The following is a 224,635-nucleotide window of genomic DNA, read 5'->3' as shown; positions in this document are numbered from 1 at the left end:
GTTGACGCTGGACTGGGCAAAGGCGCGCAGAGTGTCGGCATTGGTTTCGCGCAGGTGCATGCCGGCCCCGGTGGCGTTCATCGCCATGAACATCGCCGCCATTTCCTGAAGCTCGCCGGTGACATCGCCCGAGGCATCCTTCAGCACGCCCTCGACCCCGGTTTCGCCGAACATGTTGGCCATCTCCAGCACCTTGGAGTTGACGTTCATGATGTGGAACGAGGCATGGGTGATCACGATCGGCCGCGTGGTCGACACGCTGTCCAGCTGATGCCGGGTCATGCGCTGGTTGTCGTAGTAGATCGGATCATAGCCCCAGGCGATCAGCGGGGTGTCGGGGTCGTCCATCTCGGCATCGGCCTGGGCAAGGCGCTCCAGCACCTGGTCGATGGTCTTCAGCCCGCCCTCCAGTTCACCGGTCGGAGCGTGGCGCTGGAAGAAGCCCAGGAAAAGGTCGCGCCAGACGCCGCCTTCCATGGCGTGGCCGTGGGCTTCGACAAAGCCGGGCATCAGCACGCTGTCGGCATAGCGGTCGTCGACGGTCAGATCCGGCCAGAACCCCATCCAGTCGGTCAGATCCGTGGCGGTGCCGACGGCCAGGACCTTGCCCTCTTTCACGGCCACATGGGTGGCCTTGGGCGTGTTGTGGTTCATCGTGCGGATGGTCTTGGCACGGAAGACGGTGACGGGGGTGGTCATGCGGCGAATCCAGATGTCGTTTCGGGTCGCCGTCAGCCTAGGATCGGGGGTGCGCGGGCCGATAGGTCCACAGGTGCGCCGTGACTTGGTCCAGCCCTACCGGACCTCTTTCGCGGCCTCGCCCAACAGTCTAAGTCCTTCTGATACCTTGCTTTCCTCGATGTAAGAAATGCCCAACCGCAGGAAACGCCCTGCCTGATTTTCAGGCACGAAGGGGTCGCCGTCCTCGGCCAGGACACCGCGCCTGCGGGCGGCCACATGCAGTTTGCGGGCGTCCAGCCCGGGCGGGCATTCCAGCCAGACGGACGACCCGCCGCTGTTCCGGGACCGGCGGAAATCAGGCAGGTGGCGGTTACATCCCGCGACGACCTGGTCAAAGCGGTTGGCCAGGGCCGCGCGCAGCTGTTTCAGCAGCGCCAGGTAGTGCCCCTCGGCCAGGAAGATCGCCGCCGTGCGCTGGTTGTTCAGCGGCGCCGACCGGTGGATCAGACGCCGCAGCCAGCGGGCTTCCTCGATTAGGGCGGCGTCAGCCACCATGAACCCGATGCGCACCCCGGGGGCGAGAACCTTGGACAGGGTGCCCAGGTAGACGACCCGCCCGTCGGTATCCATCGACTTCAGCGTGGTCTGATCGCCGGAAAAGGCCGTTTCGCCTTCGTAGTCGTCCTCGATCAGGATCGTGCCGTCGCGGGCGGCCCGGTCCAGGATCGCGCGCCGCCGTGACACGGGCATCGAGATCATCGTCGGGCAATGGTGCACCGGCGTCAGGATCGCCACGTCCAGCGGGCCCGCATGATCGAACCGTGCGCCGTCGTCATCCACGGGCATGTCGACGATCTGCGCGCCCTCGGCGGCAAAGATGTTGCGGCTGTCGGGATAGCCCGGCGTTTCCACACCGACGCGGGTGTCGGCACGGGCCAGAAGGCGGGCCATCAGGAAGAACCCTTCTTGAGAGCCGAGGGTGATCAGGATCTCTTCGTCGCGGGCATAGATGCCCCGTTGCGGCAGGATCTGGGTGCGGATCTGTTCGATCAGCTGCGGGTCGTCTTCCACGGCGCGGTCTGCGGTCCACCAGTCGATGGCGGCGCGGCCCAGGGCGTCGCGGGAACAGGCCCGCCAGGTGTTGATCGGGAAAAGGCGCGGATCCACCTGGCCATAGACGAAGGGGTAGGGGAAATCCTGCCAGTTCGAGGGCTTGTGGATATGGCGCAGGGTCGAGGGGCGCTGCTTGAGGCAGGCGGCCCAGTCGACCGAGGACACCGGGGCCGGTGTGACCTCGGGTTCGGGGGCGACATCGGCCATGACGAAATGGCCCCGGCGCGGCACGCTTTCCAGATAGCCGCGCGCCACCAGTTCGTCATAGACGGCGGTGACGGTATTGCGCGCGATGCCCAGCTGTTCGGCCAGCTGGCGCGACGGCAAAAGCCGCTGTCCCGGCGTCATCTGGCCGGAATGGATGGCGTCGATGACGGACCGGCGCAGCTGGCCCTGGATCGTGTCACCGGTCTGTTTGTTGAGGTCGATCAGCATTTTTTCACCTGGTCGGGGTCCTTAGCCGTATTGCCGCGCAGCGCCGCGCCCGGGTCAATCGGGGCGCTGCGGAAAACCCAGCGGCGCGCGGGGCGAATGCGGGGTTGCGCCCAAGTTTTGGGCTTGCCCGATCGGCGCTGGCCCAATGTGTTCCCCGGTGCTGGACCTGTCCCCGGCGGGATGTCCCGGGCTTTGTCGGATCGAAGCTAACGGAGATTTGCCATGCTCGACAATGATATCAGCAAGGTGGTCCAGGCGGACCGCGCCCATGTCTGGCACCACCTGTTCCAGCACAGGGCGCTGGACAGCAAGGACCCCCGCGTCATCGTCGAGGGCAATGGCCTGAAGGTCTGGGACCAGAACGGCCGCGAATTCCTGGATGCCGTGTCCGGCGGGGTCTGGACGGTGAACGTGGGCTATGGCCGGGAAAACATCGCCGATGCGGTGCGCGATCAGCTGGTCAGGATGAACTATTTTGCAGGTGCGGCCGGGTCGATCCCCGGCGCGATCTTTGCCGAGAAGCTGATCGAGAAGATGCCGGGCATGTCCCGCGTCTACTATACCAACAGCGGGTCCGAGGCGAACGAGAAGGCCTTCAAGATGGTCCGCCAGATCGCCCACAAGCGTTATGGCGGCAAGAAGCACAAGATCCTGTTCCGCGAACGCGACTACCACGGCACCACCATCGGCACGCTGTCCGCCGGCGGCCAACCCGAGCGCGTGGCGCAATACGGCCCCCTTGCGCCCGGCTTTGTCGAGGTGCCGCATTGCCTGGAATACCGCGCCCAGTGGGATGATGCCGATTACGGCCGCCGCGCGGCGGATGCCATCGAAGAGGTCATCCTGCGCGAAGGCCCCGAAACCGTTGGTGCGCTGTGCCTTGAGCCGATCACCGCAGGTGGCGGCGTCATCACGCCCCCCGAAGGGTACTGGCCCCGCGTGCAGGAGATCTGCCGCAAGTACGACGTGCTGCTGCATATCGACGAAGTCGTCTGCGGTGTCGGTCGCACCGGCACCTGGTTCGGCTATCAGCACTACGGGATCGAGCCGGATTTCGTCACCATGGCCAAGGGCGTGGCCTCGGGCTATGCGGCGATTGCCTGCTGTGTCACGACCGAAGCGGTCTTCGATCTGTTCCGCAGCGATGCCGAGGATCCGATGGACCATTTCCGCGACATCTCGACTTTCGGGGGCTGCACGGCGGGGCCGGCGGCGGCCATCGTCAACATGGAGATCATCGAACAGGAGAACCTGCTGGAGAATTGCACGCAGATGGGCGCGCGGATGATGGCGCATCTCGAGGCGATGAAGATCCGGCACCCGATCGTCGGGGACGTGCGCGGCAAGGGGCTGTTCCTTGGGGCGGAACTGGTGTCGGACCGCGCCACCAAGGCACCGCTGGACGAAAAGCTGGTGGCGCGGGTCGTGGCGGAATGCGACGCGCGGGGCGTGATCCTTGGGATGACAAACCGGTCGCTGCCGGGGCTGAACAACACGATCTGCCTGTCGCCCGCGTTGACTGTCACCGCGGAAGAGATCGACCAGATCGCAGAGGTTCTGGATCAGGCATTGGCCGTGGTCGGGGGGCTGGCTGCCGAAACGGCTGCCTGACTTACGGTGTAAATATCAGGTGGTGCGGGCGACCGCGCCGCCACCAATCCGGCCCAGTTCCTCGGCCAGGTCGCCGCACAGCTCTTGCATCCGTTGCGGATCCTTCTGGCGCTGCGCCTGGATCTTCAACCCGAAGATATAGGTCTGGATGCGCCGGGCCAGCCGGTCCGGGTCACAGCTGTCGCGCAGTTCGCCCAGCTGCGCCGACCTCTTCAGCGCCGCCGCGATCAGCGCCTCGACCCGGTCAAGGTGGTCGGTGATGAAGTCGCGCAGCTCACCATCCTGCGGCAGTTCCAACAGGGATTTCACCAACATGCAGGCGGTCGAGGGGCGGTCACAGGGCGTCAGGTCCGCCAGGCTCAGCAGGTGCGATTGCAGCGCCTTCAGGGGCGCGGGGCTTTGCATCACCAGCCGGGTCAGGTCGGCCTCCATCCGGGCGGAATAGCGGTCCAGCGTTTCGCGGAACAGCTGTTCCTTGCTGTGGAAGGCGGCATAGATCGACCCGGGCCGCATCGAGAGCGTCTGTTCAAGATCCTTCATCGACGTGGCGTGATAGCCCTTGGTCCAGAACAGCCGCATCGCGGCGTCCAGCGCATCGTTCCGATCATATGTTGCAGCACGGGCCATGGGCCGACGATACCTCGTTGCGGCGGGGCAGAACAGGGTCATCACGATTAGTTGTTGAGTGATCGCTCAAGTTGGTTGTTGAGCGATCGTTCAAGAATGTGCAGATTGGGGGTCACAACTTCAAAGCCTGCCTGAAGGAGCATGCCATGACCAAGTTCGAACGCCTTGACGAAACCACCGCATCCGAGGCCGCGCTGCCGCTGATCGCCAAATCCAAGGCCGCTTTCGGCCGTCTGCCGGGGTTGCACGCGGTGATGGCCGGGGCCCCGGCGCTGCTAGAAGGGTACCAGGTGCTGCACGGGCTTTTCGCCAACGGCACCTCGTTCGACGCGGATGAAAAGACCGTGGTCTGGCAGGCCATCAACGTCGCGCATGAGTGCCACTATTGCGTGCCGGCCCACACCGGGATCGCCAAGGCGATGAAGGTGGACGACGCGATTTCCGACGCGCTGCGCGACGAAACCCCGCTGCCGACGCCCAAGCTCGAGGCGCTGCGGACCTTCACCCTGGTCATGCTGGAAAGCCGTGGCCGTCCAAGCGAGGCCGAGATGCAGGCCTTCTTCGATGCGGGTTATGGCGAACAGCAGGTGCTCGAGGTGATCCTGGGGCTCGCCCAGAAGGTCATGAGCAATTACACCAACCATATCGCCGACACCCCGGTGGATCCGGTGATGCAGAAATTCGCCTGGACGCCCAAGTCCGCGCGCTGACCCGGGCCGCCCCTTACCCGATGCGGGCCGTGGGTCCGGCGGATGCGCCGGACCCGGTGGTGCGGGCGACCATGGGCGGGCTAGATTGGTAGGGCCTCAAGAAACGGGTACGCCCCGCACCAGGATCGGAACCACAAATGACCCCATCCCCCGGACGCACGGCCAGCCTTGTCCTGCTGCTGATCGCAGAATTCGGGGCGATGGCGCTTTGGTTCACCTCGTCCGCCGTCCTGCCCGAGCTGACCCGGCTGGGCGGGCTAAGCGCCTGGCAGCAGGGGGTTCTGTCCATGGGGGTGCAGATCGGATTCGTGCTGGGGGCGGTGGCGCTGGCAGTGCATGGCACGGCCGACCGTTATGATCCCCGGCGGGTCTTTGCACTTTCTGCCTTGGTGGCGGCGCTGGCCAACCTGACGCTGATCTGGACCGTGCCGGGCGGGGCGGCGCAGATCCTGGGGCGGATCGTCACCGGGGCCTGCCTGGCCGGGGTCTACCCGGTCGGCATGAAAATCGCCGTCGGCTGGACGCTGCGGCGGCGCGGGCTGGTCGTCGGGCTTCTGATCGCAGCGCTGGCATTCGGGTCGGCGGCCCCGCATGGGCTGGCGCTGATCGGCGGGGCGGATTGGCGCGTGACCGTGGTGCTGGCCAGCCTGATGGCGCTGGCGGGCAGCGGTCTGATCCTTCTGACGGGGCTTGGGCCGCATCACGCCCGCGCGCCCCGGTTCCGGCCCGCCGCCCTGCTGCTGATCTGGCAGCTGAAGCCGGTGCGCTATGCCACGCTTGGCTACCTTGGCCACATGTGGGAGCTCTATGCCTTCTGGGCCTGGATCGGCACGGCGCTTACCCTGTCGCTGGCCCAGTCCGGCCATCCCGACCCCGAGGGGCTGGCGCGGCTGGTGACCTTCCTGACGATCTCTGCCGGGGCGGCGCTGTGCATTCCGGCGGGCGCGCTTGCCGACCGCATCGGCAAGGCGCGGGTGGCGGGCGGGGCACTGGCGCTGAGCGGGACGATGGCGCTGGCCTCGGCCCTGGCCTTTGGCGGGCCGCCCGGGGTGATGGTGACGCTTGTCCTGCTGTGGGGGATGTTCGTGGTGCCGGATTCGGCCCAGTTCTCGGCCCTGGTGGCCGATGGCGCGCCGCCCGAATGGGCGGGCAGCCTGATCACCCTGCAGACGGCGCTAGGCTTTCTTCTGACAACCTTCACGATCCAGGTGACGCCGGTTCTGGCACAGGCCTTCGGCTGGCCCTGGACGCTGGCCCTGTTCGGGATCGGGCCACTGTTCGGCGTGGCCGCGATGCGTCGGCTGATCCTCCTGGCCCGGGATTAGGGCCAGGAGAGAAGGGGCCGGATCAGGCGCGCGCGGCGCGGCGACGGCGCAGTGTCTTGACCACGGGCCAGAGGATCACCAGCAGCGTCGCGATCGCCAGCCCGGCCGAGATCGGGCGGGTCAGCAGGTCGGTCGCGTCGCCACGGCTAATCAGCAGGGCGCGGCGCACGCTTTGTTCGGCCATCGGACCCAGGATCATGCCCAGGATGATCGGAGCCAGGGGCACGTTGACCTTTTCCAGCAGGTAGCCCGCGATACCGGCCCCCAGCATGACCCACAGGTCCACCGGGCGGCCATTGATGACGTAGACGCCCACGCACATCAGGATCAGGATCGAGGGCACCAGAAGCACGCCGGGCAGGCGCTGGAACTGGGCAAAGACACGGGTGGCCACGGCCCCACCCAGGGCGAAGATCAGCACCGAGGTCAGCAGCATCTCGACCATGAAACCGCCGACCAGGACGGGGTTCTGGTGGAACAGCTGCGGCCCGGGCTGCAGCCCGTGGATTGTCAGCGCCGACAGCACCAGCGCCGCGACCACGTTGCCGGGGATGCCAAGCGACAGCGCCGGGATCATCGAGGCCGCGTTGTCGGCGTTGTTGCCGCATTCCGCCGCCGCGACGCCCTGCGGGTTACCCTTGCCGAAGCTCTCGGGATCGGAGGAGGCGTTCTTGGCCGCGTTGTAGCTGAGGAAGGCGGCGATGTTGCCACCGGCACCCGGCAGGATGCCGACACCGATGCCGATCCCCGAGGCGCGCAGCCAGGTCGGGATCAGGCCGCGCAGCTCACCGGGTTTGAAGGGCGCATCGGCCAGCTTCAGCTGCGCTGCTGACAGCCCGCGCAGATCGGCCTTTTCCGCCAGTTGCAGCACCGGGGGCAGGGCATAGAGCCCGACCAGCACCACGATCAGGTCCAGCCCGCCCAGCATCCAGGTCTGGCCAAAGGTGAACCGGGCCTGGCCGGACAGGTTGTCGATCCCCATGGTGCCGATCAGCAGGCCCAGCACGGCGGCCATGATGCCCTTGACCGGGTCCGATCCGACCATCACCCCGACCGAGGCCATGCCGAAGATGGCGATCCAGAAGTATTCCGCCGGGCCGAAGAACAGCGTCAGCCGGGCCAGCAGCGGGCCCATGGTCATCAGGGCCACGGCGCTTGCGATGCCGCCCACGGCCGAGGACCAGCAGGCGATCTTCAGCGCCTTGGACGCCTCGCCCTTGTCGGCCATGGGAAAGCCGTCGAAGGTCGTCGCGATCGAGGCCGGGGTGCCGGGGATGCGCAGCAGGATCGCCGGGATCGCGCCGCCGTACATCGACCCGTTGTAGATGCCCGCGACCATGGCCAGGGCCACAAGCGGATCCATCGAATAGGTCAGCGGCAGCAGCAAGGCGATGGCCATCACGGGGTTCAGCCCGGGCAGGGCACCGATGAAGACGCCCAGCAGGGTCGATCCGGTCATCGCGCTCAGCGGGCCAAGCGTCAGGACATGTCCGAGGGCGGTGGTGAAGAATTCCATGTCAGGCTCCTGCGCCGAGGATGGACAGGATCGCCTCTCGGGGGAGCGGCTTTTCAAGCAGCACCGAGAAGACGAGGTAGATCAGCGCCATGAAGACCAGCGCCACGATCAGCGCATAGCCCAGCCGACGGAAGCCTAGGGCCAGGGGCAGCGCCAGCATCAGCAGCACCGAGGCGGTGTAGAAGCCAAGCGGCACCACAAGCGCCACGTAGGCCGTTGCGATCAGGGCGGTGGTGAAGAAATGGCCGGGCGCGTCGATCAGCCTTCGGGCCTCGGTCCGGCCGGAACGCGCGGCCTTGATCGAAACGGTCCCGCCGAACAGCGCAAGGATCACGCCAAGCACCATTGGATAGGTGCCGCTGGCCCCGGAATAGCCCCGTGCCATCCAGGCCGCGGCGATGCCGATGCCGACAAAGATCAGCCCAAGGGCGATGTCCTGACGTTTTTCCATGTGACTGCCTTTCGTCTGGGCCCACCTTGCAGGCCTTGATCAAGGGCCCCGCACCGGGGCCCGATCTGGGGCAGGGGCCGGCGATCCGGCCTTTGCCCATGTGCGTGACGGTGTCCGGCCCGAAAGCCGGACACCTGGTGCCGGGGATCAGAGCCCGAGGCGTTTGGACACTTCTGCCAGGGCGTCGTATTCGGACTGCAGCCGGTCCCCAAGTGCGTCGCCCTTGACCACGTTCGGCACTTCGCCCTTGGTGGCCAGGAATTCGACATAGCTGGGGTCGTTCACGGCCTCGTCGATGACGGCGGCCAGTTTCTCGACGATGGCGGGATCCAGGTCTTTCGGACCCAGGATGGCACGCCACAGCAGGGTTTCCTTGTCACCCAGGCCCAGGCTTTCCAGGCCCGAGGCATCGGGCAGCGCGGGCACGTCGGCGGCCGAGGTCACCAGCAGGCACTTTGCCTCGCCGGTTTCGACATAGGGCAGCACGGTCGAGATCGAGCCGCCGTAGATGTCGACGTGGTTGCCCAGGAAGTTCTGCAGCGTCTCGCCGGCGCCGCCGAAGGGGATGGCGATGGCGTCGATTTCCTTGGCCTGGAAGATCCGCTCGGCGGCCAGCTGCATGGTGCCGCCGATGCCGTCGTTGCCATAGGTGTACTTGCCGGGGTTCGCGGCCAGTTCAGCCAGGAACTCTTCGCCGGTCGCGGCGGGGAAATCGGCCTTCACGCACAGCGTGTAGGCGGTTTCCGATGTCGAGGCGATCGGGGTGAAGCTGTCCAGCGAATAGGCGACGTTCTGGACCTGCGGCACCGTGGTGATCGGGCTGTTCCAGGTGGCGAACAGCGAATAGCCGTCGGGCTTGGCCTGCATGAACTGCGATGCGCCAACGGACCCGCCGCCGCCGCCGACGTTCAGGATCGCGATCGAGGTGCCCAGCTTCTCTTCCAGCAGGATCGCCAGCTTGCGGGCCGAGGTGTCGGTGCCGCCGCCAGCCCCGGCGGGGATGGTCAGTTCGATGGCGCGCTCGGGGTATTCCGCCAGCGCCGGTGCGGCCAGTGCAACAAGTGCGCTCATGCCGAGAATGGTTGCCTTCAGTTTCATGGGCTCTCTCCCTTCAGGTAAGTCGAATTTGGTCGGATGATCAGTTGATTTCGCTGCGGTAGCGGAAGCCGGCGGCGCTGCCGCTGGCGATACGCCATTCCACTGCGGTGCCTTCGATGTCGAAGGCGGTGCGCCGGATGACCGCAAGCGGGTCGCCGGGATTGATGTGCAGCTGCGCCGCGACGGGGGGCGAGGCCCGGTCAAACGACACCTCGTCGGTGGCGCGTTTCACCAGGGTGCCGAATTTCTCGAAATAGACCGGGTACAGCAGTGGGCCAAAGGCGGTGTCGGGCAGGGTTTCGAACCCCGGAAAGCGGTTGCGCGGGATGTAAATTTCCTCGAACAGGACGGGCTGTTCGGTCAGGCAGCGCAGGCGGCTGATCTGGATGACGTCCGCGGTGCCAAGCGCGGCTTCGGCCTCGGCCGGGGCGGTGGTGGGGGTGCGGCGCAGCATGCGGCTTTGCGGGATCGACACCGGCGCGCCGTCGCTGTCGCGCATCGGGAAGAACCGGAACAGGCTGGCGTTGAAGGAGGGGGCGCGCACGAAGGTGCCTGACCCCTGGCGGCGTTCCAGCAGGCCTTCGCCAACCAGGCCGTCCACGGCCTTGCGCACCGTCCCGACGGACACGTCGAATTCGCGCGCCAGTCGCGCCTCAGAGGGAATCGGGGTTTCGGGGGTCCAGTCGCCGCGCGCAATGCGGGCCGTCAGCGTGTCGCGCAGCCTGGCATAGGCGGGCAGCCGCGTGTCGATCGTCGCGAATTCGGTGTTCATCGTCGTCCTCCCTTAAGCTGGCGTAAACCAGATTGACCCATTCAGTCAACTGGTCATATATATGAATTAAGCAGGGAGGCCCCATGATCCACTTCGACACTCACGCGCATGTCTATGAAAAGCTGACCGCCGTTCCTGGCGCCCGCTATGTGCCCAAGTGCCCGGCTCCGTTGGAGAAATGGCTGGCGCACCAGGGGCAGTGCGGGCTGCGCGGCGGGGTGATCGTGCAGGTGAGCTTCCTGGGGACGGATAATTCCGAACTCTGCTCTGCGCTGGCGAAACTGGATCGCGCGCGCTTTGCCGGAGTGGCGGTGGTGCCGCTGGATGTCTCGGACCGGGCGCTGGACGATCTGGTGGCGGCCGGCGTGCGTGGCCTGCGCTGGAACCTGGTGCGGGGCGCGGTCATCCCCGATGTCACCGCGCCCGAGACGCAGGCGTTTCTGGCCCGCCTGCGCGATCGCGACCTGCATCTTGAACTGCATCTTGAAGGGCCACGCCTGGCCCCGGTTCTGCCGGTGCTGGTGGATCAGGGTGTCAAGATCGTCGTGGATCATTTCGGTCTGCCCTCGGATCCCGATGCCACGGCCGACCCGATGATGCAGGCGGTCGCGGGTCTGGCCGACCGCAGCGGGCTGTTCTTCAAGTTCGCAGCGCATTACCGGACGCCTTTCGACCTTGCCCCCCATGCCGTCCGGCTGCTGACCCTTCTGCCCGAGGGGCAGGTGGTCTGGGGCAGCGACTGGCCGCATACGCAGCACGAGGCGCACACCGGCTATGGCGATGTCTGGGCAAAATCCTCTGCCTGGTCAGGGTTTTGCGACCGCCAGGCGGTGCAGAGTCTGTACGGAATCGGCTAGGCAGCCGGGCAGGGGCGAACATCTTGCCCGGGGCTTCTTGACCTGGGCCGGGTGTTGTGAAATATCCCACGGCACTGCGGCGCGGGTATGGTGTAATGGTAGCGCCCTAGCCTTCCAAGCTAGTCGTGCGGGTTCGATTCCCGCTACCCGCTCCAAGTTCCGCAGTTTCCCTGATATTCGATCTTTCCGCGCCCGGGCAGGGTGGTTGGTGCTGTCCTGTGCCGCGACCATGGTCGCAGGCCCGCGACACCCCGCCGCCTTTGGTTCGGGTTGACCCGCATCCCCCTTTGCCGTCATGAAGCGCAGGCCCGCGTCGCGCGGCAGACCCAAGCCAAAGGAGCCGCCATGGCGCGTCAGCCAAGTCTTGCCCCCGGTGCCGATGAGCGCGAAAAGAGCCGCCGTGTCGGGGTCCTGGCCGAGCTGTGGCCCTATCTGCGCCCCTATCGGCCCATGCTTGTTGCCGCCTTCCTGGCGCTGGTCCTGACGGCCGGTGTGTCGCTGATCCTGCCGCTGGCGGTGCGCCGCGTCGTGGACAATTTCGGCGGCGATGCCAGCGGGCTACTGGACCAGTACTTCGGGGCCGCCATCGGTTTTGCCGGGCTTCTCGCCCTGGGGACGGGGCTGCGCTATGCGCTGGTGACCCGCCTGGGCGAGCGTGTCGTGGCCGACATCCGCATGGCCGTCTTTGGCCGCGTCATCCAGATGTCGCCCGCCTTCTTCGAACGCACCATGACCGGAGAGGTGCTGAGCCGGATCACCACCGACACCACGCTGATCCAGTCGGTCATCGGGTCGTCAATCTCGGTTGCATTGCGCAACGTGCTGATCTTCCTGGGCGGGCTGGTGCTGATGCTGTTCACCTCGGCCAAGCTGACGGGGCTGGTGCTGCTGATCGTGCCGGTGGTCATCGTGCCGATCCTGACCCTGGGCCGCAAGCTGCGGGTGCTGAGCCGCGAGAACCAGGATTGGATCGCCGCCTCCTCCGGCAATGCCTCCGAGGCGCTGTTGTCGGTGCAGACCGTGCAGGCCTTCACCCATGAAGGCCGGTCGCGGGCGGCCTTTGACCGGGTGACCGAACAAAGTTTCGACGCCGCCAAGCGCCGCATCACCGCGCGGGCCGTGATGACCGTGATCGTGATCTTCCTGATCTTTTCGGGCATTGTCGGGGTGCTGTGGATCGGCGCGCATGACGTGCGCCGTGGCGACATGAGCACCGGGGCGCTGGTGCAATTCGTGATCTACGCCGTCATGGTCGCCGGATCCGTCGCCGCCCTGTCCGAGATCTGGGGCGAATTGCAGCGCGCCGCCGGGGCCACCGAACGCCTTGTCGAACTGCTGCAGGTCGAAGACGCGGTGAAGGATCCCGCCACACCCGCCGCCCTGCCGGGCACCGTGCGCGGAGAGATCCTGTTCGACGATGTGACCTTCCACTATCCCTCGCGCCCCGGCGTGGCCGCGCTGGATCAGGTGACCTTGTCGGTGAAGCCCGGGGAAACCGTGGCGCTGGTCGGGCCTTCGGGGGCGGGGAAATCCACCATCATCCAGATGCTGCTGCGGTTCTACGATCCCGAACAGGGCCGCGTGCTGCTGGACGGGCAGGACCTGCGCGAACTGGCGCGGGGGGATTTCCGCCGCTCGGTCGCGCTTGTGCCGCAGGATCCGGTGATCTTCGCCGCTTCGGCGCGGGACAACATCCGCTTTGGCTGGCCCGATGCCACGGATGCGGCGGTCGAGGCCGCCGCCCGGGCCGCCGCCGCGCATGACTTCATCACCGCGCTGCCCGAAGGCTATGACAGCCCGCTTGGCGAACGCGGCGTGATGCTGTCGGGCGGCCAGAAACAGCGCATCGCCATCGCCCGCGCCATCCTGCGCGACGCGCCGGTGCTGCTGCTGGACGAAGCGACCAGCGCGCTGGATGCCGAAAGCGAACGGCTGGTGCAGCAGGCGGTGGAAACCGTCGCCAAAGGCCGCACCACCATCGTGATCGCGCACCGCCTGGCCACGGTGAAACAGGCCGACCGGATCGTCGTCATGGACGAAGGGCGCATCGTCGCCCAGGGCCGTCACGAGGACCTGGTGGCGCAGGAAGGTCTTTACGCACGGCTGGCGAGATTGCAGTTTACCTGAAGCGGACCCGGGACGGGGGCAGGCGGCCCCTGAACAGGCGGTCCGGTATTTCCCATGACGGAGAATGATATGGGTCTGTTCAATTTCCTCAAGAAGGCCGGCAAGAAACTGACGGGTGGCGGCGACGACGCACCCACGGCCGAAGCATTGCAGAAAGAGGTTGCCGATCTGGGGCTGGATACCACCGGGCTCGAGATCAAGGTCGAAGGCGATACCGTGAAGGTCGAAGGCTCGGCCGCCAGCGACGAGATCAAGGAAAAGGTCATCCTGGCCGTGGGCAATGTCGATGGCGTCGCCGCGGTAGAGGCCGAAGCCGACACCGCCGTCTTCCATACGGTCGAGAAGGGCGACACGCTTTGGGCGATCTCGGAAAAGACCCTTGGGGCGGGCAACCGCTATAACGAGATCTTCGAGGCGAACCGCCCGATGCTGTCGCATCCCGACAAGATCTACCCCGGCCAGGTGCTGCGCATCCCGCAATAAACCGGGCGGAACCGGTGCCGAATGGCTGCCGGTGACATGGAATTCCTTGGTGATTTTCAGGGAAAAGGCGGCCTTGCGCCGCCTTTTTTCGTCCCGAAGCCGTTGAACGTACCGTCAATCTTGCGTTGCGGCGCAATAACGCACAGGGTCGGGAAAACGGCGGGCCGCCAGACGCCCGCTCCAAAGGCTACGGGAGGAGACGCCTATGGTAATGACATCGCTTGCCGATAATCTCGCCATGCAGAACGCAATGGCATACGAGGACCGCGATCTGCCGGCCACCGTCTATGACATGCTCAAGCGGACGGTGGACAAGTTCCCCTCGCATAACGCGATTTCGTTCCAGCTGCTTTCTGGGCCGCAGGACAAGGCCGAGACGCTGACCTGGTCCGAATTCCACGACAAGATCTGCCAGGCGGCCAACATGTTCCGCAAGCTGGGCGTGGGCGAAGACGATGTGGTGGCGCTGGTCCTGCCCAACTGCAACGAAACCGCCGTTGCAACCGTGGCGGGCATGGTCGCGGGCATCGTGAACCCGATCAACCCGCTGCTCGATGCGGAACAGATCTCGGCGATCCTGCGCGAAACCAAGGCCAAGGTCGTGGTGACGCTGAAGGCCTTCCCGCAGTCCGACGTGGCCCAGAAGACCGCCGAGGCAGTGAAATTCGCGCCGAACGTCAAGGAAGTTCTGGAAATCGACCTGAACCGCTATCTGACGCCGCCGAAGTCCTGGATCGTGCCGCTGGTGCGCCCGAAGAACCCGGTGTCGCATCATGCGGACGTCAAGAACTTCAACGCCGAATGCGCCAAGCAGCCGACCTCTCTTGCCTTCGAGGACCGGCATGTGGACCGCGTCGCGGCCTATTTCCACACCGGCGGCACCACGGGCATGCCCAAGGTCGCGCAGCACAAGAATTCGGGCATCGTCTACAACGGCTGGATCGGTCACGAACTGCTTTACACCGAAGAAGACAACGTGATCTGCCCGCTGCCGCTGTTCCATGTCTTTGCCTGCCACGTGATCCTGATGTCGATGATCAAGTCCGGCGCGCATGTGGTCTTCCCGACGCCCTCGGGCTATCGCGGCGACGGCGTTTTCGACAACTTCTGGAAGCTGTGCGAACGCTGGAAGATCACCTTCATCATCACCGTGCCCACGGCGATTTCGGCCATGATGCAGCGCCCGGTGGATGCGGATATCTCGACCGTGAAGACTTCGTTCTCGGGCTCGGCCCCGCTTCCGCAAGAGCTGTTCAACCGGTTCGAAAAGGCCACCGGCGTCACCATCGTCGAAGGCTATGGCCTGACCGAGGCGACCTGCCTTGTGTCCTGCAACCCGGTCGAGGGTGAAAAGAAGATCGGCTCGGTCGGGATTCCCTTCCCTTACACGGACATCAAGATCCTCGACCATTCGAACGGCGAGACCCGCGAATGCGGCGTCGACGAGGTGGGCGAGATCTGCGTTTCGAACCCCGGGGTCAACGAGGGCTCGACCTACACCGAAGAGGTCAAGAACCGCGATCTCTACCATTCGCGCCCCGACACCAACCGCCTGTACCTGCGCACGGGTGACCTGGGCCGGATCGACAAGGACGGCTATCTGTTCATCACCGGGCGCGCCAAGGATCTGATCATCCGCGGCGGTCACAACATCGACCCGGCCGAGATCGAAGAGGCGCTGCTGGGCCATGATGCGGTGGCCTTTGCCGGTGCGATCGGCCAGCCCGACGCTCATGCGGGCGAGGTGCCCTGCGTCTATGTCGAACTGGTCGGCGGGGCGACAGTGACCGAGGCCGAGCTGATGGACTATGCCAAGAGCCACGTGCACGAACGCGCCGCGCATCCCAAGCACCTTGAGATCATGGACGAACTGCCCAAGACCGCGGTCGGCAAGATCTTCAAGCCGGACCTGCGCAAGATGGCGATCACCCGCATCTACAACGAAGCGCTGTCGGATGCCGGTGTCGCCGCCCAGGTGGTTGCCGTGGTTGACGACAAGAAAACCGGACTGACCGCCAAGGTGAAGAAATCCGGTGACGTGGACGAAGCGGCGATCAGCGCGCTTCTGGGCAAGTTCACCCGCCCCTGGGCCTGGGCCGAGTAAGCACTCGGTTCCGTCAGGGACTGGGCCACGTCCGACGATAAGACTTCCAGCAGGGGGCCATGCTGACAGCGTGGCCCCCATGCTTTTGCGAGGTCTGCCTTTTGCGGACGATATTATAGGGCTGGCTTTTCCTGTCGGTAGCCGGGGCTGGTGACAGGACTGGGGATCTACGTGCGGCAACGATCGCGGCTCCGGCCCAGCCAGCCCCGACTGACGCCGAAGTGACGCAACGCCATTCGGTCGGCCCCTTGATCGGCGCACTGAACGGGTGTCCTATCTTCTTACCCGCCGGTCAGGGCGGGCACAGGAGGGGAGGCCTGTTCATGCAACCATCACACCCACAGCTGACGGAATCCCAGGCCGAGGCGCTTGCCGCGCCCCTGTCGGAATTCACCGCCTCGCGCGCGTCGCTTTTCGCCACCAATGCCGAGCTGCCGTTTTTCGAACGGCTGCGCAACGAGGACCCGATCCACTGGTGCGAAACCGGCAATTACGAACCGCATTGGTCGATCACCCGCTACGCCGACATCGCGGCGGTGGATCTGGATCACAAACGGTTCTCCTCGGCCGAGGCGATCACGCTGCGCACCCCGGAAGCCATTGAATTCAATCGCTATCAGTCCAACGACGGGGCAGGGTTCATCACCATGGACCAACCCGACCACGGCCCGCAGCGCAAGGCCGTCGGCCCGGTCGTGCAGCCGCCGAACCTGGCGAAACTGTCGGTACTTCTGCGCGAACGTGCGGAAAAGCTGCTGGACAGCCTGCCGATCGGGGAAACCTTCGACTGGGTCGATCTGGTCAGCAAGGAATACACGGCCATGACTCTGGCCACGCTGTTCAACTATCCCTTCGAGGATCGCCGCCAGCTGACCCATTGGTCCGACATGATCACCGGCTCGCCCGGCAATGGCCCGGTGAAAAGCTGGGAGCACAAGAAAGAGGAAATGGACAATTGCTTTGCCGCATTCGACGCGCTGTGGCGGGATCGGGCAAAGCGCAGCGACGGCTTCGACCTGGTGTCGCTTCTGGCGCAGGGGGAAGAGACCGCCTCGATGCCGCGGCACATCTTCTATGGCAACGTGATCCTGCTGATCGTCGGTGGCAATGACACGACGCGGAACACCCTGTCCGGGTCGGTCTATGCGCTGAACCAGAACCCCGATCAATACGACCTGCTGCGCAGCGATCCTGCGCTGGTGCCCGGCATGGTGTCGGAAACCATCCGCTGGCAGACCCCGCTGGCCCATATGGCCCGCACCGCCAGGGAAGACGTCGAGATGCACGGCAAGCTGATCCGCAAGGGCGACCGCGTCGCCATGTGGTATCTGTCGGGCAATCGCGACGAAAGGCATTTCGAAAACCCTAATGCCTATGACATCACGCGCAAGAACGTGCGTTCTCATTTGTCCTTCGGCTTTGGAATCCATCGGTGTTTCGGCAACCGCGTCGCGGAAATGCAGCTTCAGATCCTGTGGGAGGAGATCCTGAAACGCTTCCCCGTGATAGAGGTTCTGGAAGAACCGAAACGAACGTTCTCGGTCTTTGTGCGGGGCTATGAAAGTCTGATGGTGCGCATTCCGCGCCGGCACTAGGGCGCGGCCGGCAAGGCTTCCCCCACTGGCAGGCGTGGCCCGGGCTGCGTCTGCTGATTTTTTGGGCGGCCGATGATATACTGTGCAATGTCCGTCGGGTCTCGCTTGTCTTCCCCGTGTCAGGGGGTGTCAGCTTGGCCTCGGTTCGTATGGGGGTGCGGGCCTGTCCCGGCCCCCGATACGCAAAACGCGAAGGAGAGAACATGTTCAACAGGTTGGTAGGGGCGGCCTTTGCCGCATCCGTGTCGGTGATCGGATTTGCGGGGGCCGCAGCGGCCACCGACATGCCGTTTGCGCTGGATTGGAAATTCGAAGGGCCGTCGGCACCCTATTTTGCCGCCATTGACGAAGGCTTTTTCGAAGCCGAAGGTCTGAGCGTCGAGATTTCCGAGGGCAAGGGGTCGCTGGACGCCATTCCCAAGGTCGCAACCGGCGCCTATCCCGTGGGCTTTGCCGATATCAACAGCCTGATGCGGTTCCTGGATCAGAACCCCGACGCGCCGGTCACCGCCGTCATGATGGTCTATGACAAGCCGCCCTTCGCCATCGTCGGCCGCAAGTCCCTGGGCATCGAGACGCCGAAGGACCTGGAAGGCAAGGTGCTGGGCGCGCCGCCGCCGGATGGGGCCTGGGCGCAGTTCCCGATCTTTGCCGCCGAAAACGACCTGGACGTCGATTCGATCACGGTCGAGCCCGTGGGCTTCCCGACCCGCGAACCGATGCTGGCCGAAGGCAAGGTCGCGTCCGTGACCGGCTTCTCGTTCTCGTCGACGCTGAACCTGAAACGTCTGGGCGTGCCGGCGGATGACATCAGCGTCATCCTGATGGCCGACAATGGCGTGGATCTCTATGGTAACGCGATCATCGTGAACACCGACTTTGCCGCCGAAAACGGCGAAGCTGTCACCGGGTTCCTGCGCGCCGTCGCCAAGGGCTGGGCCAGCGCCGTCGCCGACCCGGCCAAGGCCGTCGACGCGCTGATCAAGCGCAACCCGGCCGCGGATGCGGGTCTTGAGACCGAGCGCCTGCAGATGGCCATCGATGCCAACGTGCTGACCGACTACGTCGCCACCAACGGCATGGGCGGCATTGACGCCGACCGGATGACCAGCGCCATCGAACAGACCAAATCGGTCTACGAGTTCCAGGGCGAACCGGATGCCGCCAAGTACTTTGACGCCAGCTTCCTGCCGGATGACGGCAGCCTGATGCTGAAATAAGGGCAGGGGGCCGGTGTCCTGTACACCGGCCCCGCCTGACGTCTTCCCAAGATGACAAACCTTATCGAGATCAAGGGCGTGACCCACGCCTATCGGACCCCGAACGGCCCCCTGCCGGTTCTGGAGGATCTGACCCTTTCGGTGCCCGAGGGCGAATTCGCGGCCGTGGTCGGCCCGTCGGGGTGCGGGAAATCCACGCTGACGCGGCTGGTGGCGGGGCTGATGAAGCCCGACACCGGCGAAGTCTGGCTGCATGGCGAACGGGTGCGATCCCCGCGCAAGACGGTCGGCATGGCGTTTCAGAACCCGGTGATGCTGGAATGGCGCACGATCCTAGAAAACGTGATCCTGCCGCTGGAGATCGTCGCACCGAGCATGCCGCGCGCGCAGCGCCGCGCCCGCGCGATGGAGCTGCTGGAGCTGGTCGGCCTGGCGGGATTCGAGAACAAGCGCCCGTCGGAATTTTCGGGTGGCATGCGTCAGCGCGCGTCGCTGTGCCGGGCCATCGTGCACAGGCCCGATGTGCTGATCATGGATGAACCCTTTGGCGCGCTGGATGCCTTCACCCGCGAAGACCTTTGGCAGACCATGCATGCCTTGCGCGCGCAGGAGCCGTTCACGGCCGTTCTTATCACCCATGACCTGCGCGAAAGCGTCTATCTGGGCGACCAGGTCATCGTGCTGTCGGGGCGGCCCGCGACCACGCAATACGTGATGGATGTGAAGTACCCGGGCACGGGGCCGCGGCAGCTGGATGGGCTTTATACGCCCGAATGTGCCACGATGCTGGCCACGCTGCGCGAACAGATCCAGATCGCCCAGGGCCGCGTCGCCCCGAAGGAGGCCTGATGGACAAGCTACAGAAAATCCTGGTGCCCGTCGGGGCCATCGTTGTCTTTACCCTGCTGTGGGAGCTGCTGGTCTGGGCCAATGGCTGGCCGGATTACGTGATGGCCTCGCCCTCGGACCTGCCGCAGGCCTATGAGTGGTTCTGGAACCTGTTCCTGATCGGATCCTGGCAGACGCTTTGGAGGACGGTTGCGGGGCTGATGCTGGCGGTGATCTTCGGCACGGGTCTGGGCATGATCATGGGCTTTTCGCGGATCGCGCGGGATGCGCTGTATCCGCTGCTGGTCGGGTTCAATGCGATTCCCAAGGCGACACTGGTGCCGGTGCTGGCGCTGCTTTTCATCGGAGAGCATAATTTCAACACGGTGCTGATGGCTTTCCTGATTTCGTTCTTTCCGATCGCCGTTTCCGTCGGAATCGGCCTGTCGACGCTTGAGCCCGAGTATCGCGACATCCTGCGGTCGCTTGGCGCGTCGAAAGTGACGATCTTCCTGAAGATCGCCCTGCCCAAGACGCTGCCCGAGTTTTTCGGAGCGCTGAAGGTCTCGGTCACGCTGGCCTTTATCGGCACCAACCTGGTCGAGATCATTTCGCCGCATGGGCGGGGTCTGGGGGCGTTGTTTCTGTCGGGTCAGACGAATTCCAACTATCCGCTGATGTTCGCGGTGCTGATCGCCTTGGCGGTCCTGGGAATCGTTTTGTATTACGCCGTGGTGGCGCTGGAGAAGATCTTTGCCGGCTGGGCGGAGCGACCGCAGGGCTAGGGGACGGCCCCGAGGGGCCGTTGCCTTCGGCGAGAGTATTTTAGGCAAGATGATCGAGGGGGCGTGTCCGTGACGGGCGCGCCCTTTTTTTGTCGAAGGGGGGGCGTGCGGCATACGCAAATGCGGCGGCGGGTGTCTTGCGCTTTTGATCGGACCGGGGGGGGATGGTGCCGCAGGGGAGGATTGAACTCCCGACCTCACCCTTACCAAGGGTGCGCTCTACCACTGAGCTACTGCGGCGTCGGTGTCAGCGATGTCTCGCTGGCCGTGGCGGGTGATTAGACGAACCGGGCGGGGGGTGCAAGCGCAATCTGGACGGTTTTTGCACAGTGATTTACAGAAGGGGCATGAGTGATAAAGAGACCCCCAAATCCGGCACCGGAAAATCGGCGCAATCGCGCGAGGACCGGCTGAAGGCGGCACTGAAGGCGAACCTGTCGCGGCGCAAGGCCCAGGCGAAGGCGCGCAAGGTGCAGGCGGATCAGGACACAGGCGAGTAACGGGCGAGATCCCGGCAGAAAGGCGAGCGGCATGGACCAGATTATCGTAACGGGCAACGGCCCGCTGAACGGGGCGATTCCCATTGCCGGGGCGAAGAACGCCTGTCTGACGCTGATGCCCGCGACGCTTCTGTCGGAAGAGCCGCTGACCCTGACCAATGCGCCGCGCCTTTCCGACATCCGCACGATGACCGCGCTGCTGCAGTCGCTTGGCGCGGAAGTGACCGCAATGAACGACGGCAAGGTGCTGGCACTATCGTCGCACGGGTTGGACAACCACACGGCGGATTATGACATCGTGCGGAAAATGCGCGCCTCGATCCTGGTGCTGGGGCCGATGCTGGCGCGGGATGGCCATGCGGTCGTGTCGTTGCCCGGGGGCTGTGCAATCGGCGCGCGGCCGGTGGACCTTCACCTGAAGGCGCTGGAGGCCATGGGGGCCGAGCTGGACCTGCGGGAGGGCTACGTGCACGCCAAGGCCCCCGGCGGGCTGAAGGGCGGCGTGGTCGATTTCCCGATCGTGTCGGTCGGGGCGACCGAGAACGCGCTGATGGCGGCGACCCTGGCCAAGGGCACCACCGTCCTGAATAACGCCGCGCGAGAGCCCGAGATCGTCGACCTGGCGCAATGCCTGCGTCGCATGGGCGCGCAGATCGAGGGCGAGGGCACGAGCGAGATCACCATCCAGGGGGTCGACCGGCTGAACGGCGCGACGCACCCGGTGGTGACCGACCGGATCGAGCTGGGCACCTACATGCTGGCCCCGGCGATCTGCGGCGGAGAGGTGACCTGCCTGGGCGGGCGCATGGATCTGGTGGCGGCCTTCGCGGAAAAGCTGGACGAGGCTGGCGTCGACGTGACCGAAACGCCCGAGGGTCTGACGGTGAAGCGCCGCGGCGACCGGGTGCGCGCCGTCGACGTGACGACCGAACCTTTCCCCGGCTTCCCGACCGATCTGCAGGCGCAGATGATGGCGCTTCTGTGCACGGCCGACGGGGTTTCGGTGCTGGAAGAGAAGATTTTCGAGAATCGCTTCATGCATGCGCCGGAACTGCTGCGCATGGGCGCGAAGATCGAAGTGCATGGCGGCACCGCCAAGGTCACGGGGGTTGAGCGTCTGAAGGGCGCGCCGGTGATGGCGACGGATCTGCGGGCCTCGGTTTCGCTGATCCTGGCGGGGCTTGCCGCCGAGGGCGAGACGGTGGTGAGCCGGGTCTATCACCTGGACCGCGGTTATGAGCGGGTCGAGGAAAAGCTGATGGCCTGCGGGGCCAAGATCGAACGGGTTCGGGAAACATGAGCGACGCGCGATTCGAAGACGGGCGCGAGTCGCCGCTGAACCTGGGGGCCCAGGACGCAGAGGACGTCCAGGTGCTGTCGGCGCTGGTGCAGGACGCGGTCTTTACCGCGACCGACATGCAGTGGGAGCCAGCGCGCCGCCGGTTTTCCCTGCTGCTGAACCGGTTTCGTTGGGAAGACGAGGGGGCAAGCCGCCATGCGCCGGAGCGGGTGCGGTCCGTCCTGGTCATCGAGAACGTGCTGGGGCTGGCGAGCCAGGGGATCGACCGCAAGGACGCCGACCTGATCCTGTCGCTTCTGTCGGTCAGCTATGAGCCCGAGGGCGAGGGACCCGAGGGGCACGTGCTGCTGACGCTGGCGGGCGACGGGGCGATCCGGGCCCGCGTCGAGGCCCCGGAGCTGCGGTTGCGCGACGTGACGCGGCCCTATCTTGCGCCCTCGGGGCGCAGGCCCGACCACGGCTGAACGCGGCTGCAACTTCCGACATTTCGGTTCCTTTTGTCCGGTCCTGACGGGGCGGGCAGGGGGATTCGTTTTGTTGGAATCGGGATTCAAATATAGGGTATGCTGAATGCCTGCTGCGCATGCAGCGTGGATTTGCTGCGTCGCGGCGGGGTTGCGAGGCGTTCCGCTGTGCGGAAGGAGGAGCTTTGCGTTACGGCAATTTTCATCTCTGATGGCGTACAACTTATTGATATGTTGTTAGTAAATTCGATTTCCGTGCAATACCGCTCTGCGCAAGGGTATTCCGCGCCTCTCTGATCCAACCCATGCGGTCAGCATCCAAATTCACGCGAAAAATCGCAAATTTGAATAATGGGTATTCACAGGTCGAAATTTGCCGCGCAATATTCTTTCACCCGCCACCAGAGCGGTCAGAGGAGATTTCAGGGAGGAAAGATCATGCGAACTGCCCGTCTGACAAGAACGTTGGCCGCCACGACGGCCCTGGCCCTGGTGGCCGGAACCGCCGCCTTTGCCGAAAGCCATTCCATGGCCACGAAGGGAGGAGAGCTGACCGTTGCGCTGGAAACCGATGTGCGGGGCTTTGATACGGTCGATGGCGGCGTGCTGGGCCAGACCGGTGAAATCGTCATGCGCACCGTGCAGGAACCGCTGCTGGACTTCGATCCAGAAACCAACCAGGCCACGCCGCTTCTGGCGACCGAATGGTCCCACAACGACGAGCAGACCATCTGGACCTTCAAGCTGCGCGAAGGGGTGAAGTACCACGACGGCAGCGATTTCGACGCGGGCGACGTTGCAGCGCATTACAACCGCATCCTGGATCCGGCGAACAAGTCGCGGTCGCGGACCTTCATCTCGACCATCCAGAACGTGGTGGCAGTGGATCCGCTGACGGTGGAATTCCACCTGGCGCACCCATGGCAGGCGCTTCTGCCCTATCTGTCCACGACCTCGATGTCCGGGCCGATCCCGGCGAAAGAGGCGGTCGAAGCCGGCACCCAGAACCGCAGCCCCGTGGGGACGGGGCCGTTCAGGTTCGTCGAATGGGCCTCGGGGGATCGGATCATCGTCGAGAGGAACCCGGATTACTGGAACGCGGATGAGATCAACCTGGATCGCATCACCTTTCGCATCCTGCCCGACACCCAGACGCGCTTTGCATCGCTGCGGTCGGGCGAGGTGGACGTGATGTGGACCGACCGCGGCCCGTCGATCATCGAGGCGCAGAAGGACAAAAGCCTGGTGACCCTGGTCAGCGAAGGCGCGGGGGCGGCGATCAACCTGCTGAACGGCAAGAAGGAACCGCTGTCGAACGACAATCTGCGCAAGGCCCTGGCCCATGCCTGGAACCAGGATGCGCTGACCAAGATTTCCTGGCAGAACACCCGGCCGTCGGTGAAACACCCGCTTGGGCCGGTGAAGGACTGCGGCGACGCGAATTATCGCGGGTTCGACATCGCCAAGGCCAAGGAATACGTGCAGGCCTACAAGGACGAGACGGGCGCCACCGAGGTTCCCACAATCGTCATGATCCACACCACGACCCCGCGGGGCCGTGAGCTGGGGGAAATCTATCAGCAGACCGCAAAGGCCGCCGGCATCCCGATCGAACTTCAGCCGGTGGATCAGTCGACCCTTGTGAAACGGGTCTTCACCAATGACTTCGACATCTCGGGCTGGCGCTTTGCCGACGGGGCCGACATGGGGCCGCAGCTTTATGCCTATGCGATGCCCGGTTCGTCCTACAACCTGACCGGCTTTGACGATCCCAAGCTGGCCGAGGTCAGCCAGGCCATGCGCACCGCCACCAGCATGGAAGAGCGCCTGGATCTGCAATGCCAGATGGTGTCGATGATGAACGACGACGGCAGCCTGCTGTATCGCGGGGGCGGGCGCTATCACGCCTTCACCACGCAGCGGGTCAAGGGCGTGCCCAACCCCTATCGCGGCGTGGTCGATGTGACCCGCGCCTGGATCGACGAACAATCGTGATCGCGTGAGGACGTGATCGGCCCCGGCGGGAGGTTCCTGCCGGGGCCCAATCCGGAACAGGCCCCGCCAAGGGGCCGAAAGGGGGGCATATGCGGTATCTTCTGTACAGGCTCAGGCGGTTGGCGATCGTGCTGGGGGTGGTGACCTTCATCACCTTCCTGCTGGTCAATGTTCTGCCCGGCGACGTGGCCTATGAAATGGCCGGAATGGATTCGACCGAAGAAGAGGTCCAGGAAATCCGGGAAGAGCTGGGCCTGAACCGGCCCGTCCTGATCCGTTATGTGGAGTGGGTCGGCGGGGTCTTCACCGGGGACTGGGGCACATCCTACATCAACAAGGAAAACGTCTGGGACGCGGTGACCGACCGGTTTCCCGTGTCGTTCGAGCTGATGCTGCTGGCGCAGATCCTGGCGCTGTCGATGGCGATCCCGGCCGGCATGGCCTCGGCCTTCCGGCCCAATGGCCGGGCGGACCGGATCATCGGGGCACTGGCCTTTGCCAGCGTGTCCATGCCGTCCTTCATGACCGCGATCCTGCTGATCTTCGTCTTTGCCCTGGGCCTGGGCTGGCTGCCGGCAACGGGGTACGAACCGCTGTCCACGGGGCTTTGGGCGAACCTCAAGCCGATGATCCTGCCGGCGCTGTCCCTGGCGCTGGTGGAATGGACCATCCTGATGCGCACCCTGCGGGTCGAGATGATCAGCGTGCTGCAGGAGAATTACATCGCGCTGGCGCGGGCCAAGGGGATGTCGAACCTGCGCATCCTCTGGGTGCATGCGCTGCGGCCTTCGTCGTTTTCGATGATCACCCTGCTGGGCCTTCAGGTCGCGCGGCTTCTGGGCGGCACGATCATCATCGAACAGATCTTCGGCATCCCCGGCATCGGGCGGCTGCTGATCCATGCGGTCTACACCCGCGATTTCATCGTCATCCAGGGTTGCGTCACCTTCTTCGCGCTGGCTTTTGTGACGGCGAATTTCCTGGTCGACGTGGCCTATGCCTGGCTTGACCCCCGTGTCCGGACCGGAGGATCCCATGGCTGACGTGACCTCGTCCCGGCAGGGGACACAGACGGAAGACAAGCCGCAGATCGACATGAACATGGTCGCCATCGCGATGCACAGGCGGTCGCGGCGGCTGGGCCTGTATTTCTGGATCCCGATGATCTGGCTGGTGATCGTCGCCGTGGCCTGCATTTTTGCACCGTTCTGGGGGCTGCCCCCGGCGGATGAAATCGACTGGGTCTACATCCAGTCCCCGCCGGTCGAAGGCCACCCGCTTGGCACCGACAACCTGGGCCGGGATCTTCTGTCGCGCATCGTCTGGGGCGGGCGCGTGTCGCTGACCGTGGGCTTCGCCGCCCCCTTCATCGGCGTCGGGCTGGGCCTGATCCTGGGGCTGATCGCGGGCTATTACCGCGGCTGGGCGGACGAGGTGATCGGCATCCTGATCGACGCCTGGCTGGCGATCCCGGGGCTTGTGGTGCTGCTGCTGTTCTCGGTGGTCTTTGGCGGATCGCTTTTCATGGTCTGCGTCTCGCTTGGGCTATTGTTCATTCCGACCGCGGCACGGATCACCCGGGCGGCGACGCTGAACTACGCGGGGCGGGAATTCGTGCTGGCGGCCAAGGCCATGGGCGCGTCTGACTTCCGCATCATGCGGAAAGAGATCTTTCCCAATATCATCTGGCCGCTGATAGCCTTCATCCTGATCGACATCCCGATCGCCATCGTGATCGAAGGCGCGCTGTCCTTCCTGGGCTTGTCGGTCAAGGCTCCGACACCCAGCTGGGGCGGGATCATCGCCGAAGGCCGAGAGGTCCTGTCTACCTATCCGCATATCGCCATGTACCCGACGCTGGTGATGTTCGTGACGGTTCTCAGCTTCAACCTGGTCGGGGATGCGATCCGCCGGCGTCTTGCGGATGTCCGCGAAGGCGCGATCTGAGGAAAGGGATGCACATGGGTGAAATCATTCTTGATGTCCGGGATCAGCGCACCTCATTTGCCACCGCGCGGGGCATGCTGGCGGCGGTGGACGGCGTGTCGTTCACGCTTCAGCGGGGCCGGACCCTGGGCGTGGTCGGGGAATCCGGGTCGGGGAAATCGGTGCTCTCCCGGTCGATCATGCGGCTTCTACCGGGCAATGCGGTGGTGCCGGGCGGGTCCCGGGTGATCCTGAATGGCCGCGACCTGACCCGGTTAAGCGAGGCCGAGCTGCGCCGCCTGCGCGGGCCGGAGATGGCCATCGTCTTCCAGGATCCCATGACCTCGCTCAACCCGGTGCTCAGCATCGGCCGCCAGATCATGGAGGTGCTGATGTTCCACCTCGGCATGAAGAAACGCGCCGCCCGCGCCCGCGCGATCGAACTGCTGACCGCCGTGGGCCTGCCGCAGCCGGACGTGCGGGTGGACCAATATCCCCATCAGCTATCGGGGGGAATGCGGCAGCGGGTGGCGATCGCCATCGCCATCGCCTGCGAGCCGGACCTTCTGATCGCGGATGAACCGACGACCGCGCTGGACGTGACGGTGCAGGCCGAGATCCTTGATCTGCTGCAGCGCATGGTGCGCGAACGGAACATGGCGATGATCCTGATCACCCATGACATGGGGGTGGTCGCGGGGCGCTGCGATGACGTGGCGGTGATGTACGCCGGGCGGATCGTCGAACAGGCCCCGGTGCGCGATCTCTTCCGCAACACGCGGATGCCCTATACCGCGGCGCTGCTGGCCTCGATCCCCAAAGTGACGGATCCGCCGCACCGCAAGCTGGACGCCATCGACGGCCGCCCGCCCGATCTGATCAACCCGCCGCCTGGCTGCCCCTTTGCGCCGCGCTGCAAGCTGGCCGATGCGGACTGCGACCAAGGCAAGCCGATGCTCGAAGGCCCCGCAGGGCACCTTTTCGCCTGCATCCGCCCCCTGGGACAGGAGACCGCCGCATGAATGCCCCGACCCGCGATCCCGCCTTCCTGGCGATCGAGAACCTGACCGTCGAATACCCGCTTCAGGGCGGGCGCAAGGTCCATGCGGTCACCGATTTCTCGGCCCATGTGATGCGCGGCGAAACCCTTGGCCTGGTTGGCGAATCCGGCTGCGGCAAATCCTCGGCGGCGCGTGCCGTGATGCAGCTGCCACGCCCGACGCGCGGGGCCGTGCGCCTGGATGGACAGGAACTGACCGGCCTGCGCGGCCGCGCCCTGCAACAGGCGCGGCGGCGGTTCCAGATGATCTTCCAGGATCCGGTTGCCTCTCTGAACCCGCGCATGACCATCCGCGACATCGTCGCCGCGCCGCTGGAGATCGCCGGCATCGGCACGGCAGAGGAGCGCTGCGCCCGCGTCGCCGCCATGTTGGAAAAGGTCGGGCTGAACGCCGACCAGGCGATGGAGCGTCGGCCACATGAATTCTCGGGCGGCCAGTGTCAGCGGATCTCGATCGCCCGCGCCCTGATCCTCGAACCCGACCTTCTGGTCTGTGACGAGGCCGTCTCGGCGCTCGATGTGTCGGTCCAGGCGCAGGTGCTGAACCTGCTCGAGGACCTCAAGCGTGACCTCGGGCTGACCATGCTCTTCATCAGCCACGACCTGGCGGTGGTGAAACACGTAAGCGACCGTGTCGCGGTGATGTACCTCGGCCGGCTCTGCGAAATCGCAGATGCGGAAACCCTCTACCGGGGCTCCGTACACCCCTATACGCGCACGCTGCTCTCGGCCGTGCCCGAACCGGACCCCGAGGCGCCTCCGCATGCGCTGTCTCTCATTCCGGGCGAACTGCCGTCGCCGGTGAACCCGCCCTCGGGCTGCCCCTTCCGCACCCGATGTCCCCGCGCCAGTGACCTCTGCGCGTCACAGATGCCCCAGCTGCAGGACATCTCTCCGGGCCACCTCTCGGCCTGCCACCACCCCCTGACCTGACGGGCCGCCCTGGCCCATGGGCGGCAGGCCCCTCACAGGGGGCAGATCCCCATCATCTTGCCGGAAATACTCGGGCCGCAGGCCGCGCGGGCCTGCCCGCGCCCCCTTGCAATCGGTGCCAAAAGGCGAAACCAAGGGATCAGACAAGCAAAGCCGAGAAAAAGATGACCCAAGCGCCCAAGATCGACCTGACCAAACTGCTGGATGTGGAACCGGTAGAGGACAACTTCTTCCGGGGCAGCGAAACGCCGGGCGGGCACGGGCGCATGTTCGGCGGACAGGTTCTGGGCCAGGCGCTGGTTGCGGCCACCCGCACGGTCGAGGGCAAGGTGAACCACTCGCTGCACGGCTATTTCATGCGGCCCGGCGATGCGACGAAACCGGTGCTCTACCGGGTCGAACGGGACATGGACGGCAATTCCTTTGCCACCCGCCGGGTCATCGCGATCCAGAACGGCCAGCCCATCCTGAACCTCGCGGCCTCGTTCCAGGTCCGCGAAGAGGGGATGCACCACGCGCAGGAGATGCCCGCCGATATCCCCCCGCCCGAGGATCTGAAGACCGAAGCCGAGCTGGCCGAGGAACACGCCGAACACCTGCCCGAGAACTACCTGCAATTCGCCAAATGGGACCGGCCGGTGGAAATCCGGCCCTGCCATCCGGTGCCGCCCTTCGACATGACGGCGCGCACAGGCAAATCCTTCCGCTGGATCAAGGCCCGCGACGCCATGGGCGACGACCAGGGCCTGCACCGGGCCGCGCTGGTTTATGCCTCGGACATGGGGCTGATCGGGGCCGCGCTAGGCGTGCACGGGGTGGGGTTCTTTACCTCGGGCATGCGGGTCGCCTCGCTCGATCACGCCATGTGGCTGCACGAGGATTTCCGCGTCGACGACTGGCTGCTTTTCGAGATGGAAAGCCCCTGGACCGGCGGCGGGCGGGGTCTGGCGCGGGGCCGCTTCTACACCCGTGACGGCCGCATGGTCGCCTCCTGCGCGCAGGAAGGCATGACACGGCGCAAGATCTGACGCCGCGCTCATCGCGCCCTGACAGGCGCGCCTCGCCTCCGCCGCCCTGGACATGGCGAGGCGCGCACGTAAGGGCGCGATGAGCAGGCCGGCCTCAGGCGCGCGAAACCGCGCGATCAATACCGTCCAGCACCTGCTCGTAGACCTCGGGCGGGAAGTTGTGTCCCATGCCGGGGATCTCGATCATCTCGGCCGTGGGGCAATTCTCGGCCGTATCGCGCCCGCCGCTGACGGGAACCAGCGGATCCTCGACACCATGAATGACCGACACGGGCATGGTCAGCTTCTGCAGCTCGGCCCGGCGGTCGCGCGTCGCCAGGATCGCCGCGTATTGCCGGGCAAAGCCCGTCGGGTGGATCGAGCGGTCCAGGTCGGCCTCGGCATCGGCGCGCAGCTGGGCCTCGGGGATCGGATAGGCGGGCGAGCCGATGACCTTGTCGGTCTCGATCCGCGACTGGATGGCGCCTTCACGATCGGTCAGAGCATCTGGGCGCGGGCGGGTCAGGGCGGCCATGGCCTCATCCGTGGCACGCGGCAGATCCGGGTTGCCGGTGGTCGACATGACAGAGGTCATCGACAGCACCTTTTCGGGATGTTCGATCGCCATCAGCTGCACGATCATTCCGCCCATGGAGAAGCCGCAGACATGGGCCTTTTCAAGTCCCAGGTGATCCAGAAGCGCGATACCGTCCGCCGCCATGTCCGACAGCGTATAGGCCACCTTCGGTGTCTTCCCGGCGGCCTTGTCGGCCAGGATCTGCTTGTAATCGGGCAGGCCCGCATCGGTGAATTTCTGGCTCAGCCCGATGTCGCGGTTGTCCATCTTGATGACGCGGTAGCCCCGGTCGACCAGTTGCGCGACAAAGTCATCCTTCCAGCGCGTGCTTTGCGTCCCTACACCGGAAATCAGAAGAATGGGTTTGCCGTCCTCGGGCCCGATCACGTCGTGCCAGATCTCGACCCCGTTCACCTTTGCTATGCTCATGCCTGCCGCGCCTCCCGTCGCGTGGCCCCTTCGGGGCCGGAGTATCCACTACAATGCCGCGCAGATTAGGTCGTGGGTCGGGGCGGGGGAAGGGCAAAAACCACCCTGCGAAATTATATTTCACGAGGTCCCGGGCTGCGGGGGCGGCACCGAAGAAAAGGCCTTTCACGGACGGGTATGCCAACTTGCGTCGGGTCCGGGCGGCATCGTCGCACCGGGATCCCGCCATCATAGCGGTCGAACCGCCTGGACCATGCAGGCTGCGCCTGCCTCAGCCGTCGATCATGCCGAAGGCCAGCACGCTGTTGTACAGTCGGACAGCCGTGGCGCGGTCGGTGCGCCTGTCGGCCCAGTGGCGGAAATCATAGGCGGCGTTCAGCCCGGCGATCAGGCAATGCGACGCGATCAGCGGGTCGATCGCCCGGATCGAGCCTTCGCTGATCCCGTCGATCATCATCCCGGCAAAGCGCTGCGTGATCCGGTCGGACCGTTGCAGGATCGGTCCGCGCAGATCGCCGGGCAGGGCCATCAGAGCCGTGATCCGCAACAGGGGGAAGGCGGCGGCAAACTGCACATCCGTCAGCGCGGCGGTGACCGAGGACAGGCGGTCGAACCAGCTGCCCCGCATGTCCATCGCGGCCCGCTGAGTCAGGCTGATCCGCGTGTATGAGCGGTCGAAGCAGTCGGTGACCAGATCGTCCTTGCCGGCCAGGTGGTGATAGAACGACCCCTTCGACAGGTTCAGATGCGCCGCGATCCGGGTGACCGAAGCCCCGCGATAGCCGCGTTCGTTCATGGTGATCGTGGCGGCACGCAGGTAGGTTTCGTGGTTGATCTCGCCCTCGTCGCTGTCGCTGCCGGGCACGGTCAGCGGGGCGGGGCTCCAGCTGGCTCCCTCGGGCGCATAGCCGTTGCGGTACAGTTCCATCATGCGGGCGTGCACGCGCGGATGGTCCGAGGTCGAGTATTTGCCGATCCAGACCCGGCACCAGTGCAGCGTCTCAAGCAGGATATGGGTTCGGGCCCAATTCAGAGCCCGGCCCTCGGGGGTGTCGCCGCCGTCGAACAGCGCGACAAGCTGGCGGAAGACCTGCATGTAGTGATCGAACAGCTGGGTCTTCAGTGGGTCTTCCAGCGACCGCATGTCCGACAGCCGCGCCAGCGGCCGGCGCGTGCCTTTCTGTTCCTCGCCGTATTGTTCCAGCACCAGCCAGAGCAGCCGCGAGATCCGGGCGTCCACGTCAGTTTCCTGCGCGGCGATCGCGGTCATCGCGCCGATATGGCTGATGGTGCGTTCCAGCGTTGCGGCGGCCAGCAATTCCTTGCGCTTGAAGTAGTAGGTGATCGAGGTGGTGTTCATCTCGACCAGGTCCGCGACCGAAACGAAGGTCAGCCCGCGCAGCCCGCGGTCGTTGATGATCTGCGCGGCGGCATCCAGGATACGGTCCCGTTTGGCGCGAAACCGGTCAGAGGTCTCGTTCGCTCCGGCCGGGGGGGCGGGCGTCTGTTCGGCGGGGTCGTCTGCGGGCGTCGTCGGCTGATCCATGAAAATCGCATAGCAAGCCCTGCGGATGCTGTCACGCGCGGCAATGTGTCTGCCGCGAAGGGGCGTCACCTGCGGGAACCGGGCCGTCGATCTGCCCCAAAGTCAGGCAGGGGATGGGCCGAGGTGGTACTGTGCGGGCGGCCGATGTGCGGGCGGTGGGGGGGGGCGGACGGGCTAAGAGAATGGCCGTACCCGTTCCCGGGGGGCGACTGTGATTGGCGGGCACCGGGGTCGGGATGGGGCAGCCTGCGCAGTAGCGAACCCGAGAGGGGCCGAGAACGGCGTGACAGGGTAACCCGGACAAAGGAAAAGCGGTGGCCTTGGGGCCACCGCCGATTTGGTGCTGAAAAGAGTTTCCTATGCTTATGGGGAGTCAGTTTAACCTATTCGTAACGAAATTTCGCCATAATTTTGACCTAAAGGTCCAAAAAGTGATCTGGTCTACCCGCCAACGCCCTGTTTTGCGGGCGAAAGGGGCAGGTGTTCGATGATCTCGAACAATTTGTCCGGGCGCTCTCCGACCAGGCTGAGCGTGCCGATGGTCACTGGCCCCTGCAACAGCGGGTCCAGCGCGATTCGCAGCCGGTCGCGCACTGCGGGCATCACGTCCTCGGACAGTTTGCCCGACAGGGTCATGTGGAACCGGAACTCCTCGAACACGTAGGGATAGCCCCAGTCCAGCAGCAGCGCGTCCTGTCGCGGGCTGAGCCGTGCGGCGCGGCGGCGGGTCAGTTCGTCCTGCGTCGCCGGGGCGCGGAAGTGGTCCAGATCGCGGACCATGGTGGCGGCCAGGGTGTTCAGCGCCTCGGTCTCTCCGGTCACGGTCAGGGCCAGGAAGCGGCCCAGCTGCGACAGCGACAGCCCATCCAGGGTAACGCGCCCCTGGGAGGCGACCAATGCGCGGGCGTCGCGCAGCAGCTCGTCCCCGGTGCGGCCGGGGGCCAGGCGGAAGGGCGGCTTGATCGTTGCGTGAAAGCCGTATTTGCGCGGCGTCTGGGTGATCTTGTCGATCGCCAAGGGCAGTCCGGGCAGATCGGGGTGCGCGCGCGGCGTGCCGGTTTCGATGTCCCAGCCCAGCCAGGCTGCGGCGAAGTCGGACAGCGGGCCGGGCGCGGGGGTGTAGTAGATCGCGTAGCGGGAATAAGTCATGGCCTGTCTGTGGCGGTAACAGATGTCAGTTTCATGACGGTTAACCGGGCTGCGGCCCTCAGGCAACGCGGCCGAAGCCTTCTATCAGTTGGCGCAGACCCAGGGCGGCCCCGGCAAAGATCGCGGCAAAGGTGACGGGGGCCGAGAAGGCCAGGACCGAAAAGGCCGAAAGCCCCTGGCCAACGGTGCACCCAAGCGCCAGCACCGCGCCCACGCCCATGATCGCCGCACCGATGATCTGGCGGCGCAATTCGCGCGGGTCCTCGCAGGCCTCCCATCTGAAGTGGCCCTTCAGCAGCGATCCGGCAAAGGCCCCCAGGGCGACGCCCGTCACCGATCCCACGGCAAAGGACGGCGCGCGGGCCGATCCCATCATGACGTAAAGAAGCGTTTCGCCCACGGGGGCCGAGAAGCTGTGCGATACGGTCTGCAGGTTCTCGAACCCGGTGGTCGAGATCCAGTAGCTGCCGGCCCAGCCGGTCAGGATCGCCAGCGCCACGACGCCCGACCAGAACAGTGCCCGCAGGTCCGTGGCGAAGGTGCGCGAGGACAGTGCGCCCAGCACGATCAGCGCGCCGATCACCATGCCGATCAGCGGCACCGACAGGCCCGTGATCTCTCCCAGCCAATGGGCGATGCCGGGGGGAAGGTCGGTCGTGGGGACCTCCTGTTGCAGGAAGGTGGCGTTGCGCATCCAGGCCAGCGGCCCGGCCAGGGTGAACCAGGCCGAGACGCCCAGAACCAGCACGATGACAAAGGCGCGCATGTCGCCGCCGCCCAGCCGTGCGATGCAGCCGTAGCCGCAGTTGCCCGCCAATGCCATGCCATAGCCGAACATCAGCCCACCCAGGACCGAGGCGACTGGCATCCAGCGGATCGACAGGTAATAGGAGGCCCGGGTTTCGAACAGCCCCGCCTGCATCAGGGCAAAGGCCCCAAGGACCGACAGGCCGATCGCAAGGATCCACATGCGCATGCGCCGCGCGGATCCGCCGTAAAGCAGGTCTTCGATTGCGCCAAGGGTGCAGAACCGTCCCAGTCGCGCCGCCAGGCCAAGCATCAGCCCGCCCACAAGCCCGACCAGGGCCATGGTCCAATCATCGCCCAGGAAATCCAGCATCGCGTCCTCCCGAGAGAGGCCCTGCGGTTACTCCTCCGTGCCGCAGAACATCTCGTATACGAGTTCCAGAGTACGCCTTGGGCGGTCATCCGCAAGGCTGTAGTAGATCGCCTTGCCCTCGCGACGGGGAACGACCAGACCTTCCAGGCGCAGGCGGGACAGCTGCTGTGACACGGCCGCCTGGCGGGCGGACAACAGTTCTTCCAGCTCGGTCACGGATTTTTCGCCGGTGACCAGATGGCACAGGATCATCAGCCGACCTTCGTGGGAAAGCGCCTTGAGGAAGTTCGCCGCATCGGTCGCGTTCTGCGAAATGCGGTCCATTTCGGTCTCGGTGATATCAGGGCTGAGCTTTGGAAGGGCCATGGGTCTGCGGTCTCTATCACTGGGGGCCGGGCGCGGGACGGGCCGGGATTCTGCGCTGCCTGGGATGTGTGGAATACAACATCTTGAGTTGCCTTTATTCTTTAGTCTTCGCTTGGCCTTGGGGCAAGTGCGGTGGTTTCGGCGGGGCTGTCATGCCCTGCGGGTGTGGCTTCGGGGCCGGTTGAGGGGCCGGTTGAGGGGACCAGGCCGGGGTCGAAGCCGGCCTTTTCGGCGGCCAGACGTTCCAGCAGAGGCCAGAAGAAGTCCTCTCCCGGGTAGCCCTCGATCCGGCCGATTTCGGCCCCGGCGTCATCCAGCAGGATGAAGGTCGGGGTGAAGCGCGCCGGGTAGGCATAGGTCGTGCCCGCGGGCGGGCCGTCGTGCAGGTCGGCACGGCGCAGGGGGGCAAAAGCCCCGATGGCCGTCTTGGGGTAGATCGGCGCGATGTCCCGGTCCCAGGCGGCGCAATAGGCGCAGCCGGGTTGTTCGACCATCACCAGTTCCGCAGCCCAGGCGGGCAGGGCCATCAGCCCCGCCATCAGCCCGGCCTTTACCCCGGTCACAGCACCAGCCCGCGCCGCCGCACGGCGGGCGGCACGCAGCGGAACCTTGGCCACATAGGTGGCCAAATACAGGGGCAGGGTTGCGCGGATCATCTGGGCCTTGCAATTGACGTCATATCTTGACAACACATAATATGAATATGTGAATTAATCAAGTCACAGGGTGCCAAGCGGGAGGAGAGCCATGCTTGAAACGACCTATTTCGGGGCCCTGGCCGCCGGACTTCTCAGCTTTTTCACCCCCTGCATCCTGCCCATGGTGCCCTTCTACCTGTGCTACATGGCGGGGCTGTCCATGGCCGAACTGCGCGGCGGCGACCAGATCGCGCCGGGGGTGCAGCGGCGGCTGGTGGCCTCGTCCGTGTTCTTCGCGTTTGGGGTGACGACGATCTTCGTTCTTCTGGGGCTGGGGGCCACGGCGCTTGGTCAGGCCTTTGCACAGTGGCGCGGGCCGCTGTCCTATGTCGCGGCGGCCGTGCTGGCGCTGTTCGGGCTGCACTTCCTGGGGGTCGTGCGGATCCCGATCCTCTACCGAGAGGCCCGGATCGAGGCCAAGGCCGAGCCGACAAATGCGCTTGGGGCCTATGTCATGGGGCTGGCCTTCGGGTTCGGCTGGACGCCCTGCGTCGGGCCGGCGCTTGCGGCGATCCTGATGGTGGCCAGCGGCATGGGCGACCTGTGGCGCGGCGGTCTTCTGCTGCTGGTCTACGGGATTGGCATGACCGCGCCCTTCGTCATCGCGGCGCTGTTCGCGCGGCCCTTCCTGGGCTGGATGCAGCGCAACCGCCGCTACCTGGGCCACGTGGAAAAGGTGATGGGCGCGATGCTGATCCTCTTTGCCGTGCTGATCGCCACCAATTCCGTCAACCGCATCGCCGATGCGCTGATCAAACTGTTCCCCGGCTTTGCCAACCTTGGATGAGGACACGACCATGAGACGTTTTCTGACTGCTGCCGTGATGGGGGCCACCCTTGCCCTGACCGGGGGAGGTGCCCTTGCGGCCGAGCTGGGGGATGACGGGCTGCACAAGGCCCCTTGGATGCACGAGACCTTCAAGGACCTGCGCGAGGACCTGGAGGAGGCCGGCACCCAGGGCAAGCGCCTGCTGGTCATCGTCGAACAGCGCGGCTGCATCTATTGCACCAAGATGCACGAAGAGGTCTTTCCTCAGCCCGAGATCGCCGACCTGCTGAACGAGAAGTTCTTTGTCGTGCAGATGAACATGTTCGGCGATGTCGCCGTCACCGACCTGGACGGAGAGGAGCTGTCCGAGAAGGAGGCCGTGGCCAAATGGGGGATGCTGTTCACCCCGACGATGATGTTCCTGCCCGAAGATGCGCCCGAAGGCCTGCCCGCCAATCGCGCCGCCGTGGCGGTGATGCCGGGGGCTTTTGGCAAATACACCACCTTCAACCTGCTGAACTGGGTGCTGGAGCACGGCTATGACGGCGATGAGCCGTTTCAGAAGTACCACGCCCGGATGCTGCAGGATCAATTACCCCAATAGGTTGCGCGGACCACTTTGCAGGTGCGGCGAGAAAGTTGCGCAATGCGGCGTCGCAGCGAAGTTATTCAAAAATGCAAGAAGATGAATTTATGATTGCGTAACGCCGGACGGTCTACTAACGTATGCAGGCCAATCGCCCTGATCCGCACCGGACGGCGACACGCATAGGGAGGAGACATGAGGCATTTTACACGCACCCTGGCGGTGCTGGCGCTGACCGCCAGCCCCATCCTGACCAGCCCCGTCCTGACCGGCCCTGCCTGGGCCGAAGAGGTCGCGCCGGCCGATGTCGTCTTTGACGAATACGGCGCAGTGGCCAAGTCGCTGACCGGCGTGCCGGGCGATCCGGCAAAAGGGGCCGAGGTCATGGCCAGCAAGAAAATCGGCAATTGTGTCGCCTGCCACGCGGTTGCGCAACTGTCCGACACGCCGTTCCACGGCGAGGTCGGGCCGGAACTCAGCTGGACCGGCGAAGCCCGCAGCGAGGCCGAGCTGCGCGGCATCCTCGTGAACTCGAAGAAGACCTTCGAAGGCACGGTGATGCCCGCCTACTACAAGACCACCGGGTTCATCCGCCCGGGCGAGGGTTTCACCAAGAAGCCCGCGCAGGAACCCCTGCCGCCGCTGCTGAGCGCGCAGCAGATCGAAGACACCATCGCATTCCTGATGACGCTGAAAGACCAGTGACCCGGGACCTGTTGAGGAGAAAGACATGAGCATCACACGACGCGATACCCTGGCACTTGGCCTTGGTGCGGCGGCGCTGACCATCCTGCCGTTCCGCCTGAGCGCGGCGACTGAGGACGCCATCGCCGCCTTCACCGGCGGGGCCGACGTGGCCGACGGCGGGGTCGATCTGACCGCGCCCGAAATCGCCGAGAACGGCAACACCGTGCCGATCGCCGTCTCTGCCGAAGGCGCGGCCGCGATCCTGGTGCTGGCGGCCGGCAACCCGACCCCCGGTGTGGCGGAATTCAAGTTCGGCCCGCTGGCCGGATCGCACAGCGCCTCGACCCGGATCCGTCTGGCCGGAACGCAGGATGTGGTCGCCATCGCCAAGATGGCCGACGGCAGCTTTGCGCGGGCGTCCAAGACCGTGAAGGTCACCATCGGCGGCTGCGGCGGCTGACCCGGAACAAGAGGAGAGAACCAAATGGCTGAAGGTGTCAAACCCCGCGTCAAAGCGCCGAAATCCGCCTCTGCGGGCGAGGTGGTGACGATCAAGACCCTGATCTCGCACCCGATGGAATCGGGCCAGCGCAAGGACAGCAGCGGCAACAAGATCCCGCGCTCGATCATCAATCGCTTCACCTGTGACTTCAATGGGCAGAACGTGATCGACGTGACCATGGAAGCCGCGATTTCCACCAACCCGTACTTCGAATTCGAAGCCACCGTGCCCGAGGCCGGTGAGTTCAAGTTCACCTGGTACGACGATGACGGGTCCGTCTACGAAGATACCAAGGCGGTCAGCATCGCCTGAGCGGCGCGGCACCGAAGGTATCTTGGGGTCGGCCGCGCAGGTCCGACCCAAGCCAGGCCGAGACCCGGTGGCGCACACCGGGTCCGGGATCAGCTAGGGAGGAGACAACATGCGAGCATTCGCAACATCACGGGCTACGACGTCACGCTTGGCCATGACCATTGCCGGCGCACTGGCCATCGCCGCCACCCCGCTTTTCGCGGATGAAGAGGCCGATCTGGTCCTGAACGGGGAAACCGAAATGGTCGTACGGACCGCGGCGCCGGATCATCTGTCCGACACGCTGGACGAGATCTATTCCGGCTGGGTCTTCCGCAATGACGACACCCAGGTCATGCAGGCGGACGATTTCGACAATCCGGGCATGATCTTCGTCGATCAGGCGATGGAAGCCTGGGCCGCCGCGGACGGGTCCGAAGGGAAAAGCTGTGCTTCGTGCCACGATGGCCCGGAAAGCATGGCTGGCGTGCGTGCAAGCTATCCCAAGTGGAACGCCGACGCGGGCGAGGTCCGGACGCTCTGGATGCAGATCAACGACTGCCGCGAAAACCAGATGGGGGCCGAGCCCTGGAAGATCACCGGCGGGGACATGGCCGCGATGGAGGCCCTGATTTCGGTCCAGTCGCGCGGCATGCCGGTGAACGTAGCCATCGACGGCCCCGCCGCCGAGACCTGGGAAAAGGGCAAGGAGATCTACTATACCCGCTATGGTCAGCTTGAGCTGAGCTGCGCCAATTGCCATGAGGAAAACTATGGCAATTACATCCGCGCCGATCACCTGAGCCAGGGTCAGATCAACGGTTTCCCGACCTATCGTCTGAAGAATGCCAAGCTGAACAGCGTCCAGGCCCGTTTCGAAGGCTGCATCCGCGACACGCGGGCAGAACCCTTCAAGCCGGGCAGCGATGAATTCATCGCGCTGGAACTTTACGTCGCCTCCCGTGGCAACGGTCTGTCGGTCGAAGGTCCTTCGGTCCGCAACTAAGCCAGATCCCCGTGCGGTCCGTCACCGCACGGGGTTTCCCGTTTCAAATAAATGCACACATGCGAATGTGTCGTGATAGAAGAAAGCATCAGCCCATGATCTCCCGTCGCGATTTTCTCCAGGTTTCCATGGCAAGTGCCGCGCTGGTCGGGGCCTCGGGCTTTGGCAATTGGGCGCGGCTTGCCGCGCAGCAGGCGCTGACCCAGGATCAGCTGCTGGAGTTTGATACCTTTGGCAATGTCTCGCTGATCCATGTCACCGATATCCACGCCCAGCTGAAGCCGATCTATTTCCGCGAACCCTCGATCAACCTCGGGGTGGGGGGCAATAAGGGCGAAGTACCGCATATCACCGGGGCCGAATTCCGAGCGCGGTACGGGATCAAAGATGGATCGCCGTCGCATTACGCGCTGTCCTCGGGGGATTTTGCGTCGCTGGCCAAGGGGTACGGCCGCGTCGGCGGGCTGGACCGGGTGGCCACGGTGATCAACGCGATCCGTGCGGATCGGCCCGACGCGCTGCTGCTGGATGGTGGGGACACCTGGCACGGGTCCTACACCTGCCATCACACCGAAGGCCAGGACATGGTCAACGTGATGAACGCGCTGAAGCCCGATGCGATGACCTTCCACTGGGAATTCACCCTTGGGTCCGCGCGCGTGAACGAACTGGTGGAAAGCCTGCCCTATGCGGCGCTTGGTCAGAACATCTTTGACGCCGAATGGGATGAACCTGCGGAACTGTTCAAACCCTACGAATGGTTCGAACGCGGCGGGGCCAAGATTGCCGTGATCGGTCAGGCCTTCCCGTATATGCCGATCGCCAACCCCGGCTGGATGTTCCCCGAATACTCCTTCGGGATCCGCGACGAACACATGCAGGCAATGGTGGACGAGGTCCGCGCCCAAGGGGCCGATCTGGTCGTCTGCCTGTCGCACAACGGCTTTGACGTCGACAAGGCCATGGCCGGCAAGGTGACGGGCATCGACGTGATCCTGTCGGGCCACACCCATGACGCGCTGCCCGAGCCGGTTCAGGTCGGCCAGACCTTCATCATTGCCTCGGGGTCGAACGGCAAATTCGTGTCGCGCGTCGATCTGGACGTGCGCGACGGCCGGATGATGGGGCTGCGGCACAAGCTGATCCCGATCTTCTCGGATGTCATCACGCCCGATGCGCAGATCGCCAAGCTGATCGATGACCAGCGCGCGCCCTACGAGGCTGCCCTGCGCGAGGTCATCGGCCAGACCGAAAGCACGCTGTATCGCCGGGGCAATTTCAACGGCACCTGGGACGACCTGATCTGTGACGCGCTTCTGTCGGAACGTGACGCGCAGATCGCCATGTCTCCGGGCGTCCGTTGGGGCCCATCCCTGGTGCCGGGCGACGACATCACACGAGAAGACCTTTGGAACGTCACCTCGATGTCCTATCCAAATGCCTATCGCACGGAAATGACAGGGGAATTCATCAAGATCATTCTCGAAGACGTGGCCGACAACATCTTCAACCCCGATCCCTATTACCAGCAGGGCGGCGACATGGTGCGGATCGGCGGCATGGCTTACGCGATCGACATCTCGAAACCGCAGGGCAGCCGGATTTCCGACATGACCCTGATGTCCAGCGGTGAGGCGATCGACCCCTCCAAGACTTACACTGTAGCCGGCTGGGCCAGCGTCAACGAAGGCACCGAAGGCCCGCCGATCTGGGACGTGGTCGAAAACCACATCCGCAAGATGGGCACCGTCACGGTCGATGAGACCAACACCGTCAAGGTGACCGGCCTTTGATCGCCGCGCGGCGGGGATCCCGGTGCCGGGCTTGGAGCAGACTTGGAACAGACAAGGCAAGATGATGATCAGGAGGACAGGCAGATGAGCCATGACTTCGTCAAGAAATCCCTGACACGCCGCGGCGTGCTGAAGGGGGCCGCAAGCGGGGCCGGGGCCGCCGTGCTGGGGGCAGGGGCCGCCCGCGCCCAAGGCCCCGATCCGCTGATCACCGAAAAGCAGGACTGGGCCACGGGCCTGGGCGATGGCGTTGACGCCACCCCCTATGGTCTGCCGATCAAGTATGAAGACGACGTGGTGCGCCGCAATGTGCCCTGGCTGACGGCGGATCCCATCAGCTCGATCAACTTCACGCCGATCCATGCGCTGGACGGCACGATCACCCCGCAGGGCTGTGCGTTTGAACGCCACCATTCGGGCGCGATCGAGCTGAAGAAGGAAGATTACCGGCTGATGATCAATGGCTTGGTCGATACGCCGCTGGTCTTCTCCTACGCTGATCTGGAACGCTTCCCGCGCGAAAACCGGGTGTATTTCTGCGAATGCGCGGCGAATACCGGCATGGAATGGGCGGGCGCACAGCTGAACGGCGCGCAGTTCACCCATGGCATGATCCACAACATGGAATACACCGGCATCCCCCTGCGGACCCTGCTGGAAGAGGCCGGGCTGGCGGCCGCCGGAGACCTGAAGGACAAATGGGTCTATGTCGAAGGGGCGGATGCGTCCTCGAACGGCCGCTCGATCCCGATGGACAAGGCGCTGGATGACGTGCTGGTCGCCTTCAAGGCCAATGGCGAGGCGCTGCGCAAGGAACATGGCTATCCCGTGCGCCTAGTTGTGCCCGGCTGGGAAGGCAACATGTGGGTCAAATGGCTGCGCCGGATCGAGGTGACCGAGGCCGCGGTGGAAAGCCGCGAGGAGACCTCGAAATACACCGACACGCTGGCCGATGGCACTTCGCGCAAGTGGACCTGGGTCATGGATGCAAAATCCGTCGTGACCTCTCCCAGCCCGCAGTCGCCGATCCGGCACGGCAAGGGGCCGCTGGTGATCACCGGCCTGGCCTGGTCCGGGCGCGGCGCGATCACCCGCGTCGATGTCTCGAAGGATGGCGGCAAGACCTGGGAAACCGCGCGGCTGGCGCAGGAAGGCCAGAACAAGGCGCTGACCCGCTTCTATCTGGATACCACCTGGGACGGCGAGGACATGCTGCTGCAATCCCGCGCCATGGACGAAACCGGCTATGTCCAGCCGACCAAGCACCAGCTGCGCGAGGTGCGCGGCGAAAACTCGGTCTACCACAACAACTGCATCCAGACCTGGCATGTGAAACCCAATGGGGAGGCGGAAAATGTCGAAGTCTCTTAAGCTTTACCTGGGCGCGGCGGCAGGCACCGTCGTGGTGTTGGGCACCGCCTATGCCGCGGCCAATGCCTCGGTCGATTATCCTGAGGTCGCGGTGACGCACCAGAAATCCGCGCCCGTGGCGGCGGCCGATGCACCGGCCCCCCAGGATGAAGCCGACGCCCCGGTCCGCCTGGCCGAGGCACATCAGGCCCGCACAACCGCGAGCGATGCTTCGCACATCACCGTGCCCACCACCATGCCCGAAGTCTCGACCGAAGCCGGGCGCTTTGGCCTGGGCCGTGCGGCCCTGCCGGAAGAAGTCGCCGCCTGGAACCATGACATCATGCCCGACGGGTCCAACCTGCCCGTGGGATCGGGCGACGTCTGGACCGGGGACGAGGTCTTTGCCGAACATTGCGCATCCTGCCACGGCGATTTTGCCGAAGGTCGCGACAACTGGCCCAAACTTGCGGGCGGGCAGGGCACCCTGGCCGACAAGGACCCGCTGAAGACCGTGGGGTCCTACTGGCCCTACCTCTCGACGACTTTCGACTACATCCGGCGATCGATGCCCTTCGGCAATGCCCAGTCGCTGTCCGACGACGATGTCTATGCGATCACGGCCTATATCCTCTATTCCAACGATCTGGTGGATGACGATTTCGTGCTCTCGAACGAGACCTTCATGGATGTCGAGATGCCCAATGCCGAAGGCTTCATCGTCGACGACCGCGAAACGACCGAGGCGCATTTCTGGGCCGAGCCCTGCATGGAAAACTGCAAGGGCAGCGTCGAGATCACCATGCGCGCCAGCGTGCTGGACGTGACCCCGGACGAAGGCGAAGACACCGCCACCAGCGAGGAGACCGGCCCCCCGGTCGAGGAGCAGGCCGCCGCGCCGCAGGCCGAACCCGTGCAACAGGCCGCAGCCGAGGAAGCTGCGCCCGAAGCTCAGGCAGGGGCCTCGATCGACATGGCGCTGGCCGCCGAGGGCGAGGGCGTCTTCAAGAAGTGCAAGTCCTGCCACCAGGTCGGCGACGGGGCCAAGAACCGCACCGGCCCGATGCTGAACGGCGTGGTCGGCGCGACCATCGGCCAGGTCGAAGGCTTCAAGTATTCCAATGACATGGCCGCCCTGGGCGAGGCGGGGCGCAGCTGGACTGCAGAAGATCTGAACGCCTTTCTAGAAAAGCCCAAGGACTTCCTGAAGAAGACCAAGATGTCCTTCGCCGGGCTGCGCAAGGAAGAGGATCGGCTGGCGGTGATCGAGTATCTCAAGACCTTCCAGTGACCTCTGGGTGATCCCGAAAGGATCGGCTGAGGGAAGGGGGATGCCCGGTCGTTCGCGTCCCTGATCGGGCAACCATCCCACCCTAGAGGCCGATCTTGCCACCGGTCGCGCACAGCCGTCGGGCTTGCGCGGCCGGTTCCTTTCTGGCGGGCAGGGACGCGACCGTCCGGGGCTGGCCCAGAGTCGTATCCTTGGTGATAACCCTGCCGGGCGCAGCAAGGCCCGGGCACAACCACAGCGCGCAAGGGGGGCTGGCGCACGCGCCTGCCTGTCGCAAAGTCACCCAGGCCTTCGGTTTACCGTGAGGTTACAAGTTGCCCCCCTTGCCCTTGCAGCCGGTCACGGGCGTCACTAAGACTCTGTTAGATCCTGATCGATAAGGATCGAAAGGTAGCAGGAGGCGGGCCGGATGAGCGACGTTTACGAACATTACATGAATACACTGGTGCCCATGGTGGTCGAACAGACCAGCCGCGGGGAACGCGCCTATGATATCTTCTCGCGCCTGCTGAAGGAGCGGATCATCTTCGTTTCCGGCCCGGTGCATGACGGCATGTCCTCGCTGATCGTGGCGCAGCTGCTGCACCTCGAGGCCGAGAACCCCAGCAAGAACATCTCGATGTACATCAACAGCCCCGGCGGCGTGGTGACCTCGGGCCTGTCGATCTATGATACCATGCAGTACATCAAGCCGAAGGTCGGCACGCTGGTCATCGGCCAGGCGGCGTCCATGGGCTCGCTGCTGCTGGCGGGTGGTGAGGCGGGCATGCGCTATGCCCTGCCCAATGCCGAGGTGATGGTGCACCAGCCCTCGGGCGGGTATCGCGGCCAGGCGACGGACATCATGATCCACGCCAAGCACACCGAGCGTCTGAAAGAACGTCTGAACCGGATCTACGTGAAGCACACCGGCCAGGACTACGAGACGGTTGTCGACGCGCTTGAGCGGGATAACTTCATGACCGCCGAGGAAGCCAAGGACTGGGGCCTGATCGACGAGATCTTTGCAAGCCGCCCCAAGGCTGACGGCGAAGAGGCGTAAGTCACCGGATCATCACGATCCCGATGTGACGTATTTTTGACATTGTGGATGGTCTGGGGGTGACTTAGGCTATCTGCCAAAGCTTATTTCCGCCCCTTAAGGGGGCGGGATAACCGGGCAAGGCCCCGCATCGGGGCGAAAGGTGTGAAATGGCGAACAATTCTGGCAGCGACAGCAAGAACACGCTCTATTGCAGCTTCTGCGGCAAAAGCCAGCATGAGGTGCGTAAGCTGATCGCCGGCCCGACCGTGTTCATCTGCGACGAATGTGTCGAACTCTGCATGGACATCATTCGGGAAGAAACGAAATCCTCGGGCCTCAAGGCCTCCGAAGGTGTGCCGACCCCGCAGGAAATCTGCGACGTGCTGGACGATTACGTGATCGGCCAGAAGGTGGCCAAGCGTGTGCTCTCGGTCGCGGTGCACAACCATTACAAACGTCTGAACCACTCGGCCAAGTCGGGCGGCGACATCGAACTGGCCAAGTCGAACATCCTGCTGATCGGCCCGACGGGCTGCGGCAAGACGCTGCTGGCGCAGACGCTGGCGCGGATCCTGGATGTGCCCTTCACCATGGCCGACGCCACCACCCTGACCGAAGCCGGTTACGTGGGCGAGGATGTGGAAAACATCATCCTCAAGCTGCTTCAGGCGTCCGAATATAACGTCGAAAAGGCGCAGCGCGGCATCGTCTACATCGACGAGGTCGACAAGATCACCCGCAAGTCGGAAAACCCCTCGATCACCCGCGACGTGTCGGGCGAGGGCGTGCAGCAGGCGCTGCTGAAGCTGATGGAAGGCACCGTGGCCTCGGTTCCGCCGCAGGGCGGCCGGAAGCACCCGCAGCAGGAATTCCTGCAGGTGGACACCACGAACATCCTGTTCATCTGTGGCGGTGCCTTTGCGGGCCTTGACCGGATCATCGCACAGCGCGGCAAGGGCTCGGCCATGGGCTTTGGCGCGGAAGTGCGGGACAATGACGAACGCGGCGTGGGTGAGATCTTCCAGGATCTCGAACCCGAAGATCTGCTGAAATTCGGTCTGATCCCGGAATTCGTCGGCCGTCTGCCGGTTCTGGCAACGCTGGAAGACCTGGACGAACCCGCGCTGGTCACCATCCTGACCGAACCGAAGAACGCCCTGGTCAAGCAGTACCAGCGCCTGTTCGAACTGGAAGACGCCAAACTGACCTTCACCGAAGACGCGCTGTCGTCGATCGCCAAGCGGGCCATCGAACGCAAGACCGGTGCCCGGGGCCTGCGCTCGATCCTGGAAGACATCCTGCTGGACACGATGTTCGACCTTCCGGGCATGGACAACGTCGAAGAGGTCGTGGTGAACGAAGAGGCCGTGACCTCGGACGCCAAGCCGCTGATGATCTACGGCGACGCCAAGAAAGAAGGCGCGACGGCGGGCTGATCGGCCGCAGTTGGATTTTTGTCAGGGCGGGGATTTTTCCCGCCCTTTCTTATGGAGAAGACCATGACCATCACACGCATCCATTCGGGCGGGGAATTCGAAGCCAAGCTGGGCTATTGCCGGGCTGTCGTCGCAGGCGGTTTCGTCCACGTGGCCGGCACCGTCGGCCAGGGCGACGAGGTGACCGCACAGTGCCGGTCCGCGCTGGAGGTGATCCGCGACGCGCTTGAGAAGGCCGGAAGCGGCATGGATAAGGTCGTGCGGGTGACCTATTACCTGCCCGACCGGACCGAGTTCGAACCCTGCTGGCCGATCCTGGCGGAAACCTTCGGGGACAACCCGCCGGCCGCCACGATGATCGAAACCGGGCTGATCGACCCGAAATACCGGATCGAGATCGAGGTCACCGCGCTGGCGTGACCGGCCCCGGGCGCGAACGGGGCCACCTGGCCTGATCTGCCTATCGACCAGACCCAGACACCCGGCACGCCCGTCGTGCCGGGTGTTGTCATGTTCGGGGGCAGGGGGACGGAAAACCACCGCCGCAGGGCCTTCGTGAACACTTCGGCAACCACTGGCAGGGCAGGATGCCGCGGGGGACCGGGCGCGGGCTGCTCGGGGCTGGACGTTCAACCCCGAATAGGCCATATCAGGAACAAGCTAACCGGAGGCTTGGCATGGGCATTCTCAACACCTTTCTTGGCGCGGTGACCTGGTGGAACGGCGCGACGCTGAACACCAAGCTTTACACCCGCCGAAAGGGCACCAAGGTGGGCGAGGACGAGTATGGGAACACCTATTACTCGGCCAACGACGGCAAGAAACGTTGGGTCATCTACAATGGTGAGGTCGAGGCAAGCCGCATCGGTCCCGATTGGCACGGCTGGTTGCACCACACCTTTGACGAGCTTCCGACCGACCGCCCGCTGGTTCACAAGCCCTGGGAAAAGCCGCATCTGCCGAACCTGACCGGCACACCCGAGGCCTATGCGCCCGCAGGATCGCTGCGCCGCCCGGACCCGGTTGCCCGCCAGGATTACGAGGCCTGGAGCCCCGAGTAAGGGGCCAGGTCTCAGGGGCGCGCAGTTTCATGTCCGAAAACACCACCGAAGTCATCGTCGGCGGGGCCGTTTTGGCCTTGGCCATCGGGTTCGGCGTCTATGCGGCGCAGATCGCCGGGGTCGGCACGGGCGGCGCGGGCTATCCGCTTAGCGCCTCGTTCCGGTCGGCGGATGGCGTGTCGCTTGGCACGGATGTGCGGCTGGCCGGGGTGAAGATTGGCACGGTCACCGGCATCGATCTGGATGAAACCACCTATCGCGCGGTGACGACCTTTACCGTGCGCGACGGGATCGAGGTGCCGGACGATTCCTCGGTCGTGATCTCTTCCGAAGGGCTGCTGGGCGGCAACTATGTCGAGATCCTGCCCGGCGGGTCGCCCTTCAGCTATGCCGCAGGGGACGAGGTTCTGGACACCCAGGGCGCGGTCAGCCTTGTGTCGCTTCTGATGAAATTCGTCGCCGGGGGCGATCAATGAACCGTTTGAAGTCTTTCACGGGCAAGGGCGTGGCGTCGCTGGCGCTGGCGTCGATCTTGGCCGGTGCGTGTCTTCTGGGGCCGCTGGCGGCTCCTGTCGCGGCGCAAGAGCTTCTGGCCCCGCTGGACTTGGGGCCGCTGGACCTGGGCCAGCAGGGGCTGGACCCGCAGGCCCTGGATCAGTCGTCGACGACCCCGCTGAACCCCGAACCCGCCCCGCAGGACGAGGTATCCATCGGGACGGGCGCGACGCTGCGCGGGCTGGACAAGATCAACGGCGACACGCTGGATGTGACGGTGCCCTCCGGCTCGGCCGTGATGGTCGGCAAGCTGTCGGTGACCATGTGGGAATGCCGCTATCCCGAGGGCAACGAGGCCGGAGATGCCTTTGCCTTCATGACGATTACCGAACCCGCGAAATCCGCCGACCCGATCTTTTCGGGCTGGATGATCGCCTCGTCCCCGGGTCTGAACCCGCTGGACCATTTCCGCTATGACATCTGGGTATTGAGCTGCACGACCTCGTGACCTGAGACGGGCAGGGGCTGTGCAGTGAAACTGGCCGGCTGGGTCAGGGCTTCGGCCAGCTGGGCGCGATAGGCGGCCCGGCTGATTTCCTGCGCGCCCAGGGTGGCCAGATGCGGCGTCAGGAACTGGGTGTCGAACAGCTGAAACCCGCTGCGGTTCAGATGCGCCACCAGCCAGGCCAGGGCGATCTTGGACGCATCCCTTCGGCGCGAGAACATGCTTTCCCCGAAGAAGGCCCCGCCAAGCGCCACGCCGTAGACGCCGCCGATCAGGCGGTTTTCGGGGGACCAGACCTCGAACGAATGGGCAAAGCCGCTGTCGTGCAGCTGCATGTACAGATCCGCGATCCGGGCGGAGATCCAGGTTTCCTCGCGCGCGGCACAGCCGTCCAGCGTGCCGGCAAAATCGCGGTTGATCGCGATCCGGTAGTCATCGCGCCGCAGCGCCCGGGCAAGCGAGCGCGAGATGTGGAACCCGTCCAGCGGAAAGACCCCGCGGCGGCGCGGCTCGACCCAGAAGATCTCGGGGTCGTCGCGGTGTTCGGACATCGGAAAGATGCCCGAGGTATAGGCGTGCAACAAGAGGTCCGGCGTCAGCTCACCGTGGTCGCTGTCTTTCATTCTCTGCCCGTGGTTGGACCGCGCTTGGGATCAGTGACCTGACCCGTGGCCTGTAGTCTGCCAGAGCCGGGGCAGAATTGCGAGGGGGGAGCTTGTCGGCCCTCTCAGGCCTCCGCGCCGCGTTACCCGGACGCGGGGGCGTAAACGAAGAACGCCCCGGCGCGGGGGCCAGGGCGTTCGAACCTAACAAGGGGCGGGACCGTTCAGCCCAGCTTGCCCAGTTCCAGCCAGTGTTCCAGCCAGTGGATGTTGTAGTCGCCGCTGTGGATCGCCGGTTCCTGCAGCAGGGCCGAGAACAGCGGCACTGTGTTTTCCACGCCGTCGATGATCAGTTCCCCCAGGGCGCGGTTGAGACGGGCCAGCGCCTCGTCCCGGTCGCGGCCGTGCACGATCAGCTTGCCGATCAGGCTGTCGTAATAGGGCGGGATGACATAGCCGTCATAGAGCGCCGAATCCATCCGCACGCCCAGGCCGCCGGGGGCATGGAAGGCGGTGATCTTGCCGGGACGCGGGGCGAACTCGGGCAGTTTCTCGGCGTTCAGGCGGACCTCGATCGAGTGGCCGTTGATCGTCAGATCGTCCTGTTCGAAGGACATCGGCAGGCCCGAGGCCACGCGGATCTGTTCGCGCACCAGGTCGACCCCGAAGATCGCTTCGGTGACGGGATGTTCCACCTGCAGGCGGGTGTTCATCTCGATGAAGTAGAATTCGCCCTTCTCGTAGAGGAATTCGATCGTGCCGGCGCCGGCATAGTTGATCTTGGCCACGGCGTCGGCGCAGATCTTGCCGATGCGCGCGCGTTCCTCCGCCGTGATGCAGGGGCCGGGGGCCTCTTCAAAGACCTTCTGGTGGCGGCGCTGCAGCGAACAGTCCCGTTCGCCCAGGTGCACCGCACGCCCCTTGCCGTCACCGAAGACCTGGATCTCGATGTGGCGGGGGGTGGTCAGGTATTTCTCGATGTAGACTTCGTCATTGCCAAAGGCGGCCTTGGCCTCGGCGCGGGCGGTCTGGAAGGCGTTGGCCATGTCCTTTTCGGACTTGGCGACCTTCATGCCGCGCCCGCCGCCACCGGCGGTGGCCTTGATGATGACGGGATAGCCGAATTCCTCACCGATCTTCTTGGCGGCTGCCAGGTCCGGCACGCCCCCGTCCGATCCGGGCACGCAGGGCACGCCAAGCGCCTTCATCGTGTCCTTCGCGGTGATCTTGTCGCCCATGACGCGGATATGTTCCGCCGTGGGGCCGATGAAGGTGATGCCGTGGTCCTCGACGATCTGCACGAAGGCGGCGTTTTCCGACAGGAAGCCATAGCCCGGGTGGATCGCCTGGGCACCGGTCACTTCGGCGGCGGCAATGATCGAGGGAATGTGCAGATAGCTGTCGGAGCCCGGAGGCGGGCCGACGCAGACGGATTCATCCGCCATGCGCACATGCATCGCATCGGTGTCGGCAGTGGAATGCACGGCGACGGTCTGCACGCCCATCTCGCGGGCGGCGCGGATCACGCGGAGGGCGATTTCGCCCCGGTTGGCAATGAGGATTTTGTCGAACATCCGGCGCGGGCCTTATTCGATGATCATCAGCGGCGCGCCATATTCGACGGCGGCCTTGTCTTCGACGAGGATCCGTTTGACCGTGCCGGACTTGGGCGCGGGGATCTGGTTCATGGTCTTCATCGCCTCGACGATCAGCAGGGTCTGCCCTTCAGAGACCTGGTCACCCACCTTCACGAAGGCCGGGGCCGTCGGTTCGGGCTGCAGATAGACGGTGCCCACCATGGGAGAGGTCACGGCACCGGGGTGCTGGGCGGGGTCTTCTTCGGCGGCGGCGGGGGCGGCCGGTGCGGCTGCGGCGGCAGGGGCCGCGGCGGCAGGCGCGGGCGCGGCGGCCGGAACGCTGTAGGAGGTCGGGGCTGCGGCCACTTCGACCTTCTTGGAGACGCGGACATTCAGGCTGTCGTCTTCGCCATAGTCGCGCTTGACCTGGATTTCGGTCAGATCGTTTTCACGCAGCAGTTCCGCCAAAGCCTTGATGAAGGCGACGTCGGATTCGGTGTTTTTATTGGTCATACAGCTACTCGCCTGCGGTTGTGAGCCATGAGCGCGCGGCCCGGATGACGGGTTTTCCGCGCGGAAACTGAAGCGCTTATAGGGGAAGTCGGCGGGGGTGAAAAGCGTCCCTTGGCAAATCCCCGTTTGCGCGAACACCGGGCATATGGGCGCAGGGGGGCGCAGGATGCTGGCGACAAAGGGGAATATGGGCATCTACGCATGAAAAAGGGGCCGCCCCGAAGGGCAGCCCCCGATCCGCATCAGGCCGGGAGGAGGGGCCTGAGCGAGGTCACTTGGGTCTTAGGATTGGGCCTTAGGATTGGCCCAGCTCGATCACCTGATCCGCTTCAAGCGAAATCGCGGTGTCGGCGTTGAATTCGGCCATGGCTTCCAGCTGGTCGCGGGTATAGCCCATGGCGGTCACGGTCTCGCCGTTCAGTGCCAGTTCGGTCAGCGGCAGGGCGACGTCATGTTCGCCAAGGCCCAGGAAGCCACCGACGCCGACAACGGCCATGGTTTCACCGTTCATCTGCACCACGTCGTCGATCTCACCGATGGTGTCGCCGGTGGCGCTGGCCACGTCGGCCCCGATCAGGGCACCGACCTTGGTGCCGGCTTCTGCGCCAGCAGGCATGTCGGTCGCGTCGGTTTCAGCCATCTCGGTGTCCGTGGCGACATCCGCGTCTGCGGTGCCGGTCAGTCCGGTTTCGGCGTTCAGGCCGGTGTCATCGGCCGAAGCGCTGACATCCGAGTCGAGACCGATGGAGGCCGAGGCACCGTTAGCACCGATCGAACCGGCTGCGTCACCGGATACACCTGCGCCTGCACCGATGGATTGGGCGGCGACGGGGGCGGCAAGGGCCAGCACGGCGGCGCTGGTCATGAAAAAGTTCTTAACGTTGGACATGTCTGTCTCCTTTCGTTTTCAGGTAGACAACGGGTCGGGGCGGTGTGCTGTTCCATATACTTTCGAGACTGTGGCGCATTTGCGCTGCTTGTCGCTGAACCCTCTGACTTTGCTGGTTTTATCGGGTTGGGGATTCCTGCCGATGCTGTCGGGCACACAGGAAAACAGGCGCGCCCCGGGGGGACGCGCCTGTCAGAATGGTCGGATTGCGACCGATTTCATGCCGGTATCGGGGTGTCCCGACCCGGTTTCGCCGGGTCTTAGCGGTTCATCCGGTTCTCGATCAGGTCGTCGACCACCGAAGGATCCGCCAGGGTCGAGGTGTCGCCCAGCGCGCCATAGTCATTCTCGGCGATCTTGCGCAGGATGCGGCGCATGATCTTGCCGGACCGCGTCTTGGGCAGGCCGGGGGCCCATTGGATCAGGTCAGGGCTGGCAATCGGGCCGATTTCAGTGCGGACCCAGGTGCGCAGTTCCTTCTTCAGATCGTCCGAAGGCTCCTGACCGTTCATCAGGGTGACATAGCAATAGATGCCCTGGCCCTTCACGTCATGCGGATAGCCGACCACGGCGGCTTCGGCGACCTTGGCATGGGCGACAAGGGCGGATTCGACCTCGGCCGTGCCCATACGGTGGCCCGAGACGTTGATGACGTCATCGACCCGGCCGGTAATCCAGTAATAGCCATCTTCGTCGCGGCGGCAGCCGTCACCGGCAAAGTAATAGCCCTTGTAGTCGCTGAAGTAGGTCTTCTCGAACCGTTCGTGATCGCCCCAGACGGTGCGCATCTGGCCGGGCCAGCTGTCCTTGATGGCCAGAACGCCTTCGGTCTTCACCTCGGCGATTTCCTCGCCGCTGGTCGGTTCCAGCACGACGGGCTGCACGCCGAAGAAGGGCGTGGTGGCCGAACCGGGCTTGGTCGGTGTCGCGCCGGGCAGGGGGGTGATCATGTGGCCGCCGGTCTCGGTCTGCCACCAGGTGTCGACGATCGGCAGTTTGCCCTTGCCGATCTTGTCGTTGTACCAGTTCCAGGCTTCGGGGTTGATCGGTTCGCCCACGGTGCCCAGCACTTTCAGGTCGCTCAGGTCGATGCCTTCGACAAAGCTGTCGCCCTGGCCCATCAGCGCGCGGATCGCGGTCGGCGCGGTGTAGAACTGGTTCACCTTGTGCTTTTCGCAGACCTGCCAGAAGCGCGAGGCATCGGGGTAGGTCGGCACGCCTTCGAACATCAGCGTGGTCGCGCCGTTCGCCAGCGGGCCATAGATGATATAGGTGTGGCCGGTGACCCAGCCCACGTCCGCCGAACACCAGAAGATGTCGCCGTCGTGGTAGTCAAAGGTCAGCTGCTGCGTCATCGAGGCATAGAGCAGATAGCCGCCCGAACAATGCACCACACCCTTGGGCTTCCCGGTGGAGCCCGAGGTATAAAGGATGAACAGCGGATCTTCGGCGTTCATCGGTTCGGCCGGGCAATCTGCAGAGGCGGCGGCCATCTCGGCCTTGACGTCGATGTCGCGGCCCTCGGTCCAGGTGGTCTGATCGCCGGTGTGCTTCACCACCAGGCATTTCACGCTGTCCTTGCAATGCAGCAGGGCGGCGTCCGCGTTGGATTTCAGCGCGGTGCGGCGGCCGCCACGGGGGGCGGTGTCGGCGGTGATGACGACCTTGGCTTCGGAATCGTTGACCCGGTTGGCCAGCGCATCCGGCGAGAAGCCGGCGAAGACGACCGAATGGATCGCACCGATGCGGGCACAGGCCAGCATGGCATAGGCGGCTTCGGGGATCATCGGCAGGTAGATGACGACGCGGTCGCCCTTTGACACGCCCTGAGCCTTGAAGACATTGGCCATGCGGCAGACGTTGTCATGCAGCTGGGCATAGGTGATGTGCTGCGCCGGGTCCTTGGGATCATCGGGTTCAAAGATGATCGCGGTCTGGTCGCCACGGGTCGCCAGATGCCGGTCGATGCAGTTGGCGGCGACGTTCAGTTCGCCATCCTCGAACCACTTGATCGAGACCTGGCCCAGGGTGAAATCGGTGTTCTTCACCTTGGTGAAAGGCTTGGTCCAGTCCAGCCGCTTGCGGGCCTCGTCGCCCCAGAAGGTGTCGGGGTCAGAGACCGAGGCCTTGTACATCTCGGCGTATTTGGCGGCGTCCACATGGGCGTTCGACACCATGTCGGCAGAGGGCGGATAGGTCTGATCGGTCATGATCACTCCTTCGGTACTGGAACTTCCGATCTGGCCTTTCGGGCAGGTGGCCCATGGGCTGTCGGGTCGTCATGTCGGGGCGATTGCGGGTCGGGCCTTTGGGCGCAATGCCCGGGCCTGTCCTGCCTGGCGCTGCCCGGCCCCTCCTCGGGACGGCACCAGGGGTATTGCGGGTCCAGCTATCGGAAATTGCTGGGATAATGGCAAGGGCGACGAAGGTATCGGTCGCCCTTGCGGGGTCGTGAATGGATCAGATGGCCAGATATTCGGCGCGCAGCTCGGCGTTGCCAAGCACTTCCTTGGCCGAGCCGTCGAACACCACCGATCCGGTGTCCAGGATCACGGCGCGGTCGGCCAGTTCCAGCGCCCGGACAGCGTTCTGTTCGACCAGGATCGTGGTGATCCCCTGTTCCTTGATGATGCGCAGCGTCTTCTCGATCTCGTCGACGATGACGGGGGCCAGGCCTTCATAGGGTTCGTCCAACAGCAGCACCTTGATGTCGCGGGCCAGCGCGCGGGCGATGGCCAGCATCTGCTGTTCGCCGCCCGACAGGGTCACGCCCTCTTGCTTGCGGCGTTCGCCGAGGCGGGGGAAAAGCTCGTACAGGCGGCTGATCGACCAGCCGATCGGCGGGGCGATCTGGGCCAGCTGGATGTTTTCCTCGACCGTGAGGCCGGGGATGATGCAGCGATCCTCGGGCACAAGGCCGATCCCGGCCTGCGCCGCCTGGTGAGAGCTCATCAGGTGGAGCGGCTTGTGATCCAGCCAGATCTCACCATGGGTGACCTGCGGATTGTCCATCCGCGCGATCGACCGCAGGGTCGAGGTCTTGCCGGCCCCGTTGCGGCCCAGCAGCGCCAGGATCTCGCCTTCGTGCACGTTGAAGCTGATGTTCTGCACGATGTAGCTTTCGCCGTAGTAGGCCTCCATGTTCCAGACAGAGAGGAAGGCGGGGGCGGTTTCGGCGTAGTTCTTGCCCTTGTTGAAGTCGGGTTTGACGTTCATCTGTTTTTTCCTTTCTCGCTCACCTTGTCCGAAAACCGGTATCCGCTTTTCGGGGCGAGCGACGCTTTCCGCCTGTTACGCTGCAACCTGGGTTTCGCCCAGGTAGGCTTCGCGCACCTTGGGGTGGCCCTTGATGTTTTCCGGCGTGTCCTCGACCAGGGGGGTGCCCTGGGCCAGCACGGTGATCCGTTCCGCCAGAGAGAAGACGACATGCATGTCGTGTTCGATGATCGCGATGGTGATGTCGCGGTCTTCCTTGATCTTCTTCAGCAGGTCGATCGTGTTGTTGGTGTCGGCGCGGGCCATGCCCGCGGTCGGTTCATCCAGCAACAGAAGCCGCGGTTCCTGGGCCAGGCACATGGCGATTTCCATCCGGCGCTTGTCGCCGCGCGACATGGACGCGGTGTGCATCTCGCGCTTGTCGGCCAGGTTCATGCTTTCCAGCATGTGTTCGGCCTTTTCGACGACATCCTTTTCGGACCACATCGACCCGATGGCCTGCATCTTGAACGCGCCGTCACGCTTGGCGAAACAGGCGATCATCATGTTTTCCATCACGCTCAGGTCGCCGAAGATCTCGGGTGTCTGGAACACGCGGGAAATGCCCATCTGGTTGATCTCGAACGGTTTGCGGCCCAGGACCGACTGGCCGTCGAACATGACCGACCCGGTGTCGGGGATCAGCTTGCCGACCAGCACGTTCAGCAGGGTGGATTTGCCCGCGCCGTTCGGCCCGATGATCGCATGGACGGTATTTTCCGCCACGCTGAGGTTGACGTCGCCCAGGGCCTGGAGACCGCCGAAGCGCTTGTTGACGTTCTTGACTTCAAGAATACCCATTGTGGTGTCTCCTTATTCCGCAGGCTCGGTCGAGGCCGATTTACCGGCATCCGAGGCTTTCTTGCCGCGCAGGGCGCGTCCGATACGCTGGCCACCTTCGATCAGCCCGCCGGGCAGGAAGATCACGACCAGCATGAAGATCAGGCCCAGGGTCAGGTGCCAGCCCTTGCCCACGAAGGGATAGATCAGGGTGATGACGAAGTCTTCCAGGCCATCGGGCAGGAAACCGAACCACTGGTGCAGCACGCTTTCGTTGATCTTCGAGAAGATGTTCTCGAAGTACTTGATCAGGCCTGCGCCCAGGACCGGACCGATCAGGGTGCCGGCACCGCCGAGGATGGTCATCAGAACGACCTCACCGCTGGCGGTCCACTGCATCCGTTCCGCACCTGCCAGCGGGTCGACGGCGGACAGAAGGCCACCGGCCAGACCGGCATACATGCCCGAGATCACGAAGGCCGCCAGGGTGTAGGGACGCGAGTTCAGACCGGTATAGTTCATCCGCTGCTGGTTCGATTTCACCGCACGCAGCATCAGGCCAAAGGGCGACCGGAAGATGCGGATGGCCAGGTAGAAGCAGACGAGCATGATCACGGCGCACATGTAGTAGCCGGCGTTGAACTGGAATTCCCAGGCACCGAGCTGCATCTTGTGGGTGGCCCGCATGGACAGACCGAACAGGTGCGGCAGATCGGGCAGGCGGTCCGAATGGAACCACTGCGGATCGTCGGCATAGACCTGAAGGCCGGTTTCACCGTTGGTCAGGTTGAACTTGGGGTTCGACAGAACCGAATAGGCCAGCGCAAAGGACATCTGGGCAAAGGCCAGCGTCAGGATCGAGAAGTAGATCCCCGAGCGGCGCAGGGTGATCACCCCGATCAACAGGGCGAACAGGCCCGAGACGACGATCGACAGCAGGATGCCCGGCACGACGTTGTACCCCAGAAGCTTGAACATCCACACGCAGGCGTAGGACCCCACGCCCAGGAAGGCGGCGTGACCGAAGGACAGGTATCCGGTCAGGCCGAAGAGGATGTTGAAGCCGATGGCGAAGATGCCGAAGATCACGAACTTCTGCATCAGGTCCGGGTAGCCCGCGTTGAACTGGGCCAGCCCGCTTTCCGTCGGGAAGGGGTTGAGGATGAAGGGCGCAGCCATCGTCAGCACGAAGACGATCAGCAGAAGGCGCAGGTCGGTGTTTTTAAGGCCAAACATGGGATTAGTCCTCCATCACGCCTTTTTTGCCCATCAGACCGCGCGGACGGGTCAGAAGGACGATGATTGCAACGAGGTAGATGATGATCTGGTTGATGCCGGGGATGGTGGTCGTCGCCCAGGTGGTCGAGGCGAAGGCCTCCAGGATACCCAGCAGGAAGCCTGCCAGGACCGCACCGGGAAGCGATCCCATGCCGCCGACAACCACGACCACGAAGGACAGCACCAGGAAGTCCATGCCCATGTGATAGTTGGGCGCGTTGATCGGACCGTACATCACACCGGCCAGGCCCGCGATGGCGGCGGCGATGCCGAACATGATGGTGAAGCGGCGGTCGATGTCGATGCCCAGAAGCTGCACGGTTTCGCGGTCAGCCATGCCGGCGCGGACAACCATGCCGAAGGTGGTGAACTGCAGGAAGGCAAAGGCACCGAAAATCAGCAGCCCCGAGAAGGCGATATAGACCAGACGCCAGACCGGGTACGAGATGTTCAGCCCGAAGCTGCCGCCAATCGTCGCCACGCCCGACAGCGCATCGGGGGCGGGGGTCTGGATCGGGTTTGCGCCGAAGTAGAATTTCACGATTTCCTGCAGGACGATGGCCAGGCCGAAGGTCACCAGGATCTGATCAGCGTGGGGACGCTTGTAGAAATGCTTGATCAGGCCGCGTTCCATGACATAGCCGACGGCCAGCATGATCGGGATCGCAAACAGGATCGCCAGGGGCACGGACCAGTCGATGATGGCGGCACCCACCTCGGGGCCGAACCATTCCTGGACATAAGGGGTTTTGACCTTCAGCGGATTGCCAAGAAAGTCCTTCTGGGTCGGATCCACCGTCTCGAAGCTGAGGTTCAGCAGCTTGGACAGGGTGACCGAGCAGAAGGCCCCGATCATGAAAAGTGCGCCGTGGGCGAAGTTGACCACGCCGAGCGTGCCGAAGATCAGCGTCAGGCCAAGGGCGATCAGCGCATAGGCGCTGCCCTTGTCCAGGCCGTTCAGGATTTGAAGGATGATTGCGTCCATTGTCCCCACCATCGAGTGTTTTTTGGATGCACGTCCCCGGCCCGCAAAACGGGGGATCGGTAACGTTTCGGCCCCGCAGAGGGCCGTCTAAGGGAAGATCGAAGGGTAGGGTGGACCGAAGCCCACCCTACGATCGGTTTATGCGCCCGGGTTGCACTGACCGAGGTTGCCGCCGGCAAACATCGGGTGATCGGGTGCGTATTCGACCTGCGCGCGGGGCGTGACTTCGACAACTTCGAGAAGGTCGAACTCAGAGGTCGGGTTTTCCTTGCCGCGCACGACCAGAACGTCCTTGAAGCACTGGTGGTCTTCGGCGCGGTACAGGGTCGGGCCGTTGCCCAGGCCGTCGAATTCGAAGCCTTCCAGGGCTTCGACCACGGCGCAGGGGTTGAACGAACCGGCGCGGGCCACGGCGTCTGCGTACAGCAGGGTCTGCACATAGCAGGTGTGCGCAGCCTGGGACGGCGGGAAGCCGTACTTGGTGCCGAAGGACTGCACGAAGGCCTTGGTGCCCTCATCCTGCAGCGACCAGTGCCAGTTGGTCGACCCAAGGATGCCCTTGATGTTTTCGCCCGCACCCCGTGCCATCAGGCGCGAGAACAGCGGAACGACGATCTCGAACTGCTTGCCGTCGATGATCTTCTCGCGCAGGCCGAACTGGACCGCGTTGGTCAGAGAGTTGACCATGTTCCCGCCGTAGTGGTTCAGAACCAGAACGTCGGCACCCGAGTTCAGGACCGGCGCGATGTAGGACGAGAAGTCGGTCTGAGCCAGCGGCGTCAGAACGTTGTTCACGGTCTGCCAGCCAAGGGCCTCAGTCGCGGCCGCGATCGATTCCTGCTGGGTCCAGCCCCAGGTGTAGTCCGCGGTCAGGTGATAGGCCTTGCGGTCGTTGCCGTACTGGGCTGCCAGCACCGGTGCCAGGGCTGCGCCCGACATGTAGCCGTTAAAGAAGTGACGGAAGCCGTTCGCCTTCTTGTCCTTGCCGGTGGTGTCGTTCGAATGGGTCAGGCCGGCCATGAAGATCACGCCTGCCTCCTGGCAGAGGCCCTGGACGGCGATCGCCACGCCCGAGGACGAACCGCCGGTGATCATCACCGCGCCGTCCTTTTCGATCATGGACTTGGCCGAAGCACGTGCGGCGTCAGACTTGGTCTGCGTGTCGCCGGTCACATATTCGACCTTCTTGCCCAAGATGCCGTTTCCTTCCAGCACCTTGGAGCTGAAGGTCTGCAGCATGCCGCCGTCGCCTTCACCGTTCAGGTGTTCGACGGCCAGCTGGTAGGCGCGCAGTTCGTCTGCACCTTCGTCTGCGTAGGGGCCGGACTGGGGCACGTTGAAGCCCAGGGTCACCGTGCCGCCCTGGGGCGCGTTGGTGAAGCCTGCGTGGCTTGCGGCGGACAGGTAGGTTGGCAGGGCCAGGCCTACACCGGCGGCAGCGCCGGTTTTCAGGACGCCACGACGTGACAGGGTCGGTTTGGTCATCAGTTTCCTCCCGATTATATGGATGCAGGTCCGCCTCCTCTGCGGGCCCGCGCGCACTTTGTGCAAAGAAACTATACAAAGCGTTAGTAAAACCGATCAACAAGTCACTTTAATCGTTAAGTTTTTTTGTAAACAAATGCACTACGCCATGGTATACATTGTAAAGAAATTATTTCGCACCGCAGAAAGCCCTTGATACGTCACGGGAAATGCAACCGGAGGACGCATGGCGAAAACGGGACTGACAGGCAGCCGGATCCGCGATCGGCGGGTAATGATGGGCCTGCGTCAGGCCGATCTGGCGCGACAGGCGGGGATCTCGGCCTCGTACCTGAACCTAATCGAACACAACCGGCGCAGAATCGGCGGAAAGCTGCTTTTGGACATCGCGGCGGTCCTGGGGGCCGAACCCGCGCATCTGACCGAAGGGGCCGAGGCCGCGCTTGTGGCCACCCTGCGCGATGCTGCTTCGGCCAGCCCCGGAGCGGGGGCCGAGGCCGAGACGGCCGATGAATTCGCGGGCCGCTTCCCCGGCTGGGCGCGGCTTCTGGCGGATCAGCAGGTCCGCATCGGGCGGCTGGAGCAGGCGGTCGAGGCGCTGACCGACCGTCTGGCCCATGACCCGCTGCTGGCGGCCTCCCTGCACGAGGTCCTGTCGACCGTCACGGCGATCCATTCCGCCTCGTCGATCCTGGTTGAGACCAAGCAGATCGAACCGGAATGGCGCGACCGTTTCCACCGCAACATCCACGAAGACAGCGCCCGCCTGGCCGAAGGGGCACAGCGGCTAGTCAATGAATTGGACGCGGGCCAGCGCAAGGAGGTGTCGTTGAATTCGCCCCAGGACGAATTGGACGCCTTCCTGGACAAGGCGGGCCATTCCTTTGCGGAACTGGAAGGGGCTGCGGTGGCCGAAGACGACATCGAAGCCGCCCTTGCGGGGCAAAGCTTTGACACCAGCGCCGCGCAGGCCCTGGCGCGGGACCGCCTGACCCGGCTGGCCCGGGACGCCGCGACCCTTCCGCAAGACAGGCTCGTCACCGCGCTGGAGGCCGCAAGGAAAGCGCAGCGCGAGGCCGAGGCCCCCGATCCAACGGCGCTTGCCGCGGATCTGGGGGTCAGCCCGGCGCTGGTGATGCGGCGGCTGATCGCGCTGCCGCAGGACGTGGCCGAGCGCCTTTTGCCCGCCGCGCCGGGGCTGGTGATCGCCGATGCCTCGGGCACGTTGCTGTATCGGAAAGAGGCGCAGGGCTTCAGCCTGCCGCGCTACGGGGCGGCCTGTCCGCTGTGGCCGCTGTTCGCCGCGCTGTCGCGTCCGGTCTTCCCGATCCGGCAGGCGATCCAGCTGGCGGGGCGCAACGAAGGGGCGTTCCTGACTTATGCGGTGGCCGAACCCGATCATCCGGTGCGCCCAGGGGCCGATCCGGGTCTGCGCGCCCATATGCTGATCTGGCCGCAGGACCGCCTGGAGACGGGCAGCCAGCGCGTCGGTCTGACCTGCCGGATCTGCCCGCGCGTGAACTGCCTGTCCCGGCGCGAGCCCTCGATCATGGCACGCGAGGGGTGATCCGGGCGCGAACCAAGGGGGCGAAAGTGGCGGTTTTGGCCGAAATTCGCGCCGATCCCGCGCCCTGCGGGGCGATGCCGCTTTGACAGGACGCTTTGACTTGAGGCAGAGGATGGGGCAGGCTTTGGCCTCGGTCCGGCAAGAGGAGGCGGGATCGACCGTTTCGTTGGAGGGGGGACGGGATGGAGAGAACGGTTCTCGTTATCGAGGATGAACCGAACATTATCGAAGCGATCAGCTTTATCCTGTCTCGCGATGGCTGGCGGGTGGTGACGCATTCCAATGGGGTGGATGCGGTGGATGCGGTGGCCTCGCGCCGGCCGGATCTGGTGATTCTCGACGTGATGCTGCCGGGGCGGTCGGGGTTCGACATCCTGCGCGACCTGCGGGCCGAGGAAGGCACGGCCGCGTTGCCGGTGCTGATGCTGACCGCGCGCGGCCAGACCCAGGACCGTGAGCTGGCGCAAAGCCTCGGGGCCAGCCGCTTCATGGCGAAACCTTTTTCGAACGCCGAAGTTCTGGAAGCCGCGAACGCCCTTGTCGCGTCATGAGCGCGCCATTTGCCATGCATGATGTGAAGGGCCGCGGACGATGAGCGACCGTCGCATCCCCCTGTTCCTGGGCCGGGTCAGCTATCGCCAGCGGCGGCTGGCGGATGCGGCGCGGCTGTTGCCGATCTTCGGGGCGGTGCTGATGGGGGTGCCGCTGCTCTGGCCGCAGGGCGGGGCAGAGGGCACGCCAAGCACCTCGGTCGCGATGATCTATGTCTTTGGCTGCTGGGCGGTGCTGTCGCTGGCGGCGGCGGCCCTGGCGGCGGTGCTGACGCCCGACGCCGACAAGGATCTGAGCGATGCGCTGAGCGCTGAGGCCGGCGACACCTTGGCCGATCGCGGTGCAGAGGCCGCGCGCCGGCCGATGCCGGGGCCTGTGACGGATACGCCCAATGATACGTCCGCCGATACGTCCGCTGATCCGGGGGCATCCAAGACGGCCAATCCCACGCCCCGGACGCCGGAGGGCCTCTGATGCCCTCACTCAACCTTCTGATCGGCGTCTGCCTGGCCTATGTGGCGCTGTTGTTCCTGGTGGCCTTCGGGGCCGAACGCGCGGCCTTTCGCGGGCGCGGGGCCTGGCTGCGCTCGCCCTGGGTCTACACGCTGTCGCTGTCGATCTATTGCACCGCCTGGACCTTTTACGGCGCGGTCGGATACGCGGCGCGGTCGGGGATGGAATACCTGACGATCTACATCGGCCCGACGCTTGTCATGATCGGCTGGTTCTGGGCGGTGCGCAAACTGGTGCGGATCGGGCGGTCGCAGAACATCACCTCGATCGCGGACCTGATTTCATCCCGATACGGTAAGTCGAACCTTTTAGGTGTTCTGGTAACTCTGCTCGCCGTGATTGGCACCACGCCTTACATTGCCTTGCAGCTTCAGTCCGTAACCCTTTCTGTTGCAAGCTTTTCTTTGGCCGACGCGACGGTGCGTCCGCTGTCCGACCAGAATTCGACGGCCTTCTGGGTGGCGGCGGGCCTGGCCTTTTTCACCGTGCTTTTCGGCACCCGGAACCTGGACGCAAACGAACGCCACCACGGGGTCGTCATGGCCATCGCGGTCGAGGCAGTGGTCAAGCTGGTGGCGCTGATGGCCGTGGGGGTCTTCGTAGTCTGGGGCATCGGCGGCGGCGTTTCGGAAACGCTGGCGCGGATCGATGCCTCGCGCCTGGGGGATTGGCAGATCCAGCCCGACCGCTGGCTGGCCCTGACGGGTCTTTCGGCGGCGGCCTTCCTGTGCCTGCCGCGGATGTTCCAGGTTCTGGTCGTCGAGAACGAGGAAGAGGGCCATTTGCGCACCGCATCCTGGGCCTTTCCCGCCTATCTGCTGTTGATGAGCCTTTTCGTCGTGCCCATTGCCGTCACCGGGCTGGACCTGCTGCCCGAAGGCTCGAACCCCGATCTATTCGTGCTGTCCCTGCCGCTGGCCGAAGGGCAGAACGGGCTGGCGCTGTTGTCGTTCATCGGCGGCTTTTCCTCGGCCACCTCGATGGTGATCGTCGCCTCGATCGCGCTGTCGACCATGGTGTCGAACCATATCGTCATGCCGATCTGGCTGTCGCGCCAGGTCGGGGGCGCGATGGTGTCGGGCGACGTGCGCTATGTGGTCATCACCGCGCGGCGGCTGTCGATCATCGGGGTGCTGGCGCTTGGCTATCTGTATTACCGCGTCTCGGGGGGCAGTTCCGCGCTGGCGGCGATCGGGCTGATCTCGTTTTCCGGCGTGGCGCAGTTCCTGCCGGCTCTGATCGGCGGGCTGTTCTGGCGCGGGGCCAACCGCATCGGCGCGCTGGCGGGGCTGGTCGTGGGCGGAGGGCTTTGGCTGTGGTGCCTGTTCCTGCCCAGTTTCGGGCCGGACATGATCCTGCCGGGCGCGGTGATGGTCGACGGCCCCTTCGGCATCGGCTGGCTGCGGCCCTATGCCTTGTTCGGCATCCAGGGGCTGGATCCGCTGGTGCACGGGGTGCTGTGGTCGCTTCTGCTGAACACCGGCGTCTTTGTCGTGACCTGCCTGCTGACCTTCCCGTCCCCGATGGAGAGGCTGCAGGGCGCGCAGTTCGTCAATGTCTTCGACCATTCCGGTGCCACCCGCGGCTGGTCCGGGGCCATGGCGCAAAGCGAGGATCTGATGATCATGGCGCAGCGCATCCTGGGGGCCCGCGACGCGCAGGAATTGTTCCGCATCGCCGCCGAGGATCAGGGGCTTCAGGGCTATCTGCCTGAACCGACACCGGATTTCCTGCGCCGCCTGGAACGTGCCCTGTCGGGCTCCGTCGGCGCGGCGACGGCGCATGCGATGATCGGGCAGATCACCGGCGGGGCCAATGTCTCGGTCGAGGATCTTCTGGCCGTGGCGGATGAGACCGCGCAGATCATGGAACATTCCAGCCAGCTCGAGGCGCAATCGGCCGAGCTGGAGCGCACCGCCCGCCAGCTGCGCGCGGCCAACGAAAAGCTGACCGCGCTTTCGGTGCAGAAGGATGCCTTCCTGTCCCAGATCAGCCACGAATTGCGCACGCCCATGACCTCGATCCGGGCGTTTTCGGAAATCATGCGCGACACCGACACGCTGGAGCCGCAGGAAAAGGTCAAATACGCCGGGATCATCCATGGCGAAGCGGTGCGCCTGACGCGGCTTCTGGATGACCTGCTGGATCTTTCGGTGCTTGAAAACGGGCAGGTGCGGATGAATGTCTCTTCCGGGCCGCTGCGGGCCGTGCTGGATCACGCGATATCCGCCACCGGGGCGGATCGCGGTGCCATGCGGCTGACCCTGCGCGGCGCGCTGGATGCGGATCTGCGCACGGATCGCGACCGCCTGGCGCAGGTCTTCATCAACCTGATCGCCAACGCGCAGAAATACTGCGATGCCAAGGAGCAGGAGCTGCGCATCTCGGCCCGCGACATGGACGGCATCCTGATCGTCGATTTCATCGACAACGGCAGCGGCGTCGCCGCCGAGGAGCAGGATCTGATCTTTGAAAAGTTCAGCCGCGTCGGCCATCAGCAGGCCGGGGGCGCGGGGCTTGGGCTGGCCATCTGTCGCGAGATCATGGTGCGTCTGGGCGGGTCGATCACCTATCTGCCGGGGCAGGGCGGGGCGGCCTTCCGGGTGACGCTTCCCGCCAGCGATGCCATGGCCGCCCAATAGGCAATGCCCGGGGTTTAGGCCCCCAGCTGGGCCGCGCCGTTTTTCCCGCCCCTGGTCAACGCGTTGGTAACCAACCAACCCTATGGTCGGGCCCAGGTGCGGGTAACCCAGTTTCGGAGCAGATGGAGAGCAGCAGTCCAAACGCAGTTCTGCGGCGCAAGGCAAGCGCCGCGAAAGAGGTCTGGCAGGCGCGCGCCATGTCACCCTCCAAGGCGTTGCGGCTGTCGCTGGCCCGCACGGCCGAAGACCTGTGGGATCTGGCCCTGGCCGCCAGCGGCATTGCGCAAAGCGAAGACCCGCTGGAAACGGTGATCGCGGCGCTGCCCGATGATGGGCTGATCACCCTTCTGGATGGCCCCGAAGGCGCGATCGGTGCCGCGTTTTTCCAGTTCCCCGTGGTGTCCGGCCTGGTCGAGGTTCAGACCATCGGCAAGGTCAGCAAGCTGTCGCCGGATCCCCGCCGGGTGACGCGCACCGATGCCGCCATGGTCGCGCCGCTGATCGACGGCACGCTGGAACGGTTCGACGCACTGATGGCGGAAACCGGCGGGGCCCCCTGGGCGCAGGGGTTCCGCTTTGGCTCGATGATGGAGTCCGCGCGTCTTCTGTCGCTGGCGTTGCGCGCCACGGATTTCCACGTCTTCCGCATCACGCTTGACCTTGCCGCGCAGCGCGAGGGCGAGGCGATGTTGATCTTCCCGGTGGTCGAGGATCCTTTGGCCGGCCACGCGGGGCAGGGCACCCCCGCCGGACATGCGCTTGAAGCCTCGGTTCTGCAGGCCCCGGCCGAGCTTCGGGCGGTTCTTCATCGTCTGACCCTGCCGCTGTCGGCGGTCAGCGCGCTGAAACCCGGGGACACGGTACCCATCCCCCGCGACGCCCTGGATCAGACGGTGCTTGAGGTCGGGGAAACATCGGTCAAGGTGCGCATGCGGCTGGGGCAGATGAACGGCATGCGGGCGGTACGCCTGGCCATGCCCGGCCTGGCCGGTGCGGCGGCGGCTGGCTTGCCCGCGCCGGGCGCTGCTCCGGGGGACATGTCCTGGCCTGATCCATCCAGTAATGCCGCGGATCCAATGACCCCGCCCGAGGATGCGCCGATGTCCGAACCGCTTGCCCCGCTGCCGTCGCTGGACGAAGATCCGGATTTCGCGCCGCCCCAGGTCGATCCCGATGATCTTCTGGGCGATCTGCCCGATCTGGGCGGCCTTCCGGGGCTTGGCGGCGACGACGCGGATGATCCCATGTCTGGCGAACTTCCCGACCTTGGGGACCTCGGCTCCATGCCCATGGCCACCCTGCCGGATCTGGACTGACGCCCCCTCGGCCCGCGAGGAGCGGAAGGAGCCTTCGGCTCCGACCGACGAGCGATCCGCCTTGACGCGTTCGGGGGAACAGCGAAGCACTCAACAAGGCCAGCCACCAAAACACCCACGTGACCCAAACGAAAAAGGGCAGCCCCAAGGGCCGCCCTGTCAAATTACCGCAGAAATAGACCTCAGCCCTGTTCCAGGCGCGGGCGCAGGCCCGAAAGGTCGTAGCCTGCCTTGGCGGCCGTGGTCAGGATCTCATCCGCGCTCATCCCCTCGCTGGCGCGGCCCAGGGACCAGGCGACGGTGCTGCGGGTGCCCGAGGCGCAATAGGCCAGGACCGGCCCCTCGGCTTCCGTCATCGCGGCGGTCTGCGCGTCGATATTGTCCGGCGTCATCGTCTGATGCGTCAGCGGGATGTTGACAAAATCCAGGCCGGCGGCTGCGGCGGCGGCGGACATCGCCTCGGCCTGCCATTCGGCGGGGTTCTCAGAATCCGGCCGGTTGCAGATGACCCGGGTGAAGCCCGCCGCCTTGATGGCGGGCATGTCCTCGGGGGTGATCTGCGGCGAGACCGAATAGCGGGGGGTGACCTGACGGAGTTCCATGGCTCAGGATTATTCCGCCGGGACGGCTCTGTCCAGCCGTGCTTTCACCATGGGCGCAAAGCCCATTCCCGCCAGCATCGCCGCCAGGAAGACAAGCCCCGGCACACCGCCGAAGGACAGCGAGGCGACCGAGGGTCCGGGGCACAGCCCGGCCAGGCCCCAGCCCATGCCGAACAGCACCGATCCGACGATCAGGCGGCGGTCCAGTTCCGGCATCGGGGCGGGCGGGAAGCTGCCGCCCGAAACCGGGCGTTTTGCCACGCGGGTCAGCTGCCAGGCGATGGCCATGGGGATGATCGCGCCGCCCATGACAAAGGCCAGTGTCGGGTCCCATTGGCCGAAGACGTCCAGCCAGCCCTGCACCTTGTTGGTGTCGGTCATGCCCGAGATGTAAAGCCCGCTGCCAAAGAGCGCGCCGGACAGAAGTGCGATGAGAAGGCGCATCAGATCACCCCCAGAAGGTGGCGGAAGAAGACCATCGTCAGGCCCCCCGCGAGGATATAGAAAACCGTGGCGATGATGCCGCGGAAGGACAGGCGGGAAATCCCGCAGACCCCGTGGCCAGAGGTGCAGCCATTGGCGATCCGCGTGCCGACACCGACCAGCAGCCCGGCGGCGATCAGCACCGCGATATTGTCGGTGGCATTGGTTTCAGGCGTGCCGACAAAGCCCATCAGGGCCATCGGCGCGGCAAAGACCCCGGCGAGAAAGATCAGCCGATCCCATTTGTCCGAGTGGCCCGACCCGTCGACGAGCCCGCCGATGATGCCGCTGGCCCCCATGATCCTGCCGTTGCCCAGCAGAAAGACGGCCCCTGCGAGGCCGATCAGAAGGCCTCCGATCAGGCCCATAATCCATTCCGGTTGCATGTTGCGTTTCCTTGCGTGTCCGAGAGTGTTCCTGGATGTCCGAAGACGTGTTGTGGTCCCGTGGTGGCCCGGATCCCCGTCTGGCCCTGTTCGCAAAAGGCCTGTGCATGTGGGATCCGGCCCGCGCCCCGGCAAGGGCGTCGGGCCTAGGTTTGGGGTATGCCTTGGGCCATGGCTTGGCCCGCTACCTCGGCCCGGTCACAGCTTGTTGACCGGCACCTTGAGGAAGACATCGCCCTTTTCGTCCGCCGGCGGCATCTGCCCGCCGCGCATGTTCACCTGAAGCGAGGGGATGATCAGCTTGGGCATGGCCAGCGTCGCGTCCCGTTCATCGCGCATCTTCACGAAATCCTCGGCCGACTTGCCTTCACCGACGTGGATGTTCAGCGCCTTCTGTTCGGCCACAGTGGTTTCCCAGGCGTATTCGTCGCGACCGGGGGCCTTGTAGTCATGTCCGACGAAGATCCGGGTCTCGTCCGGCAGGGCAAGGATCTTCTGGATCGAGTTGAACAGGGTTTCCGAAGATCCGCCCGGGAAATCGCAGCGCGCCGTGCCGAAATCGGGCATGAACAGCGTATCGCCCACAAAAGCGGCATCGCCGATCACATAGGTCAGGCAGGCCGGCGTATGGCCGGGCGTGTGCAGCACGTCGCCGCGCATCTGGCCGATGTGAAAGCTGTCGCCCTCGTTGAACAGGGCGTCGAACTGGGACCCGTCGCGCTGAAACTCGGTGCCTTCGTTGAAGACCTTGCCAAAGGTGTCCTGGACGATCTTGATGTTGTCGCCGATGCCGATCTTGCCGCCGGTGCGTTCCTGGATATAGGGCGCGGCGGACAGGTGGTCGGCATGCACATGGCTTTCCAGAAGCCACTGAACATCATATCCTTTTTCCTGAACGAAGGCGATGATCGCATCGGCAGACCGGGTGTCGGTGCGGCCCGATGCATAGTCGAAGTCCAGCACGGAATCGACGATCGCGCAGGCCGACCCGGCGGGGTCGCGCACGACATAGGAAATCGTGTTGGTGGCTTCGTCGAAGAAGGCAGTAACCTCGGGGGTCATGGCGGTATCCTTTCTGTGTTGGTGACACATATATCAATTCCTGAATGTATTGCAAGCCCCCTCGTGAAGGACCTTTGCCAGCGACACGTGCTGGCACCGGGCGGGCGACTTTTGGCCGGAGGTTAGGGGAAATGCCCGGGGGTATCATTCCTTTATTGGTCGGAAACCCGATCTCGCCTATGCTGAGCCCAAGCCGGCCCAGAGGGAGGAACGGGGCGGTGAATTTCCAGTATTCGACCGGGGCTGCCGTGGGGTGTGGCGTCGGTCCAGGGGCGGGCATGATGCCCGGACCCCCTTGTTGCCTATCGGGAGGAGACCGAAGCATGACGTCAGACGAACTCGACCGCGCCACGCATGACCTGATCGAGGATATCGCCGGAAAGGCACCGGGCACCCGCCACAGGGATCTGACCCGGCTGCACGAGGTCATGGGCCAATACAGCCGCGCGGGCCGCGCCACGCCCAGATCGCTGCGCAACCTGCTTGAAGTTCTGACAACAGAAGAGGTCGAAGCCCGCTTCGACAACATGCCCGTCTGAATACCTGTCTGATCGGGTGTCTTAAGGCCAAAGGACAAAGGAGCACCCGTATCTGAAAGGGGGCTTCTGGCCCCTGATCGAAAAGATCGGGACGGGTGTGCAGGAAAATACCGCCGGGGTGCGCGCAATGCGGGCCCCGGTTTCTTTATGTCCGGATGTCCTGTGCTTACGGATAGGATATTCCACAAACAGCATATTTTTACGTTCCTTCCGATAGTTGACGTGGTATACAGCTTGAAACCCGGCGGTTCAGATCGGGTAAATGCTGAAGATTGAGGTCGTCCCCCGTGACGTATGAGTTGGTTTCGACCAGCATGATGACGCTTGCCGTGCTGCGGATGTCTTCTCCGCCGCTCAACGCCGTTGCGTCCGGTCTGCGCCGGCAAATGGCGGCGGATCTTGCGCGGATCGACGAGGATTCGACCGTCGATGCGGTGTTGCTGATGGGCGCGCCCGGGGTTTTTGCGACCTCTCTTCCCGTGGCTGAACTTGAAGCCCCAGTATCCGAGATCTCGGTGCCCGGTGCGCCCAGCCTTGCGGCGCTGTGTTCGCAGATCGAAAGCCTGTCAAAGCCGGTGATTGCTTGCCTGGACGGCCATGTGGCGGGCGCGGGGATGGACTTGGCGCTGGCAGCCCATGCGCGGGTGGCGCTGCCCAATGCGCGGCTGGGGTTCCCGGATCTGCACGTCGGCTTGTGCCCCTCGGGCGGGGCGACGCAGCGTCTGCCGCGACTGATCGGGGCGGACCGGGCGCTTGGGTTCCTGCTGGGGGCGACGCCCTATCCCGCGCATGCGCCGATCTGCGCCGGTCTGATCGACCGGCTGGCCCGCGACCGCAGCCTTCAGGCCGAAGGCATCGCCATGGCCGAGGCGCTGCATGACGGCGGGCTCTGGGTGCGGACGCGCGACCGGCTGGACGGCTTCGACGCCCCGCGTGACTATGCCGCCGCCATCGCCACCTGGCGCAAGCGCAGCGGCGAAGGGCGCCCCGATCTGCAACGCATCATCGACCTGGTCGAGGCCGCGCCGCTTCTGGAATTCCAGGCCGGGCTGGCCAAGGAAGAGGCCGCGCACGAAGATCTGCGCGACACCGCGCGGTCGCGCGGCTTGCGCCGGGCCCGGCATTCCGAACAGCGCTGCACCGCGCTGACCGAAGGCCTGTCGGGCGGATGCTCTGGCGCGGACCCGCGTGGCCTGTCCATCGCGATCACGCCGGCCACCGTTGCGGGCGGACGGATCGCGGGGGCGGCGGCGCTGGCGGTCATATCTTCGCGCCTCTTCGACACGAACGAGGCGCGGGCGCTGCAAATCCTGGGCGATACGCGGTTTCATCTGACCCGCCACGCCGAGGCACGTGGCACGTCGGGCGATCCCGCGGGCCGTGTCACCGCCCTGCGCGATCCGCGCTGGCTGGCCGAGGCGCAGGTGGTCTTTGTTACCTTCGCCGCCGAAGGCACCGCTGATCCGGCCGAGGCCTGGGCGCAGCGGCTGGCGGACCTGGCCCCGCATCTGGGCCCCGAGACCGTCGTTCTGTGCGTCGATGCCGGGCGCGACTGTGCCGCGCTGGCCCCGTCCCGGATCGCCGCCCGCGTGATCGGGGTGACCTTGCCGGACATGGATTTCACCGCCCGCCTGGCGGAACTGGCCGTGGGGCCGCAGACCGATCCCCAGGCCATAGCCACCGCCAGCGCGCTGTTGCAGCGGATGGGGCGGGTCGTGGTGCCGGGGCCGCAGGGGGCGTCGCTGACGATGCGGCTGTTCGACAATCTCATGGCGACGACCGACCGGCTGGTGCAGGCCGGGGTCGCGCCGGTGGCCTTTGCCCAGGCCGCGCAGGTGCGGGGTCATGCGCGTGGCCCGTTGGAGTTGCTGGCGCAGGTGGCGCAGGTCGATCCTCGGGGCTACCTGGCGCGGGCCTCTGCGGCGGGGCGCGGGGGCAGCTTTACCTCGGTCCTGCTGCGCGACGGCATCGCGGTGCCGCGCGGGGGGCGGTCGTCGCCCCTTGCGGATCAGCTGGCGGCGCGGCTGGCGGGCGGGCGCAGCTGGTCACCGCTGCCCGAGGTGCTGGCAAGCGCCTTCACCCTGGCCATCGTGAACGAGGGCTGCCGCCTGATCGCCGATGGCCGCGCGGAAAAGGCCGAACAGATCGACGTGGTGATGCTGCAGGGCTGGGGCTATGCGCGCCACACCGGCGGGCCGATGTCCAAGGCCGACCAGATGGGGGCCGTGCGCCTGGTCCAGCTGTCCGAGCACCTGGTGCGGATGGATCCCGCCCTTTGGACGCCGCATCCGATCCTGGCGGACATGGCGAGGGTGCCGGGCGCAAGGTTCATTGATCCCGCAGGGCAGGGCAGGCCGCAGCATCAGCTGGCGGAAAGCGACGTGGCCTGATTGCGGACTTGCTGACAGCGATAAGCCCGAAGCCAATATGCCGGAAGGCCGCGCAGCAGCGCGGCCGGGCAGGCGTCAGCCGAAGAAGATGCCCAGGATAACCAGCATCAGCCCGATGACCGACAGGAACAGCGCGCCCATGTTCAGCGGCACGACCTTGGCCACCTCGGCGCGCAGGGTGTCTTCGTCCAGGCCCGCGCGTTTCGCGCGCAGCACCCGCAGGATGCAATAGCCCAGTCCCAGAAGGCCCAGAACCGAAATCGCCGCACCGACCCAAATCAGGATTTCCATGATGACCCCCTCAGGCTTCCTTGCATCACTTGCTTGCGTTACCGGGCACCGCCTAAGCCATCGCCGGCCGCTTGCCAAGCCCCGGCCGGGGCGCTAGTCAGAGGGCCTTGTGGCAGCCAATCCAGAGCAGGAGTCAGGGTAGATGATGGACAATCCCGATGTGGTCGACAGCACGGCCGAGGCCAACTACCGCGTGACCGCGGGCGAATTGCGCCAGTTCATCGAACGGGTCGAGCGGCTGGAAGTCGAAAAGAAGGACCTGGCCGAGCAGATCAAGGAAGTCATGGCCGAAGCCAAGGGGCGCGGGTATGACACCAAGGTCATGCGCAAGGTGATTTCCCTGCGCAAGCGCGACAAGGACGACATCGCCGAAGAAGAGGCGGTGCTTGAGATGTACAAAGAAGCGCTTGGCATGGACTGAGGCTTTCTGCGGGGCCACGCGCCCGGCAGAGTTTGGAACGCCTTCGAAGGGGACTTCGGGGGCGTTTTTCTTTGTGGGTTTGGTCGGGCGGTGAGCGGAGCGGTTCCTAGGCCGGTCGGCCCTTGTCAGACTTGGCGGACAAGGGGGCAGGGAGCGAGCGCAGGCGGTGGCCTGTCCGGGCACAGATGTGCGGGCATCGGGGCCGTCAGGGCGTCGGATTGGCCCTGCGTGGCCAGTGGTTCGACCGGTCACCCAAAGGGCAGTCAGATCAAATTGGTGCCTAGGGGCGCGGGGACGAAGGCGACTGGCGTGCGGTCTAGGATGGTCGCGACGGGGACGCCGACGTGCCCGAAGGCCCCCATACCCTCAGGCCCGCAGCACCCGCACGCCCTCGATCCCCTCGATGGCGTCCAGGTCTTCCTCGTAGGCGTCGGTGAGGTATTCAAAGACCTCTTCGGGCCAGGCGGGCAGGGGGATGTCGTCCTCCAGCGCGTCGTCGATGGCGTATTTGGTCAGGAAGACCATCATCGCCTTGCGCTTCTGGGCCTCGGTCATGGTCGGATTGGCGGCGAAATAGGCGCGGAAGCGCTGCATGCCTTCGCGCGACATGATCTCGCTTAGCAGATCGAAGGCCCCCTTGATCTTGTGCCCCTCGGGCAGGCCGGCCATGGCGCGGATGATCTCTCCGTAGATCAGCGGGCTGTCTTCGTTGCACCACAGCGTCAGGGGCATGTCGGGGGCGATGGCGCGGATGCGGGTCACCAGATCGGACCAGCGCAGGGTGCCGGGATCGGTGCCGTTCAGCACCCGATCCAGCGACATGCCGGTCGAGGCGGCGTGCACGGCGGGAATGAAGCTGCCGGGATCGCGGATCGCCAGGAACAGGTGGATTTCGGCCTGGGGAAACAGCTGACGCAGATCGGCCAGCCGCTGTTCGGCCAGCGGATAAAACTGGCCGTCGCCGATGGACATATGCGGGACGCCGAAGAAATTCTCGTTCGACAGGATCATCTGTTCAGCGTGGTCGTCTTCTAGGATCGCGTCGATCAGGATATCGCCGGCATCCTCGGCCGGAGGGCCTTGGTCCAGGGCATGGATCGCTTCGCGCAGAAGGGCGTGGTAATTCCCCGGCGGCGGGACGGAAACGCCACGGTCCAGGAAATCCTTGCGGTTGCGGGCCAGGGTCTTGGCCAGCTTGCCCTCGTCCGTGCAATGCGCCCCGAGGTGCAGCATGATCTTCATCCGAACCTGTCCTTCGCCTGTTCCCTGCCGTGCCGGTTCCGGGGGCCGGTCCTGGCTGCCCCGAGGACGTAGAACGCCCCGATACGCGCTGATCCGGCGGGGACCCAGTCCCTGATCCGACCCCGGACCCAGCCCCGAACCTGGCGCGTATTGTCCCGAGTATATGGCTTCGGCTGGACAGTAAAACATGTTTCAGGCAACAGGTTGGCCATGACATCACCGACGGATACCCCGCGGCCCCAAGCCGCCGCGCATGATCGCCCGCGCCGGGTGCTGCCTTCGCTCTGGTCGGCGGGGGCGCTTGGCATTGCGGCCATCGTGCTGGCCCCGATCCTGGCCGTGGTCTGGATCGCCTTCGGGCCGATGCTTCTGGGCGAGGCACAGGGGGATGCGGTGGCGCGGCTCTGGGCCTCGACCATGCCGCGGTATCTGCGGACCTCGATCGTGCTGATGCTGGGGGTCGGATTGCTGACGGCCATGGTGGGCACGGGCGCGGCCTGGCTGGTGGCGCGCTACCGCTTTCCGGGGGCGCGGGTGATCGAATGGGCGCTGCTGATGCCCCTGGCGGTGCCGGCCTATGTGGGGGCCTATGCGCTGGTGGATCTGTTGGAATACGCGGGCCCGGTGCAGGGCTTCCTGCGGGACATGATGGGCTGGAAGACGGCGCGCGACTATTGGTTTCCCGAAATCCGGTCGCTTGGGTCCGCGATCCTCGTGCTGTCGGCGGCGCTTTATCCTTACGTCTACCTGCTGACCCGCGCGGCGCTGCGCGAACAATCGGGCGGCGGGGAAGAGGTCGCCATGTCCTTGGGCGTTGGCCCCTTCGGGCGCTTCCGCCGCGTTGCCCTGCCGCTGGCGCGGCCCGCCATCGCCGCAGGGGTGGCCATCGTCATGATGGAGACGGTGAACGATTTCGGCACGGTGGATTATTTCGCCGTGCAGACCCTGACGACTGGCATCTTCACCACCTGGCTCGAGGCGAACTCGGCCTCGGGTGCGGCGCAGATCGCGTTGGTCATCCTGGCGCTGGTCGGGATGCTGCTGCTGATCGAGAAAGCCTCTCGCCGCCGGTCCCGGTTTTACCTTTTGTCCTCTCGCCACCGTCCGGTGGAAAAGCTGCGGCTGACGGGGCTGGCAGGCTGGATCGCAACGGCGCTGTGCCTGGTGCCGATTCTGATGGGCTTCGTGCTGCCGGCAGGGGTGATCCTGGGCCATGCTCTGGATAACGCGCAGGTCTGGGCCGATCCGGGCCTGGCGCTGGCGCTGTGGCACACCGTTGCCGTGGGCGGGATCGCGGCGCTGGTCACCGTGGCGGCGGCGGTCTTCCTGGTCTATGGCGTGCGCCTGTCGGGCTGGTCGCTGCCGCGCCGGTTGATGCCGGTGACGACCATCGGCTATGCGGCGCCGGGCGCGGTGCTGGGCGTCGGCATCCTGATCCCCTTGGCTCGGCTGGACCACTGGCTGGCCGACGCGGTCGAGGCGCTGACCCCCTTCGACATCGGCCTGGTGCTGACCGGATCGGCCTTTGCGCTGGTGCTGGCCTATACGGTGCGCTTCTTTGCCATCGCCCAGGGCGCGGCGGACGGGGCCTTTGGCCGGGTCTCTCCGTCCTTGCCGATGGCGGCGCGGTCCCTGGGGCGGTCGCCCCGTCAGGTCCTGCGCGACGTCTACGCGCCGCTGGTGCGCGGGTCGCTTCTGTCGGCACTGCTGCTGGTCTTTGTCGACTGCGTGAAAGAGCTTCCGGCGACGCTTCTGCTGCGGCCCTTCAACTATGACACGCTGGCGACTCGGGTGCATGAACAGGCCTCGCTTGAGCAGCTTGAACTGGCCTCTCCCGGTGCGGTGCTGATCATGGGCGTGGGCCTTGTAGCGGTGCTGCTTCTGGCGCGGGCGAACCGCTAGGCTTTGGCTGGCTCTGTGTCGCGTACTGGTCTGTCGAATGTGGCGTATAAAACCGCTTGATCGGCCAGAACCAAGCCATTAGACACGCGCCACGATGCCCCTATAGCTCAGCTGGTAGAGCAACTGATTTGTAATCAGTGGGTCCGCGGTTCGAGTCCGTGTGGGGGCACCATTTCACCTTCAGAAACACCTTTACTGCTTGATTTTCAGGTGCTTTCCTGTCTCCTGCGACACACATCGCGACACACTTTGGGGACACAAGCATGGCTCTCAGGACCAAGATCAAGCACATCGACAAACGCGCCAACGGCGTTCTGAGGTTCCGCCGAAGGTTCCCCAAGGATGTAGCTGAGGCTCTCGGGGAGGGTTGGCCCGTTGAACCAACTCCCTGATCTTCGAAGTAGGTTTGCAGCCAGAGTAATGCTGAACCGAAGTAGTCTATTCCCATTTGATCGTTAGGTCTGACTAGGCGGGCCGTCCCGCGCTCAGACCAATTAATCCCCGCACTAAAGATAATCGAGAAAAGCCTACTACTGCCGTCGATTAACCCACACCATAGGATTATGACGCGGCTGCGCTAAGGTTAGCCCAATCAGCTTCCACCCTAGCTGTAATGGCAAGCGTCCTGGCAATTGGCTCTCAACCAAGACCCTATGAATTCCTCCGTGTCGTCGGAACTGACGGACCAGATCTTCATTCGGTGCGCCAGGGCGGAGGGGGCGATCAATTCTTGAGAAAACCGAACCTCCTTGCAGACCAAATGTCACTTGCTCCTAACATCACTTGAGGTTGGGCAAGGGTGCACTTCAAGTGAATATCTTCTCGGTGGCGAAGCCATCGGAATTGGGTCTTCCAGCGATAGCGCCATGCGAAGGTGAACGACTTGAGACCCTCTAAGGTGCAATCAGATCATCTGCGTCATCCAGTCCTTTTCCTTCGCGGGAATAGTTGAAGGTGAGACGGCTTTGCCGCCATCACGAAGTTCTTTCCAATAAGTTCAGCCAGTTAATTCCCTTCCTGAATACCCTTTCCGGTTGCCCGTGATGGTTGCCCTTTGGGGTGTCTCTTTCACAAATTACAGGTTTACGGCAGTGCAACCTGGGGCCGTGATTTGTTGTTGTTTTTCATGGCTTTATGTTCGCAGTCATTTTCGATTGAGACAGTTGTGCTGTCCGCCCGTTTCTTCTGCATCCCGCAAAACCGACCCTCCTGGCCCTATCAATTGCCTCTTCGCGAGGCCCCAACACAGAAACCAATCACATGCTCTATCCCAATCGCTCAACTCATACGGTAATCATTGACCGCGCATGCGGCACCGGCAAGACCACCGAAATGTTGGCTTCTTTACAGCCAGACAGGAAGTATCTGCTGGTCACGCCGTCGCTCACGGAGATCGACCGCTTCATTAAGGATGCGCCAGATTACGTCGAAATCGCGGCTCCGAAAGAGGGCCAAGGGCCGAAGCTCATACAACTCGAGAAGCTACTCGAACAAGGCCATTCAGTGGCCATCACGCACAAGCTATTCTTCATGACGCTTCGTCTGGCTCACCTTATGACTGACTATGAGATCATTGTGGACGAGGCACCTAACCCTGTCACCTGCATTACCACCATCGACGCTGATGCCTTCAATGAGGCTGTCGTTGGTGGTGGTTATGCTACCATCTGTCCCGAGACGCGTCAGGTTCACCCAACGATGAAATGGATCAAATGGCAGCGTGAAATGTTCGACAATGATGGCGAGCCGATTTACTCAAGCAAACTCCATCCTGATATCTACAAGCCTGCCATTCAAGGTCAGCTGCACGTAGGTGAAAGCGGTATCTTCGCTGTAGCCACACCAAACCAAGTGTTGCTCGCTGGTCGCTCCCTAACCGTTATGACCTTTCTCAGTGAGGGCACGTACATCCGGGCTTACCTTGACATGCTCGCTCAGTCCCACCCAAAGGCAGCCTTCACCGTGATCGAAGAGACGCCTATTGATTGGCGTATGCAGGCGAGAGAGCTGGTTGCCGTCGAAGAGCTAGCTCTGCCGAAGCACGTCAGCTTATCGTTTTCAAGGCAGACACGTCGCTCGACGGATACCACCTGCAAGTCTATCGGAAGCGCACTAAAAAACCTCCTGTATCGGCGGTGGAAGGGTGTCGAGCGGACCAACATCATCCTCACATGTGCTCGTGACAAGTGGTTCGAAGACCGCAAAGGCCGCTATGCAGGGCAGTGGGCCAAGTATTCCCGAATGTTTGGCAGGGACTATGGCAAAGACGGTGTGCAGTGGCTCCCAAACAAAACGCGCGGAACCAACGACTACAAATATGCCAGCCATGCTATCTACCTGTATTCGATGTCACCCAACCCCATGGTGCAGAACTTCCTTGGGGTCTCAGGTCAGGGCTTCGCCGACAGGTATGCTTTGGCCGAGATGGTGCAGTGGATATGGAGAACCCGTGTCCGAGATGGTCTGCCCGTTGTCGTTGCTATCCCAGATAAACGAATGCGTACGATCTTTGAGGGGTGGCTGAACAACACAGACGAAATCATCGATTTAGTCGAGGCAGCCTGATTGCGCAGTGCGGGTAGAAACTGAGGGAAGCCCTTGCGCGCAAAGTAAACGAAACCTCAGGCCCCCGCTCGTTGAGCCACAGGCACAGAGGCGAATAACAGTATGCCTAAGATGGCATCTGATGCTCGCAATCAGCTCCGCATCGTGAAACGCAAAGGAGCAAATTCACGACACACAAAACGTGACCTTCACGACACACATTTTGACGTCCTGCACGAAGTGATATAGGTTAACTAGTTGTTTATTCTGATGTTTTTCACAGTGGGGTTTCCGTTCGGGGGCGTGTGGGGGCACCATCACCTTCTCTTCCTGATAGCCTTTTTCAAATGACGGCCTGTGCTTTGGCCTTCGGTTCGACAACGTCGGATCGGTTCCCGCGGTTGCCGCGGATCGGAGCGCTTGGTCGCGCGTACCCGGATCCTGGACAGGCTGCCGGAAGATGCCCCGATCAAGCGTTCCCGGTCGCTACAGGGGCAGTAACCGGCGGGCGAGTGGCGGAATGTGTCGAATGGCGAATGCGGCCAGCTTGCGAACGACAAAGAAAACGGCAAGTGCCCCAAGCAGAACAAGGATGAAGGCAATCCAATTGACCTCGAAATTCGAGGGCGAGCGCAACATTCTGAAGAATGAGAAGGTCGCACCCGTCAACGTGCCCAGAATAGCTCCGGATACGCCGGCAATCAGGATTGCTCCAAGTGCTCCGATGCCGACTGCTGTGCCCATCGCCGCAACACCAATGCCGCCGATGGTCCAGCCAAGTATCCCGCCACCGAACAATCCCCCGACAAAGCCCACGACCGGGGCCAGAATTCTGCCAAATATACCCTTTTCGGTGATGAAAAGGTTGGAAAGTGCCGTGAAAACAAAAAGTGCGACCAGAAAGGCAATCGATCCTGGAAGGTGGCGGGCGGCGAATGCCATCAGTTTCTCGATCATCGTCTTCATGACAGGATTGACTTTCCTTAATAAAATTTCTGCCAATAACATTGGCGACGGTTCGAAGGCTGCACAATCATTGTGAAATCCGAAACCTGCTCCTGTTTTAAAAAAGACACGAAAATGCACCGCATGTGATGACCGGAAGGGCCCTGGATGGTGCTTGTTGTTTTCTGGAACTGTTGCGCCGGCAATGCCTTGGGGTGACAGGGGGTGGTCATATGCTGAATTCCAGTAGCCGGCCTTTGCGTCCGCACCAATTCCGCAGGCTGGACAATGGTTCCGCAGTGGTGAAATCTGCGGGTAAGGGCCGCGCAGGGAGGCGGGGCCATGTGAGGCAAGGCCAGGGAGGACGCCGGAATGATCGACTGCAAGGGAATGGTGCTGAGGGACGCGGGGCTGCCGGCCCCCTATGCCGACAGCCAGCCGCTGAAGCTGGAGACCGTGACCCTGCTGGATCCCAAACCCTCGGACCTGGTGGTCAAGGTCATCGGCGCGGGGCTGTGCCATTCGGACCTGTCCTTCATGGATGGCAACCGGATCGGGACGCTGCCGATGCTGATGGGCCACGAGGGCGCGGGCGAGGTGGTCGAGGTCGGGGCAGGCGTCGATGACGTCAAGGTCGGCGACAAGGTGGTGTTCCAGTTCGCGCCCTCCTGCGGGCGGTGCGAGATGTGCCAGTCCGGGCGGCCTCAGATCTGCCTGGCGGCGGTCAAGGCACGGGGCGAGGGCGGGCTGCTGTCTGGCGGATCGCGCATCCGCGACGCCAATGGCGAGAAGATCGCGCATTTCACCGGCATCTCGTGCTTTGCGGAATATGCGGTGGTGAACCGTGGCTCGGTCGTGGTGATCGACGATCCGATCCCGCTGGTGGATGCGGCGGTCTTTGGCTGCGCGGTGATGACCGGTACCGGCGCGGTGCTGAACACGGCGCGGATCCAGGCCGGGGAAAGCGTGGCGGTCTTCGGGCTGGGCGGTGTCGGGTTGTGCGGCGTCATGGGGGCCAAGGCCAGCGGGGCCGAGATCATCATCGGTGTCGACCTGGAAGAGGCCAAGCGTGAGAAGGCGATCGAACTGGGCGCGACCCATACCTTTGACGCCCGCGACCCGGAACTGGCCAGCAAGGTCGCTGATCTGACCCGGGGTGGCGTCGACGTGGCGGTGGAACTGGCCGGTGCCATCAAGGCGATGGAGGGGGCCTATTCCGTGCTGCGCCGGGGCGGGCGGCTGGTCACCGCCGGGCTGACGCCCTCGGGTGCGAAATTTGGCTTTGATCACGGCGATCTGGTGGCCAACGAAAAGGCGGTGATCGGGTCCTACATGGGATCCTCGGTGCCGGTGCGCGACATCCCGCGGTTCCTGCGGATGTATCACGCAGGTGCCCTGCCGGTGGACAAGCTGATCGACGGCTACCTGGGCTTCGAAGAGGTCAACGCGGGCTTTGACCGGCTGGCCCAGGGCAAGGCGCTGCGGCAGCTGCTGGCCCCGCATGGGGTGAACCGGGCATGAGCGCAAAACTGTTCGAGCCGCTGACGATCCGCGGTGTCACCCTTCCCAACCGGGTCGTGATCCCGCCCATGTGCATGTATTGCGCCGAAGATGGCCATGCCACAGCTTTTCACCGTACCCATTACGGCAAGTTCGCCTTTGGCGGGGCCGGGCTGGTCTTTGTCGAGGCGACGGGCGTCACCCGGGCCGGGCGGATCACCAACGGCTGCCTTGGGATCTATGACGAAGACCATATCGACAGCCTGGCCCCGATCGCGCAGCAGATCGGCGAGATGGGGGCGAAGTCCTGTCTTCAGCTGGCCCATGCGGGGCGCAAGGCCTCGACCCAGAGGGCCTGGCAGGGCAATGGTCCGCTGACCCAGGAAAACATCGATGCGGGCGACGAACGCTGGACGGTCATCGCGCCTTCGGCCGTGCCGTTTTCCGAGGGATGGGAAATGCCCCGGGCGATGACCCGCGCCGACATGGACGAGGTGATCGAGGCCTTCGTGATCGGGGCGGAACGCGCGCTGGCCGCCGGGTTCGACATGGTCGAGATCCACATGGCGCACGGGTATCTGCTGCAAAGCTTCCTGACGCCCTTGGCGAACCAGCGTACGGACGAATACGGCGGATCGCTGGAAAACCGCATCCGTTTTCCGCTTGAGGTCGCGCTGGCGGTGCGGGCGGCGCTGCCCGAGGACGTGCCGCTGTTTGCGCGCATCTCGGCCACCGACTGGATCGAAGGCGGATGGGAACCGGAAGACAGCGTCGTTCTGGCGCGGCTTCTGAAGCGGGCCGGGGTGGATGTGGTCGATTGCTCCTCGGGGGGGAACATGTTGCACGGGGCGACCAATGCCAGCCTGCAGCGCGGGCCGGCCTACCAGGCGCATTTCGCCAAGATGCTGCGCGAAGAGGTCGAGGTGATGACCCAGGCGGTCGGGTTGATCCGCACGCCCGAACTGGCCGAGCAGCTGTTGCAGGACGGAACGGCCGATCTGATTGCCATCGGGCGGCAGGCGCTGTTCGATCCCTTCTGGGCGCATCACGCGGCGGAACGGCTGGGGGTCACCAACTGGGACGCCTGGCCGCCGCAATACGGCTGGTGGCTGTCCAAGTGGAAACGCGGGCTGGCTTCGATGGACGAGGCCCCGCTGGACTGATCTGAATGGATCGCGGAACGGATGTTCCGAAAGGCGCGACTGACCCGCCAAGGGGTTAGTCGCGCTTTACAATTCCGTTCACGAAGAGGTCGACGAAATGGGCGGCGACCGCATTGGCGGGCAGGGCCTCTTCTTCGCTGTGCCAGCGCAGAATCCAGTTCACGGCCCCCAGGAAAAAGCTGGCGGTGACCCGGGGGTCGACGTCACGGACCGATCCTTCCGTTATCGCATCCTGCACCAGGTCGCGGATGTAGGTTTCCAGCTGGGTGCGGCGGGCGAACATCTCTTTCTGCTGGCATTCGGGCAGCGACTTGATGTTGGCCGTGGTGGTATAGGCCCCGCGTTCTTCCATCAGCGTGTCGATGAAACGCCGGTACATCAGGCACAGCTTGTCATAGGCGCTGCCGTCCAGTGCCTGGGCTTCCTGCTGGGCGGTCTGGCCACAGTCGTAGGTCAGCACAAGGCATTCATAAAGCAGCTGTTCCTTGTTCTTGAAGTAGTAATACAGCGCGGTCTTGGTCACGCCGATCTCGTCCGCGATCTCGTCGAGAGAGGTGGCGTGATAGCCCTTTTCGTTGAAGATCCGGGCGGCCACGCGCACGGCGGCGCGGCGCTTCAATTCCCTGATCTCCTCGCGTGACGCCACCGCGCCGTTCCAGTTGGCCATATGTACCACCTTGCAAATTCCGCTGTGCGGGAATGGCACGGCGGGGATCATAATTCAACTGTTCCGTCGCATAGCCGTCCGACGGGACACATTTGTGTCAGCATAGCGCATCTTATTGACGCTGGAGTAAAAAACTGTTCTGCTGAGTTTGTTGCGCTGGAAAACCGCTTGTTTCAAGGGATTTTCCGAAACGCGAGGGGGAGGGATCGGACTGGCTTCAGGCGGTCGCTGCCCTGATTCTTTGGTCAAGGGAGGAACACATGACCACGAAATCCATCAATCGTCGCGCCATGCTGCGCGGTGCCGGCCTGGCTGCTGTTGCGGCTCCTGCTCTGGTTGGCAAAGGTATCGCCGCGGGCAAGGTGACCTGGCGGGTGCAGTCGCACTGGCCCAAGGCCTCCAGCTCGTTCTCGGGCAGCCTCCAGGTGCTGGCCGACCAACTGGCCGAGCGCACCGAAGGCGCGTTCAAGCTGGAAACCTTCGGCGCCGGCGAATTCGCCAAGGGCCCCGACATCTATCCGCTGGTCCGCAAGGGCGTTGTGCCCATGGGCTCGATCGCGGCCTCCTACATCCAGGACCATGCCACCACGGCGAACTTCGTCTACGGCATCCCCGGCACCTTCCGCGAAAGCTGGGAAATGCAGCACGCGGTGAAGAACCTTGGCCTTGAAGACCTGATCAACGAAGAGCTGGCCGAAGACGGCATGATGCTGATGTCGGAAAAGGTCCTGCCGGTCGAGATGGTCGTTTCGAAGAAGATCGAAAGCGCCGAAGACTTCAAAGGTCTGAAGATCCGTTCGTCGGGCGCGATGCTGGAGTATCTGAACGCCGCCGGTGCGGCCCCGCAGTACATCCCCGGTTCGGAACTTTACCAGTCGCTCAGCTCGGGCGTGGTTGACGGCGCGCACTGGGGTGCGGCCGTGGGCGCCAAGTCGATGTCCCTGTGGGAGGTCTGCAAGTACCACTACAAGCCGGCGCTTGGCTTCACCACCGACAGCTGGATCGTCAACCTCGATCAGCTGAACGACCTGGACGACGACCTCAAGTCGGCCCTGCTGGACCTGATGGAAATCCGGTTCTACCAGCGTTCGACCGAATACCAGGCTGCCGAAGTGCAGGCCATCGCGGCCGGCATCGAGGAAAACAGCATCGAAGTCACCCAGCTGCCCCAGGACGTGCTGGACATCCTTGCCGAAGCCTCGACCCGCATCATGGGCACCGAGGCCGAGAAGGGCGAGAAGGCCGCCAAGGCCCGTGACATCTACATGGGCCTCATGGGCGACCTCGGTTACGTCTGATCGGGTCCGGTTCCTAAGCGGCGGGGCCGGGTGGTCCCGCCCGCCATGAACTGCCACAAGGACGGCACGGGTGTGATCCCCGTGCCGTCCGTTTCGATATCCCAGGGCCGCTGTGATGGGCCGGGGAAATCGCTTTAGGGACAGGTGAACTACAATGAAAAACCTTGCACGGGCGATCACGCGCCTGAACAGGTGGCTGGGGAAATGGGTGTCGCTTTGCGTGCTCGTGATCTTTGGTCTCCTGCTCGCTGACGTGGTGATGCGCTATGTCGTGGGGGCACCCGCGATCTGGACGGCCGAACTGGCCACGCTGATCTTCGGGGGCTACGCCATCATCGGCGGCGGCTATCTTCTGGCCGAACGGGGCCATGTGAACGTCGACATCTTCTACGGGGCGTTTTCGACCCGCCGGAAGGCGCTGGTCGACGTGGCGACCTGGCCGCTGTTCTTCCTCTTTGTCGCGGTGCTGCTGTGGCAGGGCTATGACATCGCCCACGAGGCGATCGTCGACAACGAGACGACCAATTCCATGTGGCGCGCGCCGCTGTGGCCGACCAAGACGCTGATCCCGGTGGCGGCTGTCCTGCTGCTTTTGCAGGGCTTCATCCGGCTGTGGGCGGACATCCGCGTGCTGATGGGCCTTCCGGTCGATGACGAAACTTTTGGTGCGCCTGCGTCTGACGCCGCACCTGATGGGGGGGCAGAGCATTGAGCGTCGAGCTGCTAACACTTCTTTTCTTCGGCTCGCTGCTGGTCTTTGTCCTTCTGGGCACGCCGCTGGCCTTCGTGCTGGGCGGCATCTCGGTCGTCTTCCTGTATTTCGAGATGGGCAGCATCGGGTTCTACCTGCTGGCCTCGAAGATGTGGGAATCCATGTCGAACCCCACGCTGATGGCCATTCCATTGTTCGTCTACATGGCGATCCTGTTGGAAAAGTCAGGGGTGGCGAACGATCTATACGACATGATGCACATCTGGTGGGGCGGGCTGCGTGGCGGTCTGGCCATCGGGACTGTGCTGATCTGCGTGATCTTTGCCGCCATGTCGGGGATTTCCGGCGCCGCCGTCGTCACCATGGGCACCATCGCGCTGCCCAAGATGCTGGAACGGGGGTATGACAAGAAAATGGCCCTGGGGGCCATCAACGCCGGCGGGGGCTGGGGCATCCTGATCCCGCCGTCGATCCTGATGGTCCTGTATTCGCTGCTGACCGAAGTGTCCGTTGGCCGGCTGTTCGCGGCCGGGATCGGGCCGGGCCTGACCCTGTTCGTGCTGGTGTCGATCTACATCCTCGTGCGCTGTTTCCTGCAGCCCGAGATGGGGCCGGCCCTGCCGAAGGAAGAACGCGGCTCCTGGGGGGCGAAATTCCGTGCCCTGAAATCCGTGCTGCTGCCGATCGGCATCGTGGTCATCGTGCTTGGGTCGATCTTCGGCGGTTTCGCCACCCCGACCGAGGCCGCGGCCATCGGGGTCTTCGGTGCGCTGGTCGCCACCGCGGCGAACAAGCGGCTGAAGTGGTCGGTGCTGCACGAGGCCGCCATCGCCACCCTGCGCCTGACCGCGCTGGTGATGTGGATCCTGTTTGCGGCGCATGCCTTCTCGACCGCCTATACGGCGCTTGGGGCGCAGTCGCTGATCTCGAACCTGATGACCTTTATTCCGGGTGGCAAATGGGGTGCCTTGGCGTTCATGCTGCTGGTGCTGTTCCTGTTCGGGATGGTGCTGGATCCCGTGGGCATCATGCTGATCACGCTGCCGGTCTTCCTGCCGGTGGTGCGCGATGCGGGCTTTGATCCGATCTGGTTCGGCATCCTCTTCATCATCATGATGGAGGTGGGCTACATGACGCCGCCCTTCGGCTTCAACCTGTTCTACCTCAAGGGCGTGGCCCCGCCGGATGTCACCATGAAGGACATCTATGCCTCGGTCATTCCCTATGTGCTGGTGACCCTGCTGGGTGTTCTTCTGATCATCCTCTTCCCTGGGATCGCGCTGTACCTGCCGTCTGTCTTCTTCAACTAGACGGCCAAGACACCGGTCCGCCGCGGGTGCCTTCGGGTGCGATGCGCGGCGGGCCGGGCCTCTGATCGGGGCACGGACCGCATCTGGGGCGTTCCCGTTGGTCCCAGTGCGCGGGGGTGCTTCCCCGACCCGCTGTCCCGATCAGCTATTTCCCTTACATACCGCGCAGATGGCCGCCCCTTTCCGGGCGGCTTTTGCGTGTTCGTCCCGCAATGGTTCCCGTTTTTGGCCCTGTGGCCGGCAGAAGGTCGCAGCGGGCTTGGCCTTGGCGCGGGACCGGCTAGGTTAGCGGCAGGGGCATGCGCCCGTGCAAGGCCGGGGTGCCGATTGACGGGCACGGCCCGATGGCCAACCATGGCCGCAAGAGGGATCGGCCCGGAGGGGCCAGCGACAGACGTTGAGGACATCATGAACACCACAGTTCACCGCAAGGGCCGGGTCGAGGATCACCGCCTCGCCTCGGGCAAGGGGCGCTATACCGACGATCTGGCGGTTGAAGGCGCGCTTTGGTCGGTGTTCCTGCGCAGCCCTTATGCCCGCGCCCGGATCACCGGGATCGACACCGGTGACGCGGCCGGGATGCCCGGTGTCGTCGCCGTGTTCACAGCCGCTGACTTGGCAGCGGACGGCGTGGGGCCGGTGCAGGCCGACATGGCGCTGGCGGGGCCGGACGGTCGCACCTGGGCGCATACGCCACGCCCGCTTCTGGCCGAGGGCGAGGCGCGGTTCGTGGGCGAACCGCTGGCCATGGTGATCGCCACCACCCGCGACGCGGCGCTGGACGCGGCCGAAGCGATCATAGCGGATCTTGAGGAACTGGACCCGGTGGTCACCCTGGCCGATGCCCGGGCGGACGGTGCGCCGCTGGTCCATGCGGACCGGCCCGGCAATATCGGGGCCGACTGGGCACGGGGCGACTGGGACAAGGCGGGCGAAACGCTGGCCGCCGCGGCGCATCGGGTCACGCTGTCGGGCCCCATCAGCCGGGTCACCGCCGCCACGCTTGAGCCGCGCAATGCTGTGGCCCGTCCGGAACCGGGCGGGCGCATCGCGCTATACGCCAGCCACCAGAACCCGCCCGCGCTGCGCGGCGCGCTGGCCACGGCCTTTGGCATGGATGCGGCGCAGATCCGCGTGGTTGGCGGCGACGTGGGCGGCGCCTTCGGCATGAAGGCCGGCCCGACCCGGGAAGAGATGCTGTGCTTCTGGGCTGCGAAACGGCTTAACCGTCCCGTGCGCTGGCGTGCTGACCGGGGCGAGGCGATGCAGGCCGACGAAGGGGGCCGCGCCATCGACTTCCGCGCTGAACTGGGGCTGGATGCCGACGGGCGCTTCACCACGCTGACGGTCCAGATCGACGTCGACATGGGGGCCTATGCCACCGGGCGGTCGCTGCCCATGGTGATGAACCTTGGCGGGGTCGCGGGCGTCTATACCACGCCGGTCATCGCGGGCAGGGTCACCGGGTATCTGACCAACACGGTGCCGGTCGGGGCCTATCGCGGCGCGGGCCGCCCCGAGGCGACCTATATCATCGAGATGCTGATCGACCGGGCCGCGCGCCAGCTGGGGATCGACCGGATCGAGCTGCGCCGCCGCAACCTGATCCGCCCGGAACAGATGCCATGGGAGCCGGTCTGGTACTTCGGCTATGACAGCGGATCCTTCGAGGAAGTCCTGGATGCCGGGATCGACCGCGCCGACCTGGCGGGCTTTGACGCGCGCCGGGCCGACAGCGCCGCGCGGGGTCGGGTCCGGGGGCTTGGCCTTGCGCTGTGTATCGAGACAGCGGGCGGCATGTGGGGGCGGCGCGGGGTGGATTACACCAACGTGGCGCTGAATGCCGATGGCTCGATCTCCATCGCCGCCGGGGCGTTTTCCGCCGGCCAGGGGGTCGAGACCGCGCTGATCGACCTGGCTGCCGAGGGGCTGGAGATCGCGCCGGACCGCATCACCTATGCCCAGGGCGACACCGACGTGATCGCCCGGGGCGGCGGCATGGGCGGATCGGGCGCAATGATCAAATGCGGCTCGGCCCTGCAGGGGGCGGTGCAGACCCTTCTGGCGGACGCCAAGGCGCTGGCCGGAGAAGAGCTTGAGGCCGACGTGGCGGACATCGAATATTCCGGCGGCACTTTCCGCATCGCCGGCACCGACCGCGAAATCACGCTAGAGGCCATCGCCCAGGTCGCGGGCGAAAAGGGCGTGCCGCTGGCCGCCCAGGGCGAATTCTCGCCCGAGGCGCCGACCTTCCCCAATGGCTGCCATGTCTGCGAGGTCGAGCTGGACCCCGAGACAGGCCTCTTCGAGGTGCTGTCCTACACCGGGGTCGAGGACATCGGCCGCGTGCTGCAGCCGCAGATCGCCGAGGGCCAGGTGCAGGGCGGCGTCGCCCAAGCCCTGGGCCAGGTCTTCATGGAGGAAATCCGCTATGGCGAAGGGGACGGCCAGCTTTTGACCGGGTCCTTCATGGATTACGCCATGCCGCGCGCAAAGGATCTGCCGAACTACGATTGCAGTTTCTTCACCGTGCCCACGGGACAGAACCCGCTTGGCGTCAAGGGCGTGGGAGAGGCCGGGTCGGTCGGCGGCATGGCCGCGGGCATGTCGGCGGTCATGGATGCGCTGGCGCAGCTGGGCGTGACGGATTTCGCCATGCCCGCCAGCCCGGGCCGGGTCTGGGCCGCGATCGAGGCGGCGAAGTAGGGTGCCAAGTAGGGGGCCAAACGAAACCGGGCCGGAGCGTTCAGCTCCGGCCCGTTTGTTTGTTCAAGCTTGCCAGACCCAAGGCCGTCAGGCCGGGTCCTTCAGCACTGCCACCTGATCGGCGAAATGCAGCGGCGCGCCGGTGCGGTTCTGCAGCTCTTCCCGGGTCAGGCCCTCGACCATGTCGGTGACGGTAAAGCGGTTGTCGGCCACGTCTATCACGCAAAGATCGGTGTAGACCTTCTTGACGATGCCCGCGCCGGTCAGCGGAAAACTGCAGCTTTCCAGCAGCTTGGGTGCGCCGCTTTTGTCGTTGTGGGTCATCATGACAAAGATCCGCTGTGCGCCTGCGGCCAGGTCCATGGCCCCGCCGATCGCGGGCAGCGGGTCATTCGCATCGCGCGCCCAGTTCGCCAGGTCTCCGTTCGGGGCAACCTGGTAGCCGCCCAGAACACAAAGCTCCAAGTGGCGACCCCGGATGATGCCAAAGCTCCAGGCATGGTCGAAATAGGACGCGCCGGGCAGGGCGGTCACCGGTTTCTTACCGGCGTTGATCAGGGTCCAGTCCACGTCCTCTTCGGCGGGGGACGGGCCCATGCCCAGAATGCCGTTTTCCGAATGCAGCAGGATCTCGCGGCCCTCGGGCAGGTAATTGGCGACCATCTCGGGCATGCCGATGCCCAGGTTCACGTGCCAGCCGTCCTGGATATCCAGCGCGACGCGGGCGGCGATGCCATTGCGGGACAGGGGCGTCATGCGGAGGCCCTCCAATCGTGCCAGCTGTCCTCGGGGACGTCGTGGCATTGATAGACGAGATCGGTGAAGATCGCGGGCGAATGCACGTTGTGGGCGTCGATATCGCCCAGCTCGACCACGTGGTCGGCCTCGACAATGGTGCGTTTCGCGGCGGACGCCATGAGAGGAGAGAAGTTCCGCGCCAGGTGGCGGAAGGTCAGGTTGCCGAAACGGTCGGCCTGTTCGGCATGGATCAGCGCCACGTCGGCGTGCAGCGCGGTTTCCAGCACATGGCCCCGGCCGTCGAAGTCGCGGGTTTCCTTGCCCTCGGCAATCAGCGTCCCGTAGGAGGTCGGCGTGAAGAAGGCCGGAATGCCGGCCCCTGCGGCACGGATGCGTTCGGCCAGGGTGCCCTGGGGCATGACCTCAAGCTCGAACTCGCCGGCGCGGATCAGCTTCTCCATCAGCGGCGCGACACTGCCGCGCGGGAAGGAACAGGACAGTTTGCGCACCCGGCCCGCGTGGTAGAATGCGCCCAGCCCGGTGTCGCCGTCGCCGGCGTTGTTCGAGATGAAGTGCAGATCCTTGATCCCGCTGTCCAGCAGCGCCTTCAGCAAATAGGCCGGACGGCCCGCATCGCCAAATCCGCCGATCATCACGCTGATGCCATCGCCCAGGCCTTCGAAGGCGCGGGCGAGGTCGTCGGCCCGTTTGTCGATCATCCCGATACTCCTTGATTTTCGGCGCAATGTTTCGCGTTTCTACCGGACGGTCAATAGTGATTGACGCAAGGCTGAGGCATGTTCTAGCCTGCCCTCAGAGCGCAAAATGGTATTCTGCAATGCGGAATGTCGCGCCAGGGAGGACATCATCAATCACCCGCCACGTGGCAGCCCTATGGCTTGCCGCCCATGGATGATTTGTACCCTCCTGGCATGGCACCCGCGTCTGCGCAAAGGGAGGGGATACGGATGACGCAACAGGAACGCCCGTGGTACCGCTGGTACGCCGAGGGGGTGGACCCGCATTTCAAGCCGGTGCCGCAAACGATCAATGATCGCATGGCCAGAAGCTTTGCGACCTGGCCTGACGTCTGCATGATCGAATATTACGGCAAGGAATATTCCTACGCCCAGATGCACGGTCTGGTCAGTCAGGTGGCGCGGGCGCTGAAGGCGGCGGGTATCGAAAAGGGCGACCGCATCGCGCTGCATCTGCCCAATTGTCCCTGGCATCCAATCTTCTTCTTCGGCGCGCTGTGGTACGGCGCGGCGATCACCCATCTGTCGCCGCTGGATGCCGAACAAGAGATCGCGCACAAGCTGACCGACAGCGGGGCGAAGATGGTGATCTCGCTCACCACGCCCGAGTTTGCCGGGCGGTTCCCCAAGCTGCTGGCGGATGGCACCTGTCCGGCGCTCTACCTCTGCCCCGATCCCGTGTCCGCCCAGGGGCGTGACTGTCCGGTGATCCCCGGGGCCCACGCGGTCGAGGATTTGCTGGCCGGCCATTCGACTGACCCGATGGATGCGGTCGAAACCAGCCCCGACGATCTTGCACTTTTGCAATATACAGGTGGCACAACGGGCGTACCAAAGGCCGCTCAGTTGACGCATTCGAACCTTTCTGCCGCATGTCAGATGTACACGGAAATGGGCAAGGGCGAGGCAAGCCAGCAGCCCGGCAAACCGGCGCTTGGCTATTCGCCGCTGTTCCACATCATGGGGCTGAGCGCGGGCATGATCAAACGTGCCTCCGAAGGGGGGACGCTATGCCTGCGGCTGCGGTTCGATGCGGCCAGCGCCATCGACGAGATCGAGAAGAAGGGCATCGTGTCGCTTGGCGGCGTGCCCACCACCTGGATCGCGATCCTGGCGCTGCCGGATATCGACAAGCGTGATCTGTCGTCGCTGGACTACGTGGCCTCGGGGGGCGCGCCACTTCCGGTCGAGGTCTATTCGCGGGTCAAGCAGCTGACCGGGCTGAAGCTGCGCGGCGGCTGGGGCATGACCGAAACCTCGCCCGCGGGGACGAACGTGCCGCGCGGGATGCCCGACGACAAGCTGGGCACCATTGGCATTCCGCTGCCCGGCATCGACATCAAGATCGTCGACGTCGAGGATAGCAACAAGGTGCTGGGCCCGGGCCAATCCGGCGAGATGGCGATCAAGGGCGCGAATGTCACCACAGGCTACTGGCGCAAGTCGGACGAAGAGAACGCCGCGAATTACACCCGCGACGGGTACTTCCTGACCGGTGACATCGGCTACATGGACGAAGACGGATGGTTCTTCATCGTGGACCGCAAGAAGGACCTGATCCTGTCGGGCGGGTTCAACGTCTATCCGCTGACCATCGAGAACGCGATCCACCAGCACCCCAATGTGCTTGAGGCCATGGTGATCGGCGTGCCCGACGCCTATCGCGGCGAAAGCGCCAAGGCCTTCGTGATGCTGAACCCTGGTGCCGCGCGCTTTACCCTGGAAGAGCTACAGGACTTCCTGGCCGACAAGCTGGGCCGCCACGAGATCCCCCGCCACCTGGAGTTCCGCGACGAACTTCCCCGGACGGCGGTCGGCAAGGCATCGCGCAAGATGCTGAAGGAACAGGAACTGGCCCGCGCGGCCGAAGAACCCGCCTGAGGAGAGCAGGATGGAACTGTCATTCACCCCCGAAGAGGAAGCCTTTCGCCAGGAGGTGCGCGATTTCATCGACGCCAACCTGCCGGACGAGACGCGTGAACACCTGAAACGCGGCAACCCGCCGACCAAGGAGATGACCGTGCAGTGGCACAAGACCCTGCACGCCAAGGGCTGGTCCACGCCGCGCTGGCCGGCGGAATGGGGCGGGCCGGGCTGGTCGGTTACGCAGATGTACATCTTTCAGCAGGAAAGCCAGCGCGCCGGGGCCCCGGACCCGCAGGGCTTCAACGTGGGCATGATCGGCCCGGTGCTGATCCAGTTCGCCAGCGACGAGATGAAGCAGGAATTTCTGCCCAAGATCGCCTCGCTCGACTATTGGTTCTGCCAGGGCTTTTCCGAGCCGGGCGCCGGGTCCGACCTGGCCTCTCTCAAGTGCAAGGCGGAATGGGACGAGGCGGGCCAGCAATGGATCGTCAACGGCCAGAAGACCTGGACCACCTATGCCCAGCATGCGGACTGGATCTTCCTGCTGGTGCGGACCTCGAACGAGGGCAAGAAACAGGAAGGCATCTCCTTCCTGCTGGTCGACATGACATCGCCCGGGGTCGAGGTGCATCCGATCCAGACCATGGATGGGGCGCATGAAATCAACTCGGTCTTCCTTACGGATGTGAAGGTGCCGGCCAAGAACCTGATCGGTGAGGTCAACAAGGGCTGGACCTATGCCAAGTTCCTGCTGGGCAACGAACGTCTGGGGGCCCCGCGCGTGGGCGCGTCGCAGGCGCAGCTGGCACAGCTGAAGCAGCTGGCGCAGGAACGGATCGTACGGGGCAGACCCCTGTGGGAGCATCCGCGCTTTCGCGACAAATACGTCGAGACCCAGGTCGAGCTGAAGGCGCTTGAGATGACGGTGATGCGGGTCCTGTCCTCGATGGAGGCCGGGCAGAGCAGCGGCAAGCCCGATCCCGCGACCAGCGTCATCAAGATCAAGGGCGCGCAGATGATCCAGCGCCTGACCGAGCTTTACGTCGAGATGGCGGGCGAGCAGGCGATGCCCTGGACCGATGGCGACCTGGGCGACAATGCGCGGATCGGTGACCCCTGGGTCGAACGCGCCGCGCCGAATTATTTCAACTATCGCAAGTCGTCGATCTACGGCGGGTCGGACCAGGTGCAGAAGGGCATCATCTCCAAGGCGATCCTGGGGCTGTGAGGAACCATGAACTTTGAACTGAATGACGAACAGCGGATGCTCTCGGACAGCCTGACGCGCTTTTTGGGCGACAGGTATGATTTCGAAAAGCGCCGCAAGTACATGGACATGCCGGGCGGGCACGATCCGGCGATCTGGGCCGGCTTTGCCGAACTGGGGATCTTTGCGCTGCCCTTTGCGGAAGAGGACGGCGGGCTTGGCGGGACCTCGGTCGAGACGATGATCGTGGGCCAGGCCATGGGCTATGCGCTGGCCAATGAACCCTGGGCCGAGGCGCTGGCGATTGCGCCCGCGCTGTTGCGGGCGGGATCGGCAGAGCAGCGTGCCGCCGTGGCCGAAGAGATCATCGGCGGCACCGTTCTGCCGGCCTGGGCGCATCTTGAGCCGGGCATGATCGACCGCGACGAAGGGGTTGGCACCCGTGCCGATGCCGAGGGCCGGCTGAGCGGGACCAAGACCGTGGTGGCCTTCGGGGCCGAGGCCGATCTGATCTTTGTCACCGCGCAGGGGCCCGGGGGCCTGGGCCTTTACATGGTGCGCGGCGGGGCCGAGGGGATGGAGGCGCGGGCCTACAAGACCCAGGACGGTCGCCGCGCGGCCGAGCTGAGTTTCGACGGCACCCCGTCCGAGCAGCTGACCGGCGGCTGTCCGGCCGAAGAGGCGCTTGGCGAGGCCGAGGCGCGGGCGGTGGCGGCGGTCCTGGCGGAAAGCCTGGGCTGCATGGAACAGGCCATCGAACAGACGGTCGAGTACATCAAGGGCCGCGAGCAGTTCGGCAAGGCGATCGGGTCCTTTCAGGCCCTGCAGCATATCGCCGCCGGGGCCGTGGTCGAGAAGGAACAGGTGAAATCCATGGCGATGTATGCCAGCGTCATGTGCGACGATGCGGATGCGCAGGCGCGGGATCTGGCTGTTTCGGCGGCGAAGGTGAAGATGTGCGATGCCTCACGCGAGGTCGGGCAGATGTCGATCCAGCTGCACGGCGGCGTGGGAATGACGATGGAATATGCCATCGGCCATTACTTCAAGCGCCTGACCATGCTGGAGATCGCCCATGGCGATCGCGATTTCCACATGGACCGGCTGTGTGCCGCAGGCGGTCTGGCCGCGTGACGGGGGCGGGTGCAGGGGGCCATCGAGGCCCCCTGCACCCGCAGCCTTCGGCGAGAGTATTTTTGGCAAGATGATCGAGGGGGCGCGGTGCAGGGCCGCGCGCCTCTTGCAGGAGAAGGAGTGACAGATGGATCTGTTTGACGCGATGCGGGACCGGCGGTCGATCCGGGGATTTACGGATGCGCCGGTAAGCCGGGCGCTGATGGAGGAGGTTTTGGCGGCGGCCAATATGGCACCGTCCTCGATGAACACGCAGCCCTGGCATTTCCACGTGCTGAGCGGTGAGGTTCTGGAGAACGTGCGCAAGGGCAATTCCGAGCGCATGCTGGCAGGCGTTGAGCCGAGCCGGGAGATCATGGCGCATGGGGCCTACGAGGGCGTGCACAGGGATCGCCAGGTCGGGATTGCCAAGCAGCTGTTTGCCGCCATGGGGATCGCCCGGGAAGACAAGGTGATGCGCCAGGACTGGGTGATGCGCGGGTTCCGGCAGTTCGACGCGCCGGTGTCGGTGGTGGTGACCTATGACAAGGTGCTGGACGAACACGGGCCGATCGCGGTCTTTGACGCGGGCGCGGCGGTCTATGGGCTGGTGCTGGCGGCCTGGGCCAAGGGGCTGGGTGCGGTGATCAACGGCCAGGGGATCATGCAGTCGCCGGTCGTGCGCGAATGTGCCGATATCCCCGAGGACCAGGTGATCCTGACCTGCGTCGCGCTTGGCTGGCCGGACGAGGAGTTCGCTGCCAATGACGTCAAGGCAACACGGCGCGAGGTGTCGGAGAATTGTTCCTTCCAGGGCTTTGATGCGGATGGCGCGGGGCGGCGGACGCCCCGGTCAGAGGCGGCCGAGTAGGCCGGGAGAGGGATCGCCGGTGACGGGCAGGCCGTTCGCGCCCTGGTAGGCGCGGATGGCGGCGCGGCTTTTGGGGCCGATCACCCCCGAGGTGCCGCCGGTGTCGTAGCCACGGGCACTCAGACCTTCCTGAAGGGCGATGCGGTCGGATTTCGTCAGCCCGTAGCGGTCGGGCGGGAAGCTGCCGCGGATCGGTCCAGCGCCCATCAGCCTGTCGGACAGGTGCCCGATGCCGATCGCATACAGATCCGAGTTGTTGTAGCGTTTGATCGCGTCGAAATTGCCGGTGACCGTGAAGCTGGGCGCGCCCTCTTGCGGGGTGAGGGTGCGGCCCGAGGGGGTACCGGGCTGGCCGGCCTCTCCGCCCCATTTCAGCCCGCGGGTCCAGCCGGATTTCGCCAAGTAGGCAGCGGTGGAGGCCAGCGCGTCCGAGGGATCCTCGGACCAGATGTCACGGCGGCCGTCGCCGGTGAAATCCACCGCATAGGCCAGGTAGGAGGTCGGGATGAACTGGGTGTGGCCCATGGCCCCGGCCCAGCTTCCCACCATGCGGGCGGGCGTCGTGTCGCCCGATTGCAGGATGCGCAGGGCGGCGATCAGTTGCTTTTCAAAGAACGCCCCGCGCCGGCCGTCGAAGGCCAGGGTCGAGGTGGCCGAGATCACCGGAATATCGCCGCGCCGCGCGCCATAGCGGCTTTCCATGCCCCAGACGGCGGCGAGGATCGCGGCGCCGACGCCATAGCGGTTTTCCAGCGCATTCAGGGTGGCGCGGTGGCGGGCCATGGCGGCGCGTCCCTGGGCGATGCGGTCGTCGGAGGCGGCGATCGAAAGGTAGTCTTCCAGCGAATACTTGGTCTCGGGCTGGCTGCGGTCGCGGGTGACGACGCCGGGCAGGTAGCCCGCGCCCCGGAAGGCGGCGGTCAGAGTGGCCTCCGAGATCCCGGCGGCGCGGGCGCGCGGTTTGAAGGCGGTGACCCAGGCGTCATAGGCGGAGTTGCGCGTCGGCCGCAGATCGGGGTCGAGGCCCGAGGCGGCGGGCGCGGTGCCGGGCCGAGAGGGCAGGCCGCCACAGGCCGAGAGTGCCAGAAGCCCAAGCCCGAGGGTAAATGTCCGCCGTGTCGTCATGATGCCTGTCCGCCCTTGTGTGATTGCCGGTCCGGGGCCCGTTTCATTGTCGGTCCCATGGCCCTGCTGTTTGCCCGTTTGACAAAAGCATAGCCCCGGGGCGCGCCGTTTCAAACAGGGTCTGGGGGTGGTGCTGCGCGGGGCAGCGGATTGCCGCCTTCAGCTGTCGATATCGATATCAATCACTGGGACGGACCGCGCGGTGACGCGTTCGTCTACCTTAGCCTCGATATTGTTGCCGTCGGGGTCCAGCAGGAAGGCCGCGTAGTACCCAGGGTGATAGTCGCGCAGTCCCGGTCCGCCATTGTCGCGCCCGCCATGGGCCAGGCCGGCCGCATGGAAGGCGTCGACCATGGCGCGGTCCCTGGCCTGAAAGCACAGGTGCAGATCGCGGGTGACACGGCCCGTGGTGCCGGACGCCGTGACATAAAGCTCATCACTGTTGATCGCATCCTCGAGCCGTTCGACCGATTGGCCAAGCGCGGTGAGGATGGCGGTGTAGAAGGGCAGGGCGGTGGCGGGATCGCTCACCCGGATGTCCAGGTGAGCGATCAGCCGTCCGACGTGATACCTCACTCGGCGGCCTTTGCCATGGGGCGGCCCAGGGTTGCGGCCAGCCGGTCCTGGGCGGCCTGGTATTCGCGGGCCAGCTGGTCCACGACCTGGGCCGTGGGGCGCACGGATTTCACCGCGCCGATGCCCTGGCCCGAGCCCCAGATGTCCTTCCACTTCTTCTTGCCTTCGCCGAAGTTCATCGCCGAGGGGTCAGAGCGTTCCAGCGCCTCGGGGTCCATGCCCGCATTGGCGATCGAGGGCTTCAGGTAGTTGCCCCAGACGCCGGTGAAGAGGTTGGAGTAGACGATGTCCGACGCGCCGTGTTCGGTGATCATCTGCTTGTAGCCCTCGACGGCGTTGGCTTCTTCTGTCGCGATGAAGATCGATCCGGCATAGCCGCCGTCCGCGCCCATGGCCTGGGCGGCCAGGATGCTGTCGCCCTTGCCGATGGCCCCGGACAGGAACAGCGGGCCGTCGAACCATTCGCGGATCTCCTGCACCAGCGCCAGCGGCGACAGAGCCCCGGCATGGCCACCGGCCCCGGCGGCCACGGCGATCAGACCGTCGGCGCCCTTTTCGATGGCCTTGTGGGCAAACATGTCGTTGATGATGTCGTGCAGGACGATGGCACCCACGGAATGCGCGGCCTCGTAAACCCAGGGCTGCGCGCCAAGCGAGGTGATCCAGACCGGCACCTTGTGCTTGACGCAGATCTCGACGTCACGTTCCAGCCGGGCATTCGACTTGTGCACGATCTGGTTGACCGCATAGGGCGCGGCGGGGCTGTCGGGGTTGGCCTGGTTGTGGGCGTCCAGTTCATCCGCGATCCGGGTCAGCCATTTGTCCAGCTCGATCTCTTCGCCGGCGGCCTCGCGGGCGTTCAGCGCCGGGAAGGAGCCGACGATGCCGGCCTTGCACTGGGCGATGACCAGATCGGGGTTCGAGATGATGAACAAAGGGCTGCCGATCAGCGGGATCCGCAGGTTCTTCAGTTGCTCTGGCATGGACATGATGGTGATCCTCCCTTGGATGCCGGCGGGGTCTGATGCCCGGATTGCAGCAGGGCGATCCGGGGCCGGCCTGTCGTGTCATGACTGGTTGGTCGTAGTTCTGGCATCTCGTCCGGGGGGTGTCACGGGGGAAAGCTGTGCCAACGAAAATCACGTAGCGTCTTGTCCGCTGTGCAGAATAAGGCCAGCCTGCGGGGCATGGAAGCACATGTGATCGAATGCCCCAGCCCCATGGGGCCCTTCTGGATGCAGGCGCGGGATGACGCATTGGTGGCGGCGGGCTGGCGGCGGTTGTCGGGCGCGGGTCCAGTTCCCCTGCTTGAGGAGGCGGCCGGGCAGGTCGCGGCCTATTTCGACGGTCGGCTGACGCGGTTCGATCTGCCCTGCCGGGTCGAGGTGGGCGGCATCGTTCCGCAGGTCTGCGCCCTGATGCAGGCGATCCCCTTCGGGCAGACGCGGACCTATGGCGATCTGGCGCGCGACCTGAGCAAGCCCGCGCAGGCCATCGGCCAGGCCTGCGGGCGCAATCCAATCCCGCTGATCATCCCCTGTCACCGGGTGCTTGGCGCTTCGGGGCTGGGCGGGTTCTCGGCCGCGGGCGGGGTCGAGACCAAGGTGGCGCTGCTGCGGATCGAAGGGGCGGCGGGGCTGCTGATCTGAGACGGGCGAAGGGCGCGCGCCTAGCCCGAGACCCTTTTGCCGCGCCACAGGATGAACAAGCCCGAAGACAGGATCAGGCAGGATCCGACGATCATCGGCAGGGTCAGCGCCTCTTGAAAGATCAGCAGGCCCAGGGCGATGCCGAACAGAAGGCGGGTATAGCGGAAGGGGGTCACGGCCGACACGGCCCCGGTGCGCATGGCCTTCATCAGGCAGGAATAGGCCGTGGTGCCAAAGATGATGGCCCCCAGCATCGCCAGTGCGACCGTCAGGGGTGGCCAGACAAAGGGCTGTCCCATCCACAGGCCGACAACCACGCCCGCGACCAGCATCGTCAGGAACCCGTATAGGCCCAGAAGCGTCGTCGAAATCGTCCGGGGCGCGGCGCGGCTGGCCAGGTCGCGCCCGGCAAAGCCCAGCATGCCGAGGATGGCAAAGATGGTCAGGGGCGAAAAGCTCTCGGCCCCCGGCTGGACGATGACGACGACGCCCAGAAGCCCGATGAAGATCGCCGTCCAGCGCCGCCAGCCAACGGTTTCGCCAAAGACAAGCGCGGCCCCGGCGACCACCACCAGGGGCGTGGCCTGCAGCACCACGGTCGCCACCGACAGCGGCGTCAGCGTGATGGCCAGCGTGTAGAACAGCCGCCCGGCGATCTCGAACACCACGCGGACGCGCATCGGCGGGGACAGCACGTCGGGCACGAACAGCGGTTCGCCCTGAAGCCGGGCAACGGCGGCAAAGACAAGGCTGCCGCCCAGGCCGAAGATCACCAGGATCTGCGCAATCGGCAGGCTGGCCCCGGCGGTCTTGATGAAGGCATCCTCGATCGCGAAGCTGGCCATGGCGGTGATCATCCAGAGGCTGCCGATCAGGTCGGCCCGGCGGTCATCTGCCAGAAGTGCGGTCATGCGGTCGGGGCCTTCTGCAACGGCCCCTTGCGGGGCTGGCTGTCTGTCGGGATGATCGCGGGGCTATGGGGCGTAGCGCGGGCGCGGTCCCGGCGGACGCTGCCAGAAGCCGGGGCGCTGCGCAAGCGCAGGTCCGGTGATGCATCTTCGGGCGTTTGCCTGAATTATGGGCGCAGGGCGTCGGTTCCCCGTCGCATGAGTAAAAGAAAAGGGCGACCCGTGGGGCCGCCCTTTTGTCCGGGATGGTGCCTTGCCTCAGTTGGAGGAGGCGACCTTGAGATCCGGTTTGCCAGCGGGTTTGTCAGCAGGTTTGTCCGCCGCCTTCTTGCGCTTGGACGCGGGCTGCGCGGTTTTCGATCCACCGGCGTTGGCGTCGATGAAATCCAGCACCAGCGGGCGGATGTTGTTGCGCCAGGACGAACCGGCGAAGATGCCATAGTGGCCGGCACCGGGTTCAAGGTGGCTTGCCTTCATCTCGTCCGGCAGGCCGGTGCAAAGGTTCAGCGCGGCGACACATTGGCCGGGGGCGGAAATGTCGTCCTTTTCGCCTTCGACGGTCTTCACCGCGACATTGGTGATCTTGCCGATGTCGACCTTGTGGCCCGCGACGATGAATTCGTTCTTGGCGATCTCACCGGCCTTGAAGATCCGTTCGACAGTGGACAGGTAGAATTCCGCCGTCATGTCCATGACCGCCAGGTATTCGTCGTAGAAACGGTTGTGGTGATCGTTTTCCGATGCCTCGCCGCGCATGACGCGGAAGATCTGGTCGTTGAAGGCCTGGCTGTGACGTTCGGCATTCATCGACATGAAGGACGTCAGCTGCAGCAGGCCGGGATAGACCCGGCGGCCGATGCCCTTGTACTTCAGGCCGACGCGCTGGATCATCAGTTCTTCCAGCTGGCCCATGGTGACGGAATGGCCGAAATCGGTCACTTCGGTCGGGGTGGCGTCGGGGTCGATCGGGCCGCCGATCAGGGTCAGCGTGTTGGGCTGCGCCTCGGGGTCGATTTCCGCCAGATAGGCGGTGGCGGCCAGGGTCAGGGGCGCGGGCTGACAGACGGCGATGACGTTGATGTCGGGGCCCAGCTCTTTCATGAAATCGACAAGATAGAGCGTGTAGTCTTCGATATCGAACTTGCCTTCCGACACGGGGATGTCGCGGGCGTTGTGCCAGTCGGTGATATAGACCTCGGCGTCGGGCAGCAGGGACACGACAGTCGACCGGAGGAGGGTCGCGTAATGGCCGGACATCGGCGCAACCAGCAGGATCTTGCGCTCCTGCTCTTCGCGGCCTTGCACGTCAAAGTGGATCAGGTCACCAAAGGCGCGTTCGACGACCGGCGTGATCGAGACAAGGTGATCCTTGCCGTCCTTGCAGGTCATCGAATGGATGCCCCAGTCGGGCTTGGTCACCATCCGCTCGAAAGAGCGTTCGGTCACCTGGCCCCAGGCTGCCATCCAGTGCAGCATCGGGTTGGGGACAAGTGAGAATGCCGGATAGGAAGCCATGGAGTTTGCCGTCGCACCAAGCCATTGATTGGTATTGCGGATTGACTCCATCAAGTCATAAGTTGCCATATAGCGCATGTGCGTCTCCCGTGGACCTGGTCAGGTCAGTTCGGCCTCTTGGCTGCGTTTCCACCGGTTCCGGGCCCGGGTTCCGCGAAGGCTTGGCCGTATGCTGCTTTGCAGCAATCTAGGGGGGAATTTGTTCCATGGCAACTGAAACGACGGGCAAGGGTAAAGATAACGTGACGCCCGATGCCGACCAGGCCGCCCTGAAACGGCTGGATCAGAACCTTGCCAAGATGGACGAACTGGCCAAACGTCTGACTGCCGCCATGGCCAAGCACCACCCGGTGAACGCCGCGCTGAATGCGCCGGACCCGGATGTCTTTACCAAGGGCGCGGCTGCCTATTGGGCGGAAATGGTGCAGAACCCCGCCAAGGTTTTCGAACACCAGGCCGAGTTTTGGTCGAAATCCGTGCAGCACTTCCTGGAAGCGCAGCAGGCCCTGGCCAATGGCAAGCTGGAGGCGCCCGAGGATCACACCCCCGACGATGCCCGCTTTTCCAACCCGCTGTGGAAGACGCATCCCTATTTCAACTACATCAAGCAGCAGTACATGCTGAACGCCAAGGCCATCAAGGACGCGGTGTCCGACGCCGAAGGCCTGGACGAGGTCGAGCGTCAGCGGCTGACCTACTTCAGCCAGCAGATCATCGACATGATGGCTCCGACGAATTTCCTGGCCACCAACCCCGACGCATTGGAGCGCGCGATCGAGACCGAGGGCGAGAGCCTGGTGAAGGGGCTTGAGAACCTGGTGGCGGATATCGAGGCCAACAAGGGCGAGCTTCTGGTGCGGCTGGCCGATACCTCGGCCTTCCAGGTCGGCGGCAATATCGGCACCAGCGAAGGCCAGGTGGTCTATCGCAACCGCATGATCGAACTGATCCAATATGCGCCCAAGACCGAGAAGGTGCATGCGCTGCCGCTGATCATCTTCCCGCCCTGGATCAACAAGTTCTATATCCTCGACCTGAAGGAACAGAATTCCTTCATCAAGTGGGTGACCGAACAGGGGATCACGCTGTTTGTCGTGTCCTGGGTCAATCCCGATCGGTCCTATGCCGACGTCGGTATCGAGGATTACATTGAAGAGGGCTACCTGGCCGCGATCCGCGAGGCCAAGGAAATCACCGGCCAGAAGAAGGTGAACACCATCGGCTATTGCATCGGCGGCACCACGCTGGCGATGACCCTGGCGCTGATGAAGCACCGCAAGGACAAGTCGGTGCACACGGCGACCTTCTTTACCGCGCTGACGGATTTCGCCGACCAGGGGGATTTCACGCCCTTCCTGCAGAATGATTTCATCGACGGGATCGAGGCCGAGGTGAACAGTTATGGCATCCTGCGCAGCCATATCATGTCGCGCACGTTTTCCTTCCTGCGGTCCAACGACCTGATCTATCGCCCGGCGATCCGCAGCTACATGATGGGGGAAACGCCGCCCGCCTTCGACCTGCTGTACTGGAACGGGGATGGCACCAACCTGCCGGGCAAGATGGCGGTGCAGTACCTGCGCCAGCTGTGCCAGCGGAATGAATTCGTCACCGAAGGGATCGAGCTTTGCGGCGAACGTCTGCATGTCTCGGACGTGACGGTGCCGGTCTATGCCATCACCTGCGAAACCGATCATATCGCCGCCTGGAAGACCAGCTATCGCGGCGTGCAGCAGATGGGGTCGAAGGAAAAGACCTTCATCGTGTCTCAGTCCGGCCATATCGCCGGCATCGTGAACCCGCCTTCGAAAAAGAAGTACGGCCATTACACCAACGAGGATCTGAGCCTGGACGAAGCCACCTGGTTCGACACCGCCCAGTTCCACGAAGGCAGCTGGTGGCCCCGTTGGGGCGAATGGATCACCGCCAACTCGGGCAAGGAAGTTGCGGCCCGCGAACCGGGTGACGCGACTCACCCCGCGATCTGTCCGGCCCCGGGAAGCTACGTTACGGCAAGTTTGCCAACCTGACGCGAACCCGCATCCCTCGGACTTTGTTCGATTTTCTGCGGTGCAGCAAAAATATCTTGATTTTCTGCACCGCAGCACTCATATTCTTCCTCAGAGACGCAATACGGTTCCGCATGGAAACGGAACCATCCTGAGAGAGGAACTAACAATGGCTACTACCCAAGACTTCACCGCCATGATGAAAGACATGATGGGTGCATTCCCGGTCGACACCAAGTCGTTCGAGGAATCCTTCAAGACCTCCGCGACGCTGAACGAAAAGCTGTCCGGTGTTGCCCTGGAAGCGGCTGAAAAGTCGACCGACCTGTCCACCAAATGGACCAAGGACACCCTGTCCAAGATGGCCGCTCTGACCAAAGTCAAAGCCGAGCCCGCAGATTACGCGAAGGCGATGACCGATTTCGCCACCGCAACCGCCGAAATGGCCGCCGAAAACATGGCGACCTTTGCCGAGATCGCCAAGAAAGCCCAGACCGAAACGGTCGAGCTGATGATGGCAGCCGGCAAGGACATGGCAGAAGAAACCTCTGCCGCCGTGCAGAAAGCGGCAAAAGAAACCACCGCAGCCGCCAAGAAAGCTGCCGCGAAGTAAGGTTCTCTACGCGCTCTCTCTCCTCCCTTATTGAGCGCGGCATCAAGGCGGGTCCTCCGGGGCCCGCCTTTTTTCGTGTCCGGGTGCCGGACGTGGCGCGTGGGTCGCGCGCAAGGCCGCCCGTTCCGCCTTTGCGCTGTTGCCCGGGGCGATCCGCCGCTAGGGTCGCGCCGAAAAGGCCCCGGCGGGCAGGACAGGAAGGCGCGGCATGACCAAGATCACCACGATTGAAGAGCTGGAAACCCATTATGGTGCCGCAGTGCCGCGATCGCTGACCAAGGTCGCGGATCACCTGACGCCGGCCTATGCTCGCTGGATCATGGCCTCGCGCTTCATGGTGCTGTCGACCGTCGGCCCCGAGGGCACCGATGCCAGCCCGCGCGGCGATGACGGGTCGGTGGTGCGGATCGACGGGCCCAGCCGCATCCTACTGCCCGACTGGATGGGCAACAACCGGATCGATTCCCTGCGCAACATCGTGCGCGATCCCCGCGTCAGCGTGATGTTCATGGTGCCGGGCAGCGGCAACGTGGTGCGGGTGAACGGGCAGGGCGCGGTGCTGGCCGACGCCGATCTGCTGGCCAGTTTCGAAAAGGCCGGCAAACAGCCCCGCACCGTGATCGAGATCACCGTGGACGAGGTCTATTTCCAATGTGCCAAGGCGCTGATCCGGTCCGAGCTTTGGGCAGGGCGCGACGACAGCGCCATGGTCCCCACGGCCGGAGAGCTGATCCAGGAGGCCGAGGCCGGTTTCGACGCCAAGGGCTATGACGACGGCTATGCCGAATACGCCCGACCGCGGCTTTGGTAAGGGCCGGGGGCACCCCGGACCAAGGGGGGGGCAATGCCGGGTTATTGTGCAAAACCTTTTGCAATTTGCTGCAGAGCACCTAAGCTGTGCTGCAGCGCTGCAATTGGGAGGGATGGCCCGTGGCTGAGACCGAAAAACCGCTTCTTATCAAACGTTACGCATCGCGGCGGTTGTACAACACCGAGACAAGCGATTACGTCACGCTAGAGGATATCGCGGGGTTCATCCGGGACGGCCGCGAGGTGCAGATCGTCGATCTGAAATCGGGCGACGACCTGACCCGGCAATACCTTCTGCAGATCATCGCGGAACACGAAAGCCGGGGCGAAAACGTCCTGCCGCTTGGCGTTCTGACCGACCTGGTGCGCAGCTATACGACGCAGGCGCAGTCCGTCGTGCCGCAGTTCCTGGCGCAAAGCTTCGAGATGCTGCGCGACAGCCAGTCGAAGATGATGGAGAACATGACCGCGATCAACCCGATGGCCAAGATGCCCGGGTTCGAGGCGCTTCAGGCCCAGCAAGAGGCCTTCCTCAAGGCGATGTCCGGCGGCTTCGGCAACTGGAAGGCCCCCGAGGATGGTGCCGCCCCCAAGGGCGGCGAGGCCCCGGCCAAGGGCGATGATCTGGATGACATCAAGAAACAGCTGGCCGAGCTGCAGAGCAAGCTGAACAAGATGAACTGATCCCATGGGGTCAGGTTCAATGGACGGGGGACCGGTGGCAGCCGCGCTTGGCGGTGGCACCGCGAGCCCGGGACGCATCACGCTGTGGGGGATCGAGGTCTTCGTGGCCACGGCAGAGGAACGCTCGATCTCTGCCGCGGCGCGGCGTCTGGGCGTCAGCGCCTCGGCGGTGTCGCAGCAGCTGACCAACCTCGAAGCCGCGCTGGCCGTCACGCTGCTGGTGCGCAATGCCCGGCCCGTGACCCTGACCCCGGCGGGCGAGGCCTTTCGCCGCCGCGCGCAATCCATCCTGAACGAGGCCGCCCAGGCCCGGGCCGAATTGCTGGTCGCCGGCGCGCCCACGCTGCGGCGGCTGCGGTTCGGTGTGATCGACGATCTCGAGGCCGACGTCACCCCGCAGCTTCTGGTGCGCATGGCCGCGCGGCTCGAGGGCTGTCAGTTCCTGCTGGAAACCGGGGCCTCCCACGGGCTGTACGACCAGCTGGAGGCCGAGGCGCTGGACGTCATCGTCACCGCCGAGATGGGCGAGGCCCCGCCCTGGGCCGAGGTGCACCCGATCCTGACCGAGGATTTCGTGGTCGCCGCGCCGAAGGGGATGGTCGATCCCTCGGGCGATGTGCTGGCGCAGCTGAAGGCGCAGCCGCTGGTGCCCTATACCACGCGTCATCACATGGGGCGGCTGATCGCCACCCATCTGGCCCAGCAGAACCTGACCCTGGCACATCGGTTTGAACTGGACAGCTATCACGCCATCCTGGCCCTGGTCGGTCAGGGTGTCGGCTGGACGATCCTGCCGCCGCTTGCGCTGATCCGCGCGCGGCGGCTGATCCCGGGGCTTGAGCTGATGGATCTGCCCTTTGCGCCGGTGTCGCGTCGTATTGTTCTGATGGCGCGGCAGGGGATCCTGGATGACGTGCCCGGCGCCGTGGCGTCCGAGCTGCGGGCGCTGCTGCGCGAGGTCGTTGTGGAGCCGGCGGTGGCGGCCTATCCGCATCTGTCGGCGCGGCTGGCGCTGGTCTGATTTCTTCTTTTGTTTTGTGATGGTTGCGGGGCTGGTTCAGGCACCGTCGCGCCTGTGGTGGGTGCGGGACGGGGGGCGCTGCCCCCCGGCGACAAAGCTGAAGCTTTGACGCTCCCCCCGGGATATTTTTGGCAAGAGGATGAGAGGGCGCGCGCGGTTTGTGGCGCGGGCGGTGCTTTGTGCTGCGGGGGGCGGCGCGTGGGTTTTGGAGGGCGTAGGGTCGGGCGGCGTGATTTTGGTGTCGGGAGGGAGACGGGAATGGGGCGTGGCGCGTCCGGGGCTTTCTGGTGGGTCAGGCGCGGACGCGCAGGGCGGTGAGGCCGTGGAAGTGATAGGTGTCGCCGTATTCTGGAGGCGCGGCCAGCTGCATCTGCGGGCAGCGCGCGGCGAGGATCGGTAGCGCGGTCGTCAGCTCCAGCCGGGCGAGGGGCGCGCCGATGCAGAAATGCGCGCCGGCCCCGAAGGCCGAGTTCGTCTTGACGGGGCGCGTCGGATCGAAGGTCTCGGGGTCGGTCCAGGCGGCGGGATCGCGGTTGGCGGCGGCCAGCATCAGCGCCACCTGATCGCCGCGCCGGAAGGTATGGCCGAACAGCGTGACCTCTTCATAGGCGTAGCGGGTGAACATGTGCAGCGGCGGGTCGTGGCGCAGGATCTCTTCGGTCGTGGCGGCGATGGCCTCGGGGGCGCAATGGATGGCGAGCTGCGCGTGCAAGGGCGCGGAGAGCAGGCGGCCCATGCCGTTGCCAATCGTATGCACCGTGGCCTCGTGCCCGGCATTCAGCAGCAGGATGCAGGTGGCGATCATCTCGTCGGTCGAGAGGCGGGTGCCGTCTTCCTCGGCGGCGATCAGCTGGGTGATAAGGTCGTCGCGGGGATCGGTGCGGCGGGTCTCGATATAGCTGCGGATGAAGTCCGAGAAATCGGCGGCGGCCCTGGCGGCGGCGTCTTCGACGGCGCGGTCGCGGCGGGCCTGGTACATGGCGACCATGGCGTTAGACCAGCGCAGGAGGTCTGGCGACATCTCCTCCGGCACGCCGAGCAGCCGGGCGATGATGCGCACCGGAAGGGGGGCGGCGAAATGGGTCAGCAGGTCGAAGTCGCCCGTCGGGAAGGCATCGATCAGCTGGTGCGAGAGGGCGGCGATTTCCGGTCCCAGGGCCGCGATCCGGCGCGAGGTGAAGGCGCGCAGCACCAGCCCGCGCAGGCGTTTGTGGGTGTCGCCGTCCAGTTCCAGCATCGAATGGTCGTCGATGGCGTAGAAGGGGGCCAGGTGCGAGGGATGCGGCCGGGCCAGTTCGGCCGGGATCTCGCGGCCAAAGCGGCGATCCTTCAGAAAGGTTTGCACGGCCTCGTGACTGAAGGCGGCCATCATGCCGTAGTCTTCCCAGAACTGCAGCGGGGCCGCGGCCCGGGCTCGGGCATAGACCGGGTAGGGGTTCTGGACAAAGGCGGGATCGGTCGGGGATTGGTTCAGCGTCATGCGGCCATCTAGGGCCGGAGCACGCCGGGAGGCAAGAGCCAGAGGTGCCGCCGCAGGATGGCATTTCCAGTGTCGGGTGGCGCGGATATAAGGAACTTCATGAGCCGATCCCTGATGCGCCGTGTCGCCCTGGTCCTGATCTATCTTGCCCTGACCCTTGGTTGCGCCTGGGGTGTCGGGCGCGCGGGCTTTCGCCAGGCGCTGTCGCCGCTGCAGGAGCGGGGCGAGGCAGACCTGGCCCTGACCGTGGACCGTCTGACCGGGCAGATGCAGCGCTACCAGGATCTGGCGGTGCTGATGACCAGCCATCCCGCGCTCGAAGCCGTCGCGGCCTCGCCCCAGAGCGCCGAGCTGCGGGTGCTGGCCAATGACCTTCTGACCGGAGCGGCGGACCGGACCACGGCGCTGAACCTGATCTACGTCTCGTCCGAGCGCGAGGTCCTGGCCTCGGCCCGGCTGGCGGAAGAGGGCGGCAGCCTGCAGTCGCTGGTGCCGGACCGCGTGCTGGGGCGGGCCTTCAACGGGGCGCTTGGGTCAGGGATCGCGCCGATCGGGCCGGACGGGCTGCGCGCCTATGTCTTTGCCGCGCCCAGTTACGCGCCCGGCGGAGGGGTGCGCGGGGCGCTGATCGTGGCGGTGGACATCGACCACGTGGAACAGGCCTGGCGCGGGGATCGCCCGGCGGTCTTCTTCACCGATGGCGCGGGCCGGGTCTTTGTCACCAACCGGTCCGAGATCCTGATGTGGCAGGTCGGGGACGACCGGTTGCAGCCGCCCCAGGGCGCGGCGGTGCCGCTGCGGCGCGAGATGGTGGGCGGGCACGAGATCTGGCGCGCCGAACTGGGGGCCTATGTGCCCGATCCGGCGCTGCGGCTGGTCCGCGATATCCCCCAGGCGGGCATGCAGGCGACGGCATTGATCGACGTCACCCCCGCCGAGCGTCTGGCGCTGCTGCAGGGGGCCGTGGCCGGGCTGATCCTGCTGGCCTTCGGCGCGGTGGTCTTCTGGGCGATGGAACGGCGGCGGGTGCTGGCGCGGGCCAATGCGCAGCTTGAGATCCGGGTGGCCGAACGCACCGCCGAGCTCTCGGGCACCAACATCGCCCTGCGCCGCGAGGTGACCGAGAGGCAGGAGGCTGAAGCGGCATTGAAACGCGCTCAGGAAGAACTGGTCCAGGCCGGCAAGCTGTCGGCCCTTGGGCAGATGTCGGCGGGGCTGAGCCATGAGCTGAACCAGCCGCTGATGGCGATCCGCCAGTTCGCCGAGAACGGATCGCTGTTGCTGGAGCGCGGCAAGGCCGACCAGGCGGGCCAGAACCTGACGCGGATTTCCGAGCTGTCGGGTCGCATGGGGCGGATCATCCGCAACCTGCGCGCCTTTGCCCGGCAGGAAAGCGAACCGGCCAGGCGCATCGACCTGGGCCAGGTGATCGCCAGCGCGCTGGAGATGACCGAGGCGCGGCTGGCCAAGGACGGTGTGGCGCTGAACTGGCAGCCGCCCGCGCAGCCGGTGCGCGCCATGGCCGGAGAAGTTCGGCTGGCGCAGGTGCTGGTCAACCTGATTTCCAATGCCGCCGATGCCATGGCAGGATCGGAGCGTAAGGCGCTGACCATCACCCTGGAGGCAGCGGGGGGCGCAAACGGCCGGCCGGTGATCCGGGTGCGCGACACCGGCCCCGGCATTGATCAGCCCGAGCGGATCTTTGATCCCTTCTATTCCACGAAGGAGGTCGGGGCCTCGGAAGGGATGGGGCTGGGGCTGTCGATTTCCTATGGGCTGGTGCAGAGCTTTGGCGGCGCGATCCGGGGGCGGAACCTGGAGCAGGGCGGAGCGGAATTCTCGGTCGAGCTGGAGCCGGTCGCGGAGGACCTGGCGGCGCAATAGGGGCTTTGGCCTGGGGGCGTCGGTTTGGGGTTTGGAGCGTGATCCAGAGGCGCGCCTGCGGCGCACGCGATTTTATTGCATTTGTCCCTTGGGACAAATGCGGGCCTCCGGCGGGGATATTTTTGAAAACCAAAGAGGGAGGGCGTGCGCGCTTTGGCGGGGCGGGGGCCCTGTTTTGAGGTGGGCGGGTGGTGCCGGGAGCGGGGGACTAGCGCGAAGTTCGGTCAGGAGGAGCGGCGTCACAAAACTTTCTTTGAAGTGATACAAAACCTTGGCGGTGGCCCCTTAGCAGACGGCGCAGGACAGATGGGGGCCGCTTTGCTGCGTATCGACGAACTGACGAAAACCTTCGGCAAGAATACTGCCGTTGACCGTGCCACGATCCAGGTGGACCGCCCGATGATGATCGGGATCATCGGCCGTTCCGGTGCGGGCAAATCGACCCTGCTGCGGATGCTGAACCGGCTGACCGATCACACCAGCGGGCAGGTGGTCTTCGAGGGCCGGGACGTCACCGCGCTGAAGGGTGCGGAGAAGCGTGCCTGGCAGGCCGATTGCGCGATGATCTTCCAGCAGTTCAACCTGGTGCCGCGCATGGATGTGGTGTCGAACGTGCTGCATGGCACGTTGAACAAACGCTCGACCCTGGCCAGCCTGTTCAACCTTTTCCCCGAGGCCGACATCCATCGCGCCATCGACATCCTGGACCGCCTGGGCATTGCCGAACATGCGCCCAAGCGCGCCGAGGCCCTGTCGGGCGGACAGCAGCAGCGCGTCGCCATCGCGCGCGCCCTGATGCAGGATCCCAAGATCATCCTGGCGGATGAGCCGATTGCCAGCCTCGACCCGATGAACGCCCAGATCGTCATGGATGCGCTGCGTCGTATCCACGAGGAAGATGGCCGTACGGTCATCGCCAACCTGCACACGCTGGACACCGCGCGCCGCTATTGCGACCGCGTGATCGGCATGCTGCACGGCCGCATCGTCTTTGACGGCACGCCCGAGCAGCTGACGACCGGCGTGGCCCGCGACATCTATGGTGCCGATGCGTCCTTCTCGGAAGAGGCGACATCCACCGAGATCGGCGCGCTGAACCGGACCACCCGGCCGGCGCCCATTCCTGCCTGACCTCTTTTCATCCGGCCCGGTTCCACAGTGGGGGCCGGGCTTTTCACCACGGGAGCAACCAAGATGAAAAACCTGATCGCCCTTGCGCTGACCACCACCGCGCTTGTCACCCCTGCCTTCGCGCAGGACCAGATCGAAGAATTCCGCATCGGCATTCTGGGCGGCGAGAACGCCCAAGACCGTCTGAACAGCCATGAATGCCTGAAGGGCTATACCGAAGAGACCCTGGGCGTTCCGGTCAAGCTGTTCGCGCCCGCCGATTATGACGGCGTGATCCAGGGCCTGCTGGGAGGCACCATCGACATGGCCTGGCTGGGTGCCTCGGGCTATGCCAAGACCTTCCTGGACGATCCCGAAGCGGTCGAGCCGGTGCTGGTCAAGATCAACCTCGACGGCTCCTACGGCTATCATTCGATCGGTTTTGCCCGCAAGGACGCCGGCATCACCTCTCTCGAAGGGCTGAAGGGCAAGAAATTCGGCTTCGGTGATCCGAACTCGACTTCTGGCTACCTGATCCCCTCGATCGAGATCCCCCAGACCACCGGCGCGACCATGGAAAACGGCGACTACTTTGGTGAGGTCGTGTTCACCGGCGGTCACGAACAGACCATCGTTGCAGTCAACAACGGTGACGTCGACGGCGGCGTGACCTGGGCCGACGGCCAGGGCAACTGGGAAGACGGCTTCAACTCGGGCGCGCTGCGCAAGGCCGTGGACGCGGGCCTGATCGACATGAACGACCTGGTGGAAATCTGGCGGTCCAAGCCGATCCCGGAAGGCCCGATCGTTCTGCGCAAGGCCCTGCCGCAAGAGGTCAAGGCCAAGATGACCGCGCTGGTCGAAGGCATGTACGAGGCCGACAAGGACTGCACCTACAACATCTCGGCGGGTGAATCCCTGGGCTTCAAGCCGATCACCCATGACGCCTATGTGTCGATCGTCGAAGCCCGCAAGGCAAAATCCCAGTAATTTCCAGACTTCTCGAACGGGCCCCTGTCGCGGGGGCCCGTTTCCATCAAGGACGTTTCCGACATGTCAGAGATCAGCCCCCACAGCCGGCCGGGGCCGGCCCATGTTCGCGATGACTACATCGCCCTGACACGCCGAAAACGGCTTTATTCCGGCATGTTGCTGGCGATCTTCGTGGCGCTTATGGCCTCGGGCTTCATGGTGGCCGATGACCGCAACGCGGGCGGCTTCTGGGACGGCTGGACGCGGGTTCTGGACTTCCCCCGCGTGGTGCTGGCCGAGGCGAGCGAGAAGGTCGCCGAACTGCCCGGCCATATCGTCACCTTCTTCCCCGCGCTGATCGAGACGATCAACATCGCCGCCGTCTCGACCCTTGTGGGCGCGCTTGGCGGCATGGTGCTGTCGATGCTGGCGACCCGGGGCATGGCGCGCTGGCCGGCGCTGATCCCGCTGTTCCGGCGCATCATGGACGTGATGCGCGCGATCCCGGAAATCGTCATCGCCCTGGTGCTGATCTTCGTGCTGGGCGGCGGGCCTGTGCCGGCGATGATCGCCATTGCCTTCCACACGGTCGGGGCATTGGGCAAGCTGTTCTCGGAAGTGAATGAAAACGCCTCTCTCAAGCCGGTCGAGGGGCTGGCCTCGGTCGGGGCGACCTGGACGCAGAAGATGCTGCTGGGCGTGGTGCCGCAGGTGGCCCCCAACTACTTCAGCTATGCGCTGCTGCGGTTCGAGATCAATATCCGTGCCTCAGCCATCCTGGGCTTCGTGGGTGCCGGCGGCATCGGGTACGAGCTGAAGAATGCCATGTCCTGGGGGCAGGGCAAATACGATGAAAGCGCCGCGATCTTCTTGCTGCTCTTTGCCACGATCGTGACGGTGGATCAGATGTCCTCGGTGGTGCGCGATCGCCTGACCCATGGCCGCAAATCGGAGATGCTTGCATGACCCTCCATGCCGATCCCATGACCGCCCAGATCAGCCTGAAGGATCAGGCCGACCGGTTGTTCCGCCGCAAGCGCTTGACCTCTCTGGCGATACCGCTGGTGGTGCTGGCCTACCTGGTCTACGCCTTCTTCGCCTTCGACGTGCCTGGGCTGATCGACCGCGCGGATCCCGAAAACGGCCGCACGCTGGTGCGCGACAGCTACAGCTACAAGACCCATGTGACGCGGGACAACCGCTCGGGCGCGGTTTCGGTCGCGATTGAAGGCGAACGCAAGGGGGCCTACCCGGAAGGCACATCGCCCGACTGGGTCGCGCTTGGCTCTGGCTCCGATCCGGTGACAACGATCACGCTGGACGGCGGCGGGGTGGTGACCTTCGGGCCCGATCAGATCAGCTATGACATTCCGGGCTATGGCCTGGTGACCGCGCGGCCTGGCCGCACCGGGGCCAATGCGAGCTTCCCCGAAGGCCCGCTGCCGGAATGGATCAATGCCTCGAAGAACCGCGTCGCCATCACCACGGACGAAGCGCGGCTTTCGATCACTCGCAACAAGACGGAACTCTTCCGCTATTCCCTGGGGTGGGAGCTGTTCTTCTTCACCCTCGACAGCCCCTATCACGGCATGTCCGCAGGTGACCTCGCGTCTCGCGCGGTCAATGGCGAGGCCGGGGAAATCTTCCACGACTTCTGGACCAACGCCATGTGGCGACACGGCGAAGTGGCCTGGGCGCTGTTCGAAACCGTGCTCATGGCTTTCCTCGGCACCTTTGGCGCGGCCATCGTGGCGCTGCCCTTGGCCTTCCTGGCGGCGCGCAACTTCACGCCGCTGACCCTGGTGCGGCAACTGGCACGGCGGCTGTTCGACCTGTTCCGCGGCGTGGATGCGCTGATCTGGACGATCGTCCTGGCCCGCGCCTTCGGCCCCGGGCCGCTGACCGGGGCGCTGGCGATCCTGGTCACCGACACCGGATCCTTCGGCAAGATGTTTTCGGAGGCGCTGGAAAACGTCGACGGCAAGCAGATCGAGGGCCTTCAGTCCGTCGGGGCCAAGCCGGTGCAGCGCTACCGCTTCGGGGTGATCCCGCAGGTGACGCCGGTGCTGCTCAGCCAGATGCTCTATTTTTTCGAAAGCAACACCCGCTCGGCCACGGTGATCGGCGCGATCACCGGCGGCGGTATCGGGCTTCTGCTGACCCAGGCGATGATCACCCAGAAGGACTGGGAAGAGGTCACCTATTACATCGTCCTCGTGGTGCTTCTGGTCTTTGTCATGGACTGGTTCTCGGGCTGGCTGCGCCGCAAGCTGATCAAGGGCGACGCGGGCGGGCACTGACCGCCACGCCTCCGACGTTTCCAATAAAGGGCGCGCAGGGCATCACCCCGCGCGCCCGATCCCATGATCATCTTGCCTAAAATACTCCCCGCGCGGAGCGCACCCGCCCCCTCCGCCCCAGATCAAGGTTCGACCCATGCCCCGATTGTCCGCAGATACACCCTTTATCCACGACGGCTGCCAGATCACCGACAGCACCTTCGGGGCTTTCACCGAGATCGGCCAGGGCAGCCGCATCGCCCATTCGGAATTTGGCGATTATTCCTACTGCGACCGCTACGCCGATGTGGCCAATGCGACGATCGGCAAGTTCTCCAACATCGCCAGCTACACGCGGATCGGCGCGACGGATCACCCGCTGGATACGGCCGCCTGCCATCACTTCCTTTACCGCTCGCCCGACTATTGGGACGACACCGACCTCGACGCCGAATTCTTCGCGCACCGCAGATCGCGCCGGGCACGGATCGGACATGACACCTGGCTGGGCCACAACTGCATGATCAAGCCCGAGGTAACGGTCGCGCACGGGGCCGTCGTGGCCTCGGGCGCGGTTGTGACTAAGGACGTGGAGCCTTACACGATCGTTGCCGGCACGCCCGCGCGGGTGATGCGCCGCCGCCAGCCGGAAAAGATCGCCGCGCGCCTGATTGCGCTGGCCTGGTGGGACTGGTCGCATGATGATCTGCGCGTCGCGCTGCCGGATTTCCGGGCGCTGCCGGCCGAGTCTTTTTTGGAGAAATACGAAGGGTAAGCGCCGGTTTGGGCGCAGCTCGCTGATCCAGCGGACGCCCCGCAGGGCGGGGCGACACCTTTTTATTTGCAGGGGCTGTCTGCCCCTGCGCCGGAGCTGCCGGGGGCAGCTCCGGCTACCCCGAGGATATTTTGGGAAAACCAAAGAGGGGGGCGGTTTTGCGCGCGCGGGAATTGGTGCGAAGAGGCCCGCGAGGGGTGATGAGCGGAGCGAGAGAATGGAAAAAGGGCGGTCTGGGCCGCCCTTTTTTGTTTTGTTTGGGGGTGGGTCAGAGGCCCATGCAGTTGGCGTAGTAGGTCACCGTGGCGGGCCAGTCGGAGAAGACGCCTTCAACGCCGACGTCCTGGGCCAGCACGTCCAGCACCACCAGGTAGTCGCTGTCGTTGTCGATCGCGGGGGTCACGGACTTGTAGTACCAGCCGCCGCCGGTTGCGAGCGGGCCGGAGCGTTCCAGGGTCCAGGCGATCAGCTTCAGATCGGCCTCTTTCGCGGCCTTGGCGAAGGCCGAGGCCGAGATCTCGCCGTTCTCTTCGGTGATCATCATGTTGATCGAGGGGGCGAGGTAGTTCACGCCCTGCGCCTTCAGGTCGGCCAGGTCCCACTGCCAGGTCGACGCGTCCTGTTCGTCGAAACCGTCGTACCATTCGACCAGGAAGACAGCCTGTTTGCCAAATTCGGGTTCCGCCTTGATCCAGTAGAGCACGTCGTCGAGGTTGAAGCTTTGCGCAAAGACGTCGGACGCGGGCACGCTTGCGGCCTTGTATTCATCGATCAGCTTCTGGGCGTAGTCTTCCTGGGTGAAGCCGTCGAAGGGCATTTCGACCGACGGATACTTCAGCTCGGGCGTGAACTTGGCCCCGAGGTCCTTGAACAGCGCGATCGACTCGGCGTGGGTCATCAGGGTGCCGGTGGTGGCATAGAGGTCGGTGCGCCAGCCGGCGGTGCCGTCCATGTAGTCCTCGACCGTGGTGCCCTTCTTGTTGGCGGCGTCCATCTTGCCGTTCAGGGTCTTGAACTCGGCCAGGGTGATGTCCGAGGTGCGGCATTCGGCGGCGGCGGGGGTGTCGCCATCGGCCCCGGCGAAGGGGGTGGTGCACTTGGAGCCGAGGTCGGTCGCCAGAATGTTGGTCGTGGTGTGCAGGTCGTTCTGGGCGTGACGGCAGACCAGTTCCTTGTCGGCCGTGAAGGCCACGTCACATTCCAGGATGCCTGCGCCCATGCGCGCGGCGGCCATGTTGGATTCGACGGTATGTTCGGGGAACATCAGCGGCGCGCCACGGTGACCGATCGAGAAGTCGGTTTTCTCGAAGGGGCCTTCGCAGGCCTGCAGTTTGGTCTTCAGGTCGCCCTCGGGCAGGGCGTCTGCCAGGAACATCGGGCGGGGCCCGATCTGAACCTCGGCCAGGGCGGGGGTGGCGAGGGTGGCCAGGGTGGCCGCGGCCAGCAGGCGGATGTTTTGGGTGGTCATGGGATGTCCCTTTGTTGTTACCAAAGGGGTTGTCCCCGGATTGCGCAACGGGCGCGCGACAGGGGTGCAACAGTTTGACGACAGGTGTGAATTTCCCCTTCGTCACAAGGGGGCACGGGCGGTTATTCCGCCGCCAGCGCTGTCAGGGCCGGGGCGCAGCCCGCCAGGCGGTGCGCCGCCTCGCCCGCCAGATGGGTGATGCGCCCGCCCGAGATGGTCATCTCGATCGCGCGGCTTTGCGCATGGATCACGGTCAGGTCGGCGCGCCGGCCGGGATCCAGCCGCCCACGGTCGGGCATGCGCAGGATCCGCGCCGGCGTGTCCGAGATCATCGCCCAGGCCTGGGGCAGCGTCATCACGCCTGTGTCCACCAGGTGGAAGGCTGCCAGGTGCAGCGCGGGGTAGTAATAGTCCGAGACAAGCGCATCGCACAGCCCCGCGCGGATCAGATCCTCGGCCGCGATATTGCCGGACTGCGACCCGCCGCGCACCACGTTCGGCGCCCCCATCAGGACGGGATCGCCAACCGCATGGGCCAGGGCCGCGGCCGCGCGCGAGGTCGGGAATTCGCAGATCTTCGCGCCGATCATCGAATAGGTTTCACGGGTCTCGCCATCGGGGTCGTCGTGCGACCCGTAGGTCACGCCCAGGGTGTCGAAGCCCTCGGCCAGGCGGCACAGGTAGCGCGGCACCTGGGCCTTCTGCTTCTGCGCGGCCTTTACCACGGCCAGGTGCTCTTCTGGGGTGCGGCCCGCGTCCTTGGCCCAGGCAAACAGCGCCTCGGGGCGGGCCTGCTGCAGCATCTCGGCCTCGTCGAGGTGGTTGTTGAAGACCACGTAGTCGATGCCATGGGCGCGGATCGCGGCCAGCAGCCGGTCGGCGGTGTCGACGGTATGGGTTTCGCAGCGGATCTGCAGGCGCAGGTCGGTCAGCGCCCGGGGCGCATAGTCGCGCAGCGCCTGCATCATCCGCAGGGCGTAGTCGGGGCTGCGCTTGCCGCCTTCCCAGCTCCAGCTTTGGGCAAGGTATGCGGTAGTCACGCCATTGGCGGCGGCGTCACGGTCGGCCCCGCGCAGGCCCACAAGGGGCGGAAAGGGCGCAGAGGGGCGCGGCGCGATATGACGTTCGAAGGCGTCGCCATGCAGGTCGATGATCCCGGGCAGGACCAGATAGCCGCTCAGGTCCACCTCGGGCAGGGGGCCACGGGTGATCCGGCCATCGGCAATGGCGATAGAGCGCGACTGCATCTCGCCGTCGCGTAGAATCGATGCGCCGGTGAAGCGCAAGGCGGGGTAGGGCATGGTCATGGATTCGGCCTGCTCGTTACCTTTTGCCTGTGGATAAAGGCAGAATGTATCGGCGGCGTGACATGTTCCGGGAAAGTCGCCACAAAGCTGCCGTCGCGGCAGGACGGGCCCGTCCGGGGGGGCAGGTCAGTCGGGCGAGGTCTCGGCCACGGTCAGGGTCACGCGGTCGCCCGAGAACCAGGTGCGGCCGTATTCCACTGGCTGGCCGTCCGGAGCCAGGCTGACCGAGAGGGTGCGCAGCACCGGGTCGCCTTCGCGGCATTGCAGGTGCAGCGCCAGGGTGGCATCCGCCCGCTGCGCCGTGATCCGGGTCGAGGGGCGGGTGTAATCGTCGATGCCGCAGGCCTTCAGCGCCTTGGTGACCGACGACAGACGCATCAGGTGCTTGGCCATGTCCGGCAAGGCTTCGGCCGGAAAGACCGACCGGAAATAGGCCACGGCCGTGCCATCGGCCAGCGACCGGCCGGTGCTGACATGCACCGGCGCACCGGGGGACAGGCGCAGGGCCTCGGCTTCTTCTGCATCGGCGGCGCGGGTTTCCAGGGTCAGGATCTCGCGCGCGGGCAGGCGGCCGGCGGCGCGGATGTTCTGGTGAAAGCGCACGCGCGGGCCGATTGGGTAGTCGGTCGGCGGCTGGTGCACGAAGACACCGGCCCCGCGCCGCGACAGCACCAGCTGCTGGTCTGCCATGTCCGACAGGGCGCGGCGGATCGTATGGCGGTTCACCCCGAAACGCGCCGAGAGCTGCGCCTCGGTTGGCAGCTTGTCACCAGGGCGGTAGCGGCCGGCGACGATATCTTCGGTCAGGGCGGTGGCGATGGATTTCCACAAGGGGGTCTTCGCCTGGGTCGGGGCGTCTGTCATGAAAATTTCACCTTCCTGCACCTTGCCGTTTCCGGGCAAAAGGGCGTAACATTTGTCTAGTTGTATAGAATGTTAGACAAACCGGCAAGGTGTCTAGATGAAAGATCTGACAGAAGATGAAAACGCGGCGCGCAAGGGCTGGATGAGCCTGCTGGCCCAGGCCCCTGCGGGGGATCTTGCGGCGCTTTGGGCGGATGCGGGGCTGACCCCGGATTTCACCTGGCTACGCCGGCCCGAGGTGGGCGGCGTCATGGTGCGCGGACGGGCCGGGGCCACGGGCGCGGCCTTCAACCTGGGCGAGATGAGCGTGACGCGCTGTTCCCTGCGCCTGGGCGATGGCCGCGTCGGTCACGCCATGGTGCAGGGCCGCGACCGCGCCAAGGCCGAGGTTGCCGCGCTGTGCGATGCGCTGATGCAGGGCGAGGGCGGAGATACGGTCGAGGCCGCGATCCTGACCCCGCTGAGCGAGGCGCGCCGGGTCCGGCGCGAGGAGCGCGCCGCCAAGGCTGCGGCAACGAAAGTGGATTTCTTCACGATGGTACGGGGCGAATGATGGGCGATCTGACCTTTGACAGCAGTCGCGCGCTGGAAGGCGGCTTTGCGGATGTGCCGGTGCACTCGGCCCATGCCTTCCGCGCCGCGATGGAGTGCATGGCACGTCCCGGCCGGATCGAGGATCTTGCGGGCGGGCAGGGGCCGGAGCCCCTGTCGGTGGCGGCCTCGGTGCTGCTTCTGACGCTGTGCGATCCCGAGACGCCGGTGCACCTGGCGGGCGATCACGACGCGGGCCCGGTGCGCGACTGGATCACCTTTCACACCGGCGCGCCGCTTGTGGGACCCGAGGAGGCGATGTTCGCCCTTGGCACCTGGGCGGCGCTGCAGCCGGTGGACCGGTTTGCCATCGGCACGCCGGAATACCCCGACCGGGCGGCGACGCTGATCGTCGAGACGGACAGGCTGGAAGCCGAGGGTGCGGTGCTGACCGGGCCGGGCATCCGGGATCAGGCGGCGCTGTCGCTGCCCGAGGTGGCGGCGTTCCAGGCCAATGCCAGGCTTTTCCCCCTGGGGTTCGATGCCTTCTTCACCAGCGGGGCGCGCGTGGCGGCCCTGCCCAGAACCACAAAGGTGCGCTGATGTATGTTGCGGTGAAAGGTGGCGAACGGGCCATCGACAATGCCCATGCCTGGCTGGCCGAGGAACGGCGCGGCGACCGGGAGGTGAGTGAGCTGAGCGTGGCGCAGATCCGCGAACAGCTGGCCCTGGCGGTGAACCGGGTGATGGCGGAAGGGTCGATGTATGACCCCGATCTGGCGGCCCTTGCGATCAAGCAGTCGCGCGGCGATCTGATCGAGGCGATCTTCCTGATCCGCGCCTATCGCACCACGCTGCCGCGCTTTGGCTATTCAGAGCCGGTGGATACCGGCGCGATGGCCTGTGATCGCCGGATCTCGGCCACGTTCAAGGATGCGCCGGGGGGGCAGGTGCTGGGGCCAACCTTCGATTATACGCATCGCCTGCTGGATTTTGCGCTGGCTGCCGAGGGGCTGGAGCCGCCCGAGGCCGTGATGGCCGAACCGCTGCCGCCCGAGGTGCCGCATGTGACCGAATTCCTGGACCGCGAGGGTCTGATCCAGGTCGAGGAGGTGCCCGAGGATGACACCCCACGCGATCTGACGCGCGAGCCGCTTGAGCTTCCTGCCGGGCGACCGCTGCGGCTTCAGGCGCTGACGCGGGGCGATGAGGGGTTCGTGCTGGGCATGGCCTATTCGACGCAGCGCGGCTATGGGCGCAACCACCCCTTCGTGGGCGAATTGCGCATCGGCACGGTGCCGGTCGAGGTCGATCTGCCCGAGCTGGGCTTTGCCGTCGAGGTGGGAGAGGTGGTGCTGACCGAATGCGAGACGGTGAACCAGTTCGTCGGGTCCAAGACGGAGCCGGCGCAATTCACCCGCGGCTATGGGCTGGTCTTCGGTCAAACCGAGCGCAAGGCGATTTCCATGGCGCTGGTTGACCGGGCGCTGAGGTGGGAAGAGCTGGGCGAGGACAACGTCGGCGCACCTGCGCAGGACGAGGAATTCGTTCTGTATCACAGCGACAACATCCAGGCGACGGGCTTCCTGGAGCATATCAAGCTGCCCCACTACGTCGATTTCCAGTCCGAGCTAGAGCTGATCCGGAAATTGCGGCGCGAGGCGGGGACAAGCTCCTCCGCCGTGACCGGCGTCCTCGCCCGGGAGGCGGCGGAATGAGGTGTGTTGTGCATGTGGGGGGCGGGGATGCCTCCGGCGGGAGTATTTTCGGCAAGATGATCAGGGGGATGGTGTGATGGACGGACAGGATCAGGCCTATAATTTTGCCTATCTGGATGAGCAGACCAAGCGGATGATCCGGCGGGCGATCCTTAAGGGGCTGGCGGTGCCGGGCTACCAGGTGCCCTTTGCCAGCCGCGAGATGCCGATGCCCTATGGCTGGGGCACCGGCGGAGTACAGGTGTCGGCGGCCGTCATGGTGCCCGAGGATCGCTTCAAGGTGATCGACCAGGGGGCGGATGACACGACGAACGCCGTGTCGATCCGCAAGTTTTTCGAGAAGACCGCGGGCGTTGCGGTGACCGAGCGCACGGGCGAGGCGACGGTGATCCAGACCCGCCACCGCATCCCGGAGGAAGAGTTGGGGGAGGGCCAGGTGCTGGTCTACCAGGTGCCGATCCCCGAGCCGCTGCGGTTCCTGGAGCCCTCGGAGGTGGAGACCCGCAAGATGCACGCGCTTGAGGAATATGGGCTGATGCATGTGAAGCTGTATGAGGATATCGCGCGGCACGGGGCGATTTCCACGGCCTATGCCTATCCGGTGAAGGTCGAGGGGCGCTATGTGATGGACCCCAGCCCGATCCCCAAGTTCGACAATCCCAAGATGGAGATGGCTGCCGTGCAGCTGTTCGGGGCCGGGCGGGAGCAGCGGATCTATGCGCTGCCGCCTTACACGAAGGTTGTCAGCCTGGATTTCGAGGATCATCCCTTTGATCCCTCGAAGGCCGATCATCCCTGCGATCTTTGCGGGGCCGAGGACAGTTACCTGGATGAGGTGATTGTCGATGATGCGGGCGGGCGGATGTTCGTCTGTTCCGACACGGATTACTGCGGCACGCGGCAGGCCAATGGCCATCGCGGGGCGCTTGCGGCGGAGGATGCGGCATGAGCAATTTGCAGGAGAGCGGGCCGCTGTTGTCGGTCCGGGATGTGGCCAAGTTTTATGGCGCGCGCGTCGGCTGCCGGGATGTGAGTTTTGACCTCTGGCCCGGTGAGGTCATGGGCATCGTCGGCGAAAGCGGGTCGGGCAAGACGACCTTGCTGAACTGTCTGGCGGGGCAATTGACCCCGGATCACGGAGAGGTCCTGTTCGACACTCGCACCGATGGCCTGAAGGACACGGTGCGGATGAGCGAGCCGGAGCGCAGGATGCTGCGCCGGACCGACTGGGCCTTTGTTCACCAGCACGCCCATGAGGGGCTGCGGATGAACGTCAGTGCCGGTGGCAACGTAGGCGAGCGTCTGATGGCCGTGGGCGCGCGGAACTATGGCCAGATCCGAGAAGAGGCGCTGGACTGGCTGGGGCGGGTCGAGATCTCGGGCGAGCGGATTGATGACCGGCCTTCGGCCTTTTCCGGCGGGATGCGGCAGCGGTTGCAGATTGCGCGCAATCTGGTGACGGGGCCAAGGTTGGTCTTCATGGATGAGCCGACCGGGGGGCTGGATGTGTCCGTTCAGGCGCGTCTGCTGGATCTGCTGCGCGGACTGGTGCGGGAAATGGGGCTGTCGGCGATCATCGTAACCCATGATCTGGCCGTGGTGCGCCTGCTGGCGGACCGGCTGATGGTCATGAAGGGCGGTGAGGTCGTCGAGGCCGGGCTGACCGATCAGGTTCTGGACGATCCGCAGCATGGCTATACGCAGCTGCTGGTGTCGAGCGTGCTTCAGGTATGAGCGGGGCGGCGATGCAAAGGCCAGATGTAGAAGGACATGAAAAGATGATCCGTATTGAGAACCTGTCGAAGACCTTCACCCTGCACAATCAGGGCGGCGCGGTGATCCCGGTGATGACGGGCGCGGAACTGGCGGTGGCCAAGGGCGAATGCATTGCGCTGACCGGGGCCTCGGGCGCGGGGAAATCCACGCTGATGCGCATGATCTACGGCAACTACCTGGCGGCCTCGGGCCATATCTGGGTGGGTGAGGTGGACGTGGCCGCCGCCAACCCGCGCGAGATCCTTGAGCTGCGCCGCCACACGCTTGGCTATGTCAGCCAGTTCCTGCGCGTGGTGCCACGCGTTCCGACGCTTGAGGTGGTGGCCGAGCCGCTGCTGTCCGTGGGCGTCGCGAAAGAGGCGGCGCTGGAGCGGGCGCGCGATCTTCTGGGGCGGCTGAACATCCCCGAAACCCTGTGGAGCCTGAGCCCCACGACCTTTTCGGGCGGGGAACAGCAGCGGGTGAACATCGCGCGCGGCTTTGCGCATGACTATCCTGCGCTGTTGCTGGACGAACCGACTGCATCGCTGGATGCCACCAACCGCGAGGTCGTGCTGGCCCTGATCGAAGAGGCCAAGGCACGCGGCGCGGCGATCATCGGGATCTTCCATGACGAGGCCGCCCGCGATCGGGTCTGCGACCGGGTCATCGACGTCACGGGCTATGCCCCGCCGAGGGCGGCATGAGCGGACTGGGCCTCTTGATCGGGGTCGTGGGCCCTTCGGGCGTTGGCAAGGACAGCGTCATGCAGGCGGTGGCGCAGGCGCGGCCGGACGTGGGGCTGGTGCGGCGGGTCATCACCCGGCCGGAAGAGGCCGGGGGCGAAGACTTCGAGGGCGTCGCGGAGGCCGCCTTCGAGGCGCGCGCCGGGGCGGGCGACTTTGCGCTGCACTGGCAGGCGCATGGGCTGCGCTATGGCATTCCCGGCACGATTGCGCAGGATCTCGATCAGGGACGCACCCTGCTGGTGAACCTGTCGCGTGCGGTGCTGGCGCAGGCGCAGGCACGGTTTGCCAATTTCGCGGTGCTGGAACTGACTGCCGCGCCCGAGGTTCTGGCCCAGAGGCTTGCCGCCCGCGGGCGCGAAAGCGCCGAGGATATCGCGCGCCGGCTGCAAAGGGCCGATTACGCGCTGCCCGAAGGTCTGGCCCGTGTGGTCACCACCGACAACGGCGGGGCACTGGACAAGACCGTGGCGCAGGTGCTGAGCGCGCTGTTGCCCGACATGACACAGACATTGAAGACAGATAAAACAGGGGCCGCAGACAGGCCCGAGACAATCGAGGTGACGGAATGAAGGACATCAGCCAGCAGGACGAAGTGATCCTGAGCAATGCCAAGCTGATCCTGCCCGGAGAGGTGATCGACGGCCATGTCGTGATGCGCAACGGCAAGGTGGCCGAGGTCGGCACCGGCCCGGCCTCGGGCGGGGTGGATTGCGATGGTGACTGGGTGGCCCCCGGGCTGGTCGAGCTGCACACGGACAACCTGGAACGCCACATGCAGCCGCGCCCAAAGGTGAACTGGCCGCATCAGGCGGCCATCGTCGCCCATGACCGGGAACTGGCGGGCTGTGGCATCACAACGGTCTTCGACGCGATCCGCGTCGGGTCCATCGTGTCGGACGCGGGCAAGCGCTATGGCAAATACGCGCGGTCGATGGCGGACGAGATCCTGTCGATGCAATCCAAGGGCGCGCTGCGGATCAGCCACCGGCTGCACCTGCGGGCCGAGACCTGTTCCGAGACGCTGCTGGAAGAGCTGGAGGAATTCGGCCCCGAGGACCGCGTGGGCATCGTGTCGCTGATGGACCACACGCCGGGTCAGCGCCAGTTCCGCGATATCGGCAAGTTCGAGGATTACGTCTGTGGCAAGCACGGGCTGTCCAAGGAAGGCTTTGCCGACTACTGCGATTTCCTGACCGGCCTGCACGACAAGCTGGGCGCCGCGCACGAGGCCGGATCGGTGGCGGCGGCGGCGCGTTTCGGCGCGGTGCTGGCCAGCCATGACGACACCACGGCGGATCAGGTTGCGGTTTCCGCCGGTCATGGCATCCGCATGGCCGAATTCCCCACCACGGTCGAGGCCGCGCGCGCCTGTCATGCGCATAACATCAAGGTCATCATGGGCGCGCCCAACCTTGTGCGCGGCGGATCGCATTCCGGCAACGTGGCGGCCAGCGAGCTGGCCGACCTGGATCTGCTGGACATCCTGTCGTCGGATTACGTGCCGGCGGCGCTGCTTCTGGCGGCGGTCCAGCTGGGAGAGCTGTGGGGCGACATGGCGCGCGGCATCGGCACGGTGACCTCGGCCCCGGCGCGGGCCAGCGGGCTTGCCGATCGCGGCATGCTGGAACCGGGGCAACGCGCGGACCTGATCCGCTTTTCGATGATCGCCGGGGTGCCGGCGGTGCGCGGCGTCTGGGTGCAGGGCGACCGGGTCGCCTGATCGCCGGGCGCGGGCAGGGCTGGGAACCGGGCGGGGCTGCCCAAGCTCCGGCCCCGGCTTTGCCGCGATTCCAAGGGCTTGGCGATTGTCCCCCGCTTGGGGGCAATCGTCCGGCCGTGGCGCTGCGGGATGTCCTGCGCGGCCGCGATGACCGGAAAAATTGACCTATACGGATGGACAGGCCGGGGCCGCGCAGACCCTTGTGTACAGGCATTCCCGGCGGCTCCCTCGGGCCGGGCGCAAAAAATGTTGGAGATTTCTGCTTGCCAAAACGGGCCGTGCTTGTACGGTTCCCCTCTAACCGGTCCGTTTCGAGGCCGGAACTTACGGGAGGAATACCATGACGAAGTACCTGCAAGGTGCGGCGGTTGCCGCATTGTCGATTGCCATCGCCGCTCCGGCCGTGGCGGATGAATGGAGCGTGTCCGTCTGGGGCAAGCCGCGCGTCTTTACCAGCCACATCGAAAAGCTGAACGAGATCCTGACCGAAAAGACCAACGGAGAGTTCACGCTGAACATCTCGTACGGGGGTCTGTCCAGCAACCGCGAGAACCTTGACGGGATCTCGATCGGAGCGTTCGAGATGGCCCAGTTCTGCGCCGGCTATCACCGCGACAAGAACCCCACGCTGACCGTTCTGGAACTGCCCTTCATCGGTGTGAACACGCTTGAAGAAGAAGTGGCCGTGTCCAACGCCGTCTATGCGACCGACGCCGCCAAGGAAGACCTGGGCCGCTGGAACGCGATGCTGCTGATGCCGTCGCCCATGCCGCAGTACAACATCGTTGGCACCGGCGAGCCGGCCGACAGCCTTGAGAAGTTCGAAGGCATGCGCGTGCGCGCCACCGGCGGCATTGGCCAGGCCTTCCAGACCGTCGGGGCCGTGCCGACCTCGGTGACCGCGACCGAAGCCTACAACGCCATGGAATCCGGCGTTGTCGACACGGTGGCCTTCGCCCAGCACGCGCATTTCGCCTATCGGACCATCGACATGGCCGACTGGTGGACCGCGAACCTGAACCCCGGCACCGTGAACTGCCCGGTCGTTGTGAACACCGACGCCTATGACATGCTGTCGGACGAACACAAGGCCGCGCTGATGGAAGCCGTGCCCATGGCGATGGATCACTACCTGGCCGAATACGCCAAGATCCTCGACAAGTGGGAAGGCATCCTGGCCGAGAAGAACGTGCAGAAGGTCACCTATTCCGAGGAAGACCTCGAGAAGTTCCGCGCCGCCGCCGCCGCGCCGATCCGCGATCAGTGGATTGCCGACATGACGGCGCAGGGCATGCCCGCGCAGGAACTTTATGACACCATGATGGAGGCGCTGAAGGCGTCCCGCATGTAATCATGCAACACGACCCCGTCCCGGTGCCCTGGCTTCGACCATGGCGCAGGGGGCGGGGTTTTCTCGTTCCTACCCATACGGTTGGGCCCACGGGGGTGGGCCTGTCGGATAGGGATTGGCAGCGGGCAGCACCCGGCGAAAGCCCGGGGCACCTGGCGATCATGGGAACGGCACGGAACAGGGGCAGGCCCGCAGGCTGGGTTAAGCGGCGGGATCGGGTCCCACAGGGATAATGACAGGATTGGGGGTGACACATGGCGGGCTCTTCGGCGGTGCTCGAGGACGGATCCGTTCTCAGCCGGATTGATCTAGGATTGCTCAGGATCGAAAGGGTGCTGGCCCTGATCTCGGGTCTGGCGGTGTTTTCACTGATGGTGCTGGCGGTGGTCTCGGTGTCGGGACGGAATGCCATGAACACGCCCCTGCCGGGGTACGTGGACTGGATCGAACAGATCATGCCGCTGATCGCTTTCATGGGGATCTCGTACACGCAGCGCGACGGCGGGCACATCCGCATGGACATCCTGGTCGGCCGGCTGAAGGGCCGGGTGCTGTGGACGGCGGAATTCATCACGACCCTGGTGGCGCTGATCCTGATCCTCTTGCTGATCTGGGGCTCCTGGGCGCATTTCGACCGGTCCTTCGACTGGAACGCGCCGCTTTGGTCGCGCGACAGCACCATCGACATCGCCCTGCCGCTCTGGCCGGCGAAACTTCTGGCCCCGGTGGCCTTCTCGATCCTGTCGCTGCGCCTGGTGGTGCAGCTGGTCGGCTATGCCAAGGGCATCATCGGCGGAGGAGAGCCCGCGGGCGTTCCGCTGAACCGGTCGGTCGCGGAACAGGCAGCGGAAGAGGCGGCGCACGTCTCGGGCGCAGATACGTAAAGCAGGGGCAGGGACATGGAACCTATCGAAATCGGCATTATCGTCTCTCTTTTCCTGCTGGCCATGGTGGTCCTGGGCATGCGCGTGGCCTTTGCCGCCGGTGTCGCGGGGCTGATCGGGCTGGTCTGGATCTTCTGGAACAAGTTCGGCTATGACCCCGCGCGCTTCGGCAAGGCGCTCACCATCGCGGTGAAGACCGCCGGTCAGGTGCCGCATGGCAAGGTCTCAAGCCAGGCGCTGTCGCTGATCCCGACCTTCATCCTGATCGGCTATCTCGCCTATTACGCGGGGCTGACCAAGGCGCTGTTCGAGGCGGCGAAGAAATGGGTCGGCTGGCTGCCCGGCGGGCTTGCGGTCTCGACCGTCTTTGCCACGGCGGGCTTTGCGGCGGTGTCGGGGGCTTCGGTCGCGACCTCGGCGGTCTTTGCCCGCATCGCCATCCCCGAGATGCTGAAGATCGGCTACGACAAGCGCTTTGCAGCGGGCGTCGTGGCGGCGGGGGGTACGCTTGCGTCCCTGATCCCGCCCTCGGCCATCCTGGTGATCTACGCGATCATCGTGGAACAGGACGTGGGCAAGCTGCTGCTGGCGGGCTTTATTCCCGGGGCCTTCTCGGCGGTGATCTACGGCGCGCTGATCGTCGGTATGGCGCTGGCGCTGCCGAACTTCGGGCCGCCGGTGCGGGGCTTTACCTGGGGCGAACGCTTCAAGGCGCTGCCGCCGGCCTTCCCGATCTTCTTCGTGGTCTTCATCATCATCTGCTTCATCTACAACCCCTTTGGCGGCGACGCTTGGGGCACCCCGACCGAGGGCGGGGCCCTGGGGGCCTTCGTGGTCTTCCTGATGGCACTGGTGCATGGCATGCGCTGGCCGCAGTTCAAGGACGCACTGATGGAGACGGCCAAGCTCTCGGCGATGATCTTCACGATCATCTGGGGCGTGCTGATCTACGTCCGTTTCCTGGGCTTCGCCGACCTGCCGCGCGCATTCTCGGGCTGGCTGACCTCGCTTGACCAGTCGCCGATGATGACGCTGGTGCTGATCCTGCTGGCCTATGCGGTGCTGGGGATGTTCATGGACGCCATCGGTATGCTGCTGCTGACGCTTCCGGTGGTCTACCCGGCGGTCATGGCCCTGAATGGCGGCGAGATGGTCTCGGCTGCGGACAGCGCCTTTGGCATGTCCGGCCCGATGTGCGCGATCTGGTTCGGGATCCTGGTGGTGAAGATGGCCGAGTTCTGTCTCATCACACCCCCGATCGGGCTGAACTGCTTCGTAGTTGCCGGCGTGCGCCCCGAGGTCTCGGTCCAGGACGTCTTCCGCGGCGTGACGCCCTTCTTCGTGGCCGATGCGCTGACGATTGCAGGCCTGGTGGCCTTCCCGCAGATCGTGCTCTGGCTGCCCAGTCAGGTCTAGGGCGGCCAGGTCTAGGGCCGCGCCCTGCAGGCGCGGAGGGGGCTGTCTGCCCCCTCCGCCACGACTGCCAGGGCAGTCGCGGCACCCCCGAGGATATTTCGAAAAACCAAAGAGGGGGCGCGCGCCCCTCTTCGTGTTTTGGCCCTCTTTGGTTTTCACAAATATCCCGGGGTGAGGTGCTTCAGCACCGAGGGGCAGCGCCCCTCAGTCGCGCCGTTCCAGCAGGCGGAACCTCTCGGTCGTCTCGAGCACCTCGTAGCTTTCGGCGAGGAAGGCGTTCAGGTCATTGAACTGCGCTAGGAACTCTAGCGAACTCTCGGGCCGGCCGGTGACCCAGGGTGTGGCGTCGCCATCCTGCAGGACAACGTGCTTCGGGGGGGAGGCACGCAGGCGCTGCATCAGATCGTTGCTGTAGCGTCCGTCGTGGAAATCCACTACGAAGGGCCAGGCATAGGCATAGCGGTAGCGCGGCGGCTCCTGCGCCAGCAGGTAGAGCATCGTCTCGTAGCCCCAGACAAAAAGCCTGTCTCCGGGCGCGCGGTGGCGAGCGAGGGTGGCAGCAAAGTCGTTGACCGCGGTGATGTCGAAATCGGGCGGCATGGGGTAGGTGGCGTGATAGGCCGTCAGCGGGGCCTGGCGCAGCCAGAGCGTAAAGCTTTGCAGGCTGCGTCCCGAGATCGGGCTGGTCACCACCATCCAGATCACGGCAAGCCCGATCAGCATCCGCGCTCCCGAGGTCGAGGTCACGCGGCGCATCAGCGCCCCATGCAGCGCCGCGAGGAAGAGGCCAAAGAGCACTGCGTAGATCGGGATCAGCGGCATGAAGTGATAGGCAAAGCCCTTGCCCTGTACCTGGCCCGAGACAAAGGCGGTAAAACCCCAGATCGCCGTTGTGGCGACAAACAGGCTCTCTCCCCGTATCAGGGCGGCCAGCCAGGGCAGGAGACCCAGAAGGGTGATCCAGCCCACAAGCGGCACCAGGGTGAACAGAACCGTCACGCCGCGCAGCGGCGCAGCGCTGTCCGAGCCGTAGGCGATATAGCCACGGATGTAGTCCTGGATCTCCAGGAAGGGGCCAAGCGCGCCGGCCCTGGCGAGGACCAGGCCGGTCAGGCCGAGGACGAGCGCGCCCCCCGCGACATAGGCCAGAAGGTCCGTCAGCCGGAACCGAAGCGCCGGCCCTCCCGAGATCAGAGGAGCAAAGACCAGAAGCCCGGCGGCGGCGATGGTGTATTTGAACCCCACGCCGACGCCCAGAAGCGCCCCGGCCGCCAGCATCCAGCCCAGCCGCGCCCTTCCCGCGCGCCGCCAGCCCGACAGCAGGCAAAGCAGAGAAGGGATCACCATCATCCCCGCCCAGCCATCGGTCTGGGCGTGTTCCCAATAGGTCAGGGAATAGTAGATCAGGGCAAAGCCAAGGGCGGCGAAACCCGCCTCGGTCCGGCTGCGGCCCAGCATCTGCAGGACCCGCACCAGCCCCAGGACCGAGGCCGCGACAGCGCCCCAGTCCAGCAGGCGGATCGCCTGGGTCTGCGCCCCGAAAAGCATCTGCGACAGGGCATGCATCACCGTCGTGAAGGGCGGCTTGATATTGTAGACGTCGCGATAGGGGATCAGGCCTTCGGTCCAGGCATAGGCGATGGTGGAATGAATGCCTTGATCGCGCCCGAAGGGTTCGCCCAGGGTATATAGCCCCAGGCCCAAGACCATCAGAACCGCCAGCACATAGACCCGCGACCAGCCAGGTGCACCGGTGCCGGGCGTCCCGTCGGCTTGCGGGCGATCGGACTGTGCCGACAGAAGGCCGTCGTGGGGGGCGCTGTGATCGGGCCGGATCGCTCCGGGTGCCTCGGTCATGCCATGTCCTTTTGCTTTCGCTTCAATCTGCAACAATCCGCCCTGGTGCGCCATAAAATTACCATTTTGAAAGGAAACAATGGCATCAATCGGGGCCAATGAATCCGTTCCACGAGCATTCGCAATGCGCCCCGGAACGTGAGGGTAAGCAGATGAATGTGTCACCGCAACTTCGGCAGGTGTTGCAGGCGCGTGCGGATCGGCGGGGGCCGGTGCGGACGGTCTCGATCGTTGTGCCCTTTTTGAATGAGGCCGCAACGCTGGAGCCTTTGCACCAGCGCATCACCGAGGCCATGGCAGGGCTGACGGTGACCTCAGAGAAGACGAGCGGTTCGGAACGCGCGTCAGCGCCCCCTTCGGCGACCGTGCCCGGGGCGGATCCGGGCCCGAATATTCCCGCCCCGAACAAATCTGTTCCGGCCAAACCCACTCCGACCAAATCCGCCCTCGCGCATGAAATCATTCTGGTCGACGACGGTTCCGACGACGGAGGAGAGCTGATCGCCGAAGCCCTGGCCGAGCTTGATCCGCGTGTCCGCGTCATCCGCTTTACCCGCAACTTCGGCAAGGCGGCGGCGCTGTCCGCCGGCTTTGCCGAGGCGCGCGGCGATGTGATCGTGACCATGGACGCCGACCTTCAGGACGACCCGAAAGAGATCGGGCGCTTTCTGGACAAGCTGGGCGAAGGCTATGACCTGGTCTCGGGATGGAAGCAGACGCGCCATGATCCCATGGGCAAGACGCTGCCGTCGAAACTGTTCAACCGCATGACCGCCCGCCTGTTCGAGGTCGATCTTCACGACATCAACTGCGGCTTCAAGGCCTATACACGGCGCGCGGCGCGGCATCTGAACCTTTATGGCGAATTGCACCGCTTTACGCCCGCGCTGCTGCACGCGGCGGGCTATCGCGTGGCCGAGATCGCGGTGGACCATCACCCAAGGATGCACGGCCAATCGAAATACGGGTCGCGCCGGATGGTGAAGGGGCTACTGGATATCGTGACCGTCAAGCTGAAGACGCGTTATCAATCCCGCCCCTTGCACTTTTTCGGAATGATCGGTCTGCCCCTGCTTCTGCTGGGGTTGGCCTTCATTTCCTACCTCTCGGCGCTGTGGGTCCTGGACATGGGGCCGATCGGAAACCGGCCGCTTCTGCTGATCGGGATCCTGTTCGTGGTGACGGGAACGCAGGTTCTGGGCGTCGGCCTGGTGGCCGAGCTGCTGCAATCCACCGGCTTGCGGGAAAAAGACAAATACGTGATCGACCAGCGCTTTGGCGGCGCGGGCGACGAGGTGATCGGGCAAGAGGTGCCAAGATGATGCATCAGGCGATACGGCAGACCTACGTGGGGGCCATGCGCAAGGGCCGTGACGTGGCGCGGAAAACAGGTGTTCTGGAGAAGCTCGAGGCGCGGCCGACGCGGCGCAATCTCTGGCTGCGGTCGCTGTTCGCGATCTACGATTTCGACGACCTCAGCCGGCTGGATCTGCCCTGGTGGACCTTCGACGCGGTGCGAGAGGTCGACAGTTTCCTGCGGGCGCGGCCCGATGCGCGGGTCTTCGAATGGGGCTCGGGTGCCAGCACGCTTTGGCTGTCGAAGCGGGCCGGGCAGGTCACCTCGGTCGAGCATGACGGGGAATGGCACCAGATGGTCCAGGGGCGGCTGGAGGGGGTGGAAAACGTCACCCTGCGGCATGTGGCGATGCAGGACGCGGGCCGGGTCGGATCGCGCAAGGCAGGCTTTGCCGGGCAGCATTTCGACCGCTATGTCCATGCGATCCGGGATCTTTCCGGCGAATTCGACCTGATCGTCATCGATGGCCGCGCAAGGGAAGCCTGCCTGCGCGAAGCCAAGGCGCGGCTGGCCCCGGGCGGCATCATCCTGGTCGACGATTTCAAGCGCCGCCGCTACCGCGAAGCGGCCGAACAAAGCGGGCTGAAGATCCGGCGGCTGGACGGGCTGGCGGTTTGTCTGCCCCTGCCGGACAGCACGGCCTTGCTGAGCCGCGTCTAAAGCGCGCCGCCTTGCCTGTGGGTCCTGAAATCAGGACCGAAGGGACGGGCGAAGGGCCGCCCTCAGCTTTCGGGGGGTGTTCGCAGCGACAGGCGCAGATTGTACAGCATCAGAACCAGTGTCGCCGCCATCACCGCAAAGACGGAAAAAGACCCCGTGCGCAGCCCTTCAAAGGCCAGCAGCGCCGAGGCGAGGGACCGGATGACGAAGAACCGGGTCGAGACAACGGACCGGCCCGCGCGGCGGCTTTCCCAGGCCTGAAGCATCCAGGATCCGAAGAACAGCACGCCGCCGATCAGGCCGATGGCCTCGGCCTGCCAGTCGATGCGAAAGATCTGGGTCAGCTGCTCCATGCGGTCTTGTCCTGGCGTCTGGTTCTGCGGTTTTCGGATGTGGTGACGGCAGGTTAGACCCGGTCCCGGCATGGCGCAACGGCACGCGGCATGGGCCTCAGGCGGGTTTCCACGTGCCCGGGGCAAGATCGCCCAGGTGCCAGTCACCGATGGCGACGCGGATCAGGCGCAGGGTCGGGTGGCCCACATGGGCGGTCATCCGGCGCACCTGGCGGTTGCGGCCTTCGGTGATCGTCAGCTCGATCCAGGCGTCAGGCACGGATTTGCGCACCCGGATCGGCGGATCCCGCTGCCATAGCCAATCGGGTGCCTCAACCCGTCGTGCCCTGGCGGGGCGGGTCGGGCCATCCTTCAGCGTCACACCCTGGGCCAGCGCCGCGATGGCGGCGTCATCGGGGATGCCTTCGACCTGGGCCAGGTAGGTCTTGGGGGCCTTGAATTTCGGGTGAGAGATCCGCGATTGCAGCCGCCCGTCCGAGGTCAGGATCATCAGCCCTTCGCTGTCGCGGTCCAGCCGTCCGGCGGGATAGACGCCGGGCAGGTCGATGAAATCCGACAGGGTGCGGCGGGGCGAGCCTTCGGTGCCGCGGTCGGTGAATTGCGACAGCACGTCGAAGGGTTTGTTGAACAGGATCGTCCGGGGGGCAGTGTCGCGGGTCATGCGGCTGGCCTAGCACCGGGGCGGGTGCGGGGCAATGTCGGGCAGGGTGGCAGTGTGGCGAAACGAATGATCCGTCATGTGCGAGATACCCGTTCCGCAAAAGGAACGGCCCGGCACCCTCGGCCAGATGAGGATGCCGGACCGTCCGGACGGGGTGAAGCGCCCCGCCATCCGTTGCGCTAAAAGGCGGTTATGCCGCCGCCTTCAGCGTCTTGTTCTGGGCCTTGTCATCAGGCTGCACAAAGGCGTCGTGCAGGGCCTTGATGCAGGCGGCCAGGTCGTCACGTTCCATGACGAACTGCACGTCCACGTTGCGCGGGCCCTGCGCGGCGCCGATGCAGGAATGCCCCGCATCCGCCACGGCACAGAGGCCGCGTTGCAGAACGCTGAGTGTCGAGAGGTCGCGGCCAATGACAGAGGCCATGGCTAGCTTGCGCGACCGGATCTCGGCCGAGGGGTAGATCTCGGCGATGTCCTTCTCGACCCGCTTCATCACCTTGAGCGAGCTGTCGACGTAGTGGGTGATCGTGTTGGCATTGGACACCTTGGACACGATGCGCACGTCATGGCGTTTCAGCACGTCAAGGATGGCGCTGTCATAGCCCTTCACCCCGACCATGTCCTGTTCAAAGACCTCAAGTGCGATCACATCCAGCCCGGTGACAATCTCGACCCCCGGCTGATCCGCGGGCTGGTCGTCGATCAGCGTGCCGGGATCATGGGGTTCGAAGGCGTTGGTGACGCGCAGGGGCACTTCGGCCTGGCGCAGCGTCTTGGCGGCCTTCGGGTGGATTGCCTCCATCCCCATGTTCGACAGCTGGTCGGCCACGTCGTAATTGGTCCGGCCCAGCTTGCGCACGTTGTCCTGCCCGACCAGGTTCGGATCGGCCGAGGACAGGTGGAATTCCTTGTGAATGATCGCCTCGCTCGCGCCCGTCAGGGCGGCGAGTTTGGAAAACGTCACCTCGGAATAGCCACGGTCGAATTCGCGCATCAAGCCTTCGGCACATTGGGCATAGCCCGTGACGATCGGCATTTCCGAGGCGGGATCGACGCGGGACATGGCCCCGGTGATCCGGTCGTCCAGGGTGATGTCGCCTTCGTCGCGCCAGCCCGAGAGATCCACCAGCCGGGCGTTCACGCCCGAGCGTTGCAGCAGCATCGCGGTGACAAAGGCCGAATGGCTTTCGCCCAGACCGGACAGCAGTTCGCGCACCTGCAACAGGTGTTCTGCCAGGCGGAAGTGGCCGTAGTTGCACAGGCGCTGCAGGTCGGTCAGCGCATTGCGCGCGTCCTCGATCCGCGTGTGCACCCATTCGGTGGCGCGTTCGACGTCGGCCGGGTGGTCCAGCACGTCTTCGTGGGCCGCGATCATCGCTTTGGCGACGCGGTCCAGCGCTTCGTGCCAGCCGCGGTCGTTGTCGGCATTGGCGAATTGCGCATAGACGCCCGCATCGCCGGTTTTCTTGTGCTCCAGCAGCAGGTTGGTGATGCCGCCGAAGGCGGAGACCACGAAGACACGTCCGTATAGATCGCTGCCCTTGCGGTCGCCGATGAACAGCGTATCGCGCAATTCATGCACGCGGGACATGCTTGTCCCGCCGATTTTCTCAACAGTATGGGTCATGGGAATGCCTTATGCGGTTTCCTCGGCCGTGGTTTCGGCAGGCGCGTAGGACCCGTCGGCCTGGTGCACCTCGGTGCCGGTCACGGGCGGGTTGAAGCAGCAGGCCATGACCAGTTCCTCGTCCGCGACGAGGGTGTGCTTGTCATGCTGGTCCAGCGCATACATGACGCCCGGCGTGATCTCATGCGTCTCACCGGTGGCAAGGTCGGTGATCCGGCCCTTGCCCTGCATGCAATAGACGCTTTCGAAGTGGTTCTTGTAGTGGAACGTATGTTCCGAACCGGCCTCGAGAAAGGTGATGTGGAAGGAAAAGCCCATCTTGTCGTCGGCCAGCAGCATCCGCACGGATGTCCAGTTGGCGTCGGAAACAACGCGGTCTTTTTCTTCTTTGACGATCTTGTTGAAGTCGCGAACGATCATGTCGGTTTACTCCGCTGCAATTTTGGTTGTTTCAAGGATGGAGGCGGCGGCACCGGTCAGGATGTCGAACCCCTTGCGGAATTCCGCGTCGGTGGTGGTCAGCGGTGCCAGCACCTTGACCACTTCGTCCTCGGCCCCCGAGGTTTCGATGATCAGGCCCTGCTCAAACGCGCGGGCGCAGATCTCACCGGCCAGCTCTCCGCTGCCGACGTCGACGCCCTGCATCAACCCACGACCCTTGAGTTTCGCACCCGGGATCATGTCGGCCAGCTGTTGCAGCCCGGTGGTGATCAGGGTCGCCTTATGCGCCAGCTCTTCCTCGAACGCCTTGTCGGACCAGAACTTTTCGATCGCGACGCGGGCGGTGACAAAGGCATGGGTGTTGCCCCGGAAGGTGCCGTTGTGTTCGGCCGGCTTCCAGATGTCATGCTCGGGCTTGATCAGCAGCGCCGCGAAGGGCAGGCCGAAGCCGGACAGCGATTTCGCCTGGGTGATCATGTCGGGCTTGATGCCTGCGCGTTCGAAGCCAAAGAAGGTGCCGGTACGGCCACAGCCCGCCTGGATGTCGTCGACGATCAGCAGCGCACCGTGTTTCTTGGCCAGCTTGGCGATGCCCTGCATCCATTCATCCGATGCGGCGTTCAGACCGCCTTCGCCCTGGACGGGTTCAAAGATGAAGGCCGCAGGCGCGTCGACACCGGAGGACCCGTTCTCGATCATCTGTTCGATGAACGGTAGGGTGTCCACGCCCTCGCCCATGGCACCGTCGTAGGGCAAGTGGGTCACGTCACCCAGATGCGCACCGCCAGCACCGGCACGCTTGCCGGAGTTGCCGGTCAGCGCGAGCGAGCCAAGCGTCATGCCGTGGAAGCCGTTGGTAAAGGCGATCACGTTGCGGCGGCCGGTGACCTTGCGGGCCAGCTTGATCGCGGCCTCGACGGCGTTGGTGCCGGTCGGGCCGGTCATCATCACCTTGTAGTCCATGCCGCGCGGCTTGAGGATCTTCTCCTCGTACGCGGTCAGGAAATCGGCCTTGGCGTCGGTGTGCATGTCCAGCGCATGGGCGATGCCGTCGCCGGCGATATGGTCGATCAGCGCGGCCTTCATGTCCGGATCGTTGTGCCCGTAGTTGAGCGAGGAACAGCCCGCCAGGAAGTCGATATAGCTGTTGCCCTCGGCGTCGTTCAGGGTGCTGCCTTGAGCGGTGGTGAACGAGGTGGGGAAGGACCGGCAGTAGGACCGGGCTTCGCTTTCACGGCGGTCATAGATCGTCTTGGTCATGTCATACGTCCTTTCGGGACAAAGGGGATGGGTGGCGCGGCCGGATGCGGCGCGCCAGGCAATCAGATTGAAGATGTGGGGAACAGATCCGGGCGGATCAGGCGGCCTTGGCCAGCGGCTGATCGTCGGCGTCTTCTTCCGCGGGCAGGGTGATCGTCACCATGTGTTCGGTGTCGTGGTGCCCGTCGAAATGCGCCTCTTCCTCGAAGTGCGGCTCATCCGTCAGTTCCCCGCCAATGGACTTGGCAAAGCTGCGGAACAGACCCCAGGAGGCGTCGTTGTCTTCGGTGATCGTGGTTTTCAGCGCCTCGGCCTCGGCGCATTCATCCCGGTTGATCAGGTGGGTCAGCATCTTGCGACCCAGGCCCAGACCGCGGGCGCGGGGGCTGACAGCGACCTGCCAGACAAAGAAGGCATCTTCGTTCGGGATCATGTGCCCCGAGACCCAGCCCAGGATATCGCCGTCCCGTTCAGCGACAACACAGGTGTCGCGGAAGTGGTCGGCCTGGATCAGGTTGCAGTACATGGAATTCTCGTCCAGCGGTTTGCAATCGCGGACAAGCGCCCAGATGGCGGAACCATCGGTCGCTTCGGGTTTCCGTAATACGGGCGTACTAGACGCGGGGTCGGATGTCTCGGACGGGCTGTCCGAGGACTGTAGGATGTCCTTCGGCATATGTCTGGCCTTTCGTTTGCTTCGATAGGCTAACTAGTTCATCGCCGATAAAGTTTCAACCGTCTAAGCAAAATATGCTCCCCTAGGTGCTGAAATGGGCATATTTTCCCCATATTTTGCGGCGAAACCCTATATTTCCTTGGGCTGATTTGATTTGTGAAGGTAAAGTAAATTTCTTCTGGATAGGAGGTTTCTTTGCATATTGTGCCGATTTTCGCCCAATGCGATATTCCGGGGATGAGCACGACCGACCCGAACCGAGTGGACGAAAGCCTGATCGCGCTGCGGCGGATCCTGCGGGCCACGGACCAATATGGACGCGACCTTGCCAGCGCCGCCGGGCTGTCGCCCGCACAGCTGCGCGTGTTGCAGATCATCGCCGGGAAACCGGGCGGGACGGTCACGCCCAAGGCGCTGGCCCAGCAGATGGGCGTGACCCAGGCCACGGTGACCTCGGTGGTGGACAAGCTGGTGGCGCGGGCCTTCGTGGTGCGCCAGCCATCGGAAACCGACCGCCGCCAGACCAACGTGGTTCTGACCGACACGGGCCGCGCCGCGCTGGATGAAGCCCCGGATGCGCTGCAACAGCGCTACGTGCGGGAATTCGTAAAGCTGGCGGATTGGGAACAGGCCCAGCTGGTCGCGTCGCTGGAACGGGTGGCAGCGATGATGGATGCGCATCTGATGGATGCCTCGCCGGTGCTGACCATGGGCGAGATCACCGGGGTCGGGAAGCGCAAGTAAACCGAGGGCCGGGGTCAACACCGGGACCGGGCAGGGCCAGGTGATTCCCGTGGCCCGATCAGCCCAAGGGGGGCGCATTTCCCCCGCCATGGCGCGCAAAAAGCAGCTCAGTATGCAATTGTATGCCGCAAATTGCCGCGCAGGGCCGCCGGGGTGTAGACGTGCTGTCCGGCTTGGGTTAAGCCACCGGCAAAGCAAACGGAGGCTTGACCAATGGCTGACAACACTACCCCCGACATCATCTACACCAAGGTTGACGAAGCGCCGGAACTGGCCTCGGCCTCCTTCCTGCCGATGATCCAGAAATTCGCCGCAGCGGCTGGTGTCAGCGTCGGCACCAAGGACATCTCGCTTGCCGGTCGCATCATCTCGACCTTTCCGGAATACCTGAGCGAAGAGCAGCGGATCCCCGACGATCTGGCCCTGCTGGGTGAGCTGGTGAAAACCCCCGAAGCAAACGTGATCAAGCTGCCGAACATCTCGGCCTCGGTGCCGCAGCTGGTCGCCGCGGTGAAGGAACTTCAGGCCCAGGGCTATGCGCTGCCCGACTACCCCGAAGAGCCCGCCACCGACGAAGAAAAAGCCGTGCGCGCCAAGTACGACGGCATCAAGGGCTCGGCCGTGAACCCGGTCCTGCGCGAAGGCAACTCCGACCGTCGCGCGGCTATCGCGGTGAAGAAATTCGCTCAGGCCAACCCGCACCGCATGGGCGAGTGGACGAAGGACAGCAAGACCCGCGTGGCCTCCATGTCGGGCGGCGACTTCTTCTCGAACGAAGTGTCGGCAACGCTGGACAAGGCCGCGACCGCCAAGATCGTGCTGGAAACCGCATCCGGCGAAACCGTGCTGAAAGAAGGCGTGTCCTATCCCGCCGGCACCGTGGTCGATGCGACCTACATGTCCGCCGCCGCGCTGGATGCCTTCCTTGAGGAAGAGATCGCCAAGACCAAGGACGAAGGCGTCCTGTTCTCGCTGCACATGAAGGCGACGATGATGAAGGTCTCGGACCCGATCATCTTTGGCCATGCGGTTAAGGCCTACCTGAAGCCCGTTTTCGACAAATACGGGGCCGAGCTGAAGGAACTGGGCGTGAACCCGAATTCGGGCCTGGGCGATCTGCTGGCACGGGTCGAAGGCAATGCCGAAATCAAATCGGCCATCGACGCTTGCATGGCCGACCAGCCGCCGATGTACATGGTGAACTCGGACAAGGGCATCACCAACCTGCACGTGCCGTCCGACGTCATCATCGACGCGTCGATGCCCGCGCTGATCCGCGCCGGCGGCAAGGGCTGGGGCCCGGACGGGAACGAGGCCGACGCGGTCTGCGTCATCCCCGACAACTCCTATGCGCCGGTCTATGACGAGACGATCAAGTTCTTCAAAGAGAACGGCAAACTGAACCCGGCCACCGCCGGCACCGTTCAGAACATCGGCCTGATGGCCCAGAAGGCCGAGGAATACGGCTCGCATCCGACCACCTTCGAGATCGCCGAGGCGGGCACCGTCAAGATGATCCTGGACGATGGCACCGTGCTGCATTCGCACGAGGTTCAGGCAGGCGACATCTGGCGTTCGGCGTCCGCCCGCAAGGCACCGATTGAAGACTGGGTGAACCTGGCCATCGAACGTCAGAAGGCCGAAGGCTGCGAAGCGATCTTCTGGCTGGACGAGAACCGCGCCCATGACGCGCAGCTTATCGCCATGGTCAAGCCGATCCTGGAAGCCAAGGGCGTTGCCGGCAAGTTCCAGATCATGTCGCCCGCCAAGGCCACGGTGCAGTCGCTGAAGACCATCACCGCCGGCAAGAACTCGATCGCGATCACCGGCAACGTGCTGCGTGACTACCTGACCGACCTCTTCCCGATCCTGGAACTGGCGACCTCGGCCAAGATGCTGTCGATCGTCAAGCTGATGCAGGGCGGTGGCCTGTTTGAGACCGGTGCCGGCGGGTCCGCCCCCAAGCACGTCCAGCAGCTGCAGGAGGAAAGCCACCTGCGTTGGGATTCCTTGGGTGAATTCTGTGCGCTTGGCGAAAGCTTCAAGTTCCTGGCCGATGTGAAGGGCAACGAAAAGGCCCGCATCCTGGGCGAAGGCGTCGACATCGCGACCCAGGGCATCCTGGATCACGACCGCAGCCCGTCCCGCAAGGTGGGTGAGCCCGACAACCGCGACAGCCACTACTGGTTCGCCCGCTACTGGGCCGAGGCCCTGGCGCGTCAGGACAAGGACGGCGATCTGGCCGATTTCTTTGCCCCGATCGCCGAGGCGCTGGTGGACGGAGAGGCCGACATCCTGGCCGAGATCGCCGCGACCCAGGGCAAGCCGGCCGATCTGGGTGGCTATTATCACACCGATGCGGACAAGGTCGCATCCGTGATGCGCCCTTCGAAGACGCTGAACGAGATCATCGGTTAAGCGCCTGAGTGATCAACGAAAAGACCCCCGCTGCAGGTGACTGCGGCGGGGGTTTTCTTTTGCCTGATGATGCTGAGGTGGCGCGCCTTACAACTGTGCCGCAACGCCCGCACAGCCGATCAGCGCGGCGGCGTCGTCGGTGATGATCCAGGCGGGCGGCTGGCGGTCATAGAACCGCGAGGGCTGACGCAGGATTGCTTCGCAGTGCTGGGCCGCAGGCGAGGACAGGATGCCGCGCGCGACGCCTCCGGCCAGGTACAGGCCGCCGGTCGCCAGATGGGCCAGCGTCAGGTCCCGCAGCAGCAACCCGATCAGCTGGGCATAAAGGTCGATGGCGGCGCTGGCTGTTTCGGTGCCGGGGGTGCCGTAGCGGGCCAGAAGGTCGGCGGCTTCGGCGGTGCTGTCGCCGGTGACACGGGCCAGTAAGTCCTGGAAACCGCGACCGGAAAACAGATCCTCGACCGTGGGATAGGGATCGCCGACCTGCGGGGCATGGGCCGTGATCTGGCGCAGCACCGATCCGGGAAGCGAGACATGCCCGGCCTCGACCGAGGGGCAGGTGATCCGGGGGCCGTCCGGGATCACCGGGCTGACGTTGAAACCGGTGCCGATGCCCACCACAAGCGCCTGTTGGTCGGGCGGTGCCTCGGCCGTGACCAATGGGGTCAGCGCCGAAGGGTCCAGCCGCGTCGCCGCATGGCCAAGCGCGGTCAGGTCGTTGATCAGGCGCACCTTTTCGATGCCGAAACGCTCGGCCAGGGTGGCGTCGTGGAAGTGCCAGTCGCGGTTGGTTAGCCGTGCGCGGGTGCCCCTGACCGGGCCCGCGACGGCCACCACCATGGCGGTCAGGAAGGGCGGGCCCAGATCGGCAAGGTAGCGGGTCAGCACCGCGTCAAAGCTGGCGAAATCGGCATTGCGATAGCTGCGCAGGGTCGAAAGGTCCGGGCCTTCCGCCCCGGCCAGCGCCAGCCGCGCGTTCGTGCCGCCGATATCCGCGATCAGGTTCATCCGCTTTGGCCTTTCCTTGCGCCAGTGCCTGCTTTTGTTCCGGCTTCTGTCCCGGCGTTCGGGGCTGCTCTTCGGGCGGGCCAGATGGCCCGTCCTTCATCGCGACAGCCGTGCCAGACGTTCAGGGGAAGCTTTAGTTCAGGCGCTGGCCGGTGTCAGGCGCGAAATAGGACACTTTGCCCAGGTCGAAGGCCAGCCGCTGAGCCTTGCCCGGGGTGGCGTCGGTTTCCGCGTGCAGCCGTGCGGTGACGTGTTTGCCGCCGAGCTGCATCACCACGTAGGTGTCGGCCCCGGCGGGTTCGACGATGTCGACCAGGCAGTCGGCCTCTTGCGCATTGGCGGCGGCGCGTGCGCCCGGTTCTGCGATGTCCTCGGGGCGGACGCCCAGCACGACATCCTCGGGCAGGTTGCGGTTCTGGCTGTCGGTCAGCACGATCGGGGCGCTGTCGCGGCGCGCGATCTCGATCCGCGTGCCCGCGGCGTCGCTGCGCGCCTTGGCGGGGATCAGGTTCATCGCCGGGTTGCCCATGAAGTCGGCCACGAACAGGTTCGCGGGGCGGTTGTAGATCTCGGACGGGGTGCCGACCTGCTGGATCACGCCGCCCTTCATGACGACGATCTTTGTGGCCAGGGTCATCGCCTCGATCTGGTCATGGGTCACATAGACCATCGAGGCGCCGAGCCGCTGGTGCAGTTCCTTGATCTCGGTGCGCATTTCGACCCGCAGCTTGGCATCCAGGTTGGACAGCGGTTCGTCAAACAGGAACAGTTTGGGATCGCGCACAAGGGCGCGGCCCATGGCAACCCGCTGACGCTGGCCGCCGGACAGCTGGCCGGGACGGCGATCCAGCAGCTTCTCGATCTGCAGCTGTTTGGCCACGGTGGCCAGTTTCGACGCCTGGGTGGCGGCATCGACCCCGCGCACCTTCATGCCGAAGGTGATGTTCTTGGCCACCGACATGGTGGGGTACAGCGCGTAGCTTTGGAACACCATGGCGATGTCGCGGTCCTTGGGGCTGACGTCCGTCATGTCCTGGCCGCCGATATGGAGCGACCCGCCGCTGATCGGCTCCAGCCCCGCGATGCAGTTCAGCAGGGTGGACTTGCCGCAGCCCGAGGGGCCGACGAGCACCAGGAAATCGCCCTGGTCGATCGCGACGTTGATGTCCTTGAGGATCTCGACCGAGCCGTAGTTCTTGGTCAGGTTCTTGATGTCCAGAATGGGTGCCATGGGATCAGCCTTTCACGGAACCGGCGGTCAGACCGCGGATGAAGTATTTGCCGGCAACGACATAGACGAGAAGGGTGGGCAGGGCGGCGATGATGGCGGCGGCCATGTCGACGTTGTATTCCTTCACCCCGGTGGTGGAATTGACGATGTTGTTCAGCGCCACGGTGATCGGCTGGGTGCCGGCCTGGCTGAAGCTGACGCCAAAGAGGAAGTCGTTCCAGATCTGGGTGAACTGCCAGATCACGGTGACCACGATGATGGGCAGCGACAGCGGCAGGAAGATCGACCAGAAGATCCGCAGAAACCCGGCCCCGTCCACCTTGGCGGCCTTGGTCAGCTCGGCCGGGATGGTGACATAGTAGTTGCGGAAGAACAGCGTGGTGAACCCCAGCCCGTAGATCACATGCACGAAGATCAGCCCCGGAATGGTGCCGGCGATCCCCATCAGGCCCAGCAGCCGCGCCATGGGCAGCAGTACCACCTGGAAGGGGATGAAACAGCCGAACAGCATCAGGGCAAAGATCACATTGGCCCCCCGGAACCGCCAATGCGCAACGACATAACCGTTCAGCGCGCCCAGCAGGGTCGAGATCGCCACCGCAGGCACCGCGATCAGAACCGAGTTCCAGAAATACGGCCGGACGCCATCGCACTGGATGCCGGTACAGGCCCCGGACCAGGCGGTTTTCCAGGCGTCGAGCGTGACGTCGCGGGGCAGGGCCACCAGGTTGCCGGTGCGGATTTCCTCAAGGCTTTTCAGCGATGTAGTGACCATCACGAAGAGCGGCATCAGATAGTAGACCGCAAAGACGCCAAGGATCAGGTAAAGCAGCCAGCGCAGGGCGATCTTGCCCCATCTGGTCTGTTGGCGGCTGTGCGCGGGCGTCATGGAAAAATCAGTCATTTTTCGCCCTCAGTTCGGAATAGAGGTAGGGAACGACGATGGTGAAGACGACGCCCATCATGATCATTGCGGAACTGGCCGCCTGGCCGATGTCGCCGCGGGAAAAGGCCATGGCGTACATGTAGGTGGCGGGCAGGTCGGTGGCGAAGCCGGGGCCGCCTCCAGTCAGGGCGATCACCAGGTCGAAGCTTTTGATCGCCAGATGTGCCAGGACGATGAAGGCCGACAGGAAGATCGGGGCCATCGAGGGGATGATGATCGCGGAATAGACGCGCCAGGTTGGGATGCCATCGACTTGGGCGGCGCGGATGATTTCAGTATCGACCGACCGCAGACCGGCCAGGAACAGCGCCATCACAAAGCCCGAGCTTTGCCAGATCGCGGCAAGGACGATGGTGTAGATCGCCATGTCGGGGTTCACCAGCCAGTCGAAGCGGAAGTTTTCAAAGCCCCAGCTGCGGACCATGGCCTCGATCCCCAGTCCGGGGTTCAGGATCCATTTCCAGGCCGTGCCGGTGACGATCATCGACAGCGCCATGGGGTAAAGATAAATCGTGCGGATCGCGCCTTCGGTGCGGATGTTCTGGTCCAGCAGGATCGCCAGAAGCAGCCCCAGCACCATCGAGATCACGATGAAAAGCGCCCCGAAAAGGAACAGGTTGTTCATCGCCACATCCCATCTGGGCGCGGCGAACAGGCGCTTGTACTGGATCACCCCTTCGATGTCGTATTTCGGCAAAAGCCGCGACCGCGTCAGCGACACCCAGGCGGTCCAGATCAGAAATCCGTAGACGAACACCAGGACGGCGATGAAAGAGGGTGCCAGAACCACCTTGGGCAGGTGATCTTCGATCCACTTGGACATCATTTTCCCCGTTAGTTTTGCCCTTTGACTGGCCCGTTTCAGGGCCGCGGGCGGCGATCCGGTCGGTTCCCCCCGCGACGGTCCGAAAGACGCACCGCGAGGGGACAGGAGGATCGGAAGATCCCCGGATCAGAGTCGTATCAGAGGCTGTTGGCGACAGCGGCCGCCAGCTGCTTGACCGCCTCTTCCGAGGACATGTCAGAGTTGAAGTGCTGGGTCACAACGTCGGTGATCGCACCGGACTGCGCACCGCGCAGCGCCATGCCATGGGCGTAGGACGGCAGGAGAGAGCCACCATCCGAGCTGGCCTGCATGTCGGCAGCCGACAGTTCCGCGCAGCTGTCGAATTCGTCCAGCGCCACGTCGGTCCGTGCCGGGATCGAGCCCTTGTTCAGGTTGAACACCTTCTGGAAGCTCGGGCCGACGATCAGCTTGGCCAGCAGTTCCTGGCCCGCCTTGTTGTCGTCGCCGTCCACGTCGAACATGGCAAAGCTGTCGACGTTATAAAGGAAGCCCTCACCGGGGACCGATGCACACAGGAAATCTTCGCCCGGTGCCTTGCCGGCTGCCAGGAATTCGCCCTTGGCCCAGTCACCCATGATCTGGAAGGCGGCTTCGCCGTTCATCACCATCGCGGTGGCCAGGTTCCAGTCGCGGCCGGGGAAGTTCGGGTCGACGTAGCCGCGCATCTTGCGCATCTGGTCGAAGACCGCGACCATCTCGGGCGAGGTCAGCGTGGCCTCGTCCAGGTCGACGAATGCCTTGCGGAACCCATCCGGGCCCAGGATGCCCAGGGCGACGGCCTCGAAGACGGTGGCGTCCTGCCAGGCCTGGCCGCCATGCGCCAGCGGGATGATACCCGCGGCCTGCAGCTTGTCAGCGGCGGCGTTGAAGTCTTCCCAGGTGGTCGGCATCTCGATGCCGTTGGCTTCCAGCACGTCGGCGTTGGCCCAGATCCAGTCGACACGGTGGACGTTCACCGGGGCCGCGCACCAGCTGCCTTCGCATTTCATATGCGCCGCGATCGAGGCGGGCAGCACATCGGCCCAGCCCTCGGCCTCGGCGACCGAGGAGATATCGGCCAGCACGCCTTCTTCGTACCATTCCTGGATCGCCGGGCCCTTCAGCTGAACGGCGGTCGGGGCGTTGCCCGACAGGACACGGGCCCGCAGCGCGGTCATGGCCGCGTCACCGCCACCGCCCGCCACGGGCATGTCGGTCCAAGTGCCGCCGTTGTCGGCGAATTCCTTTTGCAGGACCGCGACGGATTTCGCTTCCCCGCCCGAGGTCCACCAGTGCAGCACTTCTGCCTTGGGTTCTGCATAGGCCGCATTCGCCACGACCAGCGCGGCGGCAGACACGGAAAGTGCAAGACGTTTCATGATTTCAGTTCCTCCCGAATGATGCCAATTTAGGTTGGCTGGGCCAAAGCCTGCCCCAACCGGCCCCGGGGTTGCAATTTTGGCATGGCGGGTTTTCCCCTGGGGCCTGCAGAATTTGGCGCGGTTTGTTACGGCTTGTTACACGGCGGTTGATTCTGTTGCCGCATGTTACAATGGATTGGCACAGGGCAGGGGCGACAGCGGTCGTCGGGGCCGCGACAGGTGGCCGGATTGGGCCGAATTTGGCCGATGGAACAGGGCAGGACAGGTGACGATTCCCCGGATCATGGTGGTCGATGACGACGCAGAACTGCGCCAGATGCTGGTGCAGTTCCTGCAGCAGCAGGGGGTGATCGCCCTGCCGGCCGCCCGCGAAAGCGACATTGCCCGCCATCTCGAGGCCGGGCGGATCGACCTGATCCTGCTGGATGTCATGCTGGGCGATGAAAACGGGGTTGAGATCTGCGCCCGGCTGCGGCGCGACCACGCGGTGCCGATCATCATGATCTCGGCCCTGTCCGCGGACCCGGATCGCATGGCGGGATACGAGGTCGGGGCAGATGATTACATCGCCAAGCCCTTCAACCTGGATCTTCTTCTGGCGCGGATCCGGGCGGTCCTGTCGCGGGCGCGGCGCACCGCGTCGCTGGTGCATCGCCGCCGGAAGGAAAGGTTCCATTTCGCTGGCTGGACCTTTGATGCCAAGCTGGACGAGGTCACGTCGCCCAAGGGCTACCAGGTTGCGCTGTCGCGCCGGGAAACCGCGCTTTTACAGGCCTTTCTGGCCAATCCCCACATCCCCCTGACCCGGGCCGAGATCGCCGCCGCGCTGGATGTCACCGGCGACAGCGACACGGGAAGCGAGGCCCAGGGCCGCGCCATCGACGTGCTGGTCGGCCGGCTGCGCGCCAAGATCGAGGCCGACCCCAAAGCCCCCGAGATGTTGCGCACGGAACGCGGCGTGGGCTATGTGCTGGCCACCGACGTTACGGTGGCCGAGGCGTGAGCGCTTCGTTCGAACCAAGGCCCGATCCAAGGCCCGATACTGGGTCCGATACCAGGTCCAATTCAGGGCGAGATCCGCAGCCCCGCAGCGAGGGCACGGGGCGCATACTGCGCAGCCTGTCCTCACTGCGGCGGGGCGGCATGATCCTGGGCGTCGGCGCGTTTCTGGCAGGCATGGCGGCGGCCTCGGTCTGGCTTGTGTCCTCGGCCAAATGGCAGGCGCATCTGGACCGGGCCGCGCTGGCCGGGGCCGCGTTATACGAGGCGCTGCAAAGGGATGGGGCGGGGCCCGTGGGCACGCAGATCACCGTGCTGGCCCCGCTTGACCAGGCGCTGGCCGGGCGGGGGCAGTTCGACCGGATCTCGGGGATGCCGCGGCCTGCGCTTGTCACCCACGCTTCGATCCTTCCGGGGGCGGCGGCCCCGGGCACGACGGTTGCCCTGACGCTGGCCGTGGTCTCCGAGGATCTGCGCTATCCACTGGCGGGGCTGACCACGCATCCCGACCAGACGCCGGCTGAAACCCTTTCAGCACTGACCCGCGTGATGGCCAGCTATTGCAGCGATCCGGTGCTGTTTGCCAAGGCGGGCATCGGGCCGTGGCGGCGGGTCGAGGGGGCGGACCTCTGGGGCTGTGACGCCGCGCCCAGGGATCTGCGCATGGGCGCGGTGGTGCTGGCGGTCATCGCCCTGGCCGTCTTGTGGAGCTTCGTGGCCAATACCGCCGCGCAATTCGCCGGTTTCGCGCGGGAACTGGGCAACCGGCACCGCATCGGCGGCCCCGAGACTTACGACAGCGACGGCCCGCAAGAGCTTCGCGAGATCGTGGCGGCGGTGAACGACCACCTTGTGCAGGAACGCGACCGACTGGCGAAACGCGCGGCGGTCCTGTCGGGGGTCAGCCATGACCTGGGCACCCCCGCGACCCGGCTGCGCCTGCGTGCCGCGCTGGTGGCCGACGACGGGCTGCGCGCCAAGTTCGAGGCCGACATCGACCAGATGACCGGCATCATCGAAAGCGTGCTGACCTATACCCGGGCCGAGATGGACGCCGAGGCCCCTCGCGAGATCGCATTGGAGTCGCTCATCGATTCCATCGTGGCGGATTACCAGGACACCGGCCGCCCGGTGTCGCTGCGCAGCCCCGACCGGGTGGTGGTGCAGGGCGGGCCGTCCCTGTTCATGTCGGCGCGCGGGCAGGGCGCGGTGCCCGGGGATCGGCAGGTCATCGTCATGGCGCGGCCCATTGCCCTGACCCGGGCGATCACCAACCTTGTGGACAATGCGCTGAAATACGGGCGGCGCGCCACCGTGGGGCTTGAGACCGACGCCGATGGCGCGACGATCACCATCGAGGACGAGGGCACGGACACCACGGTCGAGGATATCGAACGGCTGATGGCGCCTTTCAAGCGCGGCGAGAATACCGGCGCGATCCACGGCTACGGGCTGGGGCTGACCATCGCCGCAACGGTGGCCGCGCAGCATGGCGGCGCGCTTGGCTTTCAGCCCGGCGGACGGGGTCTGACCGCACGGATCCGCATCCGGCGGCACTAGGCGGGGCTGACGCGGGGGGCAAAGGGCCGGGGCTTAGCCCAGGTTCGGCACCCCGGTCTGATTGGCATCGCGCACGGCAATGCGCAGCGACCGGGCAATCCGATGCGCCCGTTCAATCACATGGGCGGCCCCTTCGGGGGTGCAGACCTTGCGGGCCGTGTCTTCGAACAGCGACAGCCAATGGTCAAAGTGGCTGTCGTCCACAGGCAGGTGCATGTGCTTGGGCACCGGCGCGCCGTGATAGCGCCCGGTCATCAGCGCGACCGAGGACCAGAAGGCGACCATCCGATCCAGATGCGGCGGCCAGTCGGTGATCTTCGCGGCAAAGATCGGCCCCAGCATCGGGTCCTGCTGGATGCGGTCGTAAAAGCTGTGCACCAGGGTGGTCAGCGTCGGTTCGTCCAGCCCGGTGCGGGCCTGGATCTCGGCCGTGACCTCGGGCCGGATCGAGGGGGCCGGTTCCGGCGTGCTGTCTGTCTCTGGCTGGGTCATCAGGGGTCAGTCCGTTCTGGCGCGGGGTCTGGGTACGCCCCGCGACGGGGGATGTCCATGACGTTGGTCTGGGCCCGTCAGCTTGCCTGGGAATAGCGGATGCCGTCGGGCACATGGGCGTCGAAGGCGCTGGCGATGATGCGCGTCAGGGGCCGGCCCTCGGGGCGGATCGTCAGCGCGGTTTCGTCCAGCGTCACCAGATCGCCATAGCGCGCGGCAAGGGTGGCCAGGGTGGCGTCCAGAGTGGCGGCCTGGGGGCCAAAGGCCTGACGCAGGGCGGCACGGTCCAGGCGGAAGTCGCACATCAGCATCTCGATCGCGCGGCCGCGCAGCAGGTCGTCGCCCTGCATCATGTGGCCGCGCGCGCCCGGCAGCTCTCCGGCCTGGATCCGCTGCATATAGGCGGCGGTGGCTGGCGCGTTCTGCACATATCCCGTGGGCAGCCGCGAAATCGACGACGCCCCCAGCCCGATCAGCGTCGGACAGGTGTCATCCGTATAGCCCTGGAAGTTGCGCCGCAGATGGCCGCTTTGCGCGGCGCGGGCCAGGTTGTCGGCGGGTTTGGCGAAATGGTCGATGCCGATGGCGCTGAGGCCCGCACCGATCAGGCGTGCGGCGGCGTGGACGGCCAGCCCATGACGGTCGGTTTCGCCGGGCAGGGCGGCCTCGTCGATCAGCTGCTGGCGCTTGGCGACCCAGGGCACATGGGCGTAGCCAAACAGCGCCACGCGGTCGGGATCCAAGTCGAGCACCTTAGAGATCGTGTCGTCCAGCCGGGCGATGTCCTGATGCGGCAGCCCATAGACCAGATCCGCATTGAGCGAGGTGATGCCAGCCGCATGCAGATCCTCGACACAGGTGCGGGTCACGTCGTGGGGCTGCATCCGCCCGATGGCCTTCTGCACCATCGGGTCAAAGTCCTGAATGCCAAGCGAGGCGCGGTTCATGCCTTCCTGGGCCAGGGCGGCGATCTTGTCGCGGTCGACCAGCGTCGGGTCGATCTCGACCGAGAATTCGTGGTCCTCTGTCGGGGGGATCACCGCGCGCACGGCTCTAGCCAGCCGGTGGATCAGATGTGGCGGCAGGATCGTCGGCGTGCCGCCGCCCCAGTGCATCCGCCCCATGCGCAGCCCCTGCGGCAGGATCGGCTTCAGCAGGGCCAACTCCTGTTCCAGCACGTCGATGTAATGTTCCACCGGCGACAGGCTTTGCGTGCCCTGGGTCCGGCAGGCGCAGAACCAGCACAGCCGTTCGCAGAAGGGAATGTGCAGATAGACCGAGACCGGCACCGACGGATCCAGCGCCGCAAGGGCCTGCGCCTGGTGCGCCGCGCCGACGGCGGGGCTGAAGACGGGGGCCGTGGGATAAGAGGTATAGCGGGGCACCCGGGCGTCGAAGAGGCCGAGGGATCTGAGGCGGTCGATCTGTTTCATGCACCCCCTATGTGCCTTTTGGCGCGTCGCGACTTTGAGCAGGATCAAATGGCGCAAAAATTCCGCACCGGGGGCGCGGCTGGACACGCGGAATTAACCCTTGCGGGACAAAATGGGGCAGCTTGTCACAGGCGCGTGGCCTTCGGGGGATCTTGCAGATCAGCGAAGAATTGTGTACAAAGGTATACAGACTTAGTTTCGGGTGGTGGGACAGGCCGCGATCCGCTACTGGGATCACCATAAATTCTTGTCAGCCGGAATCCACATGAGCCTCTACGCCAGCTATCTCGATGAAATCGAAACCCGCAAGGAACAGGGTCTGCACCCCAAGCCCATCGACGATGGTGCACTGACCAAGGAAATCATTGACCAGATCAAGGACGCAGATCACCCGAACCGCGCGGACAGCCTGCAGTTCTTCATCTACAACACGCTGCCCGGCACGACGAGCGCCGCTGGCGAAAAGGCGGAATTCCTCAAGGACATCATCCTGGGCAAATCCGTGGTTTCCGAAATCACCCCCGATTTCGCGTTCGAACTGCTGTCGCACATGAAGGGCGGTCCTTCCGTCCGCGTGCTGCTGGACCTGCTGCTGGGGGACGATGCCGCGATCGCCGGCCAGGCCGCCGAGGTGCTGAAAACCCAGGTCTTCCTGTATGAGGCCGACACCGACCGCCTGAAAGCCGCCCATGCGGCCGGCAACCCGGTGGTGAAGGACCTGCTGGAAAGCTACGCCAACGCCGAATTCTTCACCAAGCTGCCCGACGTGGAAGACGAGATCGAGGTCGTGACCTTCATCGCTGCCGAAGGCGACATCTCGACCGACCTGCTGTCGCCCGGCAACCAGGCGCACAGCCGCGCCGACCGCGAACTGCACGGCAAGTGCATGATCGACGAAGCCGCGCAGAAGCACATCGAAGAGCTGAAGCTGCAGCACCCCGGCAAGCGCGTCATGCTGATCGCTGAAAAGGGCACCATGGGCGTCGGCTCGTCCCGGATGTCGGGCGTGAACAATGTCGCGCTCTGGACCGGCAAGCAGGCCTCGCCCTACGTTCCTTTCGTGAACATCGCGCCGGTCGTGGCCGGGACCAACGGCATTTCGCCGATCTTCCTGACCACCGTTGGCGTGACCGGCGGCATCGGCCTGGACCTGAAGAACTGGGTCAAGAAGGTCGACGCGGACGGCAAGCCGATCCTGAACAACGACGGCAACCCGGTGCTGGAACAGAAATACTCGGTCGAGACCGGGACCGTCCTGAAGATCAGCACCAAGACCAAGAAGCTGTACAGCGAAGCGGGCGAAGAACTGGCCGACCTGTCCGATTCCTTCACACCTCCGAAGGTGGAATTCATGAAGGCGGGCGGGTCCTACGCCATCGTCTTTGGCAAGAAGCTGCAGACCACCGCAGCCGAGATCCTGGGCGTCGAGGCGCCTGTCGTCTTCGCCCCGGCGAAAGAAGTCTCGAAGGAAGGCGAGGGCCTGACCGCGGTCGAAAAGATCTTCAACGCCAATGCCGTGGGCGTCGCCCCGGGCAAGACGCTGCACGCCGGGTCTGACGTGCGCGTCAAGGTGAACATCGTCGGTTCGCAGGACACCACCGGCCCGATGACCGCACAAGAGCTGGAGGCCATGGCGGCCACCGTCCTGTCGCCGGCCGTCGACGGGGCCTATCAGTCGGGCTGTCACACCGCGTCCGTCTGGGACAAGAAGGCCGAGGCGAACATCCCCAAGCTGATGTCGTTCATGAACAACTTCGGCCTGGTGACCGCGCGTGATCCCAAGCACGTCTATCACCCGCTGACCGACGTGATCCACAAGGTGCTGAACGACATCACCGTGGACGACTGGGCGATCATCATCGGCGGCGACAGCCACACCCGCATGTCCAAGGGCGTCGCCTTTGGCGCGGACTCGGGTACCGTGGCCCTGGCGCTGGCCACCGGTGAGGCGTCGATGCCGATCCCGGAATCGGTCAAGGTCACCTTCAAGGGCGAAATGGCCGATCACATGGACTTCCGCGACGTGGTGCATGCGACCCAGGCGCAGATGCTGGCGCAGCACGGCGACAATGTCTTCCAGGGCCGCATCATCGAGGTGCACATCGGCACCCTGCTGGCGGACCAGGCCTTCACCTTCACCGACTGGACGGCCGAGATGAAGGCGAAAGCCTCGATCTGTATCTCGAACGACGACACGCTGATTGAATCGCTGGAACTGGCCAAGCACCGGATCCAGATCATGATCGACAAGGGGATGGAGCAGGAGAGCGGCATGCTCGCCGGTCTGATCGCCATCGCCGACAAGCGTATCGCCGAAATCCGCTCGGGCGAGAAACCCGCGCTGAAGCCGGACGCCAACGCGACCTACTTCGCCGAGGTGGTCGTGGATCTGGACGCCATCGTCGAACCGATGATCGCCGACCCGGATGTGAACAACGCCGACGTCTCCAAGCGCTACACCCACGACACGATCCGCCCGATTTCCTACTATGCGGCCGAAAAGAAGGTCGACCTGGGCTTTGTCGGGTCCTGCATGGTGCACAAGGGCGACATCAAGATCGTGGCCCAGATGCTGAAGAACCTCGAAGAGGTCAACGGCAAGGTCGAGTTCAAGGCCCCGCTGGTCGTGGCCGCGCCGACCTACAACATCGTGGACGAGCTGAAAGAAGAAGGCGACTGGGACATCCTGCAGAAGTATTCGGGCTTTGAGTTCGACGACTTCAACCTCAAGACCCAGGCGCGGACGGAATACGAGAACATCCTGTATCTCGAACGTCCCGGTTGTAACCTCTGCATGGGCAACCAGGAAAAGGCCGCGAAGGGCGACACCGTCCTGGCGACCTCGACCCGCCTGTTCCAGGGCCGCGTCGTGGCCGACAGCGAAACCAAGAAGGGCGAGAGCCTGCTGGCCTCGACCCCGGTCGTGGTCCTGTCCGCCATCCTGGGCCGCACGCCCACGCTGAGCGAATACAAGACCGCCGTGAAAGGCATCAACCTGACCAAGTTCGCGCCGCCGCAGCAGACCCCGCTGGACAGCCGCTCGGTCCACTTCTGATCGACGCTGTGGTTTGAACGATTTGGCCCGGTCCCCGAAAGGGGGCCGGGTTTTTTGTTACGGGAAAGGATCAGAGAGACAGGAGCGACAGGCCCGCCAGCACGAAGACGGCCAGGAACACGGTTTCCGCCACCAATAGCGCAATCGCCCCGGAGCCGACCTTCAGCACGTCGCGCAGGGATGTCTTCAGCCCCACGGCGGCAATCGCGGCCAGCAGGAACCAGCGTGACAGATGGGCAGCGATGTCGCTGATAACCGACGGCACGAGCCCGAGGGAGTTCACCACCAGCAGGCCAAAGAAGCCCAGCACGAAGGCGGGCACCAGCGGCGGCCTCGATCCCGTCACAGCTGGCGTGCTGCGGCGCAGGGCCAGGGTTGCCAGGATGATCACCGGGGCCAGCATGGCCACGCGGATCAGCTTGACCACGGCGGCGATCTCTCCGGTCTCGGGCGAGACCGAGAACCCCGCGCCGACCACCTGCGCCACGTCATGGATCGTCGCCCCCAGGAAGACGGCGGTGGCCATCTGGGACAGGCCCAGGACCTCGGCCAAGATCGGATAGGTGATCATGGCAAAGGTCGACAGGATGGTGATGCCCACGACGGTAAAGACCAGCCGTTCCTCGGATTTCTCGTCTCGCGGCAGGATCGCGGCGATGGCCATCGCGGCCGAGGCCCCGCAGATCGCCACGGCCCCGCCGGACAGAAAGGCGAACTTGTCCCCGTGCCCCAGAGCGCGGCCCAGGGCAAAGCCGAACAGGATCGTCGCCGCAACGCCCGCGATGGCCAGCACCAGCACCGGCCAGCCAAGTGACAGCGCCAGATCGGCGCTGATCCGCAGCCCCAGAAGCGCCACTCCCAGGCGCAGCACACTCGAGGCCGCAAGGTCGATGCCGGGCCGGGGGCGTGGTTCTTCCGACAGGAAGTGCAGCGCAATGCCGAAGAGCAGCGCCATCAGCATGGCCGGGGCCCCGTAGTGGTCCGACACGAATTGCGCCGCCAGCACGATCATCGCCACGACCCCTAGCCCTGGGGCGGTGGCGTGGAGCCAGGCGCGCAGGCGCGTCATGCGGGGCCCCCGGGCATCAGCCGGCGGTCCCGGCGCGCTTGGCCTGCTGGTGTTCGTCCTCGATCAGCCCGATCTTCCAGTAGCCCGAGATATAGGCCTCGGCCTTGGGCACGCCCCGTCGGTTCACGATCTCGTCCCGCAGAATCCGGATCATGCCGCTTTCCCCGGCGATGCAGGTCTGCACGCTGTCGCCCAGGTCGGGCATGGCGGCGATCTTTTCGACGGACTGGGTGGCGGGCTGGGCGGGATCGGGATGCACCAGCCAGTGGATGTCGATGCCCTTGGGCGCGTCGATGTCCTGCCGGTCTTCGGGGGTGGTGATTTCCAGCCAGGCGGTGCCGGTGGCGTCACGCGGCATGGCTTCCAGCGTGGCGGCGGCAACGGGCAGGGCGGACATGTCGGCGGCCAGCACATAGGTCGCGGCGTGGAAGTCCTTGATCTTCACCGGGCCGGGGCCGGCAAAACCCGCCACATCGCCCGGCACGCAACGCCGTGCCCAGGCCGAGGCCGGACCCGCATCGCCATGGTCGACGAAGTCGATGTCGATCTCGCCCGAGGTCGGGCGGATATGGCGGATGGTATAGGTGCGCACGGCGGGACGGGGGCCGTTTTCCAGCTGGTCGGCAAAGGCATCGGCGGATTGATCGGGCGCGGGCAGGAACAGTTTGAAATGCGCGCCTTCGATGCCTGGCTCAAGCGTGGTGATCCAGTCGGCGGCGCAGGTGACGCGGATCATGTTCGGGGTCAGCCAGACTTTCTGGCGGACGTCCATCAGGCGGGCGGTGCGGTTCGGGGGCGTAGCCATGGGGCGACCTTTCCTGGTGTGTGAAACGTCCTGGCTGAGGCCTGACCCGTGGATGGGTCGGAATGGCTGGGCGTGGGTGGAACTTATGCGCATCGGGGGGGCAGGGCCAGTCCCCGGGGATGAACAATCGGTGTGCGCGGGGGGCAAAGAGGGTCACAAGCGATCGTTTTCGCTGAACTATGATTTAGGTCCCGCCCGGCGGAAACGCCGGGCAGCGCCGACCCGCCCCCCTGGGGCGGCGCTATTGCGCCACCCCGCGGGACGGCGCTCCCCTTGATGTTGATCTCGGACGTAGCTTGGCCGGTTTTGAGCGAGATAAGCAACTGAGGGGCAACACCCTATGGTGTCCATACTCACGGGCTTTGAACGGAACTTGGCCGTTGTTGAAGGCGGTCAGGCCTCACCCCATCCCAGCACCCCCAAAGCAAAACGCCCCCGCAGCAAGCTGCAGGGGCGTTTCCAATTCAATCCGGGCCGATCAGCCGCCGAAGTCATCTAGCATGATGTCCTCGCGGTCGACACCAAGGTCGAGCAGCATGTTGATCACCGACTGGTTCATGATCGGCGGGCCACACATGTAGAACTCGCAATCCTCGGGGTTCGGGTGGTTTTTCAGATATTCCTCGAACAGGACGTTGTGAATGAAGCCGGTGTAGCCGGTCCATTCGTCGTCGGGCAGGGCGTCGGACAGCGCGACGTGCCATTCGAAGTTGTCGAACTCCTCGGCCAGCTGGTCGAAATCCTCGACAAAGAACATCTCGCGTTTCGACCGCGCGCCGTACCAGAAGCTGATCTTCCGGTCGCGGTTCTCAAGCCGCTTGAGCTGGTCGAAGATATGCGACCGCATGGGCGCCATGCCGGCACCGCCGCCGATGAAGACCATTTCCTTCTTGGTGTCGCGGGCGAAGAATTCGCCGAAGGGACCGGAAATGGTGACCTTGTCGCCGGGCTTGAGGTTGAAGATGTAGGACGACATCAGACCCGGGGGGATGCCCTGCGACCCCGGCGGGGGCGTGGCGATCCGCACGTTGAGCATGATGATGCCCTTTTCGTCGGGGTAGTTCGCCATGGAGTAGGCGCGTTCCACCGGCTCGTCGCAGGTCGAGACATTGTCCCAGATCTTGAACTTGTCCCAGTCCTCCCGGTACTCCTCTTCGACGTCGAAGTCGGTATAGGCGACCTTGTGGGCCGGGGCCTCGATCTGGATGTAGCCGCCGGCGCGGAAGTTCACGTCCTCGCCCTCGGGCAGTTCCAGAACCAGCGCCTTGATGAAGGTCGCCACGTTCTCGTTCGAGCGCACGGTGCATTCCCACTTCTTCACGCCGAAGACCTCTTCGGGAACTTCGACCTGCATGTCCTGCTTGACCGCGACCTGACAGGACAGGCGGTCGCCGCAGGCGGCCTCACGCTTGGTGATGTGGGATTCCTCGGTCGGCAGGATCGACCCGCCGCCTTCGTGGATGCGCACGCGGCACTGGGCACAGGTGCCGCCGCCGCCACAGGCGGAAGGCACGAACAGTTTTTCCGCCGCCAGCGTCTGCAGCAGCTTGCCGCCCGCGGGGACGGAAATGGTGCGTTCGCCGTTGATGGTGATGTTGACGTTCCCGGTCGAGACAAGCCGCGACCGCGCCACCATGATGATCGTCACCAATGCGATGACGATCAGAGAAAAGAGAAGCACGCCCAGTGCGAAAGTATCCATCTTTTCTGCCTCTTAGAGTTTCACGCCAGAGAAGGACATGAAGGCCATCGCCATCAGACCGGCGCTGATGAAGGTGATGCCCAGGCCCTGCAGACCGTCGGGAATGTCGGAATACTTCAGCTTTTCGCGCACGCCGGCCATGGCGGTGATCGCCAGCGCCCAGCCCAGGCCCGAAGAGATGCCGTAGACGGTGCTTTCTGCAAAGTTGTAGTCCCGTTCCACCATGAACAGCGACCCGCCAAGGATGGCGCAGTTCACCGTGATCAGGGGCAGGAAGACGCCAAGCGCGTTGTAAAGCGGCGGGAAGTACTTATCGAGGATCATTTCCAGGATCTGCACCATGGCCGCGATCACCCCGATATAGGAGATCAGGCCAAGGAAGGTCAGGTCCACGTCCGGGAAGCCCGCCCAGGCAAGCGCGCCGGGGGCAAGCAGGTAGGTCAGGATCAGGTTGTTGGCCGGAACGGTGATCGCCTGCACCAGCGTGACCGAGATGCCAAGGCCGATCGCGGTGGCGATCTTCTTGGACACGGCCAGGAAGGTACACATGCCCAGGAAGAAGGCCAGGGCCATGTTCTCGACAAAGATGGCCTTTACGGCAAGGGAAAGAAGCTCTTCCATCAGTGGGCCTCTACGGTCTGGATGCGGTATTCACGGTCTTCGACCTGTTCGGGTTTCCAGGAGCGGAAGCCCCAGATCAGCAGACCGATCACGAAGAAGGCCGAGGGCGGCAGAAGCAGCAGGCCATTGGGCACGTACCAGCCGCCGTTGTTCACGGTTTCCAGGATGGTGATCCCGAACAAAGAGCCCGAGCCGAAGAGTTCGCGGATGAAGCCGACCAGCATCAGGATCAGCCCATAGCCCAGGCCGTTGCCGACACCGTCGACAAAGGAGGCGAAGGGCGGGTTCTTCATGGCGAAGGCTTCGGCGCGGCCCATCACGATACAGTTGGTGATGATCAGGCCGACAAAGACCGACAGGGTCTTCGAGATCTCGTAGGCATAGGCCTTGAGAACCTGGTCCACCACGATCACCAGCGATGCGATGATGATCATCTGCACGATGATCCGGATCGAACTGGGGATCTGGCTGCGGATGGCCGAGATGAACATCGACGAAAAGCCGGTCACCAGGGTCACGGCCAGTGCCATCACGGCCGCCACCTGCAGCGACGAGGTCACAGCCAGTGCCGAACAGACGCCCAGCACCTGAAGGGTGATCGGATTGTTGTCGACCATCGGGTCGACCAGCATGGTCCGGTAGGTCTGTGCCATCAGATCTCTCCCGCTCTTACTCGTTCAAGGAAGGGTTCGAAGCCGCGGTCGCTCATCCAGAAGCGGACAAGGTTGTCGACCCCGCGCGACGTCAGGGTGGCCCCCGAAAGCGCGTCGACGAAATATTCGCGACCCGCAGCAGGCGGCACCTTGGCCACGGTGATGGCCAGATCGCCTTCGCCTTCGTCGGTGCGCAGCTTCTTGTCCCGCCACAGCGCTTTCCAGCGCGGGTTGTCGACCTCGGCACCCAGGCCGGGGGTCTCGGCGTGTTCATAGAACTGCAGCCCGTAGATGGTGTTGCCGTCCTCTTCGACCGCGATGAAGCCATACAGCGTGGACCACAGGCCATAGCCGTAGACCGGCAGGATCACCTTGTCCAAGCTGCCGTCGTCGTTGCGCAGCAGGTAGACGGTGACATAGTTCGCCTGACGGCGGATGCTGGCCGGGTCGTCGGTCAGCGGGGCCGACAGGGTCAGGTCCGCCGCTGCGGCGCGGTCGTCAAAGGTCATCGGATCCAGGACCTGGCCTTCGACCTCGGTGCCGTCGGCAAAGTCGCCGGTGGCCAGTTCAAGCACATGCGGCTCGAACGAGGTGAAGGCCTGCGCCACGTCGATCCCGTCTTCGTAAAGACCGGCGACCTGTACGATGTTCACCTGCTTGTCCAGCGCGGCGTTCTGTTCCTGCAGCGGGCGCAGGGACACGGCGGCGGCCGACACGACCATGGATGCCACAAGGCACAGTCCCAGGGCCACGGTCACGGTCTTGGCGACATTGTCCGGCGGGGTATCCAGGAACCGACGGATCGGGCCCTTGTTGGCGGTGGTTTGCTCTTGCGGATCAGACATTGCGGCGCGCCCTCCGACGGATATTGGCCTGGACGACGAAATAGTCGATCAGCGGTGCAAAGACGTTGCCGAAGAGGATGGCCAGCATCATGCCTTCGGGGAATGCGGGGTTGATGACGCGGATCATCACGACCATGAAGCCGATTAGCGCGCCATAGATGTAGCGGCCCAGGTTGGTGTGCGAACCCGACACGGGTTCGGTCACCATGAAGACCAGGCCGAAGGCATAGCCGCCGATGACCAGGTGCCAGTACCAGGGCGTCGCGAAGGCCGGGTTGCTGTCGGATCCGATCCAGTTCAGCAGCGACGAAAACGCGATCATGCCCGCCAGGCAGCCCACCACCATACGGTAGTTGGCGATGCGCGTGGCCAGCAGGAACACCAGGCCCAGCAGACAGGCGATGGTCGAGGTTTCGCCCATGGACCCCTGGATCGTGCCGACGAAGGCGTCCATCCAGGTGATGCCATAGTCGGGCAGGGCGGCAGGGCCCTCCGATGCGGTCACGGCCAGCGCGGTCGCGCCGGAAAAGCCGTCAACCGGGGTCCAGATCGTGTCGCCGGACATATAGGCGGGATAGGCAAAGTACAGGAACGCCCGGCCCACAAGCGCGGGGTTGAGGAAGTTCTTGCCGGTGCCGCCAAAGACTTCCTTGCCGATGACCACCCCGAAGGAAATGCCAAGCGCAACCTGCCACAGCGGCGTCGAGGCCGGCAGGATCAGCGTGTAAAGCATTGAGGAGACCAGGAAGCCCTCGTTCACCTCGTGGCGGCGGATGGTGGCAAAAAGCACCTCCCAGATGCCGCCGGCGACCAGGGTGACGATGTAGATCGGCAGGAAATACAGCAGACCGTGGGCCATGTTGGCCAGCGGGTTGGCGGCGTTGAAGCCGATGCCAAGCGCGTCGATCACCGCGGCACGCCAGCCCGACGCACCATATTCGGCGATTGCCATGTTGGTCTGCAGGCCGGTGTTATACAGCGCAAAGAGGATACAGGGGACCGTCGCCAGAACGACGTAGGTCATGATCCGCTTCATGTCGATGTAGGACCGCGCATGCGGCGCGGCGGTGGTCACGGTCTTCGGCGTGTACAGGAAGCTTTCGACCATCTCGTAAAGGGGGAAGAACTTTTCGTACTTTCCGCCCTTTTCAAAGCTGGGTTCGATCCTGTCGAAGAAGCTGCGCAAACCCATGGCTCAGCCCTCTCTTTCGATCTTGGTCAGGCTTTCGCGCAGGGCGAGGCCATATTCATATTTCGCCGGGCAGGCAAAGCCGACCAGGCCAAGGTCTTCTTCGTCCAGTTCCAGCGCGCCAAGCGCCTGGGCCTGATCGGTGTCCATCACCAGAAGCGACCGCAGCAGCTGCGTGGGCAGGAAGTCCTGCGGCATCAGCGTCTCGAAGGTGCCGGTCGGCACCATGGCGCGGCGGCCGCCGTTCAGGTTCGTGGTCAGCTTGTGCAGCTTGGACGACAGCGCCGAGCCAAGCACCGGCTGAACCGCGTATTTCGACGCCATGGGACGGATCCAGCCAAGCGGGATCTGCTTGTGGTCTTCTTCCATCAGCGTGATCTGGCGGGCGTAGCGGCCCAGGTAGGCGTCGACACCGTCCCCGGCGCGGCCCGACAGGACCGAGCCTGAGATCATGCGCATCGGCACACCCTGGGGATTGTCCCCTGCGCAGATCTCGCTCAGCGAGGCACCGGCAGGGACGCGCACCAGGCGCGGTGCTGCGGCCAGCGGGCCGGTCACGGCGATCACGCGGGTCATGTCCAGCGTGCCGGTCAGCAGCAGGCGGCCAATGGCGATGACGTCCTGAAAGCCGATGGTCCAGACGATCTTGTCCGTGCGCGGCGGTTCCAGGAAATGCATGTGGGTGCCGGGCAGGCCGGCGGGATGCGGACCCGAGAAGGCCACCGGCGTCACGCCGTCGATGTCGCCGCCGGGGATCGTCGCCCCGCGCGCCTGACACAGATAGGTGGTGCCCTCGGTCAGCAGGGTGATCGCCTGAAGGCCACGGGTGAAGGCCTCGGCCGCGTCGGCGATGAGGGGGGCGGGATCGGCGGCCAGCGGCTCGGTGTCCATGGTGTTGACGTAGATCGCGGCAGGGCGGTCGGTTGCCAGCGGCACCTTGGAATAGGGACGCGTCCGGAACGAGGTCCACAGACCCGCCGCGCACAGCCGTTCGACCAGACCGTCAGTCGTGGCCGCATCGCCAACGCCAGAGAAGTCGACGGCCGGGGCGGCGCTGTCGTCCACCTCGATCTCGACCGAGATCAGCTTGCGCCGCGCACCGCGGTTGATTGCCTTGATCCGGCCCGACACCGGAGAGGCGATCACCGCCTCCGGATTGTCCTTGTGGGCCAGCACCGGTGCACCGGCGGCGATGACATCGCCCTCCTGCACAGCGAGGCGTGGTTTCAGGCCGATATAGTCAGCCCCGAGGATCCCGACCGTTGCTACGGCCGGCGTTTCTATCGTCCCGCCGTCCACGGAGCCCGCGATCGGCAAATCGAGACCTTTACGAAGAGAGAATTCTTGCACTTGGGTCGCCACCAGATTTTTTCGGCACCTTATGCAATGCCGCGCCAGCAAACAAAACCGTCTGAAACATGTTTTTTCGTTCTTTTTTTGCGCCTCGACTGGTTGCGGGTTTTTGGCGAAGGCCATATGCACCACCTGCGCCATGGGGCGTGACAATATAGACGGAGGACAGCGCAGTGTCTGGGACCATGAAGTTTACGCGGCGATCATTCCTGATCATGACGACTGCTGCGCTGGCAGCCTGCAAGCCGGGCCAGGAAATCCTGAAGTTCTCGGGGGATACCATGGGGACGCGCTACAATGTCGTGGCCGTGTCCTCGGGTCAGAAACTGGACCGTGACGCGCTGCAGGGCGCGATCGACGCGGCCCTGGCCGAGGTCGACACCCAGATGTCGAACTGGAACGCCGGGTCCGAGATTTCCCGAATCAACGCCGCCGCCACCGGCGAGGCGCAGCGCCTGTCGCCTGCGCTTGCGCATGTGATGGCCGGCGCGCAGTCGGTGCACCAGGCCTCTGACGGCCGTTTTGACGTCACCGTGGGCCCGCTGATCGACCTCTGGGGCTTTGGTGCCGATGGCGCGATGCCTCATATTCCGGCAGATGCCGATATTGCAGACGCCATGACCCGCGCCGGTCAGTCCGACGTGCTGGCGATTTCGGGCGATACGCTGACCAAGACCGCACCGGGTGCGGGCATCTACCTGGCCGCAATCGGCAAGGGCTATGGTGTGGACCGCGTGGCGGACACGCTGCGCGCCCATGGCCTGAAGGATTTCATGGTCGAAATCGGTGGCGATCTTTACACCGCCGGCCTGAACCCCGAGGGCATGTCCTGGCAGATCGGGATCGAAACCCCGGTTGCCGGTCAACGCGGCCTGTATGACGTCGTGAACGTCTCGGGTCTGGGCATGGCGACCTCGGGCGACTACCGCAATTTCTTCGAAGATGCGGGCCAGCGCTATTCGCACATCATTGATCCCGCGAGGGGCCGCCCCATCTTGCATGATACGGTCTCGGCGACGGTGCTGACCGAAGACGCGATGCTGGCGGATGCCTGGGCGACCGCGATGCTGGTCCTGGGCCGCGAGCGCGGGCTGGAAATCGCCGAGGCGAACGACCTGGCCGTTGTCTTCATCGACCGCGCAGGGGACGCATTCGTCACGGCCCAAAGCAGCCGCTATGCGGCGCTGCAGGCCACCGCGTAAGGATCTGATCCCATGGATACCGTTGTTCTGTCTTTCGTTCTTCTGTCGCTGGTCATGCTGGGCATGGCCGTCGGCGTGATCTTTTCGGGACGTCGGATCAAGGGCAGCTGTGGCGGTTTGAACGCGATCGGCGACGCGGACCAGTGCCTGGTCTGCAAGAAGGAAATCGACCCCGACAGCCCGCTGCGCGAACGTCTTGCCTGCCCCCGGGCCCGCAAGATGCTGGAAGAGGCCGAGCGCCGCGCGCAGGCCTGAGGGTTTCCCCGGGTAGGGTTTGAAAAGGGTCCGTTCTGCGGGCCCTTTTGTTTTTGAGGGTGGGGAGTTGGCCTTGGCCGCCCCGACATTCTCTGCGCCAACATAGAACAGATGTCCCGCCCGGCGTTTACGCCGGGCAGCGCCGTCCCGCCCCCCTGGGGCGGCGCTTTTGCGCCACCCCGCGGGACGGCGCTGCCCTACGTGAAGATCTCTAAGGGAGGCGAGACGGTTCAACCGCCTTTAGGCACTGCCTGCGGTCAAGCCATTCGATTTAGTTTACAGCTTTAGAGAAGCCTGATCACCCCGGCACAGCCATCGGCACGAACCCGAGCGTCAGCAAGGTCCCAGCCGCCACAAGCCCGTAGGCCCACAGCTGCCAGCGCGGCCCCTCGGCCTTCCAGACACGTCTGTAGCCATAGCCCGACAGGCAGGCGATCACGAAAAGCACCAGGGCCACGGCCGGTGTCAGGCTGATATCTTGGAAAAAAATCTGAACCACCTGGATCGGTTTGGGGTTTAGACTGTGTATCACGACCCACTTTGAGCCGACAAGCAAGGAGCCCGACATGGTTGAATCTTACCGCCCGCATCTGCGCAAGGACGACGAGGACGCCCGGAGCCATAGCCAGACGGCCCAGACCAACACCGCCGAGATGAACGCCATCGTGCAAAGCATCCTCGATCAGAAGGACGGGACGGTGCATGCGATTCGCCCGCAGCAGTCCCTGCATGACGCCGTCATCGCCCTGCGCGACCACCATATCGGCGCGCTTCTGGTCACCGATCAGACCGGGGCGCTTCTGGGAATCCTCTCGGAACGCGACATCGTGCGCAAACTGGCCGAGACCCCGGGTACGACGCTGCCCCAGAAGGTCGAGGACGTGATGACCCGCAAGGTCGAGACCTGTTCGCCTTCGGATCCGCTGGTGACGGTGCTGAAGCGCATGACCTCGGGGCGGTTCCGCCACATGCCGGTGCTGGACGGCGACCGCGTCGCGGGCATCGTCACCATCGGCGACGTGGTGCATTACCGCCTGACTGCGCTGGAACACGAGGCCCTGCAGATCAAGCAGCTGATCGTCGGCTAGGGTTTCCGGGCGTCCCGGCCAACCCTGGGGGCGGTTTTCCTGCCCCCCGATCTGTGGCATGAGAGACGCCTCTGTCCCAAGCTGCCCAAGCGGTGTCCGATGAACCTGAGCCAACACGCCCGCCTCTCCGTCGCCCCGATGATGGACTGGACCGACCGGCATTGCCGGTACCTGCATCGCCTGATGTCGCGCAACGTGCTGCTTTATACCGAAATGGTCACCGCGCCGGCGCTGGTGCGGGGCGGGGCGCTGCATCTGCTTGAGTATTCGCCGCAGGAACATCCCGTGGCGCTGCAACTGGGTGGGTCCGATCCCGAGGAACTGGCGCAGGCCGCTGTTCTGGGGGCAAAGGCCGGCTATGATGAGATCAACCTGAACTGCGGCTGCCCCTCGGACCGGGTACAATCGGGCACATTTGGTGCGGTCCTGATGAAGGATCCGGGCCGCGTCGCCGAATGCGTGGCCGAGATGACGCGCGCCGTGCAGGTCGAGGTCACGGTGAAATGCCGCATCGGCGTCGACGATCAGGACCCGGCCGAGGTGCTGCCCGAATTCCTGTCCCGCGTCGGGGCTGCGGGCTGTCAGCGATTCACGATCCACGCCCGCAAGGCCTGGCTTCAGGGGCTCAGCCCGAAGGAAAACCGCGATATCCCGCCGCTGGATTACGATCTGGTGCAGCGGATGCGTAGCATGTTCGGCGGGCTGCACCTGTCGGTGAACGGCGGTATCACCTCGCTGGATCAGGCGGAAAGGTTCCTTGAGGCCGGGCTGGACGGGGTGATGGTGGGCCGTGCGGCCTATCACGACCCGACCGCGATCCTGGCGCAGGCCGACCGGCGGATCTATGGCGAAGGCTCTGACAGCGACCCGGTCGAGGTCGCCCGCCAGATGCTGCCCTATATCGCCGCGCACCTGGAGGCCGGCGGCAAGCTGGCGCAGGTCACGCGCCACATGCTGGGGCTTTTTGCGGGGCGTCCGGGCGCGCGGCACTGGCGGCGGATCCTGTCCGAAGGGGCGCATAGGCCCGGCGCGGGGCCAGAGCTGGTCGAACAGGCGCTGGACCCGGTGATGGCCGCGGCCTGACTGGGGGTGCCAAAGGATAAAGGGGCGGCCGATTGGTCGCCCCTTTGTCGCGAACAGCCGGGGCGGGTTTACGTCGCCCGTCTGACAGCCGCCGTGGCCACGCCCATGGCGATCAGCGCCGACCCGCCCAGACGCGACACCCAGGCCAGGACCGAGGGCCGGGCAATCCGCGCCCGCAGCCTGTCGGCCAGAAGCGCATAGGCCAGCGCATTCAGCGCGGCGAGCCCCACGAAGGTCGCCACCAGGATGGCGAACTGCGGAAGCAGGGGCCGGTCCACGGCGACAAACTGCGGCACGAAGGCGATGAAGAAGACGATGGATTTCGGGTTCAGCGCGGTCACCGCCGCGGCATGGCCAAAGACATTGGCGGCGCGGGTTTCGGTCACCGCCTCAAGATCCCCAAGGCTTGCCGCTCCGGCGCTGCGGAACAGCTTGATGCCAAGGTAGACCAGGTAGACGGCCCCGATCCACTTCAAAACGGTGAACAGCGTGGCCGAGGCCAGCACCAGCGCGCCAAGGCCCGCAAGCGACGCGGACATGGCGATGAAATCCCCCAGGGCCACGCCGCCGACCGTGGCAAGGGCGACCTTCTTTCCCTGGCTGATCGCGTAGCTGAGCACCAGCAGCACGGTTGGTCCGGGAATAAGCAAAAGGGCGACGGAGGCGCCGACAAAGGCAAGCCAGGTCTGAATGTCCATGAAATATCTCCTATCTGTCCCGGCAGGGATCCATAGGCAGGCTGGGCTGTAAAGGGGAAAGACGACCGTCGCGCGGGATCACTGGGGATCGCGCCGCTGGCAGCCGGGGGCAGCCACAGGCCCGACCACGCAGCGAAAAGGGCGACCCATGGGCCGCCCTTTTGTCATCGTGATGTCCGCCGCTTACTCGGCCGGGACGGTGGCGCGGGGGCGCAGGACGGTCCAGAACAGGGTGAAGCCCAGCAGCCCGCAGATCGCGATGGTCACCACCATCGGCGTCGCCGTGCCGTCCAGGAAGGGGCCGGCAAGCACGATCATCAGACCGCCCGTCAGCATCTGCAGCGACCCACCCAGGGACGAGGCGATGCCGGCGATGTCGCCGTGATCGTCCAGGGCCAGGACCATGGTCGTGGGAATGACCACGCCCAGGAAGGCGTTGGCCAGGACCAGGCCCCCGACCACGACGTACAGGGTGGCAAAGCCCGACAGCGCCACGGCGGCCAGAAGGGCGGTCATCACTGCAAAGCCGGTCACGCCGACGCGGACCAGGCGCGGGATGCCAAAGCGTGCGCCCAGGGGACCGGCGGCCTGCGAAGCCCCGAAGAAGCCAACCGCATTGATGGCGAAACAGATCGAGAAGCCCGTGGGGCTCAGCCCGAATTGTTCGGTGTAGACAAAGCTGGCGGCGGCGATGAAGACGAAGAAGGACGCCATGCCGAAGCCGCCCACCATGGTCAGCCCCATGAAGACCGGGTCCTTCAGCAGCCGCTTTGCCCCCGACAGGATCGGCGTCAGCCGCGCCGGGGTGCGGGCGGCGGGGGACAGGGTCTCGGGCAGGGCGAAGGTCAGCAGCAGGATCGACAGCACCGAGACGACCAGCAGCACGCCGAAGACCTCGCGCCAGCCGGCCAGGGCGATGACGGCGGATCCGGCCAGTGGGGCCAGCATCGGAGAGATCGAGATCACCAGCATGATCATCGCCATCAGCTTGGTCGCTTCGGCCCCGGTATAGCGGTCACGGATGACGGCACGCGGCACGACCATCAACGCGGCCCCGCCCAGCCCCTGGACAAAGCGCCAGCCGGCAAGGGCGGTGACCGATCCGGCAAAGGCCGCCCCGGCGGATCCAAGCGCAAAGATCACCAGTCCGATGGTCAGCGGCAGCTTGCGCCCCTTGGCGTCGGCCATGGGGCCGTAGATCAGCTGCGCGACGCCGAAGGCCAAGAAATAGGCGGTCAGGGTCATCTGCACGGCGGTGTCGCTGGCGCGGAGGTCGGCGGCGATCGTGGGCAGGGCGGGCAGGTACATGTCGATGGCAAAAGGTCCGACGGCGGACATCAGGCCAAGGATGATCGCAAGGCGTAGCATGGGGACTCCGATGGTATGGGGTGCGCCTGATCTACGCCTCTGGGGGCAGGCGCGCAATTGGCGGTCTCGCAAGAGCGCTCTGTGCATATTTGCGGTGGATTGGTGGTGTATGGGCTGGGTCGGCGGGGAACTTTCGCCCGGGCTGCGCGGATCGTGACCGGTTCTATCCGGGGCCGACCAAGGGCCACAGTCTTGTCTTGACGCGGGAAACCTGCCACCACACCGGAGCACCTGCGGACGGGCGGACAGCCCGGGCCGGAAATAGGCACAGGCAGGGGCGCAGCGGGTCAGCAGACCGGCGCAAGACGCAAAGGGGATGGCGATGGATATGACGGCGGTTCTGGCGATGCTGGCGCTTCTGGCGGTGATCGGGGCCTTTGCGGGCGTGCTGGCGGGGCTTCTGGGCGTCGGCGGCGGGATCGTCCTTGTGCCGGCCTTCTTCTATGCCTTCCAGACGCTTGGCTTCACCGGGGACAAGCTGATGCAGCTGTGTCTCGCGACCTCTCTGGCGACGATCATCGTGACATCGCTGCGGTCGCTGCAATCGCACAACAAGAAGGGCGCGGTGGACTGGGACATCCTGAAGACCTGGGGCGCGGGCATTGCCATCGGCGCGGTGATCGGCGTGATCGCGGCCTCGTCCCTGCGGTCGGTCGCGCTTCAGGCGCTGTTCGGGGTGCTGGCGATGGTCATTGGCCTGTACCTGGCCTTCGGGAAATCCGAATGGCGCCTGGCCGAGGACATGCCGAAAGGCCCCGTGCGCTGGATCCTGTCGCCGCTTGTGGGGTTCTTGTCGGTCCTGATGGGCATCGGCGGGGGCAGCTTTGGCGTGCCGCTGATGACGCTGTACGGTCGGCCGATCCACCGGGCGGTGGCCACGGCGGCGGGCTTTGGCGTGATCATCGCGGTGCCCTCGGTCATCGGATTCCTGATGATCCAGCTGCCGCCCGAGACGCGGCCGCCCCTGACCATCGGCGCGGTGAACCTTCCGGCCTTTGGCGTGGTGATCGCCATGACCCTGCTGACCGCCCCGCTTGGCGCGCGTCTGGCCCATGCGACGGACCCCAAACCGCTGAAGCGGATCTTCGGGATTTTTCTGCTTCTGGTTGCGGCGAACATGCTGCGCAAGGCCTGGTTGGGGTAGGATCGCCCAAAGGTTAAGTGTTTCCGATCAGGAAACCGATTGGTGCCGGAACCCCTTCCAATGGTGGGTAAACCGCCGCAATTTCGGCACATTCACCCTATGCGGGTGTAAATTATCCTAGATAACGTCATGCTGGTGCCACGGGCCGGCCCAATTCTTTTCCGATGGTGAAGACCACTCCAAAGGGAAAGATCCGTGTCATGATCGAACTTCTTGTCCTGATTGCCATCGCCACCATCGGCGTGATCTATACCTCTTCGACCGGCGAGGCCGAGAGCACGGCCATGGCCGAAAAGACCGCCAAGGATGCGCTGAACGAGGCCGAGGGCCAAAGCGGGATCGGCATCCTGGGCATCGACGTGGTCGCCCGCAAGATGCGCGACCTGGTCAGCAAATCCGAAACCGCCGTGACCGCCGATACCCTGGCCGCCTATCGCGGCCATGCGGTGCCCGGCGGTGGTGACGCCGCGGACGAGGCGGACCCCTTTGGCGGCATCCCGCGCGAAGACCTGACGGATGTCGAGGCGGACGAGCTGGTGTTTGCCTCGGTCGCGGATCGGGTGGCGCGGGCGCTGGAAGAGGATGACGAAGAGGACGACGTGGGCCTGGATGACATTGATGATGTCGCAGCCAGCATCGCGGCCTCGGTCGCCCAGGCGGACGAATTTTCGGATGACCTGGATGACGACGACGAAGCCGAGATGCGGGAAGACGAGATGCGGAATGCCTTCCGTGACGATCTGCGGGACGAAGAGGACATGTCCCTGGATCGTGACTGGAGCACGGCCGTGGCCAGTGCCGGGCGGTCTTCGCTTCGGGCGCAGGCTGCGGCCCCCGAGTTGGACACCCGCGATGCGCCGCTGGTCGAGGATTTCGAACCGGAATACGACCAGATCGAAATCGCCTATCGCCCCGGCGAAGCCGGCAATGGCCGCATCGGCATCGCCGAAGATCCGCTGCGCCCCGGTTCGGCGGCGGTCACCCTGGGTGGGCGTTGTGTTGCGGTGGTGGTGGACGGGTTCGGCCGGGTGCGCGCGCATCACATCGACCTGGTTTGCGACGACGGCGACGATCTGGCGGCCTAAGGGCGGGTTGTCCCGGGTTCAGATCCGGGCATTGGTCCGGGCCTGATACGCCCGATCCTAACCAGATATTACGATTTTGACCGGCGGTCGGCCCTTGCGGCACGGCCGCCACGTCGTTTTGCGATCTGCGGCTGGCGGGCGGGAAGCTCGTCCAGAAGGGCCTGGCGTTCCTCGGCGCTCATCCTGCCCCAGGCGGCGATTTCACCGATCGAGCGTAGGCATCCGACGCACAGCTTGGCCTCGGGGTGGATGACGCAGATCTTGACGCAGGGGCTGTCGGGTTCGCCGCGCGACCACAGGTCGTCCGCCATGGCTCAGGCCCCGCGCAGGTGGCGCAGCCGGTCCAGCGCGCCCTGAAGGATATAGCCGGCGGCGACATGGTCGATGACCTCGGCGCGGCGGCGGCGGGATGTGTCGGCCTCAAGCAGGGCGCGTTCGGCGGCCACGGTCGACAGGCGTTCGTCCCAGAAGGTGATCGGCAGATCGGCAAAATCCGGGCGCTGGCTGAGGTTGCGGGCAAAGGCGCGGGTCTTCTGACAGCGCGGGCCTTCGGTGCCGTCCATATTACGCGGCAGGCCCAGCACCAGCCCGGCAATGGCGCGCGGCTGGATCATCGCCGACAGCGCATCGGCGTCCTGGCCGAACTTCTTGCGGCGGATCGTGTCCAGCGGCGTGGCCACGGACAGGAAGGTGTCGGACACCGCGACCCCGATGGTCTTGTCACCGAAATCCAGCCCCGCGATGGCCCGCATGGGCGGCAGGGCCGCGGCGAATTCTTCAGGCGTTTCAAAGATCATTCTGCGGGGGCCTGTTCTTGGGGATCTGCGGATGCGCCGTCGTCCAGGGGCAGCGGCTGTTCCGGGGCCGGGGTGGCAGGGTCCAGCGGGGTGGGCTGCGCAGCCGGGGGTTCCGTGTCTGCCGTGCTGTCGGGCGTGCTGTCGGGGACCGGCGCGGGCGTTGCTGCCTCGGCGTCCGGGGCGACCTCGGGGGTGGCTTCGGGCAGCCCGGCCTCGGCGGCGGCGATCCGCTCCAGCGCCTCGGGCTGGGCCGCGAAGACCTGCCTGGCCTCGGCCGCAATGGCGCGTGCGCGGGTCACGTCGCCCAGCACGCCATAGGCCCCGATCAGGCGGGCCCATTCCTCGGCCGATCCGCCCTGGGTGGCCAGACGGTCGGAGAGGCGCGCGACCATGCCCTGGATCATCTCGGCGCGGTCTTCGGCGGTCATGTCACTGGCGTTGGCGATATCCTCGGCCGTGGGGCCCGACAGGGTTTCGGCGGGCAGGGGTTGTTCGTACTCGACACCGGCCAGCATCGCGACCTCGTCGATCTGGGCGCGGATGGCGGGGATCCAGGGCGCGTCCTCGGGTCCGGCGCGCAACAGCTGATCCCACAGGCGAAAGGCCACGTCGGGGCGGTCATTCTGGCGCATCATCAGCCCAAGATAATAGCGGCTGGGCGCGTTTTCGGGATCCCGGGCCAGGGCGGCGCGCAGGGCGTTTTCCGCCTGGGGCGAGACATAGCCGCCCGCCGCAAGGATCATCAGATCGGCGTAGGCCAGGTAATCGTCCGCCGTGGCCTCGGCCCCCTTGATCGACAGCACGGCCTCTTGCGCGGCATAGGCGGCGCGGAAATTACCAAGCGCGGCTTCGTTCCGCGCCAGAAGCTGCTGACCCTGCAGATCCTCGGGGCGTTCGATGACGGCGATGCGCAGCTTTTCGATCAGCGCCTCGAAATCCGGCGGCGGGGCCTCGGCCTGGGGCGGCGTCATCTCGGCGGCGGCGGTTTCGGCCTCCTGCTGGTCGGGGCGGGTCTCTCGCCGTTCCTGTGCCGCGCTCAGCCGGTCGCGGAGCGACAGGTCGCCATAGCCGGGCGCGCCGATCCGGGCATAAAGCGCAAGCGGCATCGCCACCAGAAGGGCCAGCATGCCGATCACCAGTGCCGGGCGCAGCCGGGTCGGTTCGCTGGCCGCCGCGGTGCCAGCGGCGCGGGTGTCAGCGGCGATCAGACGGCGGGCAATCTCGGTGCGCAGACGCTCGGCCTCATCCTCGGGGATGGTGCCGCGGGCGCGGTCCTTTTCGACCTCGTCCAGCTGTTTGCGATAGATCTCAAGGTCTTGCGCGGCGTCCTCCGCCTCGGCCGAAGCCGCGCGGGCGCGCATCACGGCAAGACCGATCAGGGCCGCAACGGCCAAAGACATCAGGGCGGGTACGATCCAGGCAATCATGCGGCGAAACTCCTTCCCGTTCATCTAACGGTCGGGGGCGCCGCAAAAAAGGGCAAAAAACCGTGAGCGACGCTTTGTCAGGGGGCGGCGTGTCGCGGCGGTCGCTTCGGGGACCCGTCCAGGCCAGACAGGGCGCAAGACAGGGCGCATTGCAAGGGGGGATGCCGACCCCCGCCGGGGGACGAAATGTCGCTTGTCGCGATCAGTCCTCAAAACGACGTATTGCGGCGGGGTTCCCTTGCATGGCTTGTTATGGCTGACTGAAGCCCATCCGCTCAACCCAAGGGAGTCGCCCGATGAAACGCTATTCCGCCTTTGCCCTGGTCCGCGAGGCCCTGCGCGATCACTCGGGCTGGAAACGCGCCTGGGAAAAGGCCCAGCCCAAGGCCGAATACGATGCGATCATCGTCGGCGCGGGCGGTCATGGCCTGGCCACGGCCTATTACCTTGGCAAGAACCACGGCATCACCAATGTCGCGGTGCTGGAAAAGGGCTGGCTGGGCGGCGGCAACACCGGGCGGAACACCACGATCATCCGGTCGAACTACCTTCAGGATCCCTCGGCCGCGATCTACGAAAAGGCGCGCAGCCTTTACGAAACCCTTAGCCAGGACCTGAACTACAACGTCATGTTCAGCCCCCGGGGCGTCATGATGCTGGCACAGACCGAACACGAGGTGCGCGGCTACAAGCGCACCGCGCATGCCAATGCGTTGCAGGGCGTGGCCACGGAATACATCACCCCCGAACGGGTACAGGAACTGGTGCCGATCATCCGCATCGACGGCCCGCGCTATCCGGTGCTGGGCGCGCTGTGGCAGCCGCGCGGCGGCACGGCGCGGCACGATGCGGTGGCCTGGGGCTATGCGCGGGCCTGTTCCGCCATGGGCATGGACATCATCCAGCAGTGCGAGGTCACCGGCGTCACCCAGGAAAACGGCCGGGTCACCGGGGTCGAGACGACCAAGGGCGCGATCCGTACCAAGCGTCTGGGCATCGTCGTGGCCGGACATTCCGGCGTGATGGCGGAAAAGGCGGGCTTCCGTCTGCCGATCGAATCCGTGGCGCTTCAGGCGCTGGTGTCGGAACCGATCAAACCCTGCATGGACGTGGTCGTGATGGCCAATACCGTGCATGGCTACATGTCCCAGTCCGACAAGGGCGAGATGGTCATCGGCGGCGGTGCGGACGGTTACAACAACTACACGCAGCGCGGGTCCTTCCACCATATCGAGGAAACCGTGCGCGCCCTGGTCGAGACCTTCCCGATGATCTCGCGGCTCAAGATGCTGCGGCAATGGGGCGGGATCGTGGACATGACCGGGGACCGGTCGCCAATCATTTCGAAGACGCCGCTGGACGGCTGTTTCATCAATTGTGGCTGGGGCACCGGCGGGTTCAAGGCGATCCCCGGTTCGGGCTGGGCGATGGCCGATCTGATGGCCAAGGATGCCCCCGGGCCGCTGTCGGCCGAATTCGGGCTGGACCGTTTCCGCCAGGGCCGCTTCGTCGATGAAAGCGTCGCCGCGGGCGTGGCGCACTAAGGGCGTGGCGCGGGGCCTGTCACATATCTTTTCGGCCGGGTCCCCCCGGCGCGAGGACGCCCATGCGGGCGGAGGAGCGGGCCTATTGCGCGGCCAGTCGGCGCGCGTGGGCCTGGGCCTGGATCGCGTGGCGGGCTTCGTCGATCTCGGCCAGGGCGGCGGCCTTGGCGTTGACGGGCGCGTCGTAATGCGCGGCCAGTTCGGCGATCAGCGCCATGGGATCCTGTCCGCCCGGCACATAGGCCGAGGCAAAACCGACCGGACCCTGCCGTATGGCCTGGGCGAAACCGGGGTCATAGGGCAGCTGGTCGCGCATGGAACTGTCGGCGTAGCCGAAGTACAGCGGCCGGCTCCAGCTGCCGTCCTGCTTGCCCAGAAGAACGAAGATGCCGGGACGGTCGGGCAGGGCGGTCACATCGCTGTGGCCCAGGAAGACAAGCTGGGTGTCATCGACGCCGGCCCCGGTGTTGAGGATCATTTTGGTCATTGTGCTCTGGCCTCTTGCTTTGATGCTTCGTGCGAGGATCTTGCTAGAAAAATATCACGGCTTGATGTCGTGCAGATAGAGCTTGCGGCCGGATCCGACGCCAATTTGCATCATGTGCCGCATATGCAGGCACAACCCGTCGCGATGCGTCAGGGTTCCCGACATAATTGTAGTGTGGCGTCGCCTGGGCCGACGCCTGCGCCTGCGCGCGCGCGTGTTAGCCTCTCTGGGGCACGCATCGGGCGTGCGATGGCCCGCGTGACTGCCCGCCGGTCCACCCCCTTTGCGTCCCTGCGTCGTTCGGCCATCCGGAACCGTTCGGCGGGGTTGCGTGTTTGTATGGTAACATTCACGCAATCGGAGGCGACCTCATGGCCGACCATACGACCTATTCGACCCATACCAAGGAAACCCGCAGCTCGGGGGCTCTGGCCTTCATCGTCGGCGCGCTCGTCGTGGCCGTCGCAGTGCTGGCCTATTTCATCTTCGGCGACGGCTTTGGCCAGACCGGCAGCAGCGCAAGCGCCCCTGCCATCGAGATCACGACCAATGCCGACAGCGCAGCCGGTGCATCCGACGACGGTGCCTCTGCCGGTGCCGAAAGCGGTGCAAGCGATGGCTCCGGCGCGGAAGCCGGTGCTGCGGCCGACGCAACGGCCGGCAACTGATCGCGGGCTGATCCGGTCCGCCGCGCCTGACGCGCGGGCCCTGACATCTTCAACCCGGTCCCCGGAGCAGTCCGAGGGCCGGGTTTTCCGTGCGCTCATGCCGTCGGGCGATGCGGCGGGCGTCGCCGGTGCGATCCGAATGGCGCGGAAATCCGCCGATTTCGCCGCCTTCACCGCGATCCGCGTGCCCGCATCCTGGAACTTTCCGGCCCGCGCCCGCGTTTCTTCTTCACTGCCTGGGGAAAAGGCACCTGCCGCTTTTATCCCTGTCCCTTACCTGCACCTCAAGCCGGGCGCCCTGCGCGTCCGGCCTTTTTTCGTTCCGCATCCCGCGGGAAAGGAGCCGTCATGCTGATCCTCACATGCCCCTATTGCGGTGTCACCGCCGAAGAGACAGAGTTCCATGGCGGAGGCGAGGCGCACCTGAAACGCGAAGGCCCCGGGTCGGATGACGCGGCGCTTGAAGGCTACCTGTTCCACCGGGAAAACCCGCGCGGGGTGCATTTCGAACGCTGGCGGCATGTCTACGGCTGCGGCAAGTGGTTCCACGCGGCGCGCGATACCCAGACGCTTGAGGTTTTCGGCACCTATCCCGCCCAGACCACGACCCCGCCCGAGGACCTGCTGGCCACGATCCGCGACAAGCGCCCCGGTTTCACCTGGCGCGGGATCTCCTGATTCCGTCCTGACCCGGTTTCGGACCCGCCCGGCGGCGCGGACCAGACCGGCGCAGGACCCAGACCCGGGCCGGGGCCGCAGATCAGGCCCGACCACGCAGACCCGACCAAAGCCGGGGCGACATGCCCCAGACGCAACCCGATACGACCCAAGGCACCTGACATGAGCACTCGACTGACCACAGGCGGCACTTTGATCGACCGGTCGAAACCGGTCACCTTCACCTTCAACGGCGAAAGTCTGAAGGGGTACCAGGGGGATACTCTGGCCTCGGCGCTTCTGGCCAATGACCGGATGATGATGGGGCGGTCGTTCAAGTACCACCGCCCGCGCGGGGTCGTGTCCTCGGGCACGGAAGAACCAAACGCGCTGTTCGGGATCGGACAGGACGGGCGGTTCGAACCGAACCAGCGCGCCACCATGCAGGAACTCTGGACCGGGCTCGAGGCCGCGACGCAGAACCACTGGCCCTCGCTTGAATTCGACATCGGCGAAGTGAACGCCCATCTGTCGCGCTTTCTTCCGGCGGGCTTCTACTACAAGACCTTCATGTGGCCGCGCAGCTTCTGGAAGAACGTGTTCGAACCGGTGATCCGCCAGTCCGCCGGTCTGGGGCGCGCGCCCAAGTCGGCCGATGACGACCGGTATGAACATCTGTACCACTTCACCGATGTACTAGTGATCGGCGGTGGTCTGGCCGGCCTGGTCGCCGCGCAGGAGGCCGCGCAGGGCGGGGCCCGCGTTCTGGTGCTGGAGCAAGAGGCCCATTGGGGCGGACGCGCCACCGACAGCGATGCACAGGCGCAGGTCGACGCGCTGCTGGCCACGCTGAAGGGGATGGAGAACGTCACCCTGCGCAGCCGCTGCATGGGCGCGGGCGTCTATGACCACGGCTACGTGCTGGGCTATGAGCGGCTGACCGACCACCTGGCGCAGAAATCCGGCCCCCGTCACCGGCTGTGGCGGATCCGTGCGGCGCAGGTCATCTGCGCCACCGGGGCCATCGAACGGCCGCTGTCCTTTGCGGGCAACGACGTGCCCGGGGTCATGCTGGCCTCGGCCCTGCGCGATTACCTGACCCGCTACGGCGTGTCGGTCGGGGATCGCACGGTGGTGGTGACCAACAACGACGATGCCTATCTGACGGCGCTGGCGCTGGTCCGGGCGGGGCTTTCGGTACCCGCGATCGTCGATGCGCGCGACGGCGGGGCCGGGGTGCTGGGCGCCCAGGCCGAGGCTGCGGGCATCCGGGTTCTCAAGGGCCATGCCATCGCCAAGGTGAAGGGCCGCAAGCGGGTCAGTGGCGTTGCGATCTGCCGCCAGGCCGGTGAAGGCGCGGTGGTCGAGGAGATCGCCTGCGAAGCGGTCGCCATGTCGGGCGGCTGGTCGCCGGTCGTGCACCTGTGGTCCCATTGCGGCGGCAAGCTGACCTGGGATGACGCCCAGGCGATGTTCCGCCCCGATCCCGCGCGTCCGCCGCTTGGTGCGGCGGGTGAAGGTTTCGTCACCTGTGCGGGTGCGGCCTTTGGCGTGCTGGATGCGGCCTCGGGCGCGGGCCAGGCGGCCGAGGCCGGGCGCGCCGCTGCCCAGGCCATCGGCAAGCCCGGTTCCGGTGCAGGCTCCGGTGCGGCACTGCCCGAAGGCCTTGCCGACGGCAGCGGGGCCAATCCGATCGAACCCGTCTGGCTGATGCCGGGCTCGGCTTCGCGCAAGCTGCGCGCCAAGGCCTTCCTGGACTACCAGAACGACGTGAAGGTCACCGACATCCAGCTGGCCGCGCAGGAAGGGTTCGAATCCGTCGAACACGCCAAGCGCTACACCACGCTCGGCATGGCGACGGATCAGGGGAAACTCTCCAACATCAACGGTTTGGCGATCCTCTCGGGCGCGCTGGACACGCCGATCCCGCAGGTCGGCACCACGACCTTCCGTCCGCCCTACACGCCGATCTCCATGGGGTCGATCGCGGGCGAGGCGCGGGGCGATACCTTCCAGCCGCTGCGCCGGTCGCCGATCCATGCCTGGCACGAAGCCAATGGCGCGGATTTCGAACCGGTCGGCCACTGGCGCCGGCCCTATACCTACCTGCGGGCTGGCGAGACGCGGGACACCGCCGTCACGCGCGAGATCAACCAGACCCGCGGCAGCCTTGGGCTGCTTGATGCCTCGACCCTGGGCAAGATCATCGTCAATGGGCCGGACGCGGGCCGGTTCATGGACATGATGTACACCAACATGATGTCGACGCTGAAACCCGGCAAATGCCGCTATGGCCTGATGTGTTCGGAAAACGGGTTCCTGATGGACGACGGCGTGGTCGCCAAGTGGGACGAAGACACCTATTTGTGCCACACCACCACCGGCGGCGCGGACCGGATCCACGCCCATATGGAAGAATGGCTGCAGACCGAATGGTGGGACTGGAACGTCTGGGTCGTCAACGCGACCGAGGCCCACGCCCAGATCGCGGTGGTCGGCCCCAATGCCCGCAAGGTGCTGGAAAAGCTGGGGGCTCAGAACATCGGGAACGAGGATTTCCCCTTCATGACCTTCCAGGATCACCGCCTGGCCGGGATCGATGCGCGGATCTACCGGATCTCCTTCTCGGGGGAATTGTCCTACGAGGTCGCTGTGCCCGCGGGCCAGGGGATGGCGCTGTGGACCGCGCTGATGGAGGCCGGGGCCGAATTCAACGTCATGCCCTATGGCACCGAGGCGCTGCACGTGATGCGGGCCGAGAAGGGGTTCATCATGATCGGCGACGAAACCGACGGCACGGTGATCCCGCAGGATCTGGGCCTGCACTGGGCGATTTCCAAGAAGAAGGACGACTTCATCGGGAAACGCGCGCAGCAACGATCCGACATGGCGCGTGACGACCGCTGGAAACTGGTCGGCCTGGAAACGCTTGACCGCTCGGTCCTGCCCGAGGGCTCCTATGCGGTGGCGGATGGCGTAAACGCCAACGGCCAGCGCAATGTCCAGGGGCGCGTGACCTCGACCTACAATTCGCCCACGCTCAAGCGGGGCATTGCCATGGGGCTGGTGCTGCACGGGCCCGATCGCATGGGCGAAATCATCCGCTTCAACACGGTCGAGGGGGCGACGGTGTCGGCCAAGATCGTCGACCCGGTGTTCTATGACAAGGAGGGCACGCGCAATGTCTGATCCCGTAGCTCTGCAAATGACGGCTCCTGCGCCTGTGACCGCGCTGGAAAACGCCCGCCACGATGGCCCGGTGACGGTCGCGGAAACCGGACCCTGGGGCATGCTTACCCTGCGCGGGGACCTGTCCGCCGCGCCGGTGCGCTCTTCCCTCGCTGACGCGACGGGCCTCGCCATGCCCGAGGTCCGGGGCGTCACGGTCGCGGGGGATCGCCGGGTGGCCTGGTTCAGCCCGGACGAGGCGCTGATCCTGGTGCCGCGCGCCGATCTAGCCGGGGTGAGGGCGGCGCTGGACGGGGCCCTCGCTGGTCAGCACGCACTGGTCGCCGACATGTCCGATGCCCGCGCAAGTTTCCGCATCTCAGGAGAGCCCGCGCATCTGGCCGAGGTCCTGGCCCGCCTGGTGCCCGTCGACATGGGCACCTTTGCGGTAGGAGAGCTGCGCCGCACGCGCCTGGCCCAGGTGGCCTGCGCGCACTGGATGCCGGAAGAGGGCGCGGTCGAACTGGTCTGCTTCCGCTCGGTCGCGCGCTATGTCTTCGATCTTCTGGTCGAGGCGGCAGAGAGCCCGCGGGCCTTTCCCGCCTGACCGGGCGCTGATCCCGGTCTGTTGACATCTTTTCGGGGCGATCCGCGCAGGGGCCGGGCCGCCCCGAGGCTTTTCATCCACCCGGTATGCGATTGCATACACAATTTGCAAAAAGGTTCCGTGCGCCCTTGCACAGGGCCTTCTGACCATTGCAAGGGTTGACCTTACCAAAGGAAAGATAACATCTAGGGGCAAATGTTCTTCCCAAGGAAAGGAGCCTCATCATGGCCTTTGAACTCCCCGATCTTCCCTATGCCCACGACGCGCTTGCCGATCTCGGCATGTCCAAGGAAACGTTGGAATATCATCACGATATCCACCACAAGGCCTATGTCGACAACGGTAACAAGCTGATCGCCGGCACCGAGTGGGACGGCAAGTCGATGGAAGAGATCATCAAAGGCACCTACGACAAGTCCGCGGTCGCCCAGTCGGGTATCTTCAACAACATCTCCCAGCTGTGGAACCACAACCAGTTCTGGGAAATGATGGGCCCGGGCGAAAGCAAGATGCCGGGTGAGCTGGAAAAAGCCCTGGTCGAGGCCTTCGGCTCGGTCGACAAGTTCAAGGAAGATTTCTCGGCCGCGGGTGCCGGTCAGTTCGGCTCCGGCTGGGCCTGGCTGGTCAAGGACACCGACGGAGCCCTGAAGATCACCAAGACCGAAAACGGCGTGAACCCGCTGTGCTTCGGCCAGACCGCTCTGCTGGGCTGCGACGTGTGGGAACATTCCTACTACATCGACTTCCGCAACAAGCGTCCCGCCTACCTGTCGAACTTCCTCGACAAGCTGGTGAACTGGGAAAACGTCGCCTCGCGCATGTAATCCCAAGCGAAAGCTTCAATGAAAAGGGCGCTGACATCCCCGTCAGCGCCCTTTTTGCGTCCACACCCCCGCAGGAATTTGTCAAAACGAAAATCGCCCCCTCTTTGGTTTTCCAAAATATCCCGGGGGATGCGGCACTCCTTCAGGAGTGTCGCAGGGGGCTGGCCCCCATGCGCCCCAAGGCGCATCTGCCAAACCCATCCACCAGGAACAGGTGCCCCCACATGGGACGCCGATGCGCCGCGCGCTTTTGCAAAGCGACGCCCCGCCCGCCGTCCCGCTCACTCCAGCGGCCAGTTGCCGATCCGCTGAGACCGCTTGGCCATCATTCCAAAAACTGGCCCCAGAAGCCCGACCATGCGCCCCGAGAAGGCGGGCCGCCCGGTTTCGGCCAGCGCCCTAAGGTTGGTGCCGATAAAGCTCTGCGCCCCCAGCATCTCTTTTTCCAGCTTCCCGCCCGCAGGCGCGTGTTCGATCGTCAGCTCGAACCGGGTGCCGCCATTTTCGGGCGTCAGGCGATAGGTCACCGTGGCCGGGCCTTCGTCGATATGGGTCATGCGGAAGGTATGCGCATAAAGATGCGGCGGTTCGAAGGCCAGGACCTCTCCCACGACCATGGCGATCTTGCGGTTGGCGCTGACCATGCGCATCCGGGCACCGACGCGCAGCCCGTCCCTTGTGTCGCAGATCGCCCCGAAGAAGAAGGGCAGGGGCGTGTCGGTGGCCACGAGGATGGACCAGACGGTCTCGACCGGGGCCTTGATGAAGGTCTGGTTGCGATGCACGCGCGGTGCGTCAGACGCGGGATCGGTCATGGGAATGGCTTGGGTCGTCATGAAGTCTGGTCCTTGTTCGAGGAATAAAAGGCGGCTTCCGCCAGGTCTTTCAAAGTCAGGGTCTGCTCAGCCCAATAGGCGCCATATGCGTCGATCCAGCGCCTTTGGATGGCGTGCATCGGCGCGGCGTTCAGAAACAGCTTTCTTGTCCGCCCGTCCTTTTCCGACAGGATCAGCCCGGCATCCGTCAGCACCGACAGGTGGTTCAGGACGGTGATCCGGCTGGTGTCGAATTTCGCGGCCAGGGCCCCGACGGTGATGCCGGGGGTGTCGCGGACGTGATCCAGCATGCGCCGCCGGCTGGTATGGGCCAGCGCGGCAAAGACGGCGTCTGTCTCGGTGTCCTCGGGGGCGGTATCGATTCGTGTAGTCATGTAGTTACATTGCTACACAAAGGCGACGCCGTCAAGATTGCTGCAAGTGTCGGGGCCCGAATGCCCCCTTGCCGGCTGGTGGATCCTTGCCGGGCAGGGTGGTCGGCCGGAACCCCGCAAGGCCCCTCAGGGTTGATCCCCCGAGAGCCAATGACAGGAGGACATCATGACAGATCGCCACAGATCCCAGGACGGCCGCCGCGAAACCGAAGAGATCCTCGGCGAAGCGCCCGAGACCCTCGAGGCACCGGGTCAGCAGGGCCGCAAGGGTGGCAACCTGCAGCGCAAGGTCGGCACCCGCGACGAAGGCAAGCAGATCGACGAGACCTCGTCCGGGGCCACCCGCGCCCTGGCGCAGGACCGCAACAGCAGCGGCGACAAGGAGAAGGTCTAAGCGATTGGCGTCCGGGCCGCATCAAGGCCCGGAATCAAGGCCTGGACCAGGCCCCCCGCCAGCCACAACAGCCAGACCCGATTTCAGAACGAGAGGAGAGACCATGCAGACCACGACCGGACTTCCCAACGACGCCTGGGTGCTGATCGCCGATGGCGAAAAGGCCCTGTTCCTGCGCAACCTGACCGATGCGGAGAACCCGCACCTGGAGGTCGTGCGCAAGGAAGAACAGGAAAACCCCAAGGATATCGATCAATCTGCCAACCGCCCCGGGCGGATGCCCGACACCGGCGCGGGCCAGCGCTCGGCCCTGGATGACACCGACTGGCACGAGCTGGCGAAGGAACGGTTCGCCGACGAGATGGCCGATCTGCTTTACAAGCAGGCGCACAAGGGCCGGTTCGAAAAGATCGTTCTGGTCGCCCCGCCGAAGACGCTTGGTGAGTTGCGCCAGAAGATCCACAAGGAGGTGGCCGACAAGGTCATCGGCGAGGTCCCCAAGACCCTGACCAACCATCCCATGGACCAGATCGAGAGCCAGTTGAAGGCCGAACTCGCCTGACGCCTCAGGTCTTTGCTGGGTTAGTAGACCGAGACCTGAATGCGGGCGGCCCTGTGCCGCCCGTTTTCATTGGTGCCGGCGTCTACAGGAACGCTAGGTTTTTGCGGGCGTCCGTATCTATACGCAGGGGCTGGGCTCTTGGCTTCGATCGTCATGCGCCGCGCTTCCGGGGGGCTGCGAGGTTTAAGGACAGCGTGCAGCGAAAACCCTGACCCGCACCGTTCGCCTCGGCAGAATGCTCTTGCACAAGCACGGACCGCACCCGATCCTGAGCCCCTGAGCCCCTGAGCCCCTGAGCCCCTGAGCCCCTGAGCCCCTGAGCCCCTGAGCCCCTGAGTCCCGGAATGCTCAAACCAGCGACCGCTCAGCCAACGCCGATCAGCGCCCGATCAGGACCCGCCCAGCTGGCTGATCGCGACCGCCGGGTCCGATGCCAGGCTGATCAGCCCCTTCAGCGAAGGCGAGGCAAAGCCCCGCGCGATCACGTGGTCCAGCAGCGCAACCAGCGGATCCCAGAAACCGTCGATGTTCAGCAGAATGATCGGTTTGGAGTGAAGCCCCAGCTGCGCCCAGGTCAGCACCTCGAAGAATTCGTCCAGCGTTCCGGCCCCGCCCGGCAGCACCACCACGGCGTCGCAATTCATGAACATCACCTTCTTGCGCTCGTGCATCGTCTCGGTGACGACGAACTGGGTCAGGTCGCGCTTGCCGACCTCGGCGTGCAGAAGATGGGTCGGGATGACGCCAAAGGTGGCCCCTCCGGCGGCCTGGGTGGCGCGGGCAACGCGGCCCATCAGGCCCACGTCTCCGGCCCCGTAGACCAGACGCCAGGATTGCGCGGCCAGGGCGCGGCCCAGTTCCTCGGCAGCGGCGGCATAGGCCGGGCTGCCTCCGTCGCGGGATCCGCAGTAGACGCAGACGGAAAATTCGGGCGCTGCGCCCCGGGGGCGTGAATTTTCGGCGGCGGGGGCGGGATTTTGGTCGGACATGGGGTCCTCCTGCTGGCGATGGTTGCTTTTGACCGTGGCGTAGCATGTTGATATACCTGCTTAACCGTGCGGACCAGAGAAGGTCCGGCTGAAAGAGGGGGAATTTTGGTGGCGGGCAATCTTGGTGGAAAGACGGGCTGGGCTGCGGGTGCGGTGGTGGCCGTGATCGTGGCGCTTTTCGGGGCCTGGGGCAGCGGGCTTCTTGCCCCCGAAAGCGACGGCGACGACAGCGTCGCGGGCATCCCGCGCATTGACGCCGAAAAGGTTGCTGAAGCGGCGGAACAGGCTTCTGCAGGCGATGCGGAAGCCGTGGATCAGACGCCCCAAGATACGCCCGACAACACCGTGAAGCCCAGCATCGACGTGGTGAGGGTCGAACCAGATGGTGCAACGCTGGTGGCCGGGGCAGCGGCCCCCGGGGCCGTGGTGCGCATGCTGGTCGATGGCGTCAGCCTGGCCGAGGAAACCGCCGGCGCGGACGGCAAGTTCGCCGCCTTCCTCGACCTGCCGCCAAGCGCCGATCCGCGCGTGATTTCCCTGTCCGTCGAAGGGGCCGGGGGCACGGTTCTGTCCGAGCAGGAGGTCATCGTGGGCCCGACCCCCGGTGCCAAGGTTGCTCAGCTTGCCGAGGCCGTCACGCAAGAGACGGACAAGACCGCCGCTGCCGTCGCTGAAGGCGCGGCCTCGCTTTTGAACAAGGCACAGGATGCGGCCAAGGCGACGCTGGATGAGGCCGAGGCGCAGGCGAAAACCGCCGTCGGCACCGCCGGGGATGCTGCAGACACGGCCCAGGCCACCGCCCAGGCGCGGGTGGAGGAAACGCTCGACACGGCGACTTCGGCCGTAGAACGTGCTGCCGATACCGCCGCCACCGCGCTTGGCACCGCCGTCGCCTCTGGCGGGGCGGCGCTGGCCCAGGCCGCAACGGAAGGCGCCGCCGCCGCAGGGGAGGCCGCCCAGACGGCCCTGGCCGAGACGCAACAGGCCGCCGAGGCCGCCGGCGACATGGCGAAAGAGGCGGCGACTGCCGCCGAAGCGGCGGTCGACGAGACGGCCGAGAAGATTGCAGGTCTGGCGTCTTCGCTGATGGGCGGGGGGGCTGGTGGTTCTGAGGACGCGCCAGGTAGTGGCGCTGCGGGTGGCCAGGCGGACGGGTCCGTTGCGCGGGGTACGGATGTTGCTTCGGCGGTTGACGAGGCTAAGGCTGCGGGCGGGGATGCCGTCCCGACGGCGGATGCCGCTCAGACCTCGGGATCGGATACTGCTTCGGCGGGCGATGTCGCCCGGACCTCGGGATCGACTGCCGCGCCAACGGATAGTGTCGCACAGGCCGAAGGGAATGCTACTGCTCAGGCTGGTTTGACCATGGCCGACGCTGCGGCTGAAGGCTCTGACGCCGGGGCAGCGACCGGAACCGCGCTGGCCGGTGCAGGTTCGACTGCGGCGGCGGAGAGTGCGGTAGCAGAGGCCCCGGCACCTCAGGACGCGGCTTCGTCACAGGCCGATGCTTTGGATGGTGGCGCGACGAGCCCGCCCGATGACAGCACCGCTCAGACAGCTCATGCGGCTAGCGGTTCCGAAAGCGCGACTATGGCTGGCAACACCACTGCCCAAGCGCAAGAAAACGCAAGCGCGGACACGGCGGCGAAGGTCGACGGCGGCGCGGCTGCGAAAAGCGCAGGCGGCACTGAATTGCTGACAGCCGGCTCCTCCGGCGCAGTTAGCAGCGAAAGCACTGTTTCGGCGGAAGCTGCGGCCTCGTCACAGGCCGCCACTGCGAACTCGGATCAGGCCACGGCGGATATGTCTGCGGATACCACCACGCAGGACATGGCCTCCAACGCGGTCTCAGGATCCGACACGACCCAGCCCACCACCGATGAAGCCAAGACAACCGACGCGACCCAGCCAGAAGCAGCGCAACCCGCCACGGCCCCGAAATCCAGCCCGACGGTGCTGATGTCCGACGCCAGCGGCGTGCGGGTGTTGCAGGGGCCGGGCGACGGGGCGGCGACGCTTGGCGCAATCAGCTTTGGCGCCGGCGGCGCGGCACAGCTGTCGGGGCGTGGCAGCCCGGGCGGGTTCGTGCGGGTCTACCTGGATGACGCCTCGGTCGCGCTGGCCCCGGTCGGGCCGGATGGCAGCTGGCAGGTCGAGATCGCGGATCTCTCCTCGGGCATCCTGCGCCTGGACGAGGTCGACGCAGCCGGTCAGGTCGTCGCGCGGGTCGAGACCGCCTTCGAGCGCCCCGCAGGTGCAACCGCCGCGATGACGCCGGCGACGGCGGAAGAGCAGCCCGCGCCGCAGGTCGCAAAGGGCGTGACGCGGGTCACGGTGGAACGGGGATCGACGCTTTGGGCTATCGCGCGCGAGAAATATGGCGACGGGGTGATGTATGTCCGGGTCTTCGAAGCCAACCGCGACCTGATCCGCGATCCCGATCTGATCTATCCGGGGCAGGTGTTTACCCTGCCGGAATGATCGGCCTTCGCAATTCCAGAACGGGCGGTGCGGGAAAGACCTGTGCCGCCCGTTTTCCTTGCTGGGGCGGCGTCAGCTGTCGTTCAGTGCGGCATCGCTGGCGGTGTGGCAGGCACCACCGGTCTGGTCCCGGCAGCAGGCGCTGACAGTCTGGTCCCCGGCACAGCAATCGTTCAGAAGGTAATGGATCAGCCCGCCGATCTGGCGGCGTTTCGCGGCATAGATCACCCGGCGGCCGTCGCGCCGCGCCGTGATCAGCCCGGCCTGATCCAGTGCCGACAGATGGAACGACAGACGCGAGGCAGAGCAGTCGACTCGCGCGCCGATTTCGCCCGCCGAAAGCCCGTCCTGACCGCAGGGCACAAGTAGGCGCACGATCTGCAACCGGGTCTCATGGGCCAGGGCCGCAAGGGCCGAGAGGGCTTGTGTCTGCTCCATTCTTCAACTACTCATGAATCGTTGAACTATTGAAGTGATACGCCAACCGGAGCGCTCCGGCAAGCCAAACAAGGAAATGCCCATGCGGGGGAGAGGTCCGTCCACCCTGACCACCACGGATATGCCCGACAACGGCATGCAGATCGTGCGGCGCGCGCTGCCCTATCTCTGGCCCTCGGATGCGCCCTGGGTGCGCTACCGGGTGGTCATCGCCCTGTCGGTGCTGGTCTTCGCCAAGCTGATCGCGGTCGGTACGCCATTCTTTTACAAGGCGGCGGTGGATGCGCTGGCGGGCGAGGGCGACAGCGCGGCCTGGATGCTGGCGCTTGGGGCGGTGTCGCTGACGGTGATCTACGGGCTGGCACGGCTGATGACCGTGGGGTTCCAGCAGCTGCGCGACGTGGTCTTTGCCAAGGTCGGCCAGCGGGCCCTGCGCCAGGTGGCTTTCGAGACCTTTGAACATATGCACCGCTTGTCGATGCGCTATCACATCACCCGCCGCACTGGCGGGCTGAGCCGCATCATCGAGCGTGGTGTGAAAGGCGTCGATTTCCTGCTGCGCTTCCTGCTGTTCTCGATCGGACCGCTTGTTCTGGAATTGCTGATGGTGGGCGTGGTCCTGTGGCTGGCCTTCGACATCTGGTATCTTGTCGTGGTGGCGGTGGTGATCTGGGCCTATACCTGGTTCACCTTCAAGGTCACGGAATGGCGCGTGAAGCTCCGCAAGGAGATGAACGACCAGGACACCGACGCCAACCAGAAGGCCATCGACAGCCTGCTGAACTTCGAGACGGTGAAATACTTCGGGGCCGAGGGACGCGAGGCCGCGCGCTATGACCGCGCGATGGAGGGCTATGAGCGCGCCGCGCTGAAGACATCCTATTCGCTGGCTTTCCTGAACTTCGGCCAGAGCTTCCTGATCACCGGCGGGCTTGTCGCCGTGATGGTCATGGCCGCGCTTGGCGTGCAGGACGGAAGGATGAGCGTCGGCGATTTCGTCATGGTCAACGCCTACATGATCCAGATCACCATGCCTTTGAACTTCCTCGGCTCGGTCTACCGGGAAATCCGCCAGGCGCTGGTGGACATGGGCGAAATGTTCGATCTGCTGGAACAGCCGGCCGAGATCCAGGACAAGCCCGGCGCGGCCCCGATCCGGGTCAACGGCGGGGCGGTGTCCTTCGACAACGTGGCCTTCGGCTATGATCCGGAACGGCCCATCCTCAAGGGGATCTCTCTGGACGTGCAACCAGGGCAGAAGGTGGCGATCGTCGGGCCCTCTGGCTCGGGGAAGTCGACCATCGGGCGGCTGATGTTCCGGTTTTATGACGTGACGGACGGGGCGATCCGCATCGACGGCCAGGACGTGCGCGACGTGACTCAGGACAGTCTGCACGCCCAGATCGGCGTGGTCCCGCAGGACACGGTGCTGTTCAACGACACGATCCGCTACAACATCGCCTATGGCCGCGACGGGGCCAGTCAGGCGGATATCGAGGCCGCGGCCCGGTCGGCGCAGATCCATGATTTCATCACGTCTTTGCCCGAGGGCTATGACACGGCCGTGGGCGAACGCGGGCTGAAGCTGTCGGGCGGGGAAAAGCAGCGCGTGGGCATTGCCAGAACGCTGCTGAAGAACCCGCCGATCCTGCTGCTGGACGAGGCGACCTCGGCCCTGGATACGGAAACCGAACGCGGCATTCAGACCGCGCTGGAGCGCGCGGGCGAGGGGCGCACGGTGCTGACCATCGCGCATAGGCTGTCGACCATCGCGGATGCGGACCGGATCGTGGTGCTTGAGGACGGCCATATCGTCGAGGATGGCACCCATGCGGATCTGCTGTCGCGCGGCGGGCGCTATGCCGGGCTTTGGGCGCGGCAGGAGGCAGAGGCGGCCTGAGGTCCGGGAGGTCGGGCGAGGGGCCGTACACGATTGCGCCCGAAGGCCCCGGTTGCCCGCGCGTCGTTGTTTCCGGCAGCTATCCCTCAAAGTGCTTGGAATTTCGGCTGAGATGCCCATATTCGAGCCGGGGCGAAACCGTTTGCGTCCCGTGTCGCTTGTGATATAGGCGGCGCAGATTTGCCGGATTGCCCCCGTGGTGTCCGGTCTTCCGCATCTGCGGGAACAAGCCGCCCCGTCAGGGGCATGACAGCACGACCCCGATCGGGGCGAGGGCAGAACCGGGCCGAGAGCCCACAGAGATATGAGGGGAAATCCCATGAGCGATGTCGCAGAGCGCGTTAAGAAGATCGTTGTCGAGCATCTGGGTGTGGAAGAGGACAAGGTCACCGAGAACGCGTCGTTCATCGACGACCTGGGCGCAGACAGCCTTGACACCGTCGAGCTGGTCATGGCGTTCGAAGAAGAATTCGGCATCGAGATCCCCGATGACGCCGCCGAGAACATCCAGACGTTCGGCGACGCCGTGAAATTCATCAAGGAAGCCGCCTGATCTTCAGGTGCCCTTGAGGCGGCCGCCCCGAGGGGTGGCGCATGAGATGTGAAGACCCCCGTGGCCGAGAGGCTGCGGGGGTTTTTGCATGTCGCGCGCGCGGCTCGTCCCGCCCGGCCGTGCGGGCCTCGCCCCCTTGGCGGGGTTGCGAGATGCGGTGGATCTGCGAGGGTGGCGGGGTCGGGATGCCTCCGGCGGGGATATTTGAGAAAACCAAAGAGGAGCGGGGGAATGGCTGAGGACGTCTACCTGGTGACCGCCGGAGAGATTGCGGAGATGCAGGGGCTGCGCAAGGTGCATTTCCTGAACCCGGGCGCGCGGCGGGTGAACAAGTCGCTTGGGGATCTGACGGGGATCACCGGGTTCGGGTTTCACCTGATCGAGGTGGAGCCGGGCTGTGAGAGTACCGAATACCACGTGCATCACGACGAGGATGAATGCGTCTATGTGCTGGAGGGAGAGGCCGAGGCGGAGATCGGGGACGAGTGCCACAGGATCGGGCCGGGGGATTTCATCGGCTATCGCAAGGGCGGGCTGGCCCATGTGATCCGCAACACCGGGCCGGGGCTGTTCCGCGCCATCGTGGTGGGAGAGCGGCTGGCCCACGACGTGGCCGATTATCCGAGGCTGGGCAAGCGGATCTATCGCAGCCAGGGGCGGCCCTGGAACCTGGTCGATCACGCCGATATTGAAGAGCCGGTCGCGGGAGGCAAGTAGCGCCGGCAAGACGCGGGCAGGGTGGGGCTGGCTCCGGGCCGGGTATACCGGTTTATCCAAGGGTTTGCGCGCAGGGAGTTGCCGGGCGGGGAATGGTGCCTCTTGCCCCTTTGCCCGCCAACGGGGTAAGAGCATCTGACGGAAAAACGAAGGGGCAGGGTCTTATGCGTCGTGTTGTTGTCACCGGGCTTGGGCTGGTCACTCCGCTTGCAAGCGGGGTCGAAGAAACCTGGAGCCGCATTCTGGACGGGCAGTCCGGTGCGGGTCCGATCACGCGGTTCAATCCGGAGCGGGTGTCGACGAAATATGCCTGCGAGGTCCCCTATGGGGATGGCACCGAGGGTACCTTCAATCCCGATGACTGGATGGAGCCGAAGGAGCGTCGCAAGGTCGATGACTTCATCCTCTATGGGATTGCCGCGGCCGAGATGGCCGTGAAGGATGCCGGCTGGGAACCGCAGGACGAGGAAGGCCAGCTGCGCACCGGCGTCATGCTGGGCTCGGGCATCGGCGGGCTGCAGTCCATCGAACAGACCACGCTGATGATGGCCGAGAAGGGCCCGCGTCGCGTGTCGCCCTTCTTCATTCCCGGCGCGCTGATCAACCTGATCTCGGGTCAGGTGTCGATTCGCTATGGCTTCAAGGGGCCGAACCACGCCGTGGTCACCGCCTGTTCCACCGGGGCTCATGCCATCGGGGATGCGGCGCGTCTGATCCAGTGGGGCGATGCGGATGTCATGGTCGCCGGCGGGGCCGAGGCCGCGATCTGCGAAATCGGCATCGCGGGCTTCAACGCCTGCAAGGCGCTGTCGACCAAATATGGCGATGATCCCACCAAGGCCTCGCGCCCCTATGACGCCGATCGTGACGGTTTTGTCATGGGCGAAGGTGCCGGTGTCGTGATCCTTGAGGAATACGAACACGCCAAGGCGCGCGGTGCCAAGATCTATGGCGAATACCTGGGCTATGGCCTGTCGGGCGACGCCTATCACATCACCGCGCCCTCCGAGGATGGCGATGGCGGCTTCCGGTCGATGACCGCGGCGCTGAACCGCGCGGGCCTGAAGCCCGAGGACATCGATTACATCAACGCGCATGGCACCTCGACCATGGCCGACACGATCGAGCTGGGCGCGGTGGAGCGTCTGCTGGGCGATGCGGCGTCGAAGGCCACCATGTCCTCGACCAAATCTGCCACCGGGCACCTTCTGGGCGCGGCCGGCGCGATCGAGGCGATCTTCTCGATCCTGGCGATCCGCGACCAGGTCGCCCCGCCGACCATCAACCTGGACAACCCGGCGGTCGAACCCAAGCTGAGCCTGGCGCCCAACAAGGCCGAGAAGCGCGAGATCAACGTGGCGCTGTCGAATTCCTTCGGTTTCGGCGGCACCAATGCGTCGATCATCTTCGGCAAGGTGCGCGACTAAATGTGGAAATCCGTCGCCTCGAATGCGCTGACCCTGCTGATCGTGGGGATCTTCCTGCTGGGCGGGCTCGTCCTGTGGGGCAAGGACCAGTACACCGGTCCCGGCCCCCTGGCCGAGGCGATCTGCGTGCGGGTTCAGCCGGGCGCGCGCATGGGGTCGGTCACCAATGATCTGGAAGAGAAGGGCGCCGTCACCAGCGCCTCGATCATGCGGATCGGTGCGGATTATTCCGACAAGACGGATCAGCTGAAGGCCGGGTCCTTTCTGGTGCAGCCGGGCGCGTCGATGGAAGAGATCGTCGACATCATCACCCGGGGCGGGGCCAATTCCTGCGGCAGCCAGATCATCTATCGCATCGGCGTGACCTCGGCCCAGGCCGAGGTGCGGGACTTCGATGCCGCCAGCGGGCACTATGTGGAAAAGGCCGAATTCGACCTGAGTTCGGACGCGCCCAAGCCCGAGGATTTCACCCGCCTGCGCAACCAGTCCGACACCGCCTATCGCGTTGTCGTGGCCGAGGGCGTGACCTCCTGGCAGGTGGTGGATGCCCTGGGGCGGATCGACGTGATGGACGGCGAGATTGCCGGCGTTCCGGACGAGGGTTCGCTTGCCCCCGACAGCTATGAGGTCCGTGTGGGCGATGACCGTGCGGCACTGATCGACCAGATGCAGACCAAGCAGAGGCTGATCCTGGCCGATGCCTGGGCCAACCGGGTCGAGGATCTGCCCTATGACAGCCCCGAAGAGGCGCTGATCATGGCCTCGATCATCGAGAAGGAAACCGGTGTCGCGTCCGAACGGCGCCAGGTGGCCAGTGTCTTCGTGAACCGTCTGAACCAGGGCATGCGCCTGCAGACGGACCCCACGGTGATCTACGGCATCACCAAGGGCGAAGGCGTGCTGGGCCGTGGGCTGCGGCGGTCGGAACTGGACCGCGAAACGCCCTACAACACCTATGTGATCCCCGGCCTTCCGCCGACCCCGATCGCCAACCCCGGCCGTGCCTCGATCGAGGCGGCGATGGATCCCGAGCAGACGGATTTCATCTTCTTCGTGGCGGATGGATCGGGCGGACATGCCTTTGCAGAAACCCTGGCCGACCATAACGCCAATGTCGCCAAGTGGCGCCAGATCGAGGCGGAGCGGGCCAACCAGTAGGTGTTTTGCGTCACGTGAATGAAGGGGCGGTTGCTTGGGCAGTCGCCCTTTTTCTTTGTGGGGAAGCCCGCGTCTGGGCCAAAACAAAACCCGCCCTCTGAAGGAGGACGGGTTGGTTTTGTCGCAGATCGTCCGAGGTCGGGGCTATCGCGGCCCCGAAGGCTTCAGGCGGCGCGTTTGCGCAGGCGCACGGCCCCGGCAGCACCGAATGCCGACAGGATCAGCAGACCGCCGGCCGGCAGCGGCACGGCGGGGGTGATCTGACCGGCCAGCGGGCCCGACTGGGTGCCGAAGGTCTGAACATAGACCTGCTCGCCCGCGCTGGCGTAATAGCCGCCAGCGGGCACAGTTACGTCGATCCACCCAAGATACGGATTGTACTGCCGGGTGGTGGTTTCCGGGTAGGTCACGAATTCCCGCATGTAGCCAGAAGCCGTGACATCAATGGTCTTGCTGTTCACCCAGTAGGTGAAAGCGAAGGTGAAGTTGAACTTGTACTGCTGACCCGAGTCATTGCCCGAGGTCAGGACCGGCCCAGAGAAACCTTCGAAGGAATAGCTGGCCACAGCGTGGGTAAATGTGGAGGACCGGCTTGGGTAGCCCGAGATATGGGCGTCGGTGAAAGTGAAGTTGTGCGGGCCGTAGTCGACGTTCAGGCTGAAATCCGAACCGATCACGTAGCCGGTGGTGTAGTCGAACGACCCGGTCAGATAGGTGAAGGCGGAGGGATCCGCGGCTACCGCGGCTTTCTTGCCGTCCTGCCAGGTCTGGCTATCGACGCTATGGGGCTTGGTGCCCCAGAAAGCCTGGTCGAAATTGTAGGTCAGCGTTTCCGCCTGCGCGGCCGTGGCCGTGGCGAGGGTTGCGGCCAGAAGGCCCCCCGCAAGATAGGAATACTTCAAAGGTTTACCCCTGATTGAAAATGGTCTTCGGTCTTTGCGCATCGAAAAGAATGCGCCTTATCGCATCTGATTAGGAATGTGGCGGGATTGTGTCAATTGGCTTCGGGGTGCGGTCTGTCGTTTTGACAACTGGTTTAACTACACTGTTTTCATTCAGGAAACAGACGGGCCGGAGATTGTGTAATGTCGCCTGATCGATCCCGATCCCCCACGCAACGCACGCCCCTTAACACCCCCTGATTTGACCGACCGCACGGGGTAACCTATAGGTCATGACATGCTGGAACAGGCATGACGAAAGGCCCCGGGCACCCGCCCGCAGGGCCTTTTTTCGTGCCCGGGCGTCGGACGGGCCAACAACAATAACAAGAAGGGCAATGAGAATGACTCTGATCAAATTGGAGCAAGAGGCCAGCGAACTCTCTGGTCACATCGGCGAAATCGTTGAGCAGCTAAAGGACCTCAAGAGGGAACTGCGCATGGTCCAGGGCTATGTGCAATCCGAAGAACCCGGCCATGTGCGCGAGGCACTGCGCTGCGCCGGGGACATCCGGACATTCATCAGACACGCATACGAGGTGGAGGCGAAGTACAATGAAGAACGACGCAGGGAACTTGGGCTTGCCGGCGATGCCGGATTCGATCTTGACGCAGCCCGGGCTGAGATCGGCTGCAAGCTGGATCGCCTCAGAGCATGTTGCGCTGCAGGAGCTGTTTCTTGAGGACCTCACCGAGGGAGAGCTTCGTGCTCTCCCTTTTCTTTTTGAATTCTGGGCGATGCCGCATCAGCTGCCGCCCGAGGGGGCCTGGCGGGCTTGGGTCATCCTGGGCGGAAGGGGCGCGGGCAAGACGCGCGCCGGGGCGGAATGGGTGCGGGCGCAGGTCGAAGGCGGGCGGCCGCTGGATGCGGGGCGCTGTCAGCGGCTGGCGCTGGTCGGGGAAACCATCGACCAGGTGCGCGAGGTGATGATCTTTGGCGACAGCGGCATCCTGGCCTGTTCGCCCCCCGATCGTCGCCCGCAATGGGAGGCCGGGCGCAAACGCCTGGTCTGGCCCAATGGCGCGCTGGCCTATGCCTTTTCCGCCCATGAACCCGAAGGGCTGCGCGGGCCGCAGTTCGACGGGGCCTGGGTGGACGAACTGGGTAAATGGAAGAAGGCGCGCGACACCTGGGACATGCTGCAATTCGCCCTGCGCCTGGGCGAGGATCCCCGCGTCTGCGTCACCACCACGCCGCGCAATGTTGGGGTTCTGAAGGAACTGCTGGACCTGCCCTCGACCGTGGTGACCCATGCGCCGACCGAAGCCAACCGCGCCAATCTGGCGGCCTCCTTCCTGGAAGAGGTCCGCGCGCGCTATGCCGGCACCGGGCTGGGCCGGCAGGAATTGGACGGCGTGATGCTGGATGCGGCCGAAGGCGCGCTGTGGACCCCCGCGATGATCGAGGCCTTGCGGGTCGAGGACACGCCCCCCCTGGACCGGATCGTCGTGGCGGTGGACCCGCCGGTGACGGGGCACGCGGGATCGGACGCCTGCGGGATCGTGGTCGCGGGGGTGGTCTATGGCGATGCGGGCACGTCCCAGGCCTATGTGCTCGAAGACGCCACGCTGCGCGGTGTGACCCCCGCCCAATGGGCCGAGGCCGCCGTGGCCGCCATGGCGCGGCACGGGGCGCACAGGATCGTGGCCGAGGTCAACCAGGGCGGCGATCTGGTGGAAAGCGTCGTGCGCCAGGTCGACCCCGATGTGCCCCTGCGCAAGGTGCGTGCGTCCCAGGGCAAGGTCGCGCGGGCCGAACCTGTCGCGGCGCTTTATGAACAGGGCAGGGTGCATCACCTGCGGGGCCTTGGCCCGCTGGAGGATCAGCTGTGCCTGATGACCACGCGCGGGTACGAGGGCAAGGGCAGCCCGGACCGCGTCGATGCGCTGGTCTGGGCAATCACCGACCTGATGCTGGACCGGGGGGCGTTGCGCGGATCGCCCCGGGTGCGCTCGGTCTGACAAGGGCGCTTTAACGCTTTGTTGGGAAAGTCCCTCTCGTGACGCCAAGCACGGCGAAAGGAGAGGCGATGTCAGTGATCGATTACTTCCGGCGGGGGGCCGCTGCCTCGGCCCCTCAGACCAACGCCAGCGCGGCGGGTCCGGTGATCTCCTATCACTCGGCGGGCCGTGTGGTCTGGTCGCCTCGGGATGTGGCCTCGCTGACCCGCACGGGCTTTGCCGGCAACCCGGTGGTGCATCGCGCGGTGAAACTGATCGCCGAGGCCGGGGCCGCCCTGCCGCTGATCCTTCAGGACGCCACCTCGCGCTATGACAGCCACCCCCTGATCGACCTGATGGCCCGCCCCAATGGTGCCCAGGGCCGCGCGGAATTGTTCGAGGCGCTCTATGGTCAGCTGGTGCTGACCGGCAATGCCTATCTGGAAGGGGTCGCGGCCGAGGATGGCGCGCCGGTGGAACTGCACGTCCTGCGCTCTGACCGGATGTCGGTGGTGCCCGGCGCGGATGGCTGGCCCGTGGCCTATGAATACGCTGTGGGCGGGCGCAAACACCGGTTCGACGCAACCGGCCCGCGCCCCACGGTGCTGCATCTGAAAAGCTTTCACCCCCAGGACGACCACTATGGTCTGTCGGCGCTTCAGGCGGCGGCACAAGCGATCGACGTGCATTCCTCGGCCTCGGGCTGGTGCAAGGCGCTTTTGGACAATGCGGCGCGGCCCTCGGGGGCGCTGGTCTATGGGGCTGCGGATGGCGCATCGCTGTCGTCCGAGCAATTCGACCGCCTGTCCAACGAGTTGGAGGCGCATCACATGGGCGCGCGCAATGCCGGGCGGCCGATGCTGCTGGAAGGCGGGCTGGATTGGAAACCCATGGGGTTTTCGCCCTCGGACATGGAATTTCACCGCACGAAAGAGGCCGCCGCCCGCGACATCGCGCTGGCCTTTGGCGTGCCGCCGATGCTGTTGGGCATCCCCGGTGAGGCGACCTATGCCAATTACCAAGAGGCACATCGCGCGTTTTTCCGGCTGACCGTGCTGCCCCTGGCGACTCGGGTGACGGCGGCGATTTCCGCGTGGCTTCAGGGCTTTACCGGCGATCCCGTCTGGCTGCGCCCGGATCTGGACCAGGTGCCCGCGCTCTCGGCGGAACGCGATGCCCATTGGGCGCGGGTGTCGGGCGCGGATTTCCTGAGCGCGGCGGAAAAACGCGCGCTTCTGGGGCTGCCGGCGGAGCCGGGGGAATGACCGATCAGACGCCGCCCCGGCGCTATGGGTTCGAAAGTTTCGACTGCGCCCCGGCGCTGCGGCTTGAGGCACATGAACGGGTCTCGCGGCTTCAGGTCGAGGCGCTGAATGACAGGCTTGCTCGCCTAGAGGTGGTGATCGAGCGGTTGGAGCGCCGATTGTGGCTGACCGTCTATGGTGTGGTTGCTGTGATACTTGCGGAAGCCTTCCAGTCGTTCTTAGGCAAGCTGCCTTAATGATGAGTTTAACTGCAATCCGCTTGCAGGAAGGGGAAATAACCCATGGAACTTGAACATAAATTCTGCTGCGTATCCGCCGACATCCAGGTGGCGGACGACCTGACTATCGAAGGCTATGCCTCGCTTTTCGGCAAGGTGGACCAGGGCGGCGACCGGGTGGAAAAGGGCGCTTTTGCGGCCTCCCTGGCCTCGGGGCGCGGGGTGAAGATGCTTTGGCAGCATGATCCGGCGCAACCTATTGGTGTGTGGTCCGAGCTGCGCGAAGACAATCAGGGGTTGTGGGTCAAGGGCCGTCTGCTGGACGGAATCGCCCGCGCGCGCGAAGCGGCGGAACTGATCCGCGCCGGGGCCATCGACGGGCTTTCGGTCGGCTATCGCACCCGCCGCGCGGTCAAGACCGACCAGAGCACCCGCAGCCTGATCGAGCTTGAGCTGTGGGAGGTGTCGCTGGTCACCTTCCCGATGCTGACCACAGCCCGCGTCACGGCCAAGGGCGATGCGCTGGACAGCACGTTGCGCGACCTGGCGCAGGTCTTTGACGCCGCGCGGCAGGATCTGACGCGGACCGGCCAGGGCCAAACGCCCGGCTGACCGCCCCCACACCGGAGACCCAAGGAAAGGATCAGGGATGACAACAGCCGAGATGACCTCTCGGAGCGGAGAAGATCTGTCTCCGGCTCAGGAGGTGAAGACCGCAGTCGCGGGGTTCGTGGCCGATTTCAAAGGCTTCCGCGACGAGATGAGCAACCGAATGAAACAACAGGAACACCGTATGACCATGCTGGATCGCAAGACCTCTGCCGGCCACCGCCCCGCGCTGGCCACCCAAGCCGACCAGGAGGCCCCGCATCAGAAGGCTTTCAACGCCTATCTGCGCTCGGGCGATGATGACGGGCTGCGCGGGCTGCAGCTTGAGGGCAAGGCGATGAATTCGTCCGTGGCCGCGGATGGCGGTTACCTGGTGGACCCGCAGACCTCGACCGCCGTGCAGGGGGTGCTGCGTTCGGCTGCCTCGCTGCGCCAGATCGCCAATGTCGTGACGGTCGAGGCGACGTCCTATGACGTGCTGGTGGACACCAGTGACATCGGCTCGGGCTGGGTGACGGAAACCGGATCTGTCGCGGAAACCGGCACCTCGACCATGGACCGGATCTCGATCCCGCTGTTCGAACTGGCCGCGCTGCCCAAGGCATCGCAGCGTCTGCTGGACGACAGCGCCTTTGACATCGAGGGCTGGCTGGCCGAACGCATTGCCGACAAATTCGCCCGAAGTGAAGCGGCGGCCTTTGTGTCCGGCGATGGCACGGACAAGCCGACGGGGTTTCTGACTCATCCCACGGTTGCGGATGCCACCTGGGCCTGGGACAGCCTTGGGTATATCGCCACCGGCAGCGACGGCGGCTTTGACCTGAACGATCCCAGTGATGCGATTGTCGACCTGGTCTATGCCCTGGGCGCGCGCTACCGCGCCAATGCAAGCTTCGTGATGAACTCGAAGACCGCGGGGGCGGTGCGCAAGCTGAAGGATGCCGAGGGCCGGTTCCTCTGGGCCGACAGCCTCGCCGCCGGGGAACCTGCGCGTCTGATGGGATACCCCGTTCTGCTATGCGAAGACATGCCCGACATTGCCTCGGGCAGCCTGTCGGTGGCCTTCGGGGATTTCCACGCAGGCTATACGATTGCCGAACGCCCGGACCTGCGCGTGCTGCGTGATCCCTTCAGTGCCAAACCGCATGTTCTGTTCTACGCGACCAAGCGTGTCGGCGGCGATGTCACTGATTTTGCAGCGATCAAACTGCTGAAATTCGGCGCCTCCTGATCGGGGGGCTGAATCGTCGGGGGCGGACTTGTCCCCGGCGGGCGCGTGTTCGTCGGCATATGCGCCGGCCAGCTGCTCCCTCCGTCCGCTTCGGCGTTGACGGGCACGCGCCACGGGGCGGCAGCAAGGGAAAGCCAGGGAAAGGGATCGCGGATGCTGATCGAAGAAAGCGAGATTTTGTTGGCCGATCTACCGGTCGAGGCCTTCAAGGCGCATCTGCGCCTGGGCCGCGGCTTCAGCGGCGACACGGTGCAGGACAGCGTTCTGGAAAGCTTCCTGCGGGCGGCCATCGCCTCGGTCGAGGGGCGGTGTGGCAAGGCGCTGATGATCCGGACCTTCATCTGGACGCTGCCCTTCTGGCAGGATGACCTGCGTCAGGTCTTCCCCATTGGCCCGGTGCAAGAGGTTCTGGAACTGGCCCTTCTGGATGCGGCCGAGCAACCCACAGTTGTCGATCCCGCGCGCTTCCGGCTTGAGAAGGACATGCATTTCCCGGCGCTCAACGGGCGCAGCGCGGGTCTGCCCAATCCGCCCGCCGACGGGTCGATCCGGGTGCGGTTCACGGCCGGATATGGCGCAACCTGGGACGAGGTGCCGCGCGATCTGGCGCAGGCCGTCATGTTGCAGGGCGCACATTACTATGAACACCGCGAGGCCACGGGCCTGGGCGAAGGCTGCGCGCCGTTCGGGGTGATTTCCCTGACAGAACGTTACCGCCCGATGCGGATCTTCACGCGGGGCCGGGTATGAGCCCGCGTCTGAACCGGCTGCTGGTGCTGGAAGACCGCCAGCGTCAGCCCGATGGCTCGGGCGGGTACTCCGAGGCCTGGGTGGCCTTGGGCGAGATCTGGGCCGATGTAAGCGCCCGCACCGGGCGCGGCACCGATCTGGGTCCGCTGGCCACCGCGCGCACCGGCTATCGCATCGTGGTGCGCGGCGCGCCGGTCGGCACGCCCTCGCGCCCCGTGGCGGGGCAACGCTTCCGCGAGGGCCCGCGCCTGTTCCGGATCGAGGCCGTGGCGGAACGCGACAGCGAAGGCCGCCATCTGATCTGTTTCGCGCACGAGGAGGTCGCGGCATGACCTACACCATGGCCATCGCGCTGCAAAAGGCCGTCTATGCCGCGCTTTCGGCGGATGCCGCGTTGCAAGCCCTTGTGGGTACAGCGATTTTCGACGCGCCCCCCGTGGGTGCGATCCCCGCGCTTTACGTCAGCCTCGGCCCCGAGACGGCGCAGGACCGGTCCGATCAGGGCATCAGCGGCGCGCGGCATGATTTCGTGATCTCGGTCGTCACCGATGCGGGCGGCTTCCAGGAGGCCAAGGCCGTGGCCGCCGCCGTATCGGACGTTCTGGATCAGCCCCTGGGCGCGTTGGATCGCGGCAGGCTGGTCACGCTGAACTTTCTGCGGGCGCGGGCGAAACGCGACGAGGCCGGCCAGCAAAGGCGCATCGACATGACGTTCCGCGCCCTGCTGGACGACGAATAACCCCTTATCAGGAGACAAGAAATGGCAGCCCAGAATGGCAAGGACCTGTTGATCAAGGTCGACATGTCCGACAACGGCACCTTCCAGACGCTGGCGGGTCTGCGCGCCTCGCGCATCAGTTTCAACGCCGAGGCGGTGGATGTCACCAGCCTGGAAAGCCAGGGCGGCTGGCGCGAATTGCTGGGGGGCGCGGGGGTGCGCTCGGCCTCGGTTTCGGGGGCGGGGGTGTTCCGCGACGCGGGCTCGGACGAACGGGCGCGGCAGATCTTTTTCGACGGGGAAACGCCGGATTTCCAGGTCATCATCCCCGATTTCGGCATCATCGAGGGCCCGTTCCAGGTGACCGGTATCGAATACGCCGGCGTGCATGACGGCGAGGCCACCTATGAGATGTCTCTGGCCTCGGCCGGGGCGCTGAGCTTCTCAGCAATCTGATGGGCAATCCCTACGCCGGAGAGGTCACGCTGGTGATCGACGGGCGCGCCCATGTGATGCGCCTGACCCTTGGTGCCCTGGCCGAGCTTGAGGAGAGCCTGTGCGCGGGGTCGCTGATGGCGCTGATCCAGCGGTTCGAGGAGGCGCAGTTTTCCACCCGCGACGTGCTGGCGCTGATCGTCGCGGGGTTGCACGGTGGTGGCTGGCAGGGGCGTGCGGCGGATCTGTTGCAGGCAGATATCGAGGGCGGGCCGGTCGCGGCCTCACGTGCGGCGGCGCGACTGCTGACGCTGGCCTTCGCCCTGCCGGAGGGCGCGGAATGAGCGGTTTGGCACAGGGGGCGCAGGGCAGCCCGTCACGGGGGGGCGAGGGATTTGACTGGGTGTCGCTGGTGCAGGCCGGGGTGCGGGGTCTGGGCCTGCGCCCGGCGGAATTCTGGGCGCTGACCCCGGCGGAACTGTCGCTGATGCTTGGCCGCGCCGCGCCCCCGGCGCTTGGCCGGGCGGGGCTGGTGGATTTGATGGCGGCCTTTCCGGACGCGCAAGCGGACCATGAAGGGCCGAACATGAACAGAGGTGACGCATGATCGAGGATTTCGACGGCATTGGCGATCTGCACGCCCAGGTCGAGGCGCTGGAGCTGTCGCTTGGCGGGGCGGCGGGTATGGCCGCCGGCTTTGACAGCGAATTGCGCCGGATGCGGGTGGCCCTGGCCGAGACCGGCAAGGACGTGCAGACGCTGGAACGCGGGCTGTCGCGCGGGTTGAAGCGGGCGCTGGATGCGGTCGTTCTGGATGGGGCGAAACTGTCGGATGCCCTGGGGATCGTGGCGAATTCGGTGATCTCTCAGGCGTACAACGCCGCCGTCAAACCGGTGACGGATCATTTCGGCGGGATGATCGCCCAGGGCGTCGGCGGGTTGTTCCAGAACGTCCTGCCTTTTGCGCGGGGGGGCGCGATTGCCCAGGGCCGGGTGATGCCCTTTGCCGACGGCGGCGTGGTGCGCGGCCCGACGGCCTTTCCCATGCGCGGGGCCACCGGGCTGATGGGAGAGGCGGGGCCCGAGGCGATCCTGCCGCTGACCCGTGGCAGCGATGGCAAGCTGGGCGTGCGATCCCAGGGCGGGCGTCCGGTGACGGTGGTGATGAACATCCAGACCCCTGATGCCGACAGCTTCCGCCGGTCCCAGGCGCAGGTCGCCGCACAGATGTCGCGTGCCCTGGCGCGGGGGCAGCGGAACCGGTGAGGGGGGATGATGATGCGTCCATATCCCACGGCTCTCGTGGGCCGCGATGAGCACAGCGAAGAGCCCCCAATTGCCGAACCTTTGACTTGAGGAACCGCCCGGCGGCACGCCGGGCAGCGGCCCGTTGCCCGGCAAGCGATTGCTCGCAATCGCTGAGAGGGGCCGCCCCCCTGGGCGGCCGCTTCGCAGCCACCCGCGGACGGACGCTGCCCTTTGCGAAGACCTCGGATGAACTCGAGCCGGTTTGACGAATGCTGAAATCTCAACCCCAACCCCGAAAGGAACCCGCATGTCCTTCCATGAAATCCGTTTCCCCGCGGCGCTGTCCTTCGGGTCCTCCGGAGGGCCGGAACGCCGCACGGAAATCGTCACCCTCGCCAACGGATACGAGGAACGCAACGCCCCCTGGTCGCAATCCCGGCGGCGCTATGATGCCGGCGTCTCGATGCGGTCTCTGGACGATATCGAAACCCTGCTGGCCTTCTTTGAGGCGCGCGAAGGCCAGCTATACGGGTTCCGCTGGAAGGACTGGTCCGACTACAAATCCTGTGCGCCGACGGCCCAGATCGCCTTTACCGATCAGCTGCTGGCGCGCGGCGACGGCGACACCCATGACTTCCAGCTGATCAAATCCTACCGGTCCGGCCAACAAGAGGTCGCGCGGGTGATTGCCAAGCCTGTGGCGGGCACGCTGCGCATCGGGGTCAATGGATCGGAACTGCGCGAGGGGCTGGATTTCAGCGTCGATTTGACCACCGGCCGGATCGTTCTGGATGAGGCCCCGGTGACCAATGCCGAGGTCACCGCAGGCTTTGAGTTCGACGTGCCGGTGCGCTTTGATACGGATCGCATCGCGACCTCGGTCGCGTCGTTCCAGGCGGGCGACATGCCGAATGTCCCGGTGGTGGAGCTGCGGGTATGAGTTTCAATCCCGACCTCGCCGCGCATCTGGCCAGCGGCACGACCCATGTCTGCAACGCCTGGGCGATCACCCGGGCCGACGGCATCGTTCTGGGCTTCACCGATCATGACCGTCCGCTGAGCTTTGACGGGATCGACTTCCGCGCCGACACCGGGCTGTCGGCCCTGGCGCTGCAACAGGGCACCGGCTTGTCGGTCGACAATTCCGAGGCGCTTGGCGCGCTCAGCGACGCAGCCATCGGTGAGGCCGACATCGACGCGGGCCGCTTTGACGGGGCCGAGGTGCGCGCCTGGCGGGTCAACTGGCAGGACGTGGCACAGCGCCAGATGGTGTTTCGCGGCACGATCGGAGAGATCAGCCGCGCGGGCGGGGCCTTCACGGCGGAACTGCGCGGGCTGTCAGAGCCGCTGAACCAGCCGCGCGGGCGGATCTATCAGAAACCCTGCGGGGCCGTTCTGGGGGACAGTGCCTGTGGTGTCGATCTGACGGCCCCGGGCTATGCGGTGGAAACCACGGTCAGCACGGTCGCGGGCGCGCAGCTGACCCTGCCTCCCTTGCCGGACTATGAACCCGGTTGGTTCACTCATGGCAGATTGGATGTTCTGTCCGGTGCCGCGCAAGGCCTGACCGAGGCGATCAAGCGCGATCAGGCGGGAGAGGAACGGCAGATCGACCTCTGGGCCAGCCTGCGCGCGCCCCTGGTCTCAGGGGATCGGGTGCGGATCAGCGCGGGTTGCGACAAGCGGATGGTGAGCTGCCGTTACAAGTTCAACAACCTCGCCAATTATCAGGGCTTCCCGGATATCCCCGGAGAAGACTGGCTGGCCGTCACCCCGGCACAAAGCGGTGCCACCAGCGGAGGCAGCCGGAGATGACCACAGTGACCACCCCAGACGCTATTGTCACCGCCGCGCGCGGCTGGATCGGTACGCCCTATCTGCACCAGGCCTCGCACCGGGGGATCGGGGCGGATTGCCTGGGCCTTCTGCGCGGCATCTGGCGCGAGCTGTATGGGGCCGAACCGGAGCCCGTACCGCCCTATAGCCGCGACTGGTCGGAACCTTCCGGGGACGAACGGCTGTGGGCGGCGGCGGCGCGGCATCTGCTGCCTGGGGGCGCAGAGGCCCCCGGCCAGGTCCTGCTGTTCCGCATGCGCAGCGGCGGGGTGGCCAAGCATCTGGGCGTTCAGGGCGCTGTAGGGCGAAAGCCCACATTCATCCACGCCTATTCCGGTCACGGGGTGGTGGAAAGCCCGCTCTCGGCCCCTTGGCGGCGGCGCATCGTGGCCCGTTTCACATTCCCGGAGGTCTGACCCATGGCAACGCTTCTTCTTTCCGCCGCCGGTGCGGCCATTGGCGGATCGCTTGGGGGGACGGTCTTTGGCCTGTCCTCGGTCGTGGCGGGGCGCTTTGTCGGGGCCACCCTGGGGCGCGCTATTGACCAGCGGCTGCTGGGCGCGGGCTCGGACCCGGTGGAAACGGGGCGCGTCGATCGTCTGCGCCTGATGGGGGCCGGGGAAGGCGAGGCCATCGCCCGCGTTCATGGCCGGGTGAAACTGCCCGGTCAGGTGATCTGGGCCACGGAGTTTGCCGAACATGTCACCACCTCGGGCGGGGGGAAGGGCGCGCCGCGGCCCCGGACCCGCAGCTATTCCTATACCGTGTCGCTGGCCGTTGCCCTGTGCGAAGGCGAGATCGCCGGGGTGGGCCGTGTCTGGGCCGACGGGGCCGAGATCGCGCCGGATCAGCTGAACATGCGGGTCTATCCCGGGTCGCGCGACCAGCTGCCCGATCCCCGGATGGAGGCGGTCGAGGGCGCAGGTGCGGTCCCCGCTTATCGCGGCACGGCCTATGTGGTGATCGAGGATCTGTCGCTGGAGGCCTGGTACAACCGCGTGCCGCAATTCGCCTTCGAGGTCATCCGTCCGGCACCGGAGGAGATCGCCCCCGATGATCCTGCCCGCGCGGTGCGGGCCGTGGCGATGATCCCCGGCAGCGGGGAATATGCGCTGGCCACCACGCCGGTCAGTTTTCGCGGAGCCGCCGGTGTGGTCGAGATGGCGAATATGCATTCCCCCTCTGGCCAGGCGGATCTGCCGACGTCGCTGGATCAGCTGGGGTTGGAGCTTCCGGGCTGTGGGCATGTCTCGCTGGTGGTCAGCTGGTTCGGGGACGACCTGCGCTGTGGGTCCTGCCGGATCCGCCCGGCGGTGGAAGAGCCTGCGCGCGAGGGGGAGGAGATGCCCTGGACCGTGTCGGGGGTCAGCCGCGCGGCGGCGGATCTGGTGCCGCAGGATGGGGAGGGGCGGCCGATCTATGGCGGCACGCCCTGCGATCCTTCCGTCCTGCAGGCGATTGGTGAGATGAAGGCGCGGGGGCTGAAGGTGATGTATTATCCCTTCATCCTGATGACCCAGCAGGCGGGCAATGCCTTGCCCGATCCCCGGGGAGGAGAGGAACAGCCCGCGCTGCCCTGGCGGGGGCGGATCACCCTGTCGCTGGCTCCGGGTCAGGTGGGCACGCCCGATTGTACGGCCCAAGCGGCGGCGGAGGTCGCGGCGTTTTTCGGCGCGGCCGATCCGTCGCATTTCACGGTGACGCCCGGCGCGGTCAGCTATGGCGGCCCCGAGGACTGGGGATACCGGCGGTTCATTCTGCATCAGGCCGCGCTATGTGCCGCTGCCGGGGGGGTGGATGCCTTCTGCATCGGGTCGGAAATGGTGGCGCTGACCCGGGTGCGCGATGACCTGGGGTTTCCGGTGGTGGCTGCTCTCCGCGCTCTGGCAAGCGCGGTTCGCCAGATCCTGGGGCCCGACACCAAGATCTCCTACGCCGCGGATTGGAGCGAATATGCCGGCTTCACGCCCGAGGGCACGGAAGATCGGATCTTCCACCTGGATCCGCTTTGGGCGGATGAGGACGTGGATTTCATCGGCATCGACAATTACCTGCCGCTGTCAGACTGGCGCGAGGGCGACGATCACCTGGACGCCCACTGGGGGGCTCTCCATGACGTCGATTACCTGAAGGCCAATATCGAGGGCGGAGAGCTGTTCGACTGGTACTACCATTCGGATCAGGCCCGCGCCGCCCAGATCAGAACGCCCATTACCGACGGCGCACACGGAGAGCCCTGGATCTGGCGCACCAAGGACATCCGGTCTTTCTGGAGCCATGCGCATTACGACCGGATCGGCGGGCAGCGTCAGGCCGCGCCAACGCCCTGGGTGCCGCAGTCGAAACCGATCTGGTTCACGGAACTGGGCTGTGCCGCCGTCGACAAGGGCACGAACCAGCCCAATCGCTTTGTCGATCCCAAATCCTCGGAAACCGGGCTGCCGCATTTTTCCACCGGGCGGCGCGATGATCTGATGCAGATGCAATACCTGCGGGCGATGCTGTCCTACTGGGGGGATCCGGCGAAGAACCCGGTTTCGGCGGTGACGGGTCAGCGGATGGTGGACATGGATCGCGCCCATGTCTGGGCCTGGGATGCGCGGCCCTGGCCGTGGTTTCCGAACGCTCTTTCTGCCTGGGCGGATGGGGGGAATTACGCGCGGGGGCATTGGGTGACTGGCCGTGCCTCGGCCCGGTCGCTGGCGGGCGTGGTGCAGGAGATTTGTGCGCGGGCCGGGGTTGGGGATGCCGACGTCAGCGATCTTCGCGGGCTGGTCTGGGGGTATACGGAACAGGGTGGTGGGACCGCGCGGCAGGCGCTGCAGCCGCTGATGCTGCGCTTTGGGTTCGACGCGGTGGAACGCGATGGCGTGTTGCGGTTCGTCATGCGCAGCGGGCTGGTTGCGGCGGATATCGATCCGGGCGTTCTGTGTCAGGGGAAAGAGCTGGCGGGGCTGGAGGAACAGCGCGCTGCGCAGGCCGAAACCATGGGCCGCGTCCGGGTGCAGTTCATCGAACAGGGGGGCGATTTTGCCTCCGTGACCGAAGAGGCCGTGCGCCCGGGCGACGGGTCCGACGTCACCAGCGGGCAGGAGCTTCGGCTGGCGCTTCTGCGCGGGGAAGGGCGGCAGGTGGCAGAACGCTGGCTGGCCGAGGCGCGGGTGGCCCGGGACGGGGTGCGCTTTGGGCTTCCGCCCTCTCTTTCCGGGCTGGGCGCAGGGGACGTGGTGCGGATCGGCGGGGATGGCGGCAGCTATCGCCTCGACCGGATCGAACGCGGTGCCTTTCAGCAGGTCGAGGCGCTGCGCATCGACGCGGAAAGTTATCGCCCGGTGGATGTGGCCGAGGATGCGGTGCGCCAGGCCGATTTCGTGCCGCCCGTGCCGGTTTTTCCCTTGCTGCTGGACCTGCCCCTGATGAGCGGTGAGGAAATCCCCCATGCGCCGCACGTGGCCGTCACGGCGCAGCCCTGGCCGGGGACCGTGGCTGTCTATACCTCGGCCTCGGACGAGGATTATGCGCTGGATCGGGTGTTGGACAGCCGCAGTGTGATCGGCGTGACCCAGGCCCCGCTGCTGCGCGCCGATCCGGGCCGCATCGACCGGGGCGCGCCGCTTGCGCTGCGCCTGACCAGCGGCAGCCTGCATTCGGTCAGCGATGCGGGGCTGCTGGCGGGCAAGAACCTGCTGGCGATCGGCGACGGCAGCCCCACGGGGTGGGAACTGCTGCAATTCCGCGATGCGGTGCCGGGCGGTGACGGGGTTTTCCTGATCTCGCACCGGTTGCGGGGGCAATTGGGCACGGATGCGGATATGCCCGATGTCTGGCCCGCGGGGTCCTATGTGGTGGCGCTGGATGGCACGCCCGAGCAGCTGGGCCTGACCCTGGCCAGCCGCAACATGGCGCGGCATCTGCGGATCGGCCCGGCGCGTCGGGACTACGCGGATGCGTCCTATACCCATCTGGTCGCGGCCTTTCCCGGGATTGGGCTGCGGCCCCTGTCGCCGGTGCATCTGCGCGCAACGTCTCAGGGTGCGGACCTGGCCCTGCGCTGGATCCGCCGGTCACGCCTGGCCGCCGACAGCTGGGACGCCCCCGAGATCCCCCTGGGCGAAGAGGCGGAATGCTACGCGGTGCGGGTCTTCGACGGCGCAACCCTGCTGCGAGAGGCGCAGGTCAGCACGGCCCACTGGACCTACAGCGCGGCAGATCAGGCGGCGGATGGCGGCACCGGCCCCCTGCGGGTCGAGGTCGCGCAGATCTCGGCAATCTATGGGGCGGGGGCCTGGGCACGGCTGGATCTGTGAGTGTTTCGCATTCGGAATAAGATCCATCACGGCATTGCGTTTTGGGTCTGGGTCGCTATCTGCTACCATGACGCGGAACGAAGAAAGGACGCGCCATGGCAAAGACGCACCCGCAGGTCGCAACGGTGGACCCGGTCTGGAACCGGATGACCCAGGAGGCCGAACAGGCGATCCGGGACGAACCGCTGCTGGGCGGCCAGATCCATTCCGCCCTGCTGCACCACCCCTCGATCGAGAATGCCCTGGCCTATCGCATCGCGATGAAGCTGACGAATTCCGAGATGTCGGAACAGCTGATCCGCGAGATCTGTGATGCGGCCTATGCGGCGGATGCTTCGCTCGCGGCCTCGGCGCGGGCGGATATCGTGGCGACCTATGAACGCGACCCGGCCTGCCACCGGTTCCTTCAGCCGCTGTTGTATTTCAAGGGCTTCCAGGCGGTGCAGGCCTATCGCGTGGCGCATTGGCTTTGGGGCGAAGGGCGCCGTGACCTGGCTTATTTCTTCCAGATGCGCTGTTCCGAGGTCTATGGCATCGACATCCATCCCGCCGCCCGGATCGGGCAGGGGATCATGATCGACCACGCCCATTCCATCGTGATCGGCGAAACCGCCGTGGTGGGCAACAACGTGTCCATGCTGCATTCCGTGACGCTTGGCGGGACCGGTAAGGAAGACGACGACCGCCATCCCAAGATCGGCGACGGCGTTCTAATCGGGGCGGGTGCCAAGGTGCTGGGCAATATCCGCATCGGCCATTGTTCCCGCATCGCCGCCGGTTCGGTGGTTCTGCAGGACGTGGAGCCCTGCAAGACCGTCGCTGGCGTGCCCGCGAAAGTCGTGGGAGAGGCCGGATGCGACCAGCCCTCGATGACCATGGATCATCTGTTCGGCGGCTGAGTCGGGCTGTTTTCTGGCGTGTTTTGACGGTTGATCAGGGACGGTGACGCCCTATCTGCGCGCCGCAATTGCTGGGATTAACGGCGGGTACAGTTTTTCCGCGCCGCATCTGCCGGATACTTTGTACTAAAACGCCATTGTTTGCGATCCGGGAACGAACAGTTCCCGGTTTGGCGTTTTGCCTATCCGCAAAAATGTGCCAGACAGATCGAATGTGGCTTTTATTGGGCGCTCCTAGAGAAATGGTGGTTAATATGAACGTATTCAAAAAGATTATCGGTGCGGCTGCGCTTGCACTGGCAGCGGGCAGTGCTTCGGCGGATGTGGTCTATGACTGGATGGGCACCTGTACGGACCTTTGCACTGGCAATGCGACCGCGGTGCTGACCCTGGCTGACACCTACACGCCTGGCACGGCGCTGGCGAATGTCGATTTTGTCAACTTCTCGTTCAGTTCGAGCAATGGCAGCTACACCGTTCCCGGTGATGATGTCTTTGACGAATTCTGGACGGGCTCCATGCTGCCGGCGTTCTTCGGCGCTGCCTATACCTTTATCGACTATCCCGGTGGCGGCACCTATTTCCAGCAAGAGGCCAATGGCAACTGGGATACCTGGATCGGGAACACGAAACTGGCCTCGGGTCTTGAGGGCAGCTGGACGCTGCGCACGCCTGCCGTGCCGCTTCCCGCAAGCCTGCCGCTGTTGCTGGCCGGTGTCGCTGGCATGGGCGCGCTGTCGCGTCGTCGCAAGGGCTGAGGTCCCGAGCGTAGATCATTCTGAAAAGGCGGTCCTTCGGGGCCGCCTTTTTGGTTTCGCCTATGCCTGTGCGATCGTCACAAAAGCCAAGGCGGGCTGATTATTCCCCGCGGCTCTGGAACCTGCGGGCCGGGAATGCCATCTTGCATCTATTCTTCGGTGGTTTCTTTCGTGGACGGCCAAATGGTTTTCAATCTCAATTTCATTGCCCTCGTTGGCGGCATTTTCCTTGTCTTTCTCGCTGTCGCCTGGCTGGGAACGCGCCGGTCGAAAGGTCCCGCGTCGAAACGGTCCTCGGCCGATCCCGCGCGCCGGGACCGGCTGCTTTCAGCCCGGAGGAGAGAGGCCGAGAGGCTGCATCTGCGCGGCGCGATCTTTGCCATCACCAGCGAAGAAACCCTGCCGGGCTATCACCTGAAGGACCTTGGCTGGGTCCAGTGCGACCTTGAAGACCGGGGCGCGGCCGAACACGAGCTGGCCCTGGCGGCGGCACGGAAATTCGACACGGCCAACGGGCTGACCCGGCTGACCCGGGGCACGCGGAAACAGCGCTATCAGGCGGGAACAGGGCCCCAGGGGAACCCCTATTACAAGTCGCGGACCGTCAGGATCTGGCAGGCCCTCGCCGTCGAGGCCATCCCCGAGGCGCAGGTCGATCAAAAGACCCGGCGCAGCGCCAAGCGGCGCGCGGTGGTCGACGGATCCAACGTCGCGCATTGGGGCAGCGACAACGCCCCGTCGCTTGGGGCCGTGGGCGCCGTGACCGAGGTCCTGAGCGGCGAGGGCGTGACGCCCATCATCGTTTTCGACGCCAATATCGGCTACAAGATCGGGGGCAAATACATGAACGCCGCGACCCTGCGGGCGAAACTGCCCGGCCGTCCCCGGGTCGAGGTGGTCGACAGCGGCGTGAACGCGGATGTGGTGATCATCGACATGGCGGATAGGATGGGGGCAGAGATCGTCTCGAACGACCTGTTCCGCGACAGTATCGCCGCGCGGTCGGTCCGCAAACGGCGCGGATTCTACGTGTCGGAATTTGGCCATGCCGAGCTGATGTCGGCCCGGCGGTGAGGCTGTTTAACTCCGCATGACGCTTAGCATTTCGGACAGGATATCCGCGATGACCGCCTGGGCGATGTCGATCGTCGGGATGGCCAGAAGAAGATAGCCCAGACAGCCGAAGACCATCGCTGCATAGCGGGAAAAGGGCCGAGAGTTCATCTGACCGATCCACCATTCGCGGGAGGCTTGGTCGATGTAATCGCGAAATTCGGTTAAGAATTTGGGCCGGAGATCTTCGCGGAACCCTTGTACTCGGCTCTCTCTTTTCCGTGCCCCCTGCGAAGGGAACCAAAACAGACCCAAGCGCTTCTGCCAATTGGCATCCATGACATCACGCTCAAGCGCTTTCATTTCGACCACGCTGTAGCTTTCACGGACACGTTCGGCGAAAGAAAAATCGTCCGAGGCGTTGTCGAGCGCTTTCGGCCGGCGGGTTTGATAGATCAGGAAGGAGATCGTGACGCAGAGGCTGCCGAAAAAGGTCATTCGCAATTTTGTCAGGCCGCCGATCAGGAAGGGAGAGGCCTCATCCCCAGTCGTTCCGGTGATGGTGTTGAACTGAACGGAATCCAGAATGCTGTCGTTGAAAAGGATCAGGTAGCCGACCACAGGGACGATCCCGATGATCTTGGTCAGGTCGTTGCTTGCGACCTTCTTGACCGTGCTCCAGTAGAATAGCGGGTGGCCCGGAATTATATCATCCGGATCAGGTCGAAACAGACGCCGTAGTCTTTCTGAAATTACCGCCATTCCCGATTCCGGTCCGATGTTCGTATCCGACCAATCTATTGATGACTGGCATGGTGTCCATCGGGCGTTGGCGGCCGGGTTTGTTCGTAGAAGAAAAAACGCCCCTTCGCATTGGCAAAGGGGCGTTTCTGTCGCATCGTATAAAGACGGTCGTTATTCCGTCACGGTGACCTTCACCATGCGGTCGGGTTCGCCAATCACCGATCCGTTCGGGCCGTCGCCCAGCTTGATAGCGTCGACGATGTCCATGCCGGAGGTGACCTCTCCGACGACCGTGTACTGGCCGTCCAGGAAGGGGCCGGGCGCGAACATGATGAAGAACTGGCTGTTGGCCGAGTTCGGGTTCTGCGCGCGGGCCATGCCGACGACGCCTCGGTCGAAGGTCTTGTCCGAGAATTCCGCCGGCAGGTCCGGGCGGGACGAGCCGCCCATGCCGGCGCGGCGCATGTCGCCGCCCTCGCGGGCGAATTCCACATCGCCGGTCTGGGCCATGAAGCCCTTGATGACACGGTGGAAATAGACGCCGGCGTAGTCGCCGGCAGCGGCCAGGGCGGTGATCTGTTCGACGTGTTTGGGCGCGATGTCCTCGAACAGGTCGATGTGGATCGTGCCCGAGGCTTCGCCGGCGATCTCGATGTCGAGGCCGGTGGCCAGCGCCGGGGCGGCGCCGGACAGGGCCCCAAAGGTCACCAGCGCGGCGAGGAGGGCGGGTGCCTTACGCATCTGCCGCCACCTTGACCGAGATCATGCGGTCGGGGTTCGCGGGCGGCTCACCCCGGGTGATCGCGTCGACGTGTTCCATCCCCGAGATCACGCGGCCATAGACGGTGTACTGGCCGTTCAGGAAGTGGTTGTCGTTGAAGTTGATGAAGAACTGCGAGTTGGCGGAATTCGGGTTCTGCGAGCGTGCCGCGCCCAGGGTGCCACGGTCATGCGGCAGCTTGGAGAATTCGGCAGGCAGGTCGGGCAGGTCCGAGCCGCCGGTGCCGGCCATGCGCGGGTTGTAGTCCTTTTCCATGTTGGCGTGCTGGACGTCGCCGGTCTGGGCCATGAAGCCGTCGATCACGCGGTGGAAGGCCACGTTGTCATAGGCCCCGGCGCGGGCCAGGTCCTTCATGCGCTTGGAATGTTCGGGCGCGACGTCGGGCAGAAGCTCGATCGTGACGGTGCCGCCCTTGAGTTCGAGCAGGATGGTGTTTTCGGGGTCTTTGATGTCGGACATGGGTCTTCTCCTTTGGAATTGGGGGAATGTGTATTGGGGACGGGCGGAAATGCCAAGTGGGGGCACGGGATGGTGAGGGGGCGCTGGTCCGTCACGCCGGGGGCGTGCCACCTAGAGGGAAGCGAGGGGGCGCTGGCCCGTCACGCCGGAGGCGTGCCGACGTAGAGGGAAGCGAGGGGGCGCTGCCCCCTCGCGCTCCCCCGGGATATTTTTGGCAAGAGGATGTGTAGGGGGTGGGGCTGGGATGGTTGGTGTGAGGGTGATGTGAGGGCAGGGTGGTGTGAGCGGAGGGAAAGTGGAGCGAGGGAGGAGGTAATCGGGGGAAAGGTCGGAGATTGTTTCCGAAGGGTCGCATGGGGGCGCTACCAGTGTTGACGGCACATGCCGCGCACGCGAAAAGGCGCGGGAATTGCGATGGCCAAGTGGGAGCAGCCGATATGGGATGGAAAACCCTTGATGACATGGACTTGGCCGGGAAACGCGTCTTGCTGCGCGTGGACATCAACGTGCCGGTCGAAGGCGGGCGCGTCACCGACGCCACCCGGATCGAGCGGATCGTGCCGACGGTGCGGGACATCCTGGAAAAGGGCGGCACGCCGATCCTGATCGCGCATTTCGGCCGGCCCAAGGGCAAGGTCGTGCTGGACCTGTCGCTGCGCCAGGTGCTGCCGGTGCTGAAGGAAAAGCTGGGCCTGCCCGTTGCCTTCATCGAAACCCTGGACGCGGCCGAGCGCCACACCGAGGAGCAGGACGCCGCCCGCGTCATGCTGCTGGAGAACATTCGTTTTCACGCCGGAGAAGAGAAGAACGACCCCGAGTTGGCCCGGCGGCTGGCGGGCCTGGGCGACATATATTGCAACGACGCCTTCAGCGCGGCGCATCGGGCGCATGCCTCGACCGAGGGGGTGGCGCAATTCCTGCCCTCTTGCGCGGGGCGGCTGATGCAGGCCGAGCTTGAGGCGCTGGAAGCCGCGCTTGGCAAGCCCGAGCGGCCGGTGCTGGCGGTTGTGGGCGGGGCCAAGGTCTCGACCAAGCTGGACCTGCTGGGCAACCTTGTGAGCAAGGTCGACATGCTGGTGATCGGCGGCGGCATGGCCAATACTTTCCTGGCGGCGCAGGGCATCGACGTGGGCAAGTCGCTGTGCGAACACGACATGGCCGACACCGCGCGCGAGATCCTGACCAAGGCCAAGGCCGCGGGCTGCGAGATCCTGCTGCCCGAGGACGTGGTCGTGGCACGCGAATTCAAGGCCGGAGCCGAGAACCAGATCGTGGCGGCGGGCGAGTGTCCGGCGGATGCGATGATCCTGGACGCCGGCCCCAAGGCGGTCGAGCGGATCGGCAATGCCCTGGCCCGGGCCAAGACGCTGATCTGGAACGGCCCACTTGGCGCGTTTGAGATCGCGCCCTTCGACACGGCCACAAATGCCGCCGCCGCCCGCGCGGCGGAGCTGACCCGGGCGGGTCAGCTGACCTCGGTCGCGGGGGGCGGGGACACGGTCGCGGCGCTGAATGGCGCAGGCGCGGCCGAGTCCTTTACCTATATCTCGACCGCTGGCGGGGCCTTCCTGGAGTGGATGGAAGGCAAGGACCTGCCCGGCGTTGCAGCATTGTCCGCGCGCGAAGCGGCCTAAACAGCAAAACACTGGCCAGAGGGGGCGGCAGCGTCCTACCCTTCGGCCGGATCGTAAAAGGAAGCCGGGCCGCGGGCCGGGCGGATTTCAAACAGACAGGGTTCAGGGATGACCAAGCAACAACAGACACAGCAGATTGCCAACGGCCACGGATTTATTGCGGCGCTGGACCAGTCGGGCGGCTCGACCCCCAAGGCGTTGAAGCTTTATGGCGTTGAAGAAGATGCCTATTCCAACGATGACGAGATGTTCGGCCTGATCCACGACATGCGCGCGCGGATCATCAAGTCGCCCGCCTTCACCGGCGACAAGGTCGTGGGCGCGATCCTGTTCGAACGCACCATGGACGGTGAGATCGACGGCATCCCGACGGCCGAATACCTGTGGGACAAGCGCCGCGTCGTGCCCTTCCTGAAGGTCGACAAGGGCCTGGCTGACGAAGAGGGCGGCGTGCAGGTGATGAAGCCCATGCCCGATCTGGACGCGCTTCTGGAAAAGGGCGTGTCGAAGGGGATCTTCGGCACCAAGATGCGGTCTGTGATTTCGGCCGCCAACCCCGAAGGCATCCGCGCCGTGGTGGCGCAGCAGTTCGAGGTGGGCAAGCAGATCTTGGGCCATGGCCTTGTGCCGATCATCGAGCCCGAGGTGACGATCACCATCGCCGACAAGGCCGAGGCCGAGGCGATCCTGCGCGCCGAGATCGAAGAACAGCTGAACGCGCTGTCCGAGGATCAGAATGTCATGCTGAAGCTGACGCTGCCCGAGGTCGAAAACCTTTACAAGCCGCTGGTGGATCACCCCCGGGTCATCAAGGTCGTGGCGCTGTCGGGCGGCTATTCCCGCGAAGAGGCGAACACCCGCCTGGCGAAACAGACCGGCATGATCGCATCCTTCAGCCGCGCCCTGACCGAAGGTCTGTCGGCCCAGCAGTCGGACGCGGATTTCGACGCGGTCCTGGCCGCCACCATCGAAGAGATCCACGGCGCATCCGTCGCCGGCTGATCCTTCGGTCCGGTTTGAGATCTGCAAAGGGGCGCGGTCTGCGCCCCTTTTTCATGTGAATTCGACCAGGTCCCAAAGCGTGCCATAGAGGTCGCGGAACACCGCAACGGTGCCATAGGGCGCGGTCTTGGGGTCGCGCGTGAAGGTCACACCACGGTCCTGCATGGCCTTGTAATCGCGCCAGAAATCATCCGTCTGAAGAAACAGGAAGACACGGCCGCCGGCCTGGTCGCCGATGAAATCGGCCTGCCTGTCGTTTGACGCACGGGCCAGCAAAAGCGACGTGCCCTGCGATCCCGGCGGGGCGATCAGGACCCATCTCTTGTCCTGTTCGGGCTGGCAGGTATCCTCGACCAAGGTGAAGCCCAGCATGTCGCGATACCAGGCGATCGCCTCGTCATAATCGCGCACGACCAGGGCGATATGGGCGATGGATTGGGGCATGGTCATTCTCCGGTTCGTGCGTTATTGCCACGCTTCTGCCGCCAGTGAAAAAAGGGATTCCCAGGGCGAATCGCTTGTGGCATGATACATCTACCGCCCGGAAGAGGCGGAGTGAGGGCATGATGAGCAATTCGGGACGTCCCGCCTTTGCGGGGCTGATCTATATCGCAGGTGTTTTCTGTGTTGGGCTGTATTTCACCTTTGCCGCCGTTCAGGGCGACATGGGGCTGTTCCGCCGCGTCGAGATCAAGGCGGATCGCGACGCGCTGGCCGCGCAGCTTGAGGATCTGGACGGGCAGATCGCCCGGATGGAAAACCTGACCAGCCGGCTTTCGGACGATTACCTGGATCTCGACCTGCTGGACCAGCAGGCCCGCGATGTGCTGGGGCTTATGCGGTCCGACGAGATCGTTATTCGCTAAGGTTTCGGGCGGTAAGCCATCGGGCGTTTTGCGCCGCAGGGTGCTTTCCTTTACCATCTGATCCAAGCCCCGCAGCCCGGCTGACGGGGCTTTTGATTGCACGCATCAACGTGTCTGGGCGCGGTTTGCGCCCGCCAAGCAGGCGGTTTTCAACAGATCCGGGCGTTTGGCGAAATTGAGTCTCGCATGATCGTGAGAAATGCTTTATGAGATAGTTCAACGTTAAACTATCGGATCGGAGGAGGCCCGAATGGCGACCCGCAAATCCGCCGCGAAGAGCAATGTCTCAGCGGACGAGTTGAAATCCTATTATCGCGACATGCTGTTGATCCGCCGGTTCGAGGAAAAGGCCGGCCAATTGTACGGCATGGGCCTGATCGGCGGCTTCTGTCACCTTTACATCGGCCAGGAGGCCGTGGTGGTCGGGCTGGAAGCAGCCGCGGAAGAGGGCGACAAGCGCGTGACCTCGTACCGCGACCACGGCCACATGCTGGCCTGTGGCATGGACCCCGACGGCGTCATGGCCGAACTGACCGGGCGCGAGGGCGGCTATTCCAAGGGGAAGGGCGGCTCTATGCACATGTTCTCCAAGGAAAAGCATTTCTACGGCGGCCATGGCATCGTGGGCGCGCAGGTTCCGATCGGGGCCGGGCTGGCCTTTGCCGACAAGTACCTGGACAACAAGCGCGTGACCTTCGCCTATTTCGGTGACGGTGCGGCGAACCAGGGCCAGGTCTACGAGACCTTCAACATGGCCGCCCTGTGGAAACTGCCGGTGGTCTTCGTGATCGAGAACAACCAATACGCCATGGGCACGTCGCAGCAGCGCTCGACCTCTTCGGCGGACATCTACACCCGTGGCGAAGCCTTCGGCATCCCTGGTCAGGTGGTCGACGGAATGGACGTTCTGGCCGTCAAGGAAGCCGGCGAAAAGGCCGTGGGGCACTGCCGTTCGGGCAAGGGGCCGTATATCCTTGAGATCAAGACCTATCGCTATCGCGGCCATTCGATGTCGGACCCGGCGAAATACCGGACCCGCGAAGAAGTGCAGAAGATGCGCGAAGAGAAGGACGCCATCGAACGCGTGCGCCACATGCTGCTGGACGGCGGCCATGCGACCGAAGACGACCTGAAGGCGATCGACAAGGAAATCAAGGATATCGTGAACAAGTCGGCCGACTTTGCCAAGGAAAGCCCCGAGCCGTCGCTGGACGAGCTGTACACCGATATCTACGCCGACGTCCTGCCGCAGGGCGACGCGATCGAGACCGAGGAGGCCTGAGATGGCAACAGAAGTATTGATGCCGGCCCTGTCGCCGACCATGGAAGAGGGCACGCTGGCGAAATGGCTGGTGAAAGAGGGCGACACCGTTTCCTCGGGTGACATCCTGGCCGAGATCGAGACCGACAAGGCGACGATGGAATTCGAAGCCGTAGACGAAGGCGTGATCGGCAAGATCCTGGTGGCCGAGGGCACCGAGGGCGTGAAGGTCAACACCGCCATCGCCGTTCTGCTTGAGGAAGGCGAAAGCGCCGATGACATCGGCGCGGCGTCGGCCCCTGCGGCCAAGGAGGCCGACGAGGCCCCGAAGGCCGAGGAAAAGGCCCCCGCCCAGGCAAAGGCCCCCGAGGCCCCCAAGGCCGACCGCAGCCCCGACTGGCCGGAAGGCACCGAGATGAAGACCCAGACCGTGCGCGAAGCGCTGCGGGATGCCATGGCCGAAGAGATGCGCGCCGACGCAAACGTCTTTGTCATGGGCGAAGAGGTCGCGGAGTATCAGGGGGCCTATAAGGTCACGCAAGGATTGCTGGACGAATTCGGCGCCAAGCGCGTCATCGACACGCCGATCACCGAACACGGGTTCGCGGGCATCGGTGTCGGCGCGGCCTTTGGCGGCCTGCGTCCGATCGTCGAATTCATGACCTTCAACTTCGCCATGCAGGCGATCGACCAGATCATCAACTCGGCCGCCAAGACGCTGTATATGTCCGGCGGGCAGATGGGCGCGCCCATGGTCTTCCGTGGTCCGAACGGTGCCGCCGCCCGCGTGGGCGCGCAGCATTCCCAGGACTACGGTGCCTGGTACGCGCATATCCCGGGCCTCAAGGTCGTGCAGCCCTATTCGGCGGCCGATGCCAAGGGTCTGCTGAAACAGGCGATCCGCGATCCCAACCCGGTGATCTTCCTGGAAAACGAGATCCTCTATGGCAAAAGCTTCGAGGTTCCGGTGCTGGATGATTTCACCATCCCCTTCGGCAAGGCCAAGATCTGGCGCGAGGGCACCGACGTGACCATCGTGTCCTGGGGCATCGGCATGACCTATGCGCTGGAAGCGGCGGAGAAGCTGGCGGAAGAGGGGATCGAGGCCGAGGTCATCGACCTGCGGACCCTGCGGCCCATCGACTATGACACGGTGATCGCATCGGTGATGAAGACCAACCGCTGCGTCACGGTCGAGGAAGGCTTCCCCGTGGCGTCGATCGGCAACCACCTGTCGGCCTATATCATGCAGAACGCCTTTGATTATCTGGACGCCCCGGTGATCAACTGCACGGGCAAGGACGTTCCCATGCCCTATGCGGCGAACCTGGAAAAGCTGGCCCTGACCACCACCGCCGAGGTGATGGAAGCGGTCAAGCAAGTCACCTACCGGTAAGGAGGACACGCGATGCCAACGGAAATCCTGATGCCCGCGCTGTCGCCGACCATGGAGGAAGGCACGCTGGCCAAATGGCTGGTCAAGGAGGGCGACACCGTATCCTCGGGCGACCTGCTGGCCGAGATCGAGACCGACAAGGCGACGATGGAATTCGAAGCCGTGGACGAAGGCGTCATTGGCAAGATCCTGGTGCCCGAGGGCAGCGAAGGGGTGAAGGTCAATTCGCCCATTGCCGTGCTGCTTGAGGAGGGTGAGTCGGCGGGCGATATCTCGTCTGCTGCGCCGGCGGCCCCGGCGGCCTCGTCGGGCGCGGCCACGCCCGCCTCGGCCGGGGACGCCCCTGCCGAAGCGCCCGCGCAGGCGGCTCCTGCTGCGCCTGCCGCGCCCAAGGGGGCGGATGGCAATCGCGTCTTCGCCTCGCCGCTGGCGCGGCGGATCGCGGCGCAGAAGGGTCTGGATCTGGCCGGACTCAAGGGTTCGGGCCCGCATGGGCGGATCGTGAAGGCCGACGTTGAGGCCGCGCAGGCCGAGGCTCCGGCCAAGGCGGCGGCGTCTGCTCCGGCGGCGGCAGCTGCGGCGTCGATACCGGCCGGCCCCTCGACCGAGGCGGTGCTGAAGATGTACGCCGACCGCGAGTTTGACGAGGTCAAGCTGGACGGGATGCGCAAGACCATTGCCGCCCGCCTGACCGAGGCCAAGCAGACCATCCCGCATTTCTACCTGCGCCGCGACATCAAGCTGGATGCCCTGATGTCCTTCCGCAGCCAGCTGAACAAGCAGCTGGAACCGCGGGGCGTGAAACTGTCGGTCAACGACTTCATCATCAAGGCCTGCGCGCTGGCGCTGCAGCAGGTGCCCGATGCCAACGCCGTCTGGGCGGGCGACCGGGTGCTGAAGCTGAAGCCGTCGGACGTGGCCGTGGCCGTGGCGATCGAGGGCGGGCTGTTCACGCCGGTCCTGAAGGACGCCGACAGCAAATCGCTGTCCTCGCTGTCGTCCGAGATGAAGGACCTGGCGGGCCGCGCGCGCAACAAGAAGCTGGCACCGCATGAATACCAGGGCGGGGCCTTTGCGATCTCGAACCTCGGGATGTTCGGCATCGACAACTTCGACGCGGTGATCAACCCGCCGCACGGGGCCATCCTGGCCGTGGGCGCGGGTGTGAAGAAGCCTGTTGTAAACGCCGAGGGCCAGGTCGAGGTCGCGACGGTCATGTCCGTCACGCTGTCGGTCGATCACCGGGTCATCGACGGCGCGCTTGGGGCGGAACTGCTGCAGGCGATTGTCGACGGACTGGAAAACCCGATGGCCATGCTGGCCTGATCGCAGGGTCACCATTCCGGATCCGCAGGGGAATGCGCCGACGGATCCGATTGAAATGAAACGCCGTCCCGGGATCATCGGGGCGGCGTTTTTCATTTGCAGGCGTCCGGGCATTTGCGGTGCCAAGGGGAAGCGCCGGACATTCCAAGTGCCTGTTTCACATTCCAAATCCGGGATACTTTCGTTTCGAAAATGGAAATGCGGCTTTTCCAGGGCGGATGTCACAAAAGCTTTGCCTGAATCGCCTATGGCTGCCAATCTGCCGCGTATTCAGTACCGGGTGGCCTCACCACCCATTGTTTTTAAATCAGTCATTCAACCGGGGACGATTTCCATGAAATACCTCTCATCCACTGCGCTTGTCCTGATCGCATCGGTCAGCACCGCCCAGTCTTCCACCTGCACGCCGGGGAGCGTTGTCGACGGCACCACCGTCACCTGTTCGGGCGGGGGCATCTTTGCGCCTGGCGTCGTCGGGCCCTCGGCCAACAACGTCACCGTCGTGATCACCGGCGGTGCCGGTGTGGGCACTACCGATCCGGCCGATCCGGGCGGCCAGGCCATCATCGAGCTGGGCGACGGGGGCAGCATCACCCAGTCGTCGGGCACGATCCTGAAATCCACCGGTCCCGATGCGGCGACGATCGAGGTTGGCAATAACCTGACGCTAAGCAACGCGGGCATGGTCACCACCGTAGGAAACGAATCGCGCGCGGTTGATGGCGGAGAGGGTGCGAACATCGTGAACACCGGGTCTTTCACGACCTCGGGTGAAGATTCGGATGTCATCAACGTCGACGACGGCGCCTATGTCTGGAACCGCGGCACGATCCAGTCCAATGGCAAGGGCTCGGACGGGATCCAGGTCGGCAAAAAGTCGACCGTCATCAACAACGCGACGATCTTTGCGGCCAAGGACGGCATCAATGCCGACGACGACGCCACAGTGACCAACAGTGCCACGATCCGCGCCGGGTCGGACGGGATCCAGGTTGGTGACGGCGGGAACCATGCGCCGGGTGCCGGGGCCAATGTCACCAACTCGGGCAACATCTATGCCGGCAAGGAAGGCATCACCGGGGGCGACGATCTGGTCATCGTCAACAGCGGTAACATCTACGCCACCGACGATGCGGTGCAGATCGGCGAACGGGTGCATCTGACCAACTCGGGCCTGATCGAGAACACCGCCGTTGCGGGCCAGGAACCGCAGGACGGCCTGGACCTGGACAGCGGCGTGGTCATCAACTCGGGGATCATCCGGTCGACCATCGACGCGGGCATCGACTTTGACGGCTCTACGACCGACAGTTCGGTCACCAACTCGGGTCTGATCACCGGCACCACCGGCATCCTGGTCGAAAAGGACGTGACCGAGGGGGCCAATCTGGCGGCTCAGACCATCCAGAACTCGGGGACGATTGAGGGCACCGCAGGGATTGCGATGGACCTGGGCGCAGGCAATGACAGCTATGTGCATCTGACCGGTGGCGTGCTGCTGGGCGGTGCGGATTTCGGCACCGGAGAGGACAGTTTCTTCCTGACCGGCACGCCCGTGGGCACCCTGGGGGGCGATCCGCTGGCGCTGTTCGACGGTGGTCTGGACAATGACCTGTTCGATTTCGGCGGCTATGCCTTCACCGATCTGGTGTCGGTCGCACTGAGCGGCGCGGTCTACAGTCTTGAGCTGCTGGCGAGCGGTGCAACGGACAGCCTGTTCCTGAACCTCACCTCGTGGGAGGCCTTCCGCTTTTCGGACGGGGATTTCACGCAGGCCGATCTGGCCGCGCTGACCACCCCGGCGGTACCGCTGCCGGCGGGCCTGGTGCTGATGCTGTCGGGCCTGGCCGGCTTTGGTGCAATGCGTCGCGCCCGCCGCTAACGCTCTGCAAGCCTTCGACGAATGGGCCTCGTCCTGGAACGGACGGGGCCTTTTTCGTGTGTGCCGGGTTGGGATGCGACGGCAGACCGTTCGATCTGAAATCCGCCTGTCAGTCGGCGGGGCGCACCGGGATCGGGGTTTCAGCGCAGAGCGCCTCGGCCGCTTGGGGCATGGTCCAGTCGTCGCGGCACTTTGGCCGGCTGCTGCGCAGGGGCAGCACGCAGACCTGATCGCCTTTGCGCGACAGCTCTCCTCCCCAGCCGTCGGTGCAGATGACCTGGGATCCGCCATCGTCCTTCGGGGCGATCACGGCGACGTGGTTGGCATGGGCGGGCACCGCCGCCAGGGCCGCGCCGATCAGGCACAGGGCGGACAAGGCCCGGGGCATCGGTAACAGCGCGGAGGGCAACAGGGTACAGGCAAACAAGGGCATGTGTGGTCCCAACAGAAATAGCAATAACAATAGGTCTAGCGTGTCCGGATCAATAGTCCGGGCGGACAGGGTAGAACGATCGGTCCGGGTCAGAGGTAGCGGCGCAGCAGGTCGTCGACCTCATCCCCCGAGACGGTCTTTTTCAGCATGGCAAAGCTGCCGTCTTCCATGATCTCGGAAAAGACATCCATCACGCGGCGCTGCGCCGCGCGGGCCAGGGCCGACCCCAGAGAGATCCGCGCAACCCCGATGCGGGCGAAATCGTCGACGCTGTAGCTGGCATAGGGCCCGGCGGCGAGCGCGTTGACCGGCGTGTCGGTCATGGCGCAGATCCGGGCCAGGTCGTCGAAGGTCGGCGGGATCGGCGCATACAGGCAATCGGCCCCGGCGTCGTCAAAGGCCTTCAAGCGGGTGATCGCCTCTTCGATGCCGTAGTGGCCGTTCATGATGCCGTCGGCGCGGGCCACCAGAACGAAGTCGCGTTTCAAAGCACGGGCGGCGGCGGCCCCGGCGCGGATGCGTTCGGTGGCCAGTTTCAGGTCATAGGCCTTTCCGGGCGGGGCGGGGTTATCTTCGATCGAGATGCCGGCCAGCCCGGCCTCGGCCGCAAGGCGCACGGTTTCGGCCACGGTGTCGGGATCGGCGCCAAAGCCATCCTCGAAATCACCGGAAACGGGCAGGGGCGTCGCGGCCACGATGTCCTGCGCATGGGCCAGCGCCTGGTCCCGCGTCACCGCGCCGTCGGGCTTGCCCAGGGTAAAGGCATGCGCGGCCGAGGAGGTCGCCAGCGCCTCGGCCCCGAGCGCGGCCAGAAGCCGGGCCGAGCCGACATCCCAGCAATTTGCCAGAACAAAGGGATTGCCGGGACGATGCAGCATGCGAAACGTGGGACCGGGGTCGTGCATGGAATACTCCTGAAACAATGGCTCGCAGGATTGGGGTTTGGCCGTGATTTGGCAACAGTAAAGCGGGCGGCGCAGGCTGGGTTTTGCGGAAAACGTTGGCGCCTGTTGCGCCGGCTGGCACTGCGGCGATCACGCGTCACGTGAGGGCAGCGTGGCCTGCACCCGCTTGGGCAGCCCGGCGCGGATGATGTCATAGGACACCAGGATCCGGTCGCGCATCAGGCCGGGATCGCCGCCCCAGGGCAGCAGGACCCAGCTTTTGTGAAAGTATTTCGCCCGTTCTGCATCGCCGGCCTCGATCATCATGGCGGCGAACTCCGGGTCGCTGGTCTTGACCGCGACACCCTGGTCCAGCGCTCCGATACAGGCAAACATCTTGCCGCCCACTTTCCAGGCATCATGGCCACCGCCCCAGGGATCGGAACAGTCGGCCCCGGGCAGAGGCTGGCAGATCTGGCGCACGAAATCCCGGCTCATGATCGCAGTCTGAGCGGTTTGCAGCGCAGGGGCAAGGGGCGGGACTTGCTTTCGCATCCGCCCGGGGGCGAGAGTGCCCCATGGATTGGACAAACATAGACTGGACAGACAGAACGGCCGTGCTGGCCGATATCCACGGCAACGCCCTGGCCCTTGGGGCGGTGCTGGATGACATCGCCGCGCAGGGGATCACCCAGGTGGTGAACCTGGGCGACATCTTCAGCGGGCCCTTGGATCCTGCGGGGGTCTGGGAACAGCTGAAGGGGCGGGGTCTGCCGACGCTGCGTGGCAATCACGATCGCTATCTGATCGAGGGCACGGGCGAAGATTTGGGCCCGACCGACCGCCTGACCGCCTCTCTGCTGCCAAAGGAGGCGTTCGACTGGATCCGGGGCCTGCCCGGACAGCTTCACTGGGACGGGGTCTTTGCCTGTCACGCGACGCCGGGCGATGATAACACCTATTGGACAGAACAGGTGGTCGAGGGGGGGACATCCCTTGCCCCGCCCGCCGCGATCGAGGCTTTGGCTACCGGCATCGAAGCTGGGCTGATCCTATACGCCCACACGCATATCCCCCGGGTGCTTCAGCTGGCCGACGGGCGGGTGATGGTGAACCCCGGGTCGGTCGGCTGCCCGGCCTATACCGACACTGCGCCCCGCCCGCATGTGGTCCAGACCGGCAGCCCCCTTGCGCGCTATGCGGTGGTGCATCGCGACGCGGGCGGCTGGCGGGTCAGCCACCAGGCGGTGCACTATGACTTCGACGCGGCGGCCGAACAGGCCCGGACCCACGGCCGCGACGACTGGGCGCGGGCGGTCGGCACGGGCTGGCTGGGGTGAGGCGGCAGAGGATTTCACCGTGCGTCTTCTGGCCCTCGGGGGCAAGCAGTTCAAAGGGGTGCGCCTTTTTCCCTTGGCAGGGGAGGTGGGGCGGGCTAAGCCTTGGGCCATGACGACACGCCGCATCATTACCTGCTGCATTATCGCCTGCTGAGACATCCTCGCGGGCCGCTTTTCGTTTCCAAATCACGACGATCTTGCTAAGCCGCCCGCGGACCAACCGCGAGGGACCATCATGGTCGAGATACGCCTGACGAATTCGAAGACCCGCAAGAAAGAGGTCTTCGAGCCGATCGATCCCAAGAACGTCCGGATGTATGTCTGCGGGCCCACGGTCTATGACCGGGCGCATCTGGGCAATGCCCGGCCCGTGGTGGTCTTTGACGTGCTGAACCGGTTGCTGCGGTACGTCTATGGCAGTGAGCATGTGACCTATGTGCGCAACTTCACCGACGTGGACGACAAGATCAACGCCACCGCCCTTGCGCGCAAAGAGGCGGGGGCCGAGGGTTCGCTGGAGGATCTGATCCACGAGCGCACCGAGGAAACCATCGGCTGGTATCACGCCGACATGGACGCGCTTGGCGCGCTGCGCCCGGATCATGAACCGCGCGCGACCGGGTATATCCCGCAGATGATCGCGATGATCGAGGGGCTGATCACCCGTGGCCACGCCTATGCCGCCGAGGGGCATGTACTGTTTTCCGTCGGCTCTTATGCCGACTACGGTGCGCTCTCGGGCCGGTCGGTCGAGGACATGATCGCCGGTGCTCGGGTCGAGGTCGCGCCCTACAAGCGCGATCCGATGGATTTCGTGCTGTGGAAGCCGTCTTCGGACGATCTGCCGGGTTGGGACAGCCCCTGGGGACGCGGCCGTCCGGGGTGGCATATCGAATGTTCTGCCATGGCGGATGACATCCTGGGCGAGGAATTCGACATCCACGGCGGCGGCATCGACCTGCAATTCCCGCACCACGAAAACGAGATCGCGCAGAGCTGCTGCGCCCACGACCACGGCGGCTTTGCCCGCGTCTGGCTGCACAACGAGATGCTGCAGGTCGAGGGCAAGAAGATGTCCAAGTCCCTGGGCAATTTCTTCACCGTCCGCGATCTGCTGGATCAGGGCGTCCCGGGCGAGGTGATCCGGTTCGTGTTTTTGGGCACGCATTACCGCAAGCCGATGGATTGGACCGAGAAGAAGCGGGCGGAGGCGGAAG

At 65.0% G+C, this 224,635-nt stretch carries 219 protein-coding genes and 3 tRNA genes (2 of these 222 running past the window's edge); 137 read left to right on the top strand and 85 right to left on the bottom strand.

Features of this window, described 5'->3' with window-relative positions; all coding sequences use genetic code 11:
• Positions 1–699, bottom strand: the 5' portion of a protein-coding gene (locus tag BMX99_RS12275; protein ID WP_093452143.1) for an amidohydrolase. The gene continues 984 nt to the left of window position 1, outside the view; the window shows 699 of its 1,683 coding nt (coding positions 1–699); the start codon lies at positions 697–699; its stop codon lies off the left edge, out of view.
• A gap of 96 nt (positions 700–795) precedes the next feature.
• Positions 796–2,229 (bottom strand): MocR-like pyridoxine biosynthesis transcription factor PdxR, encoded by a 1,434-nt coding sequence (pdxR, locus tag BMX99_RS12270; protein WP_093452140.1) that lies wholly within the window; start codon positions 2,227–2,229, stop codon positions 796–798.
• Between the two features lie 222 nt (positions 2,230–2,451).
• On the opposite strand from pdxR, the gene BMX99_RS12265 reads away from it, so the two are divergent.
• A complete protein-coding gene (locus BMX99_RS12265; protein WP_093452137.1) occupies positions 2,452–3,840 on the top strand; it encodes an aminotransferase family protein in 1,389 nt (462 codons plus the stop codon).
• 15 nt (positions 3,841–3,855) lie between these two features.
• Here BMX99_RS12265 and BMX99_RS12260 read toward each other — a convergent pair whose 3' ends face one another.
• Positions 3,856–4,509 carry a TetR/AcrR family transcriptional regulator gene (locus tag BMX99_RS12260; RefSeq protein WP_244525542.1) on the bottom strand — a complete coding sequence of 218 codons (654 nt, stop codon included), beginning with the start codon at positions 4,507–4,509 and terminating at the stop codon, positions 3,856–3,858.
• 104 nt (positions 4,510–4,613) lie between these two features.
• On the opposite strand from BMX99_RS12260, the gene BMX99_RS12255 reads away from it, so the two are divergent.
• Together BMX99_RS12255 and BMX99_RS12250 are read left to right on the top strand one after the other, a co-directional pair.
• Positions 4,614–5,177 carry a carboxymuconolactone decarboxylase family protein gene (locus tag BMX99_RS12255; RefSeq protein WP_093452132.1) on the top strand — a complete coding sequence of 188 codons (564 nt, stop codon included), beginning with the start codon at positions 4,614–4,616 and terminating at the stop codon, positions 5,175–5,177.
• A gap of 137 nt (positions 5,178–5,314) precedes the next feature.
• Positions 5,315–6,502, top strand: a complete 1,188-nt coding sequence (locus BMX99_RS12250) for an MFS transporter (RefSeq protein WP_093452129.1) — start codon at positions 5,315–5,317, stop codon at positions 6,500–6,502.
• A gap of 22 nt (positions 6,503–6,524) precedes the next feature.
• On the opposite strand, the gene BMX99_RS12245 is transcribed toward BMX99_RS12250, so the two are convergent.
• The 4 genes from BMX99_RS12245 to BMX99_RS12230 form a co-directional block, all read right to left on the bottom strand.
• A complete protein-coding gene (locus BMX99_RS12245; protein WP_093452126.1) occupies positions 6,525–8,018 on the bottom strand; it encodes a tripartite tricarboxylate transporter permease in 1,494 nt (497 codons plus the stop codon).
• Position 8,019: 1 nt separating this feature from the next.
• Positions 8,020–8,469, bottom strand: a complete 450-nt coding sequence (locus BMX99_RS12240; protein WP_093452123.1) for a tripartite tricarboxylate transporter TctB family protein — start codon at positions 8,467–8,469, stop codon at positions 8,020–8,022.
• A gap of 147 nt (positions 8,470–8,616) precedes the next feature.
• A complete protein-coding gene (locus BMX99_RS12235) occupies positions 8,617–9,567 on the bottom strand; it encodes a tripartite tricarboxylate transporter substrate binding protein (protein WP_093452120.1) in 951 nt (316 codons plus the stop codon).
• Positions 9,568–9,607: 40 nt separating this feature from the next.
• Positions 9,608–10,339 (bottom strand): GntR family transcriptional regulator, encoded by a 732-nt coding sequence (locus BMX99_RS12230; protein WP_093452117.1) that lies wholly within the window; start codon positions 10,337–10,339, stop codon positions 9,608–9,610.
• Between the two features lie 83 nt (positions 10,340–10,422).
• Here BMX99_RS12230 and BMX99_RS12225 point away from each other — a divergent pair, with 83 nt between their 5' ends.
• The 9 genes from BMX99_RS12225 (at position 10,423) to BMX99_RS12185 (ending at position 20,338) form a co-directional block, all read left to right on the top strand.
• Positions 10,423–11,196, top strand: a complete 774-nt coding sequence (locus BMX99_RS12225; RefSeq protein ID WP_093452114.1) for an amidohydrolase family protein — start codon at positions 10,423–10,425, stop codon at positions 11,194–11,196.
• Positions 11,197–11,277: 81 nt separating this feature from the next.
• Positions 11,278–11,351: transfer RNA gene (locus tag BMX99_RS12220), tRNA-Gly, on the top strand.
• A 190-nt stretch (positions 11,352–11,541) separates the two neighbouring features.
• Positions 11,542–13,323: an ABC transporter transmembrane domain-containing protein gene (locus BMX99_RS12215; protein ID WP_093452111.1), complete on the top strand. Its 1,782-nt coding sequence runs from the start codon at positions 11,542–11,544 to the stop codon at positions 13,321–13,323.
• A 69-nt stretch (positions 13,324–13,392) separates the two neighbouring features.
• Complete coding sequence (gene lysM / locus BMX99_RS12210; RefSeq protein WP_093452108.1) at positions 13,393–13,806, top strand: peptidoglycan-binding protein LysM; 414 nt, start codon at positions 13,393–13,395, stop codon at positions 13,804–13,806.
• A 205-nt stretch (positions 13,807–14,011) separates the two neighbouring features.
• The gene (locus BMX99_RS12205) at positions 14,012–15,910 is read left to right on the top strand and encodes an acyl-CoA synthetase (protein WP_170848734.1); all 1,899 of its coding nucleotides are present in this window, start codon (positions 14,012–14,014) and stop codon (positions 15,908–15,910) included.
• A gap of 323 nt (positions 15,911–16,233) precedes the next feature.
• Positions 16,234–17,505 (top strand): cytochrome P450, encoded by a 1,272-nt coding sequence (locus tag BMX99_RS12200; protein WP_093452101.1) that lies wholly within the window; start codon positions 16,234–16,236, stop codon positions 17,503–17,505.
• A 203-nt stretch (positions 17,506–17,708) separates the two neighbouring features.
• Positions 17,709–18,725: an ABC transporter substrate-binding protein gene (locus tag BMX99_RS12195; protein WP_093452098.1), complete on the top strand. Its 1,017-nt coding sequence runs from the start codon at positions 17,709–17,711 to the stop codon at positions 18,723–18,725.
• 51 nt (positions 18,726–18,776) lie between these two features.
• Positions 18,777–19,574, top strand: coding sequence for an ABC transporter ATP-binding protein (locus BMX99_RS12190; RefSeq protein WP_093452095.1), 798 nt, complete (start codon positions 18,777–18,779; stop codon positions 19,572–19,574).
• Entirely contained in the window at positions 19,574–20,338 is a 765-nt protein-coding gene (locus BMX99_RS12185; protein ID WP_093452092.1) for an ABC transporter permease, read from the top strand. The genes BMX99_RS12190 and BMX99_RS12185 overlap by 1 nt, the downstream gene beginning before the upstream one ends.
• Before the next feature lie 165 nt (positions 20,339–20,503).
• Here BMX99_RS12185 and BMX99_RS12180 read toward each other — a convergent pair.
• Positions 20,504–20,578 (bottom strand) — tRNA-Thr (locus BMX99_RS12180).
• Positions 20,579–20,685: 107 nt separating this feature from the next.
• Here BMX99_RS12180 and BMX99_RS19705 point away from each other — a divergent pair.
• From BMX99_RS19705 to BMX99_RS12140, 9 genes are all read left to right on the top strand, one after another.
• On the top strand, positions 20,686–20,838 hold the full coding sequence (locus tag BMX99_RS19705; RefSeq protein ID WP_170848735.1) for a hypothetical protein: 153 nt from the start codon (positions 20,686–20,688) through the stop codon (positions 20,836–20,838).
• A 31-nt stretch (positions 20,839–20,869) separates the two neighbouring features.
• Positions 20,870–22,138 (top strand): UDP-N-acetylglucosamine 1-carboxyvinyltransferase, encoded by a 1,269-nt coding sequence (gene murA / locus BMX99_RS12175; protein WP_093452089.1) that lies wholly within the window; start codon positions 20,870–20,872, stop codon positions 22,136–22,138.
• Positions 22,135–22,602: a DUF2948 family protein gene (locus BMX99_RS12170; RefSeq protein WP_093452086.1), complete on the top strand. Its 468-nt coding sequence runs from the start codon at positions 22,135–22,137 to the stop codon at positions 22,600–22,602. Before murA ends, BMX99_RS12170 begins: the two co-directional genes overlap by 4 nt.
• Positions 22,603–23,040: 438 nt before the next feature.
• Positions 23,041–24,597: an ABC transporter substrate-binding protein gene (locus tag BMX99_RS12165; protein ID WP_170848736.1), complete on the top strand. Its 1,557-nt coding sequence runs from the start codon at positions 23,041–23,043 to the stop codon at positions 24,595–24,597.
• An 89-nt stretch (positions 24,598–24,686) separates the two neighbouring features.
• A complete protein-coding gene (locus BMX99_RS12160) occupies positions 24,687–25,640 on the top strand; it encodes an ABC transporter permease (RefSeq protein ID WP_093452080.1) in 954 nt (317 codons plus the stop codon).
• Positions 25,633–26,544: an ABC transporter permease gene (locus BMX99_RS12155; protein WP_170848737.1), complete on the top strand. Its 912-nt coding sequence runs from the start codon at positions 25,633–25,635 to the stop codon at positions 26,542–26,544. The genes BMX99_RS12160 and BMX99_RS12155 overlap by 8 nt, the downstream gene beginning before the upstream one ends.
• 14 nt (positions 26,545–26,558) lie before the next feature.
• Positions 26,559–27,545, top strand: a complete 987-nt coding sequence (locus tag BMX99_RS12150; RefSeq protein ID WP_093452073.1) for an ABC transporter ATP-binding protein — start codon at positions 26,559–26,561, stop codon at positions 27,543–27,545.
• Positions 27,542–28,516, top strand: coding sequence for an ABC transporter ATP-binding protein (locus BMX99_RS12145; protein ID WP_093452070.1), 975 nt, complete (start codon positions 27,542–27,544; stop codon positions 28,514–28,516). Before BMX99_RS12150 ends, BMX99_RS12145 begins: the two co-directional genes overlap by 4 nt.
• 164 nt (positions 28,517–28,680) lie before the next feature.
• A complete protein-coding gene (locus BMX99_RS12140; protein ID WP_093452067.1) occupies positions 28,681–29,544 on the top strand; it encodes an acyl-CoA thioesterase in 864 nt (287 codons plus the stop codon).
• Positions 29,545–29,638: 94 nt separating this feature from the next.
• Here BMX99_RS12140 and BMX99_RS12135 read toward each other — a convergent pair whose 3' ends face one another.
• The 6 genes from BMX99_RS12135 to BMX99_RS12110 all read right to left on the bottom strand — a co-directional run bounded on the left by BMX99_RS12135 (position 29,639) and on the right by BMX99_RS12110 (position 35,366).
• Positions 29,639–30,529: an alpha/beta fold hydrolase gene (locus tag BMX99_RS12135; protein ID WP_093452064.1), complete on the bottom strand. Its 891-nt coding sequence runs from the start codon at positions 30,527–30,529 to the stop codon at positions 29,639–29,641.
• A gap of 271 nt (positions 30,530–30,800) precedes the next feature.
• The gene (locus BMX99_RS12130; protein ID WP_093452061.1) at positions 30,801–32,075 is read right to left on the bottom strand and encodes a TetR/AcrR family transcriptional regulator; all 1,275 of its coding nucleotides are present in this window, start codon (positions 32,073–32,075) and stop codon (positions 30,801–30,803) included.
• A gap of 441 nt (positions 32,076–32,516) precedes the next feature.
• Positions 32,517–33,224, bottom strand: a complete 708-nt coding sequence (locus BMX99_RS12125; RefSeq protein ID WP_093452058.1) for a DUF1045 domain-containing protein — start codon at positions 33,222–33,224, stop codon at positions 32,517–32,519.
• 58 nt (positions 33,225–33,282) lie between these two features.
• Positions 33,283–34,344 carry a YeeE/YedE family protein gene (locus BMX99_RS12120; RefSeq protein ID WP_093452055.1) on the bottom strand — a complete coding sequence of 354 codons (1,062 nt, stop codon included), beginning with the start codon at positions 34,342–34,344 and terminating at the stop codon, positions 33,283–33,285.
• 27 nt (positions 34,345–34,371) lie between these two features.
• The gene (locus BMX99_RS12115) at positions 34,372–34,710 is read right to left on the bottom strand and encodes an ArsR/SmtB family transcription factor (RefSeq protein WP_093452053.1); all 339 of its coding nucleotides are present in this window, start codon (positions 34,708–34,710) and stop codon (positions 34,372–34,374) included.
• A 101-nt stretch (positions 34,711–34,811) separates the two neighbouring features.
• Positions 34,812–35,366, bottom strand: a complete 555-nt coding sequence (locus BMX99_RS12110; RefSeq protein WP_322788141.1) for a thioredoxin domain-containing protein — start codon at positions 35,364–35,366, stop codon at positions 34,812–34,814.
• 91 nt (positions 35,367–35,457) lie between these two features.
• Here BMX99_RS12110 and BMX99_RS12105 point away from each other — a divergent pair, with 91 nt between their 5' ends.
• The 15 genes from BMX99_RS12105 to BMX99_RS12035 all read left to right on the top strand — a co-directional run bounded on the left by BMX99_RS12105 (position 35,458) and on the right by BMX99_RS12035 (position 48,207).
• Positions 35,458–36,195 (top strand): cytochrome c biogenesis CcdA family protein, encoded by a 738-nt coding sequence (locus tag BMX99_RS12105; RefSeq protein WP_093452050.1) that lies wholly within the window; start codon positions 35,458–35,460, stop codon positions 36,193–36,195.
• A gap of 10 nt (positions 36,196–36,205) precedes the next feature.
• Entirely contained in the window at positions 36,206–36,781 is a 576-nt protein-coding gene (locus BMX99_RS12100) for a thioredoxin family protein (protein WP_093452047.1), read from the top strand.
• A 177-nt stretch (positions 36,782–36,958) separates the two neighbouring features.
• Positions 36,959–37,468, top strand: coding sequence for a sulfur oxidation c-type cytochrome SoxX (soxX, locus tag BMX99_RS12095; protein WP_093452044.1), 510 nt, complete (start codon positions 36,959–36,961; stop codon positions 37,466–37,468).
• Positions 37,469–37,493: 25 nt separating this feature from the next.
• Positions 37,494–37,910 carry a thiosulfate oxidation carrier protein SoxY gene (gene soxY / locus BMX99_RS12090; protein WP_093452041.1) on the top strand — a complete coding sequence of 139 codons (417 nt, stop codon included), beginning with the start codon at positions 37,494–37,496 and terminating at the stop codon, positions 37,908–37,910.
• A 24-nt stretch (positions 37,911–37,934) separates the two neighbouring features.
• Positions 37,935–38,264 carry a thiosulfate oxidation carrier complex protein SoxZ gene (gene soxZ, locus BMX99_RS12085; protein WP_093452039.1) on the top strand — a complete coding sequence of 110 codons (330 nt, stop codon included), beginning with the start codon at positions 37,935–37,937 and terminating at the stop codon, positions 38,262–38,264.
• Positions 38,265–38,418: 154 nt separating this feature from the next.
• Positions 38,419–39,249 carry a sulfur oxidation c-type cytochrome SoxA gene (gene soxA / locus BMX99_RS12080; RefSeq protein ID WP_244525543.1) on the top strand — a complete coding sequence of 277 codons (831 nt, stop codon included), beginning with the start codon at positions 38,419–38,421 and terminating at the stop codon, positions 39,247–39,249.
• 95 nt (positions 39,250–39,344) lie between these two features.
• The gene (gene soxB / locus BMX99_RS12075) at positions 39,345–41,042 is read left to right on the top strand and encodes a thiosulfohydrolase SoxB (RefSeq protein ID WP_093452034.1); all 1,698 of its coding nucleotides are present in this window, start codon (positions 39,345–39,347) and stop codon (positions 41,040–41,042) included.
• An 84-nt stretch (positions 41,043–41,126) separates the two neighbouring features.
• Complete coding sequence (gene soxC, locus BMX99_RS12070) at positions 41,127–42,413, top strand: sulfite dehydrogenase (protein WP_093452031.1); 1,287 nt, start codon at positions 41,127–41,129, stop codon at positions 42,411–42,413.
• On the top strand, positions 42,397–43,683 hold the full coding sequence (locus BMX99_RS12065) for a c-type cytochrome (RefSeq protein ID WP_093452028.1): 1,287 nt from the start codon (positions 42,397–42,399) through the stop codon (positions 43,681–43,683). Before soxC ends, BMX99_RS12065 begins: the two co-directional genes overlap by 17 nt.
• A gap of 409 nt (positions 43,684–44,092) precedes the next feature.
• The gene (locus BMX99_RS12060; protein WP_093452025.1) at positions 44,093–44,725 is read left to right on the top strand and encodes an ATP-dependent Clp protease proteolytic subunit; all 633 of its coding nucleotides are present in this window, start codon (positions 44,093–44,095) and stop codon (positions 44,723–44,725) included.
• 149 nt (positions 44,726–44,874) lie between these two features.
• Positions 44,875–46,143, top strand: a complete 1,269-nt coding sequence (gene clpX / locus BMX99_RS12055; RefSeq protein ID WP_093452023.1) for an ATP-dependent Clp protease ATP-binding subunit ClpX — start codon at positions 44,875–44,877, stop codon at positions 46,141–46,143.
• A gap of 63 nt (positions 46,144–46,206) precedes the next feature.
• Complete coding sequence (locus tag BMX99_RS12050) at positions 46,207–46,563, top strand: RidA family protein (RefSeq protein WP_093453279.1); 357 nt, start codon at positions 46,207–46,209, stop codon at positions 46,561–46,563.
• A gap of 257 nt (positions 46,564–46,820) precedes the next feature.
• A complete protein-coding gene (locus BMX99_RS12045; RefSeq protein ID WP_093452020.1) occupies positions 46,821–47,204 on the top strand; it encodes an NADH:ubiquinone oxidoreductase subunit NDUFA12 in 384 nt (127 codons plus the stop codon).
• A 29-nt stretch (positions 47,205–47,233) separates the two neighbouring features.
• Complete coding sequence (mlaD, locus tag BMX99_RS12040) at positions 47,234–47,680, top strand: outer membrane lipid asymmetry maintenance protein MlaD (protein WP_093452017.1); 447 nt, start codon at positions 47,234–47,236, stop codon at positions 47,678–47,680.
• Positions 47,677–48,207, top strand: coding sequence for a DUF2155 domain-containing protein (locus tag BMX99_RS12035; protein ID WP_244525544.1), 531 nt, complete (start codon positions 47,677–47,679; stop codon positions 48,205–48,207). Before mlaD ends, BMX99_RS12035 begins: the two co-directional genes overlap by 4 nt.
• Here the strand turns inward: BMX99_RS12035 and aat are convergent.
• The 10 genes from aat to BMX99_RS11985 form a co-directional block, all read right to left on the bottom strand.
• Positions 48,171–48,827, bottom strand: a complete 657-nt coding sequence (gene aat / locus BMX99_RS12030) for a leucyl/phenylalanyl-tRNA--protein transferase (RefSeq protein ID WP_093452014.1) — start codon at positions 48,825–48,827, stop codon at positions 48,171–48,173. The genes BMX99_RS12035 and aat overlap by 37 nt on opposite strands.
• 203 nt (positions 48,828–49,030) lie before the next feature.
• Entirely contained in the window at positions 49,031–50,380 is a 1,350-nt protein-coding gene (accC, locus tag BMX99_RS12025; RefSeq protein ID WP_093452011.1) for an acetyl-CoA carboxylase biotin carboxylase subunit, read from the bottom strand.
• Between the two features lie 12 nt (positions 50,381–50,392).
• Positions 50,393–50,896, bottom strand: coding sequence for an acetyl-CoA carboxylase biotin carboxyl carrier protein (gene accB / locus BMX99_RS12020; protein ID WP_093452008.1), 504 nt, complete (start codon positions 50,894–50,896; stop codon positions 50,393–50,395).
• Between the two features lie 295 nt (positions 50,897–51,191).
• Positions 51,192–51,785 (bottom strand): PRC-barrel domain-containing protein, encoded by a 594-nt coding sequence (locus tag BMX99_RS12015; RefSeq protein WP_093452006.1) that lies wholly within the window; start codon positions 51,783–51,785, stop codon positions 51,192–51,194.
• Positions 51,786–52,045: 260 nt separating this feature from the next.
• On the bottom strand, positions 52,046–53,995 hold the full coding sequence (gene acs / locus BMX99_RS12010; protein ID WP_093452004.1) for an acetate--CoA ligase: 1,950 nt from the start codon (positions 53,993–53,995) through the stop codon (positions 52,046–52,048).
• 250 nt (positions 53,996–54,245) lie between these two features.
• Positions 54,246–55,001: an ABC transporter ATP-binding protein gene (locus BMX99_RS12005; protein ID WP_093452001.1), complete on the bottom strand. Its 756-nt coding sequence runs from the start codon at positions 54,999–55,001 to the stop codon at positions 54,246–54,248.
• A 75-nt stretch (positions 55,002–55,076) separates the two neighbouring features.
• Positions 55,077–55,841, bottom strand: coding sequence for an ABC transporter ATP-binding protein (locus tag BMX99_RS12000; RefSeq protein WP_093451998.1), 765 nt, complete (start codon positions 55,839–55,841; stop codon positions 55,077–55,079).
• Positions 55,842–55,853: 12 nt separating this feature from the next.
• Positions 55,854–57,056 (bottom strand): branched-chain amino acid ABC transporter permease, encoded by a 1,203-nt coding sequence (locus BMX99_RS11995; protein WP_093451995.1) that lies wholly within the window; start codon positions 57,054–57,056, stop codon positions 55,854–55,856.
• Positions 57,057–57,060: 4 nt separating this feature from the next.
• Entirely contained in the window at positions 57,061–58,083 is a 1,023-nt protein-coding gene (locus tag BMX99_RS11990; protein ID WP_093451993.1) for a branched-chain amino acid ABC transporter permease, read from the bottom strand.
• A gap of 138 nt (positions 58,084–58,221) precedes the next feature.
• On the bottom strand, positions 58,222–59,568 hold the full coding sequence (locus tag BMX99_RS11985; RefSeq protein ID WP_093451990.1) for a substrate-binding protein: 1,347 nt from the start codon (positions 59,566–59,568) through the stop codon (positions 58,222–58,224).
• Between the two features lie 226 nt (positions 59,569–59,794).
• On the opposite strand from BMX99_RS11985, the gene BMX99_RS11980 reads away from it, so the two are divergent.
• The 5 genes from BMX99_RS11980 (at position 59,795) to BMX99_RS11960 (ending at position 66,158) form a co-directional block, all read left to right on the top strand.
• Positions 59,795–61,135: a helix-turn-helix domain-containing protein gene (locus tag BMX99_RS11980; protein ID WP_093451987.1), complete on the top strand. Its 1,341-nt coding sequence runs from the start codon at positions 59,795–59,797 to the stop codon at positions 61,133–61,135.
• A gap of 182 nt (positions 61,136–61,317) precedes the next feature.
• Complete coding sequence (locus tag BMX99_RS11975) at positions 61,318–61,686, top strand: response regulator transcription factor (RefSeq protein ID WP_093451984.1); 369 nt, start codon at positions 61,318–61,320, stop codon at positions 61,684–61,686.
• A gap of 40 nt (positions 61,687–61,726) precedes the next feature.
• Positions 61,727–62,161, top strand: a complete 435-nt coding sequence (locus tag BMX99_RS20050; RefSeq protein ID WP_322788140.1) for a hypothetical protein — start codon at positions 61,727–61,729, stop codon at positions 62,159–62,161.
• Complete coding sequence (locus tag BMX99_RS11965) at positions 62,161–64,842, top strand: ATP-binding protein (protein WP_093451982.1); 2,682 nt, start codon at positions 62,161–62,163, stop codon at positions 64,840–64,842. Before BMX99_RS20050 ends, BMX99_RS11965 begins: the two co-directional genes overlap by 1 nt.
• A 122-nt stretch (positions 64,843–64,964) precedes the next feature.
• Entirely contained in the window at positions 64,965–66,158 is a 1,194-nt protein-coding gene (locus BMX99_RS11960) for a FliM/FliN family flagellar motor switch protein (RefSeq protein ID WP_093451979.1), read from the top strand.
• A 182-nt stretch (positions 66,159–66,340) separates the two neighbouring features.
• Here BMX99_RS11960 and BMX99_RS11955 read toward each other — a convergent pair whose 3' ends face one another.
• The 4 genes from BMX99_RS11955 to BMX99_RS11940 form a co-directional block, all read right to left on the bottom strand.
• Positions 66,341–66,760 (bottom strand): protein tyrosine phosphatase family protein, encoded by a 420-nt coding sequence (locus tag BMX99_RS11955; protein ID WP_093451977.1) that lies wholly within the window; start codon positions 66,758–66,760, stop codon positions 66,341–66,343.
• A 9-nt stretch (positions 66,761–66,769) separates the two neighbouring features.
• Positions 66,770–67,204 (bottom strand): DUF6691 family protein, encoded by a 435-nt coding sequence (locus BMX99_RS11950; RefSeq protein ID WP_093451974.1) that lies wholly within the window; start codon positions 67,202–67,204, stop codon positions 66,770–66,772.
• Entirely contained in the window at positions 67,204–67,629 is a 426-nt protein-coding gene (locus BMX99_RS11945; RefSeq protein ID WP_093451972.1) for a YeeE/YedE family protein, read from the bottom strand. The genes BMX99_RS11950 and BMX99_RS11945 overlap by 1 nt, the downstream gene beginning before the upstream one ends.
• A gap of 198 nt (positions 67,630–67,827) precedes the next feature.
• Entirely contained in the window at positions 67,828–68,691 is an 864-nt protein-coding gene (locus BMX99_RS11940) for an MBL fold metallo-hydrolase (RefSeq protein ID WP_093451969.1), read from the bottom strand.
• Between the two features lie 323 nt (positions 68,692–69,014).
• Here BMX99_RS11940 and BMX99_RS11935 point away from each other — a divergent pair, with 323 nt between their 5' ends.
• A complete protein-coding gene (locus tag BMX99_RS11935) occupies positions 69,015–69,230 on the top strand; it encodes a hypothetical protein (protein WP_093451967.1) in 216 nt (71 codons plus the stop codon).
• A 287-nt stretch (positions 69,231–69,517) separates the two neighbouring features.
• On the top strand, positions 69,518–71,620 hold the full coding sequence (locus BMX99_RS11930) for an enoyl-CoA hydratase-related protein (protein ID WP_139199512.1): 2,103 nt from the start codon (positions 69,518–69,520) through the stop codon (positions 71,618–71,620).
• 75 nt (positions 71,621–71,695) lie between these two features.
• Here BMX99_RS11930 and BMX99_RS11925 read toward each other — a convergent pair whose 3' ends face one another.
• Positions 71,696–71,911: a hypothetical protein gene (locus tag BMX99_RS11925; RefSeq protein ID WP_170848739.1), complete on the bottom strand. Its 216-nt coding sequence runs from the start codon at positions 71,909–71,911 to the stop codon at positions 71,696–71,698.
• 142 nt (positions 71,912–72,053) lie between these two features.
• On the opposite strand from BMX99_RS11925, the gene BMX99_RS11920 reads away from it, so the two are divergent.
• Entirely contained in the window at positions 72,054–72,332 is a 279-nt protein-coding gene (locus tag BMX99_RS11920) for a DUF2312 domain-containing protein (RefSeq protein ID WP_093451961.1), read from the top strand.
• 366 nt (positions 72,333–72,698) lie between these two features.
• Here the strand turns inward: BMX99_RS11920 and BMX99_RS11915 are convergent, their stop codons facing one another.
• Positions 72,699–73,574, bottom strand: coding sequence for a hypothetical protein (locus tag BMX99_RS11915; protein WP_093451959.1), 876 nt, complete (start codon positions 73,572–73,574; stop codon positions 72,699–72,701).
• 210 nt (positions 73,575–73,784) lie between these two features.
• On the opposite strand from BMX99_RS11915, the gene BMX99_RS11910 reads away from it, so the two are divergent.
• The 3 genes from BMX99_RS11910 to BMX99_RS11900 all read left to right on the top strand — a co-directional run bounded on the left by BMX99_RS11910 (position 73,785) and on the right by BMX99_RS11900 (position 78,041).
• Positions 73,785–75,476 carry an ABC transporter permease gene (locus BMX99_RS11910; protein ID WP_093451957.1) on the top strand — a complete coding sequence of 564 codons (1,692 nt, stop codon included), beginning with the start codon at positions 73,785–73,787 and terminating at the stop codon, positions 75,474–75,476.
• A 96-nt stretch (positions 75,477–75,572) separates the two neighbouring features.
• Positions 75,573–75,648, top strand: a tRNA-Thr gene (locus tag BMX99_RS11905).
• Positions 75,649–76,736: 1,088 nt separating this feature from the next.
• Complete coding sequence (locus BMX99_RS11900; protein ID WP_139199510.1) at positions 76,737–78,041, top strand: DEAD/DEAH box helicase family protein; 1,305 nt, start codon at positions 76,737–76,739, stop codon at positions 78,039–78,041.
• Between the two features lie 465 nt (positions 78,042–78,506).
• Here the strand turns inward: BMX99_RS11900 and BMX99_RS11895 are convergent, their stop codons facing one another.
• Complete coding sequence (locus tag BMX99_RS11895; RefSeq protein ID WP_093451952.1) at positions 78,507–78,986, bottom strand: hypothetical protein; 480 nt, start codon at positions 78,984–78,986, stop codon at positions 78,507–78,509.
• Between the two features lie 351 nt (positions 78,987–79,337).
• Here BMX99_RS11895 and BMX99_RS11890 point away from each other — a divergent pair, with 351 nt between their 5' ends.
• Both BMX99_RS11890 and BMX99_RS11885 read left to right on the top strand, forming a co-directional pair.
• Entirely contained in the window at positions 79,338–80,486 is a 1,149-nt protein-coding gene (locus BMX99_RS11890; protein WP_093451949.1) for a zinc-binding dehydrogenase, read from the top strand.
• Positions 80,483–81,628, top strand: a complete 1,146-nt coding sequence (locus BMX99_RS11885) for an NADH:flavin oxidoreductase/NADH oxidase (protein ID WP_093451946.1) — start codon at positions 80,483–80,485, stop codon at positions 81,626–81,628. Before BMX99_RS11890 ends, BMX99_RS11885 begins: the two co-directional genes overlap by 4 nt.
• Positions 81,629–81,683: 55 nt before the next feature.
• Here the strand turns inward: BMX99_RS11885 and BMX99_RS11880 are convergent, their stop codons facing one another.
• Positions 81,684–82,295: a TetR/AcrR family transcriptional regulator gene (locus tag BMX99_RS11880; RefSeq protein WP_170848740.1), complete on the bottom strand. Its 612-nt coding sequence runs from the start codon at positions 82,293–82,295 to the stop codon at positions 81,684–81,686.
• Between the two features lie 260 nt (positions 82,296–82,555).
• On the opposite strand from BMX99_RS11880, the gene dctP (BMX99_RS11875) reads away from it, so the two are divergent.
• From dctP (BMX99_RS11875) to BMX99_RS11860, 4 genes are all read left to right on the top strand, one after another.
• Positions 82,556–83,593 carry a TRAP transporter substrate-binding protein DctP gene (gene dctP, locus BMX99_RS11875; protein WP_093451940.1) on the top strand — a complete coding sequence of 346 codons (1,038 nt, stop codon included), beginning with the start codon at positions 82,556–82,558 and terminating at the stop codon, positions 83,591–83,593.
• 154 nt (positions 83,594–83,747) lie between these two features.
• Complete coding sequence (locus BMX99_RS11870) at positions 83,748–84,305, top strand: TRAP transporter small permease subunit (RefSeq protein WP_093451937.1); 558 nt, start codon at positions 83,748–83,750, stop codon at positions 84,303–84,305.
• Positions 84,302–85,615: a TRAP transporter large permease gene (locus BMX99_RS11865; RefSeq protein ID WP_093451934.1), complete on the top strand. Its 1,314-nt coding sequence runs from the start codon at positions 84,302–84,304 to the stop codon at positions 85,613–85,615. Before BMX99_RS11870 ends, BMX99_RS11865 begins: the two co-directional genes overlap by 4 nt.
• 408 nt (positions 85,616–86,023) lie before the next feature.
• Positions 86,024–88,321 carry a xanthine dehydrogenase family protein molybdopterin-binding subunit gene (locus BMX99_RS11860; RefSeq protein WP_170848741.1) on the top strand — a complete coding sequence of 766 codons (2,298 nt, stop codon included), beginning with the start codon at positions 86,024–86,026 and terminating at the stop codon, positions 88,319–88,321.
• An 87-nt stretch (positions 88,322–88,408) separates the two neighbouring features.
• On the opposite strand, the gene BMX99_RS11855 is transcribed toward BMX99_RS11860, so the two are convergent.
• Together BMX99_RS11855 and BMX99_RS11850 are read right to left on the bottom strand one after the other, a co-directional pair.
• Entirely contained in the window at positions 88,409–89,077 is a 669-nt protein-coding gene (locus BMX99_RS11855; protein WP_093451928.1) for a 3-oxoacid CoA-transferase subunit B, read from the bottom strand.
• Positions 89,074–89,778: a 3-oxoacid CoA-transferase subunit A gene (locus BMX99_RS11850; protein WP_093451926.1), complete on the bottom strand. Its 705-nt coding sequence runs from the start codon at positions 89,776–89,778 to the stop codon at positions 89,074–89,076. The genes BMX99_RS11855 and BMX99_RS11850 overlap by 4 nt, the downstream gene beginning before the upstream one ends.
• 249 nt (positions 89,779–90,027) lie before the next feature.
• Between BMX99_RS11850 and BMX99_RS11845 the strand changes: the two genes are divergently transcribed.
• The 4 genes from BMX99_RS11845 (at position 90,028) to BMX99_RS11830 (ending at position 94,874) form a co-directional block, all read left to right on the top strand.
• Positions 90,028–91,698, top strand: a complete 1,671-nt coding sequence (locus BMX99_RS11845) for an AMP-binding protein (protein WP_170848742.1) — start codon at positions 90,028–90,030, stop codon at positions 91,696–91,698.
• A 10-nt stretch (positions 91,699–91,708) separates the two neighbouring features.
• Positions 91,709–92,911 carry an acyl-CoA dehydrogenase family protein gene (locus BMX99_RS11840; RefSeq protein ID WP_093451920.1) on the top strand — a complete coding sequence of 401 codons (1,203 nt, stop codon included), beginning with the start codon at positions 91,709–91,711 and terminating at the stop codon, positions 92,909–92,911.
• A gap of 6 nt (positions 92,912–92,917) precedes the next feature.
• On the top strand, positions 92,918–94,024 hold the full coding sequence (locus BMX99_RS11835) for an acyl-CoA dehydrogenase family protein (protein ID WP_093451918.1): 1,107 nt from the start codon (positions 92,918–92,920) through the stop codon (positions 94,022–94,024).
• 127 nt (positions 94,025–94,151) lie between these two features.
• Positions 94,152–94,874 (top strand): nitroreductase, encoded by a 723-nt coding sequence (locus tag BMX99_RS11830; RefSeq protein WP_093451916.1) that lies wholly within the window; start codon positions 94,152–94,154, stop codon positions 94,872–94,874.
• Here the strand turns inward: BMX99_RS11830 and BMX99_RS11825 are convergent.
• The 3 genes from BMX99_RS11825 to BMX99_RS11815 all read right to left on the bottom strand — a co-directional run bounded on the left by BMX99_RS11825 (position 94,857) and on the right by BMX99_RS11815 (position 97,564).
• Positions 94,857–96,002, bottom strand: a complete 1,146-nt coding sequence (locus BMX99_RS11825; protein WP_409371783.1) for a lytic murein transglycosylase — start codon at positions 96,000–96,002, stop codon at positions 94,857–94,859. The two genes, BMX99_RS11830 and BMX99_RS11825, sit on opposite strands and share 18 nt — an antisense overlap.
• A 156-nt stretch (positions 96,003–96,158) precedes the next feature.
• Positions 96,159–96,575 carry a VOC family protein gene (locus tag BMX99_RS11820; protein ID WP_093451912.1) on the bottom strand — a complete coding sequence of 139 codons (417 nt, stop codon included), beginning with the start codon at positions 96,573–96,575 and terminating at the stop codon, positions 96,159–96,161.
• Positions 96,572–97,564, bottom strand: coding sequence for an NAD(P)H-dependent flavin oxidoreductase (locus tag BMX99_RS11815; RefSeq protein WP_093451909.1), 993 nt, complete (start codon positions 97,562–97,564; stop codon positions 96,572–96,574). Before BMX99_RS11815 ends, BMX99_RS11820 begins: the two co-directional genes overlap by 4 nt.
• Before the next feature lie 198 nt (positions 97,565–97,762).
• Here BMX99_RS11815 and BMX99_RS11810 point away from each other — a divergent pair, with 198 nt between their 5' ends.
• Positions 97,763–98,224, top strand: coding sequence for a methylated-DNA--[protein]-cysteine S-methyltransferase (locus BMX99_RS11810; protein WP_093451906.1), 462 nt, complete (start codon positions 97,763–97,765; stop codon positions 98,222–98,224).
• Between the two features lie 20 nt (positions 98,225–98,244).
• Here BMX99_RS11810 and BMX99_RS11805 read toward each other — a convergent pair whose 3' ends face one another.
• Positions 98,245–99,135, bottom strand: coding sequence for a DMT family transporter (locus tag BMX99_RS11805; protein WP_093451904.1), 891 nt, complete (start codon positions 99,133–99,135; stop codon positions 98,245–98,247).
• 255 nt (positions 99,136–99,390) lie between these two features.
• Positions 99,391–100,725 carry a polyhydroxyalkanoate depolymerase gene (gene phaZ / locus BMX99_RS11800; protein ID WP_244525545.1) on the bottom strand — a complete coding sequence of 445 codons (1,335 nt, stop codon included), beginning with the start codon at positions 100,723–100,725 and terminating at the stop codon, positions 99,391–99,393.
• A 128-nt stretch (positions 100,726–100,853) separates the two neighbouring features.
• Here phaZ and BMX99_RS11795 point away from each other — a divergent pair, with 128 nt between their 5' ends.
• The 5 genes from BMX99_RS11795 (at position 100,854) to BMX99_RS11775 (ending at position 105,784) form a co-directional block, all read left to right on the top strand.
• Positions 100,854–102,677: a PHA/PHB synthase family protein gene (locus BMX99_RS11795; protein ID WP_093451902.1), complete on the top strand. Its 1,824-nt coding sequence runs from the start codon at positions 100,854–100,856 to the stop codon at positions 102,675–102,677.
• Positions 102,678–102,825: 148 nt separating this feature from the next.
• Positions 102,826–103,269 (top strand): phasin family protein, encoded by a 444-nt coding sequence (locus BMX99_RS11790; protein ID WP_093451900.1) that lies wholly within the window; start codon positions 102,826–102,828, stop codon positions 103,267–103,269.
• A 208-nt stretch (positions 103,270–103,477) separates the two neighbouring features.
• The gene (locus BMX99_RS11785; protein WP_093451898.1) at positions 103,478–104,080 is read left to right on the top strand and encodes a pyridoxamine 5'-phosphate oxidase family protein; all 603 of its coding nucleotides are present in this window, start codon (positions 103,478–103,480) and stop codon (positions 104,078–104,080) included.
• A 119-nt stretch (positions 104,081–104,199) separates the two neighbouring features.
• On the top strand, positions 104,200–104,763 hold the full coding sequence (gene phaR / locus BMX99_RS11780; RefSeq protein WP_093451896.1) for a polyhydroxyalkanoate synthesis repressor PhaR: 564 nt from the start codon (positions 104,200–104,202) through the stop codon (positions 104,761–104,763).
• A gap of 19 nt (positions 104,764–104,782) precedes the next feature.
• Positions 104,783–105,784: a LysR family transcriptional regulator gene (locus BMX99_RS11775; RefSeq protein ID WP_093451894.1), complete on the top strand. Its 1,002-nt coding sequence runs from the start codon at positions 104,783–104,785 to the stop codon at positions 105,782–105,784.
• Between the two features lie 292 nt (positions 105,785–106,076).
• Here BMX99_RS11775 and BMX99_RS11770 read toward each other — a convergent pair whose 3' ends face one another.
• Entirely contained in the window at positions 106,077–107,264 is a 1,188-nt protein-coding gene (locus tag BMX99_RS11770) for a cytochrome P450 (protein WP_093451891.1), read from the bottom strand.
• A gap of 99 nt (positions 107,265–107,363) precedes the next feature.
• Between BMX99_RS11770 and BMX99_RS11765 the strand changes: the two genes are divergently transcribed.
• The 6 genes from BMX99_RS11765 (at position 107,364) to BMX99_RS11740 (ending at position 114,284) form a co-directional block, all read left to right on the top strand.
• Positions 107,364–109,148, top strand: coding sequence for a sensor histidine kinase (locus tag BMX99_RS11765; protein WP_093451888.1), 1,785 nt, complete (start codon positions 107,364–107,366; stop codon positions 109,146–109,148).
• 318 nt (positions 109,149–109,466) lie between these two features.
• On the top strand, positions 109,467–110,279 hold the full coding sequence (gene phnC / locus BMX99_RS11760; RefSeq protein ID WP_093453271.1) for a phosphonate ABC transporter ATP-binding protein: 813 nt from the start codon (positions 109,467–109,469) through the stop codon (positions 110,277–110,279).
• Positions 110,280–110,342: 63 nt separating this feature from the next.
• Positions 110,343–111,248, top strand: a complete 906-nt coding sequence (phnD, locus tag BMX99_RS11755) for a phosphonate ABC transporter substrate-binding protein (RefSeq protein WP_093451886.1) — start codon at positions 110,343–110,345, stop codon at positions 111,246–111,248.
• Between the two features lie 63 nt (positions 111,249–111,311).
• Positions 111,312–112,196 (top strand): phosphonate ABC transporter, permease protein PhnE, encoded by an 885-nt coding sequence (phnE, locus tag BMX99_RS11750; RefSeq protein WP_093451883.1) that lies wholly within the window; start codon positions 111,312–111,314, stop codon positions 112,194–112,196.
• Positions 112,193–113,530: a phosphonate ABC transporter, permease protein PhnE gene (phnE, locus tag BMX99_RS11745; protein WP_244525546.1), complete on the top strand. Its 1,338-nt coding sequence runs from the start codon at positions 112,193–112,195 to the stop codon at positions 113,528–113,530. Before phnE (BMX99_RS11750) ends, phnE (BMX99_RS11745) begins: the two co-directional genes overlap by 4 nt.
• A 136-nt stretch (positions 113,531–113,666) precedes the next feature.
• Positions 113,667–114,284: an LbetaH domain-containing protein gene (locus BMX99_RS11740; RefSeq protein ID WP_093451881.1), complete on the top strand. Its 618-nt coding sequence runs from the start codon at positions 113,667–113,669 to the stop codon at positions 114,282–114,284.
• A gap of 268 nt (positions 114,285–114,552) precedes the next feature.
• On the opposite strand, the gene BMX99_RS11735 is transcribed toward BMX99_RS11740, so the two are convergent.
• The 3 genes from BMX99_RS11735 to phnF all read right to left on the bottom strand — a co-directional run bounded on the left by BMX99_RS11735 (position 114,553) and on the right by phnF (position 117,923).
• A complete protein-coding gene (locus BMX99_RS11735; protein WP_093451878.1) occupies positions 114,553–115,752 on the bottom strand; it encodes a glycerophosphodiester phosphodiesterase family protein in 1,200 nt (399 codons plus the stop codon).
• A 122-nt stretch (positions 115,753–115,874) separates the two neighbouring features.
• The gene (locus tag BMX99_RS11730) at positions 115,875–117,059 is read right to left on the bottom strand and encodes an alpha-D-ribose 1-methylphosphonate 5-triphosphate diphosphatase (protein ID WP_093451875.1); all 1,185 of its coding nucleotides are present in this window, start codon (positions 117,057–117,059) and stop codon (positions 115,875–115,877) included.
• A gap of 126 nt (positions 117,060–117,185) precedes the next feature.
• Positions 117,186–117,923, bottom strand: coding sequence for a phosphonate metabolism transcriptional regulator PhnF (gene phnF, locus BMX99_RS11725; RefSeq protein ID WP_093453265.1), 738 nt, complete (start codon positions 117,921–117,923; stop codon positions 117,186–117,188).
• Positions 117,924–118,020: 97 nt separating this feature from the next.
• Here phnF and phnG point away from each other — a divergent pair, with 97 nt between their 5' ends.
• The 11 genes from phnG (at position 118,021) to BMX99_RS11670 (ending at position 128,047) form a co-directional block, all read left to right on the top strand.
• On the top strand, positions 118,021–118,476 hold the full coding sequence (gene phnG, locus BMX99_RS11720; protein WP_093451872.1) for a phosphonate C-P lyase system protein PhnG: 456 nt from the start codon (positions 118,021–118,023) through the stop codon (positions 118,474–118,476).
• Positions 118,476–119,057, top strand: a complete 582-nt coding sequence (gene phnH / locus BMX99_RS11715) for a phosphonate C-P lyase system protein PhnH (RefSeq protein ID WP_093451869.1) — start codon at positions 118,476–118,478, stop codon at positions 119,055–119,057. Before phnG ends, phnH begins: the two co-directional genes overlap by 1 nt.
• Positions 119,057–120,172 (top strand): carbon-phosphorus lyase complex subunit PhnI, encoded by a 1,116-nt coding sequence (locus tag BMX99_RS11710; protein ID WP_093451867.1) that lies wholly within the window; start codon positions 119,057–119,059, stop codon positions 120,170–120,172. Before phnH ends, BMX99_RS11710 begins: the two co-directional genes overlap by 1 nt.
• 76 nt (positions 120,173–120,248) lie before the next feature.
• On the top strand, positions 120,249–121,121 hold the full coding sequence (locus BMX99_RS11705) for an alpha-D-ribose 1-methylphosphonate 5-phosphate C-P-lyase PhnJ (protein WP_093451864.1): 873 nt from the start codon (positions 120,249–120,251) through the stop codon (positions 121,119–121,121).
• Positions 121,118–121,906 (top strand): phosphonate C-P lyase system protein PhnK, encoded by a 789-nt coding sequence (gene phnK / locus BMX99_RS11700; protein WP_093451862.1) that lies wholly within the window; start codon positions 121,118–121,120, stop codon positions 121,904–121,906. Before BMX99_RS11705 ends, phnK begins: the two co-directional genes overlap by 4 nt.
• Positions 121,907–121,950: 44 nt before the next feature.
• Entirely contained in the window at positions 121,951–122,634 is a 684-nt protein-coding gene (gene phnL / locus BMX99_RS11695; protein ID WP_093451859.1) for a phosphonate C-P lyase system protein PhnL, read from the top strand.
• The gene (gene phnN, locus BMX99_RS11690; RefSeq protein ID WP_093451856.1) at positions 122,631–123,245 is read left to right on the top strand and encodes a phosphonate metabolism protein/1,5-bisphosphokinase (PRPP-forming) PhnN; all 615 of its coding nucleotides are present in this window, start codon (positions 122,631–122,633) and stop codon (positions 123,243–123,245) included. The genes phnL and phnN overlap by 4 nt, the downstream gene beginning before the upstream one ends.
• A complete protein-coding gene (locus tag BMX99_RS11685; protein ID WP_093451853.1) occupies positions 123,242–124,396 on the top strand; it encodes an alpha-D-ribose 1-methylphosphonate 5-triphosphate diphosphatase in 1,155 nt (384 codons plus the stop codon). The genes phnN and BMX99_RS11685 overlap by 4 nt, the downstream gene beginning before the upstream one ends.
• 340 nt (positions 124,397–124,736) lie before the next feature.
• On the top strand, positions 124,737–125,747 hold the full coding sequence (gene dctP / locus BMX99_RS11680; protein ID WP_093451850.1) for a TRAP transporter substrate-binding protein DctP: 1,011 nt from the start codon (positions 124,737–124,739) through the stop codon (positions 125,745–125,747).
• 254 nt (positions 125,748–126,001) lie between these two features.
• Positions 126,002–126,631, top strand: coding sequence for a TRAP transporter small permease subunit (locus BMX99_RS11675; RefSeq protein WP_093451847.1), 630 nt, complete (start codon positions 126,002–126,004; stop codon positions 126,629–126,631).
• Between the two features lie 15 nt (positions 126,632–126,646).
• Positions 126,647–128,047 carry a TRAP transporter large permease gene (locus tag BMX99_RS11670; RefSeq protein ID WP_093451844.1) on the top strand — a complete coding sequence of 467 codons (1,401 nt, stop codon included), beginning with the start codon at positions 126,647–126,649 and terminating at the stop codon, positions 128,045–128,047.
• Positions 128,048–128,251: 204 nt separating this feature from the next.
• On the opposite strand, the gene BMX99_RS11665 is transcribed toward BMX99_RS11670, so the two are convergent.
• On the bottom strand, positions 128,252–129,904 hold the full coding sequence (locus BMX99_RS11665; protein WP_170848743.1) for an ArnT family glycosyltransferase: 1,653 nt from the start codon (positions 129,902–129,904) through the stop codon (positions 128,252–128,254).
• Between the two features lie 152 nt (positions 129,905–130,056).
• Here BMX99_RS11665 and BMX99_RS11660 point away from each other — a divergent pair, with 152 nt between their 5' ends.
• Entirely contained in the window at positions 130,057–131,226 is a 1,170-nt protein-coding gene (locus tag BMX99_RS11660; RefSeq protein ID WP_093453262.1) for a glycosyltransferase family 2 protein, read from the top strand.
• Positions 131,223–131,921, top strand: coding sequence for a class I SAM-dependent methyltransferase (locus BMX99_RS11655; RefSeq protein ID WP_093451838.1), 699 nt, complete (start codon positions 131,223–131,225; stop codon positions 131,919–131,921). Before BMX99_RS11660 ends, BMX99_RS11655 begins: the two co-directional genes overlap by 4 nt.
• 62 nt (positions 131,922–131,983) lie before the next feature.
• Here BMX99_RS11655 and BMX99_RS11650 read toward each other — a convergent pair whose 3' ends face one another.
• The 6 genes from BMX99_RS11650 to ectA all read right to left on the bottom strand — a co-directional run bounded on the left by BMX99_RS11650 (position 131,984) and on the right by ectA (position 136,939).
• Positions 131,984–132,274: a lipid-A-disaccharide synthase N-terminal domain-containing protein gene (locus tag BMX99_RS11650; protein WP_093451835.1), complete on the bottom strand. Its 291-nt coding sequence runs from the start codon at positions 132,272–132,274 to the stop codon at positions 131,984–131,986.
• 97 nt (positions 132,275–132,371) lie between these two features.
• Positions 132,372–132,935, bottom strand: coding sequence for an rRNA large subunit pseudouridine synthase E (locus BMX99_RS11645; RefSeq protein WP_093451832.1), 564 nt, complete (start codon positions 132,933–132,935; stop codon positions 132,372–132,374).
• Between the two features lie 190 nt (positions 132,936–133,125).
• Entirely contained in the window at positions 133,126–134,562 is a 1,437-nt protein-coding gene (locus BMX99_RS11640) for an aspartate kinase (protein WP_093451829.1), read from the bottom strand.
• A 9-nt stretch (positions 134,563–134,571) separates the two neighbouring features.
• The gene (locus tag BMX99_RS11635) at positions 134,572–134,982 is read right to left on the bottom strand and encodes an ectoine synthase (RefSeq protein WP_093451826.1); all 411 of its coding nucleotides are present in this window, start codon (positions 134,980–134,982) and stop codon (positions 134,572–134,574) included.
• Positions 134,983–134,988: 6 nt separating this feature from the next.
• Complete coding sequence (gene ectB, locus BMX99_RS11630; RefSeq protein ID WP_093451824.1) at positions 134,989–136,263, bottom strand: diaminobutyrate--2-oxoglutarate transaminase; 1,275 nt, start codon at positions 136,261–136,263, stop codon at positions 134,989–134,991.
• 97 nt (positions 136,264–136,360) lie between these two features.
• The gene (gene ectA / locus BMX99_RS11625; RefSeq protein ID WP_093451821.1) at positions 136,361–136,939 is read right to left on the bottom strand and encodes a diaminobutyrate acetyltransferase; all 579 of its coding nucleotides are present in this window, start codon (positions 136,937–136,939) and stop codon (positions 136,361–136,363) included.
• 237 nt (positions 136,940–137,176) lie between these two features.
• On the opposite strand from ectA, the gene BMX99_RS11620 reads away from it, so the two are divergent.
• A complete protein-coding gene (locus tag BMX99_RS11620) occupies positions 137,177–137,683 on the top strand; it encodes a MarR family winged helix-turn-helix transcriptional regulator (RefSeq protein WP_093453259.1) in 507 nt (168 codons plus the stop codon).
• A 213-nt stretch (positions 137,684–137,896) separates the two neighbouring features.
• A complete protein-coding gene (locus BMX99_RS11615) occupies positions 137,897–140,101 on the top strand; it encodes an NADP-dependent isocitrate dehydrogenase (protein WP_093451817.1) in 2,205 nt (734 codons plus the stop codon).
• Between the two features lie 87 nt (positions 140,102–140,188).
• Here the strand turns inward: BMX99_RS11615 and BMX99_RS11610 are convergent, their stop codons facing one another.
• From BMX99_RS11610 to BMX99_RS11590, 5 genes are all read right to left on the bottom strand, one after another.
• The gene (locus BMX99_RS11610; RefSeq protein WP_093451814.1) at positions 140,189–141,109 is read right to left on the bottom strand and encodes a glucokinase; all 921 of its coding nucleotides are present in this window, start codon (positions 141,107–141,109) and stop codon (positions 140,189–140,191) included.
• 133 nt (positions 141,110–141,242) lie between these two features.
• On the bottom strand, positions 141,243–142,340 hold the full coding sequence (locus tag BMX99_RS11605) for an ABC transporter ATP-binding protein (protein WP_093451812.1): 1,098 nt from the start codon (positions 142,338–142,340) through the stop codon (positions 141,243–141,245).
• Positions 142,341–142,344: 4 nt separating this feature from the next.
• Positions 142,345–143,244, bottom strand: coding sequence for a carbohydrate ABC transporter permease (locus BMX99_RS11600; RefSeq protein WP_170848745.1), 900 nt, complete (start codon positions 143,242–143,244; stop codon positions 142,345–142,347).
• Positions 143,237–144,109 carry a carbohydrate ABC transporter permease gene (locus BMX99_RS11595; RefSeq protein WP_093453256.1) on the bottom strand — a complete coding sequence of 291 codons (873 nt, stop codon included), beginning with the start codon at positions 144,107–144,109 and terminating at the stop codon, positions 143,237–143,239. Before BMX99_RS11595 ends, BMX99_RS11600 begins: the two co-directional genes overlap by 8 nt.
• Positions 144,110–144,249: 140 nt before the next feature.
• Positions 144,250–145,491 (bottom strand): ABC transporter substrate-binding protein, encoded by a 1,242-nt coding sequence (locus tag BMX99_RS11590; protein ID WP_093451808.1) that lies wholly within the window; start codon positions 145,489–145,491, stop codon positions 144,250–144,252.
• 268 nt (positions 145,492–145,759) lie between these two features.
• On the opposite strand from BMX99_RS11590, the gene BMX99_RS11585 reads away from it, so the two are divergent.
• The gene (locus BMX99_RS11585; protein WP_093451803.1) at positions 145,760–146,497 is read left to right on the top strand and encodes a response regulator; all 738 of its coding nucleotides are present in this window, start codon (positions 145,760–145,762) and stop codon (positions 146,495–146,497) included.
• A gap of 140 nt (positions 146,498–146,637) precedes the next feature.
• Positions 146,638–148,053 (top strand): sensor histidine kinase, encoded by a 1,416-nt coding sequence (locus BMX99_RS11580; protein ID WP_093451800.1) that lies wholly within the window; start codon positions 146,638–146,640, stop codon positions 148,051–148,053.
• 33 nt (positions 148,054–148,086) lie between these two features.
• Here the strand turns inward: BMX99_RS11580 and BMX99_RS11575 are convergent, their stop codons facing one another.
• Together BMX99_RS11575 and hemN are read right to left on the bottom strand one after the other, a co-directional pair.
• Positions 148,087–148,545, bottom strand: coding sequence for a group III truncated hemoglobin (locus tag BMX99_RS11575; RefSeq protein WP_093451798.1), 459 nt, complete (start codon positions 148,543–148,545; stop codon positions 148,087–148,089).
• Between the two features lie 77 nt (positions 148,546–148,622).
• On the bottom strand, positions 148,623–149,978 hold the full coding sequence (hemN, locus tag BMX99_RS11570; protein WP_093451795.1) for an oxygen-independent coproporphyrinogen III oxidase: 1,356 nt from the start codon (positions 149,976–149,978) through the stop codon (positions 148,623–148,625).
• 265 nt (positions 149,979–150,243) lie between these two features.
• Between hemN and BMX99_RS11565 the strand changes: the two genes are divergently transcribed.
• Entirely contained in the window at positions 150,244–153,033 is a 2,790-nt protein-coding gene (locus BMX99_RS11565; RefSeq protein WP_093451792.1) for a bifunctional aconitate hydratase 2/2-methylisocitrate dehydratase, read from the top strand.
• A gap of 70 nt (positions 153,034–153,103) precedes the next feature.
• On the opposite strand, the gene BMX99_RS11560 is transcribed toward BMX99_RS11565, so the two are convergent.
• The 9 genes from BMX99_RS11560 to BMX99_RS19700 form a co-directional block, all read right to left on the bottom strand.
• Positions 153,104–154,102 (bottom strand): YeiH family protein, encoded by a 999-nt coding sequence (locus tag BMX99_RS11560; protein WP_093451790.1) that lies wholly within the window; start codon positions 154,100–154,102, stop codon positions 153,104–153,106.
• Positions 154,103–154,118: 16 nt separating this feature from the next.
• Entirely contained in the window at positions 154,119–154,907 is a 789-nt protein-coding gene (locus BMX99_RS11555) for a siderophore-interacting protein (RefSeq protein WP_244525547.1), read from the bottom strand.
• A gap of 478 nt (positions 154,908–155,385) precedes the next feature.
• Positions 155,386–156,609, bottom strand: a complete 1,224-nt coding sequence (gene nqrF / locus BMX99_RS11550) for an NADH:ubiquinone reductase (Na(+)-transporting) subunit F (RefSeq protein WP_093451788.1) — start codon at positions 156,607–156,609, stop codon at positions 155,386–155,388.
• A gap of 12 nt (positions 156,610–156,621) precedes the next feature.
• Positions 156,622–157,230, bottom strand: coding sequence for an NADH:ubiquinone reductase (Na(+)-transporting) subunit E (nqrE, locus tag BMX99_RS11545; RefSeq protein WP_093451785.1), 609 nt, complete (start codon positions 157,228–157,230; stop codon positions 156,622–156,624).
• Entirely contained in the window at positions 157,230–157,883 is a 654-nt protein-coding gene (locus BMX99_RS11540) for an NADH:ubiquinone reductase (Na(+)-transporting) subunit D (RefSeq protein WP_093451783.1), read from the bottom strand. Before BMX99_RS11540 ends, nqrE begins: the two co-directional genes overlap by 1 nt.
• Positions 157,883–158,728 carry a Na(+)-translocating NADH-quinone reductase subunit C gene (locus BMX99_RS11535; protein WP_093451780.1) on the bottom strand — a complete coding sequence of 282 codons (846 nt, stop codon included), beginning with the start codon at positions 158,726–158,728 and terminating at the stop codon, positions 157,883–157,885. Before BMX99_RS11535 ends, BMX99_RS11540 begins: the two co-directional genes overlap by 1 nt.
• Positions 158,721–159,920: an NADH:ubiquinone reductase (Na(+)-transporting) subunit B gene (locus BMX99_RS11530; protein ID WP_093451777.1), complete on the bottom strand. Its 1,200-nt coding sequence runs from the start codon at positions 159,918–159,920 to the stop codon at positions 158,721–158,723. Before BMX99_RS11530 ends, BMX99_RS11535 begins: the two co-directional genes overlap by 8 nt.
• A 3-nt stretch (positions 159,921–159,923) precedes the next feature.
• Entirely contained in the window at positions 159,924–161,267 is a 1,344-nt protein-coding gene (locus BMX99_RS11525; RefSeq protein WP_093453247.1) for a Na(+)-translocating NADH-quinone reductase subunit A, read from the bottom strand.
• Positions 161,245–161,487, bottom strand: a complete 243-nt coding sequence (locus BMX99_RS19700) for a hypothetical protein (RefSeq protein WP_170848666.1) — start codon at positions 161,485–161,487, stop codon at positions 161,245–161,247. The genes BMX99_RS11525 and BMX99_RS19700 overlap by 23 nt, the downstream gene beginning before the upstream one ends.
• On the opposite strand from BMX99_RS19700, the gene BMX99_RS11520 reads away from it, so the two are divergent.
• Positions 161,486–162,472: an FAD:protein FMN transferase gene (locus tag BMX99_RS11520; protein ID WP_244525548.1), complete on the top strand. Its 987-nt coding sequence runs from the start codon at positions 161,486–161,488 to the stop codon at positions 162,470–162,472. The genes BMX99_RS19700 and BMX99_RS11520 overlap by 2 nt on opposite strands.
• 12 nt (positions 162,473–162,484) lie before the next feature.
• Positions 162,485–162,727, top strand: coding sequence for a (Na+)-NQR maturation NqrM (gene nqrM / locus BMX99_RS11515; protein ID WP_093451772.1), 243 nt, complete (start codon positions 162,485–162,487; stop codon positions 162,725–162,727).
• A gap of 298 nt (positions 162,728–163,025) precedes the next feature.
• On the opposite strand, the gene BMX99_RS11510 is transcribed toward nqrM, so the two are convergent.
• Entirely contained in the window at positions 163,026–163,184 is a 159-nt protein-coding gene (locus BMX99_RS11510) for a hypothetical protein (protein WP_170848667.1), read from the bottom strand.
• Positions 163,185–163,293: 109 nt separating this feature from the next.
• On the opposite strand from BMX99_RS11510, the gene BMX99_RS11505 reads away from it, so the two are divergent.
• Together BMX99_RS11505 and dusA are read left to right on the top strand one after the other, a co-directional pair.
• Positions 163,294–163,815, top strand: a complete 522-nt coding sequence (locus tag BMX99_RS11505) for a CBS domain-containing protein (RefSeq protein WP_093451768.1) — start codon at positions 163,294–163,296, stop codon at positions 163,813–163,815.
• Between the two features lie 99 nt (positions 163,816–163,914).
• A complete protein-coding gene (gene dusA, locus BMX99_RS11500) occupies positions 163,915–164,898 on the top strand; it encodes a tRNA dihydrouridine(20/20a) synthase DusA (protein WP_093451766.1) in 984 nt (327 codons plus the stop codon).
• Positions 164,899–164,966: 68 nt separating this feature from the next.
• On the opposite strand, the gene BMX99_RS11495 is transcribed toward dusA, so the two are convergent.
• Together BMX99_RS11495 and BMX99_RS11490 are read right to left on the bottom strand one after the other, a co-directional pair.
• Entirely contained in the window at positions 164,967–165,596 is a 630-nt protein-coding gene (locus BMX99_RS11495) for a LysE family translocator (protein ID WP_093451762.1), read from the bottom strand.
• A 183-nt stretch (positions 165,597–165,779) separates the two neighbouring features.
• Positions 165,780–166,964 carry a multidrug effflux MFS transporter gene (locus tag BMX99_RS11490; protein WP_093451759.1) on the bottom strand — a complete coding sequence of 395 codons (1,185 nt, stop codon included), beginning with the start codon at positions 166,962–166,964 and terminating at the stop codon, positions 165,780–165,782.
• Positions 166,965–167,286: 322 nt separating this feature from the next.
• Between BMX99_RS11490 and BMX99_RS11485 the strand changes: the two genes are divergently transcribed.
• Entirely contained in the window at positions 167,287–168,108 is an 822-nt protein-coding gene (locus BMX99_RS11485) for a sulfite exporter TauE/SafE family protein (protein WP_093453241.1), read from the top strand.
• Between the two features lie 200 nt (positions 168,109–168,308).
• Positions 168,309–169,193 carry a hypothetical protein gene (locus BMX99_RS11480; RefSeq protein ID WP_093451756.1) on the top strand — a complete coding sequence of 295 codons (885 nt, stop codon included), beginning with the start codon at positions 168,309–168,311 and terminating at the stop codon, positions 169,191–169,193.
• Positions 169,194–169,261: 68 nt separating this feature from the next.
• Here BMX99_RS11480 and BMX99_RS11475 read toward each other — a convergent pair whose 3' ends face one another.
• Genes BMX99_RS11475 through ccmI form a run of 3 tightly spaced genes read right to left on the bottom strand, consistent with a single transcriptional unit; the run spans position 169,262 to position 171,417 of the window.
• Complete coding sequence (locus BMX99_RS11475) at positions 169,262–169,504, bottom strand: DUF1289 domain-containing protein (RefSeq protein WP_093451753.1); 243 nt, start codon at positions 169,502–169,504, stop codon at positions 169,262–169,264.
• Between the two features lie 3 nt (positions 169,505–169,507).
• Positions 169,508–169,990 (bottom strand): Holliday junction resolvase RuvX, encoded by a 483-nt coding sequence (gene ruvX / locus BMX99_RS11470; protein ID WP_093451750.1) that lies wholly within the window; start codon positions 169,988–169,990, stop codon positions 169,508–169,510.
• A complete protein-coding gene (ccmI, locus tag BMX99_RS11465) occupies positions 169,987–171,417 on the bottom strand; it encodes a c-type cytochrome biogenesis protein CcmI (RefSeq protein WP_093451747.1) in 1,431 nt (476 codons plus the stop codon). Before ccmI ends, ruvX begins: the two co-directional genes overlap by 4 nt.
• Positions 171,418–171,713: 296 nt before the next feature.
• On the opposite strand from ccmI, the gene BMX99_RS11460 reads away from it, so the two are divergent.
• A complete protein-coding gene (locus tag BMX99_RS11460; protein WP_093451745.1) occupies positions 171,714–172,961 on the top strand; it encodes a sarcosine oxidase subunit beta family protein in 1,248 nt (415 codons plus the stop codon).
• A gap of 82 nt (positions 172,962–173,043) precedes the next feature.
• Here BMX99_RS11460 and BMX99_RS11455 read toward each other — a convergent pair whose 3' ends face one another.
• Complete coding sequence (locus tag BMX99_RS11455) at positions 173,044–173,448, bottom strand: hypothetical protein (protein WP_093451742.1); 405 nt, start codon at positions 173,446–173,448, stop codon at positions 173,044–173,046.
• A gap of 371 nt (positions 173,449–173,819) precedes the next feature.
• On the opposite strand from BMX99_RS11455, the gene BMX99_RS11450 reads away from it, so the two are divergent.
• From BMX99_RS11450 to BMX99_RS11430, 6 genes are all read left to right on the top strand, one after another.
• A complete protein-coding gene (locus BMX99_RS11450; RefSeq protein ID WP_093451739.1) occupies positions 173,820–174,116 on the top strand; it encodes a hypothetical protein in 297 nt (98 codons plus the stop codon).
• A 97-nt stretch (positions 174,117–174,213) separates the two neighbouring features.
• Positions 174,214–174,471 carry a hypothetical protein gene (locus BMX99_RS19495; protein WP_139199506.1) on the top strand — a complete coding sequence of 86 codons (258 nt, stop codon included), beginning with the start codon at positions 174,214–174,216 and terminating at the stop codon, positions 174,469–174,471.
• Positions 174,465–174,794, top strand: coding sequence for a sarcosine oxidase subunit delta (locus BMX99_RS11445; RefSeq protein ID WP_093451736.1), 330 nt, complete (start codon positions 174,465–174,467; stop codon positions 174,792–174,794). Before BMX99_RS19495 ends, BMX99_RS11445 begins: the two co-directional genes overlap by 7 nt.
• A 162-nt stretch (positions 174,795–174,956) precedes the next feature.
• On the top strand, positions 174,957–177,962 hold the full coding sequence (locus BMX99_RS11440; RefSeq protein ID WP_093451734.1) for a sarcosine oxidase subunit alpha family protein: 3,006 nt from the start codon (positions 174,957–174,959) through the stop codon (positions 177,960–177,962).
• Positions 177,955–178,548, top strand: a complete 594-nt coding sequence (locus BMX99_RS11435; protein ID WP_244525549.1) for a sarcosine oxidase subunit gamma — start codon at positions 177,955–177,957, stop codon at positions 178,546–178,548. Before BMX99_RS11440 ends, BMX99_RS11435 begins: the two co-directional genes overlap by 8 nt.
• A gap of 224 nt (positions 178,549–178,772) precedes the next feature.
• Positions 178,773–179,372, top strand: a complete 600-nt coding sequence (locus tag BMX99_RS11430; RefSeq protein ID WP_093451728.1) for a superoxide dismutase — start codon at positions 178,773–178,775, stop codon at positions 179,370–179,372.
• 281 nt (positions 179,373–179,653) lie between these two features.
• On the opposite strand, the gene BMX99_RS11425 is transcribed toward BMX99_RS11430, so the two are convergent.
• On the bottom strand, positions 179,654–180,208 hold the full coding sequence (locus tag BMX99_RS11425; protein ID WP_093451726.1) for an SRPBCC domain-containing protein: 555 nt from the start codon (positions 180,206–180,208) through the stop codon (positions 179,654–179,656).
• A complete protein-coding gene (locus BMX99_RS11420; protein ID WP_093451723.1) occupies positions 180,205–180,582 on the bottom strand; it encodes an ArsR/SmtB family transcription factor in 378 nt (125 codons plus the stop codon). Before BMX99_RS11420 ends, BMX99_RS11425 begins: the two co-directional genes overlap by 4 nt.
• A 166-nt stretch (positions 180,583–180,748) precedes the next feature.
• Between BMX99_RS11420 and BMX99_RS11415 the strand changes: the two genes are divergently transcribed.
• Both BMX99_RS11415 and BMX99_RS11410 read left to right on the top strand, forming a co-directional pair.
• The gene (locus tag BMX99_RS11415) at positions 180,749–180,976 is read left to right on the top strand and encodes a hypothetical protein (protein ID WP_093451721.1); all 228 of its coding nucleotides are present in this window, start codon (positions 180,749–180,751) and stop codon (positions 180,974–180,976) included.
• Between the two features lie 103 nt (positions 180,977–181,079).
• Positions 181,080–181,538, top strand: a complete 459-nt coding sequence (locus tag BMX99_RS11410) for a host attachment family protein (protein ID WP_093451718.1) — start codon at positions 181,080–181,082, stop codon at positions 181,536–181,538.
• A 389-nt stretch (positions 181,539–181,927) separates the two neighbouring features.
• Here the strand turns inward: BMX99_RS11410 and BMX99_RS11405 are convergent, their stop codons facing one another.
• Positions 181,928–182,527, bottom strand: coding sequence for an LOG family protein (locus BMX99_RS11405; protein WP_093451716.1), 600 nt, complete (start codon positions 182,525–182,527; stop codon positions 181,928–181,930).
• Positions 182,528–182,635: 108 nt separating this feature from the next.
• Between BMX99_RS11405 and BMX99_RS11400 the strand changes: the two genes are divergently transcribed.
• Positions 182,636–185,008 carry a LysM peptidoglycan-binding domain-containing protein gene (locus tag BMX99_RS11400; RefSeq protein WP_139199504.1) on the top strand — a complete coding sequence of 791 codons (2,373 nt, stop codon included), beginning with the start codon at positions 182,636–182,638 and terminating at the stop codon, positions 185,006–185,008.
• Positions 185,009–185,080: 72 nt separating this feature from the next.
• On the opposite strand, the gene BMX99_RS11395 is transcribed toward BMX99_RS11400, so the two are convergent.
• Positions 185,081–185,446, bottom strand: coding sequence for an ArsR/SmtB family transcription factor (locus tag BMX99_RS11395; protein WP_093451710.1), 366 nt, complete (start codon positions 185,444–185,446; stop codon positions 185,081–185,083).
• 121 nt (positions 185,447–185,567) lie between these two features.
• On the opposite strand from BMX99_RS11395, the gene BMX99_RS11390 reads away from it, so the two are divergent.
• The 5 genes from BMX99_RS11390 to mltG all read left to right on the top strand — a co-directional run bounded on the left by BMX99_RS11390 (position 185,568) and on the right by mltG (position 191,201).
• Positions 185,568–187,346, top strand: coding sequence for an ABCB family ABC transporter ATP-binding protein/permease (locus tag BMX99_RS11390; RefSeq protein WP_409371782.1), 1,779 nt, complete (start codon positions 185,568–185,570; stop codon positions 187,344–187,346).
• A gap of 319 nt (positions 187,347–187,665) precedes the next feature.
• The gene (locus tag BMX99_RS11385) at positions 187,666–187,899 is read left to right on the top strand and encodes an acyl carrier protein (RefSeq protein WP_043747637.1); all 234 of its coding nucleotides are present in this window, start codon (positions 187,666–187,668) and stop codon (positions 187,897–187,899) included.
• Positions 187,900–188,130: 231 nt separating this feature from the next.
• Positions 188,131–188,616: a cupin domain-containing protein gene (locus BMX99_RS11380; RefSeq protein WP_093451702.1), complete on the top strand. Its 486-nt coding sequence runs from the start codon at positions 188,131–188,133 to the stop codon at positions 188,614–188,616.
• Between the two features lie 164 nt (positions 188,617–188,780).
• The gene (gene fabF / locus BMX99_RS11375; RefSeq protein ID WP_093451700.1) at positions 188,781–190,043 is read left to right on the top strand and encodes a beta-ketoacyl-ACP synthase II; all 1,263 of its coding nucleotides are present in this window, start codon (positions 188,781–188,783) and stop codon (positions 190,041–190,043) included.
• The gene (mltG, locus tag BMX99_RS11370) at positions 190,044–191,201 is read left to right on the top strand and encodes an endolytic transglycosylase MltG (protein ID WP_093451697.1); all 1,158 of its coding nucleotides are present in this window, start codon (positions 190,044–190,046) and stop codon (positions 191,199–191,201) included.
• Positions 191,202–191,365: 164 nt separating this feature from the next.
• Here mltG and BMX99_RS11365 read toward each other — a convergent pair whose 3' ends face one another.
• Positions 191,366–192,103, bottom strand: coding sequence for a VPLPA-CTERM sorting domain-containing protein (locus BMX99_RS11365; protein WP_093451695.1), 738 nt, complete (start codon positions 192,101–192,103; stop codon positions 191,366–191,368).
• 383 nt (positions 192,104–192,486) lie between these two features.
• Here BMX99_RS11365 and BMX99_RS19490 point away from each other — a divergent pair, with 383 nt between their 5' ends.
• The 20 genes from BMX99_RS19490 (at position 192,487) to BMX99_RS11270 (ending at position 209,431) form a co-directional block, all read left to right on the top strand.
• Positions 192,487–192,825: a hypothetical protein gene (locus tag BMX99_RS19490; RefSeq protein WP_139199502.1), complete on the top strand. Its 339-nt coding sequence runs from the start codon at positions 192,487–192,489 to the stop codon at positions 192,823–192,825.
• Complete coding sequence (locus BMX99_RS11360; protein ID WP_093453238.1) at positions 192,734–194,104, top strand: DNA-packaging protein; 1,371 nt, start codon at positions 192,734–192,736, stop codon at positions 194,102–194,104. Before BMX99_RS19490 ends, BMX99_RS11360 begins: the two co-directional genes overlap by 92 nt.
• 68 nt (positions 194,105–194,172) lie before the next feature.
• Complete coding sequence (locus BMX99_RS11355) at positions 194,173–195,348, top strand: phage portal protein (RefSeq protein ID WP_093451692.1); 1,176 nt, start codon at positions 194,173–194,175, stop codon at positions 195,346–195,348.
• Positions 195,345–195,584, top strand: a complete 240-nt coding sequence (locus BMX99_RS11350) for a GTA head formation protein, RCAP_rcc01685 family (RefSeq protein ID WP_093451688.1) — start codon at positions 195,345–195,347, stop codon at positions 195,582–195,584. Before BMX99_RS11355 ends, BMX99_RS11350 begins: the two co-directional genes overlap by 4 nt.
• Before the next feature lie 45 nt (positions 195,585–195,629).
• A complete protein-coding gene (locus BMX99_RS11345; protein WP_093451684.1) occupies positions 195,630–196,178 on the top strand; it encodes an HK97 family phage prohead protease in 549 nt (182 codons plus the stop codon).
• Between the two features lie 37 nt (positions 196,179–196,215).
• Positions 196,216–197,406: a phage major capsid protein gene (locus tag BMX99_RS11340; RefSeq protein WP_093451681.1), complete on the top strand. Its 1,191-nt coding sequence runs from the start codon at positions 196,216–196,218 to the stop codon at positions 197,404–197,406.
• A 153-nt stretch (positions 197,407–197,559) separates the two neighbouring features.
• On the top strand, positions 197,560–198,156 hold the full coding sequence (locus BMX99_RS11335; RefSeq protein ID WP_093451679.1) for a head-tail connector protein: 597 nt from the start codon (positions 197,560–197,562) through the stop codon (positions 198,154–198,156).
• Positions 198,153–198,488: a head-tail adaptor protein gene (locus BMX99_RS11330; RefSeq protein WP_093451675.1), complete on the top strand. Its 336-nt coding sequence runs from the start codon at positions 198,153–198,155 to the stop codon at positions 198,486–198,488. The genes BMX99_RS11335 and BMX99_RS11330 overlap by 4 nt, the downstream gene beginning before the upstream one ends.
• Positions 198,485–198,895, top strand: a complete 411-nt coding sequence (locus tag BMX99_RS11325) for a DUF3168 domain-containing protein (protein ID WP_093451672.1) — start codon at positions 198,485–198,487, stop codon at positions 198,893–198,895. Before BMX99_RS11330 ends, BMX99_RS11325 begins: the two co-directional genes overlap by 4 nt.
• Before the next feature lie 21 nt (positions 198,896–198,916).
• The gene (locus BMX99_RS11320; RefSeq protein WP_093451669.1) at positions 198,917–199,330 is read left to right on the top strand and encodes a phage major tail protein, TP901-1 family; all 414 of its coding nucleotides are present in this window, start codon (positions 198,917–198,919) and stop codon (positions 199,328–199,330) included.
• On the top strand, positions 199,330–199,653 hold the full coding sequence (locus tag BMX99_RS11315) for a gene transfer agent family protein (RefSeq protein WP_093451666.1): 324 nt from the start codon (positions 199,330–199,332) through the stop codon (positions 199,651–199,653). The genes BMX99_RS11320 and BMX99_RS11315 overlap by 1 nt, the downstream gene beginning before the upstream one ends.
• A complete protein-coding gene (locus BMX99_RS11310; RefSeq protein WP_093451663.1) occupies positions 199,650–199,916 on the top strand; it encodes a rcc01693 family protein in 267 nt (88 codons plus the stop codon). Before BMX99_RS11315 ends, BMX99_RS11310 begins: the two co-directional genes overlap by 4 nt.
• Positions 199,916–200,575, top strand: coding sequence for a phage tail tape measure protein (locus BMX99_RS11305; protein WP_093453235.1), 660 nt, complete (start codon positions 199,916–199,918; stop codon positions 200,573–200,575). The genes BMX99_RS11310 and BMX99_RS11305 overlap by 1 nt, the downstream gene beginning before the upstream one ends.
• A gap of 289 nt (positions 200,576–200,864) precedes the next feature.
• Complete coding sequence (locus tag BMX99_RS11300; protein WP_093451661.1) at positions 200,865–201,497, top strand: DUF2460 domain-containing protein; 633 nt, start codon at positions 200,865–200,867, stop codon at positions 201,495–201,497.
• Positions 201,494–202,372 (top strand): DUF2163 domain-containing protein, encoded by an 879-nt coding sequence (locus BMX99_RS11295; protein WP_093451658.1) that lies wholly within the window; start codon positions 201,494–201,496, stop codon positions 202,370–202,372. The genes BMX99_RS11300 and BMX99_RS11295 overlap by 4 nt, the downstream gene beginning before the upstream one ends.
• The gene (locus tag BMX99_RS11290) at positions 202,369–202,809 is read left to right on the top strand and encodes a C40 family peptidase (protein WP_093451655.1); all 441 of its coding nucleotides are present in this window, start codon (positions 202,369–202,371) and stop codon (positions 202,807–202,809) included. Before BMX99_RS11295 ends, BMX99_RS11290 begins: the two co-directional genes overlap by 4 nt.
• Positions 202,810–202,812: 3 nt before the next feature.
• Positions 202,813–206,700, top strand: a complete 3,888-nt coding sequence (locus tag BMX99_RS11285) for a baseplate multidomain protein megatron (protein WP_093451652.1) — start codon at positions 202,813–202,815, stop codon at positions 206,698–206,700.
• A gap of 95 nt (positions 206,701–206,795) precedes the next feature.
• The gene (gene cysE, locus BMX99_RS11280) at positions 206,796–207,599 is read left to right on the top strand and encodes a serine O-acetyltransferase (RefSeq protein ID WP_093451648.1); all 804 of its coding nucleotides are present in this window, start codon (positions 206,796–206,798) and stop codon (positions 207,597–207,599) included.
• Between the two features lie 254 nt (positions 207,600–207,853).
• Entirely contained in the window at positions 207,854–208,357 is a 504-nt protein-coding gene (locus BMX99_RS11275; protein WP_170848747.1) for a VPLPA-CTERM sorting domain-containing protein, read from the top strand.
• Positions 208,358–208,540: 183 nt separating this feature from the next.
• The gene (locus BMX99_RS11270; RefSeq protein WP_170848748.1) at positions 208,541–209,431 is read left to right on the top strand and encodes an NYN domain-containing protein; all 891 of its coding nucleotides are present in this window, start codon (positions 208,541–208,543) and stop codon (positions 209,429–209,431) included.
• A 6-nt stretch (positions 209,432–209,437) separates the two neighbouring features.
• On the opposite strand, the gene BMX99_RS11265 is transcribed toward BMX99_RS11270, so the two are convergent.
• The 3 genes from BMX99_RS11265 to BMX99_RS11255 form a co-directional block, all read right to left on the bottom strand.
• Positions 209,438–210,172 (bottom strand): hypothetical protein, encoded by a 735-nt coding sequence (locus BMX99_RS11265; protein ID WP_093451637.1) that lies wholly within the window; start codon positions 210,170–210,172, stop codon positions 209,438–209,440.
• A gap of 153 nt (positions 210,173–210,325) precedes the next feature.
• Positions 210,326–210,895 carry a peptidylprolyl isomerase gene (locus BMX99_RS11260; RefSeq protein WP_093451634.1) on the bottom strand — a complete coding sequence of 190 codons (570 nt, stop codon included), beginning with the start codon at positions 210,893–210,895 and terminating at the stop codon, positions 210,326–210,328.
• Complete coding sequence (locus tag BMX99_RS11255) at positions 210,888–211,394, bottom strand: peptidylprolyl isomerase (protein WP_093451632.1); 507 nt, start codon at positions 211,392–211,394, stop codon at positions 210,888–210,890. The genes BMX99_RS11260 and BMX99_RS11255 overlap by 8 nt, the downstream gene beginning before the upstream one ends.
• A 437-nt stretch (positions 211,395–211,831) precedes the next feature.
• On the opposite strand from BMX99_RS11255, the gene BMX99_RS11250 reads away from it, so the two are divergent.
• Positions 211,832–213,028 (top strand): phosphoglycerate kinase, encoded by a 1,197-nt coding sequence (locus BMX99_RS11250; protein ID WP_093451629.1) that lies wholly within the window; start codon positions 211,832–211,834, stop codon positions 213,026–213,028.
• 108 nt (positions 213,029–213,136) lie between these two features.
• Positions 213,137–214,030 carry a fructose bisphosphate aldolase gene (locus BMX99_RS11245; RefSeq protein WP_093451625.1) on the top strand — a complete coding sequence of 298 codons (894 nt, stop codon included), beginning with the start codon at positions 213,137–213,139 and terminating at the stop codon, positions 214,028–214,030.
• Between the two features lie 51 nt (positions 214,031–214,081).
• On the opposite strand, the gene BMX99_RS11240 is transcribed toward BMX99_RS11245, so the two are convergent.
• Positions 214,082–214,474 carry a VOC family protein gene (locus BMX99_RS11240; RefSeq protein ID WP_093451621.1) on the bottom strand — a complete coding sequence of 131 codons (393 nt, stop codon included), beginning with the start codon at positions 214,472–214,474 and terminating at the stop codon, positions 214,082–214,084.
• 122 nt (positions 214,475–214,596) lie between these two features.
• Between BMX99_RS11240 and BMX99_RS11235 the strand changes: the two genes are divergently transcribed.
• The 5 genes from BMX99_RS11235 to BMX99_RS11215 all read left to right on the top strand — a co-directional run bounded on the left by BMX99_RS11235 (position 214,597) and on the right by BMX99_RS11215 (position 220,761).
• Positions 214,597–214,896, top strand: coding sequence for an FtsB family cell division protein (locus tag BMX99_RS11235; protein ID WP_093453232.1), 300 nt, complete (start codon positions 214,597–214,599; stop codon positions 214,894–214,896).
• A gap of 250 nt (positions 214,897–215,146) precedes the next feature.
• A complete protein-coding gene (gene pdhA / locus BMX99_RS11230) occupies positions 215,147–216,178 on the top strand; it encodes a pyruvate dehydrogenase (acetyl-transferring) E1 component subunit alpha (RefSeq protein ID WP_093451619.1) in 1,032 nt (343 codons plus the stop codon).
• A 1-nt stretch (position 216,179) separates the two neighbouring features.
• Positions 216,180–217,553, top strand: coding sequence for a pyruvate dehydrogenase complex E1 component subunit beta (locus tag BMX99_RS11225; protein WP_093451617.1), 1,374 nt, complete (start codon positions 216,180–216,182; stop codon positions 217,551–217,553).
• Between the two features lie 12 nt (positions 217,554–217,565).
• Positions 217,566–218,879, top strand: coding sequence for a pyruvate dehydrogenase complex dihydrolipoamide acetyltransferase (locus tag BMX99_RS11220; protein WP_093451615.1), 1,314 nt, complete (start codon positions 217,566–217,568; stop codon positions 218,877–218,879).
• A gap of 334 nt (positions 218,880–219,213) precedes the next feature.
• Complete coding sequence (locus tag BMX99_RS11215) at positions 219,214–220,761, top strand: VPLPA-CTERM sorting domain-containing protein (RefSeq protein ID WP_170848749.1); 1,548 nt, start codon at positions 219,214–219,216, stop codon at positions 220,759–220,761.
• A 109-nt stretch (positions 220,762–220,870) separates the two neighbouring features.
• On the opposite strand, the gene BMX99_RS11210 is transcribed toward BMX99_RS11215, so the two are convergent.
• The 3 genes from BMX99_RS11210 to BMX99_RS11200 all read right to left on the bottom strand — a co-directional run bounded on the left by BMX99_RS11210 (position 220,871) and on the right by BMX99_RS11200 (position 222,576).
• Positions 220,871–221,149, bottom strand: a complete 279-nt coding sequence (locus BMX99_RS11210; RefSeq protein ID WP_139199500.1) for a hypothetical protein — start codon at positions 221,147–221,149, stop codon at positions 220,871–220,873.
• A 134-nt stretch (positions 221,150–221,283) separates the two neighbouring features.
• Positions 221,284–222,099 carry an isocitrate lyase/PEP mutase family protein gene (locus BMX99_RS11205; protein ID WP_093451607.1) on the bottom strand — a complete coding sequence of 272 codons (816 nt, stop codon included), beginning with the start codon at positions 222,097–222,099 and terminating at the stop codon, positions 221,284–221,286.
• A gap of 129 nt (positions 222,100–222,228) precedes the next feature.
• Positions 222,229–222,576, bottom strand: coding sequence for an MmcQ/YjbR family DNA-binding protein (locus BMX99_RS11200; RefSeq protein WP_093451604.1), 348 nt, complete (start codon positions 222,574–222,576; stop codon positions 222,229–222,231).
• Positions 222,577–222,656: 80 nt separating this feature from the next.
• Here BMX99_RS11200 and BMX99_RS11195 point away from each other — a divergent pair, with 80 nt between their 5' ends.
• Entirely contained in the window at positions 222,657–223,418 is a 762-nt protein-coding gene (locus BMX99_RS11195) for a metallophosphoesterase family protein (RefSeq protein WP_093451602.1), read from the top strand.
• A gap of 235 nt (positions 223,419–223,653) precedes the next feature.
• A protein-coding gene (gene cysS / locus BMX99_RS11190) for a cysteine--tRNA ligase (protein WP_093451599.1) crosses the window boundary here: on the top strand, positions 223,654–224,635 show its 5' portion. It continues 515 nt past the right edge of the window; the window shows 982 of its 1,497 coding nt (coding positions 1–982); the start codon lies at positions 223,654–223,656; the stop codon falls past the right edge of the window.

Source organism: Pseudooceanicola nitratireducens, assembly GCF_900109195.1.
Taxonomy (GTDB): Bacteria; Pseudomonadota; Alphaproteobacteria; order Rhodobacterales; family Rhodobacteraceae; genus Pseudooceanicola; species Pseudooceanicola nitratireducens.
This window is presented reverse-complemented; position numbering and strand designations above follow the sequence as displayed.

Bases quoted from the DNA above. Each gene is read 5' to 3' on its own strand.
- pdxR (WP_093452140.1), bottom strand. From the start codon at position 2,229: ATGCTGATCGACCTCAACAAACAGACCGGTGACACGATCCAGGGCCAG.
- BMX99_RS12265 (WP_093452137.1), top strand. From the start codon at position 2,452: ATGCTCGACAATGATATCAGCAAGGTGGTCCAGGCGGACCGCGCCCAT.
- BMX99_RS12260 (WP_244525542.1), bottom strand. From the start codon at position 4,509: ATGACCCTGTTCTGCCCCGCCGCAACGAGGTATCGTCGGCCCATGGCC.
- BMX99_RS12255 (WP_093452132.1), top strand. From the start codon at position 4,614: ATGACCAAGTTCGAACGCCTTGACGAAACCACCGCATCCGAGGCCGCG.
- BMX99_RS12250 (WP_093452129.1), top strand. From the start codon at position 5,315: ATGACCCCATCCCCCGGACGCACGGCCAGCCTTGTCCTGCTGCTGATC.
- BMX99_RS12245 (WP_093452126.1), bottom strand. From the start codon at position 8,018: ATGGAATTCTTCACCACCGCCCTCGGACATGTCCTGACGCTTGGCCCG.
- BMX99_RS12240 (WP_093452123.1), bottom strand. From the start codon at position 8,469: ATGGAAAAACGTCAGGACATCGCCCTTGGGCTGATCTTTGTCGGCATC.
- BMX99_RS12235 (WP_093452120.1), bottom strand. From the start codon at position 9,567: ATGAAACTGAAGGCAACCATTCTCGGCATGAGCGCACTTGTTGCACTG.
- BMX99_RS12230 (WP_093452117.1), bottom strand. From the start codon at position 10,339: ATGAACACCGAATTCGCGACGATCGACACGCGGCTGCCCGCCTATGCC.
- BMX99_RS12225 (WP_093452114.1), top strand. From the start codon at position 10,423: ATGATCCACTTCGACACTCACGCGCATGTCTATGAAAAGCTGACCGCC.
- BMX99_RS12215 (WP_093452111.1), top strand. From the start codon at position 11,542: ATGGCGCGTCAGCCAAGTCTTGCCCCCGGTGCCGATGAGCGCGAAAAG.
- lysM (WP_093452108.1), top strand. From the start codon at position 13,393: ATGGGTCTGTTCAATTTCCTCAAGAAGGCCGGCAAGAAACTGACGGGT.
- BMX99_RS12205 (WP_170848734.1), top strand. From the start codon at position 14,012: ATGGTAATGACATCGCTTGCCGATAATCTCGCCATGCAGAACGCAATG.
- BMX99_RS12200 (WP_093452101.1), top strand. From the start codon at position 16,234: ATGCAACCATCACACCCACAGCTGACGGAATCCCAGGCCGAGGCGCTT.
- BMX99_RS12195 (WP_093452098.1), top strand. From the start codon at position 17,709: ATGTTCAACAGGTTGGTAGGGGCGGCCTTTGCCGCATCCGTGTCGGTG.
- BMX99_RS12190 (WP_093452095.1), top strand. From the start codon at position 18,777: ATGACAAACCTTATCGAGATCAAGGGCGTGACCCACGCCTATCGGACC.
- BMX99_RS12185 (WP_093452092.1), top strand. From the start codon at position 19,574: ATGGACAAGCTACAGAAAATCCTGGTGCCCGTCGGGGCCATCGTTGTC.
- BMX99_RS19705 (WP_170848735.1), top strand. From the start codon at position 20,686: ATGAGTGATAAAGAGACCCCCAAATCCGGCACCGGAAAATCGGCGCAA.
- murA (WP_093452089.1), top strand. From the start codon at position 20,870: ATGGACCAGATTATCGTAACGGGCAACGGCCCGCTGAACGGGGCGATT.
- BMX99_RS12170 (WP_093452086.1), top strand. From the start codon at position 22,135: ATGAGCGACGCGCGATTCGAAGACGGGCGCGAGTCGCCGCTGAACCTG.
- BMX99_RS12165 (WP_170848736.1), top strand. From the start codon at position 23,041: ATGCGAACTGCCCGTCTGACAAGAACGTTGGCCGCCACGACGGCCCTG.
- BMX99_RS12160 (WP_093452080.1), top strand. From the start codon at position 24,687: ATGCGGTATCTTCTGTACAGGCTCAGGCGGTTGGCGATCGTGCTGGGG.
- BMX99_RS12155 (WP_170848737.1), top strand. From the start codon at position 25,633: ATGGCTGACGTGACCTCGTCCCGGCAGGGGACACAGACGGAAGACAAG.
- BMX99_RS12150 (WP_093452073.1), top strand. From the start codon at position 26,559: ATGGGTGAAATCATTCTTGATGTCCGGGATCAGCGCACCTCATTTGCC.
- BMX99_RS12145 (WP_093452070.1), top strand. From the start codon at position 27,542: ATGAATGCCCCGACCCGCGATCCCGCCTTCCTGGCGATCGAGAACCTG.
- BMX99_RS12140 (WP_093452067.1), top strand. From the start codon at position 28,681: ATGACCCAAGCGCCCAAGATCGACCTGACCAAACTGCTGGATGTGGAA.
- BMX99_RS12135 (WP_093452064.1), bottom strand. From the start codon at position 30,529: ATGAGCATAGCAAAGGTGAACGGGGTCGAGATCTGGCACGACGTGATC.
- BMX99_RS12130 (WP_093452061.1), bottom strand. From the start codon at position 32,075: ATGGATCAGCCGACGACGCCCGCAGACGACCCCGCCGAACAGACGCCC.
- BMX99_RS12125 (WP_093452058.1), bottom strand. From the start codon at position 33,224: ATGACTTATTCCCGCTACGCGATCTACTACACCCCCGCGCCCGGCCCG.
- BMX99_RS12120 (WP_093452055.1), bottom strand. From the start codon at position 34,344: ATGCTGGATTTCCTGGGCGATGATTGGACCATGGCCCTGGTCGGGCTT.
- BMX99_RS12115 (WP_093452053.1), bottom strand. From the start codon at position 34,710: ATGGCCCTTCCAAAGCTCAGCCCTGATATCACCGAGACCGAAATGGAC.
- BMX99_RS12110 (WP_322788141.1), bottom strand. From the start codon at position 35,366: ATGATCCGCGCAACCCTGCCCCTGTATTTGGCCACCTATGTGGCCAAG.
- BMX99_RS12105 (WP_093452050.1), top strand. From the start codon at position 35,458: ATGCTTGAAACGACCTATTTCGGGGCCCTGGCCGCCGGACTTCTCAGC.
- BMX99_RS12100 (WP_093452047.1), top strand. From the start codon at position 36,206: ATGAGACGTTTTCTGACTGCTGCCGTGATGGGGGCCACCCTTGCCCTG.
- soxX (WP_093452044.1), top strand. From the start codon at position 36,959: ATGAGGCATTTTACACGCACCCTGGCGGTGCTGGCGCTGACCGCCAGC.
- soxY (WP_093452041.1), top strand. From the start codon at position 37,494: ATGAGCATCACACGACGCGATACCCTGGCACTTGGCCTTGGTGCGGCG.
- soxZ (WP_093452039.1), top strand. From the start codon at position 37,935: ATGGCTGAAGGTGTCAAACCCCGCGTCAAAGCGCCGAAATCCGCCTCT.
- soxA (WP_244525543.1), top strand. From the start codon at position 38,419: ATGACCATTGCCGGCGCACTGGCCATCGCCGCCACCCCGCTTTTCGCG.
- soxB (WP_093452034.1), top strand. From the start codon at position 39,345: ATGATCTCCCGTCGCGATTTTCTCCAGGTTTCCATGGCAAGTGCCGCG.
- soxC (WP_093452031.1), top strand. From the start codon at position 41,127: ATGAGCCATGACTTCGTCAAGAAATCCCTGACACGCCGCGGCGTGCTG.
- BMX99_RS12065 (WP_093452028.1), top strand. From the start codon at position 42,397: ATGTCGAAGTCTCTTAAGCTTTACCTGGGCGCGGCGGCAGGCACCGTC.
- BMX99_RS12060 (WP_093452025.1), top strand. From the start codon at position 44,093: ATGAGCGACGTTTACGAACATTACATGAATACACTGGTGCCCATGGTG.
- clpX (WP_093452023.1), top strand. From the start codon at position 44,875: ATGGCGAACAATTCTGGCAGCGACAGCAAGAACACGCTCTATTGCAGC.
- BMX99_RS12050 (WP_093453279.1), top strand. From the start codon at position 46,207: ATGACCATCACACGCATCCATTCGGGCGGGGAATTCGAAGCCAAGCTG.
- BMX99_RS12045 (WP_093452020.1), top strand. From the start codon at position 46,821: ATGGGCATTCTCAACACCTTTCTTGGCGCGGTGACCTGGTGGAACGGC.
- mlaD (WP_093452017.1), top strand. From the start codon at position 47,234: ATGTCCGAAAACACCACCGAAGTCATCGTCGGCGGGGCCGTTTTGGCC.
- BMX99_RS12035 (WP_244525544.1), top strand. From the start codon at position 47,677: ATGAACCGTTTGAAGTCTTTCACGGGCAAGGGCGTGGCGTCGCTGGCG.
- aat (WP_093452014.1), bottom strand. From the start codon at position 48,827: ATGAAAGACAGCGACCACGGTGAGCTGACGCCGGACCTCTTGTTGCAC.
- accC (WP_093452011.1), bottom strand. From the start codon at position 50,380: ATGTTCGACAAAATCCTCATTGCCAACCGGGGCGAAATCGCCCTCCGC.
- accB (WP_093452008.1), bottom strand. From the start codon at position 50,896: ATGACCAATAAAAACACCGAATCCGACGTCGCCTTCATCAAGGCTTTG.
- BMX99_RS12015 (WP_093452006.1), bottom strand. From the start codon at position 51,785: ATGTCCAACGTTAAGAACTTTTTCATGACCAGCGCCGCCGTGCTGGCC.
- acs (WP_093452004.1), bottom strand. From the start codon at position 53,995: ATGACCGATCAGACCTATCCGCCCTCTGCCGACATGGTGTCGAACGCC.
- BMX99_RS12005 (WP_093452001.1), bottom strand. From the start codon at position 55,001: ATGAACGTCAAACCCGACTTCAACAAGGGCAAGAACTACGCCGAAACC.
- BMX99_RS12000 (WP_093451998.1), bottom strand. From the start codon at position 55,841: ATGGGTATTCTTGAAGTCAAGAACGTCAACAAGCGCTTCGGCGGTCTC.
- BMX99_RS11995 (WP_093451995.1), bottom strand. From the start codon at position 57,056: ATGTTTGGCCTTAAAAACACCGACCTGCGCCTTCTGCTGATCGTCTTC.
- BMX99_RS11990 (WP_093451993.1), bottom strand. From the start codon at position 58,083: ATGGACGCAATCATCCTTCAAATCCTGAACGGCCTGGACAAGGGCAGC.
- BMX99_RS11985 (WP_093451990.1), bottom strand. From the start codon at position 59,568: ATGACCAAACCGACCCTGTCACGTCGTGGCGTCCTGAAAACCGGCGCT.
- BMX99_RS11980 (WP_093451987.1), top strand. From the start codon at position 59,795: ATGGCGAAAACGGGACTGACAGGCAGCCGGATCCGCGATCGGCGGGTA.
- BMX99_RS11975 (WP_093451984.1), top strand. From the start codon at position 61,318: ATGGAGAGAACGGTTCTCGTTATCGAGGATGAACCGAACATTATCGAA.
- BMX99_RS20050 (WP_322788140.1), top strand. From the start codon at position 61,727: ATGAGCGACCGTCGCATCCCCCTGTTCCTGGGCCGGGTCAGCTATCGC.
- BMX99_RS11965 (WP_093451982.1), top strand. From the start codon at position 62,161: ATGCCCTCACTCAACCTTCTGATCGGCGTCTGCCTGGCCTATGTGGCG.
- BMX99_RS11960 (WP_093451979.1), top strand. From the start codon at position 64,965: ATGGAGAGCAGCAGTCCAAACGCAGTTCTGCGGCGCAAGGCAAGCGCC.
- BMX99_RS11955 (WP_093451977.1), bottom strand. From the start codon at position 66,760: ATGGAACTCCGTCAGGTCACCCCCCGCTATTCGGTCTCGCCGCAGATC.
- BMX99_RS11950 (WP_093451974.1), bottom strand. From the start codon at position 67,204: ATGCGCCTTCTCATCGCACTTCTGTCCGGCGCGCTCTTTGGCAGCGGG.
- BMX99_RS11945 (WP_093451972.1), bottom strand. From the start codon at position 67,629: ATGCAACCGGAATGGATTATGGGCCTGATCGGAGGCCTTCTGATCGGC.
- BMX99_RS11940 (WP_093451969.1), bottom strand. From the start codon at position 68,691: ATGACCCCCGAGGTTACTGCCTTCTTCGACGAAGCCACCAACACGATT.
- BMX99_RS11935 (WP_093451967.1), top strand. From the start codon at position 69,015: ATGACGTCAGACGAACTCGACCGCGCCACGCATGACCTGATCGAGGAT.
- BMX99_RS11925 (WP_170848739.1), bottom strand. From the start codon at position 71,911: ATGGAAATCCTGATTTGGGTCGGTGCGGCGATTTCGGTTCTGGGCCTT.
- BMX99_RS11920 (WP_093451961.1), top strand. From the start codon at position 72,054: ATGATGGACAATCCCGATGTGGTCGACAGCACGGCCGAGGCCAACTAC.
- BMX99_RS11915 (WP_093451959.1), bottom strand. From the start codon at position 73,574: ATGAAGATCATGCTGCACCTCGGGGCGCATTGCACGGACGAGGGCAAG.
- BMX99_RS11910 (WP_093451957.1), top strand. From the start codon at position 73,785: ATGACATCACCGACGGATACCCCGCGGCCCCAAGCCGCCGCGCATGAT.
- BMX99_RS11900 (WP_139199510.1), top strand. From the start codon at position 76,737: ATGCTCTATCCCAATCGCTCAACTCATACGGTAATCATTGACCGCGCA.
- BMX99_RS11895 (WP_093451952.1), bottom strand. From the start codon at position 78,986: ATGAAGACGATGATCGAGAAACTGATGGCATTCGCCGCCCGCCACCTT.
- BMX99_RS11890 (WP_093451949.1), top strand. From the start codon at position 79,338: ATGATCGACTGCAAGGGAATGGTGCTGAGGGACGCGGGGCTGCCGGCC.
- BMX99_RS11885 (WP_093451946.1), top strand. From the start codon at position 80,483: ATGAGCGCAAAACTGTTCGAGCCGCTGACGATCCGCGGTGTCACCCTT.
- BMX99_RS11880 (WP_170848740.1), bottom strand. From the start codon at position 82,295: ATGGCCAACTGGAACGGCGCGGTGGCGTCACGCGAGGAGATCAGGGAA.
- dctP (WP_093451940.1), top strand. From the start codon at position 82,556: ATGACCACGAAATCCATCAATCGTCGCGCCATGCTGCGCGGTGCCGGC.
- BMX99_RS11870 (WP_093451937.1), top strand. From the start codon at position 83,748: ATGAAAAACCTTGCACGGGCGATCACGCGCCTGAACAGGTGGCTGGGG.
- BMX99_RS11860 (WP_170848741.1), top strand. From the start codon at position 86,024: ATGAACACCACAGTTCACCGCAAGGGCCGGGTCGAGGATCACCGCCTC.
- BMX99_RS11855 (WP_093451928.1), bottom strand. From the start codon at position 89,077: ATGACGCCCCTGTCCCGCAATGGCATCGCCGCCCGCGTCGCGCTGGAT.
- BMX99_RS11850 (WP_093451926.1), bottom strand. From the start codon at position 89,778: ATGATCGACAAACGGGCCGACGACCTCGCCCGCGCCTTCGAAGGCCTG.
- BMX99_RS11845 (WP_170848742.1), top strand. From the start codon at position 90,028: ATGACGCAACAGGAACGCCCGTGGTACCGCTGGTACGCCGAGGGGGTG.
- BMX99_RS11840 (WP_093451920.1), top strand. From the start codon at position 91,709: ATGGAACTGTCATTCACCCCCGAAGAGGAAGCCTTTCGCCAGGAGGTG.
- BMX99_RS11835 (WP_093451918.1), top strand. From the start codon at position 92,918: ATGAACTTTGAACTGAATGACGAACAGCGGATGCTCTCGGACAGCCTG.
- BMX99_RS11830 (WP_093451916.1), top strand. From the start codon at position 94,152: ATGGATCTGTTTGACGCGATGCGGGACCGGCGGTCGATCCGGGGATTT.
- BMX99_RS11815 (WP_093451909.1), bottom strand. From the start codon at position 97,564: ATGTCCATGCCAGAGCAACTGAAGAACCTGCGGATCCCGCTGATCGGC.
- BMX99_RS11810 (WP_093451906.1), top strand. From the start codon at position 97,763: ATGGAAGCACATGTGATCGAATGCCCCAGCCCCATGGGGCCCTTCTGG.
- BMX99_RS11805 (WP_093451904.1), bottom strand. From the start codon at position 99,135: ATGACCGCACTTCTGGCAGATGACCGCCGGGCCGACCTGATCGGCAGC.
- phaZ (WP_244525545.1), bottom strand. From the start codon at position 100,725: ATGCGCTATATGGCAACTTATGACTTGATGGAGTCAATCCGCAATACC.
- BMX99_RS11795 (WP_093451902.1), top strand. From the start codon at position 100,854: ATGGCAACTGAAACGACGGGCAAGGGTAAAGATAACGTGACGCCCGAT.
- BMX99_RS11790 (WP_093451900.1), top strand. From the start codon at position 102,826: ATGGCTACTACCCAAGACTTCACCGCCATGATGAAAGACATGATGGGT.
- BMX99_RS11785 (WP_093451898.1), top strand. From the start codon at position 103,478: ATGACCAAGATCACCACGATTGAAGAGCTGGAAACCCATTATGGTGCC.
- BMX99_RS11775 (WP_093451894.1), top strand. From the start codon at position 104,783: ATGGACGGGGGACCGGTGGCAGCCGCGCTTGGCGGTGGCACCGCGAGC.
- BMX99_RS11770 (WP_093451891.1), bottom strand. From the start codon at position 107,264: ATGACGCTGAACCAATCCCCGACCGATCCCGCCTTTGTCCAGAACCCC.
- BMX99_RS11765 (WP_093451888.1), top strand. From the start codon at position 107,364: ATGAGCCGATCCCTGATGCGCCGTGTCGCCCTGGTCCTGATCTATCTT.
- phnD (WP_093451886.1), top strand. From the start codon at position 110,343: ATGAAAAACCTGATCGCCCTTGCGCTGACCACCACCGCGCTTGTCACC.
- phnE (WP_093451883.1), top strand. From the start codon at position 111,312: ATGTCAGAGATCAGCCCCCACAGCCGGCCGGGGCCGGCCCATGTTCGC.
- phnE (WP_244525546.1), top strand. From the start codon at position 112,193: ATGACCCTCCATGCCGATCCCATGACCGCCCAGATCAGCCTGAAGGAT.
- BMX99_RS11740 (WP_093451881.1), top strand. From the start codon at position 113,667: ATGCCCCGATTGTCCGCAGATACACCCTTTATCCACGACGGCTGCCAG.
- BMX99_RS11735 (WP_093451878.1), bottom strand. From the start codon at position 115,752: ATGACCACCCAAAACATCCGCCTGCTGGCCGCGGCCACCCTGGCCACC.
- BMX99_RS11730 (WP_093451875.1), bottom strand. From the start codon at position 117,059: ATGACCATGCCCTACCCCGCCTTGCGCTTCACCGGCGCATCGATTCTA.
- phnF (WP_093453265.1), bottom strand. From the start codon at position 117,923: ATGACAGACGCCCCGACCCAGGCGAAGACCCCCTTGTGGAAATCCATC.
- phnG (WP_093451872.1), top strand. From the start codon at position 118,021: ATGAAAGATCTGACAGAAGATGAAAACGCGGCGCGCAAGGGCTGGATG.
- phnH (WP_093451869.1), top strand. From the start codon at position 118,476: ATGGGCGATCTGACCTTTGACAGCAGTCGCGCGCTGGAAGGCGGCTTT.
- BMX99_RS11710 (WP_093451867.1), top strand. From the start codon at position 119,057: ATGTATGTTGCGGTGAAAGGTGGCGAACGGGCCATCGACAATGCCCAT.
- BMX99_RS11705 (WP_093451864.1), top strand. From the start codon at position 120,249: ATGGACGGACAGGATCAGGCCTATAATTTTGCCTATCTGGATGAGCAG.
- phnK (WP_093451862.1), top strand. From the start codon at position 121,118: ATGAGCAATTTGCAGGAGAGCGGGCCGCTGTTGTCGGTCCGGGATGTG.
- phnL (WP_093451859.1), top strand. From the start codon at position 121,951: ATGATCCGTATTGAGAACCTGTCGAAGACCTTCACCCTGCACAATCAG.
- phnN (WP_093451856.1), top strand. From the start codon at position 122,631: ATGAGCGGACTGGGCCTCTTGATCGGGGTCGTGGGCCCTTCGGGCGTT.
- BMX99_RS11685 (WP_093451853.1), top strand. From the start codon at position 123,242: ATGAAGGACATCAGCCAGCAGGACGAAGTGATCCTGAGCAATGCCAAG.
- dctP (WP_093451850.1), top strand. From the start codon at position 124,737: ATGACGAAGTACCTGCAAGGTGCGGCGGTTGCCGCATTGTCGATTGCC.
- BMX99_RS11675 (WP_093451847.1), top strand. From the start codon at position 126,002: ATGGCGGGCTCTTCGGCGGTGCTCGAGGACGGATCCGTTCTCAGCCGG.
- BMX99_RS11670 (WP_093451844.1), top strand. From the start codon at position 126,647: ATGGAACCTATCGAAATCGGCATTATCGTCTCTCTTTTCCTGCTGGCC.
- BMX99_RS11665 (WP_170848743.1), bottom strand. From the start codon at position 129,904: ATGACCGAGGCACCCGGAGCGATCCGGCCCGATCACAGCGCCCCCCAC.
- BMX99_RS11660 (WP_093453262.1), top strand. From the start codon at position 130,057: ATGAATGTGTCACCGCAACTTCGGCAGGTGTTGCAGGCGCGTGCGGAT.
- BMX99_RS11655 (WP_093451838.1), top strand. From the start codon at position 131,223: ATGATGCATCAGGCGATACGGCAGACCTACGTGGGGGCCATGCGCAAG.
- BMX99_RS11650 (WP_093451835.1), bottom strand. From the start codon at position 132,274: ATGGAGCAGCTGACCCAGATCTTTCGCATCGACTGGCAGGCCGAGGCC.
- BMX99_RS11645 (WP_093451832.1), bottom strand. From the start codon at position 132,935: ATGACCCGCGACACTGCCCCCCGGACGATCCTGTTCAACAAACCCTTC.
- BMX99_RS11640 (WP_093451829.1), bottom strand. From the start codon at position 134,562: ATGACCCATACTGTTGAGAAAATCGGCGGGACAAGCATGTCCCGCGTG.
- BMX99_RS11635 (WP_093451826.1), bottom strand. From the start codon at position 134,982: ATGATCGTTCGCGACTTCAACAAGATCGTCAAAGAAGAAAAAGACCGC.
- ectB (WP_093451824.1), bottom strand. From the start codon at position 136,263: ATGACCAAGACGATCTATGACCGCCGTGAAAGCGAAGCCCGGTCCTAC.
- ectA (WP_093451821.1), bottom strand. From the start codon at position 136,939: ATGCCGAAGGACATCCTACAGTCCTCGGACAGCCCGTCCGAGACATCC.
- BMX99_RS11620 (WP_093453259.1), top strand. From the start codon at position 137,177: ATGAGCACGACCGACCCGAACCGAGTGGACGAAAGCCTGATCGCGCTG.
- BMX99_RS11615 (WP_093451817.1), top strand. From the start codon at position 137,897: ATGGCTGACAACACTACCCCCGACATCATCTACACCAAGGTTGACGAA.
- BMX99_RS11610 (WP_093451814.1), bottom strand. From the start codon at position 141,109: ATGAACCTGATCGCGGATATCGGCGGCACGAACGCGCGGCTGGCGCTG.
- BMX99_RS11605 (WP_093451812.1), bottom strand. From the start codon at position 142,340: ATGGCACCCATTCTGGACATCAAGAACCTGACCAAGAACTACGGCTCG.
- BMX99_RS11600 (WP_170848745.1), bottom strand. From the start codon at position 143,244: ATGACTGATTTTTCCATGACGCCCGCGCACAGCCGCCAACAGACCAGA.
- BMX99_RS11595 (WP_093453256.1), bottom strand. From the start codon at position 144,109: ATGTCCAAGTGGATCGAAGATCACCTGCCCAAGGTGGTTCTGGCACCC.
- BMX99_RS11590 (WP_093451808.1), bottom strand. From the start codon at position 145,491: ATGAAACGTCTTGCACTTTCCGTGTCTGCCGCCGCGCTGGTCGTGGCG.
- BMX99_RS11580 (WP_093451800.1), top strand. From the start codon at position 146,638: ATGATCCTGGGCGTCGGCGCGTTTCTGGCAGGCATGGCGGCGGCCTCG.
- BMX99_RS11575 (WP_093451798.1), bottom strand. From the start codon at position 148,545: ATGACCCAGCCAGAGACAGACAGCACGCCGGAACCGGCCCCCTCGATC.
- hemN (WP_093451795.1), bottom strand. From the start codon at position 149,978: ATGAAACAGATCGACCGCCTCAGATCCCTCGGCCTCTTCGACGCCCGG.
- BMX99_RS11565 (WP_093451792.1), top strand. From the start codon at position 150,244: ATGAGCCTCTACGCCAGCTATCTCGATGAAATCGAAACCCGCAAGGAA.
- BMX99_RS11560 (WP_093451790.1), bottom strand. From the start codon at position 154,102: ATGACGCGCCTGCGCGCCTGGCTCCACGCCACCGCCCCAGGGCTAGGG.
- BMX99_RS11555 (WP_244525547.1), bottom strand. From the start codon at position 154,907: ATGGCTACGCCCCCGAACCGCACCGCCCGCCTGATGGACGTCCGCCAG.
- nqrF (WP_093451788.1), bottom strand. From the start codon at position 156,609: ATGGATACTTTCGCACTGGGCGTGCTTCTCTTTTCTCTGATCGTCATC.
- nqrE (WP_093451785.1), bottom strand. From the start codon at position 157,230: ATGGAAGAGCTTCTTTCCCTTGCCGTAAAGGCCATCTTTGTCGAGAAC.
- BMX99_RS11540 (WP_093451783.1), bottom strand. From the start codon at position 157,883: ATGGCACAGACCTACCGGACCATGCTGGTCGACCCGATGGTCGACAAC.
- BMX99_RS11535 (WP_093451780.1), bottom strand. From the start codon at position 158,728: ATGTCTGATCCGCAAGAGCAAACCACCGCCAACAAGGGCCCGATCCGT.
- BMX99_RS11530 (WP_093451777.1), bottom strand. From the start codon at position 159,920: ATGGGTTTGCGCAGCTTCTTCGACAGGATCGAACCCAGCTTTGAAAAG.
- BMX99_RS11520 (WP_244525548.1), top strand. From the start codon at position 161,486: ATGACGACTGCTGCGCTGGCAGCCTGCAAGCCGGGCCAGGAAATCCTG.
- BMX99_RS19700 (WP_170848666.1), bottom strand. From the start codon at position 161,487: ATGATCAGGAATGATCGCCGCGTAAACTTCATGGTCCCAGACACTGCG.
- nqrM (WP_093451772.1), top strand. From the start codon at position 162,485: ATGGATACCGTTGTTCTGTCTTTCGTTCTTCTGTCGCTGGTCATGCTG.
- BMX99_RS11505 (WP_093451768.1), top strand. From the start codon at position 163,294: ATGGTTGAATCTTACCGCCCGCATCTGCGCAAGGACGACGAGGACGCC.
- dusA (WP_093451766.1), top strand. From the start codon at position 163,915: ATGAACCTGAGCCAACACGCCCGCCTCTCCGTCGCCCCGATGATGGAC.
- BMX99_RS11495 (WP_093451762.1), bottom strand. From the start codon at position 165,596: ATGGACATTCAGACCTGGCTTGCCTTTGTCGGCGCCTCCGTCGCCCTT.
- BMX99_RS11490 (WP_093451759.1), bottom strand. From the start codon at position 166,964: ATGCTACGCCTTGCGATCATCCTTGGCCTGATGTCCGCCGTCGGACCT.
- BMX99_RS11485 (WP_093453241.1), top strand. From the start codon at position 167,287: ATGGATATGACGGCGGTTCTGGCGATGCTGGCGCTTCTGGCGGTGATC.
- BMX99_RS11480 (WP_093451756.1), top strand. From the start codon at position 168,309: ATGATCGAACTTCTTGTCCTGATTGCCATCGCCACCATCGGCGTGATC.
- BMX99_RS11475 (WP_093451753.1), bottom strand. From the start codon at position 169,504: ATGGCGGACGACCTGTGGTCGCGCGGCGAACCCGACAGCCCCTGCGTC.
- ruvX (WP_093451750.1), bottom strand. From the start codon at position 169,990: ATGATCTTTGAAACGCCTGAAGAATTCGCCGCGGCCCTGCCGCCCATG.
- ccmI (WP_093451747.1), bottom strand. From the start codon at position 171,417: ATGATTGCCTGGATCGTACCCGCCCTGATGTCTTTGGCCGTTGCGGCC.
- BMX99_RS11460 (WP_093451745.1), top strand. From the start codon at position 171,714: ATGAAACGCTATTCCGCCTTTGCCCTGGTCCGCGAGGCCCTGCGCGAT.
- BMX99_RS11455 (WP_093451742.1), bottom strand. From the start codon at position 173,448: ATGACCAAAATGATCCTCAACACCGGGGCCGGCGTCGATGACACCCAG.
- BMX99_RS11450 (WP_093451739.1), top strand. From the start codon at position 173,820: ATGGCCGACCATACGACCTATTCGACCCATACCAAGGAAACCCGCAGC.
- BMX99_RS19495 (WP_139199506.1), top strand. From the start codon at position 174,214: ATGCCGTCGGGCGATGCGGCGGGCGTCGCCGGTGCGATCCGAATGGCG.
- BMX99_RS11445 (WP_093451736.1), top strand. From the start codon at position 174,465: ATGCTGATCCTCACATGCCCCTATTGCGGTGTCACCGCCGAAGAGACA.
- BMX99_RS11440 (WP_093451734.1), top strand. From the start codon at position 174,957: ATGAGCACTCGACTGACCACAGGCGGCACTTTGATCGACCGGTCGAAA.
- BMX99_RS11435 (WP_244525549.1), top strand. From the start codon at position 177,955: ATGTCTGATCCCGTAGCTCTGCAAATGACGGCTCCTGCGCCTGTGACC.
- BMX99_RS11430 (WP_093451728.1), top strand. From the start codon at position 178,773: ATGGCCTTTGAACTCCCCGATCTTCCCTATGCCCACGACGCGCTTGCC.
- BMX99_RS11425 (WP_093451726.1), bottom strand. From the start codon at position 180,208: ATGACGACCCAAGCCATTCCCATGACCGATCCCGCGTCTGACGCACCG.
- BMX99_RS11420 (WP_093451723.1), bottom strand. From the start codon at position 180,582: ATGACTACACGAATCGATACCGCCCCCGAGGACACCGAGACAGACGCC.
- BMX99_RS11415 (WP_093451721.1), top strand. From the start codon at position 180,749: ATGACAGATCGCCACAGATCCCAGGACGGCCGCCGCGAAACCGAAGAG.
- BMX99_RS11410 (WP_093451718.1), top strand. From the start codon at position 181,080: ATGCAGACCACGACCGGACTTCCCAACGACGCCTGGGTGCTGATCGCC.
- BMX99_RS11405 (WP_093451716.1), bottom strand. From the start codon at position 182,527: ATGTCCGACCAAAATCCCGCCCCCGCCGCCGAAAATTCACGCCCCCGG.
- BMX99_RS11395 (WP_093451710.1), bottom strand. From the start codon at position 185,446: ATGGAGCAGACACAAGCCCTCTCGGCCCTTGCGGCCCTGGCCCATGAG.
- BMX99_RS11390 (WP_409371782.1), top strand. From the start codon at position 185,568: ATGCCCGACAACGGCATGCAGATCGTGCGGCGCGCGCTGCCCTATCTC.
- BMX99_RS11385 (WP_043747637.1), top strand. From the start codon at position 187,666: ATGAGCGATGTCGCAGAGCGCGTTAAGAAGATCGTTGTCGAGCATCTG.
- BMX99_RS11380 (WP_093451702.1), top strand. From the start codon at position 188,131: ATGGCTGAGGACGTCTACCTGGTGACCGCCGGAGAGATTGCGGAGATG.
- fabF (WP_093451700.1), top strand. From the start codon at position 188,781: ATGCGTCGTGTTGTTGTCACCGGGCTTGGGCTGGTCACTCCGCTTGCA.
- mltG (WP_093451697.1), top strand. From the start codon at position 190,044: ATGTGGAAATCCGTCGCCTCGAATGCGCTGACCCTGCTGATCGTGGGG.
- BMX99_RS19490 (WP_139199502.1), top strand. From the start codon at position 192,487: ATGACTCTGATCAAATTGGAGCAAGAGGCCAGCGAACTCTCTGGTCAC.
- BMX99_RS11360 (WP_093453238.1), top strand. From the start codon at position 192,734: ATGCCGGATTCGATCTTGACGCAGCCCGGGCTGAGATCGGCTGCAAGC.
- BMX99_RS11355 (WP_093451692.1), top strand. From the start codon at position 194,173: ATGTCAGTGATCGATTACTTCCGGCGGGGGGCCGCTGCCTCGGCCCCT.
- BMX99_RS11350 (WP_093451688.1), top strand. From the start codon at position 195,345: ATGACCGATCAGACGCCGCCCCGGCGCTATGGGTTCGAAAGTTTCGAC.
- BMX99_RS11345 (WP_093451684.1), top strand. From the start codon at position 195,630: ATGGAACTTGAACATAAATTCTGCTGCGTATCCGCCGACATCCAGGTG.
- BMX99_RS11340 (WP_093451681.1), top strand. From the start codon at position 196,216: ATGACAACAGCCGAGATGACCTCTCGGAGCGGAGAAGATCTGTCTCCG.
- BMX99_RS11335 (WP_093451679.1), top strand. From the start codon at position 197,560: ATGCTGATCGAAGAAAGCGAGATTTTGTTGGCCGATCTACCGGTCGAG.
- BMX99_RS11330 (WP_093451675.1), top strand. From the start codon at position 198,153: ATGAGCCCGCGTCTGAACCGGCTGCTGGTGCTGGAAGACCGCCAGCGT.
- BMX99_RS11325 (WP_093451672.1), top strand. From the start codon at position 198,485: ATGACCTACACCATGGCCATCGCGCTGCAAAAGGCCGTCTATGCCGCG.
- BMX99_RS11320 (WP_093451669.1), top strand. From the start codon at position 198,917: ATGGCAGCCCAGAATGGCAAGGACCTGTTGATCAAGGTCGACATGTCC.
- BMX99_RS11315 (WP_093451666.1), top strand. From the start codon at position 199,330: ATGGGCAATCCCTACGCCGGAGAGGTCACGCTGGTGATCGACGGGCGC.
- BMX99_RS11310 (WP_093451663.1), top strand. From the start codon at position 199,650: ATGAGCGGTTTGGCACAGGGGGCGCAGGGCAGCCCGTCACGGGGGGGC.
- BMX99_RS11300 (WP_093451661.1), top strand. From the start codon at position 200,865: ATGTCCTTCCATGAAATCCGTTTCCCCGCGGCGCTGTCCTTCGGGTCC.
- BMX99_RS11295 (WP_093451658.1), top strand. From the start codon at position 201,494: ATGAGTTTCAATCCCGACCTCGCCGCGCATCTGGCCAGCGGCACGACC.
- BMX99_RS11290 (WP_093451655.1), top strand. From the start codon at position 202,369: ATGACCACAGTGACCACCCCAGACGCTATTGTCACCGCCGCGCGCGGC.
- BMX99_RS11285 (WP_093451652.1), top strand. From the start codon at position 202,813: ATGGCAACGCTTCTTCTTTCCGCCGCCGGTGCGGCCATTGGCGGATCG.
- cysE (WP_093451648.1), top strand. From the start codon at position 206,796: ATGGCAAAGACGCACCCGCAGGTCGCAACGGTGGACCCGGTCTGGAAC.
- BMX99_RS11275 (WP_170848747.1), top strand. From the start codon at position 207,854: ATGAACGTATTCAAAAAGATTATCGGTGCGGCTGCGCTTGCACTGGCA.
- BMX99_RS11270 (WP_170848748.1), top strand. From the start codon at position 208,541: ATGGTTTTCAATCTCAATTTCATTGCCCTCGTTGGCGGCATTTTCCTT.
- BMX99_RS11265 (WP_093451637.1), bottom strand. From the start codon at position 210,172: ATGGCGGTAATTTCAGAAAGACTACGGCGTCTGTTTCGACCTGATCCG.
- BMX99_RS11260 (WP_093451634.1), bottom strand. From the start codon at position 210,895: ATGCGTAAGGCACCCGCCCTCCTCGCCGCGCTGGTGACCTTTGGGGCC.
- BMX99_RS11255 (WP_093451632.1), bottom strand. From the start codon at position 211,394: ATGTCCGACATCAAAGACCCCGAAAACACCATCCTGCTCGAACTCAAG.
- BMX99_RS11250 (WP_093451629.1), top strand. From the start codon at position 211,832: ATGGGATGGAAAACCCTTGATGACATGGACTTGGCCGGGAAACGCGTC.
- BMX99_RS11245 (WP_093451625.1), top strand. From the start codon at position 213,137: ATGACCAAGCAACAACAGACACAGCAGATTGCCAACGGCCACGGATTT.
- BMX99_RS11240 (WP_093451621.1), bottom strand. From the start codon at position 214,474: ATGCCCCAATCCATCGCCCATATCGCCCTGGTCGTGCGCGATTATGAC.
- BMX99_RS11235 (WP_093453232.1), top strand. From the start codon at position 214,597: ATGAGCAATTCGGGACGTCCCGCCTTTGCGGGGCTGATCTATATCGCA.
- pdhA (WP_093451619.1), top strand. From the start codon at position 215,147: ATGGCGACCCGCAAATCCGCCGCGAAGAGCAATGTCTCAGCGGACGAG.
- BMX99_RS11225 (WP_093451617.1), top strand. From the start codon at position 216,180: ATGGCAACAGAAGTATTGATGCCGGCCCTGTCGCCGACCATGGAAGAG.
- BMX99_RS11220 (WP_093451615.1), top strand. From the start codon at position 217,566: ATGCCAACGGAAATCCTGATGCCCGCGCTGTCGCCGACCATGGAGGAA.
- BMX99_RS11215 (WP_170848749.1), top strand. From the start codon at position 219,214: ATGAAATACCTCTCATCCACTGCGCTTGTCCTGATCGCATCGGTCAGC.
- BMX99_RS11210 (WP_139199500.1), bottom strand. From the start codon at position 221,149: ATGCCCCGGGCCTTGTCCGCCCTGTGCCTGATCGGCGCGGCCCTGGCG.
- BMX99_RS11205 (WP_093451607.1), bottom strand. From the start codon at position 222,099: ATGCACGACCCCGGTCCCACGTTTCGCATGCTGCATCGTCCCGGCAAT.
- BMX99_RS11200 (WP_093451604.1), bottom strand. From the start codon at position 222,576: ATGAGCCGGGATTTCGTGCGCCAGATCTGCCAGCCTCTGCCCGGGGCC.
- BMX99_RS11195 (WP_093451602.1), top strand. From the start codon at position 222,657: ATGGATTGGACAAACATAGACTGGACAGACAGAACGGCCGTGCTGGCC.